A 229,361-nucleotide genomic window follows, 5' to 3' on the forward strand; every position below is an offset into this window, starting at 1 on the left:
CGTCAGCCCGTCATTCCGGGATGGTGCGTAAGCACCAGACCCGGAATCTCGAGATTCCGGGTTCGATGCTTCGCATCGCCCCGGAATGACATCGCGACAACTATCAGCGCGCCACGATCACGCCGATCACGTTCGGCGCGGCCATGTATTTCTCCTCGATCGCGGCCCGCGCGGCCGCGCGGTTCTCCGGATTGAGGATGCCGCGCTTCTCGGCGAGGATCATCCAGCAATAGCCCCACCAGTCCGTCAGCATGCCGTGGTCGTCGACGAGATCATAACCCTGCTCGCCGGCGAAGATCCGCGCATGCGCTTCATCGAGCGAGTCGAGCCAGGCGTGATCCTCGTCCGAGAACAGTTCGTCGCTGAAATCATCCGTGGTGTAGCCCCAGATCGACATGCAGACCGCGTTGAACTCGCGATCGAGCTGGTCGTCGTCGATCGGCTGGCGGCGCGAGGCCTGGTGCAGCCGCGACAGCGACCGCGCGAAATCGGCAATCCGGGTCAGGGCGAATTGATCGAAGGCGATGGTGGACATGTAGTCCTCGCAGAGACTGAAAGACCATAGATATTGTGTCGGCGCAGCCGCCGAATCACAATGATATATCAAAGACTTGCTAAAGTGTTCTTAATTCGTTCTGATTGGTTTAATGATCGTTCCCGGACGTCGTCCTGGCGAAAGCCAGGACCCATTAGCCCAATAGGCCGACATCTCGCGAGATTGGGCCAAACGATGAGCGCAGCAAGCAGCTACTACGTCTACATCCTCGCAAGCCGGCATCACGGCACGATCTATATCGGGGTCACCAACGATGTCGGCGCGCGGCTTGAATTGCATCGCTCCGGTCGAGGCTCCAAGTTTGTGTACAAATACCAAGACTTCCGCCTCGTCCATGTCGAGGAATTCGCCACGCCGCAGGAAGCGATCGCCCGCGAGAAGCAGCTGAAGTTCTGGAAGCGCGACTGGAAGATCAAGCTGATCGAAGCAGAAAATCCGGATTGGAACGACCTGTCGGGCCTCATCTGACTATTGGGGTAATGGGTCCTGGCTTTCGCCAGGACGACGGCTGAGGCGCGAGTGAGTATCATCGCCCCGTCGCGCGCATATGCCGCCCCAAAAAGCAATTCGGGCCGCTGACCAGGTCAGCGGCCCGTTGAAAATGGCTTCGGAATGAAATGCGTCGGAGCTGAAAAATGTGCCCGCCCCACGAGCGACAGCTGTGTTTGTAAAGGCTCCGTTAAGGCTTGGAAATCCGTATCACCACGGTGTCCCGATTGAGCGTGAAAGCGCGTTGCGCGGCCGCTCAATTCATCGCCGAGAGCAGCTTGTCGCCGCAGGCATTTGCGTAGAACTTGCCGCCGCATTGCCGCTTGATGGCGGCACAGCGCGCGGCGGGCGATGCGTTCTGCGCCACGCTGAAGCCGCAATTCAGGCCGTCGGCGCTGCGGCCCGGTCTGCCCGCGGCATCGGCTGCGCTGGTCGCCGTGATGCACACCACGAGCAACGCCGCGGCCGCGATTTCGATCAAGAGTCTCATCACGCATCCTCCGGTCAATTGTCGCGAAATCCCGGCTTCTGCAGCGCCATCGTAACACCCATGACGGCTGGTCAGGAAGGTTCCCGAAGCGGCCCGGTCCTTGCATAAAATCACGGCAGCGCTGTGTATGGCATCGTCCCTGACGGTTTCGATTGCCTTGCAAGGCGGGTATCATTGCGCTGGAGCGTAATCGGAAGGCCGCGGAACCGGGATCTCCGGGGAACCATGCTCCACCAATGAGATGGGGTCATGATGCGCATCACCGCATCATGTTCCGGTTGAACGGCAGGGATTGGGCGCGTTGCAGGAACAGACAAACTACCCGGCATTGAACCAGCCGATCGACGAGCTGGCGCTGACCGAGATCAAGAGCGCGATCCTAGCCAAGCTCCGGCTTGCGATCGGCAAGGACGCCACCGTTGCGACCAGACGCGACTGGTACAAGGCCGCGGCACTGACGCTGCGCGACCGCATCGTGCACCACTGGCTGACGGCCGAGAAGCAGAGCTACGACGCCGGCGCCAAGCGCGTCTATTATCTCTCGCTCGAGTTCCTGATCGGCCGCCTGTTCACCGACGCGCTGAACAATATGGGACTGCTGCCGCTGTTCGAGGCGGCGCTCGGCGACCTCGGCGTCGATCTTTCGGACCTGCGCAAATGCGAGCCGGATGCGGCGCTCGGCAATGGCGGCCTCGGCCGGCTCGCGGCCTGCTTCATGGAGAGCATGGCGACGCTGGCGATCCCCGCGACCGGCTACGGCATCCGCTACGATTTCGGCCTGTTCCGCCAGATCATGAACCAGGGCTGGCAGCAGGAATATCCCGACGAGTGGCTCGCCTTCGGCAATCCCTGGGAATTCCAGCGGCCGGAGGTGGTCTACAACGTTCACTTCGGCGGCAATGTCGAGCATGTCGACGAGCGCGGCCGCGACCGCGCCACCTGGCATCCGGCGGAAACCGTCGAGGCCATGGCCTATGACACGCCGATCGTCGGCTGGCGCGGCCAGCACGTCAACGCGCTCCGCCTGTGGTCGGCGCATGCACCCGATCCGCTCGAGCTCGACGTCTTCAACACCGGCGACTACGTCTCGGCCAGCGCCGAGCAGGCGCGCGCGGAAGCGATCTGCAAATTCCTCTATCCGAACGACGAGAGCGCGGCGGGCCGCGAGCTCCGGCTGCGCCAGGAATACTTCTTCGTCTCGGCCTCATTGCAGGATCTCGTCAAGCGGCATCTCGCCTCCGACGGCGGCCTGCGCAATCTTGCGCAGAAGGCGGCCGTGCAGCTCAACGATACCCATCCGAGCCTTGCGGTCACCGAGCTGATGCGCATCCTGGTCGACCTGCACAATTTCCGCTGGGACGAGGCCTGGAAGATTACGGTCGCGACCCTGTCCTACACCAACCACACGCTGCTGCCCGAGGCGCTCGAGACCTGGCCGGTCGAACTGTTCGAGCGGCTGCTGCCGCGGCATCTCGAGATCATCTACCGCATCAATGTGGCCCATCTCGCGCTCGCCGAGGAGCGTTTCCCCGGCGACATCGAGTATCGCGCCTCGGTCTCGCTGATCGACGAGCGCAGCGGCCGCCGCGTGCGGATGGGCCAGCTCGCCTTCGTCGGCTCGCACCGCATCAACGGCGTCTCCGCGATGCATTCCGACCTGATGAAGGAGACCGTGTTCCACGACCTGCATCATCTCTATCCGTCGCGCATCACCAACAAGACCAACGGCATCACGTTCCGCCGCTGGCTGATGCTGGCCAATCCGCGGCTGACCGCGCTGCTGCGCGAAGCCTGCGGCGAGGCCGTGCTCGACGACTTCTCGCTGCTCGAGCGGCTCGAGACCCATTCGAGCGACCTGGAGTTCCAGAAGCGCTTCCGCGACGTCAAGCATCACAACAAGCTGGCGCTGGCAAGGCTGATCGGCGAGCGCAACCACATCAAGGTCGACCCGTCGGCGCTGTTCGACGTGCAGATCAAGCGCATCCACGAATACAAGCGGCAACTGCTCAACATCCTGGAGACGATCGCGCTGTATCACGCGATGAAGGACGATCCGCGGCGCGACTGGGTGCCGCGCGTGAAAATCTTCGCCGGCAAGGCGGCGGCGAGCTACCGCTACGCCAAGCTGATCATCAAGCTGATCAACGACGTCGCCGAGGTCGTCAACAACGACGCTTCGCTCGGCGGCAGGCTGAAGGTCGCCTTTCTCGCCGACTACAATGTCAGCCTCGCCGAGGTGATCATTCCGGCCGCCGATCTCTCCGAGCAGATCTCGACCGCCGGCATGGAGGCGTCCGGCACCGGCAACATGAAGCTCGCACTGAACGGTGCACTGACGATCGGCACGCTCGACGGCGCCAATATCGAGATCCGCGACAATGTCGGCGAGGAGAACATCGCGATCTTCGGCCTCGAGGCCGGCGACGTCATGGTCCGCCGCAAGCAGGGATTGGACGCCAGCGACGCGATCCGCAAATCGCCACGGCTGGAGCGCGCGATCCGCGCCATCGAGAGCGGCGAGTTCTCGCCCGGCGATCCCGCACGCTTCGCCTCGATCGGGCACGCGCTGCGCTACCTCGACCACTACATGGTCTCGGCCGATTTCGATTCCTACTACGACGCGCAGCGCGGCATCGACGCCCGCTGGATGGTAGCGCCGGCATGGACCCGCGCCTCGATCCTCAATGTGGCGCGCATGGCCTGGTTCTCCTCCGACCGCACCATCCGCGAATATGCCGAGGACATCTGGCACGTGCCGATGCATCCGGGTGCCTCGCCGCAGCTCGGCAACCAGCGCGAGGCGAAGGGATAATCCCGGGACGCGGAAATCGATTACGCCCGACGTCATTGAAATCAGCGCAATGCTCGCGATATTGCATGACGAACGTCATTGCTCGTCATTGCGTATGGCGATACGGAAGCGCCAGTCGATATTGAAAGACCTGCATGCTCACCAAGACCCCGCACCTTTTCGATGAAGCAACCGCCGTGACCGCCGGCGACAGCCGCTGGCAGGGACGGACCAGCCCGGACTATTGGGCGTTCGTCGGCCCGTTCGGCGGCTGCACGGCCGCGACCATCCTGCGCGCGCTGATGCAGCATCCGCAGCGCGCGGGTGATCCGCTGGCGCTGACGGTCAACTACTGCGCGCCGGTCGCCGAGGGCGCGTTCGATCTCGATGTCCGCCTGGTCAAGGCCAACCGCTCGAGCCAGCACTGGTCGGTCGACATGACGCAGGGCGGCGGCGAGGTCGCGACACTGGCGACCGCCGTGTTCGCCGAGCGCCGCCCGTCCTGGTCGCACCAACCGGCCGGGTTTCCGGGCGCCGTGCCGTTCGAACATCTGCGGTCCTTTCCAAAGCTCAAGATGACCTGGGCCAACCAGTACGATTTCCGCTTCGCCGAGGGCGAGCCGAAGTTCGCCGGCGGCGGCGGCGCGAAACAGCCGTCGAGCCCCTATTCAAAGCTCTGGATCGCCGACCGTGTGCCGCGCAAGCTCGATGCGCTGTCGCTGATGTCGATGTCGGACGCGTTCTTCGGCCGCGTCTTCCACGCAAGGCACGAGCTGGTGCCGTTCGGCACCGTGTCGCTGACGACCTATTTCCACGCCGACGCGGCCGACCTGGACGCGGAGGATACCACCCGCGTGCTCGCCACCGCCGACGCCAAGAGCTTCCACAAGAGCTACGGCGACCAGCACGGCGAATTGTGGTCGCCGTCCGGCCGGCTGCTCGCGACCACGACGCAGATCGCTTATTTCAAGGCGTAGCCAAATATCCACATTGGTCTGTTACGACCGCATTGCCTATTTCAAGGGTTGAGGGAACATTGGCACGTCGCTTCTGTTCCACACCTTTGGGAGCACTGCTGCATGTCCGAAGCCGACACGTCAAAGCCCTCGCGCATCGCCCTGCTTGGCGTTCCCATCGAGATCGGCGCATCGCAGGCCGGCCCGCTGATGGGACCGGATGCGCTGCGCACCGCGGGCATCGCGCGCCTGCTCGAGCAGCTCGACTTCCAGGTCGATGATCACGGCAACCTTGCGATCCCCGCCGTCGTCGCCGACGGCCCGGTGCCGGCCAACACCAGGTTCTATGACGAGGTGAAGACCTGGACCCGCGCGCTCTCCGAGCGCGCCTATTGGCTGGCGCATTCCGGCGCGATCCCGATCTTCATGGGCGGCGATCACTCGCTGTCGATGGGGTCGATCAACGGCGTCGCGCGCTACTGGCAGGAAAAGGGCCGGCCGCTGTTTGCGTTGTGGGTCGACGCGCATGCTGACTACAACACGCCGGCCACCACCATCACCGGCAACATGCACGGCATGTCGGCCGCGTTCCTGTGCGGCGAGCCCGGTCTCGACGATCTGCTCGGCGGACTGCCGCGCGCCTCGATCCCGCCCGATCAGCTCGACCTGATCGGCACGCGCTCGGTCGATCCGCTGGAGCGCAAGCTGCTGCGGCAGCGCAACGTGTCGATCGCGGACATGCGCCAGATCGACGAGTTCGGCGTCGCCGTGCTCACGCGCCGCGTCATCGAACGCGTCAGGGCGAAGAACGGCGTGCTGCATGTCTCGTTCGATGTCGACTTCCTCGATCCGGCGGTGGCGCCCGGCGTCGGTACCACGGTGCCCGGCGGCGCGACCTATCGGGAAGCCCATCTCATCATGGAGCTGCTGCACGATTCCGGGCTGGTGCGCTCGCTCGACATCGTTGAGCTCAATCCCTTCCTCGACGAGCGCGGCCGCACCGCGCGCGTCGCGGTCGAATTGATCGGCAGCCTGTTCGGCCTGCAGATCACCGACCGGCAGACGCCGAGCAACGCGGTGCTGCCGGAGATGGGGGAGTAGTGGAGCAACACACGCGATGTCGTCCCGGCGAAAGCCCATAGGCGCTAAGATAGTTTGATCATAGTCTGATAGTGGCGCTTATGTCTGGGTGGCTCGCGTAGATGTCGCCGGAGAGCGTGACTGGCTCTGCAGAGTAGAGCGATTGCGGGCTGTGGAATGATCGCTTGCCGTAGCGAAGCGACGAGCTGGCGCAGCAGACGCCACGTCACTGGGTGGGTCAGGCGGCGTCGGCCAAGCGGGGAGAGTCTTCGAGTTCGTCGACGAGCGGCTCGAGCAATAGAATGATCAGCAGATGAGCGAGGATATGGGGTCTGGCGGACCGCTCGTCGGTTCCGGGAGGTCCCTTCAGGCCAATCAGGCTTTTCAGCCGCTTGAAGCCGAGCTCAATGCGCCATCGCAGCCGATAGAGGGCGAGGATATCTGCAGTCGTGAAGTCCTCTGGCCTGAGTGAGGTCACCAGGATCACCCAATCTGCGGCGTCAAGTGTTTGCCTGGAGAGCTGATGACCTCCCTTTTGTGCAGTCCGGCGCGCCTTGCGTCGCGCAGCCGCAGCAGCTTGCGCCGGCTTCTTCGCGGCAACCAGACGCACTGCGAGCGGCGGCGCACCTGACTTGCGCTTTATCCAAATCGGCCGATCGATCAGGCCACGCGCCGAGGCGTTGCGCAGTTCGGCAGTGAGGTCAACAAGATTACCTTCGGCATCGAGCCAGCGCGCGCTCTTCCAGCCGGCCCGGATCACGAAGTCTGCATCGGCATCGACGAGATGCGCCATGCGCTCCGGTTGCAGATAGGCGCGATCGGCAAGACGGATCTCACCGGCAACCGCCGGTATCCGATCCAGCGTCTCGCCCGCTCGCTGATCGGTCAGTTCGAAGTGACCAAAGCGCTCCTGCGGAAGATCGAACGCGCTATGGATACGCCACACTGCGTTCTTGTTCCTGCCGCTCGTCCCAGCCTTGGGGACCGTCGTGGCGTCAACAATACGGATCAGACGACCGCGGATCGCCTTCGGCGCCGCGTCGGCAAGCGCCTGCTCGACCAAGATTGCCAGCCAATCTCCGCACTGACGTAAGCGATACAACAGAGCCACGTTGGAGATATCGACAAGCCCAACCGACGTGGCCCATGCCGCCGTCAACCGCAGCCCTTTCTCACCAAGGCAATAAGCCAAGATCAGGCGCAGCAAGTCGACCGCATTGCTGATCTCCCGCGGACGGACAAACGCCTTCGTCTTGCGCGCGCTAATGTTCAGAGCCTCGGCTCCGCCAAGTCGGGCGACAACGCGCGCCCAATCTTTGTTCACAAGCGATTCGTGTGCCATTCCATCTTGGAATCACAAACGAATCCAAGGCGCAAATCCTATTTTAGCGCCTATGGGCGAAAGCCGGGACCCATAACCACCGATTGTCATTGTTGCGCACCGGTGGAATGACGAGTCCCAACCACAACATCCGCTGCGGAGTATGGGTCCCGGCCTTCGCCGGGACGACACTGGAGTATGTGGCGCCGTTGGCTGCTCAGCTTGCCGGATCGAAAAGGTGCGCGCTTCGTTGACTGCGTCAAAAATCAAAAAAGCGGCCACGAGGGCCGCCTTTTCAAATCGCGTATCGCTTGCGCGGCTTACTCCGCCGCCAGCTTCACTTCCGGTGCGGCGGCGCGGACTTCGGCGTCGACCTGCGCTTCGAACTTGGCGAAGTTCTTCTGGAACATGCCGACCAGCGCACGCGCGGTCTTGTCGAACTCGACCTTGTCGGCCCAGGTCTTGATCGGATCGAGGATGTGCGGCTCGACGCCCGGCAGCGAGGTCGGCACCGCGAAGCCGAAATACTTGTCGGTGCGGAAGTCGGCGTTGCGGAGCGAGCCGTTCAGCGCCGCGGTGAGCAGCGCGCGGGTCACCTTGATCGGCATGCGGCGGCCGGTGCCGTACTTGCCGCCGGTCCAGCCGGTGTTAACCAGCCAGCAATCGACATTGTGCTTGGCGATCAGCTCGCGCAGCATGTTGCCGTAGACCGACGGATCGCGCGGCAGGAACGGCGAACCGAAGCAGGTGGAGAATTCCGGCTGCGGCTCGTTGCCGAGGCCGCGCTCGGTGCCGGCGACCTTCGCGGTGTAGCCGGACAGGAAGTGATACATCGCCTGCGCCGGCGTCAGCTTGGCGATCGGCGGCATCACGCCGAAGGCGTCGGCGGCGAGCATCACGACGTTCTTCGGATGCGGTGCGCAGCCGGTGCGCGAAGCGTTCGGGATGAAATCGAGCGGATAGGCCGAGCGGGTGTTCTCGGTCTTCGAGCCGTCGTCGAAATCGGGCACGCGATCATTGGCGCCGAGCACGACGTTTTCCAGCACCGCGCCGAAGCGCTTGCTGGCGGCGTAGATTTCCGGCTCGGCCTCGCCCGACAGCTTGATGCACTTGGCGTAGCAGCCGCCTTCGAAATTGAAGACGCCGTCCTCGCTCCAGCCATGCTCGTCATCGCCGATCAGCGTGCGCTTGGGATCGGCCGAGAGCGTCGTCTTGCCGGTGCCGGACAGGCCGAAGAAGATCGCGGTGTCGCCGTCGGCGCCGACATTGGCCGAGCAGTGCATCGGCATCACGCCCTTCTCGGGCAGGTAATAGTTCAGCGTGGTGAACACGCTCTTCTTCATCTCGCCGGCATATTGCGAGCCGCCGATCAGGACGATCTTGCGGGCGAAATCGATCGCGACGACGTTCTCCGACTTGCAGCCGTGACGCTTCGGATCGGCGCGGAAGCTCGGCAGGTCGATGATCGTCAGTTCGGGCACGAAGCTCGCGAGTTCCGACGCCTCGGGACGAATCAGCAGCGTGCGGATGAACAGCGAGTGCCAGGCAAGCTCGGTGAAGACGCGGGTCTTGATGCGATGCTTCGGATCGGCGCCGCCGTGAAGATCTTGCGCGAACAGCGTCATGCCTTCGGCATGCTTGAGGAAGTCGGCATGGAGCGTGGCGAACTGCTCCGAGGTGATCGACTGGTTGCCGGCCCACCACATGTTCTTGTCGGTGAGATCGTCGCGGACCGTGAACTTGTCCTTCGGACTGCGCCCGGTGAACACACCGGTATCCGCGCAAAGCGCGCCATCGGCCGACAGCACCGCTTCGCCATTACGCAGCGAATGCTCGTAAAGCTGAGGTGCGCCATAATTCCAATGCACGCCCTTGAGTTTTTTTAAGCCGAATTTGTCGGCGCCGAAGGCACCGTTATGCACGCCCGTCTCTTGCACGAAGAACCTCCTCGAACCCGCGTATCCTTGTTCGCGCGAATGTCGCTAGTCGCGCCCCGCCGCGGTGACCGTGATCAGAATATAGCCTCTCGGCTTCGGTCCGGCGACCTAATAGTGGGGATCGCCGGGCTTGCCAAGCCAATCGAACGGCTTTTGGCTGATTCCAAGGCAGGCCCATCATCTGGCGCGAATACCGCAGCGCGAAACCCTTTCGTCTTGCTTTCGTTTTCTCATTGTTTTGCCGGCAGTCGGGCGACGTTTCATCGCCTTTCCCGCCGCGCACGGAGCTTTGCGATGCACAAAAAGTGCCAGCCGGCGGGCGGCGCGTTCGCCGATCGAGGCGAACGGCGCGGAGAATGCCGGGTATGCATTTCGCGCTGAGGATGTATCGTTGAGATGAGCCGCCGCGCGTTGACGCAGCGCTGCAGAGCCGAGCATGACCATCGTGTTGCACGCGGCACCACCTGATCGGCATTGAGCTGCAAGTGAGAAGCTGCTGATGAGCAGTTTCGACTGCGCTCAACACACCTTCGTTGAAGCCCGATTGGTGCAACGCTCAACTGCCGTGAACGTTCCGCAACGCGTAGCGTTCGGCGGCGAGGCGATCGCTGACCCCGCGATCGATGATAACGCAATCAGCGTGGTCGCACGCGCGCGTCATCGCGGTCGACATCGCGATCCGGCTGATTTTCGGATGCAGCCGCGCCAGACATTCTTGCATGCAGATCGAGCCAACGGGCGATGACACGACACGCCCGTGCGAAATGATCGCGCTGTCAAATCCGGACCGCGCAATCGCGCCGCCGCAGCCATGCGACACCATGCCTCGCCACAGCCGCAGCGCCGCCGTGAGGACAGGTCTTTCTCCTATCCTTGCTATCCCTTGGCGCGCGCCTCGCCGGCGAGCCGCACCAGCATCTTGCGCAGCTCGGTGCCGGTGGTGACGCGCTCAGGGAAATCCAGCCGCAGCGTGTCGCGGCCGGCCTGCATGTCCATGCCATCCGGATCACAGCCGGTGCAGAGCCAGTCGGCACTTTCCGCGCCGAGCAGCCGCGTCGCGTAAAGGTTCATGGCCTCGCGGTGATCCTCGTTCATATGCGCCACCGCGCCGGGCTCGGCTTCGAGCAGCGCCTCGGCTCCGCCGAGATCGGTCAGGAATTGCGCGGGTTTGAGGTCCACGATGCGGCCGAACCCGGCGACCAGATGGGCACCGCTTGGCTTGATCCGGAAGAACGAGAAATCCTTAAATTCCACAAAGGCTTCCGCTGACGGATGGGCAGCGAGATAGCGCCTTCGGACGAGCTCCCGCCCGGCCTCCCCGACCTCTTCCGCCTTGCCCGCCAGCATGATCCGGGCGCCCTCCAGCGGATCACCCTCGGCGCGCTCGTCCAGCATCAGCGACACCCGGCTATCGGCCAGGACGTTCTTGGTATGCAGCGCCAGCCGGGAAATCAGCAGGATCGGCGAGCCGTCGGGATGGCTGGCCAGATTGACCAGCGAGCAATAGGGATCGCCGGTGCCGGCCATCAACGTGGCGAGGGCGCCCTGGCGGCTGCGGCGGAGCAGCGAGCGGGCAAGGTGGGCAGGATCGAAGTCGGCGGTCGGTTGCATGGGCCTATCGGGTCATTTTATGCGCGAATCGGGTGGGTTCCCTATGAAAAAAGGGCCTTTTCTCATGGTCTAAGGGTGCTATATGGGGACCCATCGCGTGGGTCGCAGAAGCGGATTTTTGCGGAACTCGGTCACACTTCAGCCCAGCTTGCATTGCTCGTTGACCGCGTTCGAAGCCCAATTCTACGGCGCGTCGCCAGAGTGCCCGCCGTCTAAGCCACTCTCATTGTGAAAGCAGCACATGCCCACAATCGCCCTGGTCGACGACGACCGCAACATTCTCACTTCGGTTTCGATCGCGCTCGAAGCCGAAGGCTATCGCATCATGACCTACACGGACGGTGCGTCGGCGCTGGATGGGTTTCGCACGTCGCCGCCCGATCTCGCGATCCTCGATATCAAGATGCCGCGCATGGACGGCATGGAAACGCTGCGCCGGCTGCGCCAGAAGTCCGACCTGCCGGTGATCTTCCTCACCTCGAAGGATGAGGAGATCGACGAATTGTTCGGCCTGAAAATGGGCGCCGACGATTTCATCCGCAAGCCGTTCTCGCAGCGCCTGCTGGTCGAACGGGTCAAGGCCGTACTCCGCCGCGGTCAGCCGAAGGATCCGACCGCCGCGCCGAAGGAGCCGGACGCCCGCGCGCTGGACCGCGGCCTGCTGCGGATGGATCCGGAGCGCCACACCTGCACCTGGAAGAACGAGCCGGTGACGCTCACCGTGACCGAATTCCTGATCCTGCAGGCGCTCGCCACCCGCCCCGGCGTCGTAAAGAGCCGCAACGCGCTGATGGACGCGGCCTATGACGACCAGGTCTATGTCGACGACCGCACCATCGACAGCCACATCAAGCGGCTGCGCAAGAAGTTCAAGGTGGTCGACGACGACTTCGAGATGATCGAGACGCTGTACGGCGTCGGCTATCGCTTCAAGGAAGCCTGATCTGCGCTTCCCGGGCGGCTTGTTAACTGACAGGCTCCGCACGGCTGGGGTAAGCTCGGGCGAACGATTGCTTCGCGGGACGACATCCATACCAACCGGCAGCTTTGCCAGTGCTTGATCGAACGCAGCTCGAGCAAGGCCTGAACACCGAGGACGCGTCACAGCTCCTCGATCAGGACGCCGTTGCCGAAGACGTGGCGCAGGACAAGGGCTGGCGCCGTCCGCTCGGCTGGCTGCGCCGCGCCGGTCAGTTCTTCTTCGCGCTGTCGTTCTCGAGCCTGACGCGCCGTATCGTCTCGCTCAACCTCGCCGGCCTCGTCGCGCTGGTCGCCAGCATCCTCTATCTCTCGCAATTCCGCGCTGGCCTGATCGAGGCGCGCACGCAGAGCCTCCAAGTCTATGCCGAGATCATCTCGGAGGCGATCGCGGCCTCGGCCACCGTCGAAGGCAACACCGTCACGATCGACCCCGATCGCCTGCTCGACCTCAAGCCCGGCGAAAGTTATGGCCAGCCGGATGAATCGGCGGATTTCCCGATCAATCCCGAGCGGGTCGCGCCGGTCCTGCGCCGCCTGATCGCGCCGACCAAGACGCGGGCCCGCATCTTCGACCGCGATGGCGGCCTGATCCTCGACAGCCGCAATCTGTTCGCGCGCGGCGACGTGCTGCGCATGGAGCTGCCGCCGCCGTCGGAGAAGCCGTCGCTCTATGAAAGGACCAAGGCCACCATAAAGACCTGGCTCAACCGCGGCGACCTGCCGATCTATCGCGAACTCGGTCCCGAAGGCGGCAAGGGTTATTCCGAAGTCGCGCAATCGCTCGAGGGCATGAAGGGCAGCGCCGTGCGCGTCACCGAGCGCGGCGCGATCATCGTGTCGGTCGCCGTCCCGGTGCAGCATTTCCGCGCCGTGCGCGGTGCATTGATGCTGACCACGCAGGGCGACGACATCGACCAGCTGGTGATGTCCGAGCGCCTCGCCATCCTCAAGATCGGCGGCGTCGCCTCCGCCGTCATGATCATGCTGTCGCTGCTATTGGCGAGCACGATCGCTGGCCCGGTGCGACGGCTCGCCGACGGCGCCGAGCGCGTCCGCCACCGCATCCAGACCCGCGTCGAGATTCCCGACTTCACCGGGCGCCGCGACGAGATCGGCCATCTCTCCGGCGCGCTGCGCGACATGACCAACGCGCTGTACAGCCGCATCGAGGCGATCGAGATGTTCGCCGCCGACGTTGCCCATGAGCTGAAGAATCCGCTGACCTCGCTGCGCTCCGCGGTCGAGACGCTGCCTTTGGCGCGCAACGACAACAGCCGCGCGCGGCTGCTCGCCGTGATCGAGCATGACGTCAGGCGGCTCGACCGCCTGATCTCCGACATCTCCGACGCCAGCCGGCTCGATGCCGAATTGCAGCGCCAGGACATGGCGCCGGTCGATCTGCGGCGGCTGCTGACGACGCTGACCGGCGTCGCCAACGAGACCAGGCTCGGCCACGACGTCGCCGTCGAAGCCCGCTTCGAGGGCCGCGGACCGACCGATACGCTCTCTGTGCCCGGCCATGATTCACGGCTCGGCCAGGTGATCTCGAACCTGCTGTCGAACGCGCAATCATTCTCCAAGCCGGGCGACAAGGTGCGCATCGTCTGCCGCCGCAACCGCGGCGAGGTCGAGATCGTGGTCGACGATGACGGGCCCGGCATCGGCGAGGACGCGCTGGAGCGGATCTTCGAGCGCTTCTACACCGACCGGCCGCACCAAGGGTTTGGCCAGAACTCCGGCCTCGGGCTTGCGATCTCCAAGCAGATCATTGAAGCCCATGGCGGACGCATCTGGGCCGAGAACCGCGCTGGCCCTGCGGACGCAGACGGCAAGCCCACCATCGCCGGCGCACGCTTCGTGGTCAGGCTGCCGACACTATGAGCGACAATTCAAGCGTGCACGCATCCGCCGTTCTGGTCGGCGAGCGTGCGGTGCTGATCCGCGGCCCGTCGGGCGCCGGCAAGTCGCGTCTGGCCTTTGACCTGATTCTCGCCGGGCGCACCGGAGCGCTTCCGCCGGCCATTTTGGTGGGGGATGACCGTGTCCGTCTCGACACAGCCGGCGAACAATTGTGGGTTCGTCCGGTCCAGCAATTGGCTGGTCTGATCGAGATCCGAGGCCTCGGAATCCGCCATTGTCCGTTCGCAGATGAAGCCGTGGTGGGGCTGATCGTCGACCTCGCCGCTGACGACGCCGAGCGGCTGCCGCCGCCGGAGGCGCTCACGATTCGCCTTAATGGTGCTTTGTTACCGCGAATTCCCGTCGGCGTTGGCTTCCAACCCCTGCCGCTGGTTGTCGCCGCGCTGACGACAACCTGAAAGTTCATGTTCCCGTAATCTTGCGGCCAATTGTGGGAAGGGAATTGGTAACCATATCACATCCACTATCGCGTCGGATTTTGCCGGCGCAGCCTCCCCTCTCTATCGCCAGGAACCGGGAGACTAGCCAAGATGCCCTCTTGCGTAGGGCCTCTGGATGGTCAAAGTGGCGCGTTCGTGCGGTGCACCAAAGGGCGCCCGCGAGGAGTTTCCAATGATTGGTCTAGTGCTGGTGACCCATGGGCGCCTTGCCGACGAGTTCAGAGCGGCGCTCGAACACGTCATGGGTCCGCAGAAACAAATTGAAGCGATTACGATCGGGGCCGAGGACGATTCCGATCTCTGTCGAAGCGACATCATCGAGGCGGTGAACCGCGTCGATAGCGGCGACGGCGTTGCGATCCTCACCGACATGTTTGGCGGCACGCCGTCCAACCTTGCGATCTCCTGCATGAGCCGCCCGAAGGTGGAAGTGCTCGCAGGCATCAACCTTCCCATGCTGGTCAAGCTTGCCAAGGTTCGCGAGGAGCGTTCGCTGCCCGACGCGATCGCGATGGCCCAGGAAGCCGGCCGCAAATACGTCACCATCGCCAGCCGCGTTCTCGCAGGCAAATGAGCGACGAGGCCCCGGGCGGAAATCAGGTCGGCCCGGGCGTGCCAGCGGGCGCCATTTCCCGTGAGCTCCTGATCGTCAACAAGCGCGGCCTGCATGCGCGGGCATCGGCCAAGTTCGTCCAGCTGGTCGAGCGATTCAACGCCGAGATCTGGGTCACCCGCGGCACCGAGACCGTCGGCGGCACCTCGATCATGGGCTTGATGATGCTCGCCGCCGGGCCCGGCACCACGGTCGTGGTCTCAGCAAAGGGCGACGAAGCGCAGCAGGCGCTCGACGCCATCGCCGAACTCGTCGCCAGCAAGTTCAACGAGGAAGGCACGTAAGGCAGTCACCTCTCACCTCGCCCCGCTTGCGGGGAGAGGTCGGATCGCATCGAACGATGCGATCCGGGTGAGGGGTACAGGTCTATCGATAGATCGCCATCGCGGCGAGAGCCCCTCACCCCAACTCTCTAAGAGCGAGCTTCGCTCGTCTCGACCCCGCAAGCGCGGGGCGAGGGAGCGACAGCTACTTCGCCGGCGGCACCAGATAGACCTTCCAGACCGTCGACGGACCGGGATGGCCGTTGAAGAAGCGCATGGTGGTCATCACCAGCGGCTCGGCGTCCTTGGCGTGCTCCGCCATCCACGCCTCGCAGGGCTTCAGGAACACCGGATCGGTGGTGTCGCAGACGCCGATGAAGCCGAGACGCTTGGCTTCGTCGAGCGACGTCAGCCCCGACGACCAGGCTTCGCCCGGCACCAGCGATGCCGGATGATCCGGACTGTAGAACGTCATCGGCTCGCCGATATCGGACCGCGCGACGACCACGGCCCAGCGCGAATGGAATCTGTCCTGCCAGGTCTGGGTGAGTTCGCGCGCGAGCTCGGAGCGCGCGGCGTAGGTCGAGCCGCCGACATGGTTGGACGCGATCTCCTGCGTGGCGATGCTGGGCGCGGCGATCAGCGTGGCGATCGTGGCCACGAACCAGATCGCGGTGATCGAGAACAGCGCCATGCGCGGGAAGCGAAGCGAGGGAATCGCGACCAGCGCAAGCGGCACCAGGAAGAACAGCGGGATGCCCCAATCGGTCTTGATATAGACGGTGAACGCCAGCGCGCCGAGCGGCGGCCCGATCGCGACGATCAGCTGGATGATCCAGACGTTGAGCGCCTGCGGAAGGTTGACGGCGGGATTGGGTCCGCGCGACCAGACCCGCGCCAGCACGTCCGACGGCCGCCACGGCACCGAGCCCAGCAGCAGCGCCACCAGGCCCAGCACGACGGGAATCGCGAGCAGCCCGACATTGTGTACGACATAGCCGATCACGAGCTGCACATTGAGTGCGCGGCTCGACAGCGCGTAGACGTCACCGGCATAGGTGAACGGCACGAAGTCCACCTCCTCCAGCCACACCAGGTGCGGGATCATCGCCACCGCCATCGTGCCGATCGCAACCCATGGCGCCGGCGAGCGCAGGAATTGCGTCCGTTGCGGATGGATCAGCGCGGCCAGCCCGACGGCGCCGATCATCGTCACCACCCAGTACTTGGTCATCAGCGCCAGCATGCCGGCAAAGCCGAGCCAGAGACCCGATTTGAAGCTGCGCTTCTCGAACGCGTTCAGATAGGCCAGCACCAGCAGCGGCAGCGGCACCAGCTGCGCGAGATCGGCGTTGTATTTGAAGCCCTTGAAATTGAAGATCGGGTAGAGCGCGAGCATCACCACCATGAAGAACGCGCGACGGCGATCGACGACGCGCAGCGCGATCAGCCAGCACACCACCAGCGCGAAGCTGACCGTCGTCATCGCAAGCGCATAGGTCGACCAGTTGGTGACGGGAAAAATCCTGAACCAGACCCCGGCGATCCAGCCCGACAGCGGCGGGTGCTTGCCATAGCCGAGCAGGAAGCGCTGGCCCCAGGCATAGGCTTCCGCAACATCCATATGGATGTCCTGTGCGGCCTTGAGCTTGACCAGGATCAGCGTCCACAGCACCGCATGAACCAGCGCGAAGCCGATCACGAACCACAGGCTGGTCCTCGGATCGGTGGCGCGCGAGGCGATCCAGGCGGCGATCCGCCGGATCGTCAGCTTGCGGTTGGTGCGCCGGGCGGCGGGGAGCGTGGAGGCGGTCGACATGGCCTGTGCCTGAGGCATGCCCCGGAAAAGTGGAAAGCGGTTTCCCGGAAGGATCATGCCCGAATGGAAGCGGAAGCGCGATGAGTGCTCATCCGCATTTCAGCGCGCTTTAGCGCGTTTTTGTGGCCAGTGAAATCAGCTTGGCGTGAGAACGCCTCCAGCCAGCGGATTCACTTTCGGGGAAATCCGGCCGGTGCTCGAAATGCATGGTATCGTAGTGACGCCGCTTGCCGCCCCGAATGAATCCGTGGCGCTCGAAGATGCCGACGATCCCGGCCGCATCCAGTTGTTGCAGGGGATGGTCTTGCCTTTGCCGGCCCACAGCCGGTCATCCCGAACTTTCAGGTTGAGGTCGATGGCGGCGGCGTAGCCGTGCATGCTCATCCGCCCGGTGTCGGCGACGCGAACGACGATTTTCGGGCCGCCGAACCTGGCAGGAACATGCCCGGGAATCGGTCACGGCAACCCAGCCGGAAACGGCGCCGTGATTCGTCGTCACACCGCTGCAAAATACCGCAATTTGGTTGCCCGCGCGGGGGTGCGGATGCTATCCCGCGCCCATGACAACTGCCCCGATTTCGAACATCCGCAACTTCTCCATCGTCGCCCATATCGACCATGGCAAATCGACCCTTGCCGACCGCCTGATCCAGATGACGGGCGGCCTGTCGGATCGTGAAATGGCGGGCAAGGAGCAGGTGCTCGATTCGATGGATATCGAGCGCGAGCGCGGCATCACCATCAAGGCGCAGACCGTCCGGCTGAACTACCGCGCCAAGGACGGCAAGGATTACATCTTCAACCTGATGGACACGCCCGGCCATGTCGACTTCGCCTACGAGGTCTCGCGGTCGCTGGCGGCCTGCGAGGGTTCCCTGCTCGTGGTTGACGCCAGCCAGGGCGTCGAGGCGCAGACGCTCGCCAATGTCTATCAGGCGCTCGACAACAATCACGAGATCGTGCCGGTCCTGAACAAGGTCGACCTGCCCGCGGCCGAGCCCGAGAAGGTCAAGCAGCAGATCGAGGACGTGATCGGCATCGATGCGTCCGACGCCGTGATGATCTCGGCCAAGACCGGCGTCGGCGTGCCTGACGTGCTGGAAGCGATCGTCACCCGCCTGCCGCCGCCGAAGGGCGACCGCGACGCGACCCTGAAGGCGTTGCTGGTCGACAGCTGGTACGACGTCTATCTCGGCGTGGTCGTCTTGATCCGCGTCGTCGACGGCGTGATGAAGAAGGGGAGCCGCATCCGCATGATGGGCACCGGCGCGGCCTACGATATCGAACGCGTCGGCTTCTTCACGCCGAAGATGGAGCAGGTCGAGGAGCTCGGCCCCGGCGAGATCGGCTTCATCACCGCGGCGATCAAGGAAGTTGCCGACACCCGCGTCGGCGACACCATCACCGATGACAAGAAGCCGATCAGCGAGATGCTGCCGGGCTTCAAGCCGGCGATTCCGGTCGTGTTCTGCGGCTTGTTTCCGGTCGACGCCAACGACTTCGAAACGCTCCGCGCGGCGATGGGCAAGCTGCGGCTCAACGACGCAAGCTTCTCCTACGAGATGGAAACCTCCGCCGCGCTCGGCTTCGGCTTCCGCTGCGGTTTTCTCGGCCTGCTGCATCTGGAAATCATCCAGGAGCGGCTGTCGCGCGAATTCGACCTCAATCTGATCGCGACCGCGCCGAGCGTGATCTACAAGATGAAGCTGACCGACGGCACCGAGCTCGAGATCCACAACCCGGTCGACATGCCCGACGTGGTCAAGATCGCCGAGATCGAGGAGCCGTGGATCGAGGCGACGATCCTCACGCCCGACGAATATCTCGGCAGCGTCTTGAAGCTGTGCCAGGACCGCCGCGGCTCGCAGAAGGAGCTCACTTATGTCGGCTCCCGCGCGATGGTGAAATACGACCTGCCGCTCAACGAAGTGGTGTTCGACTTCTACGATCGCCTGAAGTCGGTCTCCAAGGGCTACGCCTCGTTCGACTATCATCTGACCGACTACAAGCCGGCCGATCTGGTCAAGATGCAGATCCTGGTCAACGCCGAGCCGGTCGACGCGCTGTCGATGCTGGTGCATCGCACCCGCGCCGAGGGCCGCGGCCGCGCCATGGTCGAGAAGATGAAGGAGCTGATTCCACCGCACATGTTCCAGATCCCGATCCAGGCGGCGATCGGCGGCAAGGTGATCGCGCGCGAAACCGTCCGCGCGCTGCGCAAGGACGTCACCGCGAAGTGCTACGGCGGCGACATCACGCGCAAGCGCAAGCTTCTGGAGAAGCAGAAGGAAGGCAAGAAGAAGATGCGGCAGTTCGGCAAGGTCGACATCCCGCAGGAAGCCTTCATCGCCGCGCTCAAGGTGGACAGCTGAGGCGGCGCTACCGGCGCGACTGTTGCCCATTCTTGTCCCAGCAACAAAACGCACCATGATTTGAATCGCCACTGCATCGCGCTCCGACTAGACTGCGATCATGTTGCGCATCCTGTTCCTCCTTATCGTCATCCTCGCACTGCTGCAGCCGGACCTGAGCTCCGCCGCCTCCTCGAAGAAGCGGCACGGCACCCGCTGGCACGGCTATGGCTTCCTGCCCGGCTACCGGCAGCCGCCGAACCAAACCATTCCGGTGTTCGGCCCGCGCGGCGCCGCCCGCGGCTACCCGGACTATTCGCCGCAATATTGGTATGGCGGGGATTGGTACTATTTCGGCCGCCCCGGATTCTACCGCGGCCGCTACAATGGCGGCAGTTTTGGCCCGTGCTGGACCTGGACGCCGATCGGGCGCGCCTGGCAGTGCGGCTAGAGCGTTTTCGAGCGAAGTGGCTCCGGTTCGCGTGAAGAAAACGCGTCAAAGCAAGAATCTAGAGCCCCGTTCCGATTCTATCGGAACGGAAAAGGCTCTAGCCGCACCTCGCTGCGACATCTTGCGCATGCAACGCACAATCCGCTGATCCCGGAATGAGAGGCATGTTGCCCGTCATGTTGCCCCTGGACCTCAGATAGGCCAGCATCCTCCCTGCGCGCACCACAACAAACAACAGCGCCGGGGAAACGCATGAGCAAGGCCGCTCGGTTGGACTATGGCTGGGTCGTCGTCGGCGCGGGCGCGCTGATGACCTGCGTCGGCTTCGGCACCATGCTGTCGCTCGCGGTGTTCCTGCAGCCGATCTCGGATGCGATGGGCTGGTCGCGCGCCGGCGTCTCGGCGGCGGCGACGCTGGATTTCCTCTGCATGGGTTTTGCGGCGTTCGCCTGGGGCGCGCTGTCCGACCGCTTCGGTACCCGCATCGTGGTGCTGGCGGGCAGCCTGTTGCTCGGGCTTGGCCTCGTGACGGCAAGCCAGGCGCAGAGCCTGTGGCAATTCCAGCTCTGCTTCGGCGTGCTGATCGGGATCGCCGCCGGCAGCTTCTATGCGCCGATGATGGCGCTCGCCAGCGCCTGGATCGACAAGCATCGCAGCCTCGCGGTCGCGCTGGTGTCGGCCGGCATGGGCGTATCGCCGCTGACCGTCGCGCCGTCCGCGAGCTGGCTGATCACGGCCTATGACTGGCGCTTTGCGATGTTCGTGATCGGCATCGCCGCATGGGCGTTGCTGATCCCCGCATCGTTCCTGGTGCGCCCGGCGCCGCAGGGAACGGACGTCGCAATCCCGACCGCCGCGAACGTGCCGCAAACTGAATGGACCGCGGCGCAGGCGCTGCGCACGCCGCAATTCATCACGCTGGCACTGGCGCATTTCGCCTGCTGCGCGGCGCATTCGGGACCGATCTTCCACATGGTGTCCTACGCCATGGTGTGCGGCATCGCGCCGCTCACCGCGGTCACAGTCTACAGCCTCGCCGGCTTCTCCGGGCTCGGCGGCCGGCTGCTGCTCGGCGTGCTCGCCGACCGGCTCGGCGCCAAGCCGGTCCTGGTCGGCGGCCTCCTGGTGCAGGCGCTGTCGATCGCGACCTATCTCGCGGTGGCGCAGCTCGGCGAGTTCTACGCGCTGTCTGTCGTGTTCGGGCTGGCCTATGGCGGAGTGATGCCGCTCTACGCCGTGCTGGTGCGCGAGTTCTTCGGCGCGCGCATCATGGGCACGGTGTTCGGCGCGGTGTCGGCCTTCGCGAGCCTCGGCATGGCGCTCGGGCCGTGGGCCGGCGGTTACGTGTTCGACACGTTCCACGGCTATACGTGGCTGCACGCCGGTTCCTTTGCGATCGGCCTCGCCGCGGTCGCCGTGGCGCTGAGTTTCTCGACCAAGCGCCAGCCGTCGCTCGATCTCGGCCGCGCCGCCGCCTGAGCGCGGCTGCATTCGTCACACTCGCGCGCACCGGCACAGCGGATGGATAGCTGATCTGCATCGGCGCCGTCCTGCCTTGCCTTCCCTTGCCCTCTCCTGCCGGATGAGCCACCATCGCCCGGCCTGCCCAACAAGAATGACAGAAGGCGCCGAGGACACGCATGAACAAGCCGCAGGGATTCGACCTTGTCGAGCGGGCGCGCGCGCTGGCGCCGCTGATCACGAGTGAAGCCGACGAGATCGAACGGACACGGCGACTGACGCCATCCGTCACCGCGGCACTGGTCGAGAACGGGCTGTATCGCGCGCTGCTGCCGAAGCGTTTTGGCGGCGCCGAGGCGACACTGGACGCCTTCATGCAGATGCAGGAGGAGATCGCCAAGGCCGATGCATCGACCGCCTGGTGCCTCGGCCAGTGCAGCGTCTGCGCCATGACCGCGGCCTATCTCGAACCCGACGCAGCTAACGAGATCTTCAACACCACGCCCGGCATCCTCGCCTGGGGCGCTATCGCCCATGAGGTGCGCGCCGAGCCCGGCGGCTATCGCGCCAGCGCGCGCTGGGATTTCGCCTCGGGCTCGCGGCAGGCGAGCTGGCTCGGCGCCCATGTCCGCGTCGTCGAGGACGACGGCTCACCGCGCAAGAAGGCCGACGGTTCGCCGGAGATCCGCACCATCCTGTTCCCGATGTCGTCAGCGACAATGTATGACGTCTGGGACGTGATCGGTCTGAAAGGCACCGGCACCGATTCCTACTCGGTCGACAACCTCTTCATTCCGGAGCAGTTCGCCGCGCTGCGCGACGATCCCGCCGCGTGCCGCGAGCCGGGGCCGCTCTACAAGCTCTCCACCAACATGGTGTTCAGCATGGGCTTTGCCGCCACCTCGCTCGGCGTCGCGCGCGCCATGCTGGACGCGGCGACCGAGCTTGCCCGCGGCAAGACCCCGCAAGGCCTCAAGGCGATGCGCGACAACAATGCCGTGCAGGGCCAGATCGGGCGCACCGAGGCCAGCCTGCGCGCCGCGCGCGCCTATCTGTACGCGACGGCCCACGAGGTCTGGAACGATCTCGTCCGCGGCGACCCGATCACCGAGGCACATCGCGTCGCGATCCGCATCGCCTCGACCTGGACCATCCACCAGTCGGCCGCAGTGGTCGACATCGCCTATCACATGTCGGGGGCAACGGCGGTGTTCGCCAAGAATCCGTTCGAGCGACGGTTTCGCGACATGCACGCAATCGCGCAGCAGATCCAGGCCCGCGACACCCAGTACGAGGACGCCGGCAAGGCGATTTTGGCAGGCAATCTCGGCGCTCCGCCGACCGCGCGCTAAAGCATGATCCGGAAAAGTGCGAAGCGGTTTTCCGAAAAGATCATGTCGGTTTTGGGCCCAACAGTGGGCATGACGACTGGCGGCCCTCGCAATCTGAATTCTGTCCCCGACTGTGCAAAATGGATTCTGTCGACTGCCCGGATTTTTCAGCGGTGCGGTAACGCATTGAGCTCGCAGAGGGCAGCCGTCGCGCTTGGTACAGCCAAAATTCGCAATCTTGGTGCTGTTTTATGAGCAGGCGCAGCGCATCTATTCGTTCGTACTAAGCAACCGAACTGCCTTGGCAGTTCTTGGTTAGTCGGCGCGTCCGCGCGCTCTGCAGCAGTTCCACCAAGAGACAAGGAGTATTCCCATGAAGGCCATCGTTGTAACGGACCAAGCCGCGGGAACGGCCGGGATGAAGCTGGTGGACCGGCCCGAGCCGCAGGCAGCGATAAACGACGTCGTCGTTCAGGTTTATGCGTCGAGATTTGTCCCGACTGAGCTGGCGTGGCCCTCGACCTGGACCGATCGCCTCGATCGTGACCGAACACCGTCGATCCCGGGGCACGAGCTGGCCGGAGTGGTCACCGCTCTCGGATATGGCACTACAGGGCTATCGGTGGGACAGCGGGTGTTCGGTCTAGCGGACTGGTATCGCGACGGCACGCTGGCCGAGTATGTGGCGATCGAGGCGCGCAACCTCGCGCCGCTACCGGGCGACGTCGACTTCACAATGGGCGCAAGCCTTCCGGTCTCGGGCCTGACGGCATGGCAAGGACTATTTCAGCACGGCCGCCTCCAGGCGGGGCAGAGTGTCCTCGCACACGGCGCGGCCGGCGCAGTCGGGTCGATGGTGACGCAACTCGCGCGAGAGGCCGGCGCGTATGTGATCGGCTCCGGGCGGTCCGCCGACCGTCAGACTGTGCTCGACTTCGGCGCGCAGGAGTTCGTCGATCTCGACAACGACGCCCTTGAGGACGTCGGCAAAGTCGATCTGGTGTTCGACGTCATTGGCGGTGAAATCCAGAAGCGGTCGGCAAAACTGATTCGAGGCGGAGGAATGCTGGTGACGGTCGTTGGGCCGGCCGGGGCGCGACCTTCCGACGGCCTGGCGGTCGACTTCGTCGTCGAGTCCGATCGTTCCCAACTGAGTGAGATCGTCCGGCGGGTGCGGGACGGACGCCTGCGGACAAACATCGGCAACGTCTCGACTCTCGACGAGGCCGTCGCTGCCTTGAATCCGACCGGTCGACGCAAAGGGAGTACGATCATCCGCGTTCGCCCCTGAGTGACACATGCCTATTGATGCGCGCAGCCGGCCGGCCCTGTCAGGCCAGACGTTGAACAGTACGAAAGTAGCACCGGCGGCCATGGTCGCGGCACGAATACCGGCGGCGCAACATCCGGTTGTTAAGCTTTTTCTGAGACTTTGCGGGCGGCGCTAATGCCTGGAGTTTCGCTGGTCCCATGTTCACGCTTCGATCGATTGCCGCCCGCCTGATTCTGGCGATTTCGCTGACTGTCGCAGTCGCCTGCGCCATCCTCGGCGGCTTCTCCATCAGCCAGCAGCGGGCGCTGACGCGGCTCGCGCTCGATCAGCAGCTCAAGCTGCAATATGACAGCGTGATTGCAGCGATCGACTACGAGGGGCGCGCGGCGCTCGCGGTCTCGGCGGTCATCGCCGCCTTGCCGCCGGTCGAGGACGCCATCGCCAAGGGCGACCGCGACGGCCTCGGAAAGCTGCTCGGCGCCTCCTGGGCGTCGATGAAGGCGCAGGGCATCCCGCTGATCTCGTTCTGGCAGCCCCCGGCGACCAGCTTCTACCGGGTCCATGCGCCGAAGACTTTCGGCGATGACGCCTCGACGCGGCGCACGACGGTGGTGGAATCGAACAAGACCGGCAAGCCGATCGTCGGCGTCGAGCCCGGCCGCGAGGCGCTTTCGATCTTCGGGATGACCCCGATCATGCACGAGGGCAAGACGCTGGCCAATGTCGACGTCGGCGCCGCCTTCGGCAAGGAATTCGTCGACCGCGCCAAAAAGCGCTTCGGCATCGACCTTGCGGTGCATTCCTTCGACGGCCAGAGCTTCAAGCGGCTGTCCTCGACCTTCGGCGATACCGTGGTCGCGACCCAGGACGAGCTCAAGCGTGTGATGAACGGTGCGGCCCTGCTGCGCGACGCCGTTCTCGACGGCCATGCGGTGGAGCTCTATCTCGGCCAGATCAAGAACTACGCCGGCGAACCGGTCGCCGTGCTCGAGATCGTCAAGGACACCAGCGACTATGAAGCCGCCGCGGCAAGCGCGCAGCGCAATCTGATCCTTGGCGTGGTCGCGATCATGGCCGCCGCCGTGCTGCTCGCGTTCCTGCTCGGCCGTGGCCTGTCGCGGCCGCTCACCGCGATCACCGCGGTCATGAACCGCCTGTCCAGCGGCGACACCAGCGTCACCATACCCGGCAGCGAGCGCCGCGACGAGCTCGGCACGATGGCGAAGGCGGTCGACGTGTTCCGCCGCAGCATGGTCGAAACCTCCTCGCTGCGCGAGGCGCAGGAGGCCGACAAGGTGAAGGCGGAGGCCGACAAGCAGGCCTTGCAGCGGCAGATGGCCGATCGTTTCGAAGCCGACGTCAAGGGCATGGTCGCCGCCGTCGCGCGGTCCTCGGGCGACATGCAGCGCGTCGCGGGCGAGATCACCGCCAGCGTCAACGGCGCCTCCGAACGGACCTCGGCGGCAGCCGCCGCGTCCGAGGAAGCCTCGGCCAGCGTCAACGCGGTCGCCGCCGCAACCGAGGAGCTGGCGTCCTCGATCACCGAGATCGGCCGCCAGGTCACCCATTCCAGCCGCGTCGCCGACAGCGCCGTGACCAAGGCCATGGAGACCACCGAGATGGTGACGAGCCTCGCCGCATCGGCAGAGAAGATCGGCGACGTGCTGCGCCTGATCAGCGCGATCGCGAGCCAGACCAATCTGCTGGCCCTCAATGCCACCATCGAGGCGGCGCGCGCCGGCGAGGCCGGCCGCGGCTTTGCCGTGGTCGCCGCCGAGGTGAAGGACCTCGCGAGCCAGACCGCGAAGGCGACCGAGGAGATCGCCGGCCAGGTCGGCGCGATCCAGTCCGCCACCGGCAACTGCGTCAGCGCGATCGGCGACATCAGCGGCACCATCCGCGAGATCTCGGGTATCGCCACCGCGATCGCGGCCGCCGTCGAGCAGCAGGACTCGGCGACGCGGGAGATCGCCCGCAGCGTGCAGCAGGCGTCCACCGGGACCGTCGAGGTCTCCGCCAATATCGCGGGCGCGAGCGAGGCCGCCAGCCAATCCCGCGCCCTCACCGGCAATGTGCTGGATACGTCCGGCCAGCTCGGCGATCACGCCGCCGCGCTGTCGCACAGCGTCGACACCTTCCTCGCCGGACTGCGCAACGCCGCCTGAGCGGCGGCGCCGGGCTTCAAGTCATGGCCAGGGCAGCACGGGCGGCGGAGCGGACCGGTCGGACTTGTCGTCCGGCCGAGCGTCGACCCGCCCCCAATCGCGCATGAACGGCATCTTCAGCAGGCCGCGCAGCGACTGCTTCTCGGGATCATCGAAGCCGTCGAGGCCATAGCGCAGCTCCGCGAAGCGTGGACCACGATTATAGGTGCCGCCGAGCCGGTCCCAGATCGAGAGCAGGTTCGAATAATTGCTGTCGGTCTCCGGCTGATGACGCGAATGATGCATCTTGTGCATGTTCGGCGTCACGAAGACGAGCCGCAGCCAGCGGTCGAGCCGCTCGGGCAGGCGGATATTGGCGTGCTCGAATTGGGCGTTCAGCGCCGACAGCGTCAGATAGGTAACCAGCACCCAGGCCGGCGTACCGAACACGAAGACGCCGGCGATGTGCCAGCCGATCCGCCACAGCGTCTCGCCGGGATGCTCGCGGAACGTCGTGGTGACGTCGACGAAGCGATCGGCATGGTGCATGCGATGGAAGCGCCACATCCAGCCGAGCTTGTGCATGGAGACGTGGGCGAAATAGGCAAACAGGTCGAGCCCGATGATGCCGAGCAGGAGCTGGTTCAGGGGTGACAGGCCGAGCCAGTGCGACAGGCCGAATTTCGCATCCAGCGTCCATTGCGCGGCCAGCGGCGACAGCGGGCTGAGCAAAAGGTTCACGCCGACGAAGATCACGGTGATGGCGGCGTTGCGGCCGATATTGCGCATCCGGTCGCTGCGGCCGTAGCTGAACAGCGGAAACGCGGCCTCGAACAGCAGCACGATCGCGAACGACGCGAGCAGGAACGCGATCCGCGCGCCGGTCGACGGCAGCTCGACATGAGCCATCTCAGCCGCGCCCGGATGCCACAGAAGCTTTGCAAAGCCGATCATGCCGTCAGCCTCCCCTCTTTACAAAACGAATATTCGTTCTTTATAATGGCAACGAATGATCGTCAAGCCCGCCGCATCGGCCGGCCGCGACCTGACAAGGACCGACTATGCCGAAGGTGAAACCCGAGACGCTCGCGATCCGTCGCGAGGAGATTCTGCAGGCCGCGGAGATCTGCTTTGCCCGCCAGGGATTTCACCAGACCACGATCCAGGACGTGATCAAGCAGTCCGGGCTCAGCGCCGGCTGCATCTACGGGCATTTCACGGGCAAGGAGGAGCTGATCCAGGCGATCGGCGAAAGCCGCCATGGCCGCGACAGCGCGCTGCTGGCGCTCAAGGGTCCACCGGACGATGTGTTGCAGAGCCTGCGCTCGATCGCCCGCGGCTTTCTCGGCGACCTGCAGAAGGAAGAAGGCCTGCGCGCCCGCCGCGTCGCGTTGCAGCTCTGGGCGGAGGCGCTGCGCGACGACGTGGTCCGCGACCAGGTGCTGAGCGGAATCCGCCAGCCGATCGCCCTGATCGTGGACCTGCTGCGGCGCGGCCAGAAGAGCGGCGCGATCGACCGCGGCGTGCAGCCGCGCGGCGCGGCGCGGGCAATGGTCGCGATGTTTCAGGGCATCGTGCTGCAACGGCTGTGGGGCGAAACCGTCTCGACCGCGGAAGCGATGCACGCCTTCGACATCTTCCTTGCCGGCCTTGCCGCCAGGCGCTGACGGGGGATGCGGTGATCGTCCCCGACCTCCTCGCCGGCATCGGCGCGGGCCTCGCCGGCGGTCTGACCGCCGGGCTGCTCGGCGTCAGCCCCGGCGGCGGACTGGTCGTGTTCTCGATGCTACTGCTCGGCGCCGGCCAACATGTCGCGCAAGGCATCTCGCTGGTCGCGCAGGTGCCGCCGACCAGCCTCACGGGGATCCGGCGCTATTGGCAGAGCGGCAACCGCACCCCATTGCGCTGGATCGCGCTGCTGACATTCGGCTTTGTCGCCGGCGGCGCGGCCGGCGCACTCGCCGCCAACCATGTCGCCGAGCCCGCGCTGCGCTGGACCTATATGGCCTATCTCGTCGTGCTCGACGCGATGCTGATCCTGCGCGGCGGACGCGACCAGGCGAAGCACGACGACAAAGTCACCGCGCGCGAAATATCCTGGCCGGCGCTGCTCATTGTCGGGCTGCTGGCGGGCCTGTCGTCGGGCTTTCTCGGCATCGGCGGCGGACTGGCGACCGTGGTGGGCTTAAGCGCCGTGCTCGGGGTGCCGCAGCATCAGGCGCAGATGGCAAGCCTCGTGATGTCGCTGATCCCGACCACGATCCCCTCGGCCTGGATCTATTGGAGCGAGGGCTCGCTGGCGTCCTGGCCGGTGCTGGCGGGCGTGATCGTCGGCCTGCTGGCCGGCACCGATCTCGGCGCCCGCGCCGCCAACCGCATCGACCGCGCGCGGTTACGCAACGCGATGATCGTCTTCGTCTCGCTGATGGCGGTCTATATGACCTTCAAGGCGCTGTGGTAGATAGATATAGGTACGTCCTCCTCACGGAGCCCACCATGCGCAAGCCGCCAGCATCGACCAGCAAGGCGGCGCGACGGCCGCACGCTAAACCGGCAGCTGCGCTGTTCGACACGTACCCTGCCCCGGTCAGAGCCAAGCTGCTGGCGCTGCGGCGGCTGATCTTCGAGACCGCGAAGGCAACCAAGGGCGTCGGCGCGCTGGAAGAGACATTGAAGTGGGGCCAGCCGAGCTACCTCACGCCGGAGACCGGCAGCGGCAGCACGGTCCGGATTGATCAGGTGAAGCCGGCTGCCGACCAGGTCGCGGTCTACTTCCACTGCCAGACCAATCTGGTCGAGACCTTCCGCGAACTCTATCCCGAGCTCAGCTACAGCGGCAACCGCGCCATCCTGCTCGATGTCGCGGGCAAGCTGCCGGAGCCCGCGCTGCGCCACTGCGTGGCGCTGGCGCTGACTTATCATCTCAACAAGAAAGAATCGTAGGGCGTGAAGGCGACGGCGGTGCGCTCCCTCTCCCCGTTCTTACGGGGAGAGGGTTGGGGTGAGGGGCCGTCTCCGCACATTCGGTAATAGCTGCGTTCGCGGAGAATCCCCCTCACCCGGATCGCATCTGATGATGCGATCCGACCTCTCCCCGCACGCGCAGGGGTGTCCGGGGAATGATTCACTGTGTCGCGGTGCATGCTCGGCAGGACCGAGGCAAATCGGTCTTTTCTGGTTGTCGAGACACAGAGGGCCGAGCATGCGATATCGCGGTAGCATTTTTGGAAGGCTGCTTGAACCGATCAATCGACGGCAGTTTCAGACGGTTGTGGATCGTCTGGACGGGGATGCCTACGACAAGTCGTTCAGGAGCTGGGATCATCTGGTGGCGCTGATCTATGCCCAGCTTAGCGGCAACAGCAGTCTGCGCGGGGTGGTGACTGGCTTCAACGCCAATTCGCAGCATCACTATCACTTGGGAACCGGCAAGCTGTCGCGCTCGACGTTGTCCGATGCCAATGCCCGCCGTCCGATCGGCATTTTCGCGCAAACCTTTGCGGCGCTGTCGGCGATGGCGCGTCGCCAGCTGCGGAGTGAAGGCATGGAGATGGTGCGTCTGATCGACGCCAGTCCGATCCCGCTCGGCAAGGTCTGCAGTTGGGCGACGTGGAACGGCCGCATCCGCGGCATGAAGCTGCATGTCGTCTACGACCCAAGGAGCGATGTCCCGACCTGCGTCGAGATGACGGCCGCGAACGTCAATGACATCGAGATCGGCCGACAGACCCCAATCCAGCCCGCCACCACCTATGTGTTTGACAAGGGCTATTGCCGTTTCGACTGGTGGCAGAAGATCAATGATAGCAAGGCTTTGTTCGTTACCCGGGCGAAGACGAGCATCCGTCTTCGCTCGCTCAGGCATCGCGCCATCCGCAAGCGTAACGGGGATGGCTTCGAAATCCTTGCCGATGACGAGGTGAAGCTCACCAGCAAGGGCGATTCGCGCCTTCCAATCCCGCTCCGCCGCATCAAGATCAGACGCGAGAAAGGCGGCAAGATCACACTCCTGACCAACGACCTTGCCCGTAGCGCCGTCGAGATCGCCGCCCTCTACAAGAGCCGATGGCAAATCGAGCTGCTGTTCCGCTGGATCAAGCAGCATCTCGATATTCGCAAGTTCCTCGGCGCCAACGACAACGCGATCCGCCTTCAGGTGCTCGCTGCGATGATTGCCTACCTGCTGCTGCGCATCGCCGCTCACACCAACTGCATCAAAATGCTCCCGCTCAGGTTCGCCGAACTCGTCGGCCAGCTCCTGCTCACGCGTCGATCCCTCGCTGCCATCGACAAACCTCCGCCCATCAACCCCAGCCGTCGGAAATCAACCATCTCACCTGACCAGATGGAGCTCCGCTATGCCTGAATTTCCCCGGACACCCCTGCCGCACGCGGGGCGAGGTAAGGGGAGCCCGACGCTCGATCGAGGTTACATCTCTGCCTCTAGGCTCCACTACGCCACCAGCGCCGTCGCGACGCGCTGCGCCTTGAGCAGGCTGATGACCTCGGGGTTCGGCCGGGCGCGGCTGAACAAGAAGCCCTGGCCCTCGTGGCAGCCTTCGGCGCGCAGCCGGCTCAACTCCGCCTCGGTCTCGACGCCCTCGGCGGTGATGGTGACGCCGAGCCCGATGCCGAGGCTGACGATCGAGCGCACGATCGCCTGCGCGTCCGGGTTCGCACCGAGGTCGCGCACGAACGACTGGTCGATCTTGATCTTGTCGAACGGGAAGCTGCGCAGATAGCTGAGGCTGGAATAGCCGGTGCCGAAATCGTCCATCGACATCCGAACCCCGAGCGCGCGGAGCGCATGCAGCGTCGCCAGCACCTGGCTGCTCTTCTCAAGCAACAGCGTCTCGGTGATCTCGAGCTCGAGCCGCCGCGCCGGCAGGCCGGATTGCCGCAGCGCGTCGGTGACCAGCGCCAGCAGATTGCCGGTACGGAATTGCAGCGGCGACAAATTGACCGCGACGCGCACGTCATCCGGCCATTGCGCCGCGTCCATGCAGGCGCGATGCAGCATCAGCGCGCCCAGCGGATTGATCAGCCCGGTCTCCTCGGCCACCGGGATGAACTCGCCAGGCGAGATCATGCCGCGCTCCGGATGCGGCCAGCGCACTAGCGCCTCGAAGCCGGTGATGCGCCCGCTCGCAAGATCGACCAGCGGCTGGTAATAGGGCCGCAGGCCTTCGTTCTGGATCGCATCGCGCAGGTCGATCTCGATCTTGCGCCGGCTTTGGGCGCGCGCGTCCATCTCCGCCTCGAAGAAGGAGAAGGTGCCGCGGAATTCGCTCTTGGCGCGCGACAAGGCCATGTCGGCGCTCTTCAGGAGCTTTTCGGAATCCTCGCCGTCGCCGGGCGACATCGCGATCCCGATGCTGGCGCCGATCACCACCGAATGCCCCTCGAGCAGATAGGGCTCGCCGATCGCATCCAAGATCCGCCGCGCCAGCAGCACCGCGTCCTCGGGCCGCATCACGCCGCCCTGCACGATGGTGAACTCATCGGAGTTGAGACGGGCCAGCGCATCTTCCTCGCGCAGCGTCGAGCGCAGGCGCTTGGCGACCGCGCGCAGCAGCTTGTCGCCGATGCCGTGGCCGAGCGTCTCGTTGACCGCCTTGAAATTGTCGAGACCCAGCATCAGCACCGCAACCTTGTCGGTCGAGCGGCGGGTGTGCTGCAGCATCTCGTCCATCTGCTGGCGCAGCAGATTGCGGTTGGGCAGGCCGGTCAGGCTGTCGTGCTGGGCCATGAAGGCGAGCCGCGCCTCGGCGCGCTTGCGCTCGGTGATGTCCATCAGCGCGAGCAGCATCGCCGGCTGGTCGCCATGCATCAGCTGGCGCGAATAGATCGCAAGGTCGATCAGCGTGCCGTCGGCGCGCACATGCTTCCAGGTCCGCGCCGCCTGCTCGTCGCTGCTGCGGCCTGCCGCCCAAGGCAGCTCGGCATCGAACGCCTGCAGGCTCCTGATCGTCATCCGCTCGAATTCGGCGCGGACATAGCCGTAATGCGCGATCGCGGCGTCGTTGACCGCGAGGATCCGCTCGCCGTCGAGCGCGCACAGGATCATCGGCACCGGATTGCCGTCGAACAGCAGGCGGAACGACGCCTCGCGCTGCTTCAGTTCAGTGATGTCGACGCGCAGGCCGACGATGCCGCCATCTGCGGTCAGCCGCTCCTCGATCAACACCACGCGGCCGTCGGCCAGCACCTGCTCGTGCCGCTCGCCGGGCTGGTACATCTTCCTGAGCCGTTCGGCGATCCACTCTTCCTCGCGGCCGGCAGCCTCGGGATAGTCGCCGCGCGCGACGCCGATGCGGATGGTGTCTTCCAGGCGCGCACCGTGCTCGAACAGGTCGGAGCTGCGCTTGTAGATTTCCGAGTATTTCTTGTTCCAGAGTGTGTAGCGGCCTTCCGGATCCAGGAACACGATGCCCTGCGGCAGGATGTCGATCGCCTCACGCAGCCGCGCGTTGGATTTGCGCGCCTCGGCGATCGCGGCTTCGGCCTGCGCGCGCTGGCGCACCAGTTCGCCGATCTCGACCGCGGGGCGGCGCGATCTGCCCGACACTTTCGGCATCGGTGTGGGACGACGGCCCCGAGGACGGGACAGTTTGGCCTGGTTCGGTTTCTTGGTCTTTTTCTTCGGCCGCATCATCGGTATCGCACGCCCCACGCGCATTCCAGTTCGGCGATATATCTGCGATAAGTCTCTGAAAAATTGGTATCTCTTGGCGAGTAGCTGCGCTGCCTGAGAAACCCTTGCATGCCTGCTTTGCAGGCGAATTCACGCCGGGCGCGAGTTTGCTCCCGGCGCGCCGGCGGCGCACGGCACAGATTCGCAGCGTGGAAGCGCCGGCGCTTGGTGAAGGAAGCGTAAACCGGCGCGCGATTGCACAATGAATGCGCCGAAGACGCTTCAAGCGCATCAATGTTCGTCAGCGTGCGGCAGGGTTATCGCGCGGTTAAAGCGCGGTGCGCCTCAGCCTTCGGATTTTGCCGGATCATACCTTAGTTGGTGATTTCGATGCGCGTGCCGCCTCGGCCGTTGCGCTCGACCAGCCCATAGAGCATTGCGGCGTGCGAGGGATGCAGGCGCACGCAGCCATGCGAGGCCGGCCCGCCAAGGCGCGTGAGTTCGTATGTTCCATGGATGGCAAAGCCGCGGTGGAAGAAGATCGAGTGCGGCATCGGCGAGTTATAGTACTTCTTCGAGTACCAGCGGCGCGCCAGCATCTGCGGACGGAACACCCCACTCGGCGTGCCATAGCCGCGGCGGCCGGTCGACACCGGCCAGTTGTAGCGTCTCGCGCCATCGACGCTGACCGCCATGCGCTGCGATGATTTATCGATGTGAACGACGACGTCGGCCCGCGCCGGCGAGAGCGCCAAAATCGGCGCGGCAATCGCGGCGGCAAACGCCAGCCGTACGCACGATACGCTCGTCACAATAACGCCTACCCTGAAATTATTGCGGACATGATGTCGCCCACAACGTGCGCTTGTAAAGTGGCGTGGCTCACATCGGAGCCTGGAAGCCGCAGGTAATCTTAATCCACCCTGTGGGCGATCAAGCGAATGGGATGAAAGCGCGGTCCGCCTGCTCCGAATCCATGCTAGCCTTGCGCCGACAGAGTGATCCGAATGACACCCCGCCTGCGTCTGTTCCCACTCCTGATCTTAGCCCTCGTCGCCTGCACCATCTCCGCGCGGGCGCAGGACAGGGGCTCGCTCAATCCACAGCCGCTGCCGCCGCTCGCCAACCCCAATGATCCAAAGATCGGGGCGAAGCAGCTGTTCGCGCGCAAGGTGCTGCCGGCGGCGTTGCCGACCCGGTCGATCGGCGGCTACACCAAGGGTTGTCTCGCCGGCGCCGCGCAGATGCCGCTCAACGGCGAGACCTGGCAGGTGATGCGCTTGTCGCGCAACCGCTACTGGGGTCACCCCAACATGATCGCGCTGCTGAAGCGGCTTGCGGCCAACGCGCACAAGGACGCCGGCTGGCCGGGCATCCTGGTCGGCGATATCGGCCAGCCGCGCGGCGGCCCCGCGCTCTCCGGTCATGCCAGCCACCAGATCGGACTCGACGCCGACATCTGGCTGACGCCGATGCCTGATCGCAAATTATCGCGCGAGGACCGCGAGGAGATGTCGGCGGTGATGATGGTGCGCGACGACCGGCTCGACATCGATCCACGCGTCTTCACGCCGGGCCACGTGCTCGTCATCCGCGACGCGGCGCGGGAGCCGGCGGTGCAGCGCATCTTCGTCAATCCCGCGATCAAGAAGGCGCTGTGCCGCGAGGCCACGGGCGATCGCGGCTGGCTGTCGAAGATCCGGCCGTGGTGGGGCCACGACTACCACTTCCACATTCGTATGCGATGTCCGCCCGGCAGCCCTAGCTGCGAGGGACAGAAGCCGCAAGCGGAGGGCGAAGGCTGCAAGCCGTCCGATCTCGCCTTCTGGTTCAAGGATTCGGTGCTGCATCCGAAGCCTCCGCCGAAGCCGCCGAAACCCCGCCCGCCGATGACGCTTGCGCAGATGCCGGCTGACTGCAGGACGGTGCTGAACGCCCCCGACGCCAAACAGCAGCTGCCAGGGCAATAACATCTTTGTCAGGCGGCTATGCCGGCCGGCTCGAACTACGATATGATCTCGTGCCGTCGCGCCGTAAGGCGTTCGGGCGATGGATCGGGGCGGCTGATCTATTCTATCCGTCATCATGAATGGACCAGACATGCGCAAATCGCTCCTCGCCGCATCGCTCGTGCTCGTCTCGACTTCCGCTTTCGCGGCGGAGGAGCCGAGCGGCTGTGACAAGTTCAAATGGTCGATCGAGCGCGCACGCGCCGCGCTGACCGCACCCAATCGTGCCCGGGTCGTATCGGGAAGCGAGCAGGCCGCGCTGCCGGCGACCGCGATCACGCTGGCGCTGGTGGCCCCCGGCGACGCCAAATTGCCGACCCCGCCGGAGCGCGCGCCGAAGGAAGGCACCTTCGCCGGCTTCACCAACTTCAAGGCCGCGCCGAAGGCCGGGCTCTATACCGTCAGCCTGTCGGCCGGGGCCTGGGTCGACCTGGTGCAGGACGGGCATCTCCTGAAGCCCAAGGCGTTCAGCGGCGCGACCGATTGCGACGGTATCCGCAAGACCGTGAAATACGACCTCGCCGCCAGCCCCTTCGTGCTGCAGGTCAGCGGCTCAAAAGAGAACTCGCTGTCGATCGCTATCCAGCCGGCGGATGAATAGGACGGGCGGTTAGACAAACGGTCGCCTTTACCGTAAGCCCCAGCCTGCTATGTTTGCAGTGCGATATCCCTGAGGACCGTAAGTCCATCGGGGACCAGCGGAACAGCGCTTCCGTCCGTCGCAGGCCAGACCCCAACCCAACGCCTGATTTGCGCGCGATCGTTCGCGCGCGAACTCGCACGGAGCGCTTTCCATGCCACGACTTTCAATTTCAAGGCTTGCCGGACTTTTCACCGCTTTCGTCATCCTGCTCGGCGCGCTGCATTCGCCCGCGAGCGCCGAGGACAAGACGCTCACCATCTTTGCCGCCGCCTCGATGAAGAACGCGCTCGACGACATCGACGCGGCCTATACCGCCAAGAGCGGCGTCAAGATCACCGCCAGCTATGCCGCGAGTTCGGCATTGGCAAAACAGATCGAGCAGGGCGCGCCAGCCGACGTGTTCGTCTCCGCCGACACCGACTGGATGGACTATGCGATCAAGCAGAAGAACATCAATGAGCAGACGCGGGTGAACCTGCTCGGCAACTCGATCGTGCTGATCGCGCCGAAGGATTCCAAGCTCGACAACGTCAACATCGGACCCGGCTTCGATCTCGCCAAGCTCGCCGGCGACGGCAGGATCGCGACCGGCGACGTCAAGGCGGTGCCGGTCGGCAAATACGCCAGGGCCGCGCTGGAGAAGCTCGGCGCATGGCAGGCGGCGGAGCCGAAATTCGCGATGGCCGAGAGCGTGCGCGCCGCGCTGACGCTGGTGGCGCGCGGCGAAGCCGTGCTCGGCATCGTCTATTCGACCGACGCCAAGGTCGAGCCGGGCGTCAAGATCGTCGGCACCTTCCCGGCCGACACCCATCCGGCCATCATCTATCCGGTCGCGGCGACCACGACCGCGAAACCGGAGACCGCCGAGTATCTCGCCTTCCTACGCTCCTCGACGGCGAAGACGATCCTCGAGAAGTACGGCTTCAAGTTCCTGATCAGCCCGACGACCTAAGCGTGTTTGAGATCTCGCCGACCGAATGGACGGCGATCCTGCTGTCGCTGCGGGTCGCCGTCATCGCAACACTGGTGGCGACCCCGTTCGGGGTAGCGCTTGCCTGGCTGCTGGCGCGGCGCGATTTCTGGGGCAAGTCGCTGCTCGATGCCGCCGTGCATCTGCCGCTGGTGCTGCCGCCCGTCGTCACCGGCTATTTGCTGCTGCTGACCTTGGGCAAGCGCGGCCTGGTCGGCGGCTGGCTGGCCGACCATCTCGGCATCGTGTTCGCATTCCGCTGGACCGGCGCGGCGCTCGCCTGCGGCGTGATGTCGTTTCCGCTTCTGGTGCGGCCGATCCGCCTCTCGATCGAGGCGGTCGACCGCCGCCTCGAGCAGGCGGCCGAGACGCTCGGCGCCGCGCCGTGGCGGGTGTTCGCAACCGTGACGCTGCCGCTGGCGCTGCCCGGCGTGCTGGCCGGCATGGTGCTCGGTTTTGCCAAGGCGATCGGCGAGTTCGGCGCGACCATCACCTTCGTCTCCAACATTCCCGGCGAGACCCAGACCATTTCGTCGGCGATCTATTCGCTGATCCAGACGCCGGATGGCGACCCCGCCGCCGCGCGGCTCGTGATCATCTCGATCGTGCTCGCGGTCGGCGCACTGGTCGCGGCTGAAGTGTTCGCGCGTCGCGCCACCGCGCGCCTGCATGGGCAATAGAGCATGATCCGGAAAAGTGTGAAGCGGTTTTCCGAAGAGGCCATGCTCAAACAAGGAGCTAAAGCGCGATGACGATTCAACTCAATCTCATCGCGCTTTAGCCATGCTGCGCGTCGACATCACCAAGCAGCTCGGCGAGTTCTCGCTTGCAGCCTCGTTCACCAGCGAGGGCCGCGTCACCGGTCTGTTCGGCGCGTCCGGCTCCGGCAAGACCTCGCTGATCAACACCATCGCGGGACTGTTGCGTCCCGACCGCGGCACCATCGTGATCGACGGCGAGACCGTCGACGATACCGCGACCGGCATCCACGTCCCGAGCTGGCGCCGCCGCATCGGTTACGTGTTCCAGGACGCGCGGCTGTTTCCGCATCTCGATGTCCGCCAGAACCTCGACTACGGCCGCCGCATGAACGGCCTCACCGAAGATCCCGCCCAACACCGGCGCGTCGTCGACCTGCTCGACATCGGCGCCCTGCTCGACCGCCGTCCCGGAAAGCTCTCCGGCGGCGAGCGCCAGCGCGTCGCGCTCGGCCGGGCGCTGCTGTCCAAGCCGCGGCTGCTGCTGCTCGACGAGCCGCTGGGGGCGCTCGACGAAAGCCGCAAGCTCGAGATCCTGCCCTATCTGGTGCGGCTGCGCGACGAAGCCGGCATCCCGATGGTCTATGTCAGCCACGACGCGGCCGAGCTGCGCCAGCTCGCCACCCAGATCGTGATGCTGCGCGGCGGCCAGGTGACCGCGTTCGGCGGTGTCAAGGTGCTGACGGCGGGCGCCTAGCTGGCCGTTTTTCCGAAAGTCGGCATAAGATAGCCTATCTTGTCTGCCAGGCCCGCGTCGGGACGTCCGATCGGGCATAGGGAAGGGTGTATTTGTGCGACTGACTGGCTGGGTGTTGCTGCTGATCGGCGGGCTGCTGTGCGCCACGATTTCGTGGGCCGCGCTCGGCTTCCTGCTGATGGGCGTCGGCCTGATCGCGCTGCAGGTCGACGAGCGGCCCCGGCGTCCGGCCGATGCCGCCGTGCCGGCCGGCGCCTCGGGATTTACCCCGCCGCGCCTCAGCGACGGGCTGCAGCCGCCGACCCTCGATCCGATCGCAGGCCAGGATACCGGGCAGCGTCAGTCGCGCCGGGTGGCCTGGCCCGACAAGAAGGGGGACGCAGCCTACGGCCGGGAGACTTACGACCGCGAGGCCTGGCGCCGGCTTGTCGACAGCGATCCTGATCTCGCCCAGATCGCCAATGTGCTCGCCGATTACGGCCCGCAATATGTCGATGAGCTGGCGGCGAGCTATCTGGCCGCCCCCGATAAGGGCCGCCTGGCGGCGATCGTCGACGGCATCATCGCGCGCGCCGGGGACGGTCAGCCGATCCCGCCGCCGCCCGCACCAGTCGAAGCATCTCGGCCGCCACCGCTGCCGCCCCCGCCGCAGCCAAAGCCGGTGATCATCCCTGCCGCCAAGGCGGCGGCTTCGCCAAGCAATCGCGCAAACGCGCTCGAAGCGTCCCTGCTCGCCACGGTCGAGGAGGCTTCCGCCAAGATGGCCGCCGAACGCGCGGGTCTCTTCAAGCCTGCCAAGGAGCCTGGAAAGGAGCCGGGCAAGGCCACCGACAGCCGACCGCAGGCGGCGAGCCAGCGGGAACCGCTGTTCGGTCGCGCCACCCGGGACGCGAAGCCCGCCGGGCCGCCGCCGGTGCCGGTCACAACGCCGCCGATGCCGGCTACACCGCCGCCCATGCCGGCCGACACGCCCGCCGCTCTCGAAGCATCGTTGATCGCCGCCGTCAGCGAGGCCGCCGCCCGGCGGGCGGACGCCCCCAAGGATGCGTTCAAGGATGCGTCCAAGGACGCGTCCAAGCCGGCACCGGAGTCAGCGCCGCCGGCGCGGCGCGAGCCCGAAATCCGTGCGGTCGCGCCCACTCCACCGACGCCACCTCCGCCGGCTCCCGCTGCGCCCGCCACGACGCCAGCTGCGACGACACCACCTGCGAAGACAGCGGCCGACAATCTCGACGAGACGCTGCTCGCGGCGCTGGCCGAGATTTCCGGCCAGAAAATCAAGGGCGAGACCAAGCCGGACGCGGCGTCCAAGGGCCCATCCGGTCCGCCGGCCGACGACGGGCTATCCGACATGATCAGGAAGTTCGCGCCGGATTCGAGCTTCCTGCGCAAGACGTAACGGCGCGCCTCAGACCCCCGCCACCGACGCCCAGATATCGGCGAGCTTGCGCTTGACGATCTGCATCCGCGTTTGCGGCGCGACCTTCTCCTCTTCCTCCGGCAGGCGCAGGCCGACGACGTTAACGCGGCCACCGCTGATGCTGCGCGCCACCAGCACGATCTCGTCGAGCGCCAGTTCGGCCCCTTCCTTCGGCGCGCGGTCGAGATTGACGTCGAAATAGTCGGCGAGCGTCAGCTTGGCCTGGTGCTCGTCGACCTTGACGCCGTAGATCTCGGCGAGTTCGCCGAGCGTATGCTCCGCCGACACCATGAAGTCGCCGAGCAGATGCGGATCGGGCGCGCTCGACGGCGCCATGTCGACGAAGAAGCGGTCGAGCGCCTCGGCGCGCTCCGGCGGCGCCAGCAGGTAGATGTAGTCGCCGGGCGCGACCGGATCGGCCTCGGTCGGCGTCAGGATCCGCTCGTCGCGGATCACCAGCGTCGGCTTCGACCAGGACGGGATCAGCCCGCGGCGGAAGTACAGGCTCTTCGGCCGCACCGGATAGCCGACCAGCTGCTGCTCGAGCTGGCCGGGCAAATCGAGCTCGACGCGGCGCGGGCCGCGTTCGGCGCGCGGCAGCGCGACGTGCAGCCGCCGTGCCGCCGGCGCCAGTGTCCAGCCCTGCAACAGCAGCGAGATGATGACGACGACGAAGGCGACGTCGAAATAGAGATAGGCCTTCGACAGGCCGACCAGCATCGGGATCGAGGCGAGGAAGATCGCGACCGCGCCGCGCAGGCCGGTCCAGGCGATGAAGACCTTCTCCCGCCAGTTGAACTTGAACGGTGCGAGGCAGATCAGCACCGCCAGCGGCCGCGCCACCAGCATCAGCGCGAACGCCACCAGCACGGCGCCGCCGGCGCTGGAGAGCAGGCGATGCGGCGAGACCAGGAGGCCGAGCAGCACGAACATCACGATCTGCGCCAGCCAGGTCGCGGCGTCGAGGAACGTCACCACCGAATTATGCGCGCGGGTCGGCCGGTTGCCGATGATGATACCGGCGAGATACACCGCGAGAAATCCCGAGGCATGCACGATCTGCGAGCCGCCGAAGATCACCAGTGCCGCGGTGGTGACGAACGGCGCATGCAGGCCCTGCGGCAGCGCTACATAGTTCAGCGCGATCACCACCAGCCGGCCGCCGATCACCCCGATGATGGCGCCGAACACCGCCTCCTGGATGAACTCCAGCGCGATGTGCGAGGCCGAGCTCTGGCCGATCGAGATGAACTCGACCAGCATCAAGGTGAGGAAGATCGCGAACGGATCGTTGGTGCCGGATTCCGCCTCCAGCGTCGCGCCGACGCGTGGGCGTAGCCGCAGACCCTGGGTGTGCACCAGCAGGAACACGGCAGCCGCGTCGGTCGAGGCCACGACGGCGCCGACCAGCAATGACTCGGTCCAGTTGAGGTCGAGCACGAAACGGGCGACCGGCGCTGTGATCAGCGCGGTCAACAGCACGCCGGCGGTCGCCAGCACCATCGAGGGCACCAGCACGGTGCGGATGCTGGCAAACCGCGTCTTCAATCCGCCGTCGAACAGGATCAGCGCCAGCGCCACCGAGCCGACCAGATAGGTGGTGCGGACGTCGTCGAACTGCAGCCGGCCGGGGCCGGAATCGCCCGCCAGCATGCCGACCAGCAAGAACACCAGCAGCAAGGGAGCGCCGAACCGCAAGGCCAGCAGGCTCGACAGGATGCCGGCCATCACCAGCACCGCACCGAGCAGGATCGCTATACTGACGGAGTCGAGGGATGCCATGCGCCTTCGGAGGTCTCAAATACTTGCAATTGCATCCTTATCGTCGCCACACTGGGACGCCAACCGATTTCTGACATAAGCGGCAATGTGCCCGGTCTCATCAGCCCTAGGTCGCCCCGACACTGTGTTGTATCGATGGTCGCGTGTGCGCCTTTGTGGGATTCTCGCGGGGCATTCGAATCACATTTGGCTGACCCGCGCTTCGAGTTGAGATTTTGCCGATGGACATGAACTGGAAGGACGTCCTCGAATCGATCCAAATGGCGGCGCGCTCGGTCGGCGCCGAGGTCGCCTCGCCCTGGTTCTATCTGCAATTCGGCATCATCCTCGCCGCCGCCGGCCTCGCCTACGCCGCCGACACCGCCATTCATGCGCGGGTCGACATGTCGTCGCTGGCGATGCGCTGGCCGCTGCCGCTCCGGCACTTCGCCCGCGTGATGGTGAAGAGCGCTTCCACCGCCGTGTTCGCGGTCCTGATGATCATCTCCCGCATCGTGATGTGGCACGCGACCTGGCCGAGCCGCAGCTATCTGATCGCGGTCTCCGCCAAGCTGGCGCTGGCCTGGCTGGTGATCCGCCTCGTCACCTCGGTGATCGACAACGCCTTCATCGTGAAAACAGTCTCGATCGCGGCATGGGTGGTCGCCGCCCTCAGCATCATCGGCCAGCTCGATTGGGCGGCCGACACGCTGGATGCGTATGCGGTCGTGGTCGGCGGCCTCCGCCTTTCTCCGCTGCTGTTGATCAAGGCCGGCGCGCTCCTGATCGTGGCGCTGTGGCTGACCAACCTCGCCGGCAATTTCGCCGAGAGCCGCATCAACCGCGCCACCGATCTGACGCCGTCGATCCAGGTGCTGCTGGTCAAGATCATCCGCATCGGATTGATGGTGACGGCGATCGTGATCGCGCTCGGCGCGGTCGGCATCAACCTCTCAGCGCTCGCGGTGTTCACCGGCGCGGCCGGCGTCGGCATCGGTCTCGGCCTGCAGAAGATCGTCGCCAATTTCATCAGCGGCCTGATCCTGTTGGTCGACAAATCGGTGAAGCCCGGCGATCTCGTCACGATCGGCGACAATTCGGGCCGGATCAGCGCGATGAAGACCCGCTACATCTCGGTCGCCGCCGGCGACGGCCGCGAGTTCCTGATCCCGAACGAGGACCTGGTGACGCAGAAGGTCACCAACTGGACCTATACCGACAAGAACACGCTGGTGAAGATCGCCTTCTCCACCAACTACGACGCCAATCCGCGGCAGGTCTGCAAGCTCGCGATCACGACCGCGGCGGCCCATCCGCGCGCCACCAAGGGCCGGACGCCGAACTGCATCCTGACCGAGTTCGCCGAGGCCGGGATGAAATTCTCCCTGACCTTCTGGATCGCCGACCCCGACGGCATGGACAATGTGAAGAGCGACGTCATGCTGTCGCTGTGGGACGCCTTCAAGCAGGAGGGGGTCAGGGTGCCCTACCCGGTGCGGGAACTCCGCATCCGCGGCGGCGCGCTGCCGGTCGAGAGCGTGGTCGAGGTCTCCAATTAGCGCTTGAGCGCGGTCTTTTCGCCGCAGCGGTGGCCGCTGTTCCGGATATGGCCTGAAAATCAAGCCGTTTGGACATGTCCCCATGCCCAACCTGGCTTGCGCCGGGCGCGCCGATCATTAAATTAGGGCCTGAAATCAGCCCCTTGCCCGCAGAAACAGCCCGCCCATGAGCTATATCGACGCCACCGACACCTCGCTTCGCAAGACCGGTCAGATCAAGCTGCACGGACCGAGCGGCTTTGCCGGCATGCGCAAGGCGGGCGCCCTGGTGTCGAAATGCCTCGATGTGCTCACCGACATCGTCAAGCCGGGCATCCCGACTTCGGTCATCGACGAGTTCGTTCGCAAGTTCGCCTTCGACCACGGCGCCTATCCGGCGACGCTGATGTATCGCGGCTATCGCTACTCGACCTGCACCTCGATCAATCACGTGGTCTGCCACGGCATGCCGGGCGACCGGCCGCTGAAGGAAGGCGACATCGTCAATGTCGACGTCACCTTCATCGTCGACGGCTGGTACGGCGACTCCAGCCGCATGTATGCGATCGGCGCCATCGCGCGGAAGGCCGAGCGGCTGATCGAGGTGACCTATGAGGCGATGATGCGCGGCATCGCCGCGGTGAAGCCCGGCGCCACCACCGGCGATATCGGCCATGCCATCCAGAGCTATGTCGAGCCGCAGGGCATGAGCGTGGTGCGCGACTTCTGCGGCCACGGCCTCGGCCGCCTGTTCCACGATGAGCCGAACATCATCCATATCGGCCGCCCCGGCGAAGGCGCGCCCTTGAAGCCCGGCATGTTCTTCACCATCGAGCCGATGATCAATCTCGGCAAGCCGCATGTGAAGATCCTGTCCGACGGCTGGACCGCGGTGACCCGCGACCGTTCGCTGTCGGCGCAGTTCGAGCATTCGGTCGGCGTCACCGCCGACGGCGTCGAGATCTTCACGCTGTCCGAACGCCATGGCGAGAAGCCGTGGGTTCAGGTCTAATCGGGTTCAGCTGTAACCGTCCTCGTCAATAATCGCTCCGCGTGCGCTCGATGATCTCCTCGGGCGTATGGTTCTCTCCGATCGACATCGCGCAGATCCGCGACAGATGCAGATAGGACAGTCCGGTCTCCTCCGCCCAGGCGTTGAACTGCGCCTGCACCTTGGCGAAATCGCGCTTCGACTTGACCTCCTCGGCGATATCGAGGCCGGCATCGCGCAGGCAGGCGACGACGTCGCGCGAGGTGACGAAGCCGTCCCAACCGAGGAAGCGCAGCAGCATCTGTCCGGTGTTGCCGCCGAGCCGGCTGCCGCGCTTGGCCAATAGCTCCAGCAGTCCAACCTCATCCGATGACGGCCAGGCGCTAAGGAATTTGCCGAAGCTGCCATGCTCGCGCGCGATCTCCTGCACGAAGCGGCCGTTGTCGCGCACCGACATGATCTTGGCGCCGTTGCGCACGATCCTGGCGTCGCTGACGAGCTTCTCCCAGAATTCGTCGGGCTTGAAGGCGAGCTTGGCGGGCTGAAAGCCGAGGAACGCCTCCTCGAAGCCCGGCCATTTGGCATCGATCACGCTCCAGGCAAAGCCCGCGCAGAACACGCGCCTGGTCATCTCGGCCAGCACGCGGTCGTCGCTGAGCTTTGCCAGCGCCTTGGCGCCCGCCGGCGGCCGCAGCAGTTTCTCCAGCGCCTTCGGCCCGCCCTTGCGCTTCTCCGCGCGCGAGCGGATCACCTTGAATGATGTCACGCCGCCCTCCCCCTCTTGCTCTCGAACCGTTGCCGCCGACGGTAATTCGCCCGAAGCATCGTGGCAAACCCGGCAGTTGCATCGGCTCTTGCAAATCGCCGCGAGCACGGCATGGTTGTAGCCGATGCCCGCCAAAGCCAGTGACAGCCCCGATCAGCCCGACGAGACGCCACATTATCACGGCCATCGCGAACGGCTGCGCGAGCGCTTCTATGCGGCCGGTCCCGACGCGCTGACCGACTATGAGCTGCTGGAAATGGCGCTGTTCGCCGCGATCCCGCGCCGCGACACCAAGCCGTTGGCCAAGGCGCTGTTGAAGAAGTTCGGCTCGTTCGCCGAGGTCGTGCACGCGCCGGTGGCGCGGCTGCGCGAGGTCGAGGGCGTCAAGGATGCCTCGATCAACCAGCTCAAGCTGCTCGCCGCGGCCGCCGGCCGGATCGCCAAGGGTGAGATCAGGCGCAACGTCGCGCTGTCGTCCTGGAACGACGTCATCGACTATTGCCGCACCGGCATGGCGTTCGCCGACAAGGAGCAGTTCCGCCTCCTGTTCCTCGACAAGCGCAACCAGCTGATCGCCGACGAGGTGCAGCAGACCGGCACCGTCGATCACACCCCGGTCTATCCGCGTGAGGTGATCAAGCGCGCGCTGGAATTGTCCGCCACCGCGCTGATCCTGGTGCACAACCATCCGTCCGGCGACCCGACGCCGTCGCAGGCCGACATCCAGATGACGAAAGCCATCGTCGACATCGCAAAGCCGCTCGGAATCGCCGTGCACGATCACATCATCGTCGGCAAGAACGGGCATACCAGCTTCAAGGGCATGCGGCTGATTTAGCATTGCACTCAACAAGCCCTCCGCTGTCGTCCCGGCTTAGTGCGCAATTGCACACGGGGGCCGGGACCCATAACTACGGAGTTGCGTTGTCGAAGCACGCTGTGGCTCCAGCTTTGCAAGCCAATTTGCTTTCGTGGTTATGGGTCCCGGGTCGCGCAGCGCTTGCCCGGGACGACATCGAGATTGTGGCAGAGAGTCATACGACCGCATTCTCGCGACATCTCTTGCCGAGCCTTGCATCTCGTTCCGCCCGCGTCATACGAACCAAGCGTAACTGCCGCTAAACTAGCCCATGCAACGTTTCCCGCGCGGCGGCGTTTGTTGCAGATTGATCTGACGGCCTGTCAGGGGCCTTGGGGGACCGATGTCCGATTACGTCATTGAGGAGGGGCTGCCCTATCCGCTAGGCGCCCACTGGAGCGGCCACGGCACCAATTTCGCGGTGTTTTCCGCCAACGCGACCAAGGTCGAGGTCTGCCTGTTCGACGGCGAGCGCGAGACGCACCGCTTCGAGCTGCCCGAATATACCGACCAGGTGTTTCACGGCTTCATCAATGGCGTGCAGCCGGGGACGTTCTACGGCTATCGCGTTTACGGTCCCTACCAGCCGGACGGCGGCCACCGCTTCAACCCGAACAAGCTGCTGCTCGATCCCTACGCCTGCGCCCATGCCGGCAGCCTGACCTGGAATCCGGCGGTGTTCGGCTACAAGATGGAGAGCGGCGACGACCTCACCTTCGACGAGCGCGACAGCGCGCCGTTCATGCCGAAATGCGTGGTGGTCGATCCCAATTTCGACTGGGTCCAGGAGGCGCAGCGGCAGGACGTGCATTGGGACGAGACCGTGGTCTACGAGACCCACGTCAAGGGGTTCACCAAACAGCACCCGGGCATCGACGAACATTTGCGCGGCACCTATGCCGGCTTCGGCTCGAACGCTGCGATCGACCATCTCAAGGCGCTCGGCATCACCTCGGTCGAGCTGCTGCCGGTGCATTCCTTCATCAACGACAGCAACCTGCTGGACAAGCACCTCACCAATTACTGGGGCTACAACACCATCGGCTTCTTCGCGCCGGATCCGCGCTACGCCGCCGACGTGCCGAACAGCCTGCGCGAATTCAAGGAGATGGTGTCGCGGCTGCATGGCGCCGGCCTCGAAGTCATTCTCGACGTCGTCTACAACCACACCGCCGAAGGCAACGAGCGCGGCCCGACGCTGTCGTTCAAGGGCATCGACAATGCGAGCTATTACCGCCTGCTGCCGGACAAGCGACGCTACTACATCAACGACACCGGCACCGGCAACACGGTGAACCTGTCGCATCCGCGGGTGATCCAGATGGTGATGGACAGCCTGCGCTACTGGGCCGGCCACATGCATGTCGACGGCTTCCGCTTCGATCTCGGCACCATCCTGGCACGTGAGGTTTACGGCTTCGACGAGCAGTCCGGCTTCCTCAAGGCGATGAACCAGGACCCGCTGCTCGCGACCGTCAAGCTGATCGCCGAACCCTGGGATTGCGGCCCCGGCGGTTACCAGGTCGGCGGCTTCCCGGCGGGCTGGGCGGAGTGGAACGACAAATACCGCAACGTTGTGCGCGATTTCTGGCGCGGCGAGGCGGCGCCAGGCAGCCTGGCACCGCGGCTGCTCGGCTCGCACGACGTGTTCAACCGCGAGGGCCGCCGCACCTGGGCCAGCGTCAACTTCATCACCGCCCATGACGGCTTCACGCTGAACGACTGGGCGAGCTACAACAACAAGCACAACGAGGCCAACGGCGAGCACAACAACGACGGCTCGTCGGACAACCACTCCTGGAATTGCGGCACCGAGGGCCCTACCGACAATCCGGATATCCGCACTTTGCGCGAACGGCAGAAGCGCAACATGCTGGCGACGCTGCTCGCCTCGCAGGGCACGCCGATGCTGCTCGGCGGCGACGAGTTCGGCCGCACCCAGCGCGGCAACAACAATGCGTACTGCCAGGACAACGACATCTCGTGGTTCGACTGGAATTTTTCCGACGACGCCGGGAAGCTGCTCGCCTTCACCAAGCGGATGATCAAGCTGCGGCGCGACTATCCGATCCTGCGCCGCAGCCGCTTCCTCTCCGGCGATCGCGATCCGCAGCTCGAGATCCGCGACGTGGTCTGGATCAGCACCTCGGGCGTCGAGATGACGCAGGCCGACTGGAGCACCGGCTGGATCAAATGCTTCGGCGTCGTGCTCGACGGCCGCGCGCGCAAGACCGCGATCGCGCGTGAGGGCGAGGACGACACTGTGCTTGTCATCCTCAACAGCTACGAGGGCGAGGTCGACTTCAAGCTGCCGCCGACGTCAGCCGGACCGCGCTGGTCGCGGCTGCTCGACACCAACGCGCCGGAACAGCCGGCAGGCGCGCAGTTTGCGTTCGACGGCACGTACAAGGCGGTGGGGCGTTCGTTCGTGCTCTTCACCGCTGGCGAGGTGAAGTCATCCCCGTAGCCCGTTGGCTCCACTCGGGCTGCGATCCGCCTTCTCCTTCCCCCTGAAAGGGGGAAGGTCGGGATGGGGGTCAGCCGCAGGCGATGCTGCAAGCCGAGAGAGCAGATCCCCACCCGCTTTGCTCTCACGAGCAAAGCGACCTCCCCTTTGCAAGGGGAGGTAAGGGTCCCGCGACGCCGTCGGCCAATTGACATTCGGCCGCGGACTGCCAGACTTCGCGGAAAATTAGGGGTGGAGACCTCTGGATGGCCAATCTTTCGGCCTCAAATCACGTCGCCCGTGTTCTGTCGGCGGCCAACCAGGTGGCCGGCGTCGACACCGAGACGCGGATCGCCGCGTCCTGGCGGCGCTGCCTGGTCAATCACAACCTCGATCCGGCCCGGCGCGGGCCGCCGCAGACCCTGACCGAGGCGGAGATCCGGCACATCGCCGAGCCGATGGAGGATTTGATCCAGGTCGCGATCCCCGAGCTCGAGGACCTCGCCCGCGTGCTCCACGATTCCGGCTACTGCGTCAATCTCGCCGATCCCAACGCCACCATGCTGGTGAGCCGGCTGCCCGGCGGCGACTACGCGCGGATGTTCCTGGAATGGAAGATCTACACCGGCTCGAACTTCGCCGAGACTTTCGAGGGCACTAACGGGCTCGGCACCGCGCTCGCCGAGCAGCGGCCCATCCTGGTGCATGGCGACGAGCATTTCCGCGAGCAGTGGCACATGTTCACCTGCGCGGTGTCGCCGCTGTTCGATCATGCCGGGCGGCTCGCCGGCGCCGTCAACATCACCTCGTGCCGCAGCGATCTCGGCCGCAGCGCGCATGAGCTGGCGCTCGCCGTCACTACGGAGGCGACGCGGCGGATCGAGCAGTCGTTCTTCCGCCGGCGCTACCGCGCCTCCTGGATCGCGATGCTGCCCGGCGACGGGCATGGCATGCTGGCCTATGACGACGACCGCCGTGTCGTCGGCGCCTGCCGCACCGCGCGCGCCGCGTTCGGCCTGACCGATGCGATGATCGAGGACGGCATCGACCTGTCGCATCTCGTTCAACTCGACGATCGCGCGGCACGCGCCGCGGACGAGCAGGTCGCGCTGCGTCGCGCCGACGGCACGCCGTGGGGACGCGGCCGTCTGGCGCCGCCGGTGCGGGCGCGTTCGCCGCGTCCACCATCCACACCGCCGCGCGAAAAGCCGGCCGGACAGTTTTCCGGCCTGCACCGGCTGGCGGGCCGCGATCCCGTGCTGATCAAGGGCGTGAAGCGGCTGATGACGGTCGGCAATCTCGATCTGCCGATCCTGTTGCATGGCGAGACCGGCGCCGGCAAGGACGTGTTCGCGCGCGCCATCCATGCGGCGAGCAATCGCGCCGGCCGCAACTACGTCGCGCTGAACTGCGCGGCGATGCCGGAGAGCCTGATCGATGCCGAGCTGTTCGGCTACGAAGCCGGCGCCTTCACCGGCGCGCGGCGCGAGGGATCGAAGGGGCTGATCGTGCAAGCCAGCGGCGGCACGTTGTTCCTCGACGAGATCGGCGACATGCCGCTTTCGCTGCAAACCAGGCTGCTGCGCGTGCTGGAAAACCGCGAGGTCTGGCCGCTCGGTGCGCTGAAGCCTGTCGCGGTCGACATCCGCCTGATCAGCGCCACGCACCGTGATCTGGCGCGGATGGCGGAGGACGGCAGCTTCCGCTCCGATCTGTATTACCGGCTGCGCGGCATGGAGATCCGCCTGCCCGCGTTGCGCGAGCGCGCCGACCGCAAGGACGTCATCGCGCAGATCGCCGACGAGGAAGCGCCGCACTGCCGCATCGCGGCCGACGCCTGGGCGCAGCTGATGGCCTATCCGTTTCCCGGCAACATGCGCCAGCTTCGCCACGTGCTGCGGCTCGCCGGCGCCACCGCGGAGCACGGCCTTATCACCGAGGCCGATCTCGATCTGCCGCCGTTCAGCGCACGCGGCGCGGAGGCCGATCACACAGCGGGCGAGCGCACCGCGATCGTCGATGCATTGCGAGCCAATGACGGAAGAGTGACGGACGCGGCCACGGCGCTCGGGCTCAGCCGCGCGACGTTGTACCGAAAGATCAAAGCGTTAGGGATCGCGCTGGACAGCTAGACCAGAACGGCCCCTGCTGTTCCGGCGGTGCGGGAAAGGTGATATCGTACGGTTTTCGCCTTCAACGCCACGGAGCGGGTCCCATGACACGGTTTCCCCTCGCTGTGGTCGTTGGCCTCATTGCCGCGACCATTTCGCAGCCTGCCGCCTCGGATTCCACCGAGCAACGATTGGGCAAAGTCCATTTCGTGACATCCTGCAAGCCCGAAGCGCAGGAGCTGTTCGATCGCGCCATGCTGTATCAGCATTCGTTCTGGTACAGCGCGTCGCGGCGCACCTTCGAGGAGGCGCTGGAGGCCGACCCGCAATGCGCCATCGCCTATTGGGGCATCGCGCTCAGCTATCTCTACAATCCGCACGCGCCTCCGCCGCCGGAAAACCTTCCGCTCGGCCTTGAAGCAGCGAAAAAAGGCCAGGCGCTGAATGCCGGCACCCCGCGCGAGCGGGAATACATCGATGCGATCGCGGCGATGTATGTCGACTACGACAAGGTCGATCACCGCACCCGCGTGCAGCGATTCCTCGCCGCCGAAGAGCAGGTCGCGACGCACTATGCCGACGATGACGAGGCGCAGATCGCCTATGCGATCACGCTCAACGTCGCGGCCTCGCCGGGCGACAAGACCTATGCCAACCAGCTGAAGGGCGCGGCGCTGCTCGAACCGATCTTCAAGCGCCAGCCCGAGCACCCCGGCATCGCCCACTATCTGATCCATCTCTACGACTACCCGGCGCTCGCGGAGAAGGGCCTCCCCGCGGCGATGCGCTATGCCAAGATCGCCGAACACGCGCCGCATGCCCAGCACATGCCGTCGCACATCTTCACGCGCGTCGGCTACTGGAAGGAGTCGATCGCCTCGAACAAGGAATCCGCACGCATCGCCAGGGAAGACGGCGAGCAGCAGGACCAGGCGCACGCGATGGACTATCTGGTGTATGCCTATCTCCAGCTCGGCCAAGACAAGGAAGCGCGTGCGGTGATCGACGAGCTCGGCAAGCTTCAGTTCAAGCTCGACCGGTTCGCAGGCCCCTTCGCGGTGGCGGCAAGCCAGGCCCGCTATGTCTTCGAACGCGGCGACTGGAAGGGTGCCGCCGCGCTTGAAGTGCATCCCACCAAATACGCCTATGCGGATGCCATCACCTATTTCGCCCGCGCGGTCGGCGCCGCGCGCTCGGGTGACCCCGCCGCCGCCAAGGCCGATGTCGCCAAGCTCGTCGAGTTGCGCGACAAGCTCAGGGACGCCAAGGACGCCTACTGGTCCAACATCGTCGACATCCAGCAGCAGATCGCGAGCGCCTGGGTGCTGTACGCGGAAGGCAAATACGACGATGCGCTCAGCGCGATGAATGCCGCCGCGGAGGCGGAAGACAAGACCGAGAAGCACCCCGTCACGCCGGGACCGCTGGCGCCGGCGCGCGAGCTCTACGCGGCGATGCTGCTCGATCGCGGCATGGCCAGGGAGGCGCTCGCCGCCTATGAGGCCGTGCTCAAGAAGGAGCCCAACCGGCTGGCGACTTATCTCGGCATGATCAAGAGCGCCAAGGCGGCCGGCGATCAGGCCAAGATCCGGGAATGCGCTGATCAGATTGCCCGGCTCACCGCGGATGCCGATCTGTCGCGGCCGGAGCTGATCGAATTGCGCCAGACGACCGGAAGCAAGCTGTGATGCCACGGGCGACATGGCGCAACGGTGGAGCGGCGCTGCTCGGCGCCGTTGCGCTATCGCTTTGCCATACCCTGCCGCTTGGCGCGATGGAGATCCTCGGCCAGGCCGGCGTGCTCGGCGAATGGGAGCTGACCGGACATCTCACCGAAAGCGCGCCGGACGCGCCGAGGCAGTTCTCCGGACCGCTCAAGATGAAGCATGTGGGCATCTGCACGCAAGACGGGCCGGACGAACGCGCCGGAGAAATCAAGCTGCAAATCACGGGCGCGGATTCGCAGGTCACCGCCGAGCTGGTGCTGGACGGCGCGCCCTGCACCTACAGCGCGCGCAAGACGCGCAATTACGAGGGCACGCTGTCCTGCGAAGGACGCGCGCCCGTCCCGCTGCTGGTTTGGCTCAAATAGCCGATACCGTCACGCCGCCGGCCGCGCGCGGCGCAGCCATTCGTTCAAATCGATGCGGCCGAGGCGCGCCTCGCCGAGCGGCACCAGCGAGTGCTGCTCGACCCGGCCGCCCCAGTAAAGCGCGTCAGGGTCTTTCACCACCTCGCGCGGGTCGCCCTTTGCCTTCAGATAGCGCGCCACGATCTCGTTGAACGGCGCGCGGTCGGGACCTGCGATCTCGACGATGCCGTTGCGCGGCGGCTCGAGCGCGATATCGGCGACGAGCGCGGACACGTCCTCCGCCGCGATCGGCTGGAACAGGCCGGGCGAGAGCCTGACGGTGTTTCCAACCGCGCCCGCATCGGCGATCGCGCCGACGAATTCCATGAACTGGGTCGCGCGGATGATGGTGTAGGGAATCCCGGACGCCTCGATCAGCTTCTCCTGCGCCACCTTGGCGCGGAAGTAGCCGTTCTCGGGCGTCCGGTCGGTGCCGACGATCGACAGCGCGACATGGTGCCTGACGCCGGCCGGCTTCTCCGCCGCCAGCAGGTTGCGGCCGGAGGTCTCGAAGAACTCCATCACGGCCTTGTTCTCGAACGATGGCGAATTGGCGAGATCGATCACCACGGCCGCGCCGGCCAGCGCCTCCTTCAGCCCCTCGCCGGTGATGGCGTTGATGCCGTTCTTCGGCGAGGCGGCGACGACGTCATGGCTGCGCTGGCGCAGAATGGCAACGGTCTTTGAGCCGATCAGTCCGGTACCGCCGATCACAACGATCTTCATGGTGATGCTCCTTGTCGGTAACGAGGTTTCTTGAGACATGCTTGCCGGATTTGCCGGCGGAAATCGTCATGGGTACGTCGCGCTACCTCCTCGATCGCTCTCCCGCAAGCAACCACACTATAGCATGCCACGGCTGTTCTGATGTCGCGGAACCTGTCATCCGATGCGTCGTCTGACGAGCATGAGACGTTGGTGGCTACGCTTGCTGAACCTCTTACCGTCACGTAGACTAATGCGTGCGTTCCAGCCAGCGTGCTGGGGTACCGAAAGCTTCGGCCGCTGCCGGGATATCACCGCGGGCTCTCTTTCGTGCTGCAACGCAAATGCTGGGCATGACGTTTAGCCCGCTGTGCACTCCTTGATTTGATTTCAAGCAAACGCAGGAGGAGTCTATGCGGAATTTTATCACCTTTTTCGTTTCCAGCGTGGCAATCGTCGTTGCGGGGTCGACCGCGTTAGCGGGTGAGAAGGTGCTCGAGTTCAAGCTCGTCACCAAGCCTGTCGACGTCAAGGTCATCGAGGCAGCAAACGTCGAGGGGCAGACGGTCGTTTCCGGCAAGTTCTTTGGTGTCGCCATCTTCAGTGATGGCCATATCGGGGTGAAGGAGTTCGTCCATTCAGGAGACATGCTGAAGGGCTCGGGCTCCTATTACGGTTACAGCACCTACACGTTCGAGGAAGGCGCGATCACCGCGCGTTACACCGGCGCGATCAAGGACGGAAAATCAAACGGCGAATATACGATCCTTTCGGGCACGGGCGCTTATGCGAATGCAACGGGCACAGGAACGATCGAAAGCGCGCCGAACCCCTTCAAGGGGGTCAATCTTCTGAACATCAAACTGGTCGTGAGAACGCCGGGGTCATAGCAGCGCAGCGTCCGCGGGACCACGGCAAGGACAGCGACGCCTCACATGAGCGTTGGCTCGGCCAGCGGTCGCACGGCCGGGCCAAAGCCATCAAACGCGTGCAAGACGGGTCGTCAGCATTGCGCCCTCAAGGCGACGCAGCCCGACAGCTCTCAAACGATTGAGAGAGGATCGGGTACCTGGACCCGTCCGCCTCGCAGATGTCAGTACGTTTCAGGAAAATTCGTTCCAGCTCACACGCCGCGCATCGACGTCGCCGAGCTCGACCGGATCATGGATGTTGCGCACGCTCTGGAAGCCGGAGCGCAGATAGATCAGCGGGTCGACTGTGGTCGCGGCGCGGACGTGCTGGACCTCGCCGATGAAGATCGAATGGGTCTTGGTCTCGAGCTCCTGCGCCAGCACGCAGTCGAACGCCGCGACGGCATCCTCCAGCACCGGGGCGCCGGTGGCGCCGGTGGTCCAGCGCCCAAACGCAAAACGGTCGTCGCCGTTGACGCCCTTCTGGCCGGAGAAGGTCAGGGCCAGCAGCGCGTGGTCCTCGTTCAGGAAGTTGATGACGAAATGGCGCTCCTCGCGGATGCGCTGATGCGCGCTGGCGTTACGGTTAACGCAGACCAGCACCGAGGGCGGATTGTCTGACAGCGAGCAGGCCGAGGTCACGGTCAGGCCGGTGCGCTGCCCGGTCTCGGAGCCGACCGTCACCAGCGCGACGGCGCCCGCGCAATGGCGCATCGCCTGCTTGAAACTCTGTGCGTCGACCGTCATGCCGCAAACCCTGTTTGAGCATGATCCGCCGGATCATGCTTCGGTAAAAACACTTCGTTCAAGATATGCGAGGCGGGGTGCGAGGCAAGCCCCGCACCCCGCGCAGCTGTCATGCAGCCTTCTCGAACTCGGCTCCGAGATGCTTGAGCCGCGGCATCACCTCGTTCTTGAGCAGGTCCAGCGAGTGCCGCCAGGCTTCCGGCTTGTGCTTGTAGTCGAAGCCGAACACACAGAGGACGCCGAAGCCGCCGACCTCCCGGTAGATCTTCTCGATCCTCTCGGTGACGGTCGCGGGCGAGCCGACGATCCAATTCCGGCGTGCGCAATATTCGACGGTGACGTCGCTGTCGGGCACGTCGGGCGCGTGCTTCAGATAGTCCTTGAAGCCGAAATGGCCGAGCAGCGGCAGGAAGTACTCGCCCATCATCCGGCCCATCATGTCGCCGGTCGACAGCTTCCACGCCTCCTCATCGGTATCCGCCACGAACACCTCGCGCACCAGCCGCCAGTCCTTGCGGCTCGGCTTGCGGCCGGTCTTGGCGGCGCCGGCCTCGACCGAATCCCAGTGGCTGCCGACATAGGCCGGGTTGAGGTTGAGGCTCATCGGGATGAAGCCGCGCTCGCCGGCGAGCTTCAAGGTGTCCGAATTCTTCGACAGGCCGGCGACGCCGATCGGCGGATGCGGCCCCTGCAACGGCTTGATGTGCGGCTTGAGGAAGTCGAACATCGTGTCCGGCTTGCTCACTGTCCAGTACTTACCCTTGTGCGTCCAGGGTCCCGGCTCGGACCACATCTTCAGGATGATCTCGAGCGCCTCGCGGGTCATGTCGCGGTTCTGGCCCGACATGCCGTCGACATTGAACATCGCCCAGTCGCTGGGCAGGCCCGAGGCCGCGACGCCGAAGTTGAGGCGCCCGTTCGAGAGATGATCGAGCATCGCAACGCGGTTCGCGAGCTCGGCGGGATGATGATACGGCAGCAGGAAGCCGCCGGGCCCGATGCGCAGATTCTTGGTCTGCAGCAACGCCTGCGCCACCAGCAGGTCGGGCGACGGGTGCGGCTCCCAGGGTGCGGTGTGATGCTCGCCGATCCAGGCTTCCTGGTAGCCGAGCTCGTCGAGCCAGCGCAGCGTCTGCAGGTCCCAGTCGTGGCCCTCCTTCAATCCGCACTCCGGCGGGTGCGAGGGCATGGTGAAGTATCCAAGCTCCATGTGCGTTTCCTTCCTTCGCGTTGGGTTCAGTCGTGCAATGCGTCTTGCCGCGCATTGCATGACGATCAGCAAGCGCTGTGCCAGCGGAGGAAGTCGCAGGGAATGGGTGAGAACGGCCGGATTTCGGCCGGCTGCGCGCCGGTCAGCGGGCTTGGCAAGGCTGGCGGCGTCTCACCGTCGCGAGACGTGTCGCAACCATGAGACGCGCCGGCAAGCATTCCCGCTGGCTCGGGCTGCCTTCGCACACACGGAAGCAGATACTCTCGCGGAGACTCCCCCTCACCCGAATTCGAGCTTCGCTCGAATTCGACCTCTCCCCGCGCGCGCAGGGGTGTCCGGGGAATGATTCACTGTGTCGCGGTGCATGCTCGGCAGGACCGAGGCAAATCGGTCTTTTCTGGTTGTCGAGACACAGAGGGCCGAGCATGCGATATCGCGGTAGCATTTTTGGAAGGCTGCTTGAACCGATCAATCGACGGCAGTTTCAGACGGTTGTGGATCGTCTGGACGGGGATGCCTACGACAAGTCGTTCAGGAGCTGGGATCATCTGGTGGCGCTGATCTATGCCCAGCTTAGCGGCAACAGCAGTCTGCGCGGGGTGGTGACTGGCTTCAACGCCAATTCGCAGCATCACTATCACTTGGGAACCGGCAAGCTGTCGCGCTCGACGTTGTCCGATGCCAATGCCCGCCGTCCGATCGGCATTTTCGCGCAAACCTTTGCGGCGCTGTCGGCGATGGCGCGTCGCCAGCTGCGGAGTGAAGGCATGGAGATGGTGCGTCTGATCGACGCCAGTCCGATCCCGCTCGGCAAGGTCTGCAGTTGGGCGACGTGGAACGGCCGCATCCGCGGCATGAAGCTGCATGTCGTCTACGACCCAAGGAGCGATGTCCCGACCTGCGTCGAGATGACGGCCGCGAACGTCAATGACATCGAGATCGGCCGACAGACCCCAATCCAGCCCGCCACCACCTATGTGTTTGACAAGGGCTATTGCCGTTTCGACTGGTGGCAGAAGATCAATGATAGCAAGGCTTTCTTCGTTACCCGGGCGAAGACGAGCATCCGTCTTCGCTCGCTCAGGCATCGCGCCATCCGCAAGCGTAACGGGGATGGCTTCGAAATCCTTGCCGATGACGAGGTGAAGCTCACCAGCAAGGGCGATTCGCGCCTTCCAATCCCGCTCCGCCGCATCAAGATCAGACGCGAGAAAGGCGGCAAGATCACACTCCTGACCAACGACCTTGCCCGTAGCGCCGTCGAGATCGCCGCCCTCTACAAGAGCCGATGGCAAATCGAGCTGCTGTTCCGCTGGATCAAGCAGCATCTCGATATTCGCAAGTTCCTCGGCGCCAACGACAACGCGATCCGCCTTCAGGTGCTCGCTGCGATGATTGCCTACCTGCTGCTGCGCATCGCCGCTCACACCAACTGCATCAAAATGCTCCCGCTCAGGTTCGCCGAACTCGTCGGCCAGCTCCTGCTCACGCGTCGATCCCTCGCTGCCATCGACAAACCTCCGCCCATCAACCCCAGCCGTCGGAAATCAACCATCTCACCTGACCAGATGGAGCTCCGCTATGCCTGAATTTCCCCGGACACCCCTGCCGCGCGCGGGGCGAGGTGAAGCGGAGCGCCGGATCAGCCCGCCGCGCGGCGCGGCTGGGCGTTGGTATCGGGCTCGGAGGATGGAGGAAGCTGCATCAGGATGGTCTGGCCCATCGAGGCGATCTCGATGCCCTCCTCCTGGAAGCGCCGTTTCATGCGGCGGTTGAACTCGCGTTGCACCGCCCAGCGTCCGCTATCGGTGCAGCGGATCTGGCCGACGATGGTCACGACCGAGCCGTCGACCTTGTCGACGCCCCACAATTCGAGGTCGCCTCGGATGAATGCGCGATACGCTGTCTCCTGGCGCATTTGGGCGACGATGTCCTTCAGCACCTCGCCGGCGCGGTCGGTGTCCTCCTTGTAGGACACGTTGACGCTGACCGCGGCATTGCCGGCGCCGCGGCTGGAATTGGTGATCGTCGTCACCGCGCTGAACGGCACGACGTGCACCGAACCGTCGCCGGCGCGCAGCCGCATGGTGCGGATCGAGACGTTCTCGACCACGCCCGAGAGGCCCGACACCGTGACGTTGTCACCGACCTGCACGGTGTTCTCGATCAAGAGGAACAGCCCGGTGATGAGGTCCTGCACCAGCTTCTGCGAGCCGAAGCCGATCGCGATGCCGACGATGCCGGCGCCGGCGAGCAGCGGCGCGACATTGACGCCGATCTCGCTGAGCGCCGTGAGGCCGACCACCGCGACGATCATGCAGAACAGCGCGGTGCGCAGCATCGGCTGGAAGGTGCGCAGGCGCGCGGCGCGGGCGTAATGCCCGTCGCGCGACAGGGTGTCGATCTGCCGGTCCATCAGCGCATTGGCGACTTCCCAGATCACGGCCGCGGCCAGCGCGGCAATGCCGATCGTCACCAGCGCCGAGATCAGGCGGCTTCCGATCTGGCCGCCATAGAACCAGACGATGGCATCGACGCCCCAGACCTCGAGCAGCGCGACGAAGCCAATGAAGGCGATCACCGCCGTGACCACCTTGCGCAGCAGCGGCAGATAGCGGTTGGCGCGGGTCTCGAGCCCCGGGAAGCGCTGGATCAACTCCGGGCTGATGCGGAAGCCGCGATCGATCAGGCTCAGCACCACCATGGTGACGAGGCGGGTAACCAGCAGCACCGCGACAGTGCCGACGAAATACTGCAGGAGCAGCGAATAGCCGTTGCGGATGTTGAGCGCCCACACTGCCCACAGCGCGAGGTCGAGCGCGATCGCCAGCACATGCCAGAGCGCCGCGAGACGGTTGCGCGTTCGCGCCGCAAGCCCGGTGCGATCGGCCGGCGCGCGGATGGCGTCGGCGACCTGGCGGCGGCACTGCAGGATGATGACGACGACGAACAGATGCACGACCAACATCACGAGCCGGATCAGCGCGGCATAGCCGGCGCGATGCAGCCCGAGCAGCAGCGCGACATTGGCAAAGGCGATGCCGGAGACGCCGACGGCGACGATGCGCCGGGCCCAGATCTCGATATAGGCCGCGGTCTCGGCACGGACGCGGAACAGGCCGAACGGCCCCGCCAGCGCGCGCACCGCGCAAATCAAGACGCGCGAGAACACATAGGCGTTGACGACGGCCAGGATCACGAGCCGCGTGGTCGATTGATCGCCGATCTCGGTGCCGAGCAGCGCGGTGGCGATGCCGCCGAACACGACGACCGGCAGCAATTCGAGCAAAAGGCGCCCAAGCACGAAGGGCAGCCGGACCAGCGACTGCCAGGCCCGCGCCAGGCTGAGCCGGCGCCGCTGCAACTCGGGCGCCGGCGTGACGTCGGCAACCGACGACGGCGGATCGACGATGGCGAGCGTCTGCACCGGCATGCGCGCGGTCTGCGGCAGCCGCGCTTCCAGGAACGCGACCGGCCGCTTGATCAGGCGGAACACCACCCATTCGGCGGCCAGCGCGCAGCCGAACACCAGCGCCAGCTTCCAGGCGATATCGATCAAGAGGCCATAGGCGACCGGATCGTTGGCGGTACGCACGAACCAGTAGTAGAACGCCGGGAAATGCGTCAGCGTGCGCGCGACGTCGGCGACCTCGCGCGACATCTCGCCGACCTGCTCGGACACCATCAGCAACAGCTGTGCGCCGAGGCTGTCGGCGGTGAGCGGGATCGGCGAATGCTGCTCCGGCGCAGGCGCCGGCTGGGCCGCCGCCTGCGGCGAGGCATTGGCGATGGCGCGCAGCGTGTTGATGATCTCGCCGCGCTTCTTGTCGTCCTGCAGCGTGTCGAGCGCACGTTTCGCCTGCTCGGGCGTCAGCGCGTCGCCGGTAGCGGGTTGCGGCGGCGCCGGCTTGGCGGCCGGCTGCGCCAGCGCGGGAGAGACGAACAAAGTGAAGACGAGAAGCAGCGCAAGGCGAAGTTTGTGCGACACGAGGGCCTCATAAAATAACTGCGCGACCGCAAACCCTTGGGAGGAATCTGCTCTCGCGCTCGCGCCATGTCGGATACTCCTTTTCGCCCCGATGGTGTGTCGGAAGTTTGCCGCTGTGACGGCCATCTCTTGGCATTTGCCGCAACACAATCGTCACAGGCGTTGAGCCGCGTTTACACTTCCAGTGCGCGTTCCCGGCCGGCTCACTACACGTCAGGGGTGAGACCGCAGAATCTTTCGCTTGACGCGCAGGAGCCGCCGTGATGTTCTTACTTTGTTCTTTTGTTCCCAATTGCGTTTCGGGGGTTTCATGCACGACGTTTTTGCCGAGAACGGTCCGGTCAGGCTCTTCATCCATGATGACGACGAGACACCGATAGAATTCATGCGCAACCTGCTGCGCACGGTATTCGGCAAGTCCCGGAAAGAGGCTGTTGCCGTCACCGCGCGAATCGAGGCCCAGAACGGATTCGCATGCGGCCCCTATCCCGCGACGGTGGCCAAGGCACTGCTGGAGTCCGCCCAACAGCTGATCCGCAACAACGGGCATCCATTGCTGATCACCGCATCGGCCGCCGACGCGGACCGGCCGTGCGATCTCTGTGGCGCGCTGGAGCCCGTCACCGACGTGTTTCTCATCCGCCGGACAGTCTGCCTGTGCGGCAACTGCCTGATCGCCGCGCGGGCAAGCTCGGAAAATCTACCGAGCGAGGAGTTCAGATATGCCTTCATGGCGCTCGATTGGCATTTTGCCGGGACGCCGCGCAATCAGATCATGACCCGGTCGCGACAATTTCCCGGTCACATGCGAGCGGACGTTCAGATCGCGATCGACAGGTTGTTCGATGTGCCGATCCATTTCTTCGGCATTCATGAGCAGCACCGCTATGAGACCCTCGCGATTGCCTCGCTGATGGAGACAGCCGCAACGCGCCGCCGATCGCGCCGCCGCAGTATCACGACGTCGACGTTGGCGAGCCTGAGTCGGTGAAATGCCTGACCAATGGCTTGTGGCTATGCCAAACCGGAGAGCTGCGCTACGCGGTGCTGCTCAGCTACCATCGTGATTATCAGACCGAGCCGGGCTTGCGGATCGAGCTCGCGGTGCCCGCAGGCGTCGCCGGAAACGCCTTGGTGCAGCGGACCTTTGCCGAGCTGGAAGCGGCCGTGCACGCGGCACGATCCTATCGCGGCAAGATCCTGTCGCTCGAGGATGCCGCCGACTATCGCGGCCGCGCCCGCGGCGTGACCGTGCATCGCCTGCCGACGGTCGCGCGCGATGACGTGATCCTGCCGGACCGGACGCTGCGGCTGCTCGACCGCAACGTGCTCGACTTCGTCGAAAGCCGCGATCTGTTGCGCAAGCTCGGGCAGTCGACCCGCAAGGGCATCCTGCTCTACGGCCCGCCCGGCACCGGCAAGACCCACACCATTCGCTATCTCGCCACCAACCTGCCGGATCACACCACGCTGATCATCACCGCCGAGCAGGTCGGCCTGCTCGGCGCCTATATGAGCCTCGCGCGGCTGCTGCAGCCGACCATGGTCGTGATCGAGGATGTCGACCTGATCGCGCGCGACCGCGAGGACATGGGCGGACCGTGCGAGGAATCGCTGCTCAACAAGCTGCTCAACGAGATGGACGGCCTGAAGGAGGACTGCGACATCCTGTTCGTGCTGACCACCAACCGGCCCGAGGAGCTGGAAGGCGCGCTGGCCGGCCGGCCCGGCCGCATCGACCAGGCCATCGAGGTGCCGGTGCCCGACGAGACCGGGCGCGGCAAGCTGATCCGACTGTACGGCAAGGGCCTGCCGCTCGAACCGCCCGTGGTTGACGCAGCGGTGCAGCGCACCGCCGGGGTCAGCGCCGCATTCATCAAGGAGCTGATGCGCCGCATCGCTCAGGCCAGCATCGCCCGCGGGGGAGGCCAGGATGTCACTGCTGACGACATCGGCGCAGCGCTGAACGAGATGCTGTTCGACGGCGGCCGGCTCAACGTGAAGCTGCTCGGCGGCGCGCAGGGGATGAGTGCGGGGTGATGGCCGGTCAACGCACTAAACGTGCCGGCAACAGCAACTCGCGCTCGCCGCCGGCGAGCCGCGCGAGTTCGTCCGACACGCGCGCCAGCGCGCGATCCCAGGCCTGCGGTCTGTCCTGGCGGAACAGCCGCATGGTCGGATACCAGGGCGTGTCGGCGCGATCGCGCAGCCAGCGCCAGTCGAGCGCATAGGGACACAGCATCCAGACCGGGCGGCCGAGCGCGCCGGCGAGATGCGCCACCGAGGTGTCGACGGCGATGACGAGATCGAGCGCGCAGACGGCCGCCGCGGTGTCGGCGAAATCGCCGAGCGTCGGCGCGAGGTCGATGATGTCGGCGCCAAGGCCCCGCAGCACCGGAGCATCGTCCGGCCGCGGCTCCTTCTGCAGGCTGTACAGCTGCACGCCCGATGTGACCAGCCGCGGCAGCACGGCGTCCGCCGGCAGCGAGCGCTGGCGGTCACCCTTGTGCCTGGGATTGCCGGCCCAGACCACGCCGACCTTCAGCGCGGTCACGCCGGCGAGCGCCTCGCGCCAGCGCGCGAGCTTGACGACATCCGCCCGCAGATAGGATATCGCTGCAGGAATGGTCTCGACGGTGGTGCGGAAGATCCGCGGCAGGCTCAGCAGCGGCAGTTGCAGATCGAACGGCGGCAGCGGCTCGCCGCGCGCGAACACCGCGACATCGGGCAGCATCGGCCGCAGCAGCGCGACCAGCCCCGGCTGCACCTGCAGAATGATCCGACCGCCCCTGCCCTCCAGCATCGGCACATAGCGGACGAAATTGATGGCGTCGCCGAGTCCATATTCGGCAAACAGCAGCAGCGTGCGTCCAGCGAGCGGCTCGCCCTGCCATTCCGGCTCTTCGAACACGGGATCGCCGTCGCTGAGCATCCTGGTCTTGCGGCGCCACTGATACTCCTCAAAGCCCTCCTCGAACTCGCCGTTCATCAGGAGGAAATGCGCGTGATTGTAGTGCGCGAGCGGCTGCTCGGGATCGAGTGCAATCGCCCGGCGCGAGGCCATCAGCGCCGCATCGATCTCGCCGGCATTGCGCAGCGCGACCGCGAGGTTGGCGTGACCCTTGGCATAGAGCGGCTCGAGCTCGATGGCGCGCCGATGCGCGGCGACCGCGGCCTCGACCAGGTTCTGCGCCTCGAAGATGATCCCGAGATTGGTGTGCGCGGCGGCGTAGTCCGGCTTCAGCGCCAGCGCGAGCTCGGCGCAGGCGATGGCGTCGTCGAGCTGTCCGAGCTCGAACAGGCAGGCGCCGAGATTGTTGAGGATGACGTGATCGGACGGGTCGCGGGCCGAGACCTGGCGATAGATGCGGACGGCCTCCGCGCGCTCGCCCGCTTCGTGCAGCACCATCGCCAGCAGGCGCTGCGGCGCGATGTTGTCGGGATCGAGTGCAATCGCGCGGCGGTAGTGCAGGATTGCGTCCTCCAGCAAGCCCTGGCGATAGAGCGCCGCGCCAAGGCCGCAATGCAGTCCGGCATTGTCGGGATCCGTGGCAAGTCCACGGCGATAGGCCGTGGCGGCCGCTTCGTGCCTTTTCTGATCGCTCAGCACATTGCCGAGGTTGAGCCAAACGCCGCGGTAGACCGGATCGCGCGCGATCACCTCGCGATAGGCCTGCTCCGCCTCGACCGGCCGCTGCTGCCCGGCCAGCGCGACGGCGAGGTTGAACCGCGCCCGCGTCAGGCCGCCATCGAGTGCGATCGCGCGGCGGAACGCGGTCTCGGCCTCATCGAAGCGCGACAGATCGCACAATGCGACGCCGAGCTTGATGTGCAGGCCGGCATCCTGCGGCCGCAGCGTCACGCCGCGCTCGAACGCCGCCACCGCGCCTTCGTGCTCGCCCTTCACGGCGAGCGCATCGCCGAGCGTGGCGAAGGCCGGTGCATGGTCCGGATCGAGGTTGAAGACCCGGTTCAGCAGCATAGCACCTTCCGCGACACGATCGGTCACGAAGGCGATGACGGCGGACAGATGCAGCGCCGGAACATGGTCGGGATCGGCGGTGAGGATGTCGCCGCACAGCGTGCCGGCCTCCGCCGCGCGGCCCGCGCCATAATGCGCCACCGCATCCCGCAACATCCGATCGACCGCCACGCTGCCCACGATACCGCCCCTGCCAACGACCCCGATGCGGATTAAACGGGCGACGCCGCGAAATCCGGCACGCGAATCTCGGTTGAACAATCAAAGCCCAGGTGCAGGTCCTTGATCTCTTCTCCTTCCCCTGAAAGGGGGAAGGTCGGGATGGGGGTCAGCCGCAGACGACGCTGCAAGTGGAGCGAGCTGATCCCCACCCGCTTTGCTCTGACGAGCAAAGCGACCTCCCCTTTTCAAGGGGAGGTAGGAGGGCCACAGACCACCGCCCCCTTGACGGCCGCCGCTTCATGTAACATATGAAGTTACATGATACGTGATAGCCGCCTGTCGAGCGTCCTGCATGGCCTGCTCCACATGATCGGGGCCGGCGAGCCGGTCACGTCGGAGCAACTTGCGCAGGCGATGGCCACCAACCCGGTGGTGGTACGCCGCGTGATGGCGGGGCTGCGCGAGCAGGGTCTGGTGCATTCGGAGAAGGGCCATGGCGGCGGCTGGACGCTGGCGCGCGATCCGGCCGACATCACGCTCGCGGACATCTATCGCGCGGTCGGCGCGCCCACGATCGTTGCGATGGGCCATCGCTCGGAAAATCCCGGCTGCCTGGTCGAACAGGCCGTCAACGACGCGCTCGGAGACACGTTTCGCGAGGTCGAAGCGCTGTTCCTGAAGCGGCTCGGCGCGGTGACGCTCGAAGCGCTCGCGAAGGATTTCAAGCGCCGGCTCGCCAAACACAAGCAAAATCTCGAGGACCAGATTCATGCAGTCAAGTGAGCAGGCGAAACCTCTGCCGTACAACGATCCCGCGCATTGGGACAAAATGGTCGCCGCCTATGAGGCGCAGTCGCAGCCGTTCACGACATTGTTCGCCGACGCCGCGGTCGCAACGCTTCCGATCGACCCGTCATCCAGGGTGATCGACGTCGCCACCGGCACGGGCGCCGCGGCGCTGGCCGCCGCCCGCACCGGAGCCGAGGTCACCGCGATCGATTTCTCCGCCGGCATGGTGGCACGTGTCCGCGCGCATGGTGTGGCGAATATCGAGGCGCGGCAGATGGACGGCCAGGCGCTCGATCTGCCGGATGCCGCCTTCGACGCGGCAGTGTCGGTGTTCGGCGTGATGCTGTTTCCGGACTGGCGCGCCGGCCTCTGCGAGATGGCACGGGTGACGCGACCGGGCGGATCGGCGGCGATTGCGGTCTGGAAGAGCGCCGATGGCGCCGCCGTGCATCTCCTGCTCTCGCAGATCATCCGGCGGCTCTATCCCGACAATGTCACGCCGATGCCGTGCACGGGCCTCGCCGAGCTCGCCGACCCCGGCCGCCTCGCCGCTGCGCTCATCGCCGCCGGCTTCTCCGATCCGGCGATTGCCGAGATCACCCACGACTTCAAGCTCAATGTCGCCAATCCCGCCGACGTCGACAAATTGTTCGAGTTCATGCCGCATTGGAGCGGGCTCGATGCAGACCAGAGCGCCGCAGTCGCGCGCGCCTTCCGCGCCGAGATTGAGCGCAGGCGGGTCGGCGACAGCTTCGCGATTCCGTCGACCGCGCTGATCGCGACGGCCCGGCGGGCTTGACCGAAACGGCCGCGATCCGGCCATGCGAGGTCACGGCCGCCTAGCGCTTGTCGTCGTCCGGTTTTTCTTCATCGCTCGGCGGCTGCAGGCCGGGACTGTTGGCCCAGCGGTCGAGTTCCTCGATCACCCGCCGATGGCTCGGCCGCAGCGGCTCTGCACCACCGGGCTCTTGCGATAATTTTCGGGGCAGCTTGACCTGATCTGGCATGGCTAGGCTCCAGAGCTGGGGCTGTACGCGCGATACGAGGCGCGATCGCTACGCGCGCGACTTGAGGAGATCGCGAATCTCGGTGAGCAGCTCCTGATCCTTGGTCGGCTTCGGCGGTTCGGCCGGCGCCGCGGGCGCTTCGCGCTTGAGCTGGTTCATGAGGCGGACCACGATGAACAGCACGAAGGCGACGATCAGGAAGTTGAGCGTGAGGGTCAGGAAGTTGCCCCAGGCCAGCACCGCGCCCTGCTTCTTGGCATCGGCCAGGTTGGTCGCCGTCACCGACTTCGACAGCGCGGTGAAATAGTTGGAGAAGTCGAGCCCGCCGCTGATCGCGCCGATGATCGGCATGATGACATCGGCCACCATCGACGAGACGATCGCGCCGAATGCCGCGCCGATGATCACGCCGACGGCGAGATCGACGACGTTGCCCTTCATGGCGAATTCCCTGAATTCCTTCAGCATCTGATCTCCTGTTTTCCAAATGAATGCGGTGGCACGCCCCGGCGACTGGATCGCCGGCCGCTCCAAGGGGGCGAAAGACTATTTGCGATCGGCCGGCTTCGCGGGCGCCGCGACTGGCTGCGCAGGCGCGGCCTGCTCCCATGGCGCCGGCAGGATGACCCGCGCCGGCGGCGGGTTCTGCGCGGCGCGCTGCACATTCGCATTTTCCGACCGCGGCTCGTCGCGGGCGTTATCCGCGCGGGCGGTGGCGACAAGGATGCCGAGCGTCAGCGCGACGGATCCGAGTGCCGCGCCGACCAATGCGACGGACCGCACCACACCAGCGCGCGGCCTGTTCAGGATGGCAGGATGAGATGAGGTCATCGCAACTGCTCCTCACGCAATAGACATCGTTCGGAACCGCTCGGGCGCGAGCGCCGCGCACGGCTCGAGGCGGGACGTCAGGTCTTGATGTCGTCCGGCAGCTTGCCGCCATTGGCGGCGAGCTTCGCCATCACCTGCTGATGCAGCCAGACATTCATGGTGGCGGTGTTGCTGGTGTCGCCGGTGTAGTGCAGCTCCTTCGCGAGCTCCTTGCGCGCCGCAAGGCTGCTGTCGAGGCCGAGCGCCTTCATCAGGTCGACGATCGAGCTGCGCCAGTCGAGCTTCTCGCCGGTGGCCGCGGCCGCCTTGTCGACGATCGCGGCGACGACGACGGATTGTGCCGCCGCCGTGCCGGGCGCAGCGGATGCAGCCGTCGACGTCGAAGGCGCTGCGCCGGGCGCGGCCGCCGTTGTGCTCTCAGCGGTTTTGGCCTGGGCGCCGTGGCCGAAGATTGCACCCATGATGCTTCCAAAAATGCTCATGATCTCTCGCTCCGTGCGCCCGAGACACCGTTCGTCCCGTGGCTGTTTCCGGTGACGGGGCGGACGATAGGCAGGCCATTGGCCGAGCGGAAGATGACCATCGTCACTATCGGAGTGTGGGACGGCGTGGTGCTGTCGGCGGAGAAAGCGTGCGGCTTTCTGCGGCCGCGCGAGAGCCTTTCATCGTACGCCCCACGTGCGATGAAGTCAGCCGTCCCGGCCCGATTCGCCAGCCCCGAGAAGTCGGGGCGGCTGACACAGACGTGTGCGCGTTGTCGCTACTAGAGCTGGCGGCGGCGGATGGTCTGGGCGAGTTCGACAAAGCTCTCGGCGATGCCGACGCCGGTCTTGGCGCTGACCGATTTGACGCTCGACTTCGCAAGCCCGGCAATCGCGCCCGCGCTGCCCGCGGCTTCCGGCAGATCGATCTTGTTCAGCAGCGCCCGGTAGGGCCGGCCGGGGAAGCGCTCCTCGAAGCCGCGGACCAGTTCCACCATGCGGGTCACCGTCTGCGGCCGCGTGACGTCGGACACGATGATGGCGGCGGACGCGCCGGTGACGTAGACGGTGTCGAAGATCTGCGTGCCGAAATCGCCGTCGGTGTCCCACAGCACGAGGCGCGTCGGATCGCTGCCACCCGCCGGCGCCACGTCGTGGCTCAGGATCTCGACGCCCAGCGTCGATTTGTACTGGCCCTCGAACCGGTTGTAGATCAGCCGATAGAGGATCGACGTCTTGCCGACCCCCATATCGCCGAGCAGCATGACTTTCGCGGTGAGCATCAGCGGGCCACTTCGCCTCGATAGACCGTCTCGAACGCCACGCGGCGATTACCGCCGACGGTGGAGTCGACCCGGTCGGTGATCGGCATCGTCGCCGCGCGCGAAACCAAAATCAGCCGCGACGAATCGACCCCGAGCGCGGTCAGCCTGCGCTGGACCTGCTCGGCCCGCTTGCGCGCCAGCGTCCGGTTGGTGCCTTCCGTGCCGCTCTGATCGGCATAGCCGACGATGCGCAGCCTGAGATCGTTGTTCGCCATTAGTCCGGCGAGTTCGCGCAGCTGCTGCTCGGCCTGGTCGTTGTCGAGGACTTCGTCTGAATTGTTCGCGAAGAAGATCGCGGTGGTGGCGATGAAGCGGTCGAGCCGCGCCGCCGGACCGTCGGCGACGGCTTGCAGCTTCGAATATTGCTCGGCCAATTTGGCATACTGCTCGCCGAGCCTGTCATATTGCTCGGTCAGGGCGACATATTTCTGGTCGCCCGACTTCGCCTGCGCACCGATCGCCTCGCGCATCTGGTCGAGGCTCGCCTGCAGGCGCGTCAGGCTCTGCTGCAGGCCCGCGATGCCGGCCTGCGATGCCGCGATTTGCTCGGGTGCGGACACCAGACCGATGTGGTTGACGATCTTGTACGGTGCCGCGGCCGCAGCGAGCGCATCGATCAACGGCGCGGTTTCCAGCTGGCTCGGCTCGATGCCTGAAACGGCCACGCTTCGGCTGCCGTGATCGAAGTCGAGCCGCAGCGGGAACGAGGCCAGCAACGGCTGCTTTGCGGCGAGCTGTTCCAGCGCCGCCTGGGTCCGCCGCTCCAACAGGCCGCGCGTCACCGATGTCGCGGCAAGCCAGAGCAGCAGCGCGGCCACGGCCGCGAGCAAGGCGAACAGGATCACCTTGCCGCGCCGGCTCGCGATCCGCCGTGGCGTATCGTCGGTCTCGATCGCGGCTGCCAGCGACGCCAGCATCGGCCCGTCGCAATCCGCGCCGCGGTCGATGCGCTCGATCGCATCGAAGAACAGCGAGTTGATCCTGGCATTGTCGGCTGGCCGCAACGGTCCCAGGCACTCCGCCGCCAGAATGAAGCGGGGCGAGGCGCGCAGCGCGAGCTGTCGTCCGCCGAAATCGAGCGTCTGCAGATTGCCTTCGCCGGCGAGCGCCTGCACCGAGAATTCCAGGATCGCCGCGACCATCGCGCTGAGCAGGTCGGCGCGTTCGTCGGCGGTCGCATCGCGCTTCCAGTCCGCGATCAGGCGGCCATTGCCGCGTTCGATGATCAGGAGCCGGTTGATCTGCGGCGGCTGATCGGCGAGCACGAATTCGCTGATCGGGCGTCCCGTCACCAGCGATTTGACGCGGCCGACCCACAATTGCGCCGAGGTCAACGCATTGATGCGCTGCTCGAGCGAGGCAACCAGCTCCCTGAACGAATTCGCCACCGCGGCGCTGACCAGCCGGCCGACGATCGGATAGAGCGCCTCGATCATCTGCTCGCGCGAGTTCTTGATCTCGCTGCGGATCGCCGAGACCACGACCGGCGCAATCGCGCTGGCGAGCTCGCGCGGCCGGTTGACCTCGGCGCGCTCCAGCGCCTCGACCAGGATGCCCGCGGTTGCCGTCTCCAGGCGGTCGGCGTTGCCGACATAGCGCTGCAGCGAGTCGAGGTCGGCCTCCAGCGACGTCAGGCGCGTCGCCTCGGGCTGAAACAGCAATGTCTTGAGCTGCTCGATCTCGCGGTTCTGGCCGGCAGCAGCTGCCATGCTATTTGCCCGTGCGGCCGGATCCCAATCCGCTGATGACCGAGCCGAGCTGGGTGATCGCCGCGCCGACATCCTTCAGCGAGTCGAGCCGCTTCTGCTCGGTATCCCGCTCGAGGTCGGAGAGCCGCGCCGAAAGCGCGGTGAGCTCGTTAGTGAAGTCCGCCTGCATCTGCTTGAGCGATGCCTGCATCTCCTCGCGCAGACCCGAGAGGTTGGTCTCGAGCGAACGTTGCGCGCCGCCGAACAGCAGGTCGCGAACCTGATCGATCGCCGCCATGCCATGCGCCGCCGGATCCACGCCGTTGCCGGCCGCCGCAGCGTCCGCCGGTCCGTCCGTACCTTTGGTCTGGCGCTCGATACCCTTCATGGTCATTTCCCGCTTACTCATAGCCGTGCAATCCGGACCTGCGGTGTCAAAAAGCAAATCCGAAACAAACCTATAGCCAATTTTGCGGGCGCGGCCCAGAGAAAGGCGAGCAATCTCAGCCGGATCAACCGCGTGGTTGTGCGATCACGGCCAATTATTTCTAGTAAGTTATTGCCTTTATTGCGAGTTCTGTACGGTTCTTGACCTGGCATTTCTCCAGAATCGTGCTGACATAGTTCTTCACGGTTCCTTCGGCCAAATGCAGCTGCTCGCCGATCTCGGTGTTGCTCTTGCCCTCGACGATCAGCGTAAGAATTTCATTCTCCCGCGCCGTCAGCCCATCGCGAACCGGCAGCTTCGCCGAGACGCGCGGGCCGCGCAGCCGCTTGAACTCATCGAGGATGCGCGCGGCGACGCCGGGCGAAAGCCCGGACTGGCCGTTGATGACCGCGCGGATGGTCGAGGCGATCTCCTCCATCCTGGCGTCCTTCAAGAGATAAGCCTTGGCGCCTGCGCTCACCGCCTCGAAGATCAGGTCGTTGGTCTCGAACGTCGTCAGCACCACGATATGGGTCTGCGGCAATTCGCGGAGAATCCGCTGGGTCGCGGCGATGCCGTCGACCCGCGGCATCTGCAGATCCATCAGGATGACATCCGGCCGATAGCGCCGCGCGAATTCGATGGCCTGCTCGCCGTCGGCCGCGCCGGGAAGGATCTCGAAATCGTCGTTCTGCTGGGCGAGCAGCGTGGCGATACCTTCCCTGATCAGCGTCTGATCCTCGGCGATCAGCACCCGTATCTTCTCAATTCTGCTCACGGGCTTTCCGTCATCCTCTCGAAAACGCGTTGCATGCGCGGCAACGAATTCAATCGGCCAGCACGCCGGCAGACGCCGCCGGCGGCACCGCCACGGGGAGCGAGATCCGGACCAGCGTTCCCTGCCCGGGCGCGCTCTCCACCGCGCAGCTGCCGCCGACAAGTTCAGCAAATTCGGCCATGCCAATCAATCCGAAATGTCCTGGCGTCGGGACCGCGAGATCGAAGCCGCGGCCGTCATCGCGGATCTCGACAATCAGCTTGCGGCCGACCGCGGCCGGTTCGTCGAAGGCGTGAAAGGAGACGCGGCGCGCCTGCGCATGCGTCTGAACATTGCGCAGTGCCTCGCTGAGGATGCGCTGAACCGTCAAGCCGCAATCGCGCAAGCCGGGGCGCGCCGCTTCGTCGATCTGGATCGACACCCTGACACCGCTGCGCGCGGCGAAGTCGCTGAGCAGCCCCTCGACGTCGGGATCAAGCTTCAGATCGTCGGGCGTGCGCAGGCGATCGATGGCTTCGCGGGCGCGGTTCAGGCCGCTCGCGGCCGCATCTTCAGCGGTCGCGAGGCTGTCCGCCACACGGGCGGGATCGGCCGACAAATAATGCCGGATCAGCCGGATCTGGGTCAGCAGCGCCACGATCGAGTGCACCAGCGTATCGTGCAGATCGCGGGCCAGCCGCAACCGCGTCCGCGCCAGCGAGGCAAAGCGCACCTCCGCGCTCGCCGCCTCGAGCTGCTGCTCCATCAGGCGCCGGGCGCGACGCTCGCTGCCGAGCAGCGTTTCGACCTGACGGCCGGCAAAATCCGGCATGGCGATGACGAAGTAATGCGACTGCGCGCCGTTCCACAGCACGACCGCCGTCATCGGTTGCGTGATGTCAGGCGACGCGCCACGCACACCGGCCAGCGCGATCATGTCCCGCTGGCCTCCGGCAAGCGCCGCCAACTCGGCTTCCATGCCGACCAGCAACACACACTCGCAGCAATCGACGCCGGTTGCCGGAAGCCACTCGACCAGCCGGCCGATCTTCCGCTGCATGCTTCGATCGGCGCCGATGACGGCGAGACCGATGACGTCGGCTTCTGCGGCCGCAAGCAAATCCGCGCTCAGATCGATCATGCGTTGCCCATCAGCTCAGCGAGCAGCCCACTCTGGCGTAAGCCGGCAGCGGTCGCAAACGAATATGACTTTCGTCACAACCGGTCCTGACCTTCGTCAGATGCCGCGGCTGCTCGAAATGCGGTTCTGTCTCACGAATGAGCAACAGCGCAAGCCATGATGTGCCACATGCCGGCGTCCATGGCGATGCCGACCGGGCGCCGGGCCTCGCGAAAGGTCGCGCCAGTCGGCCGGAATGTGAGCTGACAATGAAGGGCGCACCACGGAAACCGTCGGGCATCGAGCTGCGCATGCTGGCGGAAGCAAGCAAGCCCGCGCGGCGCCGGCGCCTGAGCGCAACCCAGAAGATGGCATTGCAGGAAGCGCTCGCCGGCCGCCTGCAGCTCTATCCGCGCGGATATGCCGCGAGCAAGACGGGGCCGTTCCACTCCCGACGCGCCATTCTCGGACTGGTGCGCGCCGGCCTGATGAGCCTCAGCGCGACGGCGCGCTATGCGGCCGTGACCAGGCGCGCGCGCGAGATGTACGAGGCCGCGGCAAGCAGCGACCCTGCGCCCGAGTAAGCGCGCGCCATTACGCTGAGGCGCTCGAAGCCCTCACCGTCCAGCATTTCTCCGTTGAAGCTTGGCCGACGTCACATGTGCGCGGACGCTCTCGCGTGCCGCGCCGATTCCGGCCGCGAGCAGCGTCAGACCAGCCGGCTGGCTACAGCAGGACACGTATGCAGATAAACTGCGAAGATAATCTTTACAGTTTACCTTCATATATGCTATCCGATCCGGCATGAGCAATGGACCGGCCCGCCCCGGCTCGGCGCGCACATCCGCGCTGGCCGAAGATCTTCGCCTGTTGATTGGAAGGCTGAAGCGGCGGCTTCGCGAGCAGGGTCAACGCGAGGACCTCCCGCCTTCCCAGGTCGCGGTGCTGCTTCGCCTCGAAAAGGATGGCCCCGCGACCGTGTCCAGCCTCGCGCGATCGGAGGGTATGCGTCCGCAATCGATGAGCTCGGCGATATCGGCGCTCGAGGCTGCGGGCCTGGTCCGCGGCGCGCCGGATCCGGACGACGGCCGGCAGACCATCATGTCGCTCACCGATAGCTGCCGCGAGCGGCTTCGCACCGGCCGCGCCGCACGGCAGGACTGGCTGTCGCGCACCATCGCCGCGCGGCTGTCGGCGCGGGAGCAGGACGAACTCGCCGCCGCCGTCGGCTTGCTGAAGCGGCTGGTCGAGGATTGAGGCCGGCTGCGCTGCGACAGCTTGCGAGAAAGGTAACGACTATGGCCCTGACCACGCTCGATCCGATCACCGCATTGATCGTCATCGATCTGCAAAGCGGCCTCATGGGCTGGCCCTTCGCCCATCCGATCGGCGACATCGTGGCTCGCGCCGCCGCGCTTGGCGCTGCGTTCCGGCGGCACGGTCTGCCGGTCGCGCTGGTCAATGTCGACGGCAGCTCGCCGGGACGAACCGAGCAGGCGCCGCGCCATGGAAATCCAATTGGAAATCCCATTGGAAATCCATTTGGCGGCCCGCTTCCCGACGGATGGACCGATCTCATTCCGGAGCTCGACCGACAGCCCGGCGACATCGTTGTGACCAAGCGAACGCGAGGCGCATTTGCCAGCACCGACCTCGAAAGCCTGCTGAGAGCGCGTGGCGTCACGCAAGTCGTGATCGCCGGCGTCGCCACCGCGGGCGGCGTCGAATCGACGGCGAGACAGGCCTATGAGGCGGGCTTCAACGTCACGCTCGCAATCGACGCCATGACCGATGCGCGGTCGCACGCACATGAATACAGCATCGAGCACGTGTTCCCGCGGCTTGGCGAAACCGGCTCGACGCAGGCGATCATCGATCTCGTTGAAAGGACCAACGCGCATGAACTGGCTTGATCTCGTCGCCTATTTCTTCGGCGGCGCCTTTCTCACCAATGCGATCCCCCACGTCGTCGCCGGCATGATGGGCGAAGCGTTCCAGAGCCCGTTCGCCAAACCGCCCGGCGAAGGCCTGTCCTCATCGACCGTCAACATCGTGTGGGGCTTCTTCAACCTCGCGGTCGGATATCTCCTGGTCTGCCGCGTCGGCGACTTCGGCTTGCGAACCACCAGCGACGTCGCAGCGCTCGGTCTCGGCGGTCTTCTGATCGGCCTGTTCCTGGCGCGGCGGTTCGGGCGGTTTCACGGCGGGAATGAACCTCAGAGAACATGAGACGCGTCTTTCGATCGCTCGCGAGCTTCAACTACCGGGTCTGGGCGGCCGGCGCGCTGGTATCCAACGTCGGCACCTGGATGCAGCGCGCGGCGCAGGACTGGCTGGTTCTCACCCAGCTGACAAATCACAGCGCGTCCGCCGTCGGCATCGTGATGGCGCTGCAATTCGGGCCACAACTATTATTGATGCCGTGGACCGGCTTTGCCGCCGATCACTTCAACCAGCGCAAACTGCTGATGGCGACCCAGGCGACGATGGGCGCGCTCGCACTCATCCTCGGCATTCTCACCGTCACCGGGCTGGTGCAGCTCTGGCACGTCTACACCTTCGCGTTCCTGTTCGGCTGCGCGGCGGCGCTCGATGCCCCGGTGCGACAGACCTTCGTCGCCGAACTGGTCAGCGATACCAATCTGTCGAATGCGATCGCGCTGAACTCGACCTCGTTCAACGCCGCGCGCATGATCGGCCCCGCCGTCGCCGGCCTGATTATCGCCTCCGTCGGCACCGGCTGGGCATTCCTGTTCAACGGCGCATCGTTCCTGGCGGTGCTGACCTCGCTGACCCTGCTGCGCACCTCCGAGCTGCGCCCGAACGCGCGCGCCCATCGCACCAAGGGCAGCGTGATGCAGGGCTTCCACTATGTCTGGTCGCGGCCCGATCTCAGGGCGACGCTGATCATGCTGTTTCTGATCGGGACCTTCGGACTGAACTTTCCGATCTTCATTTCCACCATGGCGGTTGGCGTTTTCCACACCGATGCGCGCGGCTTCGGCCTGCTGTCGTCGATAATGGCGCTCGGAACGATGTCGGGCGCGCTGCTGGCAGCGAGCCGCGAGGAGCCGCGCTTCGGCTCGCTGATGCTGGGTGCCGCGATCTTCGGGCTGGGCTGCACGCTCGCCGCATTGGCGCCGAGCTATTGGCTGTTTGCCGCGGCGCTGGTCGTGATCGGCGTCGCCGCGCTGACCGTCACCAGCACCTCGAACGCGCTGATGCAGCTCTCGACCGAGCCGGCGATGCGCGGACGGGTGATGGCGCTGCGGCTCGGCGTTGCGCTCGGCGGCACGCCGATCGGCGCGCCGATCGTCGGCTGGGTCGCCGATCACCTCGGCCCGCGCTGGGCCCTCGGCGTCGGCGCCGCCGCCGGCTTTGCCGCAGCGATCGTGGCGATCGGCATGCTGTCCCGATCGGGCGGCGAAGCCGAGCGCCGCAGCCAGGAGGCGCGAAGGAGCGAGGTCAACCTGCCGCAGCAGCGTTGAGCGTGGCGCCACCGACCGGCGCTGCTACCCTGTTTCGGACGCGTGTCCTTTCACCCGAACTGAAAACGCTAGTAGGCGTAGGACGTCTTGCCCGGCCGCACGGTCAGCCGAAAGGCGACATCGGTCGAACCATCCATCAGCTCGATGATGTGGTCGCACACCAGACAGCGAAACTCACCCGCGACGCCGCCCTTCGACGTCAATTCGATCCGGCGATAGCCGGCCTGGCAATGGGGGCACGTCACGTCAGATTTTCGCATCGAATCAGCAAGCCGTTGCGCTCTTGAGCTTCCCACACGCCCATCATCGGAATGTGACGCCCGTCTAACCGGCGTGCTGGTCGACCAGACTACCTGGAATTTGTGCTGTGCTTTCAGCGCGAAAAGTTCCCGACGATGGCCAGAACGACGACGCGCCCAGGCCGGCAACACGGCCGCGGACCCAAAAAACGAGCGAGCGCTCTCTCAGAAAATTTCATCATCCCCCTTTTCCGGGCGCCGTTTCGTGGGCTAGGAATTAGACAAGGGCGTAAAGCCCGGCTCGGACCAGCAACAAAATGAAATGGTCCCGGAGCATAGCCAGGGAGGCAACGTGGGTCTCGCGCGTCAGCGACCGGGGACGGCGAATGCGTTCGCGATGGACGTGCTTTGCGCGCGCATCCTCGAACGTCATCGGGATTCCATCCGGGTCCAGAAAACCCATCTCGCCGTTCCGAATCTCACGCGCATCATCGGCGCCACGCTCACGCTTTCCAACAAGCACGGCTTTCACGCCACCACGCTGCGCCAGCTCGCGGAGGCCTCGGGCCTCAGCATGGGCGGCCTTTATACGTATTTCGACAGCAAGCCGACGCTGCTGTCGATGATCCTCGGCGAGGTCGCCGAGACGGTGGCGGAGGTCCTCAACTCGCCGCCCGCGGACGTGAAGCAGGATGCGCGCAAGCATCTGCACTGGATCATCGCGACCCATGTCCGGATGAGCGAGGCGATGCAGCCCTGGTTCGTGTTCTGCTTCATGGAAGCGAAGTCGTTTCCGCCGGCGGAGCGCCAGCGCGCCATCGAGATGGAGGTGATGACCGAGAAGATCATCGCCGGCGTCCTCAAGCAGGGCGTCGCCAGCGGCGTCTTCACGATCGACCAGGTCACGCTGACGGCATCGCTGATCAAGCCGCTGCTGCAGGACTGGTACGTCAAGCGCGCCAAGTACCGCAGACGTGGCACCTCGATCGAGGCCTACATCAACACCGTCGGCGCATTCGTCGACGCTGCGGTCGCAGCCAGGACGCGGCCCGGCCGCGTCGCGACCGGCTCCCGCACCAGATCCAGGCAGACGGCGCACCTATAGACGCAAGGAAGGGCGAGGCAATGAAGCGCTTGCGGTTCAATCAACAGGAGATCGTCTTCGCCGTCTTTGCCGTGCTGTTCCTGGCGTTCTCGATCTTCCTGCGCGGCTTCCTGACGCCGGAGAACATGCTGACGCTGCTGCAGAACGTCGCGGTGCTCGGCATCCTCGGGCTTGCGATGGCGATCGTCGTGATCGGGCGCGGCATCGACATCTCCCTGATCGCAGCGCTCGCGGTGCCGCCGGGGCTTGTGCTGCAGATGGTGCAGAACGGCCACTCGCTGCCGACCGCGCTGGTGACGGCCGTGCTGCTCACGATCGCGTTCGGCCTGGTCAATGGCTGGCTGATCGCCTATGCCGAGGTCCCTTCGCTGTTTGCGACGCTGGCGACCGGCCTGCTGCTCGCCGGCCTTGGGCAGGCCGCGCTGTTTCAGCTCGACGTCGTGCAGTGGAGCGACGGCATGAAGGGCTTCGAGCGGCTCGGACAAGGCACCATCCTCGGCATTCCGACCTCGATCGTGATGTTCGCGATCGCCTGCGTCGTGGTCGCGTTCCTGCTGCGCCAGACGCGCTGGGGCGCCTATATCTACGCGATCGGCGATAATCCCTACGCCGCCCGCGTCACCGGCATCCCCTCGCGCCCGATCATCGTGCTGCAATACGTCGTCGCGGCGCTGATCGGCTGCTTCGCGGGCCTCGTGATGGCGGCATCGGTCAACTCGATGCCGACCCGCATCTTCAATTCGACCCTGATCTACGACGTCATCCTCGTCGTCGTGCTCGGCGGCATCGGCCTGTCGGGCGGCCGCGGCGGCGTGCTCAACGTCGTCATCGGCACGCTGCTGATCGGCACCATGCTGAACGGCATGACCATCATGGACATTTCCTACGCCGGACAAAATCTCGTCAAGGGTGTCGTCCTGCTGCTCGCCGTCATCACGGATTCATTCCTGAATCCGCGCAACGAAGAAACGGCACAGCAGGGCGACATCTGAACCAAGCCACAAGAACATTCAATCACGACCAAGGAGGAAGCAATGAAATACGCTGTCAGGACTGCAAAGGTGATCGCCGCGGCGCTTGGGCTTGCCGCCATCGCCGCCCCGGCTCTGGCCCAGCAGGGCCTGGACGAGCCGTTCCAGAAGCCGTTCAGGGAAGCCCTCGCCGGCAAGACGGTGGCCTACGTTCCGGTCGCCATGAACTTCGACCTCACCGAAGGCTGGTACGCCGGCATGAAGAAGGAGCTCGAGCCCTTCGGCGTGAAGTTCGAGATCCGCGATCCCAACTGGAACACCAATGCCGGCGCGCAGGCAGTGACCTCGCTGATCTCGGAGAAGCCCGCCGTGATGGTGATCCACAATCCGGACGTGCAGACCTACGCCAAGTTGCTGCAGCGCGCCGAGAACGAAGGCATCTACGTCATCCAGATCAACATGGGATCGGCCTATCGCTCGTCGGCCTTTGTCGGCGCCAACTGGATCGAGATCGGCGAGCGCGACACCGAAGCCGTGGTGAAGGCCTGCCAGGGCAAGTCGAACAAGATCGCAATCGTGCAGGGCGCGCTCTCGGCGGCCGCCAGCGCCTACACGCTCAAGGGCGTCGAGAACGTGCTCGCCAAGCATCCGGAGATCAAGGTGGTCTCGAGCCAGGCGGCCGACTGGGATGCCGCGAAGGCCAAGGCGATCACCCAGACGGTGCTGAAGCAGAATCCTGATCTTTGCGGCATCGTCGGCTTCTGGGACGGCATGGACATCGGCACCGCCGCTGCGGTGAAGGAAGCCGGCCTGACCGGCAAGGTGTTCGTCGCGACCTCTGGCGGCGGCGAGCGCAAGGGCGCCTGCGAGCTGGTGAAGTCCGGCGCGTTCGATCTCAACATGAGCTACGACGTGCCCACCCAGGCCGCGCAGATGGCCGGCACGATCAAATGGCTGCTGTCGTCGGGCGCCAAGGCCGGCTCGATCAAGGGGTCGGAATACACGACGCTGATTCCGATCACCAAAGAGAACGCGGACAGCCAGACCGCGTGCTGGAATCTCAGTGACCTGAAAAAATAGTCGAACCATTCCCGCTCGACGTCCCGGGCGATCTCACCCGGGACGTCGATTTTCCCAAATCGAACGCCTTGCTGGAATGCCGATGCGCGACACCCTGACGAGCCTGCGTTACCGCTACTGGCCGGATCATCTCCTCGGCGAGATCCTGTCCAAGCGTTGGACCGAGACCGCAATACCGGTGATCCTGCTTTTGATCGTCGGCTTCGCGCTCAGCCGTTCCATCGATCACTTCCTGTCGCCGTCGAGCCTTGCCGACACCGCGCGGCAGGCCGGCGAAATCGGCTTTATCGGCCTCGGCATGGCGCTGGTCGTCATCGTCGGCGGCATCGATCTGTCGGTCGGCTCGATCTTCGCGCTGACGGATTTCTGCGCGCTCTATCTGCTCGACGTGCTGAACTGGCCGGTGCCCGCGGTGGTCGTCGCCACCCTCGTCTGCGGTGCACTGCTCGGCGCCGTCAATGGCGTCCTGATCGGCTACTTAAGGCTGCGCGCCTTCATCACCACGCTGATCACCCTGATCATCTACCGCTCGGCGTTCGATCTGCTGATCCAACGCTACTCCAATTCGATCGCCGCGGCCTTCCCCGACATCCCGTCCTGGAATTTCATCGGCGGCGGCGACGTGTTCGGCATTCCGAGCGTCGCAATCGTCTACATCGCGATCGCCATCTTCGGCCATATCTTCATGACCCGGCTGCGTCCCGGCTGGCACATCACCGCGATCGGCGGCTCGCGCCGTTCCGCCTACAATTCCGGCATTCCGGTCCGCCGCACCATCGCGCTCTGCTATGTCGCAAGCGGCGTGCTGACCAGCATCGCAGCGCTGTTCTTCGCGGCCCGGCTCGGCACCGTCGGCGGCGACATCGGCGTCGGCCTCGAGGTGATCGTGCTGACCGCGACCGTGCTCGGCGGCATCACGCTCGGCGGCGGCAAGGGCTCGGTCGCCAAATCGCTGGTCGGCGTGCTGATCGTGCTCCTGATCACCAACGGCCTGACCACGCTCAATGCACGGGGCGGTATCAACCGCATGGCGCTGGCGGGCATCCTGCTGGTCGCCGCGATGGTCGACATCCGCTGGCAGAAGAACCGCACCCGCATCATCAGCAAGGTCTATGTCGCGCCGACCTATCATGCGCTGCCGCCGCCTCCGGCCACCGAGATCGGCCAGGGTGGCCCGTTCGAGCAGAACGACAAGCTGCGCGACGTCGAATTGATCGGCCTCGGCCGCATCGAGGCGCCGGAGGACGTGATCCTCGATCGCAACAACAATCTCTACGCCGGCTCGCGCCATGGCGACATCATCCGCTTCCATGCGCCCGATTATCAGCGGATGGAGGTGTTCGCCCATATCGGCGGTCAGCCGCTCGGCATGGCGTTCGACCGGCAGGACAATCTCTATGTCTGTATCGGCGGCATGGGCCTTTACCGCATCACGCCCGACGGCACCGTGGAAAAGGCGACCGACGAAACCAACCGCAGCATGCATTCGGTGAACGACGACAGCCGCCTGCGGCTGGCCGACGACCTCGACATCACCGATGACGGCCTGATCTTCTTCTCGGAAGCCACCGTGCGCTACGAGATGGACGAATGGCCGATCGACGGCCTCGAGGCGCGCGGCAACGGCCGCATCATCTGCTACGACACCAAGACCGGCGCCACGCATACGGCACTGCGCGGCCTCAAATTCCCCAACGGCATCTGCGTCGCCAGCGACGGCCAGTCGATCCTGTTCGCCGAGACCTTCGGCTGCTCGATCAAGCGGCTGTGGTTCGCGGGGCCGAAGAAGGGTCAGGTCGAGGTGGTGATGGACAATCTGCCGGGCTATCCCGACAACATCAATCTCGCCTCCGACGGCAATTACTGGCTGGCGCTGGTCGGCATGCGCAGCCCCTCGCTCGACCTCGCCTGGAAGATGCCGGGCTTCCGCCGCCGCATGGCCAAGCGCGTCCCGGTCGACGAATGGCTGTTCCCGAACATCAACACCGGCTGCGTGGTCAAGTTCAACGAGCAGGGCAAGATCCTCGAATCGTTCTGGGACCTGCACGGCGAGAACCATCCGATGATCACCTCGATGCGTGAGCATCGCGGTTATCTCTATCTCGGCGGCATCATGAACAACCGGATCGGCCGCTACAAGCTGGAGAACGCCGACCCGAACTTCGTGCAGTATGACAAGCGCTGGGGGAAGCTGTCGTGATCGCGGCCGTCAGGGAATTCTCCAACCGCTTTCTCGGCCGTGGCGAGGCCACCATCACCGTGCCGTCGTTCGACGGCGCACTCAAACCGAACCAGAAACTGGAATCTGCGACCACCTTGCTGGAATGCGAGGCGCCCGAGGATCTCGCAACCGATGGCCGCAACCTCTATGTCGCCGACGGCCGGCGTCTGCTGCGCCTCGACGGCGGCGGAGCGGCCGAGCTGCGCAGCTTCGAGCAGCCGATTTCGGCGCTCTGCGCGCTCACCGGCGGCGGCATCGCGGTCGCGCTCGGCGGCCGCGAGGTGCGGCTCTACGCCGACCCCTCGTCGGGCGAGCCGAGCGTGACGTTCAACGACGCCGCCTTCAACGCGATCAACGCGCTGACGCAGGCCGGCGATGGCACCCTGATCGCAACCGACGGCTCGGCGACCTGCGGCATCGATGATTGGGCGCGCGACCTGATGGAGCTGAACCGAAGCGGCCGCGTGTTCCGGCTCGACCCCAGGACCAGATCGGTGCAGCTGCTGGCGTCGAAGCTCGGCTACGCCTTCGGCGCCTGCGCGCGGGGCAACGGCGTGCTCGTCAGCGAGAGCTGGCGGCATCGCCTCGTCCTCGTCTCGAACGGAAGGCCGCCGCAGGTCGTGCTCGGTCACCTGCCCGTCTATCCGTCGCGGCTGTCGAAGGCCGCGGGCGGCGGCTATTGGCTCACCGCATTCACCGCACGCACCCAGCTGATCGAGTTCGTGCTGCGCGAGCCGGCCTACCGGCGCCGCATGATGGCCGAGATCGACCCAGCCTATTGGGTGGCGCCGCGGCTGCGCTCGGGGTTCTCGTTCAAGGAGCCGATGCAGGGCGCGCACATCAAGACGATGGGCGTCATCAAGCCGTGGGCGCCGCCGCGCTCCTATGGCCTCGTCATCCGGCTGAGCGAGGACGGCAAGCCAAAGTATTCGCTGCACAGCCGGGTCGACGGCGTCAATCACGGCGTCGTCGCGGCGCTGGAGCTGGGCGGCGATCTTGTGCTGATCGCCAAGGGACCGGGCCGCGTGCTGAAACTGCCCCTCGCCGGGCTCGCCGAGGAGACAGGCTCATGAGCGACACCGTGTTGTCCCTGCGCAAGGCCACCAAGCTTTACGCGGGCGTGCCCGCCATCGAGGGCGTCGACTTCGATCTGCGCCGCGGTGAGATTCACGCGCTGGTCGGCGAGAATGGCGCCGGCAAGTCGACGCTGACCAAGGTGATGGCCGGCGTCGTGACCTTGACGTCCGGCGGCATGAGTGTCGATGGCGCGGAGGTCGCGCCGCGGACGCCGCTGGAGGCGCGCAATCTCGGCATCGCCATGGTGTTCCAGGAGAACAGCCTGGTGCCGACCATGACGGTCGCGCAAAACCTGTTCCTCGGGCAGGAGAAATTCTACAACCGGCTGCGCGGCATCTACATCGCCGCCCAGCAGTTCCTGCAATCGCTGAATTTCGACGTGACGCCGACCGCCACCGTGAGCGGGCTCGGCGCCGCCAAGAAGCAGATGGTGGAGATCGCGCGCGCGGTTCTGCACAAGGCCAAGGTCATCATCTTCGACGAGCCGACCGCGTCGCTGACGCCGGAAGAGAAGAAATATTTCTTCGACCTGGTCCGTGACCTCAAGAAGCGCGGCGTCTCGATCATCTTCATCTCGCACGCGCTGGAAGAGGCGCTGCTGCTCGCCGACCGCATCACCGTGCTGCGCGACGGCAAGCACGTCATCACCGACGACGCCGCGAAGTTCGACCGGGCGGCGATCGTGCAGGCGATGGTCGGCCGCGACCTCTCCAACACGCTGTATGGCGCGCGGAAGACCAGCGTCCGGCCGGCCGGTGCGCGCGTGCTCGCGGTGCAGAACCTCAAGATGGCGCCGATGGTGAAGAACAATTCGCTGTCGGTGTTCGCCGGGCAGATCACCGGCGTGTTCGGCCTGGTCGGCGCGGGCCGCACCGAGACCTTCAAGATCGTCTCCGGCGTGTTGAAGCGCGACTTCTTCCACGGCGGCGAAATCATGCTGCACGACAAGCCGGTGCGCTACCGGGTTCCGGCGCCGGCGGTCAAGGCCGGCATCGCCTATGTGACCGAGGATCGCAAGGTCGAGGGCTTCTTCGAAACCGCCTCGATCGCCCGCAACATCTATCTCGGCCTGCTTTCGAAGTTTCCCGGGGGCCGCATGATGTTGTCGCTACGCGAGGCCAATTCGGTCGGCAAGACCTGGACTCAGCGCCTCAAGGTTCGCGCCATCGGCGACGAGGCCAAGGTGGTCGAGCTGTCAGGCGGCAACCAGCAGAAGGTGGTGATCGCCAAATCGCTGGTGCAGGAGCCCGAGCTGATCATCTTCGACGAACCGACCCGCGGCGTCGACGTCGGCGCCATCGTCGAGATCCACGAGCTGATCAACCAGCTCGCCGACGAAGGCAAGGCGGTGGTGGTGATCTCGTCCTATCTGCCCGAGATCATGGCGCTGTCCGACCGCATCCTGGTCTCGCGTCAGGGCAAGGTGGTCGAGGAATTCTCCGCGCTCGAAGCCACCGAGGAGAAGATCATGTACGCGGCGATTCATTGATCGCCGCAACGGACGTGCTTCACGGCCGGCTCGCCGCACGCAGCGCACTCGTGCAGGCCTCGCTCAAGCAGGTTCGGTGCGGGTAGCCGCCCGCCTGCCGCGATCCTGGTCGAACGCTACTTCGGTCCGACGGTTCCGGTCACCTTCAGTCTCGCCGATCTCACCCAACCCGAGACGTCGTTGCCCGTCCCCGGATTGAGATACATCACCGACGACCAGCCATCCCTGGTTTGCGCATACGCGATCAGTGCGTCATTCGGAATGACGAACACGCCGCGGATCGGACAGTGCAGATTCGGTGCGGAGTAGAATTGCAGCCGTCCCGTGCCCGTCACCACATTGGCCAGCGGCGGCGACAGCATCGGGACGCGGCTGGTGCCGGTCTGCGGCTCCTTGCAGTTCGACGGCGTCTGCGCGTGCACGGTCGCCCCCGGAGCCCCCAGGATCAGGGCACAGCAGACCATGCAGGCGACAACGAACCTGTCCGACATCGCTGATCCTCCTGACGTCGCCGATTGCGGCAACCGGCGAAGGGATTGATTCAGTTCGTGCCCGCGATGATGACGAGATTGTTCAGGACAGGCGTGGAGCAGAACGCGACGACGAGAGCGATGTTGTAAACGTTGTTGCTCCGCCAAAGCAGCCACGTGACCACGAACGTCAAGCCAAGCTTGGGCACCAGCCACCAGACGCCGAACCATGTCTGCGCCAGATGCATGAACGGGTTCAACTCACCCAATCCGAGACTCAGGATCACATTCGTCGACTCAAGGTCGGCGTAACCCAGCAGCAGCGCGAGGAGCACCAAAAGACCCTTAACCCAATTCATTCCGAGACTCCCGATGCCAGTAATGCCGAAGATGCCGGATTGGCCAGATCACACTATTGATGATGTCCACGCGCTCGGCAGGCACGAGGCCCGTTGCAGGATATTCGTCCGGCTTCGGTATCCAGGCCGTGCCGAACAGAATGTCGAGAAACGGAAAGCAGGCAGCGAAATTTTTGTCCCTGTGCTCGGGAAGGACCGAATGATGGATCCGGTGCCATTGCGGATTGTTGATCCATGTCACATACCGACCGAGCGGAATGCGGACGTTGAGATGGGCACACGCATCGGGCATGAAGAAGATAAATCCCACCGCGATCACCATGTCCGGCGGGATGCGGAACAGGATCGCCATGATCGGAAGAAAGGCGTCGGACAACACCCGCTCCAGCCAGAAATGCCGGCCGCCGGTAATGAACGTGACGCCGTTCGCGCTGTGATGGAACGAGTGCATCGCCCATAGAAAGGGGATCGCATGTTGGAGACGATGATACGTGTACTTGTAGAGATCGAATGCAACCACGATGATTGCGAGTGAGACGTACCACCAGTAACCGTCGGTCGGCAGCTTGATCCAACCGAGACCGGTATAGCTCGCAATCTTGCCCGCGGTGATCGCCGCGATCGGAGCGAGCATGGACGACAACCCGAGGCTCACGATCACCGCGAGCCAATCATCACGAAACTCGGCGTAGGGAACGTCCGCAATCGGCCATCTTTTTTCCAGGATGCGGCTGGTGTAGACGATGCCCAGAAACACGGCCGCATAAAATACGGCGTTTGCGATGTCACTCTGCATGAGGGATGACTCGCCGGTTCAAAAGGACAGACAATAAGAATAAAAACATTGCTGTGCCTATAAGCTAAAAAAGCTTATTTTTTCTCAACGCTCCGGCGGGGGCAAGCAGGGTTTTTACGGGGCGGCCCTCGTCTTCGGCCCGATTCTGGCCCGCGCGGGCGCATTTTTTCCGGGCCGGTCTCCGATCCGGTGCGGCGATAGCCCGCTGAAGCGAACCCCGCGCCCGCCCGCGGGACATTGTGCGCACCGTGAAGGCGCGTGGTGCATCCCTGAGGGGCTATACAGAGCAACCCATCGACACCAGCACAGCAGCGGGCAAGCGCTTCCTGGACATGCTCGGTGTGCTCACCGAGTTCGAGACCAACCTCCGCAAAGAGCGGCAGCTTGAGAGTATCGCGGAGGCCAAGGCACGCGGGGTCTACCAAGACCACAAAGCGTCCATCGACACCGCCAAAGTGAAGGCGCTTAAGGCTGAAGGCATGGGAGCGTCCGCTATCGCGAAGGCGCTCAAGATTGGCCGCGCGTCGGTTTACCGGGCTCTTGAGGATTGAGGAGGGAAGCCAATGACACCCACAGCGCCCTCCAACTGTGACCACGGGCTGTGTGAGTGCAGTGGAACGCAATCGATCCAGAAGTGTCTGGGGATGCTCTACTGAAGACGAGCACGCATCAGCTGCCCGAACCAATGGGAGCTTGCGTGAATGGCGCGCCGTGGCCGATGAAGATGGGCACTACGTGTTCGCCGTGGCGCCATGATGCAACGGTTCAATTTTGCCGACCGCCTTGCGACAGGACGGAAAGGAGGTGCCCATGCCGAAAACGATCGCGGTATTGGGCTCTGCCCTCTTCTTTGCGGTTGCGCCCAGCTCGGTGGCGGGGCTCGTTCCCTGGTGGATTACGCGTTGGGAGTTTCGGCCGCCCTTCTTCGATCTCGACGCGACGCGCGCCGTCGGGATCCTGTTGATCGTCGCCGGTCTACCCGCGCTTGTCGACTCGTTTGCACGCTTTGCGCTGCAAGGATTGGGCACGCCGGCGCCGGTCGCACCGACGCAGAACCTCGTGGTGACGGGTCTCTATCGCTATGTGCGCAATCCTATTTACGTTGCCCTTGTCGCCGTCATTCTGGGCCAAGCGGTCTTGTTCGGCGACCAGCGCCTTCTTGGGTACGGTGTGTTGGTGTGGCTCGCCTTCCACGCGTTTGTCGTGGGGTACGAGGAGCCGGCGCTCGTTCGTATGTTCGGAACGGAGTACGAGGATTTCCGGGCCAATGTCCCGCGCTGGATTCCGCGGCTCACGGCCTGGCGAGCCGCACGACGCCGGAATCATTCGTGACGCGGGCGCCACCGCGGGAAGGGCGTGGTACCGCGCCCTGTCGTAAAATGGCGCGCCCGGAACGATTCGAACGTCCGACCCTCAGATTCGTAGTCTGATGCTCTATCCAGCTGAGCTACGGGCGCATTTTCGCGGGTGGGCTTGAGCCCGCATGGTCCCGGGAGGCCCGGAACGTCGCGAAAGAGCGCTCTAGCTACAGGCTCCGGGTCCGGTTGGCAAGGTCTGGAAACGCCAATTTCGGCCGCAGTTTTGGCCGCCCCGGAATACCGGAACGGCCTCAGGCCCTCGCCCGCTCGCTGCGGACCGACAGCAGTTCCACCGGACGATCCGGGATCGAAATCCGGAAGGTGGCGCCGATCGTGCCCTCGACCAGATGGATGTGGCCGCCGTGGGCCCGGATCAGCTCGGCGGCAATGGCAAGGCCGAGTCCGCTTCCGCCGGGGCGGCCGGAGGTCTGGAATGCCTCGAACAGATGCTCGCGCGCCTTGGTCGGGACGCCCGGACCGGTGTCGGAGACCTCGATGATCGCAACCGTCCCCTCGCGGCGGCCGGTGATGCGGATCTGCTGCGCGCCGCCGTCACCTGCGGGCCGGGTTTCCAACGCCTGCGCCGCGTTGCGCACCAGATTGAGCAGCACGCGGAACAGCTGGTCCGGGTCGGCGTCGATGGTCAGGCCGCGCTCGATCGCGCTGATCCAGGTGATCGCGACATCGGTGGCAAGCCCGGCCGACTCCCGCACCTCGGCGACCGCGGGCTCAACCATGATGACGCGGCGATCAGGCGCCGCCTCCTGCGCGCGGCCATAAGACAGTGTCGACTGGCAGAAGGCGATGGCGCGCTCCAGCGAGCGCAACAATTTCGGCGCAAAGCGTTGCACCCGCGGGTCGGGCACGCTGGCGAGCTGGTCCGACAGCAATTGCGAGGACGCCAGCAGATTGCGCAGATCATGGTTGATCTTGGAGACGGCGAGCCCGAGCGCGGCAAGCCGGCTCTTCTGATGCAGCATCGAGACGAGGTCGCGCTGCATGTCGGACAGCTCGCGCTCGGCAACGCCGATCTCGTCGCCGCGCTGGCTCGGCACGATGATTCGCGCCGAACTCTCCGGATTCTCATGGAAGCCGACCAGGCTCGCGGTCAGCCGCCGCATCGGGCGCACGAACAGATAATGCAGCGCCAGATAGACCAGACCGGCGGTCAGGCCGGCGATCAACAATGCAACGACCAAAACGTTGCGCGAGAAGCGGTACATCGCCTGCCGCAGCGGCTTCTCGTCGATCACGACCTCGATGAATTGCGCCTGGCCCGGCGCGGGTCCGACCACGCGGATGGTCTGGTCACCGTGCTCCAGCATGATCTCGAAGGCATCGACGATCGCCGACCATACCGTCATGGTCCGCATGTCGACGTCATGGTCGATCGCCGCCGGCAAATCGGCGCTGGCGAGCAGCCGGCGCTGCTGTCCCAATTTGATGGCGACGGCACGGGCGCCGATGCTGGTCAGGATCTGCCGCGCCAGCGAATCCGGCACCAGGCCGGACGGGGCGGCATCGAGCACCAGCGCCGCGGTATTGGCGGCGGCCAGGCGGTCATTGAGCCGGTTCATCCGGAAGTTGGCGATGGCCGGGACGTAGATCAGGAGCCCGGCGATCATCACCAGGGGAATCGTCAGCAGCAAAAGCTTGCCCGACAGCCCGAGCCGGGGGGACGGCTTGGGCCGCTGCTTCTGCGCGGTCGCCTGATCGTCAGTTAGAGCCACAAGATAAGGCCTTGTTTGGCTTAGGGGTCAGAAGATGCGGCCCGGCCCCCAAGCCGGTCAAATTACGGATCGCTAATGTGGACGGTTCCCCGAACGCCCCAAAGCGTCTCCATACCGTCAAATACCCCGCGAAATCAGATATATTCGCCCCAATTACGACGTTTCGAAGAACCCTTTTTGCGACGGCCTGTGACATTGACGAAAACAGGGCGCTCCCTTATAAGCCGCGCCAACTGTCCGCGATGGCCCGGTTCTTGACCCGGGGGCGGCTCTTTGGGGCCGTCAACGGCTCGTTTGGGCCCGCCAGCATCACCGGACTCCATCTCAATACAACGGCAAATTGCCCGGTCAGCGGAGAATTACCCGTGAAGCGGACTTATCAACCCAGCAAACTGGTGCGCAAGCGCCGTCACGGCTTCCGCGCCCGTCTCGCCACGGCCGGCGGCCGCAAGGTCCTCGCTGCGCGCCGCGCGCGTGGCCGCAAGCGCCTGAGCGCCTGAGCCCGGACGTCTCCTCTCCGGAGATACCCATTATGGATCGGCTGAGGCAGCGGGCGGATTTCCTCGCCGTTGCCAATGGCGCACGGGCGAATACCACAGCTTTTGTGCTGCAGGGCCGCCGCCGCGACGATCAGGGCCCGATCCGCGTCGGCTATACCGTCACCAAGAAGAACGGCACCGCGACCGAGCGCAACCGCATCCGCCGCCGGCTTCGCGAAGTGATGAGACAGGTCGACGCCGTATTCATGCGGCCGCACCATGATTATGTGCTAGTGGGCCGTCGTGACGCGCTGACCCGCGACTTTGCGACCATGCTTGACGACCTGCGGTCGGCGCTGCGCCGCCTCGACCGGCCTGCGCCCAACACGGGTAATAACAAGACGGGTACCAACAAGGCGGGTAACAAGAGCGCGCCCAATCCGAATGGAATGACGAGACCCTAAGAGATGTCCGACAACCGCAACACGATCCTTGCCGTCATTCTGTCCGGCCTCGTCCTGATCGCCTGGCAATATTTCTACAATGTGCCGCAGATGGAGAAGCAGCGCGAGGCGCAGCGCCAGGCGGAGTTGCAGAAGCCGGCGCCGCAGGCGACTCCGGGTGCTGCTCCCGGCACCGCTCCGGGTACCTCGGCGACTCCCTCTCCGGCTCCCGGCGCGCCTGCTGCTGACGCTCCGGTCGCGAGCCGCGAGACGGTGCTTGCCTCCGGCCCGCGCATCAAGATCGAGACCCCGCGCGTCACCGGCAGCATCGCGCTGAAGGGCGCCCGGATCGACGACCTGGCGCTGGTTCAGTTCCGCGAGACGGTCGATCCCAAATCGCCGGCTGTCGTGCTGCTTTCCCCGTCGGGCACGGCCGAGCCTTATTACGCCGAGTTCCTGTGGCTGACCGCCAACGGCTCATCGGTGAAGACGCCGAACGCCGAAACCGTCTGGCAGCAGGAGGGATCGAACACCCTGTCGCCGAGCACCCCGGTGATTCTGAAATACGAGAACGGCCAGGGCCTGACCTTCCGCCGCACCATCTCGATCGACGATCGCTACCTCTTCAGCATCAGGGACGAGGTCATCAATCAAGGCAGCGCGCCGGTGACGCTGTATCCGTTCGGTCTGATCTCGCGCGGTGGCAAGCCGCCGGTCTCCGGCTACGCGATTCTGCATGAAGGCCCGATCGGCTATCTCGGCGAACACGGCCTGCAGGAATTCAGCTACAAGAACATCGACGAGGCCAAGACCTCAACCGGCGGCAATTCGCGCGGCATCGTGTTCACGAAGGTCACCGACGGCTGGCTCGGCATCACCGACAAATACTGGGCCACGGCACTGCTGCCGGAGACCACCGCAACGCTCGAAAGCGCCCGCTTCACCACCGGCGACAAGCGCTACCAGACCGACTACATGCTCGGCGCGCAGACCATTCCGATCGGCGGCACCGGCGTTGCCAACGGGCGGCTGTTCGCCGGCGCGAAGGAGGCCGCCACGGTCGGCCTCAACTTCCCGCTGGTCGGCTTCGGCGGCTACAACAAGCAGCTCGGCCTCAACCATTTCGATCTCCTGATCGACTGGGGCCATTTCTACTTCATCACCAAGCCGATGTTCCTGGCGCTCGACTGGTTCTATCGCCTGGTCGGCAATTTCGGCATCGCGATCCTCTTGGTGACCGTGATCGTGAAGCTGTTGTTCTTCCCGCTCGCCAACAAGTCCTACGCCTCGATGGCGAAGATGAAGTCGGTGCAGCCGCAGCTGCAGGCGCTGAAGGAACGTTATCCTGATGACCGCGTGAAGCAGCAGCAGGAGATGATGGAGATCTACAAGAAGGAGAAGATCAACCCGATCGCGGGCTGTCTTCCCGTCGCCTTGCAGATCCCGGTGTTCTTCTCGCTCTACAAGGTGCTGTTCATCACCATCGAAATGCGGCACGCGCCGTTCTTCGGCTGGATCAAGGACCTCTCGGCGCCCGATCCGACCAACCTGTTCACGCTGTTCGGCCTCATTCCGTTCGATCCGATCGCGCTGCTCGGACCGCATTTCGGCGCCTATCTGGTGATGGGTATCTGGCCGATCATCATGGGCATCACGATGTGGGTCCAGATGAAGCTCAATCCGGCGCCGCCAGATCCGACCCAGAAGATGATCTTCGACTGGATGCCGCTGATCTTCACCTTCATGCTGGCCGGCTTCCCGGCGGGTCTCGTGATCTACTGGGCCTGGAACAACCTGCTGTCGGTGCTGCAGCAGAGCTACATCATGCGGCGCAACGGCGTGAAGGTGGAGCTGTTCGACAATCTGAAGTCGACGTTTCAAAAAAAAAGCGTGACGACTGAGACAAAGAAGGCGACGTAGCTTCCAGCAACGGCGCTTCGTCACCACGTCATGCCCGGCCTTGTGCCGGGCATCGACATATTGGAGGACGGCCAGAACCGAGGCTCTGGACGTTGACCTGGATGGCCGGGTCGTCCTACGCCAAGGACCCGCCTTGGGCCTTTGTCTGGCCGCGACGAGATGGAATCCTTCGCATGAGCACCGAACCCGATGCGGCGCTAATTGAGCAAGGCCGGAAACTGTTCGCCGGCGACTGGCGCTTCATCTGGGCCTCGCCCTCGATCGAGACGCTGCCGCCGATGGCCGGCCTCGAGGTCGCCTTTGCCGGCCGCTCCAATGTCGGCAAGTCGAGCCTGATCAACGCGCTGACCGGCCGCAGCAACCTGGCTCGCACCTCGCACACGCCCGGGCGCACCCAGGAGCTGATCTTCTTCGAGGGGCCGGAGAAGGCGGGCTTCCGCCTGGTCGACATGCCCGGCTACGGCTACGCCTCGGCGCCCAAGACCAAGGTGGCGTCGTGGACGGCGCTGATCCACAAATTCCTGCTCGGGCGCGCGACACTGGCGCGGGTCTACGTGCTGATCGACGCGCGCCACGGCATCAAGGACGTCGATCTCGACGTGCTGAAGACGCTGGACAAGTCCGCGGTGAGCTATCAGGTCGTGCTGACCAAGGCCGACCAGGTGAAGGCCGGCGAACTCAAGACCGTCATCGCCGACACGTCAGCAACGCTCGCAAAACATCCCGCCGCCTTCCCCGAAGTGCTGGTGACCTCGTCGCGCACCGGCGACGGCATGCCGGAGCTGCGTGCCGCCATGGTGCGCCTGATCGAGGAACGGCGCCGATGAGCGGCGCATCCCGCTTCCTGATCGGCCTTGCCGCCATCATGGGCGCTTGCGGCGTGATGCTGGCGGCGGCCGCAGCCCATCTGCCTGACGCCACGCGGCTGGCGGCGGCATCCTCGATGCTGCTGTTCCATGCACCCGCCGTAGTCGCGACCATCGCGGTCACGGATCGCGCGATCATCCATGCGAAGCTCGCAGTCGTGGCGGCGGCCGGCTTCGTCATCGCGGCGTCATTGTTCGCGGGCGACCTCGTGCTGCGCCAATATGCCGGCCATGGATTGTTTCCGATGGCTGCGCCGACCGGCGGAACGCTCTTGATCCTGAGCTGGCTGGTACTGGCGGTCGCGGCGGTGTGGCCGAAGCGGTGATGACCGCCATACTTCCTTCTCCCCTTGTGGGAGAAGGTGGCGCGGATGCAATCCGCGCCGGATGAGGGGTCTCTATCCGCGGAGACAGACCCCTCACCCGGCTTCGATGCCGTCGCATCGAAGCCACCCTCTCCCACAAGGGGAGAGGGTCAAGACCGCTTTGCGCCCTGCCCGCCAATCAGATAGAACCGCGCCACCCCTCCGCTGACGACGAGACCAGCCCCATGACCGACCAGCACATCAGCCCGCTCGATCAGGCCCGCATTCTGTCCGAGGCGCTGCCGCACATGCAGGAATATGACGAGGAAACCATCGTCATTAAATATGGCGGCCATGCCATGGGCGCCGAGGACACCGCGAAGGCGTTCGCGCGCGACATCGTGCTGCTCGAGCAGACCGCGATCAATCCGGTGGTCGTGCATGGCGGTGGGCCGCAGATCGCGACCATGCTGAAGCGCCTCGGCATCCAGTCGGAATTCGCCGCGGGCCTGCGCATCACCGACGCCGCGACCATCGAGATCGTCGAGATGGTACTGGCGGGCTCGGTCAACAAGCAGATCGTCGGCTACATCAACGAGGCGGGCGGCAAGGCCGTGGGCCTCTCCGGCAAGGACGGCAACATGGTGAAGGCGTCGAAGACGACGCGCACCATGGTCGATCCGGATTCCAACATCGAGAAGGCCATCGATCTCGGCTTCGTCGGCGACCCCGAAAAGGTCGACCTCACGCTGCTCAATCAGCTGATCGGCTATGAGCTGATCCCGGTGCTGGCGCCGCTGGCGACCTCGCAGGACGGCCAGACACTGAACATCAACGCCGACACCTTCGCCGGCGCAATCGCGGGCGCGCTCAAGGCCAAGCGCCTGTTGCTGCTGACGGACGTGCCGGGCGTGCTCGACAAGTCCAAGAAGCTGATTCCGGACCTGTCGATCAAGGAAGCCCGCAAGCTGATCGCCGACGGCACGATTTCCGGCGGCATGATCCCGAAGGTCGAGACCTGCATTTACGCGCTCGAACAGGGCGTGCAGGGCGTCGTGATCATCGACGGCAAGACGCAGCACGCGGTGCTGCTCGAGCTCTTCACCAACCAGGGCACCGGCACGCTGATCCACAAGTAATGGCAGACGCGGGACACACGGCGAGGATTCCTCGCCGGTCGCTGCCGGCGCGGCTCGCGATGTCGCTGCCGGCCGCGCTGGTGTCGTTCCTGTTCTCGTCGGCGCCGGCGCATGCCGATCTCAAGCTCTGCAACCGCATGAGCTATGTGATCGAGGCCGCGATCGGCATCGACGACAAGGCCGCGACCGCGACACGCGGCTGGTTCCGCATCGATCCCGCGACCTGCCGGGTCGTGGTGCAGGGCGCGCTCACCGCCGACCGCGTGCTGCTCAATGCGCGGGCGCTCGGCGTCTACGGCGCCTCGCCGATCCCGCAGAACGGCACCGACACGCTCTGCGTGGCGCAGGACAATTTCGTGATCGCCGCCGCGCGACAATGCCGTTCCGGCCAGATGCCCGCGCAATTCACCCAGATCACGCCGACCAAGACCGACGACGGCCATCTGGTCGCCTATCTCGCCGAAGACAGCGAATATGACGACGAGCAGGCGCGCCTCGCCGGCATCCAGCGCCTCTTGGTGATCGCGGGCTACGATGCCGCGCCGATCGACGGCGTCGACGGGCCGAAGACCCAGAGTGCGCTGGCGGCATTCCTCAGGAGTCGCGGGCTCGCCAGCGACATCGTGCAGTCGCCGAATTTCTTCGCCACCATGATCGATGCCGTGCAGAAGCCGTCGCCATCGGGGCTGACCTGGTGCAACGACACGCCGCACAAGGTGATGGCCGCGGTTGCAACCGACGACGGCAAGGTGGTGACCAGCCGCGGCTGGTATCGCATCGACCCCGGCAAGTGCCTGCATCCGGACGTGTCAGGCACGCCGAAGCAGATCTATTCGTTTGCTGAAGCGGTCGACAACGACAACCGGGCCATCCGCATCAAGGACAAGCCGCTGAACTGGGGCGGCGGGGTCCAGCTCTGCACCCGCGAAAGCAAGTTCGAGATCAACGAACAGGGCGACTGCAGCACCCGCGGCCTCGCCGCACTCGGCTTCACCACCGTCGACATGACCAGCGGCGGCAAGACGCTGCGCTTTGCGATGCCGTGATGAAGATAATGAGGCCGCAAACATCGATGTCGTCCTGGCGAAGGCCAGGACCCATTACCACAAGACTGCGTTTGGCGAAGAACGACGAGCACCGTGCCACATTGATAGATTCCGCGGTATGGGTCCTGGCTTTCGCCAGGACGACGGCGGAGGGCGGAACGACGTTCACGCTGACAAGTGGAGAGCCACAATGAATACTCCCCGCAGCTTCAGCCATGTCGAGACCTGGGTGTTCGACCTCGACAACACGCTGTACCCGCATCACGTCAACCTGTGGCAGCAGGTCGATGCGCGGATCGGCGAGTTCGTCAGCAACTGGCTGAAGATCTCTCCCGAGGAAGCACGGCGGCTGCAGAAGGACTACTACCTGCGCTACGGCACCACGATGCGCGGTATGATGACCGAGCACGGCGTGCAGGCCGACGACTATCTCGCTTATGTGCACAAGATCGACCACTCGCCGCTGCAGCCGAATCCGGCGATGGGAGCCGCGATCGCAAAACTGCCGGGGCGCAAGCTGATCCTGACCAACGGCTCGGTCGACCATGTCGATGCGGTGCTGGGCCGGCTCGGCATCGGCAACCATTTCGACGGCGTGTTCGACATCATCGCCGCCGATCTCGAGCCGAAGCCGGCACCGCAGACCTACCAGAAGTTCCTCAGGCTCCACGACGTCGATCCGGCGAGGGCTGCGATGTTCGAGGACCTCGCGCGCAATTTGGTGGTGCCGCATGAGCTCGGCATGACCACCGTGCTCGTCGTGCCCGACGGCAGCCAGGAGGTGGTGCGCGAGACCTGGGAGCTCGAAGGCCGCGACGCCGCCCATGTCGACCATGTCACGGATGATCTCACCGGCTTCCTGCAGCAGCTGAAGCCGTAGCCTCTCAACAGGTGTCGTCCCGGCGAAAGCCGGAACCCATAACCACCAATCTGCGCTTGGCTACGCGCCGTGGCACCAGCGTGCCGCAACACGGGCATTTGTGGTTATGGGTCCCGGCTCGCGCTTCGCTTGGCCGGGACGACGGAAGAGAGACCACTCGGCGACGGAGGAGTTTGCCTTGACTCCGCGGCCCCAAATTCCGAAAAAGCCCCGCAAAATCCCGTCATAATCCCCGATACGCCAAGGATTGTCCCGATGTCGCTGTCCGCCCTCGAAACCACCGTCAACACCGCGTTCGACGCCCGCGAAGGCATTTCGACCTCGACCAAGGGCGAGGTCCGCGAGGCGGTCGACCACGCGCTGGAGCTGCTCGACAAGGGCGAGGCCCGTGTCGCCGAGCGCGAGACGAGCGGCAAGTGGAAGGTCAATCAGTGGCTGAAGAAGGCCGTGCTGCTGTCGTTCCGCCTCAACGACATGGGTCAGATCGCGGGTGGCCCGGGCAAGGCATCGTGGTGGGACAAGGTGCCGTCGAAGTTCGAGGGCTGGGGCGAGAACCGTTTCCGCGACGCCGGCTTCCGCGCCGTGCCGGGCGCGATCGTGCGCCGCTCGGCCTTCATCGCCCGCAACGTCGTGCTGATGCCCTCCTTCGTCAATCTCGGCGCCCATGTCGATGAAGCCACCATGATCGACACCTGGTCGACGGTCGGCTCCTGCGCCCAGATCGGCAAGCGCGTGCACATCTCCGGCGGCGTCGGCATCGGCGGCGTGCTCGAGCCGCTGCAGGCCGAGCCCGTGATCGTCGAGGACGACTGCTTCATCGGCGCGCGCTCGGAGGTCGCCGAGGGCGTGATCGTGCGCAAGGGCGCGGTGCTGTCGATGGGCGTGTTCCTCGGCGCCTCGACCAAGATCGTCGACCGCGAGACCGGCGAAATCTTCGTCGGCGAGGTCCCGGAATATGCCGTCGTGGTGCCCGGCACCCTGCCGGCCAAGCCGCTGAAGAACGGCCAGCCGGGACCTGCCACCGCCTGCGCCGTGATCGTCAAGCGGGTCGACGAGCGCACCCGCGCCAAGACCAGCATCAACGAGCTGCTGCGGGATTGATCGCTTTTCCGCCGCGAGATCAGTCCATCACCGTCACCCTGAGGAGCCTGCGAAGCAGGCGTCTCGAAGGGTCGACGGCCACCAGCGGGGCCGTGCATCCTTCGAGGCTCGCCCAGCGGCGCAATTGCGCCGCAAGGCTCGCACCTCAGGACGACGGGTCTGGACTGATCGAACCAATTTCGATCCGACGCCGACATATCTCCGGGCTGCGAAGAATTGCCGCAGCCCGGAGCTTATTTTCATGGACTGGGCCAACTACCTGTTCGGCTTCAAGGGCCGCGTCAACCGGGCCAAATTCTGGCTCGCAGGGCTGATCATCGTCTGCTGGATGATGTTCCTAGCTTTACTCGCGGTCTCGGCCGGCCTCGGCGGCAAGAACGGGTTCAGCTTCAATGTCGACGACATCTTCCGGGCCTTCGACCCCGACAGCTACAAATCGCTGAGCTGGGCCGGATTGCCGGCATTGCTGGTCAAGGCCTGCGGAACGTTCTTGTTCGTTTGGGTCTATGTCGCTGTCTCGATCAAGCGACTGCACGACCGCGACAAGAGCGGCTGGTGGATGGTCCCGTTCTTCGCGATCCCGGGTCTCATGAGCCAGTTCTCGGACCGGCTCTCCGATGAATCCTATTGGGTGACGGCCGCGGGCCTGATCGTCTTCGTGCTTTATGTCTGGGGCTTCGTCGAGCTCGCCTTTCTGCGCGGCACCAGCTACCCCAATCGCTACGGCCCCAATCCGCTTGGGAAAACCCATGTGCGGCAAGGCCGCGACAGCGGGTCGCGCTCCGCGCGCGGCTGGGATCAGCAGAGCGAGATCGATATCGTGCCGCACAAAGCTGGTCCACCCGCCGTGTGACGTGTTAAGCGAGGCGCATGAGTGATGCCGTCTCGATTACCCGCGATCTCGTTCGCTGCCCCTCCGTCACCCCGGCCGACGCCGGCGCGCTTGGCGTTCTCGAAAACCTGCTGAAAGCCGCAGGCTTCGAAGTCCACCGCGTGACCTTCTCCGAGCCCGGCACCGCCGATATCGACAACCTCTATGCGCGCATCGGCACCTCGGCGCCGCATATCACCTTCGCTGGCCACACCGACGTGGTGCCGCCCGGCGATGAAGCGGCGTGGACGCTCGGCGCGTTCTCCGGCGAGGTGAAGGACGGTTATCTCTATGGCCGCGGCGCCGTCGACATGAAGGGCGGCATCGCCTGCAGCGTCGCCGCGGTGCTGCAATATCTGCAGGACCGTGGCGGCAAGCCACAAGAGAATGGCAACGGCTCGATCTCCTTCCTGATCACCGGCGACGAGGAAGACGTCTCGATCAACGGCACCGTCAAGCTGTTGAAATGGTGCGCCGAGCGTGGCGAGACATTCGATCATTGCGTGCTCGGCGAGCCCTCGAATGTCGAAGTGCTGGGCGACATGATCAAGATCGGCCGGCGCGGCTCGCAGTCCGGCACGCTGGTGGTCGACGGCGTGCAGGGCCATGTCGCCTATCCGCACCGCGCCTCCAACCCGGTGCCTGATATCTCGCGGCTGATCGTGGCGCTGAGTGACGAGCCGCTCGATCACGGCAGCGCGCAGTTCCAGGCCAGCAACCTCGAATTCACCACCGTCGATGTCGGCAACACCGCGACCAACGTGATCCCCGGCCAGGCACGGGCGAAGTTCAACATCCGCTACAACGACAACCACACCCAGGAGAGCCTGCGGCAGATGGTCGATGAGCGGCTGGCGAAAGCCTGCGGCAACCGGATCCGCGCCCATATCGATTGGCAACCGTCGAACTCGAACGTGTTCGTCACCCAGCCCGGCCCGTTCACCGACCTCGCGGTCGCCGCGATCGAGGAGATCACCGGCCGCAGGCCGGAGCTATCGACCTCCGGCGGCACCTCGGACGCGCGCTTCATCTCGAGCTATTGCCCGGTGATCGAGTTCGGCCTGGTCGGTCAGACCATGCACCAGGTCGACGAGCGCACGCCGGTGGCCGATCTGGAGAAGCTGACGCGGATCTATCGGGGCGTGCTGGAGCGGTATTTCGGGTAGGCCAGCCGCCCGGCTGGACAAAAACATCGAAAACAACCCCATGCACAGTAGGGGTTGGGGCTCCGAGTTATCCACCCGCACCAGATACAGCGTGGTATTTCGGGTACTCACATCCGTAGAATGGGTAGAGCGCAGCGAAACCCATCATGGGCGCCGCGGATTCGAAGTGATGGGTTTCGCGGAGTTTATCATCGGGCCGCGCGTTGCGCGGACCCGTTGGCTTCACCCATCCTACGAGATCATTCCCGCCTAGTAATCCACCCGCATCAGGTAGAGCCCGTCCGGCGGCGCCACGGGGCCGCAGGCGGCGCGGTTGCGGGCGGCGAGCGCACCGGCAAGATCGTCGGCGCTCCAGCGACCCTCGCCGACCCAGACCAGCGAGCCCACCATCGAACGCACCTGGCTGTGCAGGAACGAGCGCGCCGACGTCACGATGTTGACGGCGGCGCCGTCACGGGTGACATCGAGCTGATCGAGCGTCTTCTCCGGCGATTTGGCCTGGCACTCGGTGTCGCGGAAGGTGGTGAAGTCGTGCTTGCCGAGCAGGCGCTGCGCGGCGGCGTGCATCGCGTCAGCATCGAGCGCGCGCGGCACGCGCCAGACGCGGCCGATGTCGAGCGCGAGGTTCGCGCGCGTGTTGGTGATGCGATAGAGATAGTGCCGCCTGGTCGCGGAGAACCGCGCCTCGAAATCGTCGGGCACGATGTCAGCCGCGAGCACGCCGATCGGATTGGGCCGCAGATGCGCATTCAGCCCGTCGCGAAAGCGGCCGGGCGGAAAATGCTTGGCGATGTCGCAATGCGCGACCTGGCCGCGCGCATGCACTCCGGCATCGGTACGCCCTGCGCCGTGGACGCGCACGTCCTCGCCGCAGATCGCCTTGACCGCCGCCTCCAGCGCGCCCTGCACGGTCGGCGCGGTGTCCTGGATCTGCCAGCCGGAGAACGGCGTGCCGTCATATTCGATGGTGAGCTTGTAGCGGGGCATCAGCCGAGCCGCGCAGGCGGCTTCAACGGCGTGCCGCGCAAGAAATCCGCTGCCTTCATCGGCGCCTTGCCGGCGCGCTGCAGTTCGAGGATCCGGATCGCGCCGTCGCCGCAGGCGATCGCGAAATTGTCGTCGAGCACATCGCCCGGTGCGCCCGAGCCTTTCGCCAGCTCGCAGCGCAGGATCTTCAGCCGCACCGGCTCGCCTTCGCCGGCAAGCTCGCACCAGGCGCCGGGAAACGGCGAGAGCCCGTGAATGTGCCGCAGCACCATATGCGCCGGCTGTGTCCAGTCGATCCGCGCCTCGGCCTTCTCGATCTTGGCCGCATAGGTGACGCCGTCCTCGCTCTGCTTCGTCAGTTGCAAGCCGCCGCGCCCGAGCGCCGCCATCGCGCGCACCATCAGGTCGGCACCGAGCGGCGCCAGCGCGTCGTGCAGATCGGATGCCGTCATGCTGTCCGATATCGGCAACCGCTCGGCCATCGCGACGTCCCCGGTGTCGAGGCCGACATCCATCTTCATCACCATCACGCCGCTCGCGGCATCGCCAGCCATGATGGCGCGGTTGATCGGCGCGGCGCCGCGCCAGCGCGGCAGCAGCGAGGCATGCAGGTTGAAGCAGCCGAGCTTCGGCGCGTCGAGAATGGCTTGCGGCAGGATCATGCCATAGGCGACGACGACGGCGGCATCCGCGTCATGCGCGCGAAACTCCTCGAGCGCTTCCGAGGTCTTGAGGGTCTTCGGCGTCAGCACGGGAATGCCGAGGCGGCGCGCCTCCTGCTCGACCGGCGTCGGCTGCAATTGCAGGCCGCGCCGCCCGCCCGGCTTCGGCCCGCGGGTGTAGACCGCCACGACCTCATGGCCATGGGCTACGAGCTCCAGCAGCGTCGGCACCGCGAAATCGGGCGTGCCCATGAAGATCAGGCGGAGAGGCATTAGACAGGCTCGGTAGCAGTTGGAGTGCTTAAGCGCGAAGCGCGTCTTCGCACAAGAAGCCCCGGGCATCCACGTTTTCGGCGACAGCGAAGCAAGACGTGGATGGCCGGGTCAAGCCCGGCCATGACGCGTCCGGGAAAGCGACCGCGCCTACTCCGCCGCGCGCTTGGCGGCCTTCTCGAATTTCTTGAACACGCGGTCGCGCTTCAGTTTCGACAGATAATCCACGAACAGCACGCCGTTGAGATGATCGATTTCGTGCTGGATGCAGGTGGCGTAGAGCCCTTCCGCATCCTCCTCATGCACCGTGCCGTCGAGATCGGTGAATCGCACGCGCACCCGCGCCGGCCGCTCGACCTCCTCGTAATATTCGGGGATCGACAGGCAGCCCTCTTCGTACACCGACAGTTCTTCCGAACGCGCAATGATCTCCGGATTGATGAAGACGCGCGGCTTCGCCGTGGTCTCGCCGTTCTCGTCGCGCTTGGCGAGATCCATGGTGATCAGCCGCAGCGGCTGCGCGACCTGAATCGCCGCGAGCCCAATGCCGGGCGCGTCATACATGGTCTCGAGCATGTCGTCGGCCAGCTTGCGGATCTCCGGCGTCACCTTCTCGATCGGTTTCGACACCAGCCGCAACTGCTTGTCCGGCAGGATGATAATTTCTCTTAATGCCATGGCGGCGATTTAAGCTGCTGACTTCATGGGGTCAATGCGCTCAGGAACCCGTTAGGACAACCTTAACCACGTTTCTTCACCCCGCATTAACCCGGAAAATCAGGAATGCATTTGCCTTAAACGTTCCCTCTTCGTTCGCACCTGGCCGCGAATCGGCTACAACTGCCGGCATGAACGAGATTCTCCTCACGATTGGCGACCTTCCCGTCCGTGTCTCCGACGCCTTGATCGGCCTTGGGGCGCTGGCGCTGATCCTGCTGTTCGCCATTGCGGTGGTGATCGCACGCGCCAGCCGGCGCGGCGCGGAACTCGCAATGGCCCAGGCCATCCGCGCCGACGAACTGGAGGAGCGCCTCGCCGACATGCTGCGGGCCCAGAGCGAATCCTCCGGGCGGGTCGATGCCAAGGTTGATACTATGGCGCAGGCGCTGGCCGGCCGCCAGGCCGAGATGGCCCGCGCCGTCAACGAGCGGCTCGATTCGGTGACCCACCGGGTCGGCCAGTCGATGGAGCAATCGACCCGCAACACGATGGATTCGCTGCGCGTGCTGCACGAGCGGCTCGGCATCATCGACCACGCCCACAAGAACCTCAACGAGCTCACCACCCAGGTGACGACGCTGCGCGACGTGCTCGCCAACAAGCAATCGCGCGGCGCCTTCGGCCAGGCGCGGATGGAGGCGATCGTCCAGGACGGCATGCCGAAGGGCTCGTTCGAGTTCCAGTACACGCTGACGTCGGGCAAGCGGCCGGACTGCGTGGTGTTTCTGCCCGACCAGCGCCCGCTCTGCATCGACGCGAAATTCCCGCTCGAGGCCATGACCGCGCTGCACGATGCGCGCAGCGACGAGGAGCGCAAATTCGCCAGCCAGCGGCTGCGCGCCGACGTGCTGAAGCATGTCAGCGACATCGCGGAGAAGTACCTGATCCCTGGCGAGACCCAGGACACCGCGCTGATGTTCGTGCCGTCGGAATCGGTCTATGCCGAGATCCATGACGGCTTCGACGACGTGATCCAGAAGGCCTATCGCGCGCGCGTCGTGCTGGTATCGCCCTCGCTCTTGATGCTGGCGATCCAGGTGATGCAGCAGATCCTGAAGGACGCCCGCATCCGCGACGCCGCCGACCAGATCCGCAACGAGGTGATGCATCTCGGCGACGACCTCGGCCGCCTGCGCGATCGCGTGCTCAAGCTGCAGACCCATTTCGGCCAGGTGAACGAGGACGTCAGGCAGATCCTGATCTCCGCCGACAAGATCGAGAAACGCGCCGGCCGGATCGAGGAACTCGACTTCAGCAAGTCCGAGACCCCGATCGAGGTCCCCCGCTTCGTCAAGCCCGCCCCCGACCTGTTCCCCGCCCCGCGCAAGCTGCAGGCAGGGGAGTAGCCACCTCGCCCCGCTTGCGGGGAGAGGTCGAAATTCGCGCATCGCGCGAATTTCGGGTGAGGGGGAGCTTCCGCACATTGCACCCGTCATAATTCGCTGAGAAAGCCCCTCACCCCAACCCTCTCCCCGCGAAAGAGCGGGGAGAGGGAGCCAAGGCAGCTGCGGTCGAATCTGCTAACAGAGGGACATGACCGCGCCCGAAGTGACCGCGACCCAATCGGAAAAGAATCCCCCCGCCGCCACCTCCTGGCGCGACAGTTTTGCGGTGTATCTGCAGCCGCGGGTGCTGATCGTGCTGCTGCTGGGCTTCTCCTCGGGGCTGCCGCTGGCACTGTCGGGCTCGACGCTGCAGGTCTGGATGAAGGAGGCCGGGGTCGATCTCGGCACCATCGGGCTGCTGGCGCTGATCGGCACGCCCTACACGCTGAAATTCCTCTGGGCGCCGCTGGTCGACGCGCTGCATGTTCCGCTGTTCACGCAGATGTTCGGCCGCCGCCGCGGCTGGCTGCTGTTCTCGCAGCTGCTGCTGATCGCGGCGATCCTGGTGCTGGCGATGGCCGATCCGGCGCGATCGCCGTGGTTCGCGGCCTTCGCCGCGCTGCTGGTCGCAACCGCATCGTCGACGCAGGACATCGTGGTCGATGCCTTCCGCGTCGAAAGCCTGCCTGAAAGCGAGCAGGCCGCCGGCATGGCGTCCTATGTCGCGGCGTACCGCGTCGGCATGCTGGTCTCGACCGCAGGCGCGCTGTTCATCGTCAGCGGCTTCGAGTCCGCTGGCCTCGTGCGCCTGTCGGCCTGGATGTGGGGCTACGTGGTGATGGCCGCGCTGGTCGTGATCGGCATCGTCACCGCGCTTGCGGCGACCGAGCCGACGCAATCGAAGGGCGCGGAGGCGGCGACGCATGCGCAGAACCCGGCCGAACGCGTGCTACATGCCGCGCTCGGCGCGTTCTCCGAGTTCCTCAGCCGCAAGGACGCCTTCGCGGCGCTCGCCTTTGTGGTGCTGTTCAAGTTCACCGACGCGTTTTCAGGCACCATGACCGCGCCGTTCGTGATCGACATCGGCTTTTCCAAGGTCGATTACGCGGCGATCGTGAAAGGCGTCGGCCTTGCCGCGACCCTGATCGGCGGCTTTGCCGGCGGCTTCGTGGCGCGGCGCTATTCGCTCGCGACTAGCCTCTGGATCGGCGGCGTGCTGCAGGCGGTCGCCAATCTCTCATTCTCCTGGCTCGCCCATGTCGGCGTCGATCAATGGGCGCTCGCGCTTGCGATCACCGCGGAGAATTTCACCAGCGCGATCGGCACCGTGATCTTCGTCGCCTATTTGTCGGCGCTGTGCCGCAATCCGCTGCACACCGCGACCCAGTACGCGCTGCTCACGGCGCTCGCCGCGGTCGGCCGCACCTATCTGTCGTCAGGCGCCGGTTATGTCGCCAAGGCCGTCGGCTGGCAGATGTTCTTCGTGATCTGCGTGCTGGTCGCGATCCCGAGCCTGATCCTGCTCGCCTGGCTGCAGCGGCGCGGGCATTTCGACGAGCTGGGGCCGGTCAGGGTTTAGTCGCCTGTAGCCCGGCTTGACCGGGTGAATCCGCCCTGTATTCCAGAGGCGTTCGTAATTCAGCGGGGAAGCGGCGGAACCACTCTCTCCGCGCGTCGTCCTGGCGAAAGCCAGGACCCATTACCCCAAATGCGAATTGTTGCGCGATGTCGAGGCCACGATCCATCCGACAAGCAAGGCCAGTGATTATGGGTCCTGACCTTCGCCAGGACGACGATGAGGATGGGTCGCAACTCAAGAAACAGCGCGGTGTCATTACCCGCGCATCCAGGCGATGACACCGTAACCGAGGCACGATCCTACTTCGCCACCACGCTCCACTTTGTGACGATGGCTTCGCTCATCTCGCCGGCGTCCTTGGCGCAGGCGACTTCGTCGACCTTCACCGAGATTTCCTTGCCGGAGAGGCTTTTGAGTTGCGCGGCCTGGGCGTCGTTGGTCGGAATCAGCTGGAAGGTTTCCGGCCCGGTCTCGAGATTGCACAGACCGTTCGGCGGCGGCAGGCGGCGCGGCTCGCTGGTGATCTGGTAGGTCGCGACGCGCTTGCCGCGGTTCTTGGCGTCACGCACCTTCATGACGCCGAGCTCTCCCGACAGCACGTCGCCGGCGTGGATCATCTTGCCGGGCTTCTGCGGGGCGTCGGCCTGCTGCGCGAGCGCGCAAGGCGCGGCGAACGTTGCCGTCAGAAGCGCAAAGCCCAAACGTACGCCGAACAAGCGTACGCCGAATCGGTGTGCCGTCATTGTCAGTGGTTCCGTATCTTGATTCGTCAGAGCGTGAATGACCGTCCCCGAATCGGCATCCACCCTACCATTTTGTTTTGGTGCGATCTTTTCGGATTGTGACCGATCGCTTGGCGCCTGACGCGTGCTCGGCGCCAGCATCGCGCGCTAGAACAGCGTCCGCTGCCGCATGGCTGCAGATAGCGTACCTTCATCGAGGTAATCAAGCTCTCCGCCGACCGGCACGCCATGCGCCAGCCGCGTCACCCGCACATTGGCCTCCGACAACAGGTCGGTGATGTAATGCGCGGTGGTCTGGCCGTCGACGGTCGCATTGAGCGCCAAAATGATCTCGCTGACCTCAGGCGCATGCGCGCGTGCCACCAGCTGATCGATGGTGAGATCCTGCGGACCGACGCCGTCGAGCGGCGACAGCGTTGCGCCGAGCACGTGATAGCGGCCATTGGTCGCATTGGCGCGTTCCAGCGCCCAGAGGTCGGCGACGTCAGCGACCACGACGATGATCGAGGGATCGCGGCGCGGATCGGTGCACACGGTGCAGGGGTTTTGTGTATCGATGTTTCCGCAGGTCTTGCAGACCTGGATCTTGTCGATCGCGACCTGCAGCGCCGCGGTCAGCGGCGTCATCAGGGCTTCGCGCTTCTTGATCAGATGCAGCGCCGCGCGCCGCGCCGAACGGGGCCCGAGGCCCGGCAGCCGCGCCAGCAACTGGATCAGGCGTTCAATCTCGGGGCCGGCAACGCTTGCAGCCATTTAAGTCGGACCAAATCCCGGCGGCAGGCCGAGCCCGCCGGTGAGCGCCATCATCTTCTCCTGCATCGCGGTCTCGGCCTTGCGGCGTGCATCGCCATGCGCGGTGACCAGGAGATCCTCGAGCACCTCGCGTTCCTCCGGCTTCATCAGCGACGGATCGATCTTGATGCCCTTCACTTCCATCTTGGCGGTCATGCGCACCGTGACCAGGCCGCCGCCGGAGATGCCTTCGACCTCGACATTGCCGAGCTGTTCCTGCATCTCCTGCATCTTGGATTGCAGCTGCGCTGCCTGCTTCATCATGCCGAGAAAATCAGCCATGCGTGCGTCCCTATAGCCAAATATCAATCGTCGTCGCTGTCGGAAGTTTCAATCGGGTCTTCGCCTGACGCATCCGAAACCGGAACCTCGGCGGCAAGGCGGCGAACCTCGACCACCTTGGTGCCGGGGAAGCGCGCCAGCACCTCCTGCACGCGCGGATCGGCCTCGGCGGCGCGCTGGTGCTCGCTGCGCGCCAGTTCGTTCTGCGAGCGCACCGTGGGCTGGCCGGCCTCGTTGGAGATGATCACGGTCCAGCGCCGCCCGGTCCATAGTTCGAGCTTGCGCGACAGATCGGTGACCAGCGCGCGCTGCGCCTTCGGCTCGAGGGCGATCTCGAGCTGGCCGTCCTCGATGCGCACCAGCCGCACATCGGCTTCCAGCGCACTCTTCATCATGATGTCGCGCTTCTCGCCGGCGAGCGCGATCAGTTGCGGAAAGCTTGATATCCGCAGCGCCGGCGCGGCATCGGCGACCGGCGCTGCCATCTGCGGACGCGCGGCGAGATCGCCGCGCGGCGCGGCCTGCGGCGTGCGCACCGGCGCCGACGGCATGGCCGACATCGCCGAGCTCGGTGCGCCGCGTGACGGTGACGACGCGGCGGAACCCGACGTCGCGGGCGCAGCGCCACCGCCATTCTGCTCGATCATCCGGATCGCCTCATCCGGCGTCGGCAGATCGGCGACATAGGCAATCCGCACCAGCACCATTTCGGCGGCAGCGGCCGGGCGTGTCGCGGTCTGCACCTCGGCGATGCCCTTGAGCAGCATCTGCCACATCCGCGACAGCACCCGCATCGACAGCTTGGCGGCGAATTCACGCGCCCGCACCCGCTCGGTCTCGCCGAACGCGACATTGTCGGCCGTCCCCGGCACGAACTTCACGCGGGTGACGAAATTGACGAACTCGGCAAGGTCGGACAGCACCACGACCGGATCGGCGCCGACGTCATATTGCGCGCGGAATTCGGCGAAGGCGGCGGCGATATCGCCGCGCGCCAGCTGTTCGAACAGATCGATCACGCGGGTGCGGTCGGCGAGGCCGAGCATCTGCCTGACCGCGTCGGCCTTCACATTGCCGGCGGCATGCGCAATCGCCTGGTCGAACAGCGACAGCGAGTCGCGCACCGATCCCTCGGCCGCCCGCGCGATGATGCCGAGCGCCTCGGGCTCGACCTCGACGCCTTCCTTGGTCGCGATATTGCCGAGATGCTTCATCAGCACGTCGGCTTCGACGCGGCGCAGGTCGAAGCGCTGGCAGCGCGACAGCACCGTGATCGGAACCTTGCGGATTTCGGTGGTGGCGAACACGAATTTGGCGTGCTCCGGCGGCTCCTCCAGCGTCTTCAGGAAGGCGTTGAAGGCCGCCGTCGACAGCATGTGGACTTCGTCGATGATATAGACCTTGTAGCGCGCGCTGGCCGGCGCGTAGCGCACGCTGTCATTGATCTGGCGGACATCGTCGACCCCGGTGTGGGACGCGGCGTCCATCTCCAGCACGTCCATGTGCCGGCTTTCCATGATCGCCTGGCAGTGGATGCCGAGGTCCGGCATGTGGATGGTCGGCCCCTGCACCGAGCCGTCCGGCTTGGCGTAGTTCAAGGCGCGGGCGAGGATGCGCGCGGTGGTGGTCTTGCCAACCCCGCGGACGCCGGTGAGAATCCAGGCCTGCGGAATTCGCCCGGTCTCGAACGCGTTCGAGACGGTGCGCACCATGGCCTCCTGGCCGATCAGGTCCTCGAAGCTGGAGGGGCGGTATTTGCGGGCAAGAACGCGGTAGGGTTTTGCGGCGTCCGGCGCGCCGCCGAGATCGAAACCGCCGTCAAGGCTCCCTTTGCCTGCGCCGTCGGACGGATGGGAGGGGTCGCCAGCGTCATTCATGCATCGATCCGCAACTTGGGAATTGTCTCTTCAGCCGGCGTGCGGATAGGAGCCAAAATCGAGCGCCGGGCGCGGAGACCGCCATTCCAGCGCGATTCGCTCGGAAAAACAGGTAGGAGACTGACGAGCGACCCGATCCGGACCTCGTTAGGGCTGCTTCCTTCCGGACCTGACCCGGTTGGCGAGTGGCTCGTCCACCGCCAATCTCCCGGTCCCTATTTGGGGCCAAAACCGCCGGAAAGCAAGCGGCCTGACCCGGCTTTGTAAGGCTGGCTTTGCGGGGCTTGTCTGGGAACACGGAAAGGCATTATTTGCCCCCCATGCCCGCCTCCAATTGGTCGCTGCATTCGCAGCTCAAGAAAGACACCATCGACATCGGCGACCTGCCGCTGTGCAAGGTGCTCGTCATCAAGGATGCGCATTATCCGTGGCTGCTGCTGGTGCCGCGGCGCGACGGCGCGGTCGAGATCATCGACCTCGACGAGGTCGCGCAGGCGCAGCTGATGACGGAAATCACCCGCGTCTCGCGGGCCCTGAAAGAGGTCACCAAGTGCGACAAGCTGAATGTCGCCGCGCTCGGCAACCTCGTCCCGCAGCTGCACGTCCACGTCATCGCGCGCCGCACCAGCGACGCTGCATGGCCGCGTCCCGTTTGGGGCGTGATGCCGCCGCTGGCGCATGACGCCGAGGAAGTGCAGAATTTCATCAGCGCGCTTCGCCGCAAGATCTGGTTGGGTTGAACATTCAATGTCTGCATTCGATTCATTTCCGCTCGGCCAGCCGGCCTTCGTCACCCACGTGCTGGACCGCGCCGCGCATCTGCGCACCAACGACGAGAAGCTGTTCGCGCTGGAAGGCCACCGCGAGGCTAGAGCCTATGTGATCTATCGCGACTCGCTGGTCGTGAAGCAGGAGGACGGCGGCGCCCGCGCGCTGCTGTCGCTGGAGGAAGCCCGCAGCTACGGCGCCAATCCCGGCACGATCTTCCTGGGGCTGCGCGACGCCGCGCCGATCTTCGGCATGGGGATCGCGCCGCAGGCGGCCGAGAAGCTGGTCGGACGCGCCGACGTCGCGATCACCGAATTGCGCGGCATGGCGATGCAGGGCGTGGTGCCGCCCGAGCAGCTCTCGGCCATCGCGATGGCGAAATCGATGGTGACCTGGCATCAGCGCCACGGCTTCTGCGCGAACTGCGGCACCCGCACGGCGATGAAGGACGGCGGCTGGAAGCGCGAATGCCCGAGCTGCAAGGCCGAGCACTTTCCGCGCACCGATCCGGTGGTGATCATGCTGGTCACGTATGGCGATAAGGTGCTGTTGGGACGGCAGAAGCAGTTCATGCCCGGCATGTATTCCTGCCTCGCCGGGTTCGTGGAAGCCGCGGAGACCATCGAGGACGCCGTGCGGCGCGAGATTTTCGAGGAGTCCGGCATCCGCTGCACCGACGTCAATTACTACATGACGCAGCCCTGGCCCTATCCGTCATCGCTGATGATCGGCTGCACCGCGCGCGCGACCAACGAGGACATCGTGGTCGACCGCACCGAGCTGGAAGATGCGCGCTGGTTCGACCATGCCGAGGCGTCGCTGATGCTGAAGCGCCAGCATCCCGAAGGGCTCGCCGGCCCGCATCCGTTCGCGATTGCCCATCATCTGCTCGGCCGCTGGGTGCATCACCAGAACCCGTTGGACAAATAGCGGGAACCGGACATCGTTCTGCCGATTAAAGCTGGACACAGTTCTGGCAGTAACGGAACCACCGCGACGGATCCCCGCATGAATTTTCAGAACGGCGCCCCGAAAGTCCCGCCCCGCATCCTCTGCATCGGCCTGCCGGTGCGCGACCTGACCTTTCGGGTCAGCGTCCCGGCGCGCGGCTCCAAGGAGAATGCGACGCATTTCGACGAGATCTGCGGCGGCAATGCGCTGAACGCCGCCATCGGCATCGTCCGGCTGGGCGGGCGCGCTTCGATCTGCGGACCGATGGGCGATTCGCAGGAGACCTCGAGCCGCTACATCTTCGACAAGCTCGCCCAGGAAGGCATCGAGACCAATCATCTGATCCACATGCCGAACCTGGTCACCCCGATCTCGGCGATCATGATCGACGACAGCGGCGAACGCACCATCGTCACCTTCCGCGATCCGGAGCTCTGGAAGGTCAAGCTGCCGCCGACCGAACTCTTGCTGGAGGATTGCGCGGCGATCCTGACCGAGAGCCGCTGCGCGCCGTTCTGCACCGAGCTTTGCGCCGAGGCGGTCAAGCGCGGTATCCCCGTGGTGGTCGACGTCGACCGCGCGATGTCGATGCGGGAGGGGCTGCTCACCGCCTCCTCCCACCTGGTGTTCTCCAGCGAGCCGCTGCAGGAGACCGCCGACGTCACCGACGACGGCCAGGCGCTGCACAAGCTCGCCAAGCTCACCCCCTCCTTCCTGGCCGGCACGCGCGGGCCGATGGGCACGATCTGGCTCAACGAGAACGGCGAGCTCGAGGAAACCCCGGCCTTCCCGGTCCATACCGTCGACACGCTCGGGGCCGGCGACGTCTTCCACGGGGCCTTCGCCCTCGCCATCACCGAGAAACAGCCGCTACGGGACGCGCTCCGCTTCGCCTCGGCCGCTGCAGCGCTGAAATGCACCCGCTTCGGGGGTGCTTATGCCGCACCGCAACGTACTGAAGTTGAAGAGTTTTTGGGTCAACACGCCGACGCCAGGCCGGCCTGAGCCGCCACGAATCGCTTGATTTGGAAGATTCTTCTCTATATGAGGGATATTGAACCCTCATATGGAACTTTCTTCTATGACCGATGTCGCCATTCAGCTTCATGACAACAGCCGCCGCCTCGATGCGATCGATCGCAAGATTCTAACCGTGCTGCAGGAGGATGCGTCGCTCTCCGTCGCCGAGATCGGCGACCGGGTCGGCCTGTCGTCGACGCCGTGCTGGAAGCGCATCCAGCGGCTGGAGGCCGACGGCGTGATCCTGCGCCGCGTGGCGCTGGTCGACCAGAACAAGATCGGCCTCGGGATTTCGGTGTTCGTCTCGGTCGAGAGCGCCGACCATTCGGAAGCCTGGCTGCGCAAATTCGCCGACGCCGTCAGCGCCATGCCCGAGGTGATGGAGTTCTACCGGATGGCCGGCGACGTCGACTACATGCTGCGCGTCGTGGTCGCGGACATGCAGGCCTACGACGTCTTCTACAAGAAGCTGATCAGTGCCGTGCCGCTGAAGAACGTCACCTCGCGCTTCGCGATGGAGAAGATCAAGTCGGTGACGGCGCTGCCGGTGCCCGCGGCGTAAGCGCCGCCGCACACCCCACACGATAGGTCGATACGCTCCCAGGTAGTTCGCCGGTTCGGTATTTACCTGAAGTTAGCGCCGGCAGCGGTATCATGCTGCGATGGAGCCGGGGGAGATCATCCCAGCGAGACGACGGCCTGCCTGGCTGGGCGCGGCCGCATTGTTGATCGCGAGCTGGATCGCGGTCGCAACGCTGTCGCTAAAGGTGCGTGCGGGCAGCGATGTGGTGGCCGTGGCCTTTCCGCCATGGTGGCGCGCCGAGCGCGCGCTGCTGGCCGCCGCATCCGCCGATGCGTCGATCGTTCGGATGACCGCGATCCCGGCCCTGCTGGTGGTGCGGCCTGACCGCAATGGCGGGCTGGGCCGGCTGTACGAGGCCGGCGCCTTGCTGACCATGGATCCGCAGGCGATCGCCGGCTGCTTCACGGCGGATGACGATCTGGGGGTTGGGGATGACCTTCGAAGGCGATGAAATGGCCGCGCTGCGCGAGACGGCGAGCAAGATCCTGCTCGTGGTGCTGTGGCTGCACGTTCCGATCGCGATCATCGTCGGCATCACACTGCACACCGACTGGCTGATGCCGGCCGGCTTCACGGTCGCGATGGCGCTGGCCGCGACGTTGTCGTGGCGCGTCTCGGGGAACGGCGTTTCAACCCGCCTGATCGTTGCCGTGGCCCTGATGGCCGGCGTGTCGATACTGGTCTACCAGTTTGCCGGCCACCGCTGGCAGGTCGACATGCACATGTATTTCTTCGCCGCGCTGGCGTGCCTCGTCGCCTATTGCGACTATCGGCCGATCGTCGCCGGCACTTTGGCGGTTGCCCTGCACCACCTGACGCTGAATTTCATCCTGCCGGCTGCGATCTATCCCGGCGGCGCCGATTTCGGTCGCGTCGTTCTCCACGCCGTGATCCTGCTGATCGAGGCCGGCGTGCTGATCTGGCTCGCGCACACGCTTGCCGAACTGTTCAGGACGTCGGCGCTGAAGGCGGCGGAGGCCGAGGCCGCCGGTGCCGCCGAGGCGCGCGCCAACGCCGAGCGCATCGAGGCCGAACGCGCCAAGCAGGATCGCGATGCCGCGCGGCGCGAGCTCGCCGCCGGCTTCGAGCGCAAGATCGGCGAGGTCGTCGAGGCCGTCGCGGTGGCGGCCGGCGCGATGCAGGACCTGTCGGCAACGATGAACGGCAGCAACGCGGAAACCATCCGCCAGGCCACCGCCGCCGCCTCCGCATCGACGCTGGCCTCGAGCAATGTGGAAACCGTCGCGTCCGCGACCGAAGAGCTGACGGCCTCGATCAACAACATCGCCGAGCAGGTGACGCGCTCGGCGCGGATCGCCGCCAAGGCCGCCGACGAGGCACGCCGCACCAACAGCGTCGTCGAAGGCCTTGCCGCCGGCACGCAGAAGATCGGCGAGGTGGTGACGTTGATCCAGAGCATCGCCAGCCAGACCAATCTGCTCGCCCTGAACGCCACCATCGAAGCGGCGCGCGCCGGCGAGCATGGCCGCGGTTTCGCCGTGGTCGCAAGCGAGGTCAAGGCACTGGCCAACCAGACCGCCAAGGCGACCGAGGAGATTTCGGCCCAGATCCAGGATATCCAGAGCGCGACCGGCGCGGCCGTCAGCGCGATCGGGACCATCGGGTCCACGATCGCGGAGATCGACCAGGTCTCCGGCGAGATCGCGGCCGCCGTCGATCAGCAGGGCGCGGCGACCCGTGAGATTTCCAGCAATTTGCAGCAGGCCGCCGATCGCACGCGGGACGTCAACAAGGGCATCCTCAACGTCAACCGCGCCTCCGAACAGGCCGGCAGCGCGACCGCACAACTGCTCGATGCGGCCAACGGCCTGTCGTCGCAATCGGAGTGGCTGAAGACCGAGCTGGACCGCTTCCTGGCCTCGCTGCGGGCGGCGTGAAGCTGCGGACACCGACCGTCGCACGCTGGCTTGACCCGCGTGCCCATCGATTTTCAAGAAAGCTTTTCCGAGATGGATTGCCGGGTCAAGCCCGGCAATGACGACCCAGGAGCACCCAGCTCAAATCTTCTGATTATACTCGCCGACCTCGGGATGCGTGCGCAGCACGGCATCCATCGCCTCGAACATGTCGTGCATGCGCCGCTCGCTGACCGGGCTTTCCACCACGACCACGAGCTCCGGCTTGTTCGAGGACGCGCGCACCAGGCCCCAACTGCCGTCCTCGACCGTGACGCGCACGCCATTGACGGTGACGAGGTCGCGGATGTTCTGGCCCGCGACCTTCCCGCCGTGCTGCTGCAACGCCTCGAAGTGCTTCACGACAGCGTCGACGACGCCGTACTTCGCCTCGTCGGCGCAATGCGGCGACATGGTCGGCGACGACCAGGTCTTCGGCAGCGCGTTCTTCAGGTCGGCCATCGACTTGCCGGGGGCGCGGTCGAGCATTTCGCAGATCGCGATCGCCGACACCAGGCCGTCGTCATAACCGCGGCCGAACGGCTTGTTGAAGAAGAAGTGGCCCGACTTCTCGAAGCCGGCGAGCGCGCCCAGCTCATTGGTGCGCCGCTTCATGTAGGAATGGCCGGTCTTCCAGTAGACCGTCTTCGCGCCCTGCTTCTGCAAGACGGGATCGGTCACGAACAGCCCGGTCGACTTCACGTCGACGACGAACTGCGCGTTGGCGTTGATCGCCGACATGTCGCGCGCCAGCATGACGCCGACCTTGTCGGCGAAGATCTCCTCGCCGGTGTTGTCGACCACGCCGCAGCGGTCACCGTCGCCGTCGAAGCCGAGGCCGACATCGGCCTTGTGCGCCAGCACCGCATCGCGGATCGCGTGCAGCATCTCCATGTCTTCGGGGTTCGGATTGTATTTCGGGAAGGTGTGATCGAGCTCGGTGTCGAGCGGGATCACATCGCAACCGATCGCCTCCAGCACCTGCGGCGCGAACGCGCCCGCGGTGCCGTTGCCGCAGGCCGCGACGACCTTCAGCCTGCGCTTCAGCTTCGGCCGGCTGGTGAGGTCGGCGATGTAGCGCGCCGGATAATTCTCGTGGAATTGATAGGAGCCGCCAGCCGTGTTGTTGAATTCGGCGTTGAGCACGATTGCCTTCAGCCGCGACATCTCGTCAGGACCGAAGGTGAGCGGACGGTTGGCGCCCATCTTGACGCCGGTCCAGCCATTGTCGTTGTGCGAGGCGGTGACCATGGCGACGCAGGGCACGTCGAGATCGAACTGCGCGAAATAGGCCATCGGCGTCACCGCGAGCCCGATGTCATGCACCTTGCAGCCCGCCGCCATCAGCCCCGAGATCAGCGCGTATTTGATCGAGGCGGAATAGCCGCGGAAATCGTGACCGGTGACGATCTCCTGGCGGACGCCGAGCTCCGCGATCAGCGCGCCGAGCCCCATGCCCAGCGCCTGCACGCCCATCAGGTTGATTTCCTTGTTGAACAGCCAGCGCGCATCGTACTCGCGAAACCCGGTCGGCTTCACCATCGGCTCGGATTCGAAGGCATAGGTGTTCGGAACCAGCGCGGATTTCGGCTTGGGAAACATGGTTCGGCCTTATGGTCGTATGCAGAAAAACATCGTCGCAGCCTTTAGCGAATGCGCGGGCCGGGCGAAAGCAGAGACTGGGGCTGGTGGCTAATAATTGCGCCAGATTTGGCGTCGGCCAATACTTGCACGCCGGCGCAATACGCCGCGCTGTTGCGCCCTACGCGCTGCTTGACCGCTAATCGCTCCGACCCAGCAGCGCGCCGAAATCGGCCACCGCAGCGAGCCGAACTGGCTGACGGCCAAGGCCGCCCCCGCCGACAGGCGGGCGTCCGGCGAAGACGATTTGCAAGCCGAACCGGAAGCGACACTTCCGCGCCATTGCGCAAGCCATCCTTCAAGCACTTGGCTTCAAACATCTAAAGCCAACCCAGCCCTCTCCGCGAGGTGCAGTCACGCGCTGGCTCCCCCGAAGGTGTCCGCAATATCTGTAGGTGATTGATGATGCCTGATTACTTTCTGGTGCCGGTGGACCATCAGCCGGATTTCGATGACTACTCGCTCGTTCCCGTTGACCACGACCCGTTCGCCGCGGATGGCGTAACTCAACAGGCGCAGATTCAGCAGCCGCCGACACCGACTCAACCAGCGCAACCCCAGCCGCAGCAGCCCGCGACAGCAGCCGGTCAGCCCGGCGTCAACGGGCCGGCGACTGGCAACAGCCCCAGCGGATCGGGTGGCGTCGCTGGCATCAAGCGCTTTGGCGGCGCCGAAGGTGGCGACTTTCCGAGCCGCAATGCGGGGATCGGTTTCGAGAGCGCGGAGCGCGCATGGGACGCTGCCCGTAAGGAAATGATAGACCTTGGTGCCCAATATTACCCGGAAGAGACCAAGAGCAGGGGCTTTATCCCGGAACTGGGCGTGGAAATTCATAAGCGCGGCGGACTATATTACTACGATCAGATAGCGCGCGGAATTACTACGATCAGATAGCGCGCGGATTCCAAGACGGAGCGCTGGGCGGTGGTGTGGGGTTTGGCGACAGCGGTGCGGTGGCACGTCGGCACATGCACTGGGATGATCAGCACGAGATTGATGGAGATCTAGACAATGCGAAGGCTTATTCGCAGAAAACTCCGGATTATCGAGCGTGGGTTGGATCTTGGGATGGGAGCTATTTGTATTGGCTTCACGGCAAGCCAACGGGGTCGAGAATGCCTGATTGGAATCGATACAAATATTGAGTCATGCCGATGAAAATGTTCGTGCTCGCCGGAGCCTTATGCCTTCTGCTCGCCAATTCAACGGTATGCAAGGCAAACTCGGGCCCCTGGTGTAAGCCGGTGTCGTGACTTTGACTTTCAAAAATCAACAAGGCGGGGATCTTGCGAAGATCGAACTTCGCACCCTCAAGGCAGTTTGCGACCGAAACCCGGAAAAGAAAGGGTTTGGGGTAGGCTTGGAACGGTCGATGCGCATTGAACACAATGGGCAATGGATTGATGTGCCGAAAGAGTGTTTATCCGTTTTTCCTTTTGGGGAAGATGAGGTGTCGCTATCGGGTGACGATGCCGGCCTAGGCATAGCTATTACCGGGAAACCGACGGAGAGAGGCGAGCGTTTAAAAGTCTCGATATTCAAACACGGTGATGAAGTCTTTTGCGTTCAGGTCGTGCGCTGCCCGAATGTCGACGACCCGCCCGGCTATATCAGAGAGTGCAGTAGGGATTTACAGTGAGCACGGCGGGAGATCGGCGCGACGCTCTGCGAAAGCGCCTCAGGTCTGACGTTGCCCGCGAACGTCTGGCGCAAATGCCGCGCCGTCGCGAAGATCGACTCGACTACGCTCTCATTCCCAAAATGTGAACAAGCAGCGCACTGAATTCCCTCGCGGCGACTCGTGTGTCCGCCTTCCTCAGTTTCGGCGGAATTTCTGCCGTTCTGAGGAGACGATGCGCATCACGGAGGAAGACATCCGGCGGAAGACTTGGATAGGCTTTGATGCCAATCGGCCTTACTGCTCCAGCAACAATTTGCCGTTGGCATATTCGAAGCGCTTCAGCTTCGACAGGAAGGACAGGCCGAGCAGGTTTTCCGACAGCGCCTCGTCGGGCAGCACCAGGGCATCGACGTCGCGCACGGTGAGGCCGCCGATCTCGATCATGGCGATGCGGGCGCGCGCGGCCTTGATGGTGCCGTTGGCAGTGGTGACGCGCGAGGTGTAATCGCCCGGCACCGGACGCAGGCCGAAGCGTGCCGCGGACGTTTCGTTCAGGGCTACCACCGAGGCGCCGGTGTCGACCATGAAGTTGATGCGCTGGCCGTCGATCCGGCCGTCGGTCGCGAAATGACCGCGAGGATCGGGCGCAATACTGAGCGTGCGGGCGCTGGCCTGCGCCACCGTGACGGCTGGGGCCATGGTCTGCTTTGTGGTGGTCGCGGCGGCGGGCGACATCTTGCTGGCCATCTGAGCCATGAAGGTGCCCAGCCCGATCAGGATGGCCGCGAAAATCATCAGGTTACGCATGACACCATACTCGGAAAACCGAACACGCAATTTCACCACGCCGCCCGCCCCGCCGCGAGCGAGGGCGGCGGCACGAGCCTGCCATTTTGGCGAAAAGGATGAGCGAAGGGTTAATGCGAGCCCCAAGGGGCGGCCGAATGACGTCGGTCGCCCGCGAGGGCCGCAATTTCCGGCCCTCAGGCCGTCTCTCAGGCCGTCCTGGCGACCGGGCTCGGCATCGCAACGCGCAGCGCGTAATAGACCGCGCCCGCGATCCCGACACCGAAGAACCAGCCATAGACCGCCCACCACGCCGGCAGGATCGAGGTGAAGTTCGGCAGCACCGACGAGAACAGCGCGCCGATGCCGGCGGCGATCAGCGCGCTGACGTTCCAGCCGTTTTGGAAGCGATATTCGCCGTTCTCCTGATACAGCGCCGGCACGTTCACACGGCCTTTGGCGATCAGGTAATAGTCGACCATCATGACGCCGAAGATCGGTCCCATCGTCGCGCCGATCAGCCCGACGAACGAGGCGGCGCTGCCCTCCCAGGGCGCGAACGGATACAGCGCCAGCGCGATCAGCGCCGCGATGTAGCCGCCCTTTTTGAAGTCGATATGCCGCGGAAACACGTTCGAGAAATCGAACGCCGGCGAGACGAAATTGGCGACGACGTTGATGCCGAGCGTCGCCACCGCGAAGGTGACCGCCGCGAGCAGCGCCAGGAACCAGCTGTCGAACTTCGCCGAAATCTGGTCGGGATGCAGCAGCACCTCGTGATAGACGTTGAACGCCGCGATCGTGGTGACGCCGGCGACCAGCGAGAACAGGATCAGATTGACCGGCAGGCCCCAGATATTGCCCTTGCGCAGCGCGGCTGCATCCGGCGCATAGCGCGAGAAGTCGCAGAAGTTGAGATAGAGCGCGGCGAAATAGGTGATCCAGGTCGCGGCGACGGCGCACAGCGCCGGGAACGAGCCGGGCACGCCGGGTACGCCAGCCTCCTTGGTCTTCTCCAGCAGCACGTCCTGCGGGATCGGCGCGGTGAGCGAGATGCCGCCGGCCGCGATGCACAGATAGATCGCAAGGATCAGCATCATCAACCACACCGCAGGTCCCGCCCAGTCCTGGAAGCGCCGCACCGTTTCCATGCCGCGCTGGATGATCAGGAGCTGCAGCGCCCAGATCACGACGAAGCAGATCACCTCGAGCGTGGAATGGCCGAGCATATGGCTGGACTGGTGGAACGCCTTGAAGCTGTCGATGCGCGTCAGCAGCGCAACGATCGCGCCCGAGGCCGCCGCGGTCTGCGCCCCGTACCAGAAGCAGGCGACGACGGCGCGGACCAGCGCCGGAATGTTGGCGCCCCAGACCCCGAACGAGGCGCGCGCCAGCACCGGATAGGGCACGCCGGTCCTCACGCCGGCATTGCCGATCAGGCTCATCAGCACGAAGATCACCAGCGACCCGACGCCGATCGCGAGGATGAAATTGACGAAGCTGCCGCAGAGCAGGAACAGGCTGGCGGCGAGATAATAGCCCCACAGGCTATGCACGTCCGAGGTCCAGACGTTGAAGATGCTGAAGGCGCCCCAGTTACGTTCCTTGGCCGGCGCCAGGTCTTCGTTGTACAGCGACGGCGATGCGTTCTTGATCTCCACGGTGACCTCCCCAAACTGCGAGCCCGTGATCCCATCCCAGCGTGCAAATCTAACCACCGTTTGCGGACGCTCGCCAGCGTTACGTCCCGGATGGTGCGGGTCTATGCCCGTCATTGCGAGCGAAGCGAAGCAATCCATCGTGCGGCATGCGCGGAACGATGGATTGCTTCGTCGCTATCGCTCCTCGCAATGATGGCGATGCATGAGATTCGCGACCCGTCACGTGCCGCGCGGTTTCACGCGCCTGGTCGGCATCGCGCTGGCGGGATCTTCCGGCCAGGGATGGCGCGGATAGCGGCCGCGCAGGTCGGAACGCACCGCAGCGTAACTGCCGCGCCAGAAGCCGGGCAGATCGCGCGTCACCTGCACCGGCCGCTGTGCCGGCGACAGCAGTTCCAGCACCAGCGGCACCGCGCCCTTGGCGATCGAGGGATGGGTGTTGAGCCCGAACAGCTCCTGCAGCCGCACCGCGATGGTCGGGCCCTGCTCGGCCTCGTAATCGATCGCGAGCTGCGTTCCGGTCGGCGCCTCGAAATGCGTCGGCGCCTCGCGATCGAGCCGCGCGCGCAATTCCCACGGCAGCAACGCCATCAGCGCGTCCGACAGGTCGCCGGCGGACAGGTCCTTCAGCCCGGTCTTGTCGTAGAGCGCCGGCACCAGCCAGTCGTCGGCACGCGCGGCGAGCGCGGTGTCGGACAGATCGGGCCAGCTCTCGTCCTCGGCCTTGCGCAGGAACATGACACGGTCGCGCCATTGCTTGGAGTGCTTCGACCACGGCAACCGGTCGAGCCCGGCCGCGATGAGCCCGTCGGCGAAGACGCGCGCGGTCTCGGCCGAGGGCGACAGCGACATCGGTGCTTCCGACAGCGTGATCGCGTGCAGCGAACGCCGGCGCCGCGCGCGCAGCGCCATCGCGCCGCGGTCGAACGTCACCTCTTCCACGTTCTCGATCTGGTCGGCGAAACGCTGCTCGATCTCCTCCTGGGTGATCGGCGCCGCCAGCAGGATGCGGCCGCTCGCGGCCGTGCCGGTCAGTTCGGCGACCGCGATATAAGGCAGCCGCGCCAGCGCCGCGGTCTGCTCGACGGCGGCGCCGCGGCCGTTGGCCAGCACGAAGCTGCCATTGCCGCGGTTCCGGGCGACCCGATCCGGGAATGCGAAGGCCAGCATGACGCCGGTGGAGAGATCCTTCGCTTCGCCGACAGCCGACTTCACCTGCGCGGCCCAGCGCGCCGCCATGCTGCGAGCGCTCGATGCGCGCTGCGAACGGTCGCGGCGGAACTGGTCGAGCCTGACGTCGAGATCGACACTGTCGCCGCCGAGCCCGCGCTCGGTCAGAACCGCGGCGATCTCGGCCGCCTCCTCGCCCATACCGAAGCGAGCGGAATCCACGATCATGCGCGCCAGCCGCGGCGGCAGCGCCAGCGCGCGCAGGCTCTGCCCTTCGTCTGTAATGCGGCCATCACCGTCGAGCGCCCCGAGCTCCGACAGCAGCGATCTGGCTTCCTTCAGCGCCGGTCCCGGCGGTGGATCGAGGAAGGCAAGGCCCGCGGGATCGCTGACGCCCCATTGCGCGAGGTCGAGCACCAGCGAGGACAGATCGGCGGAGAGGATTTCGGGCGCGGTGTAGGCCGGCAGCGACGCGGTCTGCGGCTCGTCCCAGAGCCGGTAGCAGACGCCGGGCTCGATGCGGCCGGCGCGGCCGCGCCGCTGATCGACCGCGGCGCGCGACGCCCGCACGGTCTCGAGCCGCGTCAATGCAATGTCTGGCTCGTAGCGCGGCACCCGCGCAAGGCCAGAGTCCACCACAATGCGGACGCCCTCGATGGTCAGCGAGGTCTCGGCGATCGAGGTCGCCAGCACCACCTTGCGGGTGCCCTTCGGCGCCGGCGCGATGGCGCGATCCTGCACGCTGGCATCGAGCGCGCCGAACAGCGGCACGATCTCGACAGAGGCGTCGTGCACACGCTCAGTGAGGAAGGTCTGGGTGCGGCGGATCTCGGCGGCGCCCGGCAGGAAGGCAAGCACCGAGCCGGCATCGGCACGCAGCGCGGTCGCGATCGTCTCGGCCATCTGCCGCTCCAGCGGCGCGTCGACCTTGCGGCCGACGTAACGGGTCTCGACCGGAAAGGCGCGCCCCTCGCTTTCGACCACCGGCGCGTCGCCGAGCAGTTTTCCGACGCGTGCACCGTCGAGCGTTGCCGACATCACGAGGATCCGCAGATCCTCGCGCAGGCCGGTCTGCGCGTCGCGCGCCAGCGCCAGCCCGAGATCGGCATCGAGCGAGCGCTCGTGGAATTCGTCGAACAGCACCGCGGCGACGCCGTTGAGCTCGGGATCGTCGAGGATCTGGCGCGAGAAGATGCCTTCGGTGACGACCTCGATCCGCGTCGCGCGCGACACCTTCGAGCCGAAGCGCACGCGATAGCCGACGGTCTCGCCGGCACGCTCGCCGAGCGTCTTCGCCATCCGCTCCGCGCTGGCGCGCGCGGCGATGCGGCGCGGCTCCAGCACGATGATCTTCTTGCCCTTCGCCCAGGGGGCATCGAGCAACGCCAACGGCACGCGCGTGGTCTTGCCGGCGCCCGGCGGCGCCACCAGCACCGCGGCGTTGTGGCCCTCAAGCGCGCGATCGAGCTCGTCGAGCACGGCGTCGATCGGCAGCGGACTATCGAATTGGCGCGGCAAGGACTTTCATCATCGCAGTGGCGCTCGGGCCGGTGCGTCCCATGGTTAACAAATGGTCTCTTCTCTTGGATTCCTCGGCCTCTTAGACCATTCGCCGGCTACGGGAAACCCGCGGAAAGGTCCGGTTTGGTGGCACACCATTTGTATCAATAAAGGAGAAAGCAACCGATCGGGCCGATGATAGGCCCGATCACGCCGAAACGAGACAAAGATGACCACGAACGGCACAGCCGCTGCGACAGATCGTTCCGCCCCAGGCGCGAGCGGACGCGTCGACTGGGTCGACTATGCCAAGGGCATCTGCATCATCATGGTCGTGATGATGCATTCGGTGCTGGGGGTCGAGAAGGCCGCCGAGCAGACCGGCTTCATGCATTACGTCGTGATGTTCGCGAAGCCGTTCCGGATGCCTGACTTCTTCCTGATCTCGGGCCTGTTCCTGTCGGTCGTGATCGATCGCGACTGGCGCACCTATCTCGACCGCAAGGTGATGCACTTCGCCTATTTCTACGTGCTCTGGGTGACGATCCAGTTCGGCTTCAAGGCGCCGTCGCTGGCCGCCGAGACCGGTTGGCCCCAGGTTGGACTGCAATACCTCGAATCCTTCATCGAGCCGTTCGGCACGCTGTGGTTCATCTATCTGCTGCCGATCTTCTTCGTCGTCACCAAGCTCGCGCGCAACGTCCACCCGCTCGTGATCTGGCTGATCGCAGCAGCGCTGGAGACCGCGCATGTCGCGACCGGCTGGACCGTGATCGACGAGTTCTGCTCCCGCTTCGTCTACTTCTACACCGGCTATGTCCTCGCCGATTACGTGTTCGCGCTCTCGGACCGCGCGCGGGCACGGCCTGCGCTTGCCCTGCTCGGGCTTGGGCTCTGGGCGCTGATCAATGGCGGCCTGGTTGCGCTCGAGGTGAGCGAATGGCCGGTCGTCTCGCTGGCACTCGGCTTTGCCGGCGCCTGCGCGATCATCGTGACCGGCACGCTGCTGGCGCGCGCGCACTGGCTTGGCTTCCTGCGCTTCTGCGGCGAGCATTCGATCGTGATCTATCTCGCCTTCTTCCTGCCGATGGCGGCGTCACGCACCCTTCTGCTGCGCTTCGGCGTCATCCACGACATCGGCCTGATCTCGCTGATCGTGACCGCGGTCGGCGTCGCCGGCTCGCTCGTGATCTGGCGGCTGGCGCTGGCGGCGCGGGCCAATTTCCTGTTCGAACGGCCCGATGCGTTCTGGATTGCCCCGAAAAAGGCGGCGCCCTCGCTGCAGGCGGCCGAATAAGCCCCGACAGTGCCAGAAGTCATAACAGCCGGATTCGTTCCGACGGCGGGAATCCGGCCGTTCGAATTTTCCTCGCATTGAAATTATTGGCTTTTTGGTCCCGGATGTTTCGTCGTCGGGCCGGCGACGAAACAATTCTCCCGTTCACGAAACCATTTTCCGCTTTTCGCGCAGACATCCGGAAACGGGCCGTAACTAACAATTCTCCCAACGAACCGCCGCCCAACGGCGAACTGGGAGCCTGTCATGCCGAACGTCATCGCCATCAACTCTGCAGCCACGAAGCATATCGACGCTGCTCGCGCGACCTCGGATGAAACGCTGCTCGCGCGTATCGCCAAGAATAACCGCACCTCGATGCACACGCTCTATTCCCGTCATAACGTCCGGGTTTACCGCTTCGTGCTCCGCATGGTGCGCGACACCACGATGGCCGAGGACCTGGTGAGCCAGGTGTTCCTGGACGTCTGGCGCACCGCGGCCCAATTCGAGGGCCGCTCGCAGGTCTCGACCTGGCTGCTCTCGATCGCCCGCTTCAAGGCGCTGACCGCGCTACGCCAGCGCAAGCATGAGGACATCGACCAGGACGACGTGCTGGAGATCGCCGACGGCGCCGACACGCCGGAAACCTCGCTCGATCGCGCCACCACCAGCGAGATCCTCCGCGCCTGCGTGGCCAAGCTGTCGCCGGCTCACCGCGAGATCATCAATCTGGTCTACTACCATGAGAAGTCGGTCGAGGAGGCCGGGCAGATCATCGGGATCCCGCAGAGCACGGTGAAGACCCGCATGTTCTATGCCCGCAAGCAGCTCGCCGACCTCCTGCGGGGTGCCGGCGTGGATAGCGTCGCCGCATAAAAGACTGCAAATTCAATACCTTAAAGGGAAATCGCGCGACCCGGGCAATTATCCACGAAGCCGAAAAAACCAGGCGACGAAACAATTGAAACAATCGACGACATCACCCGGAAAAACGCGACCTCTATACCTATATCCAACGACGCAACCCCAACTCCAATCCACTGAACCGATTTCGATACCTCTTCGTTCTAACCTCCCAAGTAGCCTCCAACGACCCGGCCGGGATGCCCCCCAGCCGGGTCGCTCTGTATTTGGCGCGACGTCGTGAAGCCGAGTGCACCTCGCCTCACACAGACGTGACGCGGCCCGCGACCGGCCCGCCGTAACGGCCAAACCGTCCTCGCGAAGAACATCAGGCGTACCCGGCACGGCCCTCTGGCGCGCCGGGACTCTGATGGACGGATGACGATGCTCAGCCTTGCCCTTGCCCTGCTTGCCGGTGTCGCCACCGTCGCCGCCCCTTGCACCCTGCCGATGCTGCCGATCCTGCTCGGGGTATCGATAGGCCAGACCGGCAAGGCGCGGCCCGCGATGATCGCGCTCGGTTTCGTGATGTCATTCTCTGCGGTGGCATTGCTGCTGAGCGCGATCACGCGCGCCTTCGATTTCGATCCGAACGTGCTGCGGACCGGCGCGGCCGTGCTGCTCGCGGGCTTCGGCCTCCTGATGATCTGGCCGGCGCCGTTCGAATGGCTGTCGATCCGGCTCACCGGCGCTACCAAAGCGTTTTCGAGCGAAGTGGATACCGGTTCGCGTCAAGAAAACACGTCCAAACAAGGGGGCAGCCTCGGTCATGCCGCGCCGTCGCAAAGCCTGTTCGGCGGCTTCGTGCTCGGCTCTACGCTCGGCCTGGTGTGGACGCCGTGCGCCGGCCCCGTGCTCGGCTCGATCCTGACCATCGTCGCGACCTCGAAGGACACCGCGTGGGCGAGCCTGCAGCTCGTCACCTACGCGATCGGCGCCGCGATCCCGATGCTTGCGATTGCCTATGGCGGACAGGCCGTCACCACGCGCGCGCGCAGCATGGCGCGGATCGCGCCGCGCCTGCAGCAGGGCTTCGGCGTCGTGATCGTCGCATTCGCCGCGCTGTCCTACCTGCAATACGACACGCTGATCGTGGCGTGGCTGACCCAGTTCTATCCCAACGGCCAGATCGGCCTGTAAGCCAAAGGAGATATCGATGTCCCTGCGCTTGATTGCCGTATCCGCTCTGGTTACGGGCCTTGGCCTCGGCGGCGCCGTCATTCCCGGCCTCTGCACCGAGTCAGACGCGCCGGCACAGCCAGTGCCGCGGGCGATCGCCATGACAACCGGACAGAGCCAGACCGCGCCCGAATTCGTCGGCATCAGCAACTGGTTCAATTCGCAGCCGCTCAGGCTCGCCGACCTGCGCGGCAAGGTCGTGCTGGTGGATTTCTGGACCTATGGCTGCGTCAACTGTGTCAACACGCTGCCGCACGTCACCCAGCTCTATTCGAAGTACCGGGATCGCGGCCTCGTCGTGATCGGTGTCCACACGCCGGAATTCCCGTTCGAGCATTCGGCCTCCAACGTACAGGCGGCGCTGAAGCGGCACGGCATCCTCTATCCGGTGGCGCAGGACAACAATTCGCAGACCTGGAACGCCTACCGCAACCAGTATTGGCCGGCGCAATACGTGATCGACCAGAACGGCAAGATCGTGTTCCAGCACGCCGGCGAGGGACAGTACGACGAGATCGACCGCACCGTCGCGCGGCTGCTCAACGCCAACAGCTAAAGCCTGATGAAAATCAGGTTGAGCTGGAACGGCGTCGAAAGCTCACCTCTCCCCGACGGGGAGAGGTGAACCGGGACCGCGCCAAGCCGATCCAGCCAAAACTCAACCCGCTCCAGTCGGACAATCCGCCCTCTTTGTCGTCACAGCTGACGTGGTAAGGTCCACGCCAGGTCGACGACGGATGGTGCGTAATGTTCGAAGGCTGGGATGCGGTCGTACTCGCCCGCGCGCAATTCGCTTTCACGATGTCGTTCCACATCGTGTTTCCCGCATTCTCGATCGGGCTTGCGAGCTATCTCGCGGTGCTGGAAGCGCTGTGGCTTGCCACCAGGCGCGAGGTCTACATCAACCTGTTCAATTACTGGCTGAAGATCTTCGCGGTCGCGTTCGGCATGGGCGTGGTCTCGGGCATCGTGATGTCCTACCAGTTCGGCACCAACTGGTCGTCCTTTGCCGACAAGACCGGGCCGGTGATCGGCCCGATGATGGCCTATGAGGTGCTGACCGCATTCTTCCTGGAAGCCGGCTTCCTCGGCGTGATGCTGTTCGGGCTCGAGCGCGTCGGCCCCAGGCTGCACTTCGTGGCGACGTTGATGGTCGCGATCGGCACGCTGATCTCGGCGTTCTGGATTCTGTCGGCCAATTCCTGGATGCAGACACCGACCGGCCACGCCGTCAACGCCGATGGCCAGTTCGTCGCCGCCGACTGGCTCAAGGTGATCTTCAATCCGTCGTTCCCCTATCGCCTCGTGCACATGGTGCTGGCGGCGTACCTTACCACCTCGCTCGTGGTCGGCGCGGTCGGCGCCTGGCATCTGCTGCGCGACCAGCATCTGGCGGGAGCGCGCGTGATGTTCTCGATGGCGATGTGGATGGCCACCCTCGTGGCGCCGATCCAGATCCTCGCCGGCGACCAGCACGGCCTCAACACGCTGGAGCACCAGCCCGCCAAGGTGATGGCGATGGAAGGGCATTACCAGAGCCACAAGGACGGCGCGCCACTGATCCTGTTCGGCTGGCCCGACCAGCGTGAAGCGAAGGTCAAGTATGCGATCGAGGTGCCGAAACTGTCGTCGCTGATCCTGAAGCATTCGCTCGACGCGCCGCTGGCCGGCCTCGACACCGTGCCGCGCGAGAACTGGCCGCCGGTGCCGATCACCTTCTGGTCGTTCCGCATCATGGTCGGCCTCGGCTTCCTGATCATGGGGCTCGGCCTGCTCAGCCTTTTGATGCGCTGGCGGGGGATGATGTACCAGTCGTCGCTGCTGCATCGCTTCGCCGTGCTGATGGGCCCCGCCGGCTTCATCGCGGTGCTCGCGGGCTGGATCACCACGGAGACCGGGCGGCAACCGTTCACGGTCTACGGGCTGCTGCGGACCGCCGATTCGGCGTCGCCGCTGGCGGCGCCCGCGGTGGGCTCGTCGCTGATCGCCTTCATCATCGTCTATTTCGCCGTGTTCACCGCGGGCGTGATCTACATCCTGCGGCTGATGGCGCAGCCGCCGCATCCCGGCGAGCAAGGCCCGACGAAGGATCTTCCGGCCCGCGCGGCCGGCATCACGCCGGCGGCGGGCGCAGCCGTGGAGGGCGCGCGATGATCGATCTCGCCACGATCTGGGCCTTCATCATCGCCTTTGCCGTGTTCGTCTATGTCGTGATGGACGGCTTCGATCTCGGCCTCGGCATCCTGTTCCCACTGTTTCCGCAAAAGACCGACCGCGACGTCATCATGAACACGGTGGCGCCGGTGTGGGACGGCAACGAGACCTGGCTGGTGCTCGGCGGCGGCGGCATGATGGCGGCGTTTCCGCTGGCCTATGCGGTGCTGATGCCGGCGCTCTACACGCCGATGATCGCGATGCTGCTCGGCCTCGTGTTCCGCGGCGTCGCCTTCGAATTCCGCTGGCGGACCCAGAAGGCGCGCAACAAATGGGATATCGCTTTCGCCGGCGGCTCGCTGCTTGCGACACTGGCGCAGGGGATCGCGCTCGGCGCCATCCTGCAGGGCATCCATGTCGAGGGCCGCCAATACGCCGGCGGCTGGTGGGATTGGCTGACGCCGTTCAGCGTCCTGACCGGCGTCGCGCTGGTGATCGGCTACGCGCTGCTCGGCGCGACCTGGCTGGTGATGAAGACCGAGGGCGAGCTGCGCGACCGCGCCTATCATCTGAGCTGGATGTTGTTGGTCGCGATGCTGGGCGCAATCGGCGCCGTCAGCATCGCGACGCCTTTCCTCAGCGTGCAGTACACCCAGCGCTGGTTCGCCTGGCCCAACATCATCCTCACCGCGCCGGTGCCGATCGCGGTCGCCGCCGTCACCGCACTGCTGCTGCGCGCGCTGAGCAACAAGAACGACCACCAGCCGTTCTTCCTGACGCTCGGGCTGTTCGCGCTGTCCTATGCCGGACTCGGCATCAGCATGTATCCGTACATCGTGCCGCAGAGCATCACGATCTGGCAGGCGGCGGCACCGACCAACAGCCAGGTCTTCATGCTGGTCGGCGTCTCGATCCTGGTGCCGCTGATCCTCGGCTACACCGCCTGGGCCTATTGGGTGTTCCGCGGCAAGGTGCGCCCCGGCCACGGATACCACTGATGCCCGAGAGCCCGAATCAGCGGCCGCTCGGCCAGCGCCTGCTGTGGTTCGCAGCGCTCTGGCTCGGCGGCGTCGGCACCGTGGCGCTGATCTCGTTCGCCTTGCGACTCTGGATCGCGCCGAAATGAGGCGGCCCGCGCAACGTGCCGCGACAATCAATGACAAAAAACAGAAGCATTACAGGGATATACCTGTGATGCCGCCCTAAGCTTGCCATCAAGCTGCCGCTGAGATTTGATGCTGCCTGATTTGCGGGTGGAGCAACCATTTGGCCGCGTGCCAACAAGGAGAGCTTTCAATGACGAAGTTTCGTCACCTGGTCTGGATGTTGATCGCGACGGGCGCGCTCGTGCTGTCGACGTCGCAGGGCTTCGCCCAGAACCGCCCGGACGCCGACGAGCCCGGCCTTGTTGCTGACGACGGCTACGAGCTCGACCCGGAATGGCAGAAGCAGGTCGTATATTACCGGACCAGTGAGGCGCCGGGCACCATCATCGTCGCGACCGCCGAGCGCCATCTTTATTTGGTGCAGGGCAATGGCCGCGCGCTCCGCTACGGTATCGGCGTCGGCCGCGAAGGCTTTCAATGGCAGGGCCTCGTGAGCATCACCCGTAAGGCCGAGTGGCCCGACTGGGTGCCGCCGCCGGAAATGATCGCGCGCCAGCCCTATCTGCCGCGCTTCATGGCGGGCGGCCCGGGCAATCCGCTCGGCGCACGCGCGATGTATCTCGGCACCACGGTCTACCGCATCCACGGCACCAACCGGCCCGACACCATCGGCACCGCCGTTTCCTCCGGCTGCTTCCGCCTGGTCAACAACGACGTCGCCGATCTCTACAACCGCGTTCCGGTCGGCACCAAGGTGATCATCCGGCAGAAGCCCGAACTCTGATCTCTACCCGCCTTCGATATCCGTCCTGATTTCCCCGATCCTTCGCGAGAGAGAACCCATGCGTACATTTCGAGGCGGCCTGACGATCGGGCTCGCGATCGCCGCGCTGGTTGCGGCCGCCGCCATCACCTATGAGCGTTACGACACCCGCACGCTGAAGCGCACCGTCCGCCGCGGCGACGTGCTGTGCGGCGTCAACAAGGGCCTGCCGGGCTTCTCGATCCCGGACGACAAGGGTAACTGGACCGGCTTCGACGTCGACTTCTGCCGCGCGGTCGCGTCGGCGATCTTCGACGACCCGTCGAAGGCGAAGTTCGTTCCGCTCGACGCCAGCGAGCGTTTCAAGGAGCTGCAGAACCGCAAGGTCGACATCCTCTCGCGCAACTCCACCTGGAGCATGTCGCGCGAGACCAATTACGACCTCTATTTCCCCGCGGTCGCCTATTATGACGGCCAGGGCTTCATGCTGCCACGCTCGCGCAACATCGATTCCGCGCTCGACCTGAACGGCAGCAAGGTCTGCGTGCAGGCCAACACCACGACGCAGCTCAATCTCGCCGACTATTTCCGTGCCAACAACATGAAGTACACGGAGATGAAGTTCGACAAGCTGGACGACGTCGTGAACGCCTACAACTCCGGCCAGTGCGATACGCTAACATCGGACGCCTCGCAGCTCTATGCGCTGCGGCTCAACCTCGCCAAGCCGAGCGACCACACGATCCTCGCCGACATCATCTCCAAGGAGCCGCTGGCGCCGGTGGTGCGCTTGCGCGACGACGACTGGATGATGATCGTGAAGTGGACGCTGTACGCCATGATCAACGCCGAAGAGCTCGGCATCACCTCGAAGAACATCGACGAGGCGCTGAAGTCGAAGAAGCCGGAGGTGATGCGGCTGGTCGGCACCGAGGGCAGCTATGGCGAGGATCTCGGTCTGACCAAGGACTGGGCGGTGCGCATCATCCGCCATGTCGGCAATTACGGCGAGGTCTACGACCGCAACGTCGGCGCAGACTCCAAGCTGAAGATCCCGCGCGGCATGAACCAGCTCTGGAACGCCGGCGGCGTCCAGTACGCGCCGCCGATCCGGTAGACTCTCCATCGTCATTGCGAGGAGGTCGCGACAAAATTGCAAAGCAATTTTGCGCTGAAGCGACGAAGCAATCCATTTCGCCACAAGTGGAGAGATGGATTGCTTCGCTTCGCTCGCAATGACGAGCCTATGCCAAGCCGCCCTCACCGCTGTCATCACCCGCGCGAAAGCGGGTGATCCAGTACGCCGCGGCTTCTCGGCTCAAGCGCCGACGTCTCTGGAATACTGGAACGCCCGGTCCCGTCTACGCCAAGGCTTCGACGAGGCTTTCGCTTTCAGGCGCGCCGAAGCTTGAGCGAAGGCGGCGAGCCGGGCGATGACAGCGTGTTGCGTAGCGACAATGACGCGGCGAAGATCAATACCCCTTGCCGCTCGCCAGCTGGTCGGTGTGGAAGTTGCTGTCGCCGAACAGCTCCTGGCAGACGCGGGCGCGCTTCATGAAGAAGCCGATGTCGAACTGGTCGGTCATGCCCATGCCGCCATGCATCTGCACGCCCTCCTGCACGGCCAGCGTCGCAGTGGTGCCGGCGCGGGCCTTTGCCACCGCGACCGCGGTGGCCGCCTTGTCGATGTCCGTGTCGAGCGCCTGCAGCGCCTTCAACACAGCGGCGCGCGTAATCTCGATATCGATGTAGAGCTGCGCGGCACGGTGCTGCAGCGCCTGGAATTCGCCGATCGCCTTGCCGAACTGCTTGCGCTCCTTCAGATAGGCCACGGTGCGGCCGAACACCTCGTCGGAGAGGCCGACCATTTCGGACGCCACCGCGCCGCGGCCGATGTTGAGCACGCCCTCGAGCAGCCCAAAGCCCTGATCGACTTCGCCGAGCACGCTGTCGGCGTTGACCTCGACATTGTCGAACACGATGCGCGCCGCGTTGTGCGAATCGACCATCGCGGTGCGCTCGACCGCGAGCCCCTTCGCCTTCGGATCGACCAGGAACAGCGTCAGCCCGTTCCTGTCGCCGGCGCTGCCCGCGCCGCGCGCGGCGACAATCAGGAGGTCGGCGGTGTGGCCGTCGACTACGAAGGCCTTGTCGCCCGACAGCTTGAAGCCGTTGCCGGAGCGCGTGGCCTGCAACTTGGTCTGCAGCGGGCGATGCTTGGCGCCCTCATCGATCGCGAGCGCCGCCAGCAGCGAGCCGTCGGCGATCTTCGGCAGATGCTGCGCCTTCTGCGCCTCGCTGCCGCCGCGCGACAGCGCCGAGGCGGCGAGCACCGAGGTCGCGAGGAACGGCGACGGCATCAAGGTGCGGCCGATCTCCTCCATGACGATGCCGGCCTCGACGCAACCGAGCCCGCTGCCGCCGAACTGGTCCGGCACCAGCAGGCCGGAGAAGCCCATCTCCGCAAATGTCTTCCAGAGATCGCGCGAGAAGCCGGTGGCATCCTTGGCATCGCGCAGGCCGCGCAGATGCGCCACCGGCGCCTTGTCGCTGATGAGACCGCGCGCACTGTCGCGCAGCATGGATTGTTCTTCGGTGAGGACGAGGGCCATAGGAAATCCGATCTAACGTTCTAAGCAACGGTCTGAGTTCGTCATTCCGGGGCGATGCGACAGCATCGAACCCGGAATCTCGAGGTTCCACAATGCGCAACTGCGCATTAGGGTTCGCCGCTTCGCGACGCCCCGGAACGACGGTGCAGCGATCACGCGCCCGGCAAATCGAGGATGCGCTTGGCGACGATGCCGAGCATCACCTCCGAGGTGCCGCCCTCGATCGAATTGGCCTTGGTGCGCAGCCAGGCGCGCGGGCGGGCGCCGCCTTTGGAGCTGTCGCTCTCCCATTCCAGCGCGTCGATGCCGCCGGCCGACATCAGGATCTCATAGCGGCGCTTGTTGAGCTCGGTGCCGTAATATTTCATCGCCGAGGAGAACGCCGGATGCGATTGCCCGGCCTTGGCAAGATCGACCGCGCGCTCGGCGGCGGCAGCGAGCGCGGCCTCGTCGACCTCGAAGCTCGCGATCTGGCTGCGCAGCTGCGCGTCATCGAGCTTGCCCTGCGCGTCCGCACCGACCGAGTCGGCGGCGATCTGGCCGAGCGGACGACCGACGCCGCGCTCGCCCATGCCGGAGATCATCGCGCGCTCGTGCTGCAGCAGATATTTCGCGACATCCCAGCCGCGATTGACTGATCCGACGACATGCGACTTCGGCACGCGAACATTGTCAAAGAAGGTTTCGCAGAACGGCGAATAGCCCGAGATCAGGAGAATCGGCTTGGTCGACACGCCCTTCGAGGTCATGTCGAACAGGATGAAGCTGATGCCGTCATGCTTCTTCGCCGCCGGATCGGTGCGCACCAGGCAGAAGATCCAGTCGGCGTAGTTGGCGTAGGACGTCCAGATCTTCTGGCCGTTGATGATGTAATCGTCGCCGTCGCCGACCGCGCGGGTCTGCAGCGAGGCGAGGTCGGAGCCGGCATTCGGCTCGGAATAGCCCTGGCACCAGCGGATCAGGCCCGCGGTGATCTTCGGCAGATGCTCCTTCTTCTGCTCCTCGGTGCCGTATTTCAGCAGCGCCGGTCCCAGCATGGAGATGCCGAACGAGGTCAGCGGCTGACGCGCGCCGATCGCAGCCATCTCCTGGCGCACGATCTTGGCCTCCTCGCCGTCGAGGCCTCCGCCGCCATATTCCTTCGGCCAATGCGGCACGGTCCAGCCCTTGTCGCGCATCCGCTCGAACCAGACGCGCTGCGCCTCGGACGAGAATTTCGTGTTGCGGCCACCCCAGAAGGTGTCGCCATCCGAGGTCATCGGTTTGCGCATCTCCGCCGGGCAATTCTGCTCCAGCCAGGCGCGGGTCTCCGCGCGGAATTTCTCGAGGTCGGCCATGGTGCGTTTCCAGTCAAAAAATCGTCGAATTGGATTCGACCTTAGACCTACGCAGCCGCCGAATTCAATATGCCTCGCGGCCGCGCCATGCTCTGGCGTCGCTACTCACTGCGCGCGATCGGGTGTATCGCCGAGATGGGGTAACGCTTGAAAAACAAGAGGAAACGGACATGCGGCTGAAGCTGCTTTCGCCTAGCGAAATGAACGCCGCCCAGAAAGAAACCTACGACGAGTCGATCGCCGGCAAGCGCGGCGCGCCACCGGCGCCGATGATGGCCTGGCTGAACAGCCCGGAGATGGCACGGCATGCGACGCGGCTCGGCGAGGTGCTGCGCTTCGACACGATCTTTCCCCCAAAGCTGTCGGAGATCGCGATCCTCGTCACCGCGCGGCACTGGACCGCGCATTACGAATGGTATGCCCACAAGCGCCTGGCGCTGAAGGGCGGCCTCGACCCGAAGATCATCGAGGACATTCGCGTGCGCCGGACGCCGACGTTCGACGATCCCAAGGCCAGGGTGATCTACGACGTCGCCAAGGCGCTGCACGAAGGTCACGGCCTGCCGAAGGCACTGTATGACGAGGCGGTCGAGGTGCTGAGCCAGCGCGGCCTGGTCGAGGTGATCGGCCTCTGCGGCTACTACACCATGGTGTCGATGACGCTGAACACGTTCGAGTTCCAGCTGCCCGGCGGCGAGCTGTCGGAGCTCTGCTAGACGCCGGCGGACCGTGGCGCCTTTCGAAAACCTTGCGTTTCCGGATCGAACGCTCCGGCGTCGGCAAATCCGGACTATATCAGGCGGCGAAACCTCGCCCCTGATGGCAGGGGCATTGACGTCAACGGGGTCCGCTCATGCCAGAGAATCCCCCCATCATCGCGGGCACCCGGATCGGGCATGTTCACCTCAAGGTGGCCGATCTCGAGCGCGCGCTCGGCTTCTATTGCGGCGTGCTCGGCTTCGAGCTGCAGCAGCGCCTGGGCGCGGACGCGGCCTTCATCTCGGCCGGCGGCTATCACCACCACATCGGCCTCAACACCTGGGAGAGCAAGGGCGGCCATCCGCCGCCGCCGGGCACCACGGGCCTGTTCCACACCGCCATCCTCTATCCCACCCGCCCGGCGCTCGCCGATGCGCTGCACCGGGTGCTGTCGGCCGGCATCCAGCTCGACGGCGCCAGCGACCACGGCGTCAGCCAGGCGCTGTACCTGCGCGATCCCGACGAGAACGGCGTCGAGCTCTATTGGGACCGCCCCGAGACCGAATGGCCGCGCAGCGCGGACGGCAAGCTCGCGATGTTCACGCGACGGCTGGACCTGGACGACCTGCTGAAGCAGCGCGCGACGTAATTCCGCAAGGCGATAATTTCGTAGCCCGGATGAAGCGCAGCGAAATCCGGGGTTCGCTCCATGAGGTAATACTGCTCCCGGATTACGCTTCGCTCCATCCGGGCTACGAATGCTTTCCCCTTCCCCCTGAAAGGGGGAAGGTCGGGATGGGGGTTAGCCGCGGGCTCTGCTGCAAGTGGAGAGAGCAGATCCCCACCCGCTTTGGTCTGCGAGCAAAGCGACCTCCCCTTTCCAAGGGGAGGTGAAGAGGTAGCTCGGATGGAGCCAACGGGTCGCGCGAACGCGCGCCCGATGACAGGCTCCGCGAAATCCGGGGTTGGCGCCGTGGGGTGATACTGTTCCCGGATTGCGCTTCGCTCATCCGGGCTACGAGTTCAGGAACGGGTGCGCGAGCCAGCCGGCCGCATAAAGCCCAATCCCAAACACCGTGTGCGTCACGAGGCTCTGCAGCCGCGCCGCCCATGGATGGGGCGTACGGCTCGCGGCAATGCCGGCGCCCATCGCGGGCTGCATCACCAGGAACGGCGCGGCCACGCTGCCGATCCCGACCATCAGAGCCGGAGCGATGGTGGGCTGCCGCGCCCAATCGAGGCCGAAGATCGCAAGCAGCACGCCGGCAAAGCCGATCCCGATCAGATAATGCGCGGTCCATCCGATGACCCGTTCGCCCACGACCTGTGGTGACGCGGCGATGCGGTCGTGGCGCAGGCGAGCGGATACGAGATGGCCGAGCCAGCGACCGACCAGGGCATAGTCCAGCGACGGGATGCCAAGCAGGCGCTTTCGAACCATCCCCCAGATGTCCATCACGACGGTCGCACCGATCCCGGTCAGCACCGCGCTCGCCACAAATTCCGCGGCTTCAACCATGCGCGGCCTCCGCCGGCGCTCGTGCCGCGACCATCCAGCAGGCGGCGGTGAAGCGAATCTCGGTCCCGTGGATGTAGCGATCGAACGCACCGCGCACGGTCTCGATCACTCGCGTGCGGCGCGGCTCCTCCATCGCCTGCAGCATCGTCCCGACCGGGCCGAGCCAGCTCACATAGCAGGCCAGCTGTGATGCCGGAAAGCCGAGGGCGACATCGACCGGTTCGATCGCGATCGCGTCCCAGCCGCTATCCTCCAGGATAGTTTCGACCCGCTTCCGGTCGGCAAAGCCGAACTGCCCCGGCGCATCGGGACGCCGCGGCGGAAGATCCGGCAGCAACGGCTTCGCTGCCTGTTCCGCCGTCGTCATGAACGGGTTCTCGGCGGCGCCGCGCCAGGCGATGAAGCGGATCGCAGCATCCGGCCGGGCCGCGCGGCGCAGATTGGCGAAAGCCTGCACCGGATCGGCAAAGAACATCACGCCGAGGCGCGAGATGATCATGTCGAAGCTCGCGGGCGCGAACGGATAGGTCTGCGCGTCGGCGCAGATGAAGCTGACCGGCCGCCCCTCCCGCTCCGCGCGGGCGCGCGCCGCCGCGATCATCGGCTCGGAAATGTCGATGCCGGTGCAATGCCCTTGACGGCCGAGCACGCGGGCCACAGCGAAAGTCGTGGCGCCCGTGCCGCAACCGATATCGAGCACCCGGCTTGCCGCGGCATCGGACACCGCCTGAAGGAGCAGCTCTTCAAGCGGCCTGAACATCCCTTCCAGCACCTCGCGCGTCTCGACCCAGGCGCGGCCGGCGGCGCCGTTCCAGAGTTTGACCTGCTCGTCGTCGACTTGCGCTGCGACACCCATGATTCTCGTCCTTGTTGATGCTTGCCTTACGCAACCGATAGGGCTGGATACTGCCAGTTCAAGTGAACTTGAGGTCAAGGGCCATGCGGGACATCGATATCGCGGAGGTGGCGGAGCTATCGGGCGTGCGCGCCTCGACCTTGCGCTTCTACGAGGAGAAAGGTCTGATCGCCTCGCATGGCCGGCGCGGGCTGCGCCGCCTGTTCGATCCGGCCGTGCTCGACCGGCTGGCGCTGATCGCGCTCGGGCGCGCCTCCGGCTTCTCGCTCGACGAGATCGCAAGGATGTTCGCGCCCGATGGAAGACCACGCATCGACCGGAAAATGCTTTCTGCCAAGGCCGACGAGCTCGACCGCACCATCCGCAGGCTCAACGCGATGCGCGACGGCCTGCGCCACGCCGCCGTCTGCCCGGCTCCGAGCCACATGGAATGCCCGACCTTCCGCCGCCTGCTGCGGGTCGCGGCGGCCGGCAAGATCGGCGAGAAGAAGGCGCGGAAGTCACGCCGCAAGTCGTAGAACGTAGCCCGGATGAGGGAAGCGACATCCGGGGACAGGTCTTTATTCCCCTTCCCCCTGAAAGGGGGAAGGTCGGGATGGGGGTCAGCCGCAGGCGATGCTGCTCATGGAGAGAGCTGATCCCCACCCGCTTTGCTCTGTGAGCAAAGCGACCTCCCCTTTTCAAGGGGAGGTGGAAAGCTACTTCCCTTTCGCCATGATCGTCGCCGCCGCGATCAGCTCCAGGCCAATGCAGCCGTAGAACGGCAGCGAATAGCTGCCCGAGAGATCGCGCAGCAGCCCGACCACGCCGGGGCCGAAGGCGTAGGTGATCTGGTTGATCGCGGTGATCAGGCTGACCAGCACGCCGAACGCACGCGGATCGAACTCGCGCTGCACGATCAGCGCCGGCAGCGTGATCAGATTGCCGACCGAGAAGCCGAACAGCGCGCAGGCGGCGATCTGCGCCACGTCATTGTGCACATTGATGATGACGGCGAGCGCGACCGCCTGGCTGATAAAAGACAGCGCCGATGCCAGCCGCTGGTTGAGCCGGTCGATCACGAAGGAGAACGAGACGCGCCCGACCACGGCCATCGCGGTCAAGAGCGCCATCGCCACCGTCGCGCGCTCGCGGCCGATTACCTGATCGAGATAGGCGATCAGATGCACGATGAAGCCGACCTGGGCGAACAGCACCAGCGCGAAGGCAATCGAGACCGAGAGGAAGCGGATGTCGCGCAGCGCCCGGCTGCGCACCTGGGTCGCTGACGGCGCGTCGGCAGCGGCGGCCGTGACCGCGTGCAGATGCACCGGCGGTTGCCCGACGAAGATCAGGATGACAGGCACCATCACCACGATCAGCAGCCCCGCGGCCGCGATCATCGCGCCGGAGAAGCCGAACGTGCCGATCCCCGCCACCAGCAGCGGCACGCCGACGATGCCGCCGAAGCTCGCGCCGTTCAGCGCCAGGCTGATCGCCATGCCGCGTTTCTTGTCGAACCACAGGCCGAGCGTGTTGGTGATGATGCCGAGGCTGGTGCCGGCCCAGCCGAACGCCAGCAGCGCATCGGCGAGATAGAGCTGCCAGGGCTCGCGCACCTCGCCGATCGCAACCGCTGCGATCGCCATCCCAAAGGTGCCGGCGATCAGGCAGCTGCGCGCGCCGAACGCCTTGATCGCCTCGCTGACGAAGGCGACCAGCGCGGCGCCGAACAAATAGAAGAAGGTCGTGCCCGACGAGATCAGCGATGCCGGCCAACCGTGCAGCCGCTGCAGCTCGGCGACATAGACGCTCTGGCCGTAGAAGCCCAGTCCCCAGCCGAAGGTCGCGAGCAGGAAGCAGACGACGACGATGCGCCAGCCTTCGTAGCCAAGCGAGGATTCATCAGGCAGCGTGGCTGAGGATGCGTCCATTTCTTGCTTTTGCTTCTCACATCGTCATGGCCGGACCAACCCGATCCCATGATGTGAACAGCGTTGCAAGCGGATCATTTCGAAGCCGATCGAAGTGTCAGCAATTGGCAGCAGCATGGTCCGGAAAAGTGCGAAGCGGTTTTCCGAACAGACCATGGTCAAACGACAAGCTTTAGATGCTGGGATCCGGGATTTCTTCCACCGCGCGCAATTTCGCGCGTCGCTTGGCGAATGAAGCGAACGAAAGCACGGCAAGGCCGAGCAGCACAGGCGGGAACACCACCCAGTTGACGGCATTCCAGCCGTAATGCGCGAGCAGCTGGCCCGACGAGAACGAGCCGATCGCCATCATGCCGAACACGAGGAAATCGTTGAACGCCTGCACCTTGTTGCGCTCCTGCGGCCGGTGCGTTTCCAGCACCAGCGCGGAAGCGCCAACGAACGCAAAATTCCAGCCGATCCCGAGCACGAACAGCGTCGCCCAGAAGTGCGGCGCAGTGACGCCTGACAGTCCGATCATCGCGGCGACCGCCTCGAGCGCCAGCCCGAGCGCGACGATCACGGGCGCGCCGAACCGCGCGATCAAGGAGCCCGTGAAGAAGCTCGGGCCGTACATCGCCACGATGTGCCACTGGATGCCGAAATTGGAATCGCTGACCGACAGCCCGCACATCTTCATGGCGAGCGGCGCCGAGGTCATCACCAGATTCATCATCGGATAGGCGATCACGCCGCACAGCGCCGCGGCGATGAAGCGCGGCTGCTTTGCGATCTCGAGCAGCGGGCGGCCGCCATGCAGGTCCGCCGCCGCAGGCTTCGGCGCGTCGACGCCCGAGAGCACCGCCATCGCCACCAGCGCGACCAGCGCCTGCATCACGAAGGAGAACGCGAACAGATAGGGCGGCCAGATGTCCATGGTCCATTGCACGAGCTGCGGCCCGAGCACGCCGGCGAACACGCCGCCGGCCATCACCCAGGACACCGCCTTGGGCCGGAACGCGACACTGGCGCCATCGGCCGCGGCAAAGCGGTAGGACTGCGCGACGGCGCCGTAGAGCCCGCCGAGGAAGGTCGCGCCGCAGAACAGCCAGAACGATGAATGCAGGATCGCCCAGGCGCCGAGCGCGCCGGTGAGCGTGCCGCAGAAGGTGCCGATGATGAAGGCGACGCGCCTGCCATAGGCGCGCGAGATCGCGCCGGTCGGCAGCGTGCCGGCGGCAAGCCCGAGCACATACATCGAGAGCGGCACCGTCGCGAGCGAGACGTCGGGTGCCAGCGTCGCGCCGACGATCGAGCCGGTGGCGAAGATCACCGCCGAATTGGCGCCGGTCAGCGCCTGCGCCGCCGCAAGCCGCCACACATTGCTGCGCGCCCGCGCGTCGTCGCTCGCCTCATCCGCAGCCGTCACGTCAATCATCGGTGGTCCCGCCCCGAAGCCCCGGCGGGAGCCCCCAATCGGGCGCACTATGGAGAGCGGGTCGAGGCCGATCAACCGGCGCAAACGGACGTACGCCATGCAGGAGGCGCACGAGGGGATCGCTTGCTCTCACAGAGTGACGTCACAGCAGCCCGGCACTTCTATCAGTACCGTCATCCTGAGGAGCGCGTAGCGCGTCTCGAAGGATGCACGGCCAACAGCCGGACCGTCGACCCTTCGAGACGGCCGCTCTGCGGCCTCCTCAGGGTGACGGTGAGAGAGCTGTCGCTCGATGATCGATCGCCTACCGCGCCGGCTTCTTGCCCATCCGCTTCTCGGCGCGCAACGCGCCGGTCTTGTGCACCTTGGAGCGCGGCCCGACGAGGTGCGGCTTGTGAACGTGCCATTCAAGCGCAAGCGTCGCGGCGAAACCAAAAAAGCTCGAACGGCTCATGCCGAGTCCGGCGGCATGCTTGTCGATCCGTGCGATGAGGCTCTTCGGCAAATAGACGTTGACGCGCTCGGACGGGTCGGGCGGATCGACGCCGACCATGAAGAAGGCGGCGACGTCCGAGCCCTTCGGCGCCACGATGCGCTCGATCGGGGTCGGCTCCGGCAATGGCTTGCCCTGCTCGACCCAGCCGTCGACGGTTTGCGCCAGCGTCTGCTCGGCGCGCTCGATCGCGTCTTCCTGCGATCGTCCCGCGGCGACGCAGCCGGGAAAGTCCGGGAACCACGCCCCGAACGCGCCGCGCGGCCCGCGCTCCAGCACGGCCGGATAAAGCCGTCTCTTCATTCTGGCCTCCGTCGCCGCAGTATGCTATTTCACACACCTCGGTGTGTCAAATCACACAACACGCGACATCGTGGGAGCGCGCGGCAATGGACCCGCAAGCCGAACTCCGCATCGTCCGCGCGGCCTATGCCAAGCAGATCCTGGCCGCCGCCAACACCATCAATCCGCGGCTGACGGAGGCCTTCGCCGCCATTCGCCGCGAGGACTTCGTCGGCCCGGGACCATGGATGATGCTGCGCTGGTGGAGCCGCGACTATGCGCCGACGCCCGATGCCGACCCGATCTATCTCTACACCAACGATCTCGTCGCCTTGCGACCCGAGCGACGTCTCAACAACGGCCAGCCGTCGCTGCATGCCTATCTCATGCACCAGGCCGCACCCACCGCCGGCGAGCACGTGGTGCATATCGGTACGGGCACGGGGTACTACACCGCGATCCTCGCGCATCTGGTCGGACCGTCCGGCCGCGTGACCGGCATCGAATACGATCCGGACCTTGCGGCAGACGCTCGCGCCAATCTCGCCGCTTACGCAAATGTCGAGATCATCCAGGGCGACGGCACACAGGTTGCGTTCGAGTCCGCCGACGTGATCTATGTCAACGCCGGCTGCACCCGGCCTGCCACGCGATGGCTCGACGGGCTCGCCGCCGGCGGCCGCCTGATCCTGCCGCTGACTTCGGATGAGGGATTCAAGGGCGGCGCGCCGGATCAGGTGGCGCGATCCGGCGCCGTGTTCCGGATCCGGCGCGAGGAGGCAGCGTACCAGGCGGACTGGATATCACCGGTCGCGATCATTCCCTGCGACGGCGGCCGGGACGAGACGTCCGAAAAAACGCTCGCCGAAGCCTTCGCCCGCGGCGGCTGGCAGAAAGTGACGCGGCTCTATCGCGACGCCGGGATCCCCGATGAACGTTGCTGGCTGCGTGGGCCAGGCTGGTGCCTGGCTTACGATTGAGCGCGGCTACTTGCGGGCAAAGACCAAAATCATGTTGTTGGCCGGCATCTCGAAGCTGCCGGCGAGCTTGAGCCCGACGCGCTCCGCAAGCGTCTCGAGATCGGCGATATCGCGCACCCCCCACTCGGCGTCGCGCTCGCGCAGCGACGTGTCGAACACGGCATTGCTGAGCGCGGTGTGCTTGCCGCCGCGCTTGAACGGGCCGTAGAGCAACAGCCGGCCGTCGGCGCGCAGGTGCCGCGCGGCGCCGGCGAACAGGCCCTCGGCCACGCGCCACGGCGCGATGTGGATCACATTGGCGCAGAAGATCGCGAGCAGTTTGTCCGGACCTTTGCCGTCCGGCGGCGCCGGCGACCAAGCCGGGTCGGACAGATCGATCGGCTGCGGCGGCCGGATGTTCGGAAGGGCGGCATGCGCGCGCCAGGCCTCGATGCTGCGCAGGTGCGCCGCATGGAGGTCGCTCGGCCACCAAGTGATGTCGGGCGTCTGACCGGCGAAATAGACGACATGCTGGCCGGTGCCGCTGCCGGCTTCCAGCACGTCGCCGGATTGGCCGGCGAGATGATCTTTCAGAACTGCCCAGATCGGCTTATGGTTGCGATGGAACGCGGGCGCATCGAGCCGCCCGTCCGCCTCGACCGGCCGGCCGTCCTTGCCAAACTCCGCCACGAATTCCGCCACCGCGCTTCTCCCTACGCCTCAGCCACATCTCAACCGCACAAACATGACAGGCGGAAGGCGCAGGACATGCGCTCCAGTGCCGGACTGCCCCTGTGGCATTAACCCCGTCGCAACGCGCCTATTCTCCGTGTTGCCAGCCGATGGCCTTTGTGCTTTCCACGCTTTATATTGCGATGGGATCATCGAGATTGAAGCCCGGGAAACGTCCTTGATCGCCACTTTCTCCAAGCCAGCCTTCGTCCTGGCGCTGCTGGCGGGCACCGCCATGGCCGCGCCCGCCAAGGCCCAATCCGCCGCCGAGGGACAAAAGCTCGCCTTCGACCGCGGCAAGGGCAATTGCCTGACCTGCCACGTCATCAAGGGCGGCGACCTGCCCGGCACGATCGGCCCCGAGCTGAGCGGCCTGAAGGCCAAATACAGCCGTGACGAGCTGATCGCGATCGTGACCGACGAAACCAGGCGCAATCCGCAGACGGTGATGCCGCCGTTCGGCCGAAACCGGATTTTGAGCGAGAAGGAAATCGACGCGGTGGTGGACTTCCTGCAGACGCTGTGACGCCGCGACCGTCGCTTGAGGAGATTTTTTTCGATGAACATCACGACCAGCGAATTTTTCAAAGCGCGCCGCATGGTGCTGAAGGGCGCCGGCGTCGCCGCGCTGATCGGCCTCGGGGTCATTCCGTTCGACGTGCCGCAGGCGCTCGCCGCCGCCAACGACAAATATCCCGAAGACGCATTCAAGCAGAAGAACGAGGCCGACGCGATCAAGGCGCTCTATGGCAAGACCGCCGAGCCGTCGGACAAGATCAAGATGGATGCGCCGGAGATCGCCGAGAACGGCGCGGTGGTGCCGATCTCCGCCACCACGACGCTGGCCGACGTCACCTCGATCTCGTTTCTGGTGAGCGAGAATCCGATCTCGCTGGTCGCCTCATACAGGATTCCGGCCGGCACGCTGCCGACCGTCTCCAACCGCATCAAGATGGCGAAGACCAGCAACGTCACCGCGATCGTCGAGGCCGGCGGCAAGCTCTACAGCGCCAAAAAGGAAATCAAGGTCACCGTCGGCGGCTGCGGCGGCTGAGTACGCATGATCCGGAAAAGTGGGAACCGGTTTTCCGACAAGAACATGCGCAAACAATAGGGATAATCAGATGGCATCGAGCATTCGCGTGCGCGCCACGTCAAACGGCGACACCACCGAGGTGCAGGCTCTGATCCAGCATCCGATGGATTCCGGCTTCGTCAAGGACGCCAAGGGCGAGATCATTCCGCCGCATTTCATCCAGCAGCTCACCTTCGAATATGACGGCAAGCCGGTGTTCGTCGCCGACTGGGGCGGCGGCGTCTCCAAGGATCCCTATGTCAAGTTCGCCTTCAAGGGCGGCAAGAAGGGCGACGATCTGAAGGTCAGCTGGGTCGACAACAAGGGCGCGACCGACACCGCCACGGCGAAGATTCAATGACGCGGCGCCTCGCAATCCGTGCTCTAGAGCGTTTTCGAGCGAAGTGGGCGCCGGTTCGCGTGAAGAAAACGCGTCAAAACAAAAATCTAATTGCCACGTTCGCGCTCGGCGTGCTGGCGCTCGCGCCGGTCGCGCGGGCGGCCGACACCGTCGATCCCGCCGCCGACAAGGCCGCTTTCCAGAAATTCTTCACCAGCAAATTCCCCAAGCTGAAGCTCGAGGATTTCGTCAACGGTCCCTATTCGATGAATGAGGACCTGCACAGGCAGTGGGAGGAGAAGGAGCAGTTTCCGCCCTACGAGTTCTCGCTCGAAGCCGGCAAGGAGATGTTCGCGACGCCGTTCAAGAACGGCAAGACCTACGCCGACTGCTTCCCGAACAAGGGCATCGGTATCCGCCAGAACTATCCCTATTTCGACGAGAAGGAAGGCAAGGTCGTCACGCTCGAGCTCGCGCTCAACCGCTGCCGCGAAGCTAATGGCGAGGCGCCGTTCTCCTATCTGAAGGACGACATGGCGGCGCTCACCGCCTACATGGCCTTCACCTCGCGCGGCAACCCGATGGACATCAAGATCCCGAACGATCCGCGCGCGCTCGAGGCCTATCAGAAGGGCAAGGAGTATTTCTACACCCGCCGCGGCCAGCTCAATTTCTCCTGCGCCACCTGCCACATCCAGAGCCCGGGCGAGCGGATCCGCGCCGAGGTGCTGGCGCCGGCGCTCGGCATCCTGAACGCGATGCCGATCTACCGCTCGGAATGGAGCGGCATGGGCACGACCAGCCGCCGCTTCACCACCTGCAACAGCCAGATCCGCGGCGTGCCGCTCAATCCGCAGGACGACGAGTACCGCAACCTCGAATACTATCTGTCCTATGTCAGCAACGGGCTGCCGATTTCGGGTCCGGGAGCACGGCCATGAGCGCGGCCATCAAAACTGTCCTCGCAGCATCAGCCCTGCTGATCGCAGCGGCGACCTGTGCCCTCGCCGCCTCCGAAGCCGACTACAAGGCCGCCTACGCCGCCGCCGAAGCCGCCAACAAGGAAGCAGGCAACCTGCGCAACCAGTGGACCACCACCGCCTCGACACTATCTGCCGCAAAAAAGGCCGGTGAGGCTGGTGATTTCGACACCGCAGTCGCCACGGCCAAGGAGGCCGAGGCGCTGGCAAAGGCCTCGATCTTCCAGGCCACCAGCGAAAAGGAACGCTGGAAGGACATGGAAGTTCGTTAAGAGCGCGCAGGCCAGGGGCCGCGCGGAGAGAATGATGATCATCCGCCGCCGGGAATTCCTGAAAGCTGCGGCCGCCGCAACGCTGACGGCCGGCCTGCCCCGCCTTGCGCGCAGCGCCGATACCGCCAGCGTCTACGACCTCGAGCGGTTCGGCAACGCCCGCATCCTGCACATGACCGACACGCATGCGCAGCTGAAGCCGGTGTTCTTCCGCGAGCCCGGCGTCAATCTCGGCGTCGGCGCGATGGCCGGCCAGCCGCCGCACCTCGTCGGCAAGGCGTTCCTCGACCGCTTCGGCATCCGGCCCGACAGCGCCGACGCCTACGCCTTCACCTGCGTCGAATTCGAGAAGGCCGCCGGCCGTTTCGGCCGGCTCGGCGGCTTCGCCCACCTGAAGACACTGGTCGACAAGCTGCGCGCCGATGTCGGCGAAAAGCGTTCGATCCTGCTCGACGGCGGCGACCTCTGGCAGGGCTCGGCGCTCGCCAACGCCATGAACGGCGCCGACATGGTGGAGGCCGCCAATCTGCTCGGCATCGAGGCGATGACCGGGCACTGGGAATTCACCTATGGCGAGCAGGTGCTGCGCGACAACCTCTCCCGCTTCAAGGGCGAGTTCCTGGCGCAGAACGTGTTCCTGACCGAGGAAGCCGCGTTCAACGACGCCAAGGCGTTCGACCCGGCTTCGGGACGGGTGTTCAAGCCGTCCTTCATCAAGGAGATCGGCGGCCATCGCGTTGCGATCATCGGCCAGGCCTTCCCCTACGTGCCGATCGCGCATCCGAAGCGCTTCACGCCGGACTGGAAGTTCGGCATCCGCGACGAGGAGCTGCAGAAGCTCGTCGACGGCCATCGCAACAACGACAAGGTCGAGGCGGTGATCCTGCTGTCGCATAACGGCATGGATGTCGACCTCAAGCTCGCCAGCCGCGTCACCGGCATCGACGTCATCCTCGGCGGGCACACCCACGACGCGATCCCGATCCCGATCACGGTGACCAATGCCGGCGGCGTCACGCTGGTGACCAATGCCGGCTCCAACGGCAAATTCATCGGCGTGCTCGATCTCGACCTTGCCAAGGGCAAGGTCGCCAATGTCCGCTACCGGCTGCTGCCGGTGTTCGCCGAACTGCTGAAGCCCGATCCTGCGATGCAGACGCTGATCGACAAGATGCGCGATCCGCATGCCGACGAATGGAACAACAAGCTGGCCTCGGCCGACCGGCTGCTCTACCGCCGCGGCAATTTCTCCGGCACCGTCGACCAGTTGATCTGCGATGCGCTGCTGAACGAGCTCGACGCCGAGATCGCGCTGTCGCCGGGCTTCCGCTGGGGCATCACCACGCTCGCCGGCCAGCCGCTGACCATGGAAGACGTGCTGTCGGAAACCGCGATCACCTATCCGGAGACCTACGTCGCCAAGATGACGGGTAGCCAGATCAAGGATGTGCTGGAAGACGTTTGCGACAATCTGTTCAACGTCGATCCCTATTATCAGCAGGGCGGCGACATGGTCCGCGTCGGCGGCCTCGCCTACACCTGCACGCCGGCCGAGACTGTCGGCAAGCGCATTTCCGAGTTGAAGCTTGGCAACGGCAAGCGTCTCGAAGCCGGCAAGCACTACAAGGTCGCAGGCTGGGCCTCGGTCAACCAGCAGAGCGGCGCGCCGATCTGGGATGTCGTCGCCAGGCACCTGCGCTCCGGCCGGCCGCCGAACCGCGACGAACCCGGCGTGACGCTGAAAGGCGTCGAGGACAACCCGGGCATCGCGAGGCACGGATGACGCGCCGCGCGCTGATCGCGGCATTCGGCCTTGCTGCGCTCGCGCTGGCGACGCCGCTCGCGCGTGCCCAGCAGGCGCCGTTGCAGGACAAGCCGTTCGCCGAGCACAAGGTCGTGCTGCAGCTCTCCGACAACGATCCGAGGAAGCAAGGCCTCGTCATCAGCGTCGCCAACAATCTGATGAAGCACTACGACCCCGACAAGGTCGCGGTCGAGATCGTCGCCTTCGGCCCGGGCATCGACCTGCTCAAGCCCGACAACCCGAACCGCAAGCTGGTCGAGAGCCTGGTCGCGCAGGGCGCGCGGGTCGACATCTGCCTCAACACCGTCGACACGATCGAACGCGACAGCGGCAAGCGGCCGGACTACATCGCCGTCGCCACCCCCGTGCAGGTCGGCGTCGCGCAGATCTTGCTGCTCACCGAGAACGGATACACGCTGGTCCGGCCGTAACGGCCCCGTCGTCATTGCGAGCCAACGGGTCGCGCGAACGCGCGCCCGCAGGAGCAGGCTGGAGTTACGTGCGGCCGTAACTTCGTCTCTTCCACGACCTCGATGCATATCCCGTCATCCTGAGGCGCGAGCGGAGCGAGCCTCGAAGGATGCACGGCCCAGATGCCTTGTCCCATTCGCGGAAAGACCCGGGCCGTCCACCCTTCGAGACGCGCGCAAGAGCGCGCTCCTCAGGGTGACGGGATCCGGCTGGGGTGGGGATGGATTTGCTTTGAACGGACCCTATCTATGGAATAATATCCTCCATGTGACTCGGCCCGGAGAATAGGTAAGCCGTCATGATCTTTCGCCAGCTCTTCGACAGCGTATCCGGAACCTACAGCTATCTGCTCGCGAGCCGCGCCGGCGGCGAGGCACTGATCCTCGATCCGGTGCTGGAGAAGGCCGATCGCTACTGCAAGCTGCTCCAGGAACTTGACCTCAGGCTGGTCAAGGCCGTCGATACGCACCTGCACGCCGATCATGTCACCGGCCTCGGCGAGCTGCGCGACCGCACCCAGTGCATCACCATCATGGGCGAGCAGAGCAAGGCCGACGTGGTGTCGATGCGCGTCTCCGACGGCGACAAGGTGACGATCGAGGGCCTTTGCCTCGAGGCGCTGTACACGCCCGGCCACACCGACGATTCCTACAGCTATCTGATGGGCGACCGCGTCTTCACCGGCGACACGCTGCTGATCCGCGGCACCGGCCGCACCGACTTCCAGAACGGCAGCGCGCGGGCGCAGTACGATTCGATCTTCAACCGGCTGCTGAAGCTGCCGGAGGAGACCATGGTGTTCCCCGCGCATGATTACAAGGGCGACACCGTCTCCACCATCGGCGAGGAGAAGCGCTACAATCCGCGGCTGCAGGTCAAATCGATCGACGACTATGTCGAGCTGATGAACAACCTCAATTTGCCGAACCCGAAGCTGATGGACGTCGTGGTGCCCGCCAACATGCATGTCGGCCTGCACCAGGACGAACTCGCCAAGGAAGGCCTCTCCCTCAGCGCGCGCGACGCCATCGCGAGTCTCGGCCGCCCCGATATCCTTCTGGTCGATTTGCGCGAGAGCGGCGAGCGGGCCAAGCACGGCACGCTCGCGGGCGCGCTGCACGCGCCCTATCCGGGGATTTGCGCCACCCTGCAGCCCGGCGGCATGCTGCGCGAGGTCGCCGCCGCAACCGGCCGCCGCGTCGTGTTCTTCTGCGCCTTCGGCGAGCGCTCGGCGATGGCGGTGGCCGCCGCGAAGAAGGCGGGACTGGCCAACACCGCGCATATCGATGGCGGCATCGATGCGTGGAAGAAGGCCGGCGGGCCGGTGGTGATGGGATAGTCTCATAACCCTTTAGCCCGCTCGCAAATATCTCACCGTCTGAGGTGCGAGCGAAGCGAGCCTCGAAGGGCGACGGCCACACTCCTTCCGCGAACTCCTGGAAGTATCCGGGCCGTGCATCCTTCGAGACGCGGCTTCGCCGCTCCTCAGGATGACGGGTTTGGAAGGTCACTGCGTCACTCGCTGCAACTCTTCCGTCAGGCGATCCAGCGCATCCGCCAGCATCACGCCGCCGCACACCGTGAGCCGCTCCGGCAGCACGATGCGCTTGCTTTGCGGATAGAAGCGCTCCAGCGCCGGATGCAGCAGGAAGGCGCGACCGTCATCCTCGGCGCGGTCGCCGGCTTCCGACACCAGGATGAAATCCGGCCGGAGTTTTACGATCGCCTCCAGCGAAGCAAACCCGCCTGCGCCGACGCCAAGTTCGCCGGCGGCGTTGGCGAGGCCGGCTGCCGCCAGCAGCGAGCTGACCAGGCTATGGTCGCCCGAGACAAAGCCGCGCCGCTCCAGCGGCAGCACGCGGTAATGATGCGCGCTTGCCGCCGCCCGCGCATGCGCGATCGTCGCATCGAGGCGCGCGATCTCGGCCTCCGCGCGATCGGGATGCTGCACCACATCGCCCATCGCGCGAATCTGGTCCTTCACCTCGTCCAGCGTGCGCGGCACGGTGAATTCGACGAGGTGCAGCCCGTGGGCCTTCAACAGATCGCGGGTCGCGCGCTTGTCGAACAGGCTGACCACGACGAGGTCGGGCTTGAGCAGCAGCACGTCCTCGGCCTCGCCGGACAGGCGCGGAAAGTTTCGCGCCTTCTCCGCGGCCCAGGATTGCCAGGCATCGCGCGAGAAGCGGCTGAGGCCGATAATCTGGTCCGGATCGGCCAGCGACAGCACGAGCTGGTCGCTGCAGACATTCATCGAGACGATGCGCGGTCCGGCGGCGAACGCGGCGCCGGCGGAAATAAGCCACAGCAGTATCGCGACCACCGCACCAAGATGAAGCGAAGCGAGATGGCTGCCACGCTGAAGGTGCGCCCCCTCTCCCGCTTGCGGGGGAGGGTTGGGGTGGGGGTTTCGCCGCGAGCCATATCGTGGAGAGAGCCCCCACCCGCTGCGCTCGTCGAGCGCAGCGACCTCCCCCGTAAGCGGGAGAGGTGAACTGAGCTTGTGGTGAGGCCGTGGCCACATCAGACGTCCGCCCACGGCACGATGACGGCTTCGCGCTGAAATTCGGCGCGATAGGCGCTGACCCGGAACACGCTGGCGAGGACGCTCTCCGACAGTGCCTCGACGGGCGCGCCTTGCGCTGCCAGCCGCCCCTCCGCGAGCACCAGCACATGATCGGCAAAGCGCGCGGCGAGTCCCAGGTCATGCGTCACCACGATCACCAGCACACCGGCATCGGCGACGTTGCGCAGCTTCTGCATCACGTCGATCTGGTGGCGTGGATCGAGCGAGGCGGTCGGCTCGTCGGCGAGGATCACCGGCGCCTCCACCGCGAGCACCCGGGCCAGCGCGACGCGGCTGCGCTCGCCGCCGGAGAGTTCGGTGACGCGGCGATCGCTGAACTCAGTGACGTCGACCGCCTGCATCGCGCGCAGCACCGCCTCCATATCCGTCTGCGACAGCCGCGCCGGATCGGTCGCGCCGTGCGGATAGCGGCCGAGCGCGACGATGTCGCGCGCCGGCAGCGGCCAGTGCACCATGTGCCCCTGCGGCAGGTAGGCAAAACGTTTCGCACGCTCGCGCAGCGGCAGCGACGCCAGCGGATCGCCGCCGATCCGGATCTCGCCGCCCGACGGAATCAGCCCGGAGAGTGCGCGCAGCAGCGTGGTCTTGCCGGCGCCGTTCGGCCCGACCAGCGCGACCAGATGGCCCGATGGCAACGACAGCGAGACATCGTGCAGCACCTTGCGGCTGCCGAGCGAGGCATTGAGAGCGGCGGCGGAGAGCAGCGTCATGCCACGCCTCCGCCGAGCGCGCGGCGTTCGCGCATGATCAGATAGAGGAAGAACGGCACGCCGATGATCGAGGTCAGCACGCCGACCTTGATGTCGGAGGTCGAGGGAATGATGCGCACCGCGATGTCGGCCGCGAGCAGCAACGCCGAGCCGGTGAGCGCACTGGGCACCAAGAGCCGCGCCGGATCGTGACCGATCACGGGACGCATCAGATGCGGCGCAACCAGGCCGATGAAGCCGATCGTGCCGGTGACTGCGACCGCGCCGCCGACGCCAAGCGCCACGCCCGTGATCACGAAGAGCCGCAACCGCCCGACGTCGACGCCGAGGCTCTGCGCCGCCTCCTCGCCAAGCGTCAGCGCGCGGAAGGCGCTCGCCTGGCTGAGCAGGATGGCGGCGCCCGCGACGATGAAGGGCAGCGCCAGCGCCACGTGCTGGAAGCTGCGGTCCTCCAGCGAGCCGAGCAGCCAGAACGCGATCTCCAGCACCACAAACGGATTGCTCGAGAGATTCATCACCAGTGCGGTCGCGGCTCCCGCAAAGCTCGAGATCGCGAGCCCAGCGAGGATCAGGATCAACAGCCCGGCATTGCTGCCGGCGATCGCAAGCAGCGCGAACACCGAGCCGAAGGCGGCGATGATCGCCACCACCGGCAGCGCGTAGGAGCGCACATCGGCGAGGCCCAGCGCGATCACCAGCACCGCGCCGAACGCCGCCGATTGCGGCGCGCCGAATAGCGACGGCGAGGCCAGCGGATTGCGCAGCAGCCCTTGCAGCGCCGCACCGGACAGCCCGAGAATGCCGCCGATCGCAAATGCCAGGATGGTGCGCGGCAGGCGGATCTCGCGCACGATCACCTGCGCCACATCGCTGCCGCCGCCGAACAGCGCCTCGATCACCGCGAGCGGCGACAGCCGCACCGGCCCGATGCCGAGCGAGAGCACACACAGCAGGACCACGAGCGCGAGCAGCGCCGCCGTGGCGCCCCACCGGCGCCGCGCCGCGACCTCGGCCGCCAAGGCAAAATCCTGCGCGCTCATCGGATCCATGCTCTTACAGCGATCGCCGTGGCAGACAAGCGACACTCGACAAAAACCGTGGCCGCGCGGCCGCCGCCCGACTTCCGCCGGATTGACTTTGCTACCCGGCCGAACCCTAGATGAACATGACGGTTCTTTCATGAGATGAAAAGGGAATGCGGTACGGGGAAACTTCCCCAACGCCGCGGCTGCCCCCGCAACTGTATGCGGTGAATCCTTCGTCACAGGCCACTGGGAATCTCGGTCCTGGGAAGGCGACGAAGGGTAACGACCCGCGAGCCAGGAGACCTGCCGTCAGCCGTGGTCACACGCGATGCTGCCGGTCGGGGAGTACAGGCATGAGCTTCACCTGATGCTGTGAGCACGATGGTGAGACTGGTTCGCGGTGACGTGCCACTGACGTTGCCGAGGCCTTGCTTATGTTCTCCTTCCCTTTCCATCGGCGGCGCCGCGCGCTTCTGCTCGCGTCGACGATGATCGCGCCGGCGATCCTTGTCTCCGCAGCGCGGGCGCAGCAGGCACCCGCTCCCGATCAGCTGCCGGCGATCGAAGTCACCAAGCCGGGCGACCAGAACGTCACGCGCGCCAGGCCGGCCGCTGACGAAGCGCCGGCGCCGCGACGCCCGGCGCCGGGCACCTCGCAAGGCAACAATACAGGCAGCGGAGCCGGATCGGGCACGACAGGGACCGGCGTGGCCACCGGAACGGGCGGCACCGGCGGCCGCCAGTTCGCCGGCATTGTCGGCTCCTCCTCGGCCGTGATCACCGCCGACGACATCGCGCATTCGCCGGTGCAGTCGTTACCCGAGATCCTCGCGCAGGTGCCGGGCGTGCAGCTGCAAACGCCCTATGGCGGACCGAACGGCGCCAAGACGTCGGTCGACCTGCGCGGCTTCGGCGCATTCGCGACCGACAATACCCTTTTCCTGCTCAACGGCCGCCGCCTCAACGACGTCGACAAGGCCGGCTTCGACCTCACCACGATTCCGCTCGATTCGATCGAGCGCATCGAGATCACGCGCGGCAACAGCGGCGCGGTGCTCTACGGCGACAACGCGGTGGGCGGCGTCGTCAACATCATCACCAAGACCGGCGTCGGCGGCCCGCCGACGACGATGCGGGCCGAGGCCGGAGTTGGCTCGTTCAACACCCGCATGGCCGCGGTCTCCGCGGCGCTCAATTCCGGCCCGTGGTCCACCTCGTTCTACGGCAACGGCATCAAGTCGGACGGCTACCGCGTCAACAATGCGCTCGACCAGCGCAACGCCGTCGGCAACATCAACTACACGACGCCTGATCTCACCGCCTTCCTGACCGTCACCGGCAGCGACCAGAAGCTCGGCCTACCCGGCGGACGGCTGGTCGATCCGTCGATCGGCGTGAACGAGCTGCTCACCGATCGCCGCGGCGCCGCGACGCCCTTCGACTATGCCAACCAGCAGACCGCCAGCGTCACCGCCGGCTTCACCAAGACGCTGATGAACGGCGTCGACCTCATCGTCGACGGCGGCTGGCGGCAGCGCGAGACGCAGAGCGGCTTCTTCGGCACGGTGCCGACCATCAGCTTCGCCTCGACCTACAATGACGCCGCGCTGCAGACCTGGTCGCTGACGCCGCGGCTCAGCGTCAAGAATGTGATGCTGGGCGTGCCGTCGACGATCCTGACCGGCATCGACTATTACGATTCGAGCTTCCGCGAGGCGCGCGGCGCCTATCAGGGCGTCGACCCGTTCCACATCTACAATATCGAGCAGCAGAGCGTGGCCGGCTATTGGCAACATACGCTGGGCCTGTTGCCAACGACCGACATCTCCTACGGCGCGCGCGTCCAGAATACCAGCATCTCGGCGCGCGATCGCTACGACCCGAATGCGCCGTTCGCGTTCGACACGCAGGCGGCACCGCTCGACAGCAACGAGACGCAATACGCCCTGCATGTCGGCGCCGAGCATCGCCTGACCGACACCTTCTCGGTGTTCGGCCGCGCGGCACGCGCATTCCGCACGCCTGATGTCGACGAACGCGTCGCGTCGGGTCCGTCATTCGACCCGCTGACCTTCGCCCCGATCCCGCAGAATTTCCAGCTCAAGACCCAGACCTCGCAGGATGTCGAGGGCGGCTTTCGCGTCAGGACCAACCTGTTTCAGGTCCAGACCAGCGTCTATCTGATGGATCTCGAGAACGAAATCCATTTCAACCCGGTGCTGTTCTTCAACACCAACCTCGACCCCACCCGCCGCTATGGCTCGGAAACCAGTGCCTCGCTCAAGTTCAGCGATACGGTGACCCTGCGCGGCGGCATGGCGATCACCCGCGCGGTGTTCCGCGAAGGCATCTGGGCCGGCAACGACGTGCCGCTGGTGTCGCGCTACACCGGCAATCTCGGCGTCACCTGGAATATCTGGCAGAACTATCTGGTGTTCGACGCCACGGTGCGGGCCTGGAGTTCGCGCATCATGGACAACGATCAGGCCAACACCCAGAGCCGGATTCCCGGAAACGCCACCGCCGATATCAAGCTGAGCGGGCAAGTTGACCGCTTCTTCTGGTCACTGAGCGTGAACAACCTGTTCAACGCGCTCTATTACGACTACGCCATCGCGAGCACGTTCACCGAAGGCCGCTTCTCGGCCTATCCGCTGCCCGGCCGCACCTACATGGTAAAGGCCGGCGCGACGTTCTAGAGCGTGAACCGGTGGGGCGGGTCTGCCCCGCCGCACCGTCCCCGAACATTACAAACGCACCGAAACTGGGGTAGAGTTCCGGCAGCTGATTTGACCCGCGCAGGGGAAACGCATGGCCAAGGCCGGGAAGCAGACCAAGGGCGGCACGAAGACCAAAGACAAGACCGACGACAAGGCGAAGAAACCTCCGCCAGCCGCAGCGCTACAGGACGATGATTATTACGAGGACGGCGATATCGCCACACCGAAGCTCGACCGCTACGGCAATGATGACGAGCCGTTGTGAGGCCCGGCGAATATCGATCCACAGATCCTGCGCGCAGTCGCGCGCGGCGGCCTCGTAGCTCGCGAGCTACCGAGCCCGGCTCGTCGTCGCCAAGCAGACATTAGGTCGCAGCGAGGTCATCGGCCGGACCACCCTTCCGGATTGGTTGCCCACCCCCTGGATGCTAGGCTTCGCATGGACGCTGGGTCCTTGCTGGGGGCGGTGCCATGAGGTTTGCGAAGGCGGTGCTCACGGTCTTCTGCATGATCGCGTCGATGTGCGACCCGTCCGATGCGCAACAGGCCCCCAGGAAAGTAGGAATCCTCGTCAACGGCAGCCCGTCGCCGCTGTTCGACTCCATCAAGAAGAACCTTCTGAGCGACTTCGCCGAGCGCGGCTATCTCGAAGGACGCGACATCGTCATCGAACCGCGATTTGCCGAATCGAAGCTCGAGCGCCTTCCGGGCCTCGCCTCGGAGCTGGTCGGTGCGAATGTGGATGTCATCCTCGCACTCGGCGGCCCGGCGTCGGTCGCGTCGCAGAAAGCCACGTCGACGATCCCGGTGATCTTTGCGATCGTGACCGATCCGGTCGCGTTGAAGCTTGTCGCCTCGATGGAAAAACCGGGAGGCAACGTCACGGGCCTCACCAACCTCGATCCGCAGCAGGCCAGCGACCAGTTCAAGCTTCTGAAGGAGGCATTCCCCGGGATCACGCGCGTTGCGATTCTCAGTGATCAAACGATCCCGGCGCGGATGAACGCGGGCTCGCCCCGATTGATCGTGCCAACGAGGCAGCAGCCAAGGCCCAGGGGGTGGAGCCGCAAATCGTGAAGGTCAAGGGTGCAGACGATCTGGAGGCCGCGATTGCCGGGATGGCAAAGGAGCGCGCGCAGGCGCTGCTGGTCCTTGAAGTGCCGGTGCCCTGGAGCAATCGAAAACGAGTCGGTGAACTGGCCATCAAGAACCGCTTGCCGGCAATGTTTCCCGGCGGCCAGGCGGACGCCGGCGGGGTGATTACTTATGGGGCCAACGTCGCCGATACATGGCGCGAGTTTGCGACATTCGCCGACAAGATTTTCAAGGGCGCGAAGCCGGGCGACCTGCCAGTCGGCGTCGTCACCAAGCGAGAGCTGATATTCAATCTCCAGGCGGCCCAGGCCGTGGGCGTCGAGATTCCACCGGAGCTCTTGAAGCGCGCAGACAAGATCGTGCGGTGAATTCGCGCTGGAGGGATACTAGCGGAAATCGCCATTCTCGATCGCCTTGATGCTGCCGCGATCGAGCAGATGCGCGCCAAAGCCGCCGCGCGCCAGCGATGAGGCGATCTGCGGTGATGCCAGCAGCAGCACTGTCGTCATCGCAAGCGGCACGGCGCTGAGCCAGTCGAGCCGCACCGGCGTCAGCTCTTCGCTGCTTCCCCGATAGTGCCCTTCGCCCGCGGCGATGCGGCCGCATTCCCGGATCAGGTCACGCCGCGTACCATCGCGCGACGCACTGCCGAGCAGCGCCTGCATCGCCAGATGCGTCCGCACCCCGGCGCGCCCCTCGGCCAGCGGCGCCGGCGTTTCGCCGCGCGAGACGCGCAGCAGCAGGTCGACCAGATCGACGCCCGACTGAAAGGCGTTCATCGGCTCGACCAGCCGTGGGTTGCAGTCGATCAGCAGCGGCGTCGCGCTGTCGAGCGGCATGATGACGTCGACCGAGAGCGCACCGTGCCAACCAAGATGCGCGCCGATGGTCTCGAGGCCGGCGCGGATCGCCAGCCGGCTCACGCTCTCCTTGATCGCCTCGCCGCCGCCGACACCGGCCGCAATCTGGCGGTAGGCATGGAAGCCGACGAGCGTGCCGTGGCAGAACACCGACTGCGCCTTCTCGACCGTGCCGGTGACCAGATCCTGCGCCAGCACCTCGCCGGCAAAATCGCCTGAGGATTCGAGGTCGTAGAGCGCGCGATTGAGATCACCAGCGTCGCGCACGAACCAGACACCGCGGCTGGCGGTGCCGACCGACGTTTTGACAACGGAGGGAAAGCGCACCGCCTCGCGCAGCTCCTCGGCCGAGTTCACGATCCGGGTCGGCGGCTGCGGCAGGCCGAGCCGGTCGAGCAGGCGGCTGAACCCGGCCTTGCTGTGCACGGCGCGATAGCTGGCGAAATCCGGCAGCGCGAGGCCAGTGCGTGAGGCCAGCCCCGCCGCGGCGCGGGCGAACAGAAATCCCTGTTCATGGGTCGGCAGCAGCACATCGAAATGCCGCGAGGCCAACAGGCGCTCGACGAAGCGCAGGAAGCCGGCCGGATCCGACCGCAGCGGCGGACAATGGTGGTATTTGCGGACAAAGCGCGAGTAGCGCGCCAGGCACCAGCGCGAGGGGTCGCAAACCTCGACGTGATGGCCGGCCAGGCCCAGGATCGTGATCGCCTCGCGGCCGGAGGTGCTGGAGCCCTCCGACACCAGCACGCGGAGCTGCTTTTTGGCGTCGATCATGGCCGATCATCGCCGTGCCGCCGTGCTTTGTCGCCGCATTTAATGCCGCATGTGTCGATCCGGCACGCCCGCGCCGGGGGCAGCCATGCGCCCGCGTTCATAGACAATTAGCGGCCGATCTCTATTTTCGGCGGGCCCTGCCGGGCATTTTGTTTGACGCGTTTTCTTCACGCGAACCGGTACCCACTTCGCTTGAAAACGCTATGGAACTGGGGTTTTCGACGACATGGTCGACGTTCTGGCCGCACCGCAGCAAGCGAAAGCCGACAGTGCGCTGCGCACGCTGACGGGGATTTCGGTCGCCCATTGGGTCAGCCATTTCCATATCTTCGTGCTGCCGATGCTGTTCCCGTTCCTGAAGCAGCAGCTCGGCGTCGGCTATGTCGAGCTCGGCCTGGCGCTGACGGTGTTCGCGGCGGTCTCCGGGCTGACCCAGGCGCCGATCGGTTACCTCGCCGACCATTTCGGCGCGCGCAAGATCCTGTTGATCGGACTGACCGTCGGCGGTTGCGCGCTGATCGGGCTCGGCCTGCATCTCAGCTATACGTCGCTGATCGTCTGCGCGGTGCTGCTGGGCCTCGCCAACAGCGTCTATCATCCGGCCGACTACGCGATCCTCTCGGCGCATATGGACGAGGCGCGGATGGGCCGCGCCTTCTCGATCCACACCTTCGCCGGATTCCTCGGCGGCGCGGTGGCGCCCGCGATCATGGCGGCGCTCGTGGCCTCGATCGGCGGCCTCGGCGCGCTGATCGTCGCCGGTGCGGTCGGGCCGCTGGTGGCGCTGTTCCTGATCGTGCTCGGCATTCCCGATGCCGGCGCCAACAAGAACAAGGCAAAGGAGGGCGCCGCGCCGAAGGCGAGCGTGATCACGCCGGCGCTGATGGTGCTGACGGCCTTCTTCACGCTGCTCAGCCTGTCGACCTCGGGCATCAACAATTTCGGCGTGGTCGCACTGATGGGCGGCTACGGCGCGTCGTTCTCGACGGCCAATATCGCGCTGACCGCATTCCTCGGCGCCAGCGCGGCCGGCGTGCTCGCCGGCGGCTACCTCGCCGACTGGACCCACCGCCACAGCCAGGTCGCCGCGGGCTGCTTCGCGGTCAATGCCGCCCTTGTGCTGCTGATTGCGCTGCTCGACCTGCCGCCGGTGGCGCTCACGCTGGCGATGGGGCTTGCCGGATTCCTCGGCGGGGTGATCGCGCCGTCCCGCGACATGATGGTGCGCAACGCGGCACCGCCCGGCGCCGCCGGCCGCGCCTTCGGCATCGTCTCCACCGGCTTCAACTTCGGCGGCATCGTGAGCCCGCTGCTGTTCGGCTGGATCATGGACCAGCACATGCCGCACTGGGTGTTCGGCGCCTCCGTGGTGTTCATGGTGCTGACCGTGCTGCTTGCCCTCGTCACCGAGCGCAAGCCGCAGGCTTCGGGATACGAGGCCGAGACCGCCAGCCCGCGCGCCTGAAACGCGAAACGTTGCGCACGCAGCGCGCTCACTCCGACCGTCGCGACAGCACCTGCTTCAGGAGCGGCTCGATGCGCGACAGCTCATCGAGATGGACCGCCGACAATTCGGCGAGATGATCGGCCGCAAGGCCGGTTAATTTCAGCAGCACTCGCCGCTGGTCGGCGGGATCGAGCACGCGCTCGACCAGCCCGGCCTCGGACAGCCGGTCGACCAGTTCGACCGTGGTGTGGTGACGAAGCCGCAGCCGTTCGGCCAGATCACCGACCGCAACCGGCCCGCCGCCCGGATACCCCCGGATCGCCAGCAATGCCTGATGCTGCCGCGGTGTCAGGCCTGCGGCCTTCGCGGCGTCCTGGCTGAACTCCAGAAACCGGCGGATCAGATAGCGAAATTGCGACAGCGTTTCGTAATCGCCCTGGCTGGGAACCCGCTTCTGGTCCTGCCTCGGCGATTTCGACGGTGCTTTCAACGCTGCCATTCGATGTCTCCCGCTTGTAATTATATCGCAATGCGATATGACGCCGCGTCCACTTCACCCGAGCCTTACGCCACCAATGAGCGCCATTTCCACCAAATCGAGCGTCTCCGCCACGAACACCGCCCCAAACACCGCCAAAATCGGCGAGAAGGCCAGCCACCTCCTGAGCGACTTCACGACCGATCCGCGCGTCGTGGTGATCTCGGCGATCGCCGTGTTTGTCTCCGCCGCAGGCGTGCTGGCCGGGGCGGGACTGCTGCAGCTGATCAAGCTTGCCACCAACATCGCCTATTTCGGCCAGTTCAGCTTCGCCGACCTGAAATTGCAGGATTCGCCGCTCGGGCTCTGGACCGTGCTGGTGCCGGTCGCGGGCTCGCTCATCATCGGGCTGATGGCGCGTTTCGGCAGCGAGAAGATCCGCGGCCACGGCATCCCGGAAGCCATCGAGGCCATCCTGCTCGGCCGTTCCCGGCTCGACCCCAAGGTGGCGATCCTGAAGCCGTTGTCGTCGGCGGTGTCGATCGGCACCGGCGGCCCGTTCGGCGCCGAGGGCCCGATCATCATGACCGGCGGCGCGATCGGCTCGCTGATCGCGCAGATGCTCCCGGTCAGCGACAACGAGCGCAAGACCCTGCTGGTGGCGGGCGCCGCCGCCGGAATGACCACGGTGTTCGGAACGCCGATCGCCGCGATCATGCTCGCGGTCGAACTGCTGCTGTTCGAATGGACGCCGCGCAGCTTCATTCCCGTCACCGTCGCCGCCGTGGTGGCGGCGGTCGGACGCACCTTCCTGCACATGCCCGCGCCGCTGTTTCCGTTCACCGGCGGCGTCGACATCTCGGTGCTGCAGCTCGGCGCCTGGATGCTGATCGGGATCCTCTCCGGGCTGCTGTCGGGCGTGCTCACCCAGCTGGTCTATGGCTGCGAGGACATCTTCCTCAAGCTGCCGATCCACTGGATGTGGTGGCCGCTGATCGGCGGCTTGGTGGTCGGCCTCGGCGGCTTGATCGAGCCGCAGGCGCTCGGCGTCGGCTATGACAACCTCGCGTCGATGCTGCAAGGCGATGTGGTGCTGAAGGCCGCGCTGCTGCTGCTCGTGGTGAAAGCCGTGATCTGGTCGGTCGCGCTCGGCTCGGGCACCTCGGGCGGCGTGCTGGCGCCGCTGCTCATCATGGGCGGCGCGATGGGAACGGCGCTGAGCGGCTATCTGCCTGAAGCGAGCCCCGGCTTCTGGGCGTTGCTGGCGATGGCGGCGACAATGGGCGGCACGATGCGCTCGCCGCTGACCGCGACCTTCTTCGCCGTCGAACTCACCGGCAACACCCATGTGCTGCTGCCGCTGATCGCAGCCTGCGGCACCGCGCACGGCGTCACGGTGCTTTTGATGCGGCGCTCGATCCTGACCGAGAAGGTGGCTCGGCGCGGCCATCATCTGGTGCGCGAGTACCGTGTCGATCCGTTCGCGCTGACCCGCGTGCGCGACGTCATGACCAAGGCGGTCGAGACCGTCGCCGACACCATGACGCTGCACGGCGCGGCCGCCTTCCTGACCAACCCGAAGACCGGTCACCCCAGCTTTCCCGTCGTCGACGCCAACCACCACGTGCTCGGCGTGATCGACCCGCCGTCCGTGCTGCGCTGGCGCCGCGCCGGCAAGCATCGCACCGCGACGCTCAAGCAGCTGCTGGCCGGCAGCAAGATCACCGTCGCCTATCCCGACGAATATCTCGACCGGCTCGCCGACCGCCTGATGCAGGTCAACGTCTCGCATCTGCCTGTGATCTCGCGCGAGGATCAGCGCCTCGTCGGTTATATCGGCTGGAAGGACCTGATGCGCGTCCGCGCCAGGCTGCAGGCCGAAGAGACCCAGAAGACGGCGTTCTTCGGCGCGCGATAGCGCAATACGAGTTCATTTCGAATCGAGCCGCGGACTCCGTTTCACCTCGCCCCGCGTGCGGGGAGAGGTCGGAACGCATCGTTAGATGCGTTCCGGGTGAGGGGGAGCTTCCACAAACGCAGCTATCACCGCTTATGCGGAGACAGCCCCTCACCCCACCCCTCTCCCCGTGAGTACGGGGAGAGGGAGCGCAGCGCCGCCTGCCGTCGAGGAACAAATTTCCGTCGGGCGGCAACGTTCGATCCCAGCTGGCAAATCAGCATCAGCGCATCCCAGAGCTTCATCGGCGCTGGTTGACAGCATCAGGGGCTGACCCATGATGCCGTCAACCAAAAACAGCCTCGGGATGAAATGCCATGACCTCGACCCCAGACCTCGTGATCCGCGGCGGCACCATCGCCGACGGCAAGGGCGGCGACCTCTATGAAGCCGATGTCGCGATCACAGGCGGCAAGATCACCGAAGTCGGCAAGGTCTCGGCAAAGGGCAAGGAAGAGATCGACGCCCGCGGCAAGCTGGTGGCGCCCGGCTTCGTCGACGTCCACACCCATTACGACGGCCAGGTGACCTGGAGCCAGGACATCACGCCGTCGTCGCAGAACGGCGTCACCACGGCGATCATGGGCAATTGCGGCGTCGGCTTCGCGCCGTGCCGGCCGAGCGACCACACCAGGCTGATCCAGCTGATGGAAGGCGTCGAAGACATTCCGGAGCCGGTGCTCTCCGCCGGCATTCCCTGGGCGTGGGAGAGCTTCCCCGACTACATGGAGTGGCTGTCGAAGCGCAATTTCGACATGGACATCGGCGCGCAGCTGCCGCATGCGGCGCTGCGGGTCTATGTGATGGGCGAGCGCGGCGCGCGCCGCGATCCCGCAACGGCCGAGGACAACAAGGCGATGGCGGCGCTCGCCGGCGACGCGGTGCGGGCGGGCGCGCTGGGTTTCTCGACCTCGCGCACGCTCAATCACCGCACCTCGACCGGCGACTACACGCCGACGCTGAAAGCCGGCGAGGATGAACTGACCGCGATCGCCGGCGCGATGCACGGCGTCGGCCGCAGCGTGCTGCAATTCGTGCTCGACCAGAGCACCGTGCACGAGGACCTGCCGATGATGCTGCGGGTCGCCGAGAACACAAGGTGTCCGATCTCGTTCTCGGTCGCCCAGGCCGACAAGGCGCCGCGGCGTTGGCGGCAGACCATGGACACCATCAACGAAGCCGCCGCCCGCGGCCTGTCGATCACGACCCAGATCGCGGCGCGGCCGGTCGGGCTGCTGCTCGGGCTCGAATTGTCGCGCAACCCGTTCCAGACCCATCCGAGCTATCGCGAGATCGCCAAATTGCCGCTGGCCGAGCGGCTCGCGCATCTGCGCCGACCCGAGGTGCGCGCGACGATCCTGAGCGAGAGCGCGACGGCGACCGACGATCCGCTGTTCTTCCGGCCGAACTACGACAAGATGTATCTCTTGGGTAATCCGCCGAACTATGAGCAGCCGCCGGAAAACGCGCTCGGGCCGCAGGCGCGGCGCCAGGGCCGTCAGCCGGAAGAGCTTGCCTATGACGCGATGCTGACCGACGAGGGTCGCGGCATGCTCTATGTGCCGTTCCTGAATTACGCCGACGGCAATCTCGACGCCGTGCATGAGATGCTGCGCGAGCCCAGTGCCGTGCCCGGCCTGTCCGACGGCGGCGCGCATTGCGGCATCATCTGCGATGCCAGCTTCCCGACCTATCTCTTGACGCACTGGACGCGCGACCGCAGCCGCGGCGAGAAGCTCTCGATCCCGTTCGTGGTCGCGGCGCAGTCGCGCAAGACCGCGCTGTCGGTCGGTCTGTATGATCGCGGGGTGATCGCTCCTGGTTTCAAGGCCGACGTCAACGTGATCGATTACGACCGGCTGCATTTGCACCCTCCGAAGGTGCATTACGACCTGCCGGTCGGCGGCCGCCGCCTCCTGCAGCAGGTCGACGGCTATGACGCCACCATCGTGTCGGGCATCGTGACCCAGCGCGAGGGCAAGGCCACCGGCGCACGCCCGGGCAAGCTCGTCCGCGGCGCGCAGGGGATGAATTGAGAGACGCAGCGATCCGGGCGACAGGACTCCCGCCTCTCCCCTTGTGGGAGAGGCCGGATCGCATGCAGCGGAGCGCAATGCGATCCGGGTGAGGGGTTGCGGTCTCTCGAGGGACGAAACTCGCGGAGGCAGACCCCTCACCCGGATTTCCCGCTGACGCGCGAAATCCGGCCTCTCCCACAAGGGGAAAGGCGAAGTGGAGCGAGTTGCCAGAGGTGCGCCCCTTACGTCGGCGACATCGCACCTTTGATCGTGCCCGCCGGCTGCGACGTGCCGGTCAGCCGCGCCCGCTCGCTGTTCGGCCACAGCAGCAGCAATCCGAGCAGGCCGGAGCCGGCCATGATCGCCGCGTTGATAGTGAAGCCGGACATGTAACCGGCCATCGGCGTTGCCGCGTGCTGGATCACATTGCCCATCACCATCGGCGCCAGGATGCCCGAGATCGTGTAGAGCGCGCCGTAGATCGCGATGATCGCGCCGCGCTGCGACACCGGCGTGAACTCGCCGAGCATCGGCGGGCACACCACGTAGATCGAGCCGCACAGGCCGGAGCCGATCACCAGCAGCGCGATCATGATCCCGCCGGGCGGCGCATAGGGCAGCATCGCAAGGATGGCGCCGCCGAAGATCAGCGGCACCGAGCCGAGCACGCCGCGCGCACCGCGGGTGGTGAAGCCGCGCGTCAGCATCAGCTGCGAGATCCAGCCGGTCAGCAGCACGATCGTCGCGCCGAAGATCCAGGGCAGGATCGAGACGAAGCCGGCCTGGTGCTGCGAGAAGCCGAGCCCCTCGATGATGAAGGACGTGAACCAGGTGAGCCCGAGCGACAGCGCCCAATAGGCGCCGAAGGTTGCTACCACGCAGCCGATGAAGGTGCGCGAGGTCAACAGCTTCCAATACGGAATCCGCGGCTCGTCGGCCGCCACGGCAGACGTCGACACCAGCGGCCCTTCCTTGCCGAGCGCGAACCAGGCGACCGCCCAGATCAGGCCGACGATGCCGAGCGCGCCGAAGGCGTGATGCCAGCTGTGATTGACGATGATCCAGTTCAGCGCGGGCACCGCGAGGATCACGCCGAACGCGGAGCCCTGCGACAGGATCGCGGTCGGCAGCGTACGCTTCTCGTCCGGAAACCATTTGTAGATCGCGTGCGCCGCGACCGAGAACGCCGGCCCCTCGCCGGCGCCGAGGATGATGCGGCAGATCACCAGCGTCGTGAAGCTGACGGTGCCGACCATCGGAAATTGCGCCAGCGACCAGATCACCGCCAGGATCAGCAGCACCCAGCGGGTGGCGACGCGGTTGACGATGAAGCCGACCACGATCGCCGAGATCGAGAACAAGAGGAAGAATGACGAGCCGAGATCGCCGAACTGCTCCTGGGTGAGGCCCATTTCCTTCTTGATCGGCACGCCGGCGAGCCCGACCACGATCTTGTCGGCAAAGTTCACCACCATGAACAGGAATAGAAGGAAGGTGATTTGCCAGGCGCCCTTCGGCGTCCCCTTTGACAGCCCCTCTGACGTCCTCTTGGACGTCGCTTGCGTAGTCATGTCCGGCTCCCCGTCGTTTCGTTTTGGCTTCGTAAATCGGCCCCGTCCGGCGATGCTAGCCACGCCTCGCCGTGCAACGCAACACCGCATTTCCTCGGGGTTGTGCGCCCCGGAGCGCTTCTAACGGCCCGATCACGATCGCGTCGGTCGCGCCAGTGGAGCGGTGAACTGTCATGTCCCGACTGCTATGTTCAGGGCCAACGAAAAGCCCGGGGTTATTTCATGAACAGATTGATCCTACGTGCCACCGCTTGCGCTGCACTTATGTCCGCCGCGCTGCTTGCCGCGCCTCAAGTCCGCGCGGAAGACGCCGCCAATCCCGACTACGCCGCGATCGTCGCCGCACCCGATCGCAGCGATGCGGATCGCCAGGTCGACCAGCGCCGGCAGCCGGCCGAGATGCTCACCTTTGCCGGCGTCAAGCCGGGTATGACGATCCTCGACATGGCGGCGAGCGCCGGCTACAGCACCGAACTGTTGGCGCGCACCGTCGCCCCGTCGGGCAAGGTCTACGCACAGGATTCCGCGACCGTGCTCGAGCGCTTCGTCAAGGACAAGTTCGACACCCGCGCCAAGGCGCCGGCGATGAAGAACGTGGTCCATGTGGTGCGGGACTATGACGACCCGATCCCGCCCGAGGTCAAGGACCTCGACATGATCACCTTCTTCTTTTTCTATCACGACATCACCTATCTGCCTGTCGACCGCGCCGCGATGAACAAGAAGATGTTCGCCGCGCTCAAGCCGGGCGGCTTGCTCGTGATCGCGGATCACTCGGCCAAGACGGGCGCAGGCACCGGTGTCGCCAAGACGCTGCACCGGATCGAGGAGAGCACCTTGAAGCAGGAGATCGAGGCGGCGGGCTTCAAGCTGGTGGCCGAGGGCGATTTCCTGCATCATGCGGAGGACCCCAAGGACATTCCCGTCTTCAAGGCACCGGTGCCGATCGACGAGTTCGTCCTGAAATACCAGAAGCCGCAATGAGGCCCAGCCATCGCTTCATCTGACCAGACCGCCGCGGTGCTTCGCGTCACCGGCCTGACCAAGAGTTACCGTTCTGCCGGCGAAGACGTCGCTGTGCTGCGCGGCGTCGACCTTGCCGTTGCGACCGGCGAGAGCGTGGCGCTATCAGGCGAATCCGGCAGCGGCAAGAGCACGCTGTTGCATCTGATCGCGGGGCTCGATGCCGCCGATAGCGGCGAGATCGCCCTCGCCGACACCGTCGTCTCCCACCTCAGCGACGCCGGTCGTGCCGAATTGCGCCGCAACCGGCTCGGCCTCGTGTTCCAGCAGTTCAATTTGATCCCGAGCCTGACGGTCGCGGACAATCTCGTGTTTCAGTCGCGCATCGCCGGACGGCATGACGCGGCCTGGCACGACGAACTGGTCGAGCGCCTTGGGCTGAAGCAGTTGCTGAAGCGCTATCCCGAGCAACTGTCCGGCGGCCAGCAGCAGCGCGTGGCGATCGGCCGCGCGCTGGCGCCAAAGCCGCTGTTGCTGCTCGCCGACGAGCCGACCGGCAATCTCGACGAGGACACTGCCGACGAGGTGCTGGCACTGGCACGCGATCTGGTGACCCGCACCGGCTGCGGCTTCCTGATGGTCACGCACAGCGCGCGGCTCGCCGCGACGCTCGACCGCCAGGTCACCCTGCATGCCGGGATCGTCGCATGAGGCGCGCGCTGTGGATCCTCGCGGTGCTGCTCAGCCACTGGCGGCGGCATCCGATGCAGCTCGCAACGCTCTTGATCGGACTGATCTCGGCCACCGCGCTGTGGAGCGGCGTGCAGGCGCTGAACCAGCAGGCCCGCATCGCTTATGATCGCGCCGCCGCGACCTTCGGCGGGTCGCGGACTGCAATGCTGGTCGCCAGGGACAGCGCGACCTTCCCGCAACAACTGTTCGTCGATCTGCGCCGTGCCGGCTGGCCGGTGTCGCCGATGCTGGAGGGCCGGGTCCAGATCGACGGGCGCAGCTTCCGCCTGCTCGGCGTCGAGCCGGTGACGCTGCCGTCCGAGGTCGGCAACGCGCCGGCGGTCGGACGCGGCAGCCTGCAGTCCTTCGTCACGCCGCCGGGCGAAATGCTGGTGGCGGGCGAAACGCTGCGCGATCTCGGCCTCAAGGAAGGCGAGCGGCCGCAGGCCAACGGCATGAGCTTGCCGCCGCTGCGCGTGCAGGCCGAGCTCGCGCCCGGCGCACTGATCGTCGATATCGGCATCGCGCAGGACATCCTCAAAGTGCCCGGCCAGGTCTCGCGCCTGCTCGTCGGCAAGTCCAAAGCGCCGCACACAGCGTTCGAAAACGTGGCGGGTGACAAGCTCCGCCTGGTCGAGCCGAGCGCGGAGAGCGACCTCGAACGCCTCACCGACAGCTTCCATCTCAACCTCACCGCGTTCGGGCTGCTGTCGTTCTTTGTCGGCCTGTTCATCGTCAACTCCGCGATCGGCCTCGCCTTCGAGCAGCGGCTGCCGATGCTGCGCACACTGCGCGCCTGTGGCGTCTCGGCGCGAATGCTCAACACCGTGCTGGTGATCGAGCTGGTGTCGCTGGCGCTGGTCGCCGGCCTCATCGGCCTCGTCTGCGGCTACTTCATTGCGGCTGCCTTGCTGCCGGATGTCGCGGCCTCGCTGCGCGGGCTCTATGGCGCGCAGATTCCCGGACAGCTTTCGCTTAAACCCGCCTGGTGGTTCGCCGGCATCGCTATCAGCATTCTTGGCGCGCTCGCCGCGGCGGCTGCGAGCCTTGCCAAGGCGATCCGGATGCCGGTGCTGGCGACGGCGCAGCCGCAGGCCTGGCAGCAGGCGCAGCGGCGCTGGCTGCTGCTCCAGAGCGCGGCGGCACTCGCGGTGTTTGCGGTCGCCGCGGGCCTGATCTGGTTCGGCGATTCCCTGATCGCGGGCTTCGCCGTGCTCGCCGCGCTGATGCTCGGCGCGGCGCTGATCCTGCCGATGGTCCTGCAGATTGCGCTGGCCTTCGGGCAGCGCAGCGCGCGGGCGCCGGTCGGCATCTGGTTCTGGGCCGACAGCCGCCAGCAATTGTCGGGACTGTCGCTGGCGCTGATGGCGCTGCTGCTTGCGCTCGCGGTCAATGTCGGCGTCGGCACCATGGTGGAAAGTTTCAACCGCACCTTCCTGGTCTGGCTCGACGGAAGGCTCGCCGCCGACGTTTACATCAGCGCCGCCAGCGATCAGCAGGCAAAGGAGATCAAGGCCTGGCTGCGCGATCGGCCCGAGGTTCAGGCCATCCTGCCCGGCGGCCGCGCCGACACCCAGCTCGACGGCGCGCCGATCGAGGTGCTCGGCCTGCCCGACCACGCCACCTATCACGACAGCTGGCCGTTGCTCGAAAGCGTCGCAAATGCGTGGGTTCGGCTGCGGCCCGGCGACACCTGCCTCGTCAGCGAGCAGCTGTCGCGGCGGATGAAGCTGGCGATCGGCGATCATATCGAGGTACCCGCCCCCGGCGGCAACTGGCCGCTCGAGATCGTCGGCATCTATGCCGATTACGGCAACCCCAAGGGCCAGATCGCGGTCAACTTCGCCGCGCTGACCCGGCGCTTCCCGCAGACACCAATGACACGGATGGGCCTCCGCGTGGCACCGGATAAGATCGCACCGCTGATCACCGCGCTACAGGAGAAATTCGGTCTCGATGATCGCAACATCGCCGACCAGGCCAGGATGAAAACGGAATCGAAGCGGGTCTTCAACCGCACCTTCTCGGTGACCGCCGCGCTCAACGCCTTCACGCTCGGCGTCGCCGGCATTGCGCTTTTGACCAGCCTGCTCACGCTGGCCAATTCGCGGCTGCCGCAGCTGGCGCCGCTGTGGGCGATCGGCCTGACCCGGCGGCGGCTCGCCGCGCTCGAACTGTTGAAGACCATGGCGGTCGCGCTGATCACCGCGCTGTTTGCGCTGCCGCTCGGCCTGCTGGTGGCGTGGTGCCTGCTTGCGATCGTCAACGTCAAGGCGTTCGGCTGGCGGCTGCCGTTCCACATTTTCCCGCTGCAGCTGATCGAGCTGCTCGCGGTGGCGCTGGCCGCCGCATTTTGTGCCGCGGCGCTTCCGGTCGCGAGGCTGGCGCGCATGCAGCCCGCCAGCCTGATCAGGATCTTTGTCAATGAGCGCTAGCGGCACCATCACCCGTCGCGCTTTTGCCGGCGGTGCGCTGGGGCTGGCGCTCGGCGGCAAGACGTTCGCGCAGGGCTTCGCCGGGCTCGGCGAGACGGCGGAAGGATTTGCCGCCGTCACGCCGGGCAAGCCATTCACGTTCCCCGCGGACCACGGCCCGCATCCGGAATTCCGGATCGAATGGTGGTACGTGACCGCCAACCTGTCCGACACGAGCGGCGCGGCCTATGGCGCGCAATGGACGCTGTTCCGCCAGGCGATGAAAGCGGGCGGACCGGCCGAGGGCTGGGCCAATCAGCAGCTCTGGATGGGCCACGCCGCCGTGACCAGCGCCGGCACGCACCGCTTCAGCGAAACCTTTGCCCGCGGCGGCGTCGGGCAGGCCGCTGTCGAAGCCACGCCGTTCCGCGCCTGGATCGACGCCTGGGAGCTGCGCGGGCGCGACGCGTTCGATGCTCAGCGCGTCGCACCGCTCGAGCTCAAGGCCTCCGCCGCCGACTTCAGCACCGCGCTGCGGCTCGAGGCCGACCGCGCGCTGGTGCTGCAGGGCGACCGCGGCTACAGCCGCAAGTCGGATCGCGGGCAAGCCTCCTATTACTACAGCCAGCCGTTCTACAAGGCGTCCGGCCGCATCGTAATCGACGACAGACCGGTCGACGTCACGGGCTCGGCGTGGATGGATCGCGAATGGAGCAGCCAGCCATTGGCGGCCGATCAGACCGGCTGGGACTGGTTCTCGCTGCATCTGCCCGGCGACGAGAAGCTGATGCTGTACCGGCTGCGCCAGAAGGACGGCCGCGAAAACCTGTTCGGCAACTGGATCACGCTGGACGGCCGCTCGGCCGAGATCGCCGCCAGCGGCAACAGCATCGCGCCGCTCGCGACCACCGAGATCGACGGCCGCAAGCTGCCGACGTCATGGCGCGTCAGCCTGCCCGCACGCGGCCTTGCCATCGAGACCACGCCGCTCAATGCACGGAGCTGGATGGGAACCAGCTTCCCGTACTGGGAAGGCCCGATCCGCTTCTCAGGCAGCCACGCCGGAATCGGCTATCTTGAGATGACGGGGTACTAGGACGTGACGGAATTGGTCCGAATGGGGCCGCGGCATAACTGTGCTCCCTCGCCCCGTTCTTACGGGGAGAGGGTTGGGATGAGGGGCCGTCTCCGCGTACTCGGTGACAGTTGGTCTCGCCGAGGTCCCCCCTCACCCGGAACGCATCTGACGATGCGTTCCGACCTCTCCCCGCGCGCGAGGAGAGGTAAAGCAAGGCCACATGTCACACCGGGCTTCGCTGTCCCGTCATGACATCGGGGCCAATGGAAAGAGGACACGCCTGACATGTACCACTACACCGCCATCGTCACCTGCCTTGCGGTCGCGCTGCACTTCTTCTTCGCGCTGCAGGTCGCCCGCGCCCGCGCGGTCTACGGCGTCAAGCTGCCGGCGATCACGGGCAATCCGGATTTCGAGCGCATCTACCGCATCCAGATGAACACGCTGGAATGGATGCCGATCTTCCTGCCGTCGCTCTGGCTGTTCGCGGTCTATGTCGGCGATGCCGCCGCGGCGGCGGTCGGCGCGATCTGGGTGATCGGCCGCATCGTCTATTTCATCGGCTATCGCGAAGCGGTGGCGAAACGCAGCCCCGGCTTCGCCATCCAGGCGCTCGCCTGCGTCATCCTCTGGGTTGGCGCGATCGGCGGCGCGGTGTGGCGGCTGGCGCATTGAAGGCGCGGTCGCGCCATAACCACTACCGTCGTCCTGGCGAAAGCCAGGACCCATAACCACAGAGCGTGGTTATGGGCAATCTGATGGCCACAGCGTGGTGCAATAACATCCAATCGGGGTAATGGGTCCTGGCTTTCGCCAGGACGACACCACCCGTGGATATTCGCCTCACTTGGTCAGCGGGCAGCCGCTTTCCTTGGCGGTGAAGAAGGCCTTGTCGCCGGGCACCACGGCGATCTGCTTGTAATAGTCCCACGGCTTCTTCGACTCCGAGGGCTTCTTGACCTCGAACAGATAGAGGTCGTGCACCATGCGGCCGTTCGCGAGCACCTTGCCCTTGGCGAAGGCGTCATCGACCGGCAGCTCCTTCAGCTTGGCGGCGACCGCCTCGCTGTCCTTGGTGCCGGCGGCCTTCACAGCCTTCAAATAGCTCAGCGTCGCCGAATAGGTGCCGGCATGGATCATGCTCGGCATCCGGCTGGTGCGCTTGAAGAAGCGCTCGCTGAAGGCGCGCGAGGCGTCGTCGTGGTCCCAGTAGAAGCCCTCGGTGAGCACGAGACCCTGCGCCGCCTCGAGCCCGAGACCGTGCACCTCCGACAGCGTCATCAACAGGCCGGCAAGCTTCTGGCCGCCGCGCACGATGCCGAACTCGGCCGCCTGCTTGATCGAGTTGGTGGTGTCGAGTCCGGCGTTGGCGAGCCCGATGATCTTGGCCTTCGAGCTCTGCGCCTGCAGCAGGAAGGACGAGAAGTCCGACGAATTGAGCGGCACGCGGACCGAGCCGACCACCTTGCCGCCCTTCGAGGTGACGATGTCGCTGGTGTCCTTCTCCAGCGCGTAGCCGAAGGCGTAGTCGGCGGTCAGGAAGAACCAGGTGTTGCCGCCGGCTTCCGTCAGCGCACCGCCGGTTCCGACGGCGAGCGCGCGGGTGTCATAGGCCCAGTGGAAGCTGTAGGGCGTGCAGGCATCGCCGGTGATACGGGAGGTCGCCGCGCCGACCACGATGTCGATCTTCTTCTTTTCCTTCGACAGCTCCTGCACCGCGAGCGCGACCGACGACGTCGTGAGCTCGGTGATCATGTCGACGTTCTCGACCTCGTACCAGCGCCGCGCGATCGCGGTCGCAAGATCCGGCTTGTTCTGATGGTCGGCGGTAACGATCTCGATCTTCTGTCCCAGCACCTCGCCGCCGAAATCCTCGACCGCCATCCGCGCGGCTTCGAGCGAATATTTGCCGCCGTAGTCGGCATAGACGCCGGACTGATCGTTCAGGATGCCGATCTTGACGCCCTGGGCCATCGCCGGCGCCGCAAGCATCAGGCTGCAGGCCGCGACTGCGGCCAAAAATCCGGACTTCATTCTATGCTCTCCCAGCAGTTTCTATCAGGAAAATCGGCGCGACATTATTTTATAACCCCACGCCTGCCCATCTCTTTCCGCTCAGCCAAAAGTATGGGCTGCGTCGACAGCACTTGCTAGCTTCCCGTCACCCTGAGGAGCGCGGAACGCGCGTCTCGAAGGGTCGACGGCCCGGCCGGTGGCCGTGCATCCTTCGAGACGCCTGCTTCGCAGGCTCCTCAGGATGACGGGGAAGGACTTGCTGCTGCGGAACGTTGGGTGCCGCCCTCAACCCGCCACGGTTGCCTTGGGCTCGGCCGGCTTGCCCTCGTTCTTTCCTTCCGCGAGGTTGCGCACCACCATGTAGAAGATCGGCGTGAAGATCAGGCCGAACAGGGTGACGCCGAGCATGCCGAAGAACACGGCAACGCCGACCGCCTGCCGCATCTCCGAGCCCGAACCGGTCGATACCACCAGCGGCAGCACGCCGAGGATGAAGGCGAACGAGGTCATCAGGATCGGCCGCAGACGGAGCCGGCAGGCCTCGATCACCGCGTCCAGCCGCGACCTCCCCTCGAGCTCGATGTCGCGTGCAAATTCGACGATCAGGATCGCGTTCTTGGCGGCCAGCCCCACCAGCACCACGAAGCCGATCTGGGTCAGGATGTTGACGTCCTGGCCCATCAGGCGCACGCCGATCGTGGCCGCGAACAGGCACATCGGCACGATCAGGATCACCGCGAACGGCAAGGTCCAGCTGCCATATTGCGCGGCCAGCACCAGATAGACGAACAGCACGCAGATCGGGAACACGTAGAGGCCGGCATTGGCGCCGGTCACCTGCTGATAGGACAGGTCGGTCCACTCGAACGAAAAGCCGCTCGGCAATGTCTGGTCGGCGAGCTGCTTGATGGTGTTGAGCGCCGTCGTCGAGCTCACGCCGGGTGCCGGCTCACCCTGCAGTTCGGACGCCGAGTACAGATTGTAGCGCGCGACGCGGTCGGGTCCCGAGACGTCCTTGAAGTCCACGATGCTGCCGAGCATCACCATGTCGCCGGCGACGTTGCGGGTGCGCAGCCTTGCGAGATCGGGGCTGTCTTTCCGGAACGGCAGATCGGCTTGCGCGGTAACGTGATAGGTGCGGCCGAACAGGTTGAAGTCGTTGACATAGGTCGAACCAAAATAGGTCTGGATCGTGTCGTTAATGTTGGCGATCGGCACCCCGAGCTTCTGCGCCTTGACGCGATCAATGTCGACGAACAGCTGCGGCGTGTTCGCGGTGAACGGCGAGAACACCGACGTGAGAGACGGCGATTTGCGCGCGGCTGTCACCAATTCATCGGTCGCGGAAGCCAGCAGTTCGGGTCCGCGCCCCTGCCGGTCCTGGACGCGGATGGTGAAGCCACCACCGGTGCCGATGCCGGGCACGGCCGGCGGCGGAATGACGATGATGAAGGCGCCCTGGATCACCGACAGACGCTTGCGCAATTCGGCCGTGATCGCGTTCGCCGTCAGCCCCTTCTTCAGGCGCGCCTCCGGCTCGTCGAATACCGGGAACAGCGCCGCGGCGTTACCCTGCTGCGTGCGCGTCGCACCGGAGAAGCCGGCGAAAGCCGCGACGCGAACGATGCCCGGCGTATCCAGCGCAATCCGCTCGATCTCGCGCACAACAGCGGTGGTCCGCGCCAGCGACGCGGCGCCCGGCAGCTGCGCCGAGATGATGACGTAGCCGCGGTCCTGCGCCGGAATGAAGCCCTGCGAGGTGGTCGCGAGCAGCCAGCCGGCGCTGCCGATAAGTACGAGGTAGAGCGCAAGCATCACCACCGTATGCCGGATCACAAAGTCGGCCACCGATGCATAGCCGTGCGCGAGCCGGTCAAACACGCGGTTGAACAGCGCGGTGAAGCTGTCCCAGCCGCGCGCGATAATGTTCCAGCGCGCCGGCGGGCGTTTCTCCTCATGCGGCACCAGGATCTGCGAGGCCAGCGCCGGCGACAGCGTCAGCGAGCAGAAGCAGGAGATCGCGGTCGCGACCGCGATGGTGACCGCGAATTGCTGGAAGAACTGCCCGGAAATGCCGCCGAGGAAGGCGGTCGGCACGAACACCGCGCACAGCACGAGCGCGATCGAGACCAGCGCGCCGCCGACCTCCTCCATGGTCTTGAGCGCAGCGTCGCGCCTGCTCATGCCGTGCTCGAGATGCCGCTCGACATTTTCGACCACCACGATGGCGTCGTCGACCACGATGCCGACCGCCAGCACGAGGCCGAACAGCGTCAGATTGTTGATCGAGAAGCCGAGCGCCGCCATCACCGCGAAGGTGCCGACCAGCGACACCGGGATCGCGATGATCGGGATGATCGCAGGCCGCCATCCCTGCAGGAACACCAGCACCACGATGACGACGAGCGCCATGGCCTCGTAGATCGTCTTGATCAGCTCGTGGACCGATTGGGCGATGAATTCGGTCGGGTTGTAGCCGATATTGTAGTCGAGCCCCTTCGGGAAACTCGCCTTCATCCGCTCCATCGTGTCGGAGATGCTCTTGGCGGTGGCGAGCGCGTTCGATCCGGGCCGTTGCGTCACCAGCAGGGCGACCGCGGATTTGCGCAGCAGGAAGCTGTTGGTGGCGTAGGACAGCGCGCCGAGCTCGACGCGGGCGACGTCGCGCAGACGTACCGTGCGGCCGTCGGAGCCGGCCTTCACCACGATGTCCTCGAACTGCCTGATGTCCTTGAGGCGGCCGGTGAAGACGAGGTTCGGCTGGAATGCGCGATCGGCGATCGGCGGCTCGGCGATCTGGCCGCCGGCGATTTGCAGGTTCTGCGCCCGGATCGCCGCCAGCACCTCGGTCGAGGTCAGACCGAGATTGGCGATCCGGTCGGGATCGAGCCACAGCCGCATCGAGTAATCGCGCGCGCCGAACATCTGGATGTCGCCGACGCCATCGAGCCGCAACAGCTGGTCGCGGACCTGCAGCAGCGCGTAGTTGGAGATGTAGAGCTGGTCGAACGTGTCATCGGGCGACAGCATGAACACGACCATCAGGATGTCGGGCGAGTTCTTGCGCGTGGTCACGCCGTTGCGCTGCACCTCTTCGGGCAGCCGCGGCTGCGCGATCGCGACGCGGTTCTGCACCAGCACCTGGGCCTTGTCGAGGTCGGTGCCGAGCTTGAAGGTCGCTGTGATGGTGAGCTGGCCGTTCGACGTCGCCTGGCTGTAGAGATACAGCATGTCCTCGACGCCGTTGATCTCCTGCTCGATCGGCGCGGCGACGGTGTCGGACACGGTCTGCGCCGAGGCGCCCGGATATTGCGTGGTGACGACGACGGTCGGCGGCACCACTTGCGGATATTCCGAGACCGGCAGCGTCGGATAGGCGATCGCGCCGACGATCAGCAGCACGATCGACAGCACCATCGCGAGGATGGGCTGGTTGATGGAGAGCCTGCCGAGATTCATGGTTTGGCACCTGAGGCGGGCTTGTCAGCGGCCGCGGGCTTGTCGCCTGCGGCGGGCTTGGAATCCGCCGGAGCCTGCGCCATCTTCGGCGTCACCTTGGCGCCGACGCGGGCGCGCTGCAGGCCGTCGACGATCACGTGATCCTCCGCCTTGAGGCCTTCGCGGACGACGCGCAAGCCATCGTCGAGCGGCCCGAGCGTGACCGCTCTTGCTTCCACCGTGTTGTCGTCCTTGACCACGAACACGATCTTGCGCGACTGGTCGGTGGCAACAGCGCTGTCCGGGATCAACAGCGCCTCATAGGGCGAGGAGCCGATGATGCGGACGCGGCCGAACTGGCCGGGCAGGACCGACAGATCCTTGTTCGGAATGATCGCGCGGCTGCGCAGCGTCGCGGTCGAGACGTCGAGCCGGTTGTCGAGGAAGTCCATCTTGCCTTCATGCAAGGGCTTGGTCTCGCCGGTCAGCGTCACCTGCACCGGGTTCGCGGTGTCGCGCGAGCTCGGCCGCCTGCCTTCGAACCACAGCTTGCTATTGCGCTGATAGGTCGCCTCGTCGACGTCGAAATAGATGTAGATCGGATCGAGCGACACGATCGAGGTCAGCAGCGTCGCGCCGCCCTCGCTGCCCTGCACGAGATTGCCCGGAGTCACCAGATGCCGGCTGATGCGGCCGGTGATCGGCGCCAGCACATGGGTGAATTCGACGTTGAGCTGCGCGGCCTTCAGCGTGCCCTCGGCCTGGGTCTCGGCGGCGCGTGCCGCCTGCAACGCCTGACGGCGCTGATCGACGACTTGCTCCGAGACCGCGCTGGTCTGCACGAGGTTCAGCCCGCGCTCGAGATCGCGCTTGGCAAGCTCCCCCTTGGCGCGCGCGTCGGCCAGCTGGCCTTCGGCCTGCAGCACGACCGCCTCGAACGGCCGCGGGTCGATAATGTAGAGCAGATCGCCGGCGTGGACGATCGCACCATCCTTGAACTCGACGCTGTTGACGAAGCCGCCGACACGGGCGCGGACCTGAACCTCCTCGATCGCCTCGAAGCGGCCGGTGAACTCGTCCCAGTCGGTGACGGTGCGCTTGACCGGCTGCGCGACGGTCACGGGTGGCGGCGGAGGCGCGGCCTGCGATTGCGCGCTCTTGTTGTCGCAGCCGCCGAGCGCCAGCGCCGCCAGCAGCCCGATCGGCGCAAGGCCAAGCCAAGGCCTGAGCGACAGGCCGCGTGAGGCATGGCGGCGAAGCGAATGACGCTCGACGCCGGTCACCGGAGCCACACGCCCCGTTCTGTCAATCGAACTCAATTCCCTCTCCCCAAGGATCAGTGCAGGACTACGAAAGTCGCAATTAAACTTGCGGTGATTCAACGCGGATGGACCACCGCAATGTCGCGGCAGCGGACGTCACAGATGTAGCCGCTCCCCAGTCTGTTCAAGATGGCCGCCGGATCAAGCGAATAGTTGCGCAATCTGAAAGCCTTACGACGTGATCGCGAAGCCGTGACGACAGGAAGGGACAGATTAACTGGCCTTTCGGGTGAGGAGAGATCACAGACGGCTTGCCGGGAATCAATCCCAAGGCGAATCACCGACACATGTTCGTCACACAACGACAATTCCGCCTGCGGCGCAGAAACTACCGGGGGTCGCACAAGATTAAAAATGGTCGAGTTCCCACACTCTACCTCCCGCTGCATGGCCGAATCGTGGTTAACGGCGCGGTGTCACGTGGACACACATTGACACTCGGAAGCATCGACAATACGGTCGTGGTTGCCAACCGGTAAATTTTCTTGGCCGCCGCGCTTTTCTCGAACATTCATTGGGCTTTTCTCGCGGCGTGAGTGAGTGGAAGCGATTACGTAATGGCAAGCGCATTTGAACTTGCTGATGTCGGGACTCCGCAACCGTCGCGGTGTCCGCATATTGCGAGCGGACCGGTGCGATCTCGGATCGTAAGTAGTCAACCTCAACGTGTGAACTGCTTCACACCTCGTCGTCCCCAAAAATTGTAGTTAGTTGATCGGCTTTCACGCCGATCGCGGGAGTGCTCATGACGACCATACCTGCCTATACAATCGGTGGTTTAACCCGCCCCGAGCTTCATCTCGATCCGAGCGGCAATATCATTCTGGATCCGGCCGCGCAGGCGTTCGTCAATACGTATGGTCTGCAATATCTTTACCTGGGTTGTCCTCCCGGCACGCCGTGGCCGCCCGTGCCCGGCTTCCTGTCGCCTCCGACCGACGCCAATGCCGGCGCCAACACGGTTGTTGAGGGCGCCGCAGCCAATACATCGGTCGGCATCACCGCGCAATCCACCAGCCTGATCGGTCTTCCGGTCACCTATTCGCTGGCGTCCGATTCCTCGCATGGCGGCTTCAAGGTCGATCCGAATACCGGCGTCGTGTCGATTGCCGATCCCTCCAAGGTCGATTTCGAGAGCTCCGGCGGCAGCTACGTTGTCAATGTGCAGGCGACCGACGGTATCTTCGTCTCGTCGCAGAGCTTCACGATCGCGGTCAGCAATGCGCCGCCCTCGACACCGACCGACGGCAACGCCACCGCCAACGCCGTCAACGAGGGCGCCGCGGTCAACACCTCGGTCGGCATCACCGCGTCGTCGGCCGACGTCAACGGCCCCGGCGTCACCTACTCACTGACATCGGATTCCTCCAATGGCGGCTTCAAGATCGATCCCACCACCGGCATCGTCACCGTCGCCAATTCCGCCAAGATCGACTTCGAGACCGCGCCGGGCCACGCCTACACCATCACGGTCCAGGCCAGCGACGGCCATGGCGGCGTCAGCTCGCAGAGCTTCACGATCAACGTCAACGACGTGGCGGTCAGCACCCCGGTCGACATTAATGCCGCCGCCAACAGCGTCGTCGAAGGCGCTGCCGTCAATACGCTGGTCGGCATCACCGCCTCCGCGGTCGATCCGAACGGCCCCGCAACCACCTATTCGCTGACCGGCGACACCTCCGGCGGCGGCTTCACCATCAATGCCACGACGGGTGTCGTCACCGTCGCCGATCCGAACAAGCTCGATTACGAGAGCGCGCCGGGCCACGCCTACACCATCACGGTGCAGGCGACGAGTGGCGCGACCACGACGACGCAAACCTTCACGATCGGCGTGACCGACGCCCCGCCGTCGGCTCCCACCGACTCTGACGCCGCGACCAACACAGTGGTCGAAGGCGCCGCCATCGGCACCGCCGTCGGCATCACCGCGCACGCCACCGACATCAATGGCGGCACCGTGACCTATTCGCTGGTCGGCGATGCCCACGGCCTCACCATCAACGCCGCGACCGGCGTCGTCACCGTCGCCGATCCCACCAAGGTCGATTTCGAAACCGCGCCCGGCCACGCCTACACGATCACCGCGCAGGCCAGCGACGGCACGCAGACCAGCACGCAGACCTTTACCGTCAACGTCACCGACGTTGCGCCGTCGGCCCCGGTCGACAGCAATGCTGCCGCGAATACCGTCGTCGAAGGTGCGGCCGTCGGCACCACGGTCGGCGTCACCGCATCCTCGACCGACATCAACGGCCCGGCGGTAACCTATTCGCTGACCGGCGACAGCTCCGGCGGCGGCTTCACCATCAACGCGACAACAGGCGTCATCACCGTCGCCGACCCGAGCAAGCTCGATTACGAAAGCGCGCCCGGCCACGCCTATACCGTTACCGCGCAGGCCAGCGACGGCACCCTTGCGACCTCGCAGACCTTCACCATCGCCGTCACCGAAGCCCCGCCCTCGACCCCGGTCGACAGCGACGCCAGCGCCAATGCGATCGCCGAAGGCGCCGCCAACGGCTCGACCGTCGGTGTCACGGCGTCGTCGATCGACGTCAACGGCCCGCCGGTGACCTATGCGCTGATCGGCGACACCTCCGGCGGCGGCTTCACCATCGACGCGACAACCGGCGTCATCACCGTCGCGGATAGCACCAAGGTCGATTACGAGAGCAGCGGTCCGACCCATTCCTATACCGTCACCGCGCAGGCCAGCGACGGCACGACGGCGAGTTCGCAAACCTTTACGATCGCCGTCACCGACGTCGCGCCGTCGACCCCGGTCGACTCCGACGCCGGCGCCAACACCGTCATTGAAGGCGCAGCCAACGGCTCGACCGTCGGTATCACCGCGTCGGCGACCGACATCAACGGTCCGGCCGTGACCTGGTCGCTGATCGGCGACAGCTCCGGCGGCGGCTTCACCATCAATGCCGCAACCGGCGTCGTCACGGTCGCCGATTCGAGCAAGCTCGATTTCGAAAGCTCGGGCGGCAGCTACACCGTCACCACGCAAGCCAGCGACGGCACGCTAGCGAGCTCGCAGACCTTCACCATCAACATCGCGGATGTTGCGCCATCGACGCCGGTCGACGGCGACGCCGCCGCCAACAGCGTTGTCGAAGGCGCGGCCGCCGGCACTGCGGTCGGCATCACCGCGCATGCGACCGACGTCAACGGCCCGGCCGTGACCTGGTCGCTGATCGGCGACACCTCCGGCGGCGGCTTCACCATCGACCCGACGACCGGCGTCATCACCGTCGCCGACCCGACCAAGATCGATTATGAGGGCAGCGGCCCGACCCATTCTTATACGGTGACCGCGCAGGCCAGCGACGGAACGCTGGCGAGCTCGCAGAGCTTCACCATCGCCGTCAACGACGCCGCACCGTCGACCCCGGTCGATGCCGACGCCGGCACCAACACGATCGCCGAAGGCGCTGCCAACGGCTCGACCGTCGGCATCACCGCGGCGGCAACCGACGTCAACGGCCCAACCGTGACCTGGTCGCTGATCGGCGACACCTCCGGCGGTGGCTTCACCATCAATGCGACGACGGGCGTCATCACCGTCGCGGACAGCTCCAAGATCGATTACGAAAGCCCGGCCGGACACGCCTACACCGTCACCGCGCAGGCCAGCGACGGTTTGCTCACGAGTTCGCAGACCTTCACCATCGCCGTCACCGACGTCGCGCCGTCGACCCCGGTCGATGCCGACGCCGGCGCCAACCGCGTTGCGGTCAACGCACCGGTCGGCGCGGGAACCAGCGTCACGGCATCCTCGACGGACGTCAACGGCCCCGCCGTGACCTATTCGCTGGTCGGCGACACTTCCGGCGGCGGCTTCACCATCGATGCGACCACCGGCAAGATCACGGTCGCCGATCCCAGCAAGATCAACATTGCCGACCCGTCCTATGACGTCACGGTCGATGCGAGCGACGGTACGCTGCACAGCCAGCAGACCTTCACCATCGCCGTCGTGGTCGACCAGGCGCCGGTCGTCACCGCCGGCCACACGCTGAACTACACCGAGAACCAGGCCGCGACCGTGATCGATTCGGCGATCACCGTCACCGACGGCGATGACGCCAATCTGGTGTCCGCGACGGTGCAGATCACCGGCAACTATGCCAGCGGCCAGGATGTCCTCGGCTTCACCAACCAGAACGGCATCACCGGCTCGTTCAATGCCGCGACCGGAACGCTGACGCTGACCGGCTCCTCCAGCGTCGCGAACTACCAGGCCGCGCTGGCGTCGGTGACTTACATCAACAGCAGCGACAATCCGTCCGGGCTGGCGCGCACCGTCACCATCACGACCAATGACGGCACGCTCGACAGCTCGCCGGTCACCGACACCATCAACGTCACCCCGGTCAACGACCCGCCCGTCGTCACCGCCGGTCACACCCTCAATTACACCGAGAACCAGGCCGCGACCGCGTTCGACCCGGCGATCATCGTGTCCGACGTCGACAACACTACGCTGACCGGCGCGACGGTGCAGATCACCGGCAACTACGCGAACGGTCAGGACGTCCTCGCCTTTACGTCCCAGAACGGCATCACCGGCTCGTTCAATGCGGGAACCGGCATGCTGACGCTGACAGGCACCGCCAGCGTCGCCGATTATCAGGCGGCGCTCGCCTCGGTGACCTATCAGAACACCAGCGACAACCCGTCGGGCCTGGCGCGCACCGTCACGATCATCGCAAACGACGGCACGGCGACCTCCACGCCGGTCACCGGCACCATCAACGTCACGCCGGTCAACGATCCGCCGGTCACGACCGCCGGCGGCACGCTGAACTACACCGAAAACCAGGCCGCGACCGTGATCGATGCGTCGGTCAACGTGACCGATGTCGACAGCGCCAATATGACCGGCGCGACGGTGCAGATCACCGGCGGCTTCGCCGCCGGCCAGGACGTGCTGGGCTTCGCCGGCCAAAACGGCATCTCCGGATCGTACAACAGCTTGACCGGCGTGCTGACGCTATTTGGCTCCTCCAGCGTCGCCAACTACAAGGCCGCGCTCGATTCCATCACCTACTTCAACTCGAGCGACAATCCGTCCGGCGCGGATCGCACCGTCAGCTTCACCGTCAATGACGGCTCGGCGAATAGCAACACTTCGACCTCGATCATCCACGTCACGCCGGTCAACGACGCGCCGGTCGTGAGCTTCGGGGCCATCACCGGCTTCTCCGAGCCGCCGAACGGCACCCCGGCAGCGAACTCGACGCCGGTCACGATCACGCCGAACCTGACGATCACGGACGCCGAAGGCAATAACCTGACCGATGCGACCTTCGTTCTGAACAATCTGAAGCCGTCGGATGCGCTGTCGATCGCAGGCCACGCCGGCAACAGCGGCGATATCGGCGGCATCCACTTCGAGATCACCAGCACCGCGGGCACCGAAACGATCAGCTTCACCGGCACCGACACGCTTGCGCACTACAATGCGGCGCTGGACCTGATTCAGTTCAACAACACCAGCGAAAACCCCGACACCACCGCGCATTCCTACAGCCTGACCGTGCACGATGACGGCGGCACCGCCAATGGCGGCAGCAACACCGGCACAGGATCGACGACGGGAAGCGTCACCGCCGTGGACGATGGCCCGACCGCGTCGGTGCCGGCGGACAATTCGATCGGAACGGCGTTCTCGCACACCAACCTCGCGATTTCAGGACTTTCGGTCGCCGACATCGATGCCGCCAGCGGCAACGTCACGGCGACGATTGCCTCAAGCCATGCGAACCTGACCTTCAATACCGCCGGGCTCGCCAGCTCCACCAACAACAGCAGCCACACGGTGACGCTGACCGGCACCGTCGCACAGGTCAACACCGCGCTGGCGACCTTGACATACAACAGCGACGACGGCTTCACCGGCTCGGATACCGTCACGCTGAACATCAACGACAACGGCAACACCGGCACCGGCGGGCCGCTCACGTCGGGCGCCCAGACCTTCCACGTCGGCGTCGTCCCGCAGGTGTTCTATATCGACAACTCGCCCACGGCGCTGGCCAACAGCGCCAATCTCGGCACCGCGGCCGATCCATACACCTCGATCGCCGCCTACAACGCGGCGAATCCGGCCGGCTCTGGCGACTATGTCGTGCTGAGGTCCGGCACCTATACCGAGGCCAACGGCATCAACCTCGCCAATGGCGTCAACCTGGTCGGCGGCAGTCACTCCCTGACGTTCACCAATCCGGTGACCGGCGCTGTGGTGACCGCGAACACCGCGACCGGCACCGATCCGGTGATCAAGGTGACCGGCGCCGACAACGGCATCGACCTGCTCGGCACCTCGGGCCACAGCATTAGCGGCGTCAGCATCGACACCTCGGCCTCGACCGGCGTGGGCATCAGCGACGACGGCTTCAATGTCGGCACCGTCACGATGTCCGACATCACGGTCAAGACTGCCAGCGGCACCGGCATGAGCTTCACGCATGGCGGCACCATCACGCTGACCGGCACCAACAACTCCATCACGTCAGGCACCGGCACCGCGCTCGATGTCGAGAACACCCAGATCGGCTCGTCCAACCTCATCCTCAAGAGCATCACCTCGAGCGGTGGGTCCAACAACGGCATCATCCTGTCGAATACCGGCACGGCCGCCGGCAATGGCGGCCTGCACATCACCGGCGACGGTTCGACGGCGGGCAGCGGCGGCACCATCGCCAATAAGACCGGCGCCGACGGCAGCACCACGCAGGGCAGCGGCGTCTATCTGAACAACACCAAGGACGTTCAGCTCTCCTACCTGGCGATGCACGACTTCCAGAACTACGGCATCGTCGGCACCAGCGTCACCGGCTTTGCCCTCGGCAACACCACGGTGACCGGCACCAACGGCACCAACGTCGGCGGCATCGGCGAGGGCGACGTCTACTTCACCGGCCTGTCCGGCACGGCGTCGGTAACGAATTCGACCTTCACGGGCGCAGCGCTCGATGCGTTCCACGTCTTCAACAACAGCGGTCAGACACTCAACCGCATCACCATTACCGGCTCGACCTTCGCGACCAATTCGGCGGCCGGAAACAGCTCGGGCGATGCCCTGGTGTTCCAGGCCACCGACGGAACATTCAACGCGACCGTGCAGAATTCGACATTCACGTCGGCGCGCGGCGACCTGTTCCAGCTCGATCTGCACGGCGGCGTCAACTCGGACCTCGTGCTGAACGGAAACAGTTTCTCGAACAACAACCAGAATATCGTCTCGGGCGGCGGCGGCATCACCATCAGCTCCGGCGGGACCGGCGACCACGCCAACCTGACCTTCAACATCGCCAACAATACCATGCGTGATGCCCTCGGCACCGCGCTCGGCATCAGCACGGGATCAGGAGCAAGCTCGTTCAACGGCACGATCGATTCCAACACGATCGGCGTCGCCGGCGTCGCCAACAGCGGCTCCGCCCAGGGCAGTGACATCGGCTTCGTCACGATGGGCGGGGCCAATTCCAGCGTCACGATCACCAACAATCATCTGTATCAGTACAACAACGACGGAATCGAACTGCAGACCGGTGACGCTGCGAACGGCGGCAACGCCCTATTGACCGCGATCGTCATGGGCAACACGGTGTCCAACCCGGGTGCGTTCGGCGCTCATGGCTTCGAACTTAATGCCGGCACGGTCGCGGGCGATGCGCAGAGCGTCTCGCTGACGCTGGGCGGCACCGGCGCCCAGGAAAATCAGTTCCTCGGTTCGGGCGCGACCGGCACCGACATCCGGCTGCGCGATCGGTTTGCCACCACCGTCGGCCTGCACGCGGGCGACGGCACGTCCTACGGCGGCGGCTCCACCGATACCGCCGCGATTTCAGCCTACGTCCTGGCGCACAATACGGTCACCACGGCACCGACCATCAGCGTCACGGCGGGCAGCACCAACGGCTTCGGCTCGTCGCCGCTGATCGCCGCGGATGGCGGCGTGCAGGCCGCCATCGCGACCCCTGGTGAAACCCACCTGACGCAAAGCCAGCTCGACTCGGTCGTCTCGGCGGCCATTACCCAATGGGCAAAGGCTGGCGTGGACGCGGATCAACTGGCCGCGCTGCATGCCGTCACCTTCAGCGTCGCTGATCTCGCCGGCCAGGTCGTCGGCCTGGAAAGCGCCGGCCACATCACGATCGATGCCGACGCCGCCGGCCATGGCTGGTTTGTTGATTCGACACCGTTTGACAATTTTGAGTTCACCCACGCGCTCAATGCTTCCGGCTCCGATCTGCAGACCGATTCGTCGACGGCCGCCGCCGGTCATCTCGATCTATTGACCGCCGTGGTCCATGAATTGGGACACGTGCTCGGCCTCCCCGACCTGACGTCGTCATCCGATGTCAACGACCTGATGTATATCAGTCTCGCCGACGGCGAGCGGCGGCTCCCAATCGCCGCGGATGTCACGCAGGCCAACGTGGGATCGGCGAAGGCGATGCCCATGCAGAGCAACACATCCTCGACTCTGAACCGCGACGGCTTCGACTTCTCGTCGTTCACCCAGACGCCGTCGCAGGCCAGCACGAGCCACGCGGACCCGGCCGCGAACACCCAGACCTGGTCCGATCTGTTCAGCGGGCACGCCAATGCCGGCACCCCATGGTGGGTCGGCCATGAGGCGACGTTTGCCGCCATGGGCGGCACGCCGACCGACAACCACGCCCAGCTGCACCATGACCTGATCGTCTGACCGGGCACCGTATCGACTACACAACGCCTGCCGAAGCGTTCCGGCAGGCTTGCCTCAGATGGATGGGATCCGCGCTTCCGTCGACCCGGCAAACTTCAATCGCCTCATGATGTCCGCTTGGACATGTCCGATTCGTGACAACGGTCCCGTCAGCAGCGATACCGTCTCGTCGCGAACTGCGAATGGCTCGCGCGGCCGCGGAATCGAAAAAATCGCGGAAACCAGACAATCGTTGAGGTTGCACTAGCCGCAAAACACGCTATCGTGCAGACGTTGCACACGCAGCATCATTGCTTCGAATTTTTCACAAATCGTACGACGTATTCGCGGAGGACCGATGGCCGATCCGTTTCTTTCCGAAGTCCGCATGATGTCGTTCGGCTTTGCGCCCAAGGGTTGGGCATTTTGCAACGGCCAACTGCTTCCCATCGCTCAGAATCAGGCACTGTTCTCGTTGCTAGGTACGACCTATGGCGGGGACGGGCGCGTCACTTTTGGCCTGCCCGACCTTCGAGGCCGGGTGCCGATAAGTATGGGCCCCGGCTATACGCTCGGCCAACGCGGCGGCGAGGAGAGCCACACGCTCACGATCAACGAGATGGCGCAGCACAATCATTTGGCCAACGCCACCAACAGCAACGGTAGCCAGCCGCTCGATTCGGGGGCCTATCTCGGTGCCTTCAACAACGGCTACAGCACGTCGACGACCGACATCACCCCGCTCAATCCATTGACCGTGGGCAATGCCGGCGGCGGCCAGGCCCATCAGAACATGCAACCGTTCCTGACGATCAATTTCAGCATTGCCCTCCAGGGCATTTTCCCCTCGCAGAATTGACGAGAAGCGCCGATGTCAGAATCCTATTTAGGCGAAATCCGTATGTTCGGCGGCAGCTTTGCCCCGGTCGGATGGAATTTCTGTGACGGCAGCCTGTTGGCGATCTCCCAGTACGACGCGCTGTTCAATCTGATCGGCACCACCTATGGCGGCGATGGCCAATCCACCTTCGCGGTCCCCGATCTGCGCGGCCGTGTGCCAATCCACACGGGCACCGCCAGCAGCGGCACGACCTATGCCATGGGGCAGACTGGCGGCGTCGAAAACGTGACACTCACGACGCAGACGATCCCGCAGCATTCGCACGCCTTCATCGCCGCGAAGCAGACCGGCACCGCGTCGAACCCGCAGGGAAATATTCTCGATCAGACGACCGGCACAATCGCGATGTATATCGACGGCCAGCCGCCCGACGGGCCCATGGCAGGCGGAATGCTGACGAATACCGGCGGAAACCTGCCGCACAGCAATTTGCAGCCGCTGCTTTGCGTCACCTTCATCATTTCGCTGTCCGGCATTTTCCCGAGCCAGGGCTAGGAGCGCGACACCATGGCCGACCCCTTCGTCGCCGAAATCCGCATCTTTCCGTTCAACTTCGCTCCCAAGGGCTGGGCCTTCTGCAGCGGCCAGATCCTGCCGATCTCGCAGAACACGGCGCTGTTTTCGCTGCTCGGCGTCACCTATGGCGGCAACGGCACCTCGAATTTCGCGCTTCCCAACATGCAGGGCAACGCGCCGCTGGCGCCCGGACAGGGCCCGGGGCTGTCGCTGTATGACCTCGGCGAGACCACCGGCTCCCCCAATGTGACGCTGCTGCAAAACCAGATACCGCAGCACAACCACCCTGTGAACGTCGGTACGCAGGACACGGCCGACGTTCAAGTCCCGAGCCCGACCCGCATCCTCGGCAAATCGGCCAACGCGTTCGCCTACGTGCCCGGGAGCCCGGCGCCAACACTGACGCAGATGAACGCAACCATGATCGGCATGACGGGCGGCAACCTTCCGCACAACAACATGCAACCTTACCTCACGCTGAACTTCTGCATCGCACTGCAGGGCGTCTTCCCGGCGCGAGGCTGAGCTCGTTTTGGCTCTCGACGCGCCAGGCACCATCACGTCCGCCTTCGGCTGGGCGCGCGCGGCCGAAGTCGGTTGCGGCTTTCGCCGCCTGTCGGAGGCGGACCTGCCGTTCCTCGGCCGCCTCTATGCCTCGACGCGCGCCGAGGAACTTGCGCCGGTGCCGTGGAGCGAGGCCGACAAGGCTGCCTTTCTCGAGCAGCAATTCCGCGCCCAGCACGCGCACTACCAGCAGCACTATCCGAACGCCGATTGGCTGGTGATCGCGCGCCAGGGTGAAGACGTCGGCCGGTTCTATCTCGAACGCTGGCCGAGCCAGCACCGCATCATCGACATCGCCTTCCTGCCCGAGCATCGCGGCAGGGGCTACGGCGAAGCGTTGCTGCGCGACGCGATCGACGAGGCGAAGGCCGCCGGCAAGGACGTCTCGATCCACGTCGAGAAGCTCAACCCGGCGATGCGGCTCTACCGGCGGCTCGGCTTCATCACCGAGGAAGACAAGGGCGTTTACGACCTGATGCGCTGGCGGGCGGCAGAGCGTCAGGTGAAGATCGCTTGATAACCATTGCCGTCCGCGACCGGACCGATCGGCACCAGGAACATCTCGATCACGCCCAATGCCGGATGCCGCACCGGATAGATCGCCTGCGGCAGCCACGCGCCCTTCGGGCCCGCGAACAGCAGCGAGAACGCGCCGCCCGGCCGGCCGCTGTTGCCCGCGGGCTCGACCTTGGCGAGCTTCAGCGGCACGACGCAATCCCTCTCCGCCTGCATCGCGAACTCCGCATCCTGATGCGGCGTGAAGTCGTCAATATGCAGTTTCGCGAGATCGACGGTCGATGTCATGCGCACGTCCCTGTTGCTTTCGAGGTGTAACACACGCGGCGATGTTGCCGTCAAGATTTCTGCCGGTCATCCGATTTCGACCTGAAGCTTTCACCGTCATTCCGGGGCGCCCTCTGCTTCCAGGGGGAGGCAAGTAAACGCAAGACTCGGATGCAGCGCGCCGCGAGGATGCGGATGTATGACTCACGCGAGCGCTACATATTCGATGTCGTCCCGGGCAAGCCAACGGGTCGGCGCGAAGCGCCGCCCGATGACAGGCTCCGCGCGACCCGGGACCCATAACCACCGATGCCAATTGTTTAGCCAGCGCTCGGGCCACAGCTCACTTCAACAACGCAACCCTGTGGTTATGGGTCCCTGCTTTCGCAGGGACGACAGCGGAATGGGCGGCGCGACCGTATCAAACCACCGGCCCAGAGCCCTGATGACGGCCCCGATTTCCTCCGCTAACCTCGCCGCAAAGGTCCGCCAGCAAGGCGGACCGTGTTGAGGGAGGACAGGCGCTTGCATCAAGGCCGTGTCGTATTCGGTGCCATGGACGAGGTCGTGTTCGGGCGGCCCGCGCGTGAGGCCATCGTCGAGCAGCTGGACCGGATTGGCGCCGAGCGCGCCTTTCTGATGGTGTCGGGCACGCTGAACCGCGAGACCGACGAGATCGAGAAGGTTCGCGCGGCGCTTGGGCGCCGCTGCGTCGGCACCTTCGACAAGATGCCGGCGCATACGCCGCGCGCCGCGGTGATCGCGGCGGCGGAGCAGGCGCGCGGCGCGAAAGCGGATTTGATCGTCACGATCGGCGGCGGCTCGATCACCGACGGCGCCAAGGCGGTGCAGCTTTGCCTCGCCAACAACGTCACGACGTCCGACGGCATCGAGACGATCCGCACCCATGGCGGCGTCTCGCCCGCGATGAACCCACCGACCGTGCGCCAGATCAGCGTGCCGACCACCATCGCCGGCGGCGAGTTCTCGTCGATCGCCGGCGTCACCAACGAGGCCAAGCGGCAGAAGGAGATGCTGCGCCATCCGCTGGTGATGCCGCGCGCCACCATCCTCGATCCGGAACTGTCGGTGCACACGCCGGAATGGCTGTTCCTGTCGACCGGCATCCGCGCCGTCGACCATTGCGTCGAGGGCATCTGCTCGCGCGAGGCGCATCCTTACGGCGACGCGCAGGCGCTGAAGGGACTGGAGATGCTGGCAGCCGGCCTGCCGCGGGTGAAAGCCGACCCGAAGGATATTTCGGCGCGAATGGATTGCCAGATCGGCACCTGGCTCTCCACCGGCCCGCTCGCCTCGGGTGTGCCGATGGGCGCGAGCCACGGCATCGGCTACGTGCTCGGCGCCGAATTCGACGTGCCGCACGGCTATACCTCGTGCGTGATGCTGCCCGCGGTGATGCGCTGGAACAAGCGCGACAATGCCGACCGGCACGCGCTGGTCGCGGCCGCAATGGGACATGCGGGCGCGGACGCCGGCGACGTGCTCGACCTCTTCATCCGCGACCTCGGCATGCCGCGCAGCCTGCAGGAGGTCCACGTCGGCCCCGAGCATTTCGACCGCATCGCAAAGCAAGCGATGCGAACGCCCTGGGTGCCGCGCAATCCGCGCAAGATCGACGATCCATCCCAGGTTCGCGAGATTCTGGAGATGGCTGCATAGAGCGCTTTCGAGCGAAGTGGGTACCGGTTCGCGTGAAGAAAACGCGTCAAACAAGAACAAGCACGATCAAGGGGGATCTGGAGTTCGATGTATACCGGCAAGCATGCTTACCTGCGCCCGCTGCAACCCGCCTTCATCATGGCCGGGACCGGCGAGACCGTCACCTATCGTGAGCTCGAGGCGCGCTCCAACCGGCTCGCGCATCTGTTCCGCAAGCAGGGGCTGCGTCGGCTCGATCATTATTCGATCTTCATGGAGAACAACAACCGCTACCTCGAGGCCTGCGGCGCCGGCGAGCGCGCCGGGCTCTACTTCACCTGCGTCAACTCCTACCTCACCGCGGGCGAACTCGCCTACATCCTGACCAACAGCCAGTCGCGGATCCTGATCACCTCGAAGCTGAAGCTCGACATCGCGCGCGAGGCGCTGAAGGAGTGCCTGCGGGTCGAGCTCTGCATCGTGGTCGACGGCGAAAGCGAGAGCGATCGCATTGTCGGACTGCGAGAGGCCACCGCAGGCCTGCCGTCAACGCCGATCGCGGACGAATTTGCCGGCACCGCGATGCTGTATTCCTCCGGCACGACCGGCCGGCCCAAGGGCATCGTGCGGCCGCTGCCGGAGCAGCCGCCATCGCAGAACCTGCCGCTGTTCGATTTCCTGACCAAGCTCTGGCACTACCGCGAGGGCATGGTCTACCTCTCGCCGGCGCCGCTCTACCACTCGGCGCCGCAGGCCGCGGTCAATCTCACCATCCGGATGGGCGGCACGGTCGTCATTATGGAGAGCTTCGACCCGGAGCGCTATCTGCAGCTGGTCGAGCAATGGGGCATCACCCACAGCCAGCTGGTGCCGACCATGTTCTCGCGCCTGCTGAAACTGCCCGAGGAGGTTCGCGCCCGCTACGATCTGTCGACCCTCGAGATCGCGATCCATGCCGCCGCGCCCTGCCCGGCGCTGGTCAAGGACGACATGATCAAATGGTGGGGCCCCATCATCCACGAATATTACGGCGCGACCGAGGGGCTCGGCTTCACCGCCTGCAACAGCGAGGAGTGGCTCGCGCATCGCGGCACCGTCGGCAGGGTCCTGCTCGGCGATCTGTATATCCTCGACGAGAACATGCAGCCTTGCCCCAAGGGAACGCCGGGCACCGTGTGGTTCAAGACCGCCACGCCATTCGAATATTTCAACGACCCCGCCAAGACCGGCGAGGCGCGCTCGGCCGACGGCAGCATGAGCACGGTCGGCGACGTCGGCTATGTCGACGACGAGAACTTCCTCTATCTCACCGACCGCGCCACCTTCATGATCATCTCCGGCGGCGTGAACATCTATCCGCAGGAATGCGAGAACCTCCTGATCACCCATCCCAAGGTCGCCGACGCCGCGGTGTTCGGCGTGCCCAATGTCGATCTCGGCGAGGAAGTGAAGGCGGTGGTGCAGCCGGTCGACGGCATCGCGCCGGGGCCGGAGCTTGCCGAGGAACTGATCGCATTCTGCGCCGGCTCGCTGTCGCGCCAGAAGGTGCCGCGCTCGGTGGATTTCGAAGCCGAGCTGCCGCGGCTGCCGACCGGCAAACTCTACAAGCGCCTGCTGCGTGACCGCTATTGGGGCAACAAGACCTCGCGGATCGTGTGAGCGGCGGTGCGGCATCCGGACTGATGCTGCCAACCAAGCCGACGGACGCAACGGACTCGCCGGTCGCGCGGATTTCGCGCTATGCTCCGGGATCGTAAGCCAGCTTCGCCGGAGGCCGCCATGCCATTGCCCCAGCCGCGCGAGCCGGAGCCGGTGCAGGCCGGAAGGCTCGAATTCACTGCCGCCGAGATCGGTGCACTCGCCCATCTCTATCGTGGCGAGGTCTATCGCAGCACGGTCTGGCGCACCCGTCTCGACAGCTCGACCAACTGGGCGGTGGTCACGACCGGGATCGCGCTGTCGGCGACCTATAGCAGCGCAGAGGCTTCGCCCTTGCCGATGGTCCTGGTCGGACTGCTGGTAACCGTGTTCCTGCTATTCGAGGCGCGGCGCTATCGCTATTTCAACGTCTGGCGCGCCCGGGCGCGGTTGCTCGAAACCGACTTCTACGCGCCGATGATCCGCGGCGAGGGCCCCACACCGAACGCAGCCTGGACCGACCTGCTCGCCAACGACTACCGCCGCCCCAGCTATCACATCAGCTATGTCAGAGCGATCGGCCGGCGCCTGCGACGGACTTATGGCTGGATCTTCGCGATCCAGGCCATCGCCTATTACGGCAAGCTGGCGATCCACCCGCTGCCGCTGACCACGATGAGCGCGATCTTGGACCGCGCTTCGATCGGTCCGATTCCCGGAACCATCGTGATTCTGGCCGGTGTCGCCTTCCATTCCAGCTGGGCGCTGTTCGCCTTCGTCACACATCGCATCGAGGTCGCGGACCGGCGCACGCGGCACAATCTGATCGCAATGGGCTGAGGCGCCGCGGGCCGCGTTGCCGATCGCGGGCTTTTCCCCTAACCTCGCCGCAACAACAAAGAAAAGGGAGGACTTGCGATGGAAGTGATCCCACTGCGTCCGGGATTCGGTGCCGAGCTGCGCGGCGTCACGCTGTCAGACGTTGCCGCCAGCGATGCCGCCTATGCGGCGGTGCGCGCGGCGTTCGAGGAACATTCGGTGCTGGTGTTCCGCCGCCAGGAGGTCAGCAACGACACCCAGCTCGCCTTCTCGCGCCGGTTCGGTCCGCCCGAGGTGACCAAGGTCGGTTCGATGGGCACCGGTTCGCATTTCGTGATCCTCTCGACCTTCGGGCCCGACGGCAAGGTGGTTCCATCCGATCACCGGCAGCAGCTGCGCGCCAGGGCCAACCAGCTCTGGCACACCGACTCTTCCTTCAAGCAGGTGCCGGCGCTGACCTCGATCCTGTCGGCGCGCATCATTCCTGAACATGGCGGCGAGACCGAATTCGTCTCGATGCGGCTTGCCTTCGAGCGGCTCGACAAGGACGCGGCAAGTCGGCTGGAGAACGCGTTCGCCTGGCACTCCTACGCGCATTCGCGCAGCAAGGTGGCCACCGGCCTCGCAACGACTGAAGAAGTCGACGCGCTGCCGCCGGTATGCTGGCGGATGGTCTGGCGCAATCCCGTCAACGGCCGCGGCGCGCTGTATCTTGCCTCCCATGCCTATGGCGTCGAGGGCATGGATACCGAGGCCGGCAGGGCGCTGATCGAGCAATTGACCGAAGCCGCGACCGCGCCCGGCGTCAGCTATCTGCATCAATGGAAGCAGGGCGACGTCGTGATGTGGGACAACCGCGCCACCATGCATCGCGGCCGCCCCTGGCCGGCGCATGAGGGCCGCCTGATGATTCGCACCACGATCTCGGCGACCGAGGCCGATGGCGTCGCCAACATGCACCTGCCTTCGCCGCAGGCGGCGGAGTGAGGTGAATGCGAATGTTTCCCCGTCATCCTGAGGTGCGAGCGGAGCGAGCCTCGAAGGATGCACGGCCACCAGCTGGGCCGTCGATCCTTGGAGACGCGCTTCGCGCTCCTCAGGATGACGGAGAGCGTGTGCAGTGCGCGGCTTACATCGGCGACATACTGTCGCTGATTGCAGCCCGCTTCACGCCGCACACATCGGCATCGGCAACCGAATTCAAACGGAGTTTCGCCGCTGCATAGCAAAACGACGCAGGTTCCCCGCAATCACAGCCATTATTCCCGATCCGTGGAAATTTTAATGTTGTGGGGTCATCCGAATTGCCAATCCCCGCGCGATCCTCGCTGGTTGCCCGACAGCCTCACCGTGGTATCGTCGATGCCAATCGGCCATTGAGACCGAAATGTGGGAGGGGACCATGCGGAGCGTGCAAGCGCTGGCCGTCGCGGTGTTGTCTGTGCTGATCATCAGCGACGTTTCACGCGCAGCCGAGCCGAAACCGGGCGGCATCTTCAGGATCTATCACCGCGACAGCCCCGGCAGCGCCTCGATCCACGAGGGCGCGACCTATTCGCTGAACGTTCCGTTCATGCCGATCTTCAACAATCTCGTCATCTTCGACCAGCACATCGCCCAGAACAGCACCAGCACGATCCGGCCCGAGCTTGCGGAAAGCTGGGCCTGGAGCGGCGACAACAAGACGCTGACCTTCAAGCTGCGCAAGGACGTGAAATGGCACGACGGCAAGCCGTTCACCGCGGCCGACGTCAAATGCACCTTCGACATGCTGATGGGCAAGTCGCAGCAGAAGTTCCGGCAGAACCCGCGCAAGTCCTGGTACGAGCAAGTCGAAGAGGTCACGACCAACGGCGACCATGAGGCGTCGTTCAAGCTGAAGCGGCCGCAGCCGGCGCTGCTGTCGCTGCTCGCCTCGGGCTACTCGCCGGTCTATCCCTGCCATGTGTCGCCGGCCGAGATGCGCACCAAGCCGGTCGGCACCGGCCCGTTCAAGTTCGTCGAGTTCAAGGCCAACGAATCGATCAAGCTCACCAAGAACCCGGATTACTTCAAGAAGGGCCTACCTTATCTTGACGGTATCGAGTTCACCATCATCCCGAACCGCTCGACCGCAATCCTCGGCTTCGTCTCCGGCAAGTTCGACATGACGTTCCCGACCGAGGTCTCGATCCCGCTGCTCAAGGACGTCAAGTCGCAGGCGGCCAATGCGGTCTGCATGGTGGAACCGAACAACGTCTCCACCAACATCATCATCAATTCGACCGCGCCGCCGTTCGACAATCTCGACATCCGCCGCGCGCTGGCGCTGGCGCTCGACCGCAAGGCGTTCATCCAGATCATGTTCGAAGGCCAGGGCGACATCGGCGGTACCATGGAGCCGGCGCCGGACGGGCTGTGGGCGATGCCGAAGGACATGCTGGAGCAGATCCCCGGCTACGGTCCCGACATCGAGAAGAACCGCGAGGAAGCCCGCAAGCTGATGCAGAAGGCGGGCTATGGCCCGGACAAGCACCTGCAGATCAAGGTCTCGACCCGCAACATCGCGGTCTATCGCGATCCCGCGATCATCCTGATCGACCAGATCAAGAGCATCTACATCGACGCCGAGCTCGACGTCGTCGACACCGCGCAATGGTTCCCGAAGATCGCCCGCAAGGACTATTCGCTCGGTCTCAACCTCACCGGCAATGCCGTCGACGAGCCCGACCAGTCGTTCTACGAGAACTACGCCTGCGGCTCGGAGCGGAACTACACCAACTACTGCAACAAGGAGATCGAGAAGCTGTTCGACCAGCAGTCGGAAGAGACCAACGTCGACAAGCGCAAGAAGCTGGTCTGGGAGATCGACAAGAAGCTGCAGGAAGACGTCGCGCGTCCGATCATCTTCCATGCCCGCACCGGCACTTGCTGGCAGCCTTACGTGAAGAATGTCACGATCATGTCCAACAGCTCCTATAACGGCTATCGTTACGAAGACGTCTGGCTGGACAAGTAGGCGTAGCGTTTTCGGGCGAAGTGGATACCGGTTCGCGCAAAGAAAGCGCGTCGGAAGACAAGACACAGGCGGGATCAAGGAGAGAGCCAGGGTGTTTGCCTATATCGTGCGGCGGCTGTTCCTGATGCTGGTGACCCTGTTCGGGATCTCGGTCATCATCTTCGTGCTGCTGCGCGTCGTTCCCGGCAACATCGTCGACATCCTGTTCGACGCCGCGGGCTTCGTCGACCCCGCCGACAAGGCCAATCTCGAGCGCGAGCTCGGGTTGAGCCAGCCGATCGTGATCCAGTATCTGCACTGGATCGGCGGCCTGCTGCACGGCGATCTCGGCTATTCCTACGTTTCGGAAAAGCCGGCGCTGGAGGAAATCCTGCCGCGGATTCCGATCACGGCGCGGCTCGCCGGGTTGGCGCTATTGTTCTCCGCCTCGATCGGTATTCCGCTCGGTGTCATCAGCGCCGTCCACCAGGGCTCACGGCTCGATTATGCGCTGCGCGTCGTCAGCCTCAGCGGCCTGTCGCTGCCGTCTTTCTGGCTCGGCCTCTTGGTCTTGATGGCCTCGGTCTCGCTGTTCGGCACCATGCCGATCTTCAATCCGAACCCGAAAACCTGGCTCGAGGCGCTGACCATCTATGCGGTGCCGGCGATGGCGGTGGGCTTCCGCAGCGCGGCACTCACCATGCGCATCACCCGCTCCTCGATGCTGGAGATCCTGCGCCAGGACTATATCCGCACCGCGCGCGCCAAGGGCGCCTCCGAGGCCTCCGTGAACTATCACCACGCGCTGAAGAACGCGGTGCTGCCGGTCATCACCGTGATCGGCATCGAGGCCGCGTTCCTGATCGGCGGCCTGATTGTCACCGAGACCGTGTTCAACATCCCTGGCATCGCCCGCTTCCTGGTCGAGGCGCTGCGCTGGCGCGACTACCCGATCGTGCAGAACCTCGTGATGTTCATCGCCGTCGTCGTGGTGGTGGTGAACTTCATCGTCGACATGCTTTATGCGGCAATCGACCCACGTATCCGGTTTGGAGAGTGACATGACAGGATTGGTCGAAGGCCGAGTCCAACTCTTACCTCGCCCCGCTTGCGGGGAGAGGTCGGATCGCATCGCAGATGCGATCCGGGTGAGGGGGGCTCACCGCGAATCCAACGCCCACCGCGCTTGCGGAGAGCCCCCCTCACCCCAACCCTCTCCCCGCAAGCGGGGAGAGGGAGAAGACCGTTCTGCAATCATCAGGCGAAGAAGCTGACACGTGGCGACGATCAATTTCGACAGCGAATTGCGACGTGCCGGGGCCAACGCCACCGGTGGCTGGGGACGGTTTGCGTTCCTCGCGCAGCGCCATGTGCTCGGCACGATCGGCCTCGTCATCATGCTGCTGTTCGTGCTGACCGCGATCTTCGCGAACGTCATCAGCCGCTACGATCCGCTCAGCGTCGATTCCGCGCACCGGCTGGCTGCGCCGTCCGCGCTGCACTGGTTCGGCACTGACTCCTTCGGCCGCGACGTCTGGAGCCGCATCATCCATGGCGCCCGGATCTCGCTTGCGGTCGGCATCGGCTCGACGACGCTCGGCGCCACGCTCGGCGTGATCGTCGGCCTTGCCTCCGGCTATCTCTCCGGCTGGGTTGACCTCGTGTTCCAGCGGGTGACCGACATCCTGCAGTCGCTGCCGCTCTTGGTGCTCGCACTCGTCATGACCGCGGCGCTCGGTCCCTCGCTGCCGAACGTGATCCTGGCGATCGCAATTCCCCTGATCCCGACGGTCGCGCGCGTGATCCGCGCCAACACGCTGGCGCTGCGCGAGCAGCCGTTCGTCGAGGCCGCCAAATCGATCGGCATGAGCGAGATGCGGATCGCGCTGCGCCACGTGCTGCCCAACACCATCGCGCCGCTGATCGTGCTCGCCACCGCGCAACTCGGCTCAACCATCCTGACCGAAGCGTCGCTGTCGTTCCTTGGCCTCGGCATCCCCGAGCCTTATCCGTCCTGGGGTCGCATGCTGTCCGAATCCGCCGCCGAATATGTCCGCACCGCGCCGTGGCTGGTGATCTTCCCCGGCATTGCGATCAGCCTTGCGGTGTTCGGCACCAATCTGTTCGGCGACGCGTTGCGCGACATTCTCGATCCGAGGCAGCGCGGCTGATGAGCGAGGCCAAGACGCTCGATACGATTCTCGACGTGAAGAACCTGCAAACGGTGTTCTTCACCAACTCCGGCCTGTTCCGCGCGGTCGACGACGTCTCGTTCTCGGTCCGCCGCGGCGAGACGCTGGCGATCGTCGGCGAGTCCGGCTGCGGCAAGAGCGTCAGCGCGCTGTCGATCATGCGGCTGGTGCCCGATCCGCCCGGCCGCATCGTCGGCGGCTCGGTGACGCTCGAGGGCACCGATCTGCTGAAGCTCGACGATGCCGCGATGCGCGACATCAGGGGCAACCGCATCTCGATGATCTTCCAGGAGCCGATGACCTCGCTCAATCCGGTGATGCGGATCGGCGACCAGATCATTGAGGCGGTGCGGCTGCACCAGAAGGTCAGCAGCAAGGAGGCCTGGAAGCAGGCGGTCGACATGCTGCGGCTGGTGCGGATTCCAGAGCCGGAGCGCCGCGCGCAGGAATATCCGCATCAGCTGTCCGGCGGCATGCGCCAGCGCGCGATGATTGCGATGGCGCTGGCGTGCCGGCCGGCGCTCCTGATCGCGGACGAACCGACCACGGCGCTCGACGTCACCATCCAGGCGCAGATCCTGGCGCTGATTGTCGATCTGCAAAAGCGGCTCGGCACCGGGCTGATCCTGATCACCCACGACCTCGGCGTCGTCGCGCAAACCGCGCAGCGCGTGATCGTGATGTATGCCGGCAAGAAGGTCGAGGAGGCGACGGTCGAAGCTTTGTTCGAGACGCCGCTGCACCCCTACACCCGCGGACTGATGGCCTCGATGCCGGCGGTGATCGCGCTCGGCGCGAAGACCGATGCGCGGCTGACCGAAATCCCCGGCATGGTGCCGTCGCTGACCAAGCTGCCGCCCGGCTGCGCCTTCGCGCCGCGCTGCAAGCTGGCGGTCGACCGCTGCCGTCAGGAATATCCGCCGCTCGACGAGATCAAGAGCAATCACTGGGCCGCGTGCTGGCGCGCCGGCGAGATGGCGGAGGCGTCATGACCGAACAGCGCCCGCTACTCGAGGTGACCGACCTCGTCAAGCACTACGCGGTGCGCGGCGGTGTGCTGCGCCGGCAGGTCGGCACCGTGCATGCGGTCGACGGCGTTAGCTTCGCGCTCGGCGCCGGCGAGACGCTCGGCCTGGTCGGCGAATCCGGCTGCGGCAAGTCGACGGTGGCGCGCACGGTGCTGCGGCTGGTCGAGCCGACCAGCGGCGCCATCAAGCTGGATGGCGAGGACATCGCGCCGCTCAGCAAGACGGCGCTGCGGCCGTACCGGCGCTCGATGCAGATCGTGTTCCAGGATCCGTTCGCCTCGCTCAACCCGCGCATGACGGCCGGCGACATCGTCGGCGAGCCCCTCATTGTGCATGGCCTCGCGACCGGGGCGAAGAAGCAGGAGCGCGTCGCGGAACTGTTCCAGCAGGTCGGCCTGCGGCCCGACCAGATGAAGAATTTTCCGCACCAGTTCTCCGGCGGCCAGCGCCAGCGCATCTGCATCGCGCGTGCGCTGTCGCTCGGGCCGCGTCTGATCGTCTGCGACGAGCCGGTGTCCGCGCTCGACGTCTCGATCCAGGCGCAGGTGATCAATCTGCTGATCGACCTGCAGCGCAAGCAGAATTTCTCATACCTGTTCATCGCGCATGATCTGGCGGTCGTCGCCCATATCAGCCACCGCGTCGCGGTGATGTATCTCGGCCGCATCGTCGAGATCGCCGACAAGCACGAGCTGTTCGCCAATCCACGCCATCCCTACACCCAGGCGCTGCTCGCCTCGGTGCCGATCGCCGACCCGAAGGCGAAACGCACCGCGCCCCTGATCGACGGCGATGTCCCGAGCCCGATCAATCCACCTTCAGGCTGCGCCTTCCACACCCGCTGCCGTTACGCGATGGATCGCTGCAAGAGCGAACGCCCGGCGCTGGAGGCGGCCGGCCCGGCGCATCAGGTCGCCTGCTGGCTGAATGACGGGACCGGGCAAGCGGCCTCATAAATGTCGTCCCGGCGAAGGCCGGGACCCATTACCCCGAATGCCCGTTGATTTGCCAAACTGGGGCCACAGCTTGCTCCAACAACATACAGCGGTGGTTATGGGTCCCGGCCTTCGCCGGGACGACAGTCTTTATGCCGCCGCCTCGATCTCCACCACGATCTTCCCCGTCGTCACCTGCTCCCCCTCGGCGACATCGATCGACGATACCGTGCCCGCGACGCCGGCGGTGTGGACGTGCTCCATCTTCATCGCTTCCAGCGTCATCACCGGCTGGCCGGCCGCGACCTTGTCGCCCGGCTTCACCAGCACCGCGACGACCCGGCCGTTCATGGCGGCGCGGACCTTGCCGTCACTGCCGGCCGCCGTCGCGCTTTCCGGCGGCGCGAGGGTGAGATCGCGCACCGACAGCGTGACGCCGCGATGCAGGATATAGAGCCGGTCGCCATCGCGCAGGAATTGGGCATGCTCCATCACCCCATCGTGGTGGAAGCGGATGCTGTCCCGGCTGAGCTCGTCGATCACGAAGCTGAAGCGATCGCCGTTGCGGGTCGCGATGTAGCTGCCGTCGCGCTCGCGGACAATCTCGATCTCCTGCACGCCGTGGCCGAGATCAATCCGCAGGCCGAGCGGGAATGTCGCTGCGAGCGACCGGCCGCGCCGCCATGGCGGGGCGTGCGGATTGGTGACGTAGAGCAGCAGCGCCGCAAGCGCGAGGTCGCTGCCGCGATCCGGCCGCGGCGCCAACAGCGCGTCGCGGTTGTCGCCGATGAAGGCCGTGGTCGCCTCGCCTCTAGCAAAGACAGGGTAGCGCAGGCAGTCGATCAGGAAGCCCTGGTTGGTGGTGACGCCGAAGGCCGTGACCTGCTCCAGGGCACAGATCAGCTTGCCGCGCGCCTCCTCGCGGGTCGTGCCATGGCTGATAACCTTGGCGATCATCGAATCATAGAACGGCGGAATCTCCGAGCCGGACTGCAGCGCGTGCTCGACGCGGATACCGTCGGGCATCTGCCACCGCGCCATCGTACCGGACTGCGGCATGAAATCGTGCGCAGCATCCTCCGAGCAGAGCCGCACCTCGATGGCATGGCCGGAGAACTTGACGTCCTCCTGGGTCAAGCCGAGCGGCGCGCCACTGGCGACGCGCAGCTGCAATTCGACCAGATCGAGCCCGGTGATCGCCTCGGTGACGGGATGTTCGACCTGCAGCCGCGTGTTCATCTCCATGAAGTAGAAATTGCCGGCGCGATCGAGCAAAAATTCCAGCGTGCCGGCGCCCTCGTAGCCGATCGCCTTGACCGCCTGCACCGCGACCGCGCCCATCCGCGCGCGCAGCTCCGACGTCACCGCCGGCGACGGCGCCTCCTCGACCAGCTTCTGGTGCCGCCGCTGCACCGAGCAATCGCGCTCGCCGAGATGGATGGCGTTGCCATGGCGGTCGCCGAACACCTGGATCTCGATGTGGCGGGGATTGACGATCGCGCGCTCCAGAATGACGGTCGGATCGCCGAACGCACCCTGCGCCTCCGATCGCGCGCTGCGCAGCGCGTCGGGAAATGCCGCCGCGTCCTCGACCAGCCGCATGCCTCGGCCGCCGCCGCCGGCGACCGCCTTGATCATGACCGGAAAACCAATGGCCCTGGCTTCCGCCAGCATCACGGCATCGCTCTGGTCGGCCCCCTGATAGCCGGGCACGCAGGGCACGCCGGCCCGCTGCATGATCTCCTTGGCGCCGGCCTTGTTGCCCATCGCAAGGATCGCCTCCGGCGACGGACCGATGAACACCAGACCCGCATCGCGGCAGGCCCGCGCGAAATCCTCGTTCTCGGCGAGGAAGCCATAGCCGGGATGCACCGCGCCGGCGCCGCTCGCCTTGGCCGCGGCGATGATCGCGTCGATCTTCAGATAGGATTGCGCCGGCAGCGCCTCGCCGATCCGCACCGCCTGGTCGGCCTCGCGCACATGCAGCGCGTCACGGTCGGCGTCCGAATAGACCGCGACGACGCCATGGCCGAGCCGCCGTGCCGATCGCATGATGCGCAGCGCGATCTCGCCGCGGTTGGCGATCAGGATCTTGAAGAACGGCGTCCGCTTCACGATTGCCCCGCTCATGGCCGCGCCACCGAGAACTGCATGCGCTGCGGGCTGCGGGCCTCGGCCTCGCGGCAGATTGTAAGCACCTCGGCAAGCACCGTCCGCGTGTCGCGCGGATCGATCACTCCGTCGTCGAGCACCCGGGCGCTGGTCGAGAACACGTCCATCTGGCTGTCGAACACCCCGGTGATCTGCGCCTTCATCGCGTCCAGCTTCTCCTTCTCGATCGGCTTGCCGCGCCGCGCGGCGGCGGCCTCAGTCACGATCGCCATGGTTTCGGCGGCCTGCTCGCCGCCCATCACGGCGGTCTTGGCGTTGGGCCAGGAGAAGCAGAAGCGCGGATGGAAGCCGCGGCCGCACATGCCGTAATTGCCGGCGCCGAACGAGGCGCCGCAATACAGCGTGATCTGCGGCACCGTCGCCGAGGTCACCGCCTGGATCATCTTGGAGCCGTGCTTGATCATGCCGGCCTCTTCATAGGCCCGGCCCACCATGTAGCCGGTGGTGTTGTTCATGTAGAGGATCGGTCCGTGTGCGCGACTGGCAGCAGGCCTGGATGAAATGCGTCGCCTTGTTGGCGCCGGGCACGTCGAGCGGGCCATTATTGGTGATGATGCCGATCGCCTGGCCCTCGATGCGCGCGTGGCCGCAGACCGTCGCCGGGCCGTAATTGGCGCCGAACTCGGCGAAGTCGGAATCGTCGATGAAGCGCGCAATCGCCTGGCGCATGTCGACGGGGCGCTTGTGATCCATCGGCATGATGCCGAGCAGTTCCTCGGCGTCATAACGTGGCGGCTTGAACGCGGCCGGTTCGGCGGCCGGCCGATCCCAAGAACGATCCCAAGGCAGCTTGGCCATGATGTCGCGCGCGATGCGCAGTGCGTCGCGGTCGTCCTCGGCGAGATAATCGCCGAGACCGGAGATCTGGGTGTGCATCTCGGCGCCGCCGAGCTCCTCTTCGGTCGCGATCTCGCCGGTGGCCGCCTTGAGCAGAGGCGGCCCGGCAAGGAACGCGCGGGTGCGGCCGCGCACCATCACGATGTAGTCGGACAGGCCCGTCTGGTAGGCGCCGCCCGCGGTCGAGGAGCCGTGGGTGACGGTAACGACGGGAAGCCCTGCCGCCGACAGCCGCGCCAGGTTGCGGAAGATGTTGCCGCCACGGACGAAGTCCTCGACACGGTAGCGCAGCAGGTTGGCGCCGGCGCTCTCGACCAGCTGCACATAGGGCAGCTTGTTCTCCAGCGCGAGCTCCTGCACCCGCAGCGTCTTGTCGAGGCCGTAAGGCTGCAATGCGCCCGCGTCGATGCCGGCATCATTGGCGCTGACCATGCAGCGGATGCCGGAGACGAAGCCGATGCCCGCGACCAGTCCGCCGCCGGGCACGCTCTTGTCCGCATCCGCTACGTCGAACATGTAACCGGCGAGCGTCGACAGTTCGAGGAAGGGCGAACCGGGATCGAGCACCAGCGCGACGCGCTCGCGTGGCAATAGCTGGCCGCGCTTGTGGAAGCGGTCCTTTGCCGCGGCGGAGGCTGCGCGCGTCCGCTCCTCCAGGGCGCGCATCCGGGCGATCAGCGCCAGCATGCCGTCGCGATTGCCCTGGAAGGCGGCGCTGCCGGTGGAAATCGTGTTCTCGATGATGGCCACTAGGCGCGCTCCACAAAATGTCCGCTGTATTGCTGCCGCAGCTCGACCTTGCGCAGCTTGCCGGTCGCGGTCATCGGCATCTCCTCGAGGATACGCACCAGCTTCGGCACCTGGAAGCCGCCGAGGTGCTTTCTGCAATGCGCCTCGATGCCGGCCTCGTCAGCCTCCGCGCCGGGTTTCAGCTTGACGAAGGCGGAGACCGCCTCGCCCCATTGCGGATGCGGCAGGCCGACCACGGCGGCGTTCTGCACGGCGGGGTGCGCCAGCAACGTCTCCTCGATCTTGACGGAGGCAACGTTCTCGCCGCCCGACTTGATCATATCCTTCTTGCGGTCGAGGAACAGCACCTCGCCATTGCCGTCGATCAAGGCTAGATCGCCGGTATGGTGCCAACCGGACTTGCGCGCCTCCTCGGTCGATTTGGGGTCCTTGTAGTAGCCCATCATCACGTTGGGCCCGCGATGCACGAGCTCGCCGATCTCGCCGCGCGGCAGCAGATTGCCGTTGTCGTCCATGATCGCGGTCTCATTGACGATCAGCGATTCGCCCCAGTAATTGCCGAAACGGTCGAGCTGTACCTCCGGGCGGGACATCGTCGTCGCCGGATACATCTCGGTCTGGCCGCTGGATAGCACGAAGTTCGGACAGAGATCGGCCATGGCGCGCTCGAGCAGCGGTTTGCCCATCGGCGCCATGGTGTAGATGCAGCAGCGCAGACCCGACAGGTCGTAGTCGCGGCGGCGCGGATGGTCGAGGATCGCCTGATACATCAAGGACAGGCCGACGAACACGGTGAGCTTATCGCGCACGATCGCCTCCATGCACGCGACCGGATCGAAGCCGCGCATCAGCGCCATGCGGCCGCCGACCGAGAGATAGCTGAGCAGCAACACGTGGCCGGCGCAGTGGAACAGCGGAAACTGTCCGGTGATCCCGTCATCGCGCGAGAGCTGCATCTCGATACAATTGCTCATCACGGCCATGACAACGGCGAGGTGACAATGCATCGCGCCCTTCGGCCGCGAGGTCGTGCCTGACGTATAGATGATCATCGCGAGGTCGCGGTCGTTGATCTCGATGTCAGGCTCAATATCGGACTGTCCCTCCAGCAGACCGTTGAACTCCTGCAATCCGGTCTTGCCGGCATTGCCGGTCAGATCGATCGCGATCATCTCCATGCCGCGCGCTTCCAGCGCGGCGCGGCGGTCGGCCTGGGCATGAAGGGCGTCATCGATGATGGCGAAACGCACCTCGGCATGGCCGAGGATGTAGTCCATATCAGCCGGTCCGAGCATGGTGTTGATGGGCACCCAGACCAGCCCGGCGCGGTGAATGCCAAACAGCGCTTTGACGAATTCGACAGAGTTGTTGCAGATGGTCGAAATCTTCTCGCCCGGCTTCAGCCCGCGCTGCACCAGATGATTGGCGAAGCGATTGGCGTCGCGCTCGAGTTCGGTGAAGGTGACCTGCCTGCTGCCGTCGGTCAGCGCGATGCGATCCGGAAACCGCCGCGCGGCGCGCTTCAACAGGTCGCCCATCGCGACCCGGCCGATACGACCCGGCCCGGTGACGCCGCCGGTTGCTGCGAGATTGTGCATGCGTTTCTCCTCCCGGGCTCCGTCATTCCGGGATGCGCGAAGCGCAGACCCGGAATCCAGAGGTGTGGCGCGAGATTCCGGGTTCACGCTTCGCGTGCCCCGGAATGACGGTCAGTGTCGCGTTCCAAAAATCTGCCGCGCCTCGGCCGGGCTCGCGATCTCGCGGCCGGCGCGGCGCGCGCAGGCGGCGAGACCTTCGACGAGCTGCCCGTTCGACGTCACCTTGGTGCCGTCGCCGAGATAGAACGTATCCTCGAGCCCGCTGCGCAGATGGCCGCCGAGGTCGGCGGCGCGCTGGTGCAGCGGCCAGATCTCGGCACGGCCGATCGCGGTGACCTGCCAATGCGCCTCCGGCGCCTTCAGCTTCAGGAGGATCGGCAACAGCTCCGGATCGGCCGGCATGCCCGAGGCGACGCCCATCACGAAATTGTATTCGAGCGGACCGGAATACATCCCGGTCTGCCGGTACATGCCAACGCAACGCACGATGCCGACATCGAAGCACTCGAATTCGGGAATGGTGCCGGCCGCCTTCATCACGTCGAGATAGTCCTGCACCTTCTCGACCGCGTTATCGAACATCATCGGCGGCCAGGCCCAGGTGTTGTCGGCCTTCACCTTCAGATAATTCAGCGAGCCGGCATTGCAGGCGGCGATCTCGGGCCGCGTCTCGCGCACGCAATCGAGCGCGCCCTGGTAGTTCGGGCCAGAGGTGCCGGTGGTGTGGTTGATGATCACGCCGGGGCAGGCCTCGCGGATCGCCTGCTGGATCTCCTTGCTGACGCCGACATCCCACGACGGCAGGTGGCCCTTGTTCGGCTCCTGCTGCCGCAGATGGATGTGCATGATGCTGGCGCCGGCGTTGAACGCGGCCTTGGCCTCGCGCGCCATCTGTTCGGGCGTCACCGGAACGTTGTGCTGCTTCGGGTCGGTAAGCACGCCGTTCAGCGCGCAGGTGATGACGGCCTTGTCGCTCATGGGTCTCTTGTCCGCTTTGCAGCGCACATGCGCTGCTGATTTCGCCATGATGAGAACTTTGCCTTCGCGCCATCTTGCGTTGACTGGCTAAGTGGATGCGGCGACGACACGATCTGCCGCCAGCCGGTTAACACAAGACGCGGCGCCCGTATCACGCCTAACCTTGCTGCCAAGCAGAAGCGGCGCAACAAGCCGGCATCACGGGGAGAACGTCATGGTCTCGATCAACCGGCGCACATGGCTCACCGGCGCGGCAGGCGCGGGACTTGCCGCGGTCGCGGGTCTTAAGCCTTCGCTGGCCGACGACACGCCAGGCGTCACCGCGACCGAGATCAGGATCGGCAGCACCACCTCCCTGAGCGGCCCGGTATCCGCGCTCGGCGTGCAGGCGCGCTGCCAGGAAGCCTATTTCAAGATGCTGAACGAGCAGGGCGGCATCGCCGGCCGGCAGATCAAATACATCTACTACGACGATGCGTTCAACCCGGCGAAGACGGTCGAGCAGGTGCGCCGCCTGATCGAAAGCGACAATGTCGCCTTCCTGTTCAACATGCTCGGTACCGCGCCGAACTCGTCGGTCGTCAAATACATCAACGCCGCCAAGGTGCCGCACTTGTTCCTGTCGGTGAATGGCGACAAATGGGGCGACTACAAGACCTATCCCTGGACCATGGGCTTTGCGCCGAGCGCGCGGACCGAGGCGCAGGTGTTCGTCAAGTATGCACTGAGCCAGAACAAGAACGCGAAATTCGCGGTGCTCTACCAGAACGACGACCTCGGCAAGGATTTCGTCGCCGGAGCCAAGGACGTGCTCGGCGAGCGGTTCGCGACCGCGGCCGTGGTGGCCTCGCACGAGGTTACCGATCCCACGATCGATTCCCAGATCGTTGCGCTGCGCGGCGGCAACCCAGATGTGCTGATCTCCGGCACCACGGCAAAGTTCTGCGCGCAGTCGATCCGCAAGATCTATGAGCTCGGCTGGAAGCCGATGCACTTCATCGCCAGCGGCGCCGCCTCGATCTCCTCGACCATCGCGCCTGTCGGCCTCGACAAGTCGCAGGGCACGATCTCGTCGGCCTATGTCAAGGACGTCGCCGACCCCGCCTGGGCCAATGATCCCGGCGTGAAGAACTTCCTCGCCTTCATGGAGAAGTACTTCCCCGACGGCAATCCGAAGGAAGGCTACAACCTCTACGCCTACACGGTGGCGCAGGTGCTGAAGATCGTGCTCGAGCAGTGCAAGGGCAATTTCACGCGCGACAACATCATGGCGCAGGCCAACAACCTGAAGGACATCGAGGTGCCGACGCTGTTGCCCGGCATCCGCGTCAACACCAGCCCGACCAATCATCACCCGCTGCAGCAGCTTCAGCTGCAACGGATCGAAGGTCCGGGCTGGCTGCGGTTCGGGGAGGTGATCCAGGGCGCGAATTTGTAGCGGAGAACAACCCCAATGTCGTCCCGGCGAAGGCCGGGACCCATAACCACCGCTGCTCATTATTTAACAGCGCGTCTGCCATCCCGCATCACGGATAGATCACGCGGTATGGGTCCCGGCGAAAGCCGGGACGACAGCGGAGGTTACGTCAGCGCGCGCTCGCTCGCGGTTTGCCCGGTGCGGTAGATCGCAAGGTCCCGCGAGCCGGAGAAGATCGCGCGCGGCTTCAAGCCATAGAAGCGACGGATCGAGTGGCTGAAATGCGTGCTATCGGGATAGCCGATATCCTGCGCGAGATGCGCGAGGTTGATGTCCTGGTTGGCGAAGTGCAGCAGATGCCGCGCGCGCTTCCAGGCGCGGAAGGAGCGGAACGAGATCCCGGTCTCCTCCTTGAACAGATGCAGGAAGCGCGAGGGCGATAGCCCGGCCTCGGCGGCGCAGCCTGCCGCGGTCACCGGCTCGCCGGAGAATTGCCCGATGCGGCCGATCGCGCGCACGACACGCGGATCGAGCACGCGCTGCGGCAGCGCGTCGCCGAAGCACATGGTGTCGAACTCGGCATTCGCGATCGCGTCGCGATGCTGCATCTCGGCGAGCGTCGCATAGGCGTTGCGAATGCGATTGGCGAACAGATGGGAGTCCGATCCTTGCAGACGGCGGGCGACGGCTTCGAGCGTGCCGTCGGGCACGCTTTCCGGCTCGATCGCGACGCAGATCGCCGAGCGATATTCGCTGGTGATGGTGTGGCGCAGGTTCGGCATCGTCACCGCGAGTTCGCCATGCGACTCGCGGCCTTCGCTGGTCGACAGATGCAAGCCGTCGCGGATCGCGACATAGACATGGAATGCACCGGGACAGCGCTCGCGCGGGCGTCCGAGCAGCCCGGCATAGAACACCCGTTCCGGCGTGATCAGCATCCGGTGACCGGATTGCTGGCTGGAGCTCTGGCACTTCGCGTCCACGATCGCGTCCATGGCGGTTCCTCCTCGCGCGGCTCTTTGGGCCGCTGCGGCGGAGCTACCATAACGCAAATTCGCACGCTGTCACTGCAACGAAACGTCGTCATTCCGGGGCGATGCGACAGCATCGAACCCGGAATCTCGAGATTCCGGGTCTGGTGCTAACGCACCATCCCGGAATGACGAGCGCTAACGCCGCGCCCGCGGCGCAACGCTCTGTTCCTGACCGGCTTTTTGCTCCGCCGCGACCGCGCGCTGGTAACCGTCGCGCTGCTGCAGCCGCGCCCAATAGGCCGCGACATTCGGCCCGAAATCCTTGGCGAGGCCGATATTGCTGGCGAGACGGAGCGCATAACCGTTGGCGATGTCGGCTGCGGTGAAGCGTTCCGCGCAGAGGAATTCCGACTTCGCGGCGGCGGCCTCGACCGCGCGCAGGCGGCCCAGGAACCATTTTGCATAATCGCCCGAGACCTGCGGGTTGCGCCGCTCCTCCGGCTCAAGCTGGCTGTAGCGGAGCACCAGCGTCTGCGGGAAGGTCAGCGTCGCGTCGGAAAAATACATCCAGTTCAGGAACGCGCCATAGGCCGGCTCGTCGACGCCGACGATCAGCGGCGTCGGGCCGTATTTGGTGCCGAGATAATGGCAGATGCCGGAGGACTCCGTCATCCTGGTCTCGCCATCGATCATGAACGGGATGGTGCCGAGCGGATTGATGCCGAGATATTCCTTGGCGAACACCCGCGGCGGGAACGGCAGCATCTTCAGCTCATAGGCAAGCCCGAGCTCCTCCAGCATCCACAGCGGACGGAACGAGCGCGCGGCGTCGCAGTGATAGAGCGTGATCATCAGGCGTTTCCCTTTTGCTTCAGGCCAGGCAGCGTGCCCATCATCTTGCACAATACCATGAGCATGACCTCGTCGGCGCCGCCGCCGATCGAGGTCAGGCGGCTGTCGCGATAGGCGCGGCTGACCGGCGTCTCGTTGGTGAAACCCATGCCGCCCCAATATTGCAGGCAGGCATCGGTAAGCTCGCGGCCGAGCCGGCCGGCCTTCAGCTTGGCCATGGTCGCGAGCCGCGTCACGTCCTCGCCGGCCACCAGCGCCTCGCCGGCACGATAGATCAGCGAGCGCAGCAGCTCGACCTCGGTCTGCATTTCCGCGAGCTTGAAGTGCACCACCTGATTGTCGAGGATCGAGCCGCCGAACGCCTTGCGGTTGCGAGTGTAGTCGATGGTCTCGTTGATGATGAATTCATGCGCCTTGAGGCAGGCGGCCGCACCCCACAGCCGCTCCTCCTGGAACTGGATCATCTGGTAGGTGAAGCCCTGGCCCTCCTCGCCGATCCGGTTGCGCTTCGGCACCCGGACATTGTCGAAGAAGATCTGCGCCGTATCCGACGAACGCATGCCGAGCTTGTCGAGCTTGCGCGCGATCTGCACGCCCTTTGTCTTCATGGGCACGCAGATCAGCGACTTGTTGCGATGGACCGGGCCGTCGCTGGTGTTGGCGAGCAGGCAGATCCAGTCGGCCTGGGTGCCGTTGGTGATCCACATCTTGCCGCCATTGATGACGTAGTCGTCGCCGTCGGCGCGCGCACTGGTCTTGATCGAGGCGACGTCGGAGCCGGCGCCGGGCTCGGAGACGCCGATGCAGGCGACCTGATCGCCGGCAATCGCCGGGCTGAGGAATTCGCGCCGCACCTCGTCGGAGCCGAACCGCGCCAGCGCCGGCGTCGCCATGTCGGTCTGCACCCCGATCGCCATCGGCACGCCGCCGCAGGTGATGGCGCCTAGCTCCTCGGCCATCATCAGCGCGTAGGAATAATCCAGTCCCTGGCCGCCGAACTCGACCGGCTTGTTGAGGCCGAGGAAGCCAAGATCGCCGAGCTTCTTGAACAGCTCATGCGCCGGGAAGATGTCGGCCTTCTCCCATTCGTCGACATGGGGATTGATCTCGGCCGCGATGAACTTCTGTAGAGCGCGGCGCGGTTCGTCGTGGTCGGCGGTGAAGAGCATGTTCTCGAACTATCCTTTGTCATTCCGGGGCGATGCGAAGCATCGAACCCGGAATCTCGATCCATTACCTCTGGATTCCGGGTTCGCGCTGGCGCGCGCCCCGGAATGACCTTGCCTTCTCACCTCCCCCTGAAAGGGGGAGGTCGGCACGTTCGGCTATGCCGAGCGGGCCGGGTGGGGGTCAAACTAGCAGTCCGACTCGCGGCTTGACCCCCACCCTGCCCTCCCCCTTTCAGGGGGAGGGTTCACAATCCGCCTTTTCGCCGCGACCACATCATCACCTGACGCGATCACAACCCCATCTGCCGGCTCGCGAGGTCCTTCATGATCTCCTCGGTGCCGCCGCCGATGGCGTTGACCTTGACCTCGCGGTAGATACGCTCGACCTTGACGCCGCGCATGAAGCCGGCGCCGCCGAAGATCTGCACCGCCTCGGAGGCGCAATGCGCCATGGTCTGGGTCGCCTGATTCTTCATCATGCAGATCTCGGCGACCGGGCTTTCGCCCTGGCCGAGCCGCCATGCCAGCATTTCCAGCATCGCCTGCGAGACCGCGACCTTCTGTGCCATGTCGACGATCTTGTGCCTGATCACCTGGTGCTGCGCGATCGGCTTGCCGAACGTCTTGCGCTCCTTGGCATAGGCGACCGCCTCGTCGAGGCAGACGCGCGCATAGGCGGTGCAGCTCGCCGCCATGCCCATGCGCTCGCTGTTGAAGTTCTGCATGATGATCTTGAAGCCCTGCCCTTCCTCGCCGATCAGGTTCTCGACCGGCACGCGGCATTCGTCGAAGTGAAGCGTCGCGGTATCCGACGCCCACCAGCCCATCTTCTTCAGCTTGGTGCGGGACAGACCGGGCGTATTGCCTTCGATCAACAGCAGGCTGACGCCGCCGGGACCTTCGCCGCCGGTGCGCACCGCGACCGTCAGATAGTCGGCGCGCATGCCCGAGGTGATGAAGGTCTTCTCGCCGGAGACGACGTAGTGATCGCCGTCGCGCCGCGCCCTGGTGCGCAGGTTCGCGACATCGGAGCCGCCGCTCGGCTCGGTGATCGCGAGCGCGGAGATCTTCTTGCCGGCGAGCACCTCCGGCAGCACCCGCGCCTTGACCTCGGGTCGCGCGGCACGGGCGATCGGCGGCGAACCGATGGTGTGGCTCATCAGGCTCGAGGAGACGCCGCCGGCGCCGGCACGCGCCAGCTCCTGCGAGGCCACGATTCTCATGAACTGGTCGGCGGCGATGCCGCCATATTCTTCCGGGAAGCCGAGGCCGAGTAGCCCGATCGCGGACGCCTTGGCATAGAGCTCGCGCGGAAACTCGCCGTCCTCGTCCCATTGATGGGCATAAGGCTCGATTTCCCTGGCAACAAAGCGCCGCATCACCTCGCGAAAGGCCTCATGCTCGCCGGTGTAGAACGGGTTTGCCATCCGCGTGCTCCGTTGATTCTTCCCTCCGACGATGTCCGGATTTCTCCCGGTTCACTTGCGTCGAGTGGCTGCCATCGGTGCCGACGCCCGGTCCGGCGATTTGCCAGCCACTAAACGCAAGACAGTATCCTTATACGCCCCCTCCACTGCCAATTCATGGCATCAATTGAGCCAGGAACAGGCGGCGCAAGACTGCCGTTCCGGAGGAGGGAAATTTGCCGGTTCGTTACTACGACTGGATCGCGCATCATCGCCGGCGCACGCCGGACAAGATGGCGCTTGTCGATCTCGCCAGCGGACGCCGCTTCAGCTATGCGGAGCTCGACGCCCGCGTGTCGCGGCTCGCGGCCTGGCTGCGCGATGGGCTCAAGGTTGCCAGCGGCGACCGCGTCGCGGTGCTGGCGCTGAACACGACGGATACGCTGGAGGTGCAGTTCGCCTGCTTCCGGATCGGCGCGATCTTTCTGCCGCTCAACACCCGCCTCACCGTTCCCGAGCTGCGCTACATCACCGGCGACGCCGCGCCGAAGGTGATGATCCATGACGACGACCTCGCCGAGACCGCGCTTGCGGTGGCAAAGCTCTGCAATGTCGCTGCGACCGTGAGGCTCGGCCCGGGCGGCGCCTATGAGACCGGCATTGCGGCAGCCGCGCCGCTCGAACGGTTCGAGGAGGTCATGCTCGATGACATCTCGACCATCATGTACACCTCGGGGACGACGGGCCAGCCCAAGGGCGCGATCATCACTCATGGGATGACGTTCTGGAATTGCGTCAATCTCGGCGGCCCCGCCTACATCTCGCCGGCCTCGGTGCTGCTCACGGTGCTGCCGCTGTTCCACACCGGCGGGCTGAATTGCTACACCAACCCGGTGCTGCATGCCGGCGGCACCGTGCTGATCATGCGCGCCTTCGATCCCGGCGAGGCGCTGAAGCTGATCGGCGATCCCTTGCAGGGCATCAACGTGTTCTTCGGCGTGCCCGCGATCTACCAGTTCATGGCGCAGCATCCTTCCTTCGCCACAGCGGATTTCAGCCGCCTCGTGATTGGCGGCGTCGGCGGCGCGCCGATGCCGGTGCCGCTGCTCAAGACCTGGGAGGCGCGCGGCGTCGCGCTGCAGCAGGGCTACGGCATGACCGAGACCTCGCCGGCGGTGATGGTGCTCGACCGCGAGGATGCCGCGCGCAAGGCCGGCTCCTCCGGCAAGCCGGTGCTGCACACCGAGGTCCGCATCGTGCGGCCCGACGGCAGCGACGCCGCGGTCGGCGAGCTCGGCGAACTCTGGGTCAAGGGCCCGAACATCACGCCGGGCTACTGGAACAGGCCGGACGCCAATGCCTCCTCCTTCACCGACGGCTGGCTGCACACCGGCGACGCCACGCGGATCGACGAGGAAGGCTTCTACTACATCGTCGACCGCTGGAAGGACATGTACATCTCGGGCGGCGAGAACGTCTATCCGGCCGAGGTCGAGAGCGTGCTGCATCAATTGGCGGCCGTCGCCGAAGCCGCCGTGATCGGCATCCCCGACGAGCAATGGGGCGAAGTCGGCATGGCGATCATTGCCGTGAAATCCGGCCATTCGCTGACCCCGGCCGAGGTCCACGCGCATTGCCAGGCCAATCTGGCGCGGTTCAAATGCCCGCGCCTGATCGAATTCATCGAGGTCCTGCCGCGAAACGCGACAGGCAAAATTCATAAGCCGACGCTCCGGCAACAATTCAGCCGGCCGAAGCCAACCGATACCGCGGGGTGAGCCAGACGCGCGCCGCGCGTTCCGGAATTCGCCGCGACAAGGATTGCCCCGCTGCCGTCTGCCGGGACCGGCTGCGGGTTCGTTGCGTAAGTCCCCAACCAAGATCAATCGAGGAAATTTCCTTTATGAGAACAACAACACTGTCGCTGCTGGCAACCGCCACGGCGCTCTGCCTGCTCTCCACCCAGGCCGCCTTTGCACAAAAGAAGTATGATACCGGCGCCTCCGACACCGAGATCAAGATCGGCAATGTCGAGGCCTATAGCGGTCCCGCCTCCGCCTACGGCGTCATCGGCAAGACCGAAGAAGCCTATTTCAAGATGATCAACGACCAGGGCGGCATCAACGGCCGCAAGATCAACTGGATCTCCTATGACGACGGCTACTCGCCGCCGAAGACCGTGGAGCAGATCCGCAAGCTGATCGAGAGCGACGAAGTGTTCCTGGTGTTCAACGCGCTGGGCACGCCGACCCAGACCGCGGTGCAGAAGTATCACAACGCCAAGAAGGTGCCGCAGCTGTTCCTCGCCACCGGCGCCAGCAAGTGGAACGATCCGAAGGATTTCCCGTGGACCATGGGTTTCCAGCCGAGCTATCGCGTCGAGGCGCGGATCTTCGGCAAGTACATCCTGAAGGCCAAGCCGGATGCCAAGGTCGCGATCTTCTATGCCAATGACGATTTCGGCAAGGATTACCTGGTCGGCCTGAAGGAGATCCTCGACAAGTCGAGCGTCAAGATCGTCGCCGAAGAGAGCTACGAGACCACCGAACCGTCGATCGACTCCCACATCGTCAAGCTGAAGGACACCGGCGCCGACGTGTTCGTCAACATCTCGACGCCGAAATTCGCGGCGCAGGCGATCAAGAAGATCGCCGAGCTCAACTGGAAGCCGATGCAGGTGATGACCGACGTCTCGATCTCGATCGGCGCGGTGATGAAGCCCGCCGGGCTTGAAGCTTCCGAAGGCGTGCTGTCGGCCGGCTACCTGAAGGACGCGTCCGATCCGCAATGGAAGAATGACGAGGGCATGAAGAAGTTCATGGCCTTCGCCGAGAAGTACATGCCGGGCTCCAACCTCGCCGACGCCAATCTGGTCTATGGCTACGCCGCGGCGCAGACCATGGTGCAGGTGCTGAAGCAGGCCGGCGACAACCTGACACGTGAGAACGTGATGAAGCAGGCCGCGAGCCTGAAGGATTTTGCGCCCGACACGCTGATCCCCGGCATCAGGATCAACACCAGCGCGACCGACTTCGCGCCGGTCGAGCAGCTCAAGATGATGCAGTTCAAGAACGGGCAGTGGGAGCTGTTCGGCGACATCATCAGCGCCGAGACCGGCGGCTAGCGTGACGCGCACCGCCACCAAACATCAGCCATCGCGAAGCCGCCCATCCGGGCGGCTTCGTTTGTTTTGCGAATCGCGGGTGAAGCCAAGCCGAGCGACGCGCAAGCTATCTCACCGTCACCCTGAGGAGCCGCGAAGCGGCGTCTCGAAGGGTCGACGGCCGGGCTCTCTCCCGAGTCGATGCATACGGGCCGTGCATCCTTCGAGGCTCGCCCAGCGGCGCAATCGCGCCGCAAGGCTCGCACCTCAGGATGACGGACCTAACTCTGCCGTTGTCATCCCGGCAAGAAAATCGCGAACGGCTCATCGATCGTTCGACGCAAATGCTCGCGATAGGCGGCGTAGTTCGCGTCATCCGCCGACACCCGGCCGAGGCTGGGCTTGGGCACGTTCTTCACCGGCAGGAACGCGATCGGCGCGGCGACCGGCGTCAGCAGCGAGCCGCGGCCGGCGAGCAGCGTCGTGATGATGCCGTACATCTCGCCGGAATTGCGCGGGCGCGACACCGTGATCACGCGATGCTGGCCGTGCCTGTTGGTCACGAGGTAGACGAAGCCGGATTCATTGGGCACCGCGACTTCGCCGTACTGCGTATAGTCGGCGTCCTGCCGCTCGCCCTCGCGAAAGCCGAGCGACGACGACGCTTCGTCCCAGGTGATCTCCGTCCGATAGGCATAGAGCGCGCCCTGCTCGCCGAACGACGGCCGCACCGTGATGTAGGTCCCTTCGATGCGCGCCACCGCGCGGCGCGAATAGGACCCGAGGCTGTCGGGTGCGATCCCGCCATTGGCGGGTGCGGCCACCGTGATCGTCTCCGGCAGCTTGCGCAAGGACACACCCAGCGCCTGCTCCAGCCGCACGGTGGTCGCAAGCGTGAACGGGCGGCGGCCGCCGAGCACCTTCTCCAGGGTCGAGAGGCTGAGCTTGGCCTGCTCGGCCAGCGTCTGCCGCGAGATGCGGCGGCGCGCGATTTCCTCGCGGATGGTCTCCGCTACCTGCTGGCTCTGCTCGGCGGATAGCTGCTTGTCAGGCGTCGGCATCAAGATTCCTGCCCGGTTCCCCTTGATTCCGCGCAGTCTAGCAGACCGGACAATCCATCACCAAACCGCACAAATCCGCCTCAGCCGGCGGCGGGCCGCGCCGGACGGCGGCCAATCATTGCCGATCATTCTGCTCGCGCCAAAACCGCCGTTCTCCATGATCGCGAGGCAGCGAAAGCCTCGCTCGGGAGTGACGAAAATGACGATTTACGATGCATGTGAGAGCAGCCCGGAGATCCGCCTGTCGCGCAGGATGCGCATTGCGCTGTTCTTTCTGGTGGAAGGTGTGGCCGCGCTGGTGATCGGCTTTGCGGCCTTGTTCGTGAGTTTCGATCCGGTGTGGTCGGCCGAACTGCCGCGACAGGCGGTGCTGCGTCCATCAGATGCGCGCTCCGGCTCGCTGCTGTTCAAGACCGATGACGGCTATCGGGATGCGCTGAGGCTCGGCATTGACGTCGACCTCACCGTGTCGGGTCCGACGGTCCGCGCCCGCGTCACGCAGATCTTCCGCAACCCGACCAAGGACTGGGTGGAGGCGACCTATGTCTATCCGCTGCCGGCGGGCGGCGCGGTCGACACGCTGAAGATGGTGGTCGGCGACCACGTCGTGGTCGGCGACATCAAGGAGCGGCAGCGGGCTCGCGCCATCTATGAGCAGGCCAAGCAGAATGGCCAAAAGGCCGCGCTCACCGAACAGGAGCGGCCCAACATCTTCACCAATTCCGTTGCCAATATCGGCCCCGGCGAAACCGTGCTGGTGCAGATCGAATATCAGGAGCCGGTGCAGCAGAACGGCAGCGAGTTCTCGCTGCGGGTGCCGATGGTGGTCGGCCCGCGCTACAATCCGCGCCCGGTGGTGCAAAGCGTCGATCTCCGCGCCGACGGCAACGGCTGGGGCGCCACGTCAACCGATCCCGTGCCGGACCGCGACCGCATCTCCCCCGAAGTGCTCGACCCTGCCACAAATGCGCCGGTCAATCCGACCAACATCACGGTGCATCTGAACGCCGGCTTCGCGCTCGGCGAGGTGACGAGCCATTTCCACCAGGTCAGGATCGAGAGCCCCGACAGCACCACGCGGCTCGTCAAGCTCGCCGAAGGCCCGGTGCCGGCCGATCGTGATTTCGAGCTCACCTGGAAGCCGGCCGCCGAGAAGGCGCCGTCGGTCGGGCTATTCCGCGAGCATGTCGGCAATTCCGACTATCTGCTCGCTTTCGTCACCCCGCCGTCGGTCGAGCAGGCGCAACAGAAGCCGTTGCCGCGCGAAGTGATCTTCGTGATCGACAATTCCGGTTCGATGGGTGGCACCTCGATCATCCAGGCCAAAGCGAGCCTGACTTACGCGATCGGTCGCTTGCAGCCGACCGATCGCTTCAACGTGATCCGGTTCGACGACACCATGGACACGCTGTATCCGGCACCGGTCGCGGCAAACAACGCCAATGTCGGCAACGCGACGGCGTTCGTCAGCGCGCTGCAGGCCCGCGGCGGCACCGAGATGGTGCCGGCGATGCGCGCAGCGCTGTCCGACACCAACCATGACGACGCCAACTACGTCCGTCAGGTCGTGTTCCTGACCGACGGCGCCATCGGCAACGAGCAGCAATTGTTCGAGACCATCAGCGCGCTGCGCGGCCGCTCGCGGGTGTTCATGGTCGGCATCGGCTCGGCGCCGAACACCTATCTGATGACGCGCGCCGCCGAACTCGGCCGCGGCACCTTCACCCATATCGGCTCGGTCGAGCAGGTCGACGAGCGCATGCGCGGCCTGTTCGCCAAGCTGGAAAATCCCGCGGTGACTAGCCTCTCCGCGAAATTCTCCGAGGCGACGGCCGACCTGACACCGTCGGCACTGCCCGACGTCTATCGCGACGAGCCGCTGGTGCTGGCCGCCAAGCTCGACAAGCTGGCCGGCTCGGTCGAGATCAAGGGCCGTATCGGCGATCGCCCGTGGAGCGTGACGCTGCCGCTCGCGAATGCCGCTGAGGGCAAGGGCCTGTCGAAACTGTGGGCCCGGCGCAAGATCGCCGATGCCGAAGTGGCGCGCACCACGCGGCAGCAGAACCCCGAGGACGCCGACAAGACCATCCTCGCGCTGGCGCTGGAGCATCAGCTCGTCACGCGGCTGACCAGCCTTGTCGCGGTCGACAAGACGCCGAGCCGCCCGGAAGGCGAGCCGCTGAAGTTGAGCGAACTCCCGCTCAACCTGCCCGCCGGCTGGGATTTCGCGAAGCTGTTCGGCGAGCGTCCGAGTCTGCCGGCCGTCCCGGGCGAGCGGCGCGCCGGCGACGGCAACCTGCAGCTCGCTGCGCTGAAGCGGTCACCGGTCGCCACGCAAGGTCCCGGCACGATCCAGCTGCCGAAGACCGCGACCGATGCGGAGCTGAAGATGATCGCGGGCGTGATCCTGCTCACGGTGAGCATTCTCCTCCTGGTGTTCAACCGGCGTCAGACGTCGCCCCAATGACGTCGGATGAAAGGAGGAGGTGCCCCCCAACCTCCTCCTTCAAGAGCGCGCGCGGCGTTCCCACCCGTCCCCCAGGGGCCGCGCGCGCAACTTTTTTTCCAACCCGCAATGTCATTCCGGGGCGACGCGCAGCATCGAACTATGGTGCGCGCTTGCGCGCCTGAGAATCTCGAGATTCCGGGTCTGGTCCTTCGGACCATCCCGGAATGACAGCAACAGGCGCAACAATGCCCCGCTTCATCCCATCCCTCGCCTTCGCCCTCATCGGCCTGATCCTGTTCGGCCAGGGCGCCTATATCCACGCCAAGGCGCTGCTCGCACAGGTGCTGCTGGAGCGCGCCTTCACACAAAGCATCGCGACCGGCCAGCCGGTGAGGCCGTGGAGCTGGGCCGATACCTGGCCAGTGGCGCGGATCGAGGTGAAGCGTCTGCACGCCTCCGCGATCGTGCTTGCCGGCAGCAGCGGCCAGGCGCTGGCGTTCGGCCCCGGCCATGTCGAACAGACAGTCGATGCCGGCGAGCGGGGCGTCGCGGTCTATTCCGCTCACCGCGACACGCATTTTCGCTTTCTGAGGGATGTCACAATCGGTGACGAGATCGACGTCACGCGAAGCGACGGCAAGACGTTTCGCTATCGGGCCGATCGCAGTTCGGTGGTCCGCTTCGATCAATCGGGGATCGATCCGCTCACCGACCGTCGTGAACTGGTGCTGTCGACCTGCTGGCCGTTCGATGCGCTGACATCGGGGCCCGAGCGTTATCTGTTGCACGCGACTTTGGTCGAAACGGATTCGCGCCCGCGCGGATCGGGTTCCTGATACGCAATCAATTTTGCGCCTGCCGGGATATTGCGCGCGGTGCCCTGACCTGCGCCGGCATGAGTTGCTACCCCCTTTCCCTCGCCATAAAAACAATGAAAAATCGCGCGCCTCACGGTGATCCGCCGTGGCCAGAGGAAACAAAGACAACAAGGATAAGGGCAGGCTCCATGGAAGCTTTCGCAAGCACCGCGTCTCATGTGTCCCACGAATGGGCGCCGCCCGCTGACGCCAGTGATATCGTCAAGAGCATCCACGCGATGCTGCATCCGCGCAACATCGTGCTGGTCGGTGCCACCGACAAGCCCGGCAATTACGCCGAACGGATCTGGAACAATCTGGTCAAATACGGATATGCCGGCGGCCTCTATCCGATCAACGCCAAGCGCGAAGCGATCTGGGGCGTAACCTGCTACAAGGACTTCGCTAGCCTTCCCGAAAAACCCGACCATGTGCTGGTGCTGGTGCCGGCCCGGTTTGCCGTGCAGGTGATCCGCGATGCGGCCGCGGCCGGCGCACGCTCGGCGACCATCGTCACCTCGGGCTTCAGCGAGCTGCAGGATGAGGAAAGCCAGCGGCTTGCGGTCGAGCTGAAGCAGGCGATCAAGGAGACCGGGCTTGCGGTCACCGGTCCGAATTGCCTCGGCAATCTCAGCGCCGGCGAGAACCTGTTCACCAATATCGACGACCGCATCGTCACCATGGAGCAGGGCGCGGTGGCGATCGCCGGCCAATCCGGCGCGATCGTGATGGCGATCCGCCAGGCGCTGGAGGATCGTGGGGTCGGCGTCGGCTACATGGTCACGACTGGCAATGAATCCGGCCTCGAGACCCCGGACCTGATGAGCTATTTCGCCGCCGATCCGAGCATCCGTGTCATCGTGGTCTATCTCGAAGGCGTCAGGAACACGAAGGTATTCCGCGATGCCTGCAAGGCCGCGCGCGCCGCCGGCAAGCCGGTGATCGCGCTCAAGCTCGGCGCCTCCGAAGGCGGCCGCGCGGCGGCGATGGCGCATACCGGCGCGCTCGCCGGCTCGATCGAGACCTTCGATGCGATCTCGACCCGCGAAGGCGTGATCCGGGTGCGTGGGCTGGATGAACTGATCGAAACCACCGAGTGCTTCGTGCATGCCGATCCGCCGAAGGGCAATCGCCTCGCGGCGGTGTCGCTGTCGGGCGGCAAGCGCGGCCTCCTGATCGACGCGTTCTATTCCGCCGGGCTGAACTTCGCGCCGCTGAGCCCGAACGCATCGGAGCAGCTGGCGAAGATGCTCGGCCCCGGCAGCATTGTCGGCAATCCGCTCGACGCTGGCTTTGCCGCGGTGGTCGATCCCTCCGTCTACATGAAGTCGATCAAGATCATGATCGACGATCCCGACACCGATATCGTCATCATCGATGCCGAGCTGCCGAAGGCGCCGCACGAGCTGCGCGAGCGCAATCTGCGCATCGTCAACGAGATGGCGGGCCGGGCCAACAAGCCGGTGATCTATATCAGCGCGATGTCGATCGGCTTCACCGAATTTACCAAGGGGCTGCGCAAATCGCTGCCCGATATCGCGGTCATGCAGGGCCTCGACCGCGCGGTCGGCGCGATCAAATCGCTGATCGAATATGCCGGCCTGCGCAAGGAGGTGCCCGATATCGCGTCGAGCTCGAAGGCATCGGCGCGCGCGGTGCTGGAGAAGACGCTGAAGGCCGCCAACGGCGCCGCCGCGCTCGACGAGGTCGCCTCGAAGAAGCTGCTCAAGGCCTACGGCATCCCGATCTCAAAGGAAGAGGTTGCGCAGACCGCGGCCGAGGCCGTGAAGATCGCCAAGCAGATCGGCTTCCCGGTGGTCGCCAAGGTGGTCAGCCCCGACATCCTGCACAAATCCGATATCGGCGGCGTGGTGCTGAATCTCGCCAATGCGGCCGAGGTGAAGAAAGCCTTCAACGACATCACCGCGCGAGTGAAGAAGCTGAAGGGCAAGCCGAAACTCGAGGGCATCCTGATCGCGCAACAGGTCAAGGCCGACCTCGAGCTCGTGGTCGGCGCCTCGCTCGACGCCGAGATGGGCCCCGTCGCGCTGTTCGGCACCGGCGGCGTCGATATCGAGCTGATGAAGGACGTCGCGCTCGCCGGCGCGCCGCTCGACGCCGCCGAGGCGAAGGAGCTGATCGCCAGGACCAAGGCCGGGGTCAAGATGAAGGGCTATCGCGGCAAGCCCGCGCTGCACGAGCCGTCGGCAGTGAAGGCGCTGGTCGGGCTCTCCAACCTGATGGCCGACGCCAATGGCCGCATTGCCTCGATCGACGTCAACCCGTTCCTGATCAACAGCAAGCTCGGCGTCGCCGTCGACGGCCTGATCGTGCTGAACAACGCCGCCGCGAACAAGGCCGCGGGGCATTAGGGTTCGATACTCGCTTTTTCCTTCCCCGTCATCCTGAGGTGCGAGCGGAGCGAGCCTCGAAGGATGCACGGCCCGGCTGGTGGCCGTCGATCCTTCGAGACGCCGCTTCGCGGCTCCTCCAGCGACAAAGGCGAAGCCTTTGCGCGGGGATGACGGAACTCTGAGCCCGTCAGCGCTTCGACCGCCACCGCGCGCTAGAGCTTTTCCCGTTCCGATGGAATCGGAACGGGGCTCTAGATTCTTGTTTTGACGCGTTTTCTTCACGCGAACCGGTATCCACTTCGCTCGAAAACGCTCTAAAAGCTCGCGCCCCATTGCCGCGCGGTCTGCATCACCCAGTCGCGATAGAGTGTCAGCGGCGTCACGCCGGTGATGCCGCCGCAGCCGGCGGCGCCGTTCGGTCCCGTCGACCAACTCACCACGCCGACGATTGCGGGACCGCCCTGCTTGTCCTCGAACACCGGCGCGCCGGAATCGCCGGTGCAGGCCCCGAGCCCGTCGCGCACGCCCTGCCCGACCGGATCGACGAGACGGATCTGCAACGTGCCGGGCTTGCCGCTCGCGATCAGGCCGGCGACGCGGGTGGCGCCGCCGCTCTTGCCGTCACCACGCACGGTGACGCCGACGCCCGCGATGGTGAAGCGGCCGCCGACCTGGATCGGAATGTTTGGCATGCCGAGCGCGGCCGGCGCCTTGCCTGCGGCCGGCGCCGCGAGCTGCAGCAGCGCGACATCGGCGGTCGCGACATGATTGGTCATCGCCTGCATCCGAAAGCCGGGATGGATCGCAACCGTCCTGACGTCCTGTAGCTTCGGCTGCCTGTCCGCGCCATATTCGACAATCTTGTAATCGGCACCGGGCTGCACGCAATGCGCCGCGGTCAGCACGACCTTCGGCGCGATCAGCGCACCGGTGCAGAAATTGCCGCGCGAGCCAACGATCGTGACGACGGAGCGCGCAACGCCATCCGTCGACGGCGCGCCGCCGCCGACGATGGCGAAAGCCGGAGGGCAGACCAGCGACACGAGAACGGCGAGGATCAGGCGGGATGTCTTCATCGGCGAAGCAATAGCCCGCTCCGCGCGGGTCGCCAAGCACCGAACGAGCATCGAACAAGCGCCGGATCGGGCTGGTCCCGGTCTGCGATCCGTGTTAGCCGCTCCTCAAGCAACGCATCATTGGGCAGGAAAGCATGATCGAGGCAGTGATCTGGGATTTCGGCGGCGTGTTGACCACCTCGCCGTTCGAGGCGTTCGCGCGCTATGAGACCGAGCGCGGCCTGCCGATCGACATCATCCGCCGCACCAACGCCGCCAATCATCTCGAGAACGCCTGGGCCAAGTTCGAGCGCGCCGAGATCGATATCGACGCGTTCGACGCGCTGTTCGCCACGGAATCGAAGGCGCTCGGCGCCGAGGTGCGCGGCAAGGACGTGCTGCCGCTGCTCTCGGGCGACCTGCGCCCCGAGATGGTCGAGGCGCTGAAGCGCATCAAGGCGAAATTCAAGACCGGCTGCATCACCAACAACCTGCCGGCGAACGCGATCGGCAGCCGCGGCGGACGCACGCTCTACGTCGCCGAGGTGATGGCGCTGTTCGATCACGTCATCGAGTCCGCGAAGATCGGCCTGCGCAAGCCCGACCCACGGATCTACCAGATGATGGTGGAGACGCTGCAGGTGAACCCGAAGAACTGCGTCTATCTCGACGATCTCGGCGTCAATTTGAAGCCGGCGCGCGAGATGGGCATGACCACGATCAAGGTCGCGAATGCCGCGCAGGCGATCGGCGAGCTTGAAGCCGCGACCGGCCTCACGCTGAGGTGAAGCGGGCTACGCGCCTGTTCATGCCGCATTCACGCGGCGGCTTCTAATTGTCGGCCTCCCCTCGGGTCACGGCGCGATCGCATCGTGACCCCTTTCCTGCTCTGAGCATGACGTTCCGGAAAACCGACGTCCACTTCTCCGGATCATGCCTCGCGGAGGCACTTCCCATGAAACGTCTTGTCGTCGCCCTTGTCTCCGCTGGTTCGCTGCTGATCCCGGTCGCAGCGCTCGCGCAGACAAACACCAGCCCCCACAACAGCGCCGGTGGCAGCTCCCGCGCAACAGAGCGCGTCGACGGCGGCGCCCGTGCCCGGCGCGAAGCGCGCGGCCTGCCAGAGCGCGGCGAAGGCGCTGAAGGGTCAGGAGCGGCACGACCAGATGCAGCTCTGCATGGCGCAGGCGCGGCTCGACTGCCTGAAGCAGGCCATCGACCAAAAGATCACGGGCCCGCAGCGCAAGGATTTCGTGAAGAGCTGCGCGGGTTGACGGTAGCCGGGCTACGAGATTCTTCTCCTTCCCCCTGAAAGGGGGAAGGTCGGGATGGGGGTCAGCCGCAGACGCCGGCGTTGATGGAGAGAGTAGATCCCCACCCGCTTTGCTCTGGCGAGCAAAGCGACCTCCTCTTTTCAAGGGGAGGTTCGAACTACACGCTAACAAGCGTAGCCCGTATTGCGTTTGGCGGAAATACCCGGAACCATGCGCTATGCGGGCCAAACGAGCCTTGTGCTTTGTCCGCAACGGGCGCAGAACAGGTCCGAGTTCAAGGCAAATTCGGAGCTGATCCTCGTGGCTGACACCAGGCCCACCGCCTCGATCAAGGCCGTGGAAAGCGGCCTCGCCGCGCAAGGCTATATTGCGAGCCGGCAGATCGCGACCGCGGTCTATCTGTCGCAGCAGATCGAGAAGCCGATCCTGGTCGAGGGCCCTGCCGGCGTCGGCAAGACCGAGCTGGCGAAGGCGATCGCCGCATGGCGCGGCATGAAGATGATCCGCCTGCAATGCTATGAGGGCCTCGACGAGGCCAAGGCGCTGTATGAGTGGAAATACGCCAAGCAGCTGCTCTACACCCAGATCCTGAAGGACAAGCTCGGCGAGGTGCTCGGCGGCGCGCAGTCGCTGGCGGCTGCGCTCGACCAGCTCCACACCTTCGGCGATGTGTTCTTCTCCAAGGAGTTCGTCGAGCCGCGGCCGCTGTTGCAGGCGCTGGAGCAGCCGGCCGGCTGCGTGCTCCTGATCGACGAGATCGACAAGTCGGATGCCGAATTCGAATCGCTGCTGCTGGAAATCCTCTCGGACTTCCAGGTCACGATCCCCGAGCTCGGGACCGTCTCCGCAGTGGCGCCGCCGACCGTGATCCTGACCTCGAACAGCGAGCGCGATCTTGGCGATGCCTTGAAGCGGCGTTGTCTGCATCTGCACATTGGCTTCCCCGAACAGAAGCTGGAGGAGCGCATCGTCGAGAGCCGGGTGCCCGGCATCTCGCAGACGCTGCGCAAGCAGATGGTCGGCTTCATCCACGAGATCCGCTCGCTCGACCTGAAGAAGCTGCCCTCGGTCAGCGAGGCGATCGACTGGGCGCGCGTGCTGGTGCTGCTGCAGGCCAGCGAGCTCGACCACGAGATCGTCAAGGACACGCTCAACGTGCTCCTGAAATACGAGGCCGATATCGAGGCCGCGACACCGCAGATTTCGTCCTTCATCGCCAAGGCGTCGCGCCAGGGCGTGTTCAGCTAAACCAAGATGCGCGAGAACCTGCATCGCTTCTTTCGTGCGGCGCGGGGAGCCGGGGTCCGGGTCTCGCCCGCCGAAAGCATCGATGCGATGCGGGCGGTCGCCCAGGTCGGCTTTGCCGATCGCGACATCCTGCGCGACACCTTCCTGCTGACGCTGGCCAAGACCCAGGACGAGAAGCGCGCGCTCGGCGAATGCTTCGACCTGTTCTTCAGCCAGCCCGAGCCGCAGCAGGAGAACGCCGAGCAGAGCAAGACCGACGACGGCAGCGAATCCGGTGCCAACCCATCGGCCGACGAGCATGGCGATGCGTCGGGCGGCGCCGCCAGCGAGAACGTCGGGCCGCTGGCGCAGATGCTGCTGTCGCAGGATCGCTCCGCGATATCGAGCGCGATCGCCAACGCCTCCGGCGCCGCCTCGCTGCCGGATATCCGCTACTTCACCCAGCGCGGCATCTTCCAGACCCGCATCCTCGATGCGATGGGGATCCAGCGCCTGCGCGACGACATCGACGACCAGACCACGCGCAATCCCGCGCTCGCCGAACGGCTGCAGGAGGCGCTCAACGGCTTGCGCGGCACCGTTCGCGATGCGGTCTCGCAGGCCCTGCTGCTCTACGGGCGCGAGGAAGCGGAGAATCTGCGCAACGAGATCCTGCGCAACGCGCCGCTGGCGCGGATCGAGCCGCGGCAGGTCGAGCAGATGCGCGCGCTGATCCGCCAGATCGCGCGCCGGCTGCGCGAGCGCTATTCCAAGCCGCGCAAGCGCCAGCGCCGCGGTCATCTCGACGTCCGCCGCACGCTACGCCGCAACGCAGCCTGGGGCGGCGTCCCCTTCCTCACAGCGTGGAAGCGCAAGCATCGCGACCGGCCGAAGATCGTCGCGCTATGCGACGTCTCGGGCTCGGTCGCCCGCGTCTCGGACTTCTTCCTGCTCCTGATCCACAGCCTGCACGAAGTGGTGGACGACGTCCGCTCGTTCGCCTTCTCGGGCCACCTGATCGAGGTCAGCGACATCCTGGAATCGAAATCGCCGGAAGAGGCGATGAAGGAGATCATGTCCAAGGTCGGCTTCGGCTCATCCGATTATGGCAATTCCTTCGCCGATTTCGAGGACAATTGGATGAGCGCGATCACGCCGCAGACCACGGTGATCGTGCTCGGCGACGCCCGCAGCAACAACCTCGATCCGCGCGCCGACATCCTGCGCCGGATCGGCGAGCGCTCCAAACGGCTGGTCTGGCTCAATCCCGAGGGCCGCATGGTCTGGGGTTTTGGCGATTCCGAGATGCCGCGCTACGCGACCTTCTGCAGCGTGTTGCGGCAGTGCGCGACCGCGCAGCAGCTCGAGCGTGCCGTGTCGGATATCGTCGCGACCTATCAATAGGCCGCCCGCCGCACTTAGATGGCAAGCGACTCGCCGTGGAACAGCCACCCGACGAACGCAGCCAATGTCAGAGCGATCGAGGCGAAGATGCCGACCAGCTTGATCGTCGTGATCGCCTTCAGGATCGAGACAGACCGCGCCGCCGCATGCGGGTCGCCGTGCAGCAGCAGCCATACCAGGAGACAATCCTCGATCAGGTCGCTGAGCAGGTACACCGCCGGCACGACCAGGCCGAGCCACGCAGCGGACGGGTAGATCCGGCTGAGCCAGTGCGATGACGCCGCCCCCATCGCACCCGCCAGCGCCAGCATGACGATCAGGTCGAGCGGAAACAGGATCGGAAAGACATATTTCATCCGCAGATCGGACTGCACCAGCTCGCCGAGCTGGTCGCCGGTGTAGCTCAGCGTCTTCTCCGGAAAGCGGGTGCGGAACCTGCTTGCGAACACGCGATCGGAATAGCTGCCGACCCACCAGAACAGCCCGAACGCCACCACCACAAGTCCCAAGAGAATGGCCGTCACGAGAGCTTGAGGGCTCATGCCGACCTGTTCCTGTTGCTGCTGAGGAAGCTGCGGGAAGCCGCAGGAAAGATGATCGCGTGCACCGCGGAGTCCCTGAAAGGGAGAAAATGTCGACGCATATAGCAATGATCGACGAGCAGATTTCCATCTTTTCCGAAGTGTTGCAATTGAATTTTGAGAGCGCCATTGGCGGCTGGCCCAAAGCATCGCGAACGCAATTGGGTCTCTCACGGACACTCCGTCACGGCCGGGCATCGGCGAGCTGAAGCGATGCCGTCCTTGGCGCAGCTTTGGCCGGCTGTGGCGAGATTGAATTCGAAAGCCAACGGCAGGCAACGCCGGCGCGCATCGCGCTTCGCTACCCGGCACCACCGGCGGTCACGCCGCCGCCACAGAACCGTCTTCAATTGGAGATTGAATTTTCACCGCATTCTGCCGTACATAGAGGCTGCGAATTTTCACGGCGGCCGCGAGGGCAACGGATGCCGAAGGATATTGTGATTTGCTGCGACGGCACCGGCAACGAGATCGGTGACAATATTTCCAACGTGCTGAAGCTGTTCCGCGTCGCCGACAAGAATGACCGGCAGCGAATCTACTATCATCCCGGCCTCGGCACCATCGGCCTGCAAAACGCCTGGGGCCGCTTCAAGCAGCAGATGCGCGGCTTGTTCGGGCTGGCCTTCGGCGCCGGTCTCGACCAGGACACGCTCGGCGCCTACCTGTTCCTGTGCCGAACCTGGGAGCCCGGTGACCGGGTCTGGATGTTCGGCTTCAGCCGCGGTGCCTACACGGTGCGCGTGCTCGCGGCCTTCGTCCATGTGATGGGCCTGCTGCCCGTCGACCAGCTCGACCTCGCGAGCTACGCCTTCGGCACCTACAAGAAAGCCAGCTCCGACGCCCAGAAGTCCGACGGCTCGTTCGACTATGCTCCGTTGAAGGAGGCCTGGCATTTCAGCCAGATTGCCGGCGGCCGCAACATCGATATCGAGTTCGTCGGGGTCTGGGACACCGTGGCCTCGATCATCGTGCCGCGACAGGACAATTTCCTGTTCGACTTGCAGACGCTGCTGTTCACCCGCACCAATTCCAGCGTCAAACGGTTCCGCCAGGCGATCTCGATCGACGAGCGCAGGCGCATGTTCCGACTCAATCGCTGGATCGAGCCGCAGAAATTTCGCTCGGATCCATTCGATCCGGCAACGGAGTTGGAGCAGGACATCCGCCAGGTCTGGTTTGCCGGCGTGCACTCCGACGTCGGCGGCGGCTATCCGGAAGACCAGAGCGGGCCGTCGAAGTTTCCGCTGATCTGGATGCTCGAGCAGGCCAAGGCAGCCGGGCTGCACATGGATCAGGCGCTGATCGATCATCTCGCCTGGGGGATGCCGTTGCCGCCGCACAAGCACGAATATGTGCCGCCGAGCGCGACCGCTCCGCTGCACAATTCGCTGACCGCCGCCTGGGAAATCCTGGAATGGATTCCGAAGAGCGACAAATGGAAGGAATGGTCGGAGCGGAAATCCTTCCTCGGCTTCTATCTGCCGCGCGGCGAGCCGCGGCCGATTGCGGACGGCGCGACCATCCATGCCTCGGTGTTGGAGCGCATGGAGAAGGATCCGGCCTACAAGCCGATCAATATGCCGATGACCTACAACGTCGAGCCGATGACGCCGCCCCCGGCTCCCCCCCGCTGCAACGGCTTGACCGCATTACGCGTCGATCGCGTCCTTGATCCGTTTGCGGCTGAGCGGCAGCTCGCGCAGCCGCTTGCCGGTTGCATGCGCGATGGCATTGGCGAGCGAGGCGGCGGCCGGGCCCTGCCCGGTCTCGCCGCTGCCGAGGAACGGCTGGCCGGGGCGGTTGATGATGTGGACGGCGATACTGTCGGGCACCGCATTGAAGCGCAGGATCGGGTAGGTCTGCCAGTCGATGCTGGTGATCCTTGTCTCGTCGAAGGTGACGCTTTCATAGAGCGTCCAGCTGGTCGACTGCACGATCGCGCCCTCGATCTGGTTGGTGATGCCGTCCGGATTGACGACCTGGCCGGCGTCGACGGCGGCGACCGCGCGCACCAGCCGGGCCCGCCCGGTTTCGCGATCGACCTCGACCTCGGATGCAATGGCGCAATAGGCGGCGAGATTCTTGTAGCGCGCGAAAGCGAAGCCGTAGCCGCGATTTCGCGGCGGCTGCTGTCCGCGCGTCCAGCCGAATTCCTCCGCGGCCTTCTCGACCACCGCGCGGCCCCGCTGATCGTCGAGATGCCTGAGCCGAAACTCGACCGGATCGGCGCCGGCGAGAGCGGCCAGTTCATCCATGAAGCTCTCGGTCGAGAACACGTTGTGATAGGCGCCGAGCGCGCGCATCGCGGAGATCCGCAGCGGCATCGCGGGGATGAAGTGATGCATCACATGCGCGTTCGGAAAATTGTAGATCGGAATCGCGTTGCGATCGCCGCCACCTTCCGGCAACGGCAACGGCTTTGGTGCGGGCACCGCGAATGATCGCGCCATGTGCTGGGCCGCAAGCAGCGCGCCGGCGCCGCCCGGCCGCATCGAATGGGTGTTGCTCCACACCGCGAAATTCCAGTCGGCGATCTTGCCGTCGGCCGTGAGTGACGCGCTCAATTTTGTCACCATCGCCGGACCATACGGCTCCCAGCCGTGCTCCTGCTCGCGCATCCACTGCACCCGAATTGGGCGCCCTGGCAGCACCCGGGCGATCAGCGCGGCGTCGGCCGCGGCATCGTCGGCGCCATTGTGGCCGTAACAGCCGGAGCCTTCGACATGGATCAGGCGGACGCTGGCGGGCGTCATGCCGAGCATCTCGGCGATCGCCTGCCGGTCGGGATAGACGCCCTGCGTGTGCGTCCACACCGTTATCGCGCCGTCGACGAATTGCGCGACCGCGCAGGACGGCCCGATCGAGCCGTGCGACTGGTAAGGCCGCGCATAGGTCGCTTCGAGCGACCGCGCGCCGCTCACCGTGGGATCGCTACGCTGCAAGATCGCGAAATCCTGAGAGGGCAGCGTGGTCAGCACGTTGGCCAGATCGTGCTGGTTCGGCAGTTTCGCGCTCTCCCGCCACTTCGCCGCGGCGGCCAGCGCGTGCATGGCCTTGACCGCCGAAAATTCCTTCTCCGCCACCACGGCCAGGAAGTTGCCGTCGCGCACGATTTGAATCACGCCGGGCATTTTCTCGATCGCGGCCGTGTCGCATTCCACGAGCTGCGCGCCGTAGCTCGGCGGGCGCACCACGCGCGCATGCACCATGCCGGGAAGCCGCATGTCCTGCACATAGGCGGCGCCGCCCGTGACCTTGGCCGGAATATCGACGCGTGGCACCGGCTGGCCCATCACCTTGAAGCTCGCCGGATCCTTCAGGCTCGATGTCGGTTGCGCCTGGACGTGCAACATGTCCGCGGCGACAAGCTCGCCATAGCCCAGACGCCGGCCATCGGGAGCGATGACGGCCGCATTCTCGGTTCGCAAGCCGTCGGGCGGCAAGCCGAAACGCTTTGCCGCCTCGGCCACCAGCAACATGCGCGCCTGCGCCGCGGCATGCAGGATCGCCGTGCCGCTGTCCTGCATCGAATGACTGCCGGACGTGTAGCCCTCGTTCGCCGTGAGTTTGGTGTCGGCGGTGATCACCTTCAGCGCATCGAAGGGAATATCGAGCTGCTCGGCCGCAATCTGCTGGAACGCGGTGCGGAATCCCTGGCCGAGTTCGGCCT

The 229,361-nt window shown here is 65.3% G+C and carries 201 protein-coding genes, 1 tRNA gene, 1 other RNA gene, 3 pseudogenes and 1 riboswitch (1 of these 207 only partly in view); of the genes and pseudogenes, 130 read left to right on the top strand and 76 right to left on the bottom strand.

The window, feature by feature from the left end; all coding sequences use genetic code 11:
• Positions 1-103: 103 nt before the first annotated feature.
• Positions 104-535 carry a hypothetical protein gene (locus tag ACVMDN_RS34470; RefSeq protein WP_016843277.1) on the bottom strand — a complete coding sequence of 144 codons (432 nt, stop codon included), beginning with the start codon at positions 533-535 and terminating at the stop codon, positions 104-106.
• 195 nt (positions 536-730) lie between these two features.
• Here ACVMDN_RS34470 and ACVMDN_RS34475 point away from each other — a divergent pair, with 195 nt between their 5' ends.
• Positions 731-1,024, top strand: a complete 294-nt coding sequence (locus tag ACVMDN_RS34475) for a GIY-YIG nuclease family protein (RefSeq protein WP_310885515.1) — start codon at positions 731-733, stop codon at positions 1,022-1,024.
• A gap of 277 nt (positions 1,025-1,301) precedes the next feature.
• On the opposite strand, the gene ACVMDN_RS34480 is transcribed toward ACVMDN_RS34475, so the two are convergent.
• Positions 1,302-1,535, bottom strand: a complete 234-nt coding sequence (locus ACVMDN_RS34480; RefSeq protein WP_057019498.1) for a hypothetical protein — start codon at positions 1,533-1,535, stop codon at positions 1,302-1,304.
• 292 nt (positions 1,536-1,827) lie between these two features.
• Between ACVMDN_RS34480 and ACVMDN_RS34485 the strand changes: the two genes are divergently transcribed.
• From ACVMDN_RS34485 to rocF, 3 genes are all read left to right on the top strand, one after another.
• The gene (locus ACVMDN_RS34485) at positions 1,828-4,347 is read left to right on the top strand and encodes a glycogen/starch/alpha-glucan phosphorylase (protein ID WP_141339784.1); all 2,520 of its coding nucleotides are present in this window, start codon (positions 1,828-1,830) and stop codon (positions 4,345-4,347) included.
• Between the two features lie 134 nt (positions 4,348-4,481).
• On the top strand, positions 4,482-5,303 hold the full coding sequence (locus tag ACVMDN_RS34490) for an acyl-CoA thioesterase (protein ID WP_076831113.1): 822 nt from the start codon (positions 4,482-4,484) through the stop codon (positions 5,301-5,303).
• Between the two features lie 102 nt (positions 5,304-5,405).
• Complete coding sequence (gene rocF / locus ACVMDN_RS34495) at positions 5,406-6,383, top strand: arginase (RefSeq protein ID WP_076831116.1); 978 nt, start codon at positions 5,406-5,408, stop codon at positions 6,381-6,383.
• Between the two features lie 217 nt (positions 6,384-6,600).
• On the opposite strand, the gene ACVMDN_RS34500 is transcribed toward rocF, so the two are convergent.
• The 5 genes from ACVMDN_RS34500 to ACVMDN_RS34520 form a co-directional block, all read right to left on the bottom strand.
• The gene (locus tag ACVMDN_RS34500) at positions 6,601-7,686 is read right to left on the bottom strand and encodes an IS4 family transposase (RefSeq protein WP_253587271.1); all 1,086 of its coding nucleotides are present in this window, start codon (positions 7,684-7,686) and stop codon (positions 6,601-6,603) included.
• Positions 7,687-8,003: 317 nt separating this feature from the next.
• The gene (locus ACVMDN_RS34505; protein ID WP_076831120.1) at positions 8,004-9,620 is read right to left on the bottom strand and encodes a phosphoenolpyruvate carboxykinase; all 1,617 of its coding nucleotides are present in this window, start codon (positions 9,618-9,620) and stop codon (positions 8,004-8,006) included.
• A gap of 177 nt (positions 9,621-9,797) precedes the next feature.
• Positions 9,798-10,064, bottom strand: coding sequence for a hypothetical protein (locus ACVMDN_RS34510; protein ID WP_141339785.1), 267 nt, complete (start codon positions 10,062-10,064; stop codon positions 9,798-9,800).
• 112 nt (positions 10,065-10,176) lie between these two features.
• Positions 10,177-10,443, bottom strand: coding sequence for a hypothetical protein (locus tag ACVMDN_RS34515; RefSeq protein ID WP_158074224.1), 267 nt, complete (start codon positions 10,441-10,443; stop codon positions 10,177-10,179).
• Between the two features lie 53 nt (positions 10,444-10,496).
• Complete coding sequence (locus ACVMDN_RS34520) at positions 10,497-11,231, bottom strand: HugZ family pyridoxamine 5'-phosphate oxidase (RefSeq protein ID WP_076831125.1); 735 nt, start codon at positions 11,229-11,231, stop codon at positions 10,497-10,499.
• A 241-nt stretch (positions 11,232-11,472) separates the two neighbouring features.
• On the opposite strand from ACVMDN_RS34520, the gene ACVMDN_RS34525 reads away from it, so the two are divergent.
• From ACVMDN_RS34525 to ACVMDN_RS34545, 5 genes are all read left to right on the top strand, one after another.
• Positions 11,473-12,174 carry a response regulator transcription factor gene (locus ACVMDN_RS34525; protein WP_016843287.1) on the top strand — a complete coding sequence of 234 codons (702 nt, stop codon included), beginning with the start codon at positions 11,473-11,475 and terminating at the stop codon, positions 12,172-12,174.
• A gap of 110 nt (positions 12,175-12,284) precedes the next feature.
• The gene (locus ACVMDN_RS34530; protein ID WP_057019534.1) at positions 12,285-14,093 is read left to right on the top strand and encodes a sensor histidine kinase; all 1,809 of its coding nucleotides are present in this window, start codon (positions 12,285-12,287) and stop codon (positions 14,091-14,093) included.
• Positions 14,090-14,530, top strand: coding sequence for an HPr kinase/phosphorylase (locus tag ACVMDN_RS34535; RefSeq protein ID WP_076831128.1), 441 nt, complete (start codon positions 14,090-14,092; stop codon positions 14,528-14,530). Before ACVMDN_RS34530 ends, ACVMDN_RS34535 begins: the two co-directional genes overlap by 4 nt.
• 214 nt (positions 14,531-14,744) lie before the next feature.
• Complete coding sequence (locus ACVMDN_RS34540) at positions 14,745-15,146, top strand: PTS sugar transporter subunit IIA (protein ID WP_021076632.1); 402 nt, start codon at positions 14,745-14,747, stop codon at positions 15,144-15,146.
• Complete coding sequence (locus tag ACVMDN_RS34545) at positions 15,143-15,469, top strand: HPr family phosphocarrier protein (protein WP_028335869.1); 327 nt, start codon at positions 15,143-15,145, stop codon at positions 15,467-15,469. Before ACVMDN_RS34540 ends, ACVMDN_RS34545 begins: the two co-directional genes overlap by 4 nt.
• A 184-nt stretch (positions 15,470-15,653) precedes the next feature.
• On the opposite strand, the gene ACVMDN_RS34550 is transcribed toward ACVMDN_RS34545, so the two are convergent.
• Entirely contained in the window at positions 15,654-17,267 is a 1,614-nt protein-coding gene (locus ACVMDN_RS34550) for a glycosyltransferase family 39 protein (RefSeq protein ID WP_076831131.1), read from the bottom strand.
• A 109-nt stretch (positions 17,268-17,376) separates the two neighbouring features.
• Positions 17,377-17,589, bottom strand: a complete 213-nt coding sequence (locus ACVMDN_RS34555) for a M15 family metallopeptidase (protein ID WP_349629221.1) — start codon at positions 17,587-17,589, stop codon at positions 17,377-17,379.
• 238 nt (positions 17,590-17,827) lie between these two features.
• Here ACVMDN_RS34555 and lepA point away from each other — a divergent pair, with 238 nt between their 5' ends.
• The 6 genes from lepA to ACVMDN_RS34585 all read left to right on the top strand — a co-directional run bounded on the left by lepA (position 17,828) and on the right by ACVMDN_RS34585 (position 26,299).
• Complete coding sequence (gene lepA / locus ACVMDN_RS34560; protein ID WP_057019506.1) at positions 17,828-19,639, top strand: translation elongation factor 4; 1,812 nt, start codon at positions 17,828-17,830, stop codon at positions 19,637-19,639.
• Between the two features lie 100 nt (positions 19,640-19,739).
• Positions 19,740-20,069 (top strand): hypothetical protein, encoded by a 330-nt coding sequence (locus tag ACVMDN_RS34565; protein WP_076831133.1) that lies wholly within the window; start codon positions 19,740-19,742, stop codon positions 20,067-20,069.
• A gap of 252 nt (positions 20,070-20,321) precedes the next feature.
• Complete coding sequence (locus tag ACVMDN_RS34570; RefSeq protein ID WP_076831136.1) at positions 20,322-21,548, top strand: MFS transporter; 1,227 nt, start codon at positions 20,322-20,324, stop codon at positions 21,546-21,548.
• Between the two features lie 161 nt (positions 21,549-21,709).
• A complete protein-coding gene (locus ACVMDN_RS34575) occupies positions 21,710-22,882 on the top strand; it encodes an acyl-CoA dehydrogenase family protein (RefSeq protein WP_076831139.1) in 1,173 nt (390 codons plus the stop codon).
• A gap of 352 nt (positions 22,883-23,234) precedes the next feature.
• On the top strand, positions 23,235-24,152 hold the full coding sequence (locus ACVMDN_RS34580) for an NADP-dependent oxidoreductase (protein ID WP_076831142.1): 918 nt from the start codon (positions 23,235-23,237) through the stop codon (positions 24,150-24,152).
• Between the two features lie 179 nt (positions 24,153-24,331).
• The gene (locus ACVMDN_RS34585) at positions 24,332-26,299 is read left to right on the top strand and encodes a methyl-accepting chemotaxis protein (protein WP_057019510.1); all 1,968 of its coding nucleotides are present in this window, start codon (positions 24,332-24,334) and stop codon (positions 26,297-26,299) included.
• A 21-nt stretch (positions 26,300-26,320) separates the two neighbouring features.
• Here the strand turns inward: ACVMDN_RS34585 and ACVMDN_RS34590 are convergent, their stop codons facing one another.
• Entirely contained in the window at positions 26,321-27,232 is a 912-nt protein-coding gene (locus ACVMDN_RS34590; protein WP_076831144.1) for a sterol desaturase family protein, read from the bottom strand.
• Positions 27,233-27,339: 107 nt separating this feature from the next.
• Here ACVMDN_RS34590 and ACVMDN_RS34595 point away from each other — a divergent pair, with 107 nt between their 5' ends.
• From ACVMDN_RS34595 to ACVMDN_RS34610, 4 genes are all read left to right on the top strand, one after another.
• Positions 27,340-27,945, top strand: a complete 606-nt coding sequence (locus ACVMDN_RS34595; protein ID WP_057019535.1) for a TetR/AcrR family transcriptional regulator — start codon at positions 27,340-27,342, stop codon at positions 27,943-27,945.
• Positions 27,946-27,956: 11 nt separating this feature from the next.
• Complete coding sequence (locus ACVMDN_RS34600; RefSeq protein ID WP_076831147.1) at positions 27,957-28,739, top strand: sulfite exporter TauE/SafE family protein; 783 nt, start codon at positions 27,957-27,959, stop codon at positions 28,737-28,739.
• Between the two features lie 35 nt (positions 28,740-28,774).
• Positions 28,775-29,221 (top strand): DUF1801 domain-containing protein, encoded by a 447-nt coding sequence (locus tag ACVMDN_RS34605; protein ID WP_076831150.1) that lies wholly within the window; start codon positions 28,775-28,777, stop codon positions 29,219-29,221.
• Between the two features lie 259 nt (positions 29,222-29,480).
• Positions 29,481-30,644 (top strand): IS4 family transposase, encoded by a 1,164-nt coding sequence (locus ACVMDN_RS34610; protein ID WP_229193596.1) that lies wholly within the window; start codon positions 29,481-29,483, stop codon positions 30,642-30,644.
• Between the two features lie 87 nt (positions 30,645-30,731).
• On the opposite strand, the gene ACVMDN_RS34615 is transcribed toward ACVMDN_RS34610, so the two are convergent.
• On the bottom strand, positions 30,732-32,933 hold the full coding sequence (locus ACVMDN_RS34615) for a putative bifunctional diguanylate cyclase/phosphodiesterase (RefSeq protein ID WP_143271106.1): 2,202 nt from the start codon (positions 32,931-32,933) through the stop codon (positions 30,732-30,734).
• 353 nt (positions 32,934-33,286) lie between these two features.
• Positions 33,287-33,724 carry a L,D-transpeptidase gene (locus ACVMDN_RS34620; RefSeq protein ID WP_225163662.1) on the bottom strand — a complete coding sequence of 146 codons (438 nt, stop codon included), beginning with the start codon at positions 33,722-33,724 and terminating at the stop codon, positions 33,287-33,289.
• Positions 33,725-33,919: 195 nt separating this feature from the next.
• Between ACVMDN_RS34620 and mepA the strand changes: the two genes are divergently transcribed.
• The 6 genes from mepA (at position 33,920) to ACVMDN_RS34650 (ending at position 39,388) form a co-directional block, all read left to right on the top strand.
• Positions 33,920-34,882, top strand: coding sequence for a penicillin-insensitive murein endopeptidase (gene mepA / locus ACVMDN_RS34625; protein WP_057019514.1), 963 nt, complete (start codon positions 33,920-33,922; stop codon positions 34,880-34,882).
• Positions 34,883-35,012: 130 nt separating this feature from the next.
• Positions 35,013-35,522, top strand: coding sequence for a hypothetical protein (locus ACVMDN_RS34630; RefSeq protein WP_076831155.1), 510 nt, complete (start codon positions 35,013-35,015; stop codon positions 35,520-35,522).
• Between the two features lie 208 nt (positions 35,523-35,730).
• Complete coding sequence (modA, locus tag ACVMDN_RS34635; protein WP_076831188.1) at positions 35,731-36,516, top strand: molybdate ABC transporter substrate-binding protein; 786 nt, start codon at positions 35,731-35,733, stop codon at positions 36,514-36,516.
• Positions 36,517-36,518: 2 nt separating this feature from the next.
• Positions 36,519-37,214 carry a molybdate ABC transporter permease subunit gene (modB, locus tag ACVMDN_RS34640; RefSeq protein ID WP_076831159.1) on the top strand — a complete coding sequence of 232 codons (696 nt, stop codon included), beginning with the start codon at positions 36,519-36,521 and terminating at the stop codon, positions 37,212-37,214.
• 103 nt (positions 37,215-37,317) lie between these two features.
• A complete protein-coding gene (gene modC, locus ACVMDN_RS34645; RefSeq protein ID WP_057019517.1) occupies positions 37,318-37,989 on the top strand; it encodes a molybdenum ABC transporter ATP-binding protein in 672 nt (223 codons plus the stop codon).
• 94 nt (positions 37,990-38,083) lie between these two features.
• Positions 38,084-39,388: a hypothetical protein gene (locus ACVMDN_RS34650; protein WP_141342811.1), complete on the top strand. Its 1,305-nt coding sequence runs from the start codon at positions 38,084-38,086 to the stop codon at positions 39,386-39,388.
• A 9-nt stretch (positions 39,389-39,397) separates the two neighbouring features.
• Here ACVMDN_RS34650 and ACVMDN_RS34655 read toward each other — a convergent pair whose 3' ends face one another.
• Complete coding sequence (locus ACVMDN_RS34655; protein ID WP_057019518.1) at positions 39,398-41,191, bottom strand: potassium/proton antiporter; 1,794 nt, start codon at positions 41,189-41,191, stop codon at positions 39,398-39,400.
• 221 nt (positions 41,192-41,412) lie between these two features.
• On the opposite strand from ACVMDN_RS34655, the gene ACVMDN_RS34660 reads away from it, so the two are divergent.
• Together ACVMDN_RS34660 and map are read left to right on the top strand one after the other, a co-directional pair.
• Positions 41,413-42,729, top strand: a complete 1,317-nt coding sequence (locus ACVMDN_RS34660) for a mechanosensitive ion channel family protein (protein ID WP_076831164.1) — start codon at positions 41,413-41,415, stop codon at positions 42,727-42,729.
• A 166-nt stretch (positions 42,730-42,895) separates the two neighbouring features.
• Entirely contained in the window at positions 42,896-43,720 is an 825-nt protein-coding gene (gene map / locus ACVMDN_RS34665) for a type I methionyl aminopeptidase (RefSeq protein WP_076831166.1), read from the top strand.
• Positions 43,721-43,745: 25 nt separating this feature from the next.
• Here the strand turns inward: map and ACVMDN_RS34670 are convergent, their stop codons facing one another.
• Complete coding sequence (locus tag ACVMDN_RS34670; RefSeq protein WP_076831169.1) at positions 43,746-44,465, bottom strand: DNA-3-methyladenine glycosylase I; 720 nt, start codon at positions 44,463-44,465, stop codon at positions 43,746-43,748.
• A 124-nt stretch (positions 44,466-44,589) separates the two neighbouring features.
• On the opposite strand from ACVMDN_RS34670, the gene radC reads away from it, so the two are divergent.
• From radC to ACVMDN_RS34695, 5 genes are all read left to right on the top strand, one after another.
• Positions 44,590-45,303, top strand: coding sequence for a RadC family protein (radC, locus tag ACVMDN_RS34675; protein ID WP_076831172.1), 714 nt, complete (start codon positions 44,590-44,592; stop codon positions 45,301-45,303).
• Positions 45,304-45,667: 364 nt separating this feature from the next.
• Complete coding sequence (gene glgX / locus ACVMDN_RS34680; protein WP_141342810.1) at positions 45,668-47,791, top strand: glycogen debranching protein GlgX; 2,124 nt, start codon at positions 45,668-45,670, stop codon at positions 47,789-47,791.
• 245 nt (positions 47,792-48,036) lie between these two features.
• The gene (locus tag ACVMDN_RS34685) at positions 48,037-49,902 is read left to right on the top strand and encodes a sigma-54-dependent Fis family transcriptional regulator (RefSeq protein ID WP_076831175.1); all 1,866 of its coding nucleotides are present in this window, start codon (positions 48,037-48,039) and stop codon (positions 49,900-49,902) included.
• Between the two features lie 83 nt (positions 49,903-49,985).
• Positions 49,986-51,569, top strand: a complete 1,584-nt coding sequence (locus tag ACVMDN_RS34690; protein WP_076831177.1) for a tetratricopeptide repeat protein — start codon at positions 49,986-49,988, stop codon at positions 51,567-51,569.
• The gene (locus ACVMDN_RS34695) at positions 51,569-51,973 is read left to right on the top strand and encodes a hypothetical protein (protein WP_076831180.1); all 405 of its coding nucleotides are present in this window, start codon (positions 51,569-51,571) and stop codon (positions 51,971-51,973) included. The genes ACVMDN_RS34690 and ACVMDN_RS34695 overlap by 1 nt, the downstream gene beginning before the upstream one ends.
• A gap of 9 nt (positions 51,974-51,982) precedes the next feature.
• Here ACVMDN_RS34695 and ACVMDN_RS34700 read toward each other — a convergent pair whose 3' ends face one another.
• Positions 51,983-52,738, bottom strand: coding sequence for an SDR family oxidoreductase (locus ACVMDN_RS34700; protein WP_141342809.1), 756 nt, complete (start codon positions 52,736-52,738; stop codon positions 51,983-51,985).
• Between the two features lie 392 nt (positions 52,739-53,130).
• Between ACVMDN_RS34700 and ACVMDN_RS34705 the strand changes: the two genes are divergently transcribed.
• On the top strand, positions 53,131-53,607 hold the full coding sequence (locus tag ACVMDN_RS34705; protein ID WP_057018924.1) for a hypothetical protein: 477 nt from the start codon (positions 53,131-53,133) through the stop codon (positions 53,605-53,607).
• Positions 53,608-53,820: 213 nt separating this feature from the next.
• On the opposite strand, the gene ACVMDN_RS34710 is transcribed toward ACVMDN_RS34705, so the two are convergent.
• On the bottom strand, positions 53,821-54,375 hold the full coding sequence (locus ACVMDN_RS34710) for a flavin reductase family protein (protein WP_057018925.1): 555 nt from the start codon (positions 54,373-54,375) through the stop codon (positions 53,821-53,823).
• Positions 54,376-54,484: 109 nt separating this feature from the next.
• Complete coding sequence (locus tag ACVMDN_RS34715) at positions 54,485-55,585, bottom strand: LLM class flavin-dependent oxidoreductase (protein ID WP_076831185.1); 1,101 nt, start codon at positions 55,583-55,585, stop codon at positions 54,485-54,487.
• Between the two features lie 425 nt (positions 55,586-56,010).
• Between ACVMDN_RS34715 and ACVMDN_RS34720 the strand changes: the two genes are divergently transcribed.
• Positions 56,011-57,174, top strand: coding sequence for an IS4 family transposase (locus ACVMDN_RS34720; protein ID WP_057015126.1), 1,164 nt, complete (start codon positions 56,011-56,013; stop codon positions 57,172-57,174).
• 53 nt (positions 57,175-57,227) lie between these two features.
• Here ACVMDN_RS34720 and ACVMDN_RS34725 read toward each other — a convergent pair whose 3' ends face one another.
• The gene (locus ACVMDN_RS34725; RefSeq protein WP_076834943.1) at positions 57,228-59,573 is read right to left on the bottom strand and encodes a mechanosensitive ion channel family protein; all 2,346 of its coding nucleotides are present in this window, start codon (positions 59,571-59,573) and stop codon (positions 57,228-57,230) included.
• Positions 59,574-59,883: 310 nt separating this feature from the next.
• Between ACVMDN_RS34725 and ACVMDN_RS34730 the strand changes: the two genes are divergently transcribed.
• Positions 59,884-60,564: an ATP-dependent Clp protease adaptor ClpS gene (locus ACVMDN_RS34730; RefSeq protein WP_244559033.1), complete on the top strand. Its 681-nt coding sequence runs from the start codon at positions 59,884-59,886 to the stop codon at positions 60,562-60,564.
• A complete protein-coding gene (locus ACVMDN_RS34735) occupies positions 60,561-61,613 on the top strand; it encodes an AAA family ATPase (protein ID WP_244559032.1) in 1,053 nt (350 codons plus the stop codon). The genes ACVMDN_RS34730 and ACVMDN_RS34735 overlap by 4 nt, the downstream gene beginning before the upstream one ends.
• A 7-nt stretch (positions 61,614-61,620) precedes the next feature.
• On the opposite strand, the gene ACVMDN_RS34740 is transcribed toward ACVMDN_RS34735, so the two are convergent.
• On the bottom strand, positions 61,621-63,711 hold the full coding sequence (locus tag ACVMDN_RS34740) for a tetratricopeptide repeat protein (RefSeq protein ID WP_076834960.1): 2,091 nt from the start codon (positions 63,709-63,711) through the stop codon (positions 61,621-61,623).
• A gap of 324 nt (positions 63,712-64,035) precedes the next feature.
• Between ACVMDN_RS34740 and ACVMDN_RS34745 the strand changes: the two genes are divergently transcribed.
• Together ACVMDN_RS34745 and ACVMDN_RS34750 are read left to right on the top strand one after the other, a co-directional pair.
• The gene (locus ACVMDN_RS34745; RefSeq protein WP_076834942.1) at positions 64,036-64,500 is read left to right on the top strand and encodes an Rrf2 family transcriptional regulator; all 465 of its coding nucleotides are present in this window, start codon (positions 64,036-64,038) and stop codon (positions 64,498-64,500) included.
• Complete coding sequence (locus tag ACVMDN_RS34750) at positions 64,487-65,305, top strand: class I SAM-dependent methyltransferase (RefSeq protein WP_057018929.1); 819 nt, start codon at positions 64,487-64,489, stop codon at positions 65,303-65,305. The genes ACVMDN_RS34745 and ACVMDN_RS34750 overlap by 14 nt, the downstream gene beginning before the upstream one ends.
• Positions 65,306-65,345: 40 nt before the next feature.
• On the opposite strand, the gene ACVMDN_RS34755 is transcribed toward ACVMDN_RS34750, so the two are convergent.
• The 9 genes from ACVMDN_RS34755 to ACVMDN_RS34795 form a co-directional block, all read right to left on the bottom strand.
• Entirely contained in the window at positions 65,346-65,513 is a 168-nt protein-coding gene (locus tag ACVMDN_RS34755; RefSeq protein WP_168857300.1) for a hypothetical protein, read from the bottom strand.
• Positions 65,514-65,561: 48 nt separating this feature from the next.
• Positions 65,562-65,981 carry a large conductance mechanosensitive channel protein MscL gene (gene mscL, locus ACVMDN_RS34760; protein ID WP_076834941.1) on the bottom strand — a complete coding sequence of 140 codons (420 nt, stop codon included), beginning with the start codon at positions 65,979-65,981 and terminating at the stop codon, positions 65,562-65,564.
• 78 nt (positions 65,982-66,059) lie between these two features.
• Positions 66,060-66,344, bottom strand: coding sequence for a hypothetical protein (locus tag ACVMDN_RS34765; RefSeq protein ID WP_141340903.1), 285 nt, complete (start codon positions 66,342-66,344; stop codon positions 66,060-66,062).
• A 77-nt stretch (positions 66,345-66,421) separates the two neighbouring features.
• On the bottom strand, positions 66,422-66,826 hold the full coding sequence (locus ACVMDN_RS34770) for a DUF3597 domain-containing protein (RefSeq protein ID WP_076834939.1): 405 nt from the start codon (positions 66,824-66,826) through the stop codon (positions 66,422-66,424).
• Between the two features lie 281 nt (positions 66,827-67,107).
• Positions 67,108-67,608 (bottom strand): GTP-binding protein, encoded by a 501-nt coding sequence (locus tag ACVMDN_RS34775; protein ID WP_076834938.1) that lies wholly within the window; start codon positions 67,606-67,608, stop codon positions 67,108-67,110.
• Complete coding sequence (locus ACVMDN_RS34780) at positions 67,608-69,359, bottom strand: OmpA family protein (RefSeq protein WP_057018934.1); 1,752 nt, start codon at positions 69,357-69,359, stop codon at positions 67,608-67,610. The genes ACVMDN_RS34775 and ACVMDN_RS34780 overlap by 1 nt, the downstream gene beginning before the upstream one ends.
• A gap of 1 nt (position 69,360) precedes the next feature.
• Entirely contained in the window at positions 69,361-69,747 is a 387-nt protein-coding gene (locus ACVMDN_RS34785; RefSeq protein ID WP_229161741.1) for a hypothetical protein, read from the bottom strand.
• Positions 69,748-69,886: 139 nt separating this feature from the next.
• The gene (locus tag ACVMDN_RS34790; protein WP_028335911.1) at positions 69,887-70,543 is read right to left on the bottom strand and encodes a response regulator transcription factor; all 657 of its coding nucleotides are present in this window, start codon (positions 70,541-70,543) and stop codon (positions 69,887-69,889) included.
• A 49-nt stretch (positions 70,544-70,592) separates the two neighbouring features.
• Positions 70,593-71,663, bottom strand: coding sequence for a histidine kinase (locus ACVMDN_RS34795; RefSeq protein ID WP_076834937.1), 1,071 nt, complete (start codon positions 71,661-71,663; stop codon positions 70,593-70,595).
• Between the two features lie 248 nt (positions 71,664-71,911).
• Here ACVMDN_RS34795 and ACVMDN_RS34800 point away from each other — a divergent pair, with 248 nt between their 5' ends.
• The 5 genes from ACVMDN_RS34800 (at position 71,912) to ACVMDN_RS34820 (ending at position 75,130) form a co-directional block, all read left to right on the top strand.
• Complete coding sequence (locus tag ACVMDN_RS34800; protein ID WP_244559031.1) at positions 71,912-72,226, top strand: hypothetical protein; 315 nt, start codon at positions 71,912-71,914, stop codon at positions 72,224-72,226.
• 220 nt (positions 72,227-72,446) lie between these two features.
• The gene (locus ACVMDN_RS34805; RefSeq protein WP_076834935.1) at positions 72,447-72,899 is read left to right on the top strand and encodes a MarR family winged helix-turn-helix transcriptional regulator; all 453 of its coding nucleotides are present in this window, start codon (positions 72,447-72,449) and stop codon (positions 72,897-72,899) included.
• A gap of 41 nt (positions 72,900-72,940) precedes the next feature.
• Positions 72,941-73,555, top strand: coding sequence for an isochorismatase family protein (locus tag ACVMDN_RS34810; protein WP_076834934.1), 615 nt, complete (start codon positions 72,941-72,943; stop codon positions 73,553-73,555).
• Entirely contained in the window at positions 73,542-73,871 is a 330-nt protein-coding gene (locus tag ACVMDN_RS34815) for a hypothetical protein (RefSeq protein WP_016848133.1), read from the top strand. The genes ACVMDN_RS34810 and ACVMDN_RS34815 overlap by 14 nt, the downstream gene beginning before the upstream one ends.
• On the top strand, positions 73,868-75,130 hold the full coding sequence (locus ACVMDN_RS34820; RefSeq protein WP_076834933.1) for an MFS transporter: 1,263 nt from the start codon (positions 73,868-73,870) through the stop codon (positions 75,128-75,130). The genes ACVMDN_RS34815 and ACVMDN_RS34820 overlap by 4 nt, the downstream gene beginning before the upstream one ends.
• A 68-nt stretch (positions 75,131-75,198) precedes the next feature.
• On the opposite strand, the gene ACVMDN_RS34825 is transcribed toward ACVMDN_RS34820, so the two are convergent.
• Positions 75,199-75,375, bottom strand: coding sequence for an MJ0042-type zinc finger domain-containing protein (locus ACVMDN_RS34825; protein ID WP_307720421.1), 177 nt, complete (start codon positions 75,373-75,375; stop codon positions 75,199-75,201).
• A gap of 391 nt (positions 75,376-75,766) precedes the next feature.
• Here ACVMDN_RS34825 and ACVMDN_RS34830 point away from each other — a divergent pair, with 391 nt between their 5' ends.
• The 6 genes from ACVMDN_RS34830 to ACVMDN_RS34855 all read left to right on the top strand — a co-directional run bounded on the left by ACVMDN_RS34830 (position 75,767) and on the right by ACVMDN_RS34855 (position 83,312).
• Positions 75,767-76,474, top strand: a complete 708-nt coding sequence (locus tag ACVMDN_RS34830; protein ID WP_076834932.1) for a TetR/AcrR family transcriptional regulator — start codon at positions 75,767-75,769, stop codon at positions 76,472-76,474.
• 20 nt (positions 76,475-76,494) lie between these two features.
• Entirely contained in the window at positions 76,495-77,466 is a 972-nt protein-coding gene (locus ACVMDN_RS34835) for an ABC transporter permease (RefSeq protein WP_076834931.1), read from the top strand.
• Between the two features lie 42 nt (positions 77,467-77,508).
• Positions 77,509-78,525 (top strand): sugar ABC transporter substrate-binding protein, encoded by a 1,017-nt coding sequence (locus ACVMDN_RS34840; protein ID WP_028340412.1) that lies wholly within the window; start codon positions 77,509-77,511, stop codon positions 78,523-78,525.
• Positions 78,526-78,601: 76 nt separating this feature from the next.
• Positions 78,602-80,725, top strand: a complete 2,124-nt coding sequence (locus ACVMDN_RS34845; protein WP_076834930.1) for an ABC transporter permease — start codon at positions 78,602-78,604, stop codon at positions 80,723-80,725.
• Positions 80,722-81,819 carry an SMP-30/gluconolactonase/LRE family protein gene (locus ACVMDN_RS34850; protein WP_076834929.1) on the top strand — a complete coding sequence of 366 codons (1,098 nt, stop codon included), beginning with the start codon at positions 80,722-80,724 and terminating at the stop codon, positions 81,817-81,819. Before ACVMDN_RS34845 ends, ACVMDN_RS34850 begins: the two co-directional genes overlap by 4 nt.
• Positions 81,816-83,312, top strand: coding sequence for a sugar ABC transporter ATP-binding protein (locus tag ACVMDN_RS34855; protein ID WP_076834928.1), 1,497 nt, complete (start codon positions 81,816-81,818; stop codon positions 83,310-83,312). Before ACVMDN_RS34850 ends, ACVMDN_RS34855 begins: the two co-directional genes overlap by 4 nt.
• Before the next feature lie 116 nt (positions 83,313-83,428).
• Here ACVMDN_RS34855 and ACVMDN_RS34860 read toward each other — a convergent pair whose 3' ends face one another.
• From ACVMDN_RS34860 to ACVMDN_RS34870, 3 genes are read right to left on the bottom strand one after another with little or no spacing between them, the layout of a single operon-like run.
• Positions 83,429-83,803 (bottom strand): hypothetical protein, encoded by a 375-nt coding sequence (locus ACVMDN_RS34860; RefSeq protein ID WP_057018949.1) that lies wholly within the window; start codon positions 83,801-83,803, stop codon positions 83,429-83,431.
• 50 nt (positions 83,804-83,853) lie between these two features.
• The gene (locus tag ACVMDN_RS34865) at positions 83,854-84,141 is read right to left on the bottom strand and encodes a DUF5658 family protein (RefSeq protein WP_225161514.1); all 288 of its coding nucleotides are present in this window, start codon (positions 84,139-84,141) and stop codon (positions 83,854-83,856) included.
• Entirely contained in the window at positions 84,128-84,937 is an 810-nt protein-coding gene (locus ACVMDN_RS34870) for a sterol desaturase family protein (protein WP_057018950.1), read from the bottom strand. The genes ACVMDN_RS34865 and ACVMDN_RS34870 overlap by 14 nt, the downstream gene beginning before the upstream one ends.
• 230 nt (positions 84,938-85,167) lie before the next feature.
• Between ACVMDN_RS34870 and ACVMDN_RS34875 the strand changes: the two are divergent.
• Both ACVMDN_RS34875 and ACVMDN_RS34880 read left to right on the top strand, forming a co-directional pair.
• Positions 85,168-85,488: pseudogene (locus tag ACVMDN_RS34875) on the top strand (recombinase family protein); the annotation flags it as partial.
• 259 nt (positions 85,489-85,747) lie between these two features.
• Entirely contained in the window at positions 85,748-86,269 is a 522-nt protein-coding gene (locus ACVMDN_RS34880) for a methyltransferase family protein (protein WP_076834958.1), read from the top strand.
• Positions 86,270-86,317: 48 nt separating this feature from the next.
• Here ACVMDN_RS34880 and ACVMDN_RS34885 read toward each other — a convergent pair.
• Both ACVMDN_RS34885 and ACVMDN_RS34890 read right to left on the bottom strand, forming a co-directional pair.
• Positions 86,318-86,394: transfer RNA gene (locus tag ACVMDN_RS34885), tRNA-Arg, on the bottom strand.
• A gap of 152 nt (positions 86,395-86,546) precedes the next feature.
• Positions 86,547-88,025 carry a sensor histidine kinase gene (locus ACVMDN_RS34890; RefSeq protein WP_076834927.1) on the bottom strand — a complete coding sequence of 493 codons (1,479 nt, stop codon included), beginning with the start codon at positions 88,023-88,025 and terminating at the stop codon, positions 86,547-86,549.
• 365 nt (positions 88,026-88,390) lie between these two features.
• Here ACVMDN_RS34890 and rpmH point away from each other — a divergent pair, with 365 nt between their 5' ends.
• The 11 genes from rpmH to dapE all read left to right on the top strand — a co-directional run bounded on the left by rpmH (position 88,391) and on the right by dapE (position 98,241).
• Positions 88,391-88,525, top strand: a complete 135-nt coding sequence (rpmH, locus tag ACVMDN_RS34895) for a 50S ribosomal protein L34 (protein ID WP_008542748.1) — start codon at positions 88,391-88,393, stop codon at positions 88,523-88,525.
• A 32-nt stretch (positions 88,526-88,557) separates the two neighbouring features.
• A complete protein-coding gene (gene rnpA, locus ACVMDN_RS34900; RefSeq protein WP_057018968.1) occupies positions 88,558-88,968 on the top strand; it encodes a ribonuclease P protein component in 411 nt (136 codons plus the stop codon).
• 3 nt (positions 88,969-88,971) lie between these two features.
• The gene (gene yidC / locus ACVMDN_RS34905; RefSeq protein WP_076834926.1) at positions 88,972-90,867 is read left to right on the top strand and encodes a membrane protein insertase YidC; all 1,896 of its coding nucleotides are present in this window, start codon (positions 88,972-88,974) and stop codon (positions 90,865-90,867) included.
• A gap of 173 nt (positions 90,868-91,040) precedes the next feature.
• Complete coding sequence (gene yihA, locus ACVMDN_RS34910) at positions 91,041-91,694, top strand: ribosome biogenesis GTP-binding protein YihA/YsxC (protein WP_028335928.1); 654 nt, start codon at positions 91,041-91,043, stop codon at positions 91,692-91,694.
• Complete coding sequence (locus tag ACVMDN_RS34915; RefSeq protein ID WP_141340928.1) at positions 91,691-92,059, top strand: DUF423 domain-containing protein; 369 nt, start codon at positions 91,691-91,693, stop codon at positions 92,057-92,059. The genes yihA and ACVMDN_RS34915 overlap by 4 nt, the downstream gene beginning before the upstream one ends.
• Positions 92,060-92,283: 224 nt before the next feature.
• Positions 92,284-93,177, top strand: coding sequence for an acetylglutamate kinase (argB, locus tag ACVMDN_RS34920; protein ID WP_016848093.1), 894 nt, complete (start codon positions 92,284-92,286; stop codon positions 93,175-93,177).
• Between the two features lie 59 nt (positions 93,178-93,236).
• The gene (locus tag ACVMDN_RS34925) at positions 93,237-94,223 is read left to right on the top strand and encodes a DUF1036 domain-containing protein (protein WP_076834924.1); all 987 of its coding nucleotides are present in this window, start codon (positions 93,237-93,239) and stop codon (positions 94,221-94,223) included.
• Positions 94,224-94,413: 190 nt separating this feature from the next.
• Entirely contained in the window at positions 94,414-95,103 is a 690-nt protein-coding gene (locus tag ACVMDN_RS34930) for a pyrimidine 5'-nucleotidase (RefSeq protein ID WP_076834923.1), read from the top strand.
• Between the two features lie 255 nt (positions 95,104-95,358).
• Complete coding sequence (gene dapD, locus ACVMDN_RS34935) at positions 95,359-96,204, top strand: 2,3,4,5-tetrahydropyridine-2,6-dicarboxylate N-succinyltransferase (RefSeq protein ID WP_076834922.1); 846 nt, start codon at positions 95,359-95,361, stop codon at positions 96,202-96,204.
• A gap of 241 nt (positions 96,205-96,445) precedes the next feature.
• Positions 96,446-97,057, top strand: a complete 612-nt coding sequence (locus tag ACVMDN_RS34940) for a DUF805 domain-containing protein (protein ID WP_076834921.1) — start codon at positions 96,446-96,448, stop codon at positions 97,055-97,057.
• Between the two features lie 17 nt (positions 97,058-97,074).
• On the top strand, positions 97,075-98,241 hold the full coding sequence (gene dapE, locus ACVMDN_RS34945; protein ID WP_076834920.1) for a succinyl-diaminopimelate desuccinylase: 1,167 nt from the start codon (positions 97,075-97,077) through the stop codon (positions 98,239-98,241).
• A 249-nt stretch (positions 98,242-98,490) separates the two neighbouring features.
• Here the strand turns inward: dapE and truA are convergent, their stop codons facing one another.
• The 3 genes from truA to def form a co-directional block, all read right to left on the bottom strand.
• Positions 98,491-99,228 (bottom strand): tRNA pseudouridine(38-40) synthase TruA, encoded by a 738-nt coding sequence (truA, locus tag ACVMDN_RS34950; RefSeq protein WP_076834919.1) that lies wholly within the window; start codon positions 99,226-99,228, stop codon positions 98,491-98,493.
• A complete protein-coding gene (fmt, locus tag ACVMDN_RS34955) occupies positions 99,228-100,163 on the bottom strand; it encodes a methionyl-tRNA formyltransferase (protein ID WP_076834918.1) in 936 nt (311 codons plus the stop codon). Before fmt ends, truA begins: the two co-directional genes overlap by 1 nt.
• 150 nt (positions 100,164-100,313) lie before the next feature.
• On the bottom strand, positions 100,314-100,841 hold the full coding sequence (def, locus tag ACVMDN_RS34960; RefSeq protein ID WP_038385628.1) for a peptide deformylase: 528 nt from the start codon (positions 100,839-100,841) through the stop codon (positions 100,314-100,316).
• Positions 100,842-101,011: 170 nt separating this feature from the next.
• Here def and ACVMDN_RS34965 point away from each other — a divergent pair, with 170 nt between their 5' ends.
• On the top strand, positions 101,012-102,229 hold the full coding sequence (locus ACVMDN_RS34965; protein WP_076834917.1) for a DNA recombination protein RmuC: 1,218 nt from the start codon (positions 101,012-101,014) through the stop codon (positions 102,227-102,229).
• 187 nt (positions 102,230-102,416) lie between these two features.
• Entirely contained in the window at positions 102,417-103,787 is a 1,371-nt protein-coding gene (locus ACVMDN_RS34970) for an AmpG family muropeptide MFS transporter (RefSeq protein WP_076834916.1), read from the top strand.
• Between the two features lie 299 nt (positions 103,788-104,086).
• Here ACVMDN_RS34970 and ACVMDN_RS34975 read toward each other — a convergent pair whose 3' ends face one another.
• From ACVMDN_RS34975 to ffs, 5 genes are all read right to left on the bottom strand, one after another.
• On the bottom strand, positions 104,087-104,530 hold the full coding sequence (locus ACVMDN_RS34975; protein ID WP_371852196.1) for a hypothetical protein: 444 nt from the start codon (positions 104,528-104,530) through the stop codon (positions 104,087-104,089).
• A gap of 147 nt (positions 104,531-104,677) precedes the next feature.
• On the bottom strand, positions 104,678-105,283 hold the full coding sequence (gene recR, locus ACVMDN_RS34980; RefSeq protein ID WP_028335942.1) for a recombination mediator RecR: 606 nt from the start codon (positions 105,281-105,283) through the stop codon (positions 104,678-104,680).
• A complete protein-coding gene (locus ACVMDN_RS34985; RefSeq protein ID WP_028335943.1) occupies positions 105,284-105,604 on the bottom strand; it encodes a YbaB/EbfC family nucleoid-associated protein in 321 nt (106 codons plus the stop codon).
• A 23-nt stretch (positions 105,605-105,627) separates the two neighbouring features.
• The gene (locus ACVMDN_RS34990) at positions 105,628-107,481 is read right to left on the bottom strand and encodes a DNA polymerase III subunit gamma/tau (protein WP_076834915.1); all 1,854 of its coding nucleotides are present in this window, start codon (positions 107,479-107,481) and stop codon (positions 105,628-105,630) included.
• A 112-nt stretch (positions 107,482-107,593) separates the two neighbouring features.
• Positions 107,594-107,690, bottom strand: an RNA gene (ffs, locus tag ACVMDN_RS34995) — signal recognition particle sRNA small type.
• A gap of 111 nt (positions 107,691-107,801) precedes the next feature.
• Here ffs and ACVMDN_RS35000 point away from each other — a divergent pair.
• The 6 genes from ACVMDN_RS35000 (at position 107,802) to ACVMDN_RS35025 (ending at position 112,701) form a co-directional block, all read left to right on the top strand.
• The gene (locus ACVMDN_RS35000; protein ID WP_028344138.1) at positions 107,802-108,221 is read left to right on the top strand and encodes an HIT domain-containing protein; all 420 of its coding nucleotides are present in this window, start codon (positions 107,802-107,804) and stop codon (positions 108,219-108,221) included.
• A 7-nt stretch (positions 108,222-108,228) separates the two neighbouring features.
• The gene (gene nudC / locus ACVMDN_RS35005) at positions 108,229-109,179 is read left to right on the top strand and encodes an NAD(+) diphosphatase (RefSeq protein ID WP_076834914.1); all 951 of its coding nucleotides are present in this window, start codon (positions 108,229-108,231) and stop codon (positions 109,177-109,179) included.
• A gap of 78 nt (positions 109,180-109,257) precedes the next feature.
• Complete coding sequence (locus ACVMDN_RS35010) at positions 109,258-110,205, top strand: sugar kinase (protein ID WP_057018982.1); 948 nt, start codon at positions 109,258-109,260, stop codon at positions 110,203-110,205.
• A gap of 76 nt (positions 110,206-110,281) precedes the next feature.
• Positions 110,282-110,782, top strand: a complete 501-nt coding sequence (locus tag ACVMDN_RS35015; RefSeq protein WP_016848075.1) for an Lrp/AsnC family transcriptional regulator — start codon at positions 110,282-110,284, stop codon at positions 110,780-110,782.
• Between the two features lie 160 nt (positions 110,783-110,942).
• Complete coding sequence (locus ACVMDN_RS35020) at positions 110,943-111,254, top strand: hypothetical protein (protein WP_244559030.1); 312 nt, start codon at positions 110,943-110,945, stop codon at positions 111,252-111,254.
• A complete protein-coding gene (locus ACVMDN_RS35025) occupies positions 111,235-112,701 on the top strand; it encodes a methyl-accepting chemotaxis protein (protein WP_076834912.1) in 1,467 nt (488 codons plus the stop codon). The genes ACVMDN_RS35020 and ACVMDN_RS35025 overlap by 20 nt, the downstream gene beginning before the upstream one ends.
• Positions 112,702-112,821: 120 nt before the next feature.
• Here ACVMDN_RS35025 and ACVMDN_RS35030 read toward each other — a convergent pair whose 3' ends face one another.
• Positions 112,822-114,321: a phosphomannomutase/phosphoglucomutase gene (locus ACVMDN_RS35030; RefSeq protein ID WP_076834911.1), complete on the bottom strand. Its 1,500-nt coding sequence runs from the start codon at positions 114,319-114,321 to the stop codon at positions 112,822-112,824.
• A gap of 441 nt (positions 114,322-114,762) precedes the next feature.
• Between ACVMDN_RS35030 and ACVMDN_RS35035 the strand changes: the two genes are divergently transcribed.
• Both ACVMDN_RS35035 and ACVMDN_RS35040 read left to right on the top strand, forming a co-directional pair.
• Positions 114,763-115,254, top strand: a complete 492-nt coding sequence (locus ACVMDN_RS35035) for a hypothetical protein (RefSeq protein ID WP_076834910.1) — start codon at positions 114,763-114,765, stop codon at positions 115,252-115,254.
• 355 nt (positions 115,255-115,609) lie between these two features.
• On the top strand, positions 115,610-115,999 hold the full coding sequence (locus ACVMDN_RS35040) for a hypothetical protein (RefSeq protein WP_141339966.1): 390 nt from the start codon (positions 115,610-115,612) through the stop codon (positions 115,997-115,999).
• A gap of 276 nt (positions 116,000-116,275) precedes the next feature.
• On the opposite strand, the gene ACVMDN_RS35045 is transcribed toward ACVMDN_RS35040, so the two are convergent.
• From ACVMDN_RS35045 to hrpB, 3 genes are all read right to left on the bottom strand, one after another.
• Positions 116,276-116,788, bottom strand: a complete 513-nt coding sequence (locus ACVMDN_RS35045) for a TIGR02281 family clan AA aspartic protease (RefSeq protein ID WP_092078840.1) — start codon at positions 116,786-116,788, stop codon at positions 116,276-116,278.
• A 188-nt stretch (positions 116,789-116,976) separates the two neighbouring features.
• Positions 116,977-118,428, bottom strand: a complete 1,452-nt coding sequence (locus tag ACVMDN_RS35050; protein WP_057018987.1) for an NCS1 family nucleobase:cation symporter-1 — start codon at positions 118,426-118,428, stop codon at positions 116,977-116,979.
• Positions 118,429-118,647: 219 nt separating this feature from the next.
• Positions 118,648-121,116: an ATP-dependent helicase HrpB gene (hrpB, locus tag ACVMDN_RS35055; protein WP_076834908.1), complete on the bottom strand. Its 2,469-nt coding sequence runs from the start codon at positions 121,114-121,116 to the stop codon at positions 118,648-118,650.
• Positions 121,117-121,327: 211 nt separating this feature from the next.
• Between hrpB and ACVMDN_RS35060 the strand changes: the two genes are divergently transcribed.
• From ACVMDN_RS35060 to ACVMDN_RS35100, 9 genes are all read left to right on the top strand, one after another.
• Positions 121,328-122,395: an acyltransferase family protein gene (locus ACVMDN_RS35060; protein ID WP_076834907.1), complete on the top strand. Its 1,068-nt coding sequence runs from the start codon at positions 121,328-121,330 to the stop codon at positions 122,393-122,395.
• Positions 122,396-122,641: 246 nt separating this feature from the next.
• Complete coding sequence (locus ACVMDN_RS35065; protein WP_057018990.1) at positions 122,642-123,253, top strand: sigma-70 family RNA polymerase sigma factor; 612 nt, start codon at positions 122,642-122,644, stop codon at positions 123,251-123,253.
• A 411-nt stretch (positions 123,254-123,664) separates the two neighbouring features.
• Positions 123,665-124,420: a cytochrome c biogenesis CcdA family protein gene (locus ACVMDN_RS35070; protein ID WP_076834956.1), complete on the top strand. Its 756-nt coding sequence runs from the start codon at positions 123,665-123,667 to the stop codon at positions 124,418-124,420.
• Positions 124,421-124,436: 16 nt separating this feature from the next.
• Positions 124,437-125,015 (top strand): thioredoxin family protein, encoded by a 579-nt coding sequence (locus ACVMDN_RS35075; protein ID WP_076834906.1) that lies wholly within the window; start codon positions 124,437-124,439, stop codon positions 125,013-125,015.
• Between the two features lie 191 nt (positions 125,016-125,206).
• Positions 125,207-126,613 carry a cytochrome ubiquinol oxidase subunit I gene (locus tag ACVMDN_RS35080; protein WP_057018992.1) on the top strand — a complete coding sequence of 469 codons (1,407 nt, stop codon included), beginning with the start codon at positions 125,207-125,209 and terminating at the stop codon, positions 126,611-126,613.
• Complete coding sequence (gene cydB, locus ACVMDN_RS35085; RefSeq protein ID WP_057018993.1) at positions 126,610-127,611, top strand: cytochrome d ubiquinol oxidase subunit II; 1,002 nt, start codon at positions 126,610-126,612, stop codon at positions 127,609-127,611. The genes ACVMDN_RS35080 and cydB overlap by 4 nt, the downstream gene beginning before the upstream one ends.
• Positions 127,611-127,739, top strand: a complete 129-nt coding sequence (locus ACVMDN_RS35090; protein WP_141339964.1) for a DUF2474 domain-containing protein — start codon at positions 127,611-127,613, stop codon at positions 127,737-127,739. The genes cydB and ACVMDN_RS35090 overlap by 1 nt, the downstream gene beginning before the upstream one ends.
• Positions 127,740-127,909: 170 nt before the next feature.
• Entirely contained in the window at positions 127,910-128,503 is a 594-nt protein-coding gene (locus ACVMDN_RS35095) for a L,D-transpeptidase (protein WP_057018994.1), read from the top strand.
• A 58-nt stretch (positions 128,504-128,561) separates the two neighbouring features.
• Positions 128,562-129,599, top strand: a complete 1,038-nt coding sequence (locus tag ACVMDN_RS35100; RefSeq protein WP_141339963.1) for an amino acid ABC transporter substrate-binding protein — start codon at positions 128,562-128,564, stop codon at positions 129,597-129,599.
• Between the two features lie 355 nt (positions 129,600-129,954).
• Here the strand turns inward: ACVMDN_RS35100 and ACVMDN_RS35105 are convergent, their stop codons facing one another.
• Together ACVMDN_RS35105 and ACVMDN_RS35110 are read right to left on the bottom strand one after the other, a co-directional pair.
• Positions 129,955-131,094: an acyl-CoA dehydrogenase family protein gene (locus ACVMDN_RS35105; protein WP_076834904.1), complete on the bottom strand. Its 1,140-nt coding sequence runs from the start codon at positions 131,092-131,094 to the stop codon at positions 129,955-129,957.
• A 152-nt stretch (positions 131,095-131,246) separates the two neighbouring features.
• Entirely contained in the window at positions 131,247-132,431 is a 1,185-nt protein-coding gene (locus ACVMDN_RS35110; RefSeq protein ID WP_076834903.1) for an acyl-CoA dehydrogenase family protein, read from the bottom strand.
• Positions 132,432-132,601: 170 nt separating this feature from the next.
• Between ACVMDN_RS35110 and ACVMDN_RS35115 the strand changes: the two genes are divergently transcribed.
• Positions 132,602-133,147, top strand: coding sequence for a carboxymuconolactone decarboxylase family protein (locus ACVMDN_RS35115; protein ID WP_038385649.1), 546 nt, complete (start codon positions 132,602-132,604; stop codon positions 133,145-133,147).
• 137 nt (positions 133,148-133,284) lie between these two features.
• Positions 133,285-133,779: a VOC family protein gene (locus ACVMDN_RS35120; RefSeq protein ID WP_076834902.1), complete on the top strand. Its 495-nt coding sequence runs from the start codon at positions 133,285-133,287 to the stop codon at positions 133,777-133,779.
• A gap of 366 nt (positions 133,780-134,145) precedes the next feature.
• On the opposite strand, the gene ACVMDN_RS35125 is transcribed toward ACVMDN_RS35120, so the two are convergent.
• The gene (locus tag ACVMDN_RS35125) at positions 134,146-134,649 is read right to left on the bottom strand and encodes a DUF2938 domain-containing protein (protein ID WP_076834901.1); all 504 of its coding nucleotides are present in this window, start codon (positions 134,647-134,649) and stop codon (positions 134,146-134,148) included.
• Complete coding sequence (locus tag ACVMDN_RS35130) at positions 134,642-135,505, bottom strand: class I SAM-dependent methyltransferase (protein WP_076834900.1); 864 nt, start codon at positions 135,503-135,505, stop codon at positions 134,642-134,644. Before ACVMDN_RS35130 ends, ACVMDN_RS35125 begins: the two co-directional genes overlap by 8 nt.
• 83 nt (positions 135,506-135,588) lie before the next feature.
• Between ACVMDN_RS35130 and ACVMDN_RS35135 the strand changes: the two genes are divergently transcribed.
• Positions 135,589-136,023, top strand: coding sequence for a helix-turn-helix domain-containing protein (locus ACVMDN_RS35135; protein ID WP_057019001.1), 435 nt, complete (start codon positions 135,589-135,591; stop codon positions 136,021-136,023).
• Positions 136,024-136,203: 180 nt separating this feature from the next.
• On the opposite strand, the gene ACVMDN_RS35140 is transcribed toward ACVMDN_RS35135, so the two are convergent.
• The 3 genes from ACVMDN_RS35140 to ACVMDN_RS35150 form a co-directional block, all read right to left on the bottom strand.
• Entirely contained in the window at positions 136,204-137,418 is a 1,215-nt protein-coding gene (locus tag ACVMDN_RS35140) for an MFS transporter (protein ID WP_076834899.1), read from the bottom strand.
• A gap of 172 nt (positions 137,419-137,590) precedes the next feature.
• Positions 137,591-138,835 carry an MFS transporter gene (locus ACVMDN_RS35145; protein ID WP_076834898.1) on the bottom strand — a complete coding sequence of 415 codons (1,245 nt, stop codon included), beginning with the start codon at positions 138,833-138,835 and terminating at the stop codon, positions 137,591-137,593.
• Positions 138,836-139,139: 304 nt separating this feature from the next.
• Positions 139,140-139,631 (bottom strand): type II toxin-antitoxin system HicB family antitoxin, encoded by a 492-nt coding sequence (locus ACVMDN_RS35150; protein WP_076834897.1) that lies wholly within the window; start codon positions 139,629-139,631, stop codon positions 139,140-139,142.
• Positions 139,632-139,717: 86 nt separating this feature from the next.
• Between ACVMDN_RS35150 and ACVMDN_RS35155 the strand changes: the two genes are divergently transcribed.
• Entirely contained in the window at positions 139,718-140,590 is an 873-nt protein-coding gene (locus tag ACVMDN_RS35155) for a protein-L-isoaspartate O-methyltransferase family protein (RefSeq protein ID WP_076834896.1), read from the top strand.
• 6 nt (positions 140,591-140,596) lie between these two features.
• Here the strand turns inward: ACVMDN_RS35155 and ACVMDN_RS35160 are convergent, their stop codons facing one another.
• Complete coding sequence (locus ACVMDN_RS35160; protein WP_076834895.1) at positions 140,597-141,271, bottom strand: DUF938 domain-containing protein; 675 nt, start codon at positions 141,269-141,271, stop codon at positions 140,597-140,599.
• Positions 141,272-141,536: 265 nt separating this feature from the next.
• Between ACVMDN_RS35160 and soxX the strand changes: the two genes are divergently transcribed.
• The 8 genes from soxX (at position 141,537) to ACVMDN_RS35200 (ending at position 147,582) form a co-directional block, all read left to right on the top strand.
• Entirely contained in the window at positions 141,537-141,827 is a 291-nt protein-coding gene (gene soxX, locus ACVMDN_RS35165; protein ID WP_076834955.1) for a sulfur oxidation c-type cytochrome SoxX, read from the top strand.
• A 33-nt stretch (positions 141,828-141,860) separates the two neighbouring features.
• The gene (gene soxY, locus ACVMDN_RS35170; RefSeq protein ID WP_057021237.1) at positions 141,861-142,355 is read left to right on the top strand and encodes a thiosulfate oxidation carrier protein SoxY; all 495 of its coding nucleotides are present in this window, start codon (positions 141,861-141,863) and stop codon (positions 142,353-142,355) included.
• Between the two features lie 70 nt (positions 142,356-142,425).
• Entirely contained in the window at positions 142,426-142,737 is a 312-nt protein-coding gene (gene soxZ, locus ACVMDN_RS35175; RefSeq protein WP_057021236.1) for a thiosulfate oxidation carrier complex protein SoxZ, read from the top strand.
• The gene (soxA, locus tag ACVMDN_RS35180; protein ID WP_371852194.1) at positions 142,734-143,657 is read left to right on the top strand and encodes a sulfur oxidation c-type cytochrome SoxA; all 924 of its coding nucleotides are present in this window, start codon (positions 142,734-142,736) and stop codon (positions 143,655-143,657) included. Before soxZ ends, soxA begins: the two co-directional genes overlap by 4 nt.
• Positions 143,654-143,968: a hypothetical protein gene (locus ACVMDN_RS35185; protein WP_456834686.1), complete on the top strand. Its 315-nt coding sequence runs from the start codon at positions 143,654-143,656 to the stop codon at positions 143,966-143,968. Before soxA ends, ACVMDN_RS35185 begins: the two co-directional genes overlap by 4 nt.
• Before the next feature lie 34 nt (positions 143,969-144,002).
• The gene (gene soxB, locus ACVMDN_RS35190) at positions 144,003-145,751 is read left to right on the top strand and encodes a thiosulfohydrolase SoxB (RefSeq protein WP_076834894.1); all 1,749 of its coding nucleotides are present in this window, start codon (positions 144,003-144,005) and stop codon (positions 145,749-145,751) included.
• Positions 145,748-146,203 carry a DsrE family protein gene (locus ACVMDN_RS35195; RefSeq protein WP_076834893.1) on the top strand — a complete coding sequence of 152 codons (456 nt, stop codon included), beginning with the start codon at positions 145,748-145,750 and terminating at the stop codon, positions 146,201-146,203. The genes soxB and ACVMDN_RS35195 overlap by 4 nt, the downstream gene beginning before the upstream one ends.
• Before the next feature lie 338 nt (positions 146,204-146,541).
• Positions 146,542-147,582: an MBL fold metallo-hydrolase gene (locus ACVMDN_RS35200; RefSeq protein ID WP_076834892.1), complete on the top strand. Its 1,041-nt coding sequence runs from the start codon at positions 146,542-146,544 to the stop codon at positions 147,580-147,582.
• 168 nt (positions 147,583-147,750) lie between these two features.
• On the opposite strand, the gene ACVMDN_RS35205 is transcribed toward ACVMDN_RS35200, so the two are convergent.
• From ACVMDN_RS35205 to ACVMDN_RS35215, 3 genes are all read right to left on the bottom strand, one after another.
• Complete coding sequence (locus ACVMDN_RS35205; RefSeq protein WP_076834891.1) at positions 147,751-148,566, bottom strand: ABC transporter substrate-binding protein; 816 nt, start codon at positions 148,564-148,566, stop codon at positions 147,751-147,753.
• A gap of 200 nt (positions 148,567-148,766) precedes the next feature.
• Positions 148,767-149,540: an ABC transporter ATP-binding protein gene (locus tag ACVMDN_RS35210; protein WP_076834890.1), complete on the bottom strand. Its 774-nt coding sequence runs from the start codon at positions 149,538-149,540 to the stop codon at positions 148,767-148,769.
• Entirely contained in the window at positions 149,537-150,580 is a 1,044-nt protein-coding gene (locus ACVMDN_RS35215) for a FecCD family ABC transporter permease (protein WP_076834952.1), read from the bottom strand. Before ACVMDN_RS35215 ends, ACVMDN_RS35210 begins: the two co-directional genes overlap by 4 nt.
• 112 nt (positions 150,581-150,692) lie before the next feature.
• Positions 150,693-150,890: riboswitch (cobalamin riboswitch) on the top strand.
• Between the two features lie 109 nt (positions 150,891-150,999).
• Between ACVMDN_RS35215 and ACVMDN_RS35220 the strand changes: the two genes are divergently transcribed.
• The 4 genes from ACVMDN_RS35220 (at position 151,000) to ACVMDN_RS35235 (ending at position 154,748) form a co-directional block, all read left to right on the top strand.
• The gene (locus ACVMDN_RS35220; protein WP_076834889.1) at positions 151,000-153,264 is read left to right on the top strand and encodes a TonB-dependent receptor; all 2,265 of its coding nucleotides are present in this window, start codon (positions 151,000-151,002) and stop codon (positions 153,262-153,264) included.
• 112 nt (positions 153,265-153,376) lie between these two features.
• The gene (locus ACVMDN_RS35225) at positions 153,377-153,550 is read left to right on the top strand and encodes a hypothetical protein (protein ID WP_194295436.1); all 174 of its coding nucleotides are present in this window, start codon (positions 153,377-153,379) and stop codon (positions 153,548-153,550) included.
• A 206-nt stretch (positions 153,551-153,756) separates the two neighbouring features.
• The gene (locus ACVMDN_RS35230; RefSeq protein WP_456834685.1) at positions 153,757-154,362 is read left to right on the top strand and encodes an ABC transporter substrate-binding protein; all 606 of its coding nucleotides are present in this window, start codon (positions 153,757-153,759) and stop codon (positions 154,360-154,362) included.
• Positions 154,359-154,748, top strand: coding sequence for an ABC transporter substrate binding protein (locus ACVMDN_RS35235; RefSeq protein ID WP_456834684.1), 390 nt, complete (start codon positions 154,359-154,361; stop codon positions 154,746-154,748). The genes ACVMDN_RS35230 and ACVMDN_RS35235 overlap by 4 nt, the downstream gene beginning before the upstream one ends.
• Before the next feature lie 18 nt (positions 154,749-154,766).
• Here the strand turns inward: ACVMDN_RS35235 and ACVMDN_RS35240 are convergent, their stop codons facing one another.
• A complete protein-coding gene (locus ACVMDN_RS35240) occupies positions 154,767-156,014 on the bottom strand; it encodes an ATP-grasp domain-containing protein (RefSeq protein ID WP_141339962.1) in 1,248 nt (415 codons plus the stop codon).
• A 226-nt stretch (positions 156,015-156,240) separates the two neighbouring features.
• Here ACVMDN_RS35240 and ACVMDN_RS35245 point away from each other — a divergent pair, with 226 nt between their 5' ends.
• The gene (locus ACVMDN_RS35245; RefSeq protein ID WP_076834886.1) at positions 156,241-157,479 is read left to right on the top strand and encodes an MFS transporter; all 1,239 of its coding nucleotides are present in this window, start codon (positions 156,241-156,243) and stop codon (positions 157,477-157,479) included.
• A gap of 28 nt (positions 157,480-157,507) precedes the next feature.
• Here ACVMDN_RS35245 and ACVMDN_RS35250 read toward each other — a convergent pair whose 3' ends face one another.
• Positions 157,508-157,960: a MarR family winged helix-turn-helix transcriptional regulator gene (locus tag ACVMDN_RS35250; RefSeq protein WP_076834885.1), complete on the bottom strand. Its 453-nt coding sequence runs from the start codon at positions 157,958-157,960 to the stop codon at positions 157,508-157,510.
• Positions 157,961-158,036: 76 nt separating this feature from the next.
• On the opposite strand from ACVMDN_RS35250, the gene ACVMDN_RS35255 reads away from it, so the two are divergent.
• Together ACVMDN_RS35255 and ACVMDN_RS35260 are read left to right on the top strand one after the other, a co-directional pair.
• Positions 158,037-159,857, top strand: a complete 1,821-nt coding sequence (locus tag ACVMDN_RS35255) for a chloride channel protein (RefSeq protein WP_244559028.1) — start codon at positions 158,037-158,039, stop codon at positions 159,855-159,857.
• A gap of 356 nt (positions 159,858-160,213) precedes the next feature.
• Complete coding sequence (locus ACVMDN_RS35260) at positions 160,214-161,932, top strand: N-acyl-D-amino-acid deacylase family protein (protein WP_076834884.1); 1,719 nt, start codon at positions 160,214-160,216, stop codon at positions 161,930-161,932.
• 224 nt (positions 161,933-162,156) lie between these two features.
• On the opposite strand, the gene ACVMDN_RS35265 is transcribed toward ACVMDN_RS35260, so the two are convergent.
• Positions 162,157-163,485: an MFS transporter gene (locus ACVMDN_RS35265; protein WP_057021225.1), complete on the bottom strand. Its 1,329-nt coding sequence runs from the start codon at positions 163,483-163,485 to the stop codon at positions 162,157-162,159.
• 222 nt (positions 163,486-163,707) lie between these two features.
• Here ACVMDN_RS35265 and ACVMDN_RS35270 point away from each other — a divergent pair, with 222 nt between their 5' ends.
• The 5 genes from ACVMDN_RS35270 (at position 163,708) to ACVMDN_RS35290 (ending at position 169,347) form a co-directional block, all read left to right on the top strand.
• A complete protein-coding gene (locus ACVMDN_RS35270; protein WP_076834883.1) occupies positions 163,708-164,469 on the top strand; it encodes a class I SAM-dependent methyltransferase in 762 nt (253 codons plus the stop codon).
• 36 nt (positions 164,470-164,505) lie between these two features.
• Positions 164,506-165,159: an ABC transporter ATP-binding protein gene (locus ACVMDN_RS35275; RefSeq protein WP_057021223.1), complete on the top strand. Its 654-nt coding sequence runs from the start codon at positions 164,506-164,508 to the stop codon at positions 165,157-165,159.
• On the top strand, positions 165,156-167,615 hold the full coding sequence (locus ACVMDN_RS35280) for an ABC transporter permease (protein ID WP_076834882.1): 2,460 nt from the start codon (positions 165,156-165,158) through the stop codon (positions 167,613-167,615). Before ACVMDN_RS35275 ends, ACVMDN_RS35280 begins: the two co-directional genes overlap by 4 nt.
• Entirely contained in the window at positions 167,605-168,690 is a 1,086-nt protein-coding gene (locus ACVMDN_RS35285) for a lipocalin-like domain-containing protein (RefSeq protein ID WP_076834881.1), read from the top strand. Before ACVMDN_RS35280 ends, ACVMDN_RS35285 begins: the two co-directional genes overlap by 11 nt.
• A gap of 267 nt (positions 168,691-168,957) precedes the next feature.
• Positions 168,958-169,347, top strand: a complete 390-nt coding sequence (locus ACVMDN_RS35290) for an MAPEG family protein (RefSeq protein WP_057021220.1) — start codon at positions 168,958-168,960, stop codon at positions 169,345-169,347.
• Between the two features lie 168 nt (positions 169,348-169,515).
• Here the strand turns inward: ACVMDN_RS35290 and ACVMDN_RS35295 are convergent, their stop codons facing one another.
• The 3 genes from ACVMDN_RS35295 to ACVMDN_RS35305 form a co-directional block, all read right to left on the bottom strand.
• A complete protein-coding gene (locus tag ACVMDN_RS35295; protein WP_057021219.1) occupies positions 169,516-170,706 on the bottom strand; it encodes an ABC transporter substrate-binding protein in 1,191 nt (396 codons plus the stop codon).
• Positions 170,707-170,973: 267 nt separating this feature from the next.
• Entirely contained in the window at positions 170,974-174,147 is a 3,174-nt protein-coding gene (locus tag ACVMDN_RS35300) for an efflux RND transporter permease subunit (protein ID WP_028344243.1), read from the bottom strand.
• Positions 174,144-175,361 (bottom strand): efflux RND transporter periplasmic adaptor subunit, encoded by a 1,218-nt coding sequence (locus ACVMDN_RS35305; RefSeq protein ID WP_076834950.1) that lies wholly within the window; start codon positions 175,359-175,361, stop codon positions 174,144-174,146. The genes ACVMDN_RS35300 and ACVMDN_RS35305 overlap by 4 nt, the downstream gene beginning before the upstream one ends.
• An 832-nt stretch (positions 175,362-176,193) precedes the next feature.
• Here ACVMDN_RS35305 and ACVMDN_RS35310 point away from each other — a divergent pair.
• The 5 genes from ACVMDN_RS35310 (at position 176,194) to ACVMDN_RS35330 (ending at position 186,656) form a co-directional block, all read left to right on the top strand.
• Complete coding sequence (locus tag ACVMDN_RS35310) at positions 176,194-184,179, top strand: cadherin domain-containing protein (RefSeq protein ID WP_141339961.1); 7,986 nt, start codon at positions 176,194-176,196, stop codon at positions 184,177-184,179.
• 337 nt (positions 184,180-184,516) lie between these two features.
• Positions 184,517-185,017, top strand: coding sequence for a phage tail protein (locus ACVMDN_RS35315; RefSeq protein ID WP_076834879.1), 501 nt, complete (start codon positions 184,517-184,519; stop codon positions 185,015-185,017).
• A 42-nt stretch (positions 185,018-185,059) separates the two neighbouring features.
• A complete protein-coding gene (locus tag ACVMDN_RS35320; RefSeq protein ID WP_253588614.1) occupies positions 185,060-185,554 on the top strand; it encodes a phage tail protein in 495 nt (164 codons plus the stop codon).
• A 12-nt stretch (positions 185,555-185,566) separates the two neighbouring features.
• Positions 185,567-186,100 (top strand): phage tail protein, encoded by a 534-nt coding sequence (locus ACVMDN_RS35325; RefSeq protein WP_076834877.1) that lies wholly within the window; start codon positions 185,567-185,569, stop codon positions 186,098-186,100.
• Between the two features lie 7 nt (positions 186,101-186,107).
• A complete protein-coding gene (locus ACVMDN_RS35330; protein WP_244559027.1) occupies positions 186,108-186,656 on the top strand; it encodes a GNAT family N-acetyltransferase in 549 nt (182 codons plus the stop codon).
• On the opposite strand, the gene ACVMDN_RS35335 is transcribed toward ACVMDN_RS35330, so the two are convergent.
• Complete coding sequence (locus ACVMDN_RS35335; RefSeq protein ID WP_244559026.1) at positions 186,638-186,943, bottom strand: DUF6916 family protein; 306 nt, start codon at positions 186,941-186,943, stop codon at positions 186,638-186,640. The genes ACVMDN_RS35330 and ACVMDN_RS35335 overlap by 19 nt on opposite strands.
• A gap of 504 nt (positions 186,944-187,447) precedes the next feature.
• Between ACVMDN_RS35335 and ACVMDN_RS35340 the strand changes: the two genes are divergently transcribed.
• The 9 genes from ACVMDN_RS35340 (at position 187,448) to ACVMDN_RS35380 (ending at position 198,191) form a co-directional block, all read left to right on the top strand.
• Positions 187,448-188,602 (top strand): iron-containing alcohol dehydrogenase, encoded by a 1,155-nt coding sequence (locus ACVMDN_RS35340; RefSeq protein WP_076834875.1) that lies wholly within the window; start codon positions 187,448-187,450, stop codon positions 188,600-188,602.
• An 87-nt stretch (positions 188,603-188,689) separates the two neighbouring features.
• A complete protein-coding gene (locus ACVMDN_RS35345) occupies positions 188,690-190,240 on the top strand; it encodes an AMP-binding protein (protein WP_076834874.1) in 1,551 nt (516 codons plus the stop codon).
• Positions 190,241-190,360: 120 nt separating this feature from the next.
• Positions 190,361-191,059 (top strand): DUF2270 domain-containing protein, encoded by a 699-nt coding sequence (locus tag ACVMDN_RS35350; protein WP_371852193.1) that lies wholly within the window; start codon positions 190,361-190,363, stop codon positions 191,057-191,059.
• Positions 191,060-191,137: 78 nt separating this feature from the next.
• Positions 191,138-192,025, top strand: coding sequence for a TauD/TfdA dioxygenase family protein (locus tag ACVMDN_RS35355; protein WP_076834872.1), 888 nt, complete (start codon positions 191,138-191,140; stop codon positions 192,023-192,025).
• Positions 192,026-192,440: 415 nt separating this feature from the next.
• Complete coding sequence (locus tag ACVMDN_RS35360; RefSeq protein ID WP_057021209.1) at positions 192,441-194,036, top strand: ABC transporter substrate-binding protein; 1,596 nt, start codon at positions 192,441-192,443, stop codon at positions 194,034-194,036.
• Between the two features lie 91 nt (positions 194,037-194,127).
• A complete protein-coding gene (locus ACVMDN_RS35365) occupies positions 194,128-195,075 on the top strand; it encodes an ABC transporter permease (protein WP_057021208.1) in 948 nt (315 codons plus the stop codon).
• 217 nt (positions 195,076-195,292) lie between these two features.
• On the top strand, positions 195,293-196,186 hold the full coding sequence (locus ACVMDN_RS35370; RefSeq protein WP_076834871.1) for an ABC transporter permease: 894 nt from the start codon (positions 195,293-195,295) through the stop codon (positions 196,184-196,186).
• Positions 196,186-197,199 carry an ABC transporter ATP-binding protein gene (locus ACVMDN_RS35375; RefSeq protein WP_076834870.1) on the top strand — a complete coding sequence of 338 codons (1,014 nt, stop codon included), beginning with the start codon at positions 196,186-196,188 and terminating at the stop codon, positions 197,197-197,199. Before ACVMDN_RS35370 ends, ACVMDN_RS35375 begins: the two co-directional genes overlap by 1 nt.
• A complete protein-coding gene (locus ACVMDN_RS35380) occupies positions 197,196-198,191 on the top strand; it encodes an ABC transporter ATP-binding protein (RefSeq protein ID WP_076834869.1) in 996 nt (331 codons plus the stop codon). Before ACVMDN_RS35375 ends, ACVMDN_RS35380 begins: the two co-directional genes overlap by 4 nt.
• A gap of 129 nt (positions 198,192-198,320) precedes the next feature.
• On the opposite strand, the gene ACVMDN_RS35385 is transcribed toward ACVMDN_RS35380, so the two are convergent.
• The 4 genes and pseudogenes from ACVMDN_RS35385 to ACVMDN_RS35400 form a co-directional block, all read right to left on the bottom strand.
• Positions 198,321-200,300 carry an acetyl/propionyl/methylcrotonyl-CoA carboxylase subunit alpha gene (locus ACVMDN_RS35385; RefSeq protein WP_076834868.1) on the bottom strand — a complete coding sequence of 660 codons (1,980 nt, stop codon included), beginning with the start codon at positions 200,298-200,300 and terminating at the stop codon, positions 198,321-198,323.
• A pseudogene (locus ACVMDN_RS35390) lies at positions 200,297-201,929 on the bottom strand (acyl-CoA carboxylase subunit beta). The gene ACVMDN_RS35385 and the pseudogene ACVMDN_RS35390 overlap by 4 nt, the downstream one beginning before the upstream one ends.
• Positions 201,929-203,527 carry an AMP-binding protein gene (locus ACVMDN_RS35395; RefSeq protein ID WP_076834866.1) on the bottom strand — a complete coding sequence of 533 codons (1,599 nt, stop codon included), beginning with the start codon at positions 203,525-203,527 and terminating at the stop codon, positions 201,929-201,931. The pseudogene ACVMDN_RS35390 and the gene ACVMDN_RS35395 overlap by 1 nt, the downstream one beginning before the upstream one ends.
• Before the next feature lie 111 nt (positions 203,528-203,638).
• Complete coding sequence (locus ACVMDN_RS35400; protein ID WP_057021261.1) at positions 203,639-204,505, bottom strand: BKACE family enzyme; 867 nt, start codon at positions 204,503-204,505, stop codon at positions 203,639-203,641.
• A 214-nt stretch (positions 204,506-204,719) separates the two neighbouring features.
• On the opposite strand from ACVMDN_RS35400, the gene ACVMDN_RS35405 reads away from it, so the two are divergent.
• On the top strand, positions 204,720-205,943 hold the full coding sequence (locus ACVMDN_RS35405) for an ABC transporter substrate-binding protein (protein ID WP_076834865.1): 1,224 nt from the start codon (positions 204,720-204,722) through the stop codon (positions 205,941-205,943).
• Between the two features lie 143 nt (positions 205,944-206,086).
• Here the strand turns inward: ACVMDN_RS35405 and ACVMDN_RS35410 are convergent, their stop codons facing one another.
• The 4 genes from ACVMDN_RS35410 to ACVMDN_RS35425 all read right to left on the bottom strand — a co-directional run bounded on the left by ACVMDN_RS35410 (position 206,087) and on the right by ACVMDN_RS35425 (position 210,344).
• On the bottom strand, positions 206,087-206,917 hold the full coding sequence (locus ACVMDN_RS35410; protein ID WP_057021202.1) for a helix-turn-helix domain-containing protein: 831 nt from the start codon (positions 206,915-206,917) through the stop codon (positions 206,087-206,089).
• Positions 206,918-207,091: 174 nt separating this feature from the next.
• Positions 207,092-207,748: a glutathione S-transferase family protein gene (locus tag ACVMDN_RS35415; protein WP_076834864.1), complete on the bottom strand. Its 657-nt coding sequence runs from the start codon at positions 207,746-207,748 to the stop codon at positions 207,092-207,094.
• Positions 207,748-208,917 (bottom strand): acyl-CoA dehydrogenase family protein, encoded by a 1,170-nt coding sequence (locus ACVMDN_RS35420; RefSeq protein WP_057021200.1) that lies wholly within the window; start codon positions 208,915-208,917, stop codon positions 207,748-207,750. The genes ACVMDN_RS35415 and ACVMDN_RS35420 overlap by 1 nt, the downstream gene beginning before the upstream one ends.
• A 290-nt stretch (positions 208,918-209,207) precedes the next feature.
• Positions 209,208-210,344: an acyl-CoA dehydrogenase family protein gene (locus tag ACVMDN_RS35425; protein WP_057021199.1), complete on the bottom strand. Its 1,137-nt coding sequence runs from the start codon at positions 210,342-210,344 to the stop codon at positions 209,208-209,210.
• Between the two features lie 215 nt (positions 210,345-210,559).
• Here ACVMDN_RS35425 and ACVMDN_RS35430 point away from each other — a divergent pair, with 215 nt between their 5' ends.
• Positions 210,560-212,101 carry an acyl-CoA synthetase gene (locus ACVMDN_RS35430; protein ID WP_057021198.1) on the top strand — a complete coding sequence of 514 codons (1,542 nt, stop codon included), beginning with the start codon at positions 210,560-210,562 and terminating at the stop codon, positions 212,099-212,101.
• A 125-nt stretch (positions 212,102-212,226) separates the two neighbouring features.
• Entirely contained in the window at positions 212,227-213,447 is a 1,221-nt protein-coding gene (locus tag ACVMDN_RS35435) for an ABC transporter substrate-binding protein (RefSeq protein WP_076834863.1), read from the top strand.
• Between the two features lie 275 nt (positions 213,448-213,722).
• Here ACVMDN_RS35435 and ACVMDN_RS35440 read toward each other — a convergent pair whose 3' ends face one another.
• On the bottom strand, positions 213,723-214,487 hold the full coding sequence (locus tag ACVMDN_RS35440; protein ID WP_076834862.1) for a helix-turn-helix domain-containing protein: 765 nt from the start codon (positions 214,485-214,487) through the stop codon (positions 213,723-213,725).
• 253 nt (positions 214,488-214,740) lie between these two features.
• On the opposite strand from ACVMDN_RS35440, the gene ACVMDN_RS35445 reads away from it, so the two are divergent.
• The 3 genes from ACVMDN_RS35445 (at position 214,741) to ACVMDN_RS35455 (ending at position 220,165) form a co-directional block, all read left to right on the top strand.
• On the top strand, positions 214,741-216,954 hold the full coding sequence (locus ACVMDN_RS35445) for a marine proteobacterial sortase target protein (protein ID WP_371852198.1): 2,214 nt from the start codon (positions 214,741-214,743) through the stop codon (positions 216,952-216,954).
• 227 nt (positions 216,955-217,181) lie between these two features.
• Positions 217,182-217,772 (top strand): class GN sortase, encoded by a 591-nt coding sequence (locus ACVMDN_RS35450; RefSeq protein WP_076834860.1) that lies wholly within the window; start codon positions 217,182-217,184, stop codon positions 217,770-217,772.
• Between the two features lie 170 nt (positions 217,773-217,942).
• Entirely contained in the window at positions 217,943-220,165 is a 2,223-nt protein-coding gene (locus ACVMDN_RS35455) for an acetate--CoA ligase family protein (RefSeq protein ID WP_076834859.1), read from the top strand.
• Between the two features lie 296 nt (positions 220,166-220,461).
• Here ACVMDN_RS35455 and ACVMDN_RS35460 read toward each other — a convergent pair whose 3' ends face one another.
• The gene (locus ACVMDN_RS35460; protein ID WP_057021193.1) at positions 220,462-221,223 is read right to left on the bottom strand and encodes a S1 family peptidase; all 762 of its coding nucleotides are present in this window, start codon (positions 221,221-221,223) and stop codon (positions 220,462-220,464) included.
• A 134-nt stretch (positions 221,224-221,357) separates the two neighbouring features.
• Between ACVMDN_RS35460 and ACVMDN_RS35465 the strand changes: the two genes are divergently transcribed.
• The 4 genes from ACVMDN_RS35465 (at position 221,358) to ACVMDN_RS35480 (ending at position 225,107) form a co-directional block, all read left to right on the top strand.
• The gene (locus tag ACVMDN_RS35465; protein WP_076834858.1) at positions 221,358-221,990 is read left to right on the top strand and encodes an HAD-IA family hydrolase; all 633 of its coding nucleotides are present in this window, start codon (positions 221,358-221,360) and stop codon (positions 221,988-221,990) included.
• 306 nt (positions 221,991-222,296) lie between these two features.
• Entirely contained in the window at positions 222,297-222,476 is a 180-nt protein-coding gene (locus ACVMDN_RS35470; protein ID WP_307720420.1) for a hypothetical protein, read from the top strand.
• Positions 222,477-222,776: 300 nt separating this feature from the next.
• Positions 222,777-223,724 carry an AAA family ATPase gene (locus ACVMDN_RS35475; RefSeq protein ID WP_456834682.1) on the top strand — a complete coding sequence of 316 codons (948 nt, stop codon included), beginning with the start codon at positions 222,777-222,779 and terminating at the stop codon, positions 223,722-223,724.
• A gap of 6 nt (positions 223,725-223,730) precedes the next feature.
• The gene (locus tag ACVMDN_RS35480) at positions 223,731-225,107 is read left to right on the top strand and encodes a vWA domain-containing protein (RefSeq protein WP_057021191.1); all 1,377 of its coding nucleotides are present in this window, start codon (positions 223,731-223,733) and stop codon (positions 225,105-225,107) included.
• Between the two features lie 14 nt (positions 225,108-225,121).
• Here the strand turns inward: ACVMDN_RS35480 and ACVMDN_RS35485 are convergent, their stop codons facing one another.
• Entirely contained in the window at positions 225,122-225,649 is a 528-nt protein-coding gene (locus ACVMDN_RS35485) for a hypothetical protein (RefSeq protein WP_210262845.1), read from the bottom strand.
• 464 nt (positions 225,650-226,113) lie between these two features.
• On the opposite strand from ACVMDN_RS35485, the pseudogene ACVMDN_RS35490 reads away from it, so the two are divergent.
• Positions 226,114-226,896, top strand: a pseudogene (locus ACVMDN_RS35490) (T6SS phospholipase effector Tle1-like catalytic domain-containing protein); the annotation flags it as partial.
• Between the two features lie 444 nt (positions 226,897-227,340).
• On the opposite strand, the gene ACVMDN_RS35495 reads toward ACVMDN_RS35490, so the two are convergent.
• A protein-coding gene (locus ACVMDN_RS35495) for a xanthine dehydrogenase family protein molybdopterin-binding subunit (protein ID WP_076834855.1) crosses the window boundary here: on the bottom strand, positions 227,341-229,361 show its 3' portion. Its footprint extends 205 nt past the window's final position; 2,021 of the gene's 2,226 nt are visible here — the last part of the coding sequence; its start codon lies beyond the right edge, outside the window; the stop codon is at positions 227,341-227,343.

It is taken from the genome of Bradyrhizobium sp. USDA 4510, from assembly GCF_054059095.1.

Excerpts from the sequence above, each read along its gene's own strand:
- ACVMDN_RS35100 (WP_141339963.1), top strand. The coding sequence starts at position 128,562 with ATGCGTACATTTCGAGGCGGCCTGACGATCGGGCTCGCGATCGCCGCG.
- soxX (WP_076834955.1), top strand. The coding sequence starts at position 141,537 with ATGGCCGCGCCCGCCAAGGCCCAATCCGCCGCCGAGGGACAAAAGCTC.
- ACVMDN_RS35075 (WP_076834906.1), top strand. The coding sequence starts at position 124,437 with ATGTCCCTGCGCTTGATTGCCGTATCCGCTCTGGTTACGGGCCTTGGC.
- ACVMDN_RS34835 (WP_076834931.1), top strand. The coding sequence starts at position 76,495 with ATGAAGCGCTTGCGGTTCAATCAACAGGAGATCGTCTTCGCCGTCTTT.
- ACVMDN_RS35250 (WP_076834885.1), bottom strand. The coding sequence starts at position 157,960 with ATGGCAGCGTTGAAAGCACCGTCGAAATCGCCGAGGCAGGACCAGAAG.
- map (WP_076831166.1), top strand. The coding sequence starts at position 42,896 with ATGAGCTATATCGACGCCACCGACACCTCGCTTCGCAAGACCGGTCAG.
- ACVMDN_RS34605 (WP_076831150.1), top strand. The coding sequence starts at position 28,775 with ATGCGCAAGCCGCCAGCATCGACCAGCAAGGCGGCGCGACGGCCGCAC.
- modC (WP_057019517.1), top strand. The coding sequence starts at position 37,318 with ATGCTGCGCGTCGACATCACCAAGCAGCTCGGCGAGTTCTCGCTTGCA.
- ACVMDN_RS35420 (WP_057021200.1), bottom strand. The coding sequence starts at position 208,917 with ATGCTCTTCACCGCCGACCACGACGAACCGCGCCGCGCTCTACAGAAG.
- ACVMDN_RS34965 (WP_076834917.1), top strand. The coding sequence starts at position 101,012 with ATGAACGAGATTCTCCTCACGATTGGCGACCTTCCCGTCCGTGTCTCC.
- ACVMDN_RS34695 (WP_076831180.1), top strand. The coding sequence starts at position 51,569 with ATGCCACGGGCGACATGGCGCAACGGTGGAGCGGCGCTGCTCGGCGCC.
- argB (WP_016848093.1), top strand. The coding sequence starts at position 92,284 with ATGACCGACCAGCACATCAGCCCGCTCGATCAGGCCCGCATTCTGTCC.
- ACVMDN_RS34770 (WP_076834939.1), bottom strand. The coding sequence starts at position 66,826 with ATGAGCATTTTTGGAAGCATCATGGGTGCAATCTTCGGCCACGGCGCC.
- ACVMDN_RS35025 (WP_076834912.1), top strand. The coding sequence starts at position 111,235 with ATGACCTTCGAAGGCGATGAAATGGCCGCGCTGCGCGAGACGGCGAGC.
- ACVMDN_RS35045 (WP_092078840.1), bottom strand. The coding sequence starts at position 116,788 with ATGCGTAACCTGATGATTTTCGCGGCCATCCTGATCGGGCTGGGCACC.
- rocF (WP_076831116.1), top strand. The coding sequence starts at position 5,406 with ATGTCCGAAGCCGACACGTCAAAGCCCTCGCGCATCGCCCTGCTTGGC.
- rnpA (WP_057018968.1), top strand. The coding sequence starts at position 88,558 with ATGGATCGGCTGAGGCAGCGGGCGGATTTCCTCGCCGTTGCCAATGGC.
- ACVMDN_RS34845 (WP_076834930.1), top strand. The coding sequence starts at position 78,602 with ATGCCGATGCGCGACACCCTGACGAGCCTGCGTTACCGCTACTGGCCG.
- mepA (WP_057019514.1), top strand. The coding sequence starts at position 33,920 with ATGACACCCCGCCTGCGTCTGTTCCCACTCCTGATCTTAGCCCTCGTC.
- ACVMDN_RS34660 (WP_076831164.1), top strand. The coding sequence starts at position 41,413 with ATGGACATGAACTGGAAGGACGTCCTCGAATCGATCCAAATGGCGGCG.
- ACVMDN_RS35140 (WP_076834899.1), bottom strand. The coding sequence starts at position 137,418 with ATGGACGCATCCTCAGCCACGCTGCCTGATGAATCCTCGCTTGGCTAC.
- ACVMDN_RS35380 (WP_076834869.1), top strand. The coding sequence starts at position 197,196 with ATGACCGAACAGCGCCCGCTACTCGAGGTGACCGACCTCGTCAAGCAC.
- ACVMDN_RS34815 (WP_016848133.1), top strand. The coding sequence starts at position 73,542 with ATGAACTGGCTTGATCTCGTCGCCTATTTCTTCGGCGGCGCCTTTCTC.
- ACVMDN_RS34795 (WP_076834937.1), bottom strand. The coding sequence starts at position 71,663 with ATGATCGATCTGAGCGCGGATTTGCTTGCGGCCGCAGAAGCCGACGTC.
- ACVMDN_RS34765 (WP_141340903.1), bottom strand. The coding sequence starts at position 66,344 with ATGACCTCATCTCATCCTGCCATCCTGAACAGGCCGCGCGCTGGTGTG.
- ACVMDN_RS35450 (WP_076834860.1), top strand. The coding sequence starts at position 217,182 with ATGCCCCGCTTCATCCCATCCCTCGCCTTCGCCCTCATCGGCCTGATC.
- ACVMDN_RS35215 (WP_076834952.1), bottom strand. The coding sequence starts at position 150,580 with ATGAGCGCGCAGGATTTTGCCTTGGCGGCCGAGGTCGCGGCGCGGCGC.
- ACVMDN_RS35445 (WP_371852198.1), top strand. The coding sequence starts at position 214,741 with ATGCGCATTGCGCTGTTCTTTCTGGTGGAAGGTGTGGCCGCGCTGGTG.
- ACVMDN_RS34545 (WP_028335869.1), top strand. The coding sequence starts at position 15,143 with ATGAGCGACGAGGCCCCGGGCGGAAATCAGGTCGGCCCGGGCGTGCCA.
- ACVMDN_RS35350 (WP_371852193.1), top strand. The coding sequence starts at position 190,361 with ATGCCATTGCCCCAGCCGCGCGAGCCGGAGCCGGTGCAGGCCGGAAGG.
- ACVMDN_RS34595 (WP_057019535.1), top strand. The coding sequence starts at position 27,340 with ATGCCGAAGGTGAAACCCGAGACGCTCGCGATCCGTCGCGAGGAGATT.
- ACVMDN_RS34580 (WP_076831142.1), top strand. The coding sequence starts at position 23,235 with ATGAAGGCCATCGTTGTAACGGACCAAGCCGCGGGAACGGCCGGGATG.
- ACVMDN_RS34655 (WP_057019518.1), bottom strand. The coding sequence starts at position 41,191 with ATGGCATCCCTCGACTCCGTCAGTATAGCGATCCTGCTCGGTGCGGTG.
- ACVMDN_RS35355 (WP_076834872.1), top strand. The coding sequence starts at position 191,138 with ATGGAAGTGATCCCACTGCGTCCGGGATTCGGTGCCGAGCTGCGCGGC.
- ACVMDN_RS34915 (WP_141340928.1), top strand. The coding sequence starts at position 91,691 with ATGAGCGGCGCATCCCGCTTCCTGATCGGCCTTGCCGCCATCATGGGC.
- ACVMDN_RS34610 (WP_229193596.1), top strand. The coding sequence starts at position 29,481 with ATGCGATATCGCGGTAGCATTTTTGGAAGGCTGCTTGAACCGATCAAT.
- ACVMDN_RS35130 (WP_076834900.1), bottom strand. The coding sequence starts at position 135,505 with ATGGGTGTCGCAGCGCAAGTCGACGACGAGCAGGTCAAACTCTGGAAC.
- ACVMDN_RS35210 (WP_076834890.1), bottom strand. The coding sequence starts at position 149,540 with ATGACGCTGCTCTCCGCCGCCGCTCTCAATGCCTCGCTCGGCAGCCGC.
- ACVMDN_RS35465 (WP_076834858.1), top strand. The coding sequence starts at position 221,358 with ATGATCGAGGCAGTGATCTGGGATTTCGGCGGCGTGTTGACCACCTCG.
- ACVMDN_RS34975 (WP_371852196.1), bottom strand. The coding sequence starts at position 104,530 with ATGACGGCACACCGATTCGGCGTACGCTTGTTCGGCGTACGTTTGGGC.
- ACVMDN_RS34740 (WP_076834960.1), bottom strand. The coding sequence starts at position 63,711 with ATGTTGCGGGATGCGGTGGCGCATTATGGCGCGGGCCGCGCGGCGGAG.
- ACVMDN_RS35415 (WP_076834864.1), bottom strand. The coding sequence starts at position 207,748 with ATGATCACGCTCTATCACTGCGACGCCGCGCGCTCGTTCCGTCCGCTG.
- def (WP_038385628.1), bottom strand. The coding sequence starts at position 100,841 with ATGGCATTAAGAGAAATTATCATCCTGCCGGACAAGCAGTTGCGGCTG.
- ACVMDN_RS35375 (WP_076834870.1), top strand. The coding sequence starts at position 196,186 with ATGAGCGAGGCCAAGACGCTCGATACGATTCTCGACGTGAAGAACCTG.
- ACVMDN_RS34775 (WP_076834938.1), bottom strand. The coding sequence starts at position 67,608 with ATGCTCACCGCGAAAGTCATGCTGCTCGGCGATATGGGGGTCGGCAAG.
- ACVMDN_RS35000 (WP_028344138.1), top strand. The coding sequence starts at position 107,802 with ATGCCCGCCTCCAATTGGTCGCTGCATTCGCAGCTCAAGAAAGACACC.
- ACVMDN_RS35300 (WP_028344243.1), bottom strand. The coding sequence starts at position 174,147 with ATGAATCTCGGCAGGCTCTCCATCAACCAGCCCATCCTCGCGATGGTG.
- ACVMDN_RS34475 (WP_310885515.1), top strand. The coding sequence starts at position 731 with ATGAGCGCAGCAAGCAGCTACTACGTCTACATCCTCGCAAGCCGGCAT.
- lepA (WP_057019506.1), top strand. The coding sequence starts at position 17,828 with ATGACAACTGCCCCGATTTCGAACATCCGCAACTTCTCCATCGTCGCC.
- ACVMDN_RS35310 (WP_141339961.1), top strand. The coding sequence starts at position 176,194 with ATGACGACCATACCTGCCTATACAATCGGTGGTTTAACCCGCCCCGAG.
- ACVMDN_RS34800 (WP_244559031.1), top strand. The coding sequence starts at position 71,912 with ATGAAGGGCGCACCACGGAAACCGTCGGGCATCGAGCTGCGCATGCTG.
- ACVMDN_RS35425 (WP_057021199.1), bottom strand. The coding sequence starts at position 210,344 with ATGGCAAACCCGTTCTACACCGGCGAGCATGAGGCCTTTCGCGAGGTG.
- fmt (WP_076834918.1), bottom strand. The coding sequence starts at position 100,163 with ATGCCTCTCCGCCTGATCTTCATGGGCACGCCCGATTTCGCGGTGCCG.
- soxZ (WP_057021236.1), top strand. The coding sequence starts at position 142,426 with ATGGCATCGAGCATTCGCGTGCGCGCCACGTCAAACGGCGACACCACC.
- ACVMDN_RS34585 (WP_057019510.1), top strand. The coding sequence starts at position 24,332 with ATGTTCACGCTTCGATCGATTGCCGCCCGCCTGATTCTGGCGATTTCG.
- ACVMDN_RS35105 (WP_076834904.1), bottom strand. The coding sequence starts at position 131,094 with ATGGCCCTCGTCCTCACCGAAGAACAATCCATGCTGCGCGACAGTGCG.
- soxA (WP_371852194.1), top strand. The coding sequence starts at position 142,734 with ATGACGCGGCGCCTCGCAATCCGTGCTCTAGAGCGTTTTCGAGCGAAG.
- ACVMDN_RS34730 (WP_244559033.1), top strand. The coding sequence starts at position 59,884 with ATGCACGACGTTTTTGCCGAGAACGGTCCGGTCAGGCTCTTCATCCAT.
- ACVMDN_RS34710 (WP_057018925.1), bottom strand. The coding sequence starts at position 54,375 with ATGACGGTCGACGCACAGAGTTTCAAGCAGGCGATGCGCCATTGCGCG.
- ACVMDN_RS35400 (WP_057021261.1), bottom strand. The coding sequence starts at position 204,505 with ATGAGCGACAAGGCCGTCATCACCTGCGCGCTGAACGGCGTGCTTACC.
- ACVMDN_RS35030 (WP_076834911.1), bottom strand. The coding sequence starts at position 114,321 with ATGTTTCCCAAGCCGAAATCCGCGCTGGTTCCGAACACCTATGCCTTC.
- ACVMDN_RS34820 (WP_076834933.1), top strand. The coding sequence starts at position 73,868 with ATGAGACGCGTCTTTCGATCGCTCGCGAGCTTCAACTACCGGGTCTGG.
- ACVMDN_RS34575 (WP_076831139.1), top strand. The coding sequence starts at position 21,710 with ATGAACAAGCCGCAGGGATTCGACCTTGTCGAGCGGGCGCGCGCGCTG.
- ACVMDN_RS35155 (WP_076834896.1), top strand. The coding sequence starts at position 139,718 with ATGGACCCGCAAGCCGAACTCCGCATCGTCCGCGCGGCCTATGCCAAG.
- ACVMDN_RS35440 (WP_076834862.1), bottom strand. The coding sequence starts at position 214,487 with ATGCCGACGCCTGACAAGCAGCTATCCGCCGAGCAGAGCCAGCAGGTA.
- ACVMDN_RS35360 (WP_057021209.1), top strand. The coding sequence starts at position 192,441 with ATGCGGAGCGTGCAAGCGCTGGCCGTCGCGGTGTTGTCTGTGCTGATC.
- ACVMDN_RS35225 (WP_194295436.1), top strand. The coding sequence starts at position 153,377 with ATGGCCAAGGCCGGGAAGCAGACCAAGGGCGGCACGAAGACCAAAGAC.
- ACVMDN_RS35060 (WP_076834907.1), top strand. The coding sequence starts at position 121,328 with ATGACCACGAACGGCACAGCCGCTGCGACAGATCGTTCCGCCCCAGGC.
- ACVMDN_RS34970 (WP_076834916.1), top strand. The coding sequence starts at position 102,417 with ATGACCGCGCCCGAAGTGACCGCGACCCAATCGGAAAAGAATCCCCCC.
- ACVMDN_RS34780 (WP_057018934.1), bottom strand. The coding sequence starts at position 69,359 with ATGGCAGCTGCTGCCGGCCAGAACCGCGAGATCGAGCAGCTCAAGACA.
- ACVMDN_RS35080 (WP_057018992.1), top strand. The coding sequence starts at position 125,207 with ATGTTCGAAGGCTGGGATGCGGTCGTACTCGCCCGCGCGCAATTCGCT.
- ACVMDN_RS35320 (WP_253588614.1), top strand. The coding sequence starts at position 185,060 with ATGTTCGGCGGCAGCTTTGCCCCGGTCGGATGGAATTTCTGTGACGGC.
- ACVMDN_RS35070 (WP_076834956.1), top strand. The coding sequence starts at position 123,665 with ATGCTCAGCCTTGCCCTTGCCCTGCTTGCCGGTGTCGCCACCGTCGCC.
- dapD (WP_076834922.1), top strand. The coding sequence starts at position 95,359 with ATGTCGCTGTCCGCCCTCGAAACCACCGTCAACACCGCGTTCGACGCC.
- ACVMDN_RS35095 (WP_057018994.1), top strand. The coding sequence starts at position 127,910 with ATGACGAAGTTTCGTCACCTGGTCTGGATGTTGATCGCGACGGGCGCG.
- ACVMDN_RS35295 (WP_057021219.1), bottom strand. The coding sequence starts at position 170,706 with ATGAAGTCCGGATTTTTGGCCGCAGTCGCGGCCTGCAGCCTGATGCTT.
- ACVMDN_RS34870 (WP_057018950.1), bottom strand. The coding sequence starts at position 84,937 with ATGCAGAGTGACATCGCAAACGCCGTATTTTATGCGGCCGTGTTTCTG.
- ACVMDN_RS35485 (WP_210262845.1), bottom strand. The coding sequence starts at position 225,649 with ATGAGCCCTCAAGCTCTCGTGACGGCCATTCTCTTGGGACTTGTGGTG.
- ACVMDN_RS35230 (WP_456834685.1), top strand. The coding sequence starts at position 153,757 with ATGAGGTTTGCGAAGGCGGTGCTCACGGTCTTCTGCATGATCGCGTCG.
- ACVMDN_RS35110 (WP_076834903.1), bottom strand. The coding sequence starts at position 132,431 with ATGGCCGACCTCGAGAAATTCCGCGCGGAGACCCGCGCCTGGCTGGAG.
- ACVMDN_RS34940 (WP_076834921.1), top strand. The coding sequence starts at position 96,446 with ATGGACTGGGCCAACTACCTGTTCGGCTTCAAGGGCCGCGTCAACCGG.
- ACVMDN_RS35195 (WP_076834893.1), top strand. The coding sequence starts at position 145,748 with ATGACGCGCCGCGCGCTGATCGCGGCATTCGGCCTTGCTGCGCTCGCG.
- ACVMDN_RS35460 (WP_057021193.1), bottom strand. The coding sequence starts at position 221,223 with ATGAAGACATCCCGCCTGATCCTCGCCGTTCTCGTGTCGCTGGTCTGC.
- ACVMDN_RS34570 (WP_076831136.1), top strand. The coding sequence starts at position 20,322 with ATGAGCAAGGCCGCTCGGTTGGACTATGGCTGGGTCGTCGTCGGCGCG.
- ACVMDN_RS34590 (WP_076831144.1), bottom strand. The coding sequence starts at position 27,232 with ATGATCGGCTTTGCAAAGCTTCTGTGGCATCCGGGCGCGGCTGAGATG.
- glgX (WP_141342810.1), top strand. The coding sequence starts at position 45,668 with ATGTCCGATTACGTCATTGAGGAGGGGCTGCCCTATCCGCTAGGCGCC.
- ACVMDN_RS35240 (WP_141339962.1), bottom strand. The coding sequence starts at position 156,014 with ATGATCGACGCCAAAAAGCAGCTCCGCGTGCTGGTGTCGGAGGGCTCC.
- soxB (WP_076834894.1), top strand. The coding sequence starts at position 144,003 with ATGATCATCCGCCGCCGGGAATTCCTGAAAGCTGCGGCCGCCGCAACG.
- ACVMDN_RS35065 (WP_057018990.1), top strand. The coding sequence starts at position 122,642 with ATGCCGAACGTCATCGCCATCAACTCTGCAGCCACGAAGCATATCGAC.
- ACVMDN_RS34515 (WP_158074224.1), bottom strand. The coding sequence starts at position 10,443 with ATGGTGTCGCATGGCTGCGGCGGCGCGATTGCGCGGTCCGGATTTGAC.
- cydB (WP_057018993.1), top strand. The coding sequence starts at position 126,610 with ATGATCGATCTCGCCACGATCTGGGCCTTCATCATCGCCTTTGCCGTG.
- ACVMDN_RS34830 (WP_076834932.1), top strand. The coding sequence starts at position 75,767 with ATGGACGTGCTTTGCGCGCGCATCCTCGAACGTCATCGGGATTCCATC.
- ACVMDN_RS34805 (WP_076834935.1), top strand. The coding sequence starts at position 72,447 with ATGAGCAATGGACCGGCCCGCCCCGGCTCGGCGCGCACATCCGCGCTG.
- mscL (WP_076834941.1), bottom strand. The coding sequence starts at position 65,981 with ATGCTGAAGGAATTCAGGGAATTCGCCATGAAGGGCAACGTCGTCGAT.
- ACVMDN_RS35395 (WP_076834866.1), bottom strand. The coding sequence starts at position 203,527 with ATGCACAATCTCGCAGCAACCGGCGGCGTCACCGGGCCGGGTCGTATC.
- ACVMDN_RS35325 (WP_076834877.1), top strand. The coding sequence starts at position 185,567 with ATGGCCGACCCCTTCGTCGCCGAAATCCGCATCTTTCCGTTCAACTTC.
- ACVMDN_RS34540 (WP_021076632.1), top strand. The coding sequence starts at position 14,745 with ATGATTGGTCTAGTGCTGGTGACCCATGGGCGCCTTGCCGACGAGTTC.
- ACVMDN_RS34685 (WP_076831175.1), top strand. The coding sequence starts at position 48,037 with ATGGCCAATCTTTCGGCCTCAAATCACGTCGCCCGTGTTCTGTCGGCG.
- ACVMDN_RS35010 (WP_057018982.1), top strand. The coding sequence starts at position 109,258 with ATGAATTTTCAGAACGGCGCCCCGAAAGTCCCGCCCCGCATCCTCTGC.
- ACVMDN_RS34715 (WP_076831185.1), bottom strand. The coding sequence starts at position 55,585 with ATGGAGCTTGGATACTTCACCATGCCCTCGCACCCGCCGGAGTGCGGA.
- ACVMDN_RS35335 (WP_244559026.1), bottom strand. The coding sequence starts at position 186,943 with ATGACATCGACCGTCGATCTCGCGAAACTGCATATTGACGACTTCACG.
- ACVMDN_RS34525 (WP_016843287.1), top strand. The coding sequence starts at position 11,473 with ATGCCCACAATCGCCCTGGTCGACGACGACCGCAACATTCTCACTTCG.
- ACVMDN_RS34700 (WP_141342809.1), bottom strand. The coding sequence starts at position 52,738 with ATGAAGATCGTTGTGATCGGCGGTACCGGACTGATCGGCTCAAAGACC.
- ACVMDN_RS35255 (WP_244559028.1), top strand. The coding sequence starts at position 158,037 with ATGAGCGCCATTTCCACCAAATCGAGCGTCTCCGCCACGAACACCGCC.
- recR (WP_028335942.1), bottom strand. The coding sequence starts at position 105,283 with ATGGCTGCAAGCGTTGCCGGCCCCGAGATTGAACGCCTGATCCAGTTG.
- ACVMDN_RS34785 (WP_229161741.1), bottom strand. The coding sequence starts at position 69,747 with ATGAGTAAGCGGGAAATGACCATGAAGGGTATCGAGCGCCAGACCAAA.
- ACVMDN_RS34510 (WP_141339785.1), bottom strand. The coding sequence starts at position 10,064 with ATGGTCATGCTCGGCTCTGCAGCGCTGCGTCAACGCGCGGCGGCTCAT.
- ACVMDN_RS35410 (WP_057021202.1), bottom strand. The coding sequence starts at position 206,917 with ATGGACGCGATCGTGGACGCGAAGTGCCAGAGCTCCAGCCAGCAATCC.
- ACVMDN_RS34985 (WP_028335943.1), bottom strand. The coding sequence starts at position 105,604 with ATGGCTGATTTTCTCGGCATGATGAAGCAGGCAGCGCAGCTGCAATCC.
- ACVMDN_RS35120 (WP_076834902.1), top strand. The coding sequence starts at position 133,285 with ATGCCAGAGAATCCCCCCATCATCGCGGGCACCCGGATCGGGCATGTT.
- ACVMDN_RS35290 (WP_057021220.1), top strand. The coding sequence starts at position 168,958 with ATGTACCACTACACCGCCATCGTCACCTGCCTTGCGGTCGCGCTGCAC.
- ACVMDN_RS34750 (WP_057018929.1), top strand. The coding sequence starts at position 64,487 with ATGCAGTCAAGTGAGCAGGCGAAACCTCTGCCGTACAACGATCCCGCG.
- yidC (WP_076834926.1), top strand. The coding sequence starts at position 88,972 with ATGTCCGACAACCGCAACACGATCCTTGCCGTCATTCTGTCCGGCCTC.
- ACVMDN_RS35145 (WP_076834898.1), bottom strand. The coding sequence starts at position 138,835 with ATGATTGACGTGACGGCTGCGGATGAGGCGAGCGACGACGCGCGGGCG.
- ACVMDN_RS34690 (WP_076831177.1), top strand. The coding sequence starts at position 49,986 with ATGACACGGTTTCCCCTCGCTGTGGTCGTTGGCCTCATTGCCGCGACC.
- ACVMDN_RS34520 (WP_076831125.1), bottom strand. The coding sequence starts at position 11,231 with ATGCAACCGACCGCCGACTTCGATCCTGCCCACCTTGCCCGCTCGCTG.
- ACVMDN_RS35285 (WP_076834881.1), top strand. The coding sequence starts at position 167,605 with ATGAGCGCTAGCGGCACCATCACCCGTCGCGCTTTTGCCGGCGGTGCG.
- ACVMDN_RS34470 (WP_016843277.1), bottom strand. The coding sequence starts at position 535 with ATGTCCACCATCGCCTTCGATCAATTCGCCCTGACCCGGATTGCCGAT.
- ACVMDN_RS35455 (WP_076834859.1), top strand. The coding sequence starts at position 217,943 with ATGGAAGCTTTCGCAAGCACCGCGTCTCATGTGTCCCACGAATGGGCG.
- ACVMDN_RS34615 (WP_143271106.1), bottom strand. The coding sequence starts at position 32,933 with ATGATGCGGCCGAAGAAAAAGACCAAGAAACCGAACCAGGCCAAACTG.
- ACVMDN_RS34865 (WP_225161514.1), bottom strand. The coding sequence starts at position 84,141 with ATGAATTGGGTTAAGGGTCTTTTGGTGCTCCTCGCGCTGCTGCTGGGT.
- ACVMDN_RS35480 (WP_057021191.1), top strand. The coding sequence starts at position 223,731 with ATGCGCGAGAACCTGCATCGCTTCTTTCGTGCGGCGCGGGGAGCCGGG.
- truA (WP_076834919.1), bottom strand. The coding sequence starts at position 99,228 with ATGCCCCGCTACAAGCTCACCATCGAATATGACGGCACGCCGTTCTCC.
- ACVMDN_RS35345 (WP_076834874.1), top strand. The coding sequence starts at position 188,690 with ATGTATACCGGCAAGCATGCTTACCTGCGCCCGCTGCAACCCGCCTTC.
- ACVMDN_RS34880 (WP_076834958.1), top strand. The coding sequence starts at position 85,748 with ATGCCGAAAACGATCGCGGTATTGGGCTCTGCCCTCTTCTTTGCGGTT.
- ACVMDN_RS34930 (WP_076834923.1), top strand. The coding sequence starts at position 94,414 with ATGAATACTCCCCGCAGCTTCAGCCATGTCGAGACCTGGGTGTTCGAC.
- ACVMDN_RS34990 (WP_076834915.1), bottom strand. The coding sequence starts at position 107,481 with ATGAATGACGCTGGCGACCCCTCCCATCCGTCCGACGGCGCAGGCAAA.
- dapE (WP_076834920.1), top strand. The coding sequence starts at position 97,075 with ATGAGTGATGCCGTCTCGATTACCCGCGATCTCGTTCGCTGCCCCTCC.
- ACVMDN_RS35015 (WP_016848075.1), top strand. The coding sequence starts at position 110,282 with ATGACCGATGTCGCCATTCAGCTTCATGACAACAGCCGCCGCCTCGAT.
- ACVMDN_RS35435 (WP_076834863.1), top strand. The coding sequence starts at position 212,227 with ATGAGAACAACAACACTGTCGCTGCTGGCAACCGCCACGGCGCTCTGC.
- ACVMDN_RS35270 (WP_076834883.1), top strand. The coding sequence starts at position 163,708 with ATGAACAGATTGATCCTACGTGCCACCGCTTGCGCTGCACTTATGTCC.
- ACVMDN_RS34480 (WP_057019498.1), bottom strand. The coding sequence starts at position 1,535 with ATGAGACTCTTGATCGAAATCGCGGCCGCGGCGTTGCTCGTGGTGTGC.
- ACVMDN_RS34810 (WP_076834934.1), top strand. The coding sequence starts at position 72,941 with ATGGCCCTGACCACGCTCGATCCGATCACCGCATTGATCGTCATCGAT.
- yihA (WP_028335928.1), top strand. The coding sequence starts at position 91,041 with ATGAGCACCGAACCCGATGCGGCGCTAATTGAGCAAGGCCGGAAACTG.
- ACVMDN_RS34705 (WP_057018924.1), top strand. The coding sequence starts at position 53,131 with ATGCGGAATTTTATCACCTTTTTCGTTTCCAGCGTGGCAATCGTCGTT.
- ACVMDN_RS34855 (WP_076834928.1), top strand. The coding sequence starts at position 81,816 with ATGAGCGACACCGTGTTGTCCCTGCGCAAGGCCACCAAGCTTTACGCG.
- ACVMDN_RS35315 (WP_076834879.1), top strand. The coding sequence starts at position 184,517 with ATGGCCGATCCGTTTCTTTCCGAAGTCCGCATGATGTCGTTCGGCTTT.
- ACVMDN_RS34565 (WP_076831133.1), top strand. The coding sequence starts at position 19,740 with ATGTTGCGCATCCTGTTCCTCCTTATCGTCATCCTCGCACTGCTGCAG.
- ACVMDN_RS34755 (WP_168857300.1), bottom strand. The coding sequence starts at position 65,513 with ATGCCAGATCAGGTCAAGCTGCCCCGAAAATTATCGCAAGAGCCCGGT.
- ACVMDN_RS35150 (WP_076834897.1), bottom strand. The coding sequence starts at position 139,631 with ATGAAGAGACGGCTTTATCCGGCCGTGCTGGAGCGCGGGCCGCGCGGC.
- ACVMDN_RS34745 (WP_076834942.1), top strand. The coding sequence starts at position 64,036 with ATGATACGTGATAGCCGCCTGTCGAGCGTCCTGCATGGCCTGCTCCAC.
- ACVMDN_RS34550 (WP_076831131.1), bottom strand. The coding sequence starts at position 17,267 with ATGTCGACCGCCTCCACGCTCCCCGCCGCCCGGCGCACCAACCGCAAG.
- ACVMDN_RS35260 (WP_076834884.1), top strand. The coding sequence starts at position 160,214 with ATGACCTCGACCCCAGACCTCGTGATCCGCGGCGGCACCATCGCCGAC.
- ACVMDN_RS35280 (WP_076834882.1), top strand. The coding sequence starts at position 165,156 with ATGAGGCGCGCGCTGTGGATCCTCGCGGTGCTGCTCAGCCACTGGCGG.
- nudC (WP_076834914.1), top strand. The coding sequence starts at position 108,229 with ATGTCTGCATTCGATTCATTTCCGCTCGGCCAGCCGGCCTTCGTCACC.
- ACVMDN_RS35200 (WP_076834892.1), top strand. The coding sequence starts at position 146,542 with ATGATCTTTCGCCAGCTCTTCGACAGCGTATCCGGAACCTACAGCTAT.
- ACVMDN_RS35125 (WP_076834901.1), bottom strand. The coding sequence starts at position 134,649 with ATGGTTGAAGCCGCGGAATTTGTGGCGAGCGCGGTGCTGACCGGGATC.
- ACVMDN_RS35115 (WP_038385649.1), top strand. The coding sequence starts at position 132,602 with ATGCGGCTGAAGCTGCTTTCGCCTAGCGAAATGAACGCCGCCCAGAAA.
- ACVMDN_RS35265 (WP_057021225.1), bottom strand. The coding sequence starts at position 163,485 with ATGACTACGCAAGCGACGTCCAAGAGGACGTCAGAGGGGCTGTCAAAG.
- ACVMDN_RS34535 (WP_076831128.1), top strand. The coding sequence starts at position 14,090 with ATGAGCGACAATTCAAGCGTGCACGCATCCGCCGTTCTGGTCGGCGAG.
- soxY (WP_057021237.1), top strand. The coding sequence starts at position 141,861 with ATGAACATCACGACCAGCGAATTTTTCAAAGCGCGCCGCATGGTGCTG.
- ACVMDN_RS34630 (WP_076831155.1), top strand. The coding sequence starts at position 35,013 with ATGCGCAAATCGCTCCTCGCCGCATCGCTCGTGCTCGTCTCGACTTCC.
- ACVMDN_RS35185 (WP_456834686.1), top strand. The coding sequence starts at position 143,654 with ATGAGCGCGGCCATCAAAACTGTCCTCGCAGCATCAGCCCTGCTGATC.
- ACVMDN_RS34490 (WP_076831113.1), top strand. The coding sequence starts at position 4,482 with ATGCTCACCAAGACCCCGCACCTTTTCGATGAAGCAACCGCCGTGACC.
- ACVMDN_RS35135 (WP_057019001.1), top strand. The coding sequence starts at position 135,589 with ATGCGGGACATCGATATCGCGGAGGTGGCGGAGCTATCGGGCGTGCGC.
- ACVMDN_RS35035 (WP_076834910.1), top strand. The coding sequence starts at position 114,763 with ATGATGCCTGATTACTTTCTGGTGCCGGTGGACCATCAGCCGGATTTC.
- radC (WP_076831172.1), top strand. The coding sequence starts at position 44,590 with ATGCCCGCCAAAGCCAGTGACAGCCCCGATCAGCCCGACGAGACGCCA.
- ACVMDN_RS34720 (WP_057015126.1), top strand. The coding sequence starts at position 56,011 with ATGCGATATCGCGGTAGCATTTTTGGAAGGCTGCTTGAACCGATCAAT.
- ACVMDN_RS35090 (WP_141339964.1), top strand. The coding sequence starts at position 127,611 with ATGCCCGAGAGCCCGAATCAGCGGCCGCTCGGCCAGCGCCTGCTGTGG.
- ACVMDN_RS34860 (WP_057018949.1), bottom strand. The coding sequence starts at position 83,803 with ATGTCGGACAGGTTCGTTGTCGCCTGCATGGTCTGCTGTGCCCTGATC.
- ACVMDN_RS34925 (WP_076834924.1), top strand. The coding sequence starts at position 93,237 with ATGTCGCTGCCGGCCGCGCTGGTGTCGTTCCTGTTCTCGTCGGCGCCG.
- ACVMDN_RS34840 (WP_028340412.1), top strand. The coding sequence starts at position 77,509 with ATGAAATACGCTGTCAGGACTGCAAAGGTGATCGCCGCGGCGCTTGGG.
- ACVMDN_RS35405 (WP_076834865.1), top strand. The coding sequence starts at position 204,720 with ATGGTCTCGATCAACCGGCGCACATGGCTCACCGGCGCGGCAGGCGCG.
- ACVMDN_RS35385 (WP_076834868.1), bottom strand. The coding sequence starts at position 200,300 with ATGAGCGGGGCAATCGTGAAGCGGACGCCGTTCTTCAAGATCCTGATC.
- ACVMDN_RS35220 (WP_076834889.1), top strand. The coding sequence starts at position 151,000 with ATGTTCTCCTTCCCTTTCCATCGGCGGCGCCGCGCGCTTCTGCTCGCG.
- ACVMDN_RS35245 (WP_076834886.1), top strand. The coding sequence starts at position 156,241 with ATGGTCGACGTTCTGGCCGCACCGCAGCAAGCGAAAGCCGACAGTGCG.